We start from the raw sequence: 213,401 nt of genomic DNA, 5'->3' as shown, positions 1-213,401 counted from the left end.
TATCTATCAATAGGTTAAGTGAGAAATTAATTTTTAAAAAATTAACTCTGAGCACTACTGCCATGCTCGCTTTAGAGTGAAATGTCTCCCACGTGGGAGACTTTGGCAAAACGCGCTATTTACCTATATCTATCAATAGGTTAAGTGAGAAATTAATTTTTAAAAAATTAACTCTGAGCACTACTGCCATGCTCGCTTTAGAGCGAAATGTCTCCCACGTGGGAGACTTTAGCAAAAAAGACCTTTTTATCTAAATCTATCAATAGGTTAGTTGCTATTTTAATTTTTAAAAAATTAACGATCTATAGTTACAAGGCTTGCTCAAATTATAAACAACAACAATCAGGTAAAGTAAATATAAACGGCAAATCGAACCGAAAAATGTACTACTTTTCAGTCAGGATATAAAAAACATGATGTTGCTGGGGTATTATGGCATAGATTTATTGATAAGGCCTAACTGGTGGCGTAATATCACTAAAAGCTTAGATTATTCAAGAGGAACTGGTGTTTATGGCTAAATCTAGAAAGCCCATTTCGCTTATTTGCTACAACCATAAGGGTGGTGTGGGTAAGACTTTTATTGCGAGTTGGTTAGCATACTTATTTGCAACCGGCGGAGTAGATAAGAAAGGTAAGAAGTATCGCGTTGTCTTAGTTGACCTTGATAGCCAACAAAACTCCAGTAAAACATTCTTAGAGATGCAATATAGAAGTGGGTTGCCATATCTATTACCGCCACTACATCCAGACTACGTAGATGGCGACCCAGATAACGGCACGTGGAATGGTTACTCAACGAGTTCAGACATACTCTTCGATCGTCAATTTGTATACTACCCAGTTAAAGATGTACCTAACTTGAAAGTTCTTCCATCTGAGGGGCGTGTAGATAGGCTGAATGACGTTTTCTCTGATAGAGATGCATACATTCCACTGATCTCTGAATTGACAGAAACATACCTTGAAGTAGAAGGTGACTTGGATGAAGTTGATATTATTATCTTTGATTCACCACCAAGTAAGACAGCGATTACTGAAGGCTTTATGACAAAGTGTTCACACGTGATCATTCCGACACAGCTGGAATATGATTCTGTAGAGGCTGTACCGAATCTACTTGAAACAATTCGAATCAACAATGAATCCACTGACGAACCAATAAACGTTGTTGGTGTTATTCCGAACCTCGTTCGTTCTAGTAGTTTGACTAATAGTGAGTTAGAACAATTCACAAACCTCATTGAGAATGTGAGTCGATACGAACCGGTACTAAATACTAGTAATCTTGTACCGGATGACTTCTTTTTAGTGAATCGAGTAATTTTCAAACCTAGACGTAAGCCAGATAACTTAGAAGAAGTTTTCTCATTAAAGAAAGATGTTAAAGCTACGGAAGAAATGACTAAGTTATACAAATTTGTAAGTGAAAGAATTGGTGTTTAATTATGGCCGAAAGTAAAAACAAAGTTACTGTAAGAGGACGTAATCGACGTTCATCTGGCCTCGATAAAATGGAGCAAGCTCGTTCTAAAGTACGTGAGCAACAGGAACAGCAAGACAATGGAAATCAAGAGTCTCAACAACCTTGGGAACCAGCAATCAATACAGGTGCTAAAGATTGTATCCGTGATGATTTAGCTATCGCTTCTGTCAGTCCTGACCCTCAGAATGCTCGTGACTTTCCTGTTATCAGGCCAACAGCTGAGGCTATGTTTCTGGCTCAGGAAGAAAATGTCGGTAAGCCTTATGTGATTATTGATAAAGGAACCATAGTTAATAAGACCCCTAAAAACCATCCGTTATACAAACACATTCAAACTCAGATTGATGAAATAGTTCTACTAGCTGAACAGATCCGTGAGGGTGGTGGAATTTACCAGCCAATAGAGGTGTACCGTGTCGGAGGTACTGATTACAGAATTGTGTTTGGACATAGACGTTTTTATTCAGTTGTATATCTAACTGGATGGGATGGTGTATGGCCGTTCCAGGTACACAGACAGAAACCAAAATCTCCTAAGTTAAGACAGTTTGCTGAGAATAACTCTAGAAGTGATTTAGCCCTCCATGAAAAAATATATGCTTTTAAAATGGCATATGATGAAATCAAAGATGACGAATCCAAAGAACTGACTGCTGTCGAAACCATGAAGTTGATGGGTTTGAAAAATGCGTCCTTCTACCGGTATCTGCTGCTAAACAAATTCCCGTTCATCTATGATGCCGTTCGTGATGGCATTGACTTTATGACCATCCGGGAACTTGAAGAAGCTCTCAAATTACCAGATGGAACGGAAGATGAAGAACTAGCTGTTAAGATGAACCTAGCAGAGATGTTCTTAAATAACTCCATGTCAGTTCCTGAATATTTGAAAGCAGTTAATGAAGACGAAGAGCTGGAGTCACCAAATGATTCTGATTTGGGCTTAGATGGCAATGACCAAAACAACGAGAATGACGATTCCCAAGCTGGTAAAGAACCACAAAATGAGATTCGAAGAGGTCGTAAAGCCAAATATTATGTCCCGCCAAGAATCAAGAATACCAATGTAGTTAAAACGCTTCTCACAAGCGACATAACTAAAATGGAGATTGAAGGTATCAACTGGGAAGAGGTTAACTGGGAGGATAGGGCACAAGTAAACCAATGTCTCGATGCCACGATAAAAGCTCTTGAAGAGATGAAACAAGAAGATTAGGAATTATAAAGGTCACCAAGTGACCTTTTTTTTATATTAGAATGTAAAGAAAATACTAATGAAAAAACAAAAAACCACCCTACTGGCCAGTAGAGTGGTTTTGGATATTTGATTAGTCTAGCCCTAGCAAATCATCGCCAAAATCAAGATCACTTTCATCTAGGGAGACAGTATTCGAATCTGCTGGCTTGGTAACATTCGAACTTGATTGACTGTCAGCAGATGTGCCACTACTCGTTACTGTTTCCGATGTAGGTGCGCTACTTGGAATATCTTGAGCAACTACGTGATGAACTGGTGATGCTACTGCAGGCAATCCTCCTAGCTGTCCATTCTTTACCATTAAGCCGAGTCTCATTAGGTAACGAATTTCTTCCGCTCGGCCCTTTTCATTGATTCGTGAAAGATGGTCAAAAAGGTCAGGGTGGATGTCTTGAAGTACACGTAGATTACATCTTACAAACTCTACGTCGTTTTGAAGCTGTTGAGGCTTACTCATAACATGCTCCTATTACTTCTTGAAAAGACCTTTTCTCACCATTGCATTCATTCGTTGCATGCCACCTTCTTGGAAACCAATTACGTTTGCACGCAAGCTATCTTGAAGAATTTGAATATCATGGTTTGGAAATGCTTTCTGTAAAGCTGGTTTGTAAAGCGCAGCCGGGCCACCTACGATAATGATGCGGTCCAAATCTTGAGCGTCACCAACCTTGTTTACTACAGTTGAGATTGCTTCTTCCGCAACTGAATTGATAGCATCTGTGAAATCAAATTGCGGTGTTTTATCGCATCCTTGATGAACTGGGAAATCCATAGTACGACCAAACAATTTTAATTTACCAGTTACAAACGCTTGATCTAATAGCTCAACATTGATGTCGTTGATACGTGTAAATGACGGATGCTCTTTGAACACCTCTAATGCAGCATCTGCTACGGTTGCCAATACACGTGACATGCCAGCTTCATAATCGCCAGAACGGTTTTCATTGGCAATTAGACCACGAGTAACAAGCCAGTCGACAGTTAGGTATCCTGGGTCAACTACAAGCAGGTTCTCATTCTTCATTTCATTAAAGCGACCTTGACCACCTTCACGCGCATAAGCTAATAAACCACCTAGTGGCTGTGCAATAACCCAAGCTGACTTAATAGTAATCTCACGGCCATCGCCAAGATCATGCTTTCCTTCTACCATTTGTTTTAGTTCTTCACGGCGAGGCATAACCGAAACTGGTAGGCCACAAACAAGCAAATCTACTTGTTCATCAGGAATCATTTTTAGAGCGCCAAGTAATAATGCTTTGTATCGCTCAGAATCAATATATCCCTCAGTGTTTAACACGCGAGAAGATCGCGGGTCAGAAGAAGCGTGAACATCTTCACCGACTTCATACTTATTTTTACCTACTGGTACCACAACGGTTTTACGTGAACTAAGGATGTCACTGCCTAAATTCTGCTTACTGTACTTAACAGGTACTGGTACGGATGGGTAAGTACGAATAACAAAGCCTTCTTTTGTTACTCCAGTCACTGTAGATGACGTGCCGTAGCCAATTTCAACAGATCTAACGATTGGATCAGTCATATTTTACTCCAGTAAATGGTTTCAACCATCATTCAAAAATTGGGTGGTGTCCTCTGCGACCTTATAGCAGTCGCGTGGGACTTCTGAAATATAAACGCTACATATTGAAATTGCAATAAAATCATTAAAGTGTTCGTTGTGACTTCCATGAAGTTACACAAGACTTCTTGAGTAGAATCCAAAGTATTTCCAAATACAAGCAAGTGTCCTACATGACTTCTAAGAGGTCACATGGAACACCCGTCACCATTGAGATTTTTGACTGATTAAAAAGAATTGGGCTAGAAGCGAGTAAAAAACGAGCAAATCAAGCGTTTTACTATGGTTAGTAGTGCTGACGCTGATGTTAGGTAAGCCAATATCAGAAAATATCGACGTAATTGATACCTATGAGCGTCCCATTTAGAACTTAGCCATAGAAAAACGAACCCAAATGACCAATTAAAGTGGTGTAAATAAGGCTAGATAATCACCACGGTTGCAAGAAAACTCCTTCAAAATCTCCAGTCATAAATTCTTCAATATTTTGATTAAAGTCGGCGCCGAACTGAATGGTTGCATTTGTTCATAACTTGCCGATTTGCATAAAAGTCGGCACCGAACTCGGTGCGGGTATTCAATAAAACAAAATTTGTTGAAATTGAGATAGTCGGTGGTTTTAAAATCGGTCTGGACTAACTCGGCACCGAACTAGAGTGTTGAGTTAAACCTAACTTATGCAGGAAACCAGCAATGTCGGCACCGAACTAGTGCCGGATATTAGTCGTTAATTTTCAGTGCCTGGATTTGTCAAAAAACAACGAAGTTTAATGAGCATTAAACCCGGCACCGAACTGCAAAAGAGACGTATCTCTAACATTGCCGAAATCCAACTAACTCGGCACCGAACTATTGCAGGGCTTGCTTGCACTTTCCTCTTCGTTTTTTACGAATTCATCAAGGAAATGCAAACCCGGCACCGAACTGAACGTGGAGGCCATTCCTTCACCCGTTGCCGGAATATTCAAACACGGCACCGAGCAAATAGGTGTAGAGATTGAAAAATAAAAAGAGGTTTGAGGGGGCGTATGCCAAGACAGTCAATCGAAACTGCTAGGGCAGAAATTAGAACCACCTTAGAAAAGCTCATTGAAGAGGCAACCACGGTTGTTGATGGCTATTGGATTGAATTCAGAATGATGAATATGAAACTCCAAGAGCGTGAGCGGAAAGAAGGGGCTCCAGAAGGTTATCTTCGAGGGAATTATGGTCCTCGCATTACCGTTCGAACGGGTAAGACATATATCGAGTGGGTTTTTTACGGGCCTGGTCGTTATGGGGGAAGAAAGAAATCGTGGGGTGAGCGAGTAGCTCCTAGAAAGGGTCCGGTATATCAAATGTCCCAGTTCGCTAAAAAGGCACAACCTTGGGAACTTGAGATGATTGAAGAAGCTGAAAACAAACTTCGCCCTTTACGTTATGCAATTGAACATGTGCATGGAGCTCAGGCTTATCTAAGTCGTCTCCTTTCAAAAATGGATAAAACCGAAACAGAAACACTGAACTCTGAGGAACAAGAATAATGGCAGAACAAAATTCACAACAAAATGGAACGGAACAAAGCAATCGTCCATCTGCGCGCAGACCACAACAAAGACGCAATGAGTTTGTACAAACACGCAAGTCAGTTCCTTACACTTTGCAAGTGCAATCAAATGCAATGCTGGATTATATGTCACGTAATGGTGGAGCAGCAGCTGGCGCATTCCAACGAGTAGCAGGCCTTATCCAGTTCACAGCGAATGACACAGTTGTACGTGAGCGATTGGATACGTGGTTTGAAAGTGTAATCGCCAATGCATCTGAGCGTGCTAACGCATTATCTGTACAGCAGGAAAAATATAGCGAAGGTATTGTGACTAATGTGCCTCGTCCAAAGGTTCCTGAAAACTACAAGTACGTCGTTGAGATCACTCACCCAATTTTTTGGAAACTGATTGGTCTGGTAGAGATGATTGATAACGTTATGGGGGAGATAGAGTTCCTATGGTTATCTGGCCAATTGGAAGACGTTCACCTGCAGAACGCTCAAGGCCAAGCCATCAATACTATTCGTACAATGGTCAATCGTATCTACTACGTTACCAATGCATCACGTAATCGTAAGGGTGGTTTATACAATCCTGATGCATACAACGAGCTAATGCAGGCTCTAATCAAAAACGAAGAAGCTCCAGAGCACCAAGAGAATGAAACTGGTGAGCAGGAAGCCGCTGCAACAGCAGCGTAGTGATTGGAGTCCTTCATGCTTAGCCGCTTAAGAGGTGCGGTACACAAAATGTTATCAGGAGCTGCCGAAAGGGTGGCTCCTGATACTGGTAGTGTAGTTATGCCTGCACCAGAACTGTCTATTGAAGATCTGATTCGATACCCGCCAGAAACAAAAGGTATTCCAGTTATCTCATTGGAAAAAATACTTGCTTCTCAAACAGAGATATTACGATTGATGCATCGTGATTCTGGCTTGCCTGACCCAGAAGAGGATAAGGGGAATTCAAAAGGTGACAAAAAGAAGAAAGAGTATCAGCTTAACTTCGATACACTTTTTCGTCAGGTTGTTACCAACTACATTCGATATGTCCATTTACTTCCTGCATCTGAAAACCACCATCATAGTGATGTTGGTGGTTTGGCTCGTCACAGTTTAGAGGTTGCACTCAACAGTTTGCGCCGTTCACAGCAACAAGTGTTGCCAGCAATTGGTCATTTAGATGAAGAGCAAGCTAGAAAACCACGTTGGCAATACGCAGCGTGGATTTGTGGGTTGCTACACGATGCAGGGAAAATTCTATACGACATGCGCGTATATGATGTTGATACCGGTGAAGACTGGAACCCATACCTTTCTGACCTAATTTCTTGGGCTCACGAAAACAAAGTATCTCGATACCGTGTTACGTGGAAGCCAGAGCATCGCCATAAAAAACACGAAAACCTAAGTGTCCAAGTTTTGGAATGGATTCTCACTCCAGAAGCCAAGTTCTTTCTAATGGACAATTCTGATGAACTTCCTATAGCAATCAACCATGCTCTTGCACATTACGGTGGAAGTGATGGCTATCTGCAGACGTGCATCCGTGAAGCTGACAGCGCTAGTACTGAAAAAGACATTCGAACTCAGTGGCATGAAATGATTGGTAAGCGTCGCTACCCATTGGAAAGCGCAATTGTTAAAGCAATGCGCCGGCTTCGTGATAGTTGGGATGTAAATAAACCCAAAGGTCATATATGGATTATTGGTGAGGAAGTTTATCTAGCGTGGCCTAAGTCAATTCAACTGATTGTGCAGCAACTACAAGAAGACAAGGTAGATGTTCCTGTAAACCCAACGCGAATTCTGGAGATTTTGGAAGAGCGTAATTTGGTTAATCGGATGGATGAAAGCGTTACATACAGCATGTTTACACCAGAAATGGAAGATGTGACTGGAGCAGAGCGTGTCATTCAACTTGCTTGGCCGGGGCTGCTATACGAAACCATGCCCGTTCCTAGATCGGTACCTGGAGTCTTGCGTCTAAATAACGATGGCAAGTCACTTGAGTATAGAAAAGATGGTTCTGTTGTTGAGATCGATCCAGAGCATGATGCTGATGAAAAAAACACTGGAGCATCGGAATCACAGTCTAGCCGTGAAGCGACAAAGCAGCGTAAGAATCTGAAAAATACTACTAAGGCAGAATCTGAAACAAATGTTGGGTCAGTGGATTCCAATGCCTCAAATAAAGCCGAAGAAAGTAAACCTAAGAAGCCACGCAAGAAACCGGCGGCTAAAAAAACAGTCGATAAAAAAGATAGTTCTACTCAGGCATCAACTCCACCTAAAGCAACTGATAGTAACAAAGGTTTAGTGTTTGCCAATCAGGGGGCTCCAGCACAACAAGATAAACCAAACAAACAGAAGCCAATCGAAGAAACGCAAAAGCAGGTGTCTACTCATAAAACTGTTGATACCGGCAATGACGCAAATATGGAAGTGCCAGCGTTCTTGATGGCCGATGAATACGACGGTGAATTCCAGTCGCAGGCTGGTGGTGATATGGATGTGCCAGCATATCTGCTTGAGGAACAGGAAGTAGTGCATAAACCTTCAACGGAGAATGCAACACAGCTTTCACATAATCCTGAGATGGAGACTGCTGCAAATAAAGAACCTACTGAATCTGTAAGTCAAGAAGCCTCACAAATCAAATCTAGAAAACCACAAGCACAAAAAACTGACGGTGTTGTGCCTATGGGAACTCTTCTTAAGCGGAAAGAAGCATTTAAGAAAGAACGACCACAAGCTGCACAGCCGAAAGGTTGGTTGGGGCAGAAAAAACACGGTCGTTCTCAAGCTGATTCGTTCCTAATTGATTTGGCAAATGCAATGGCAAATGGCGATTTGACTGTTGAAGCAGGTAAGGGAATCTTCCTGACCGATGGCCAGTTGCACATCGATACACAAATGATGACAAAAGTGCTCGATGTTGAGGCTGGTCCAATTTCATCGATCTTGAAGAATGAGCGTTTACTCGATTACGACAAGCTGAAACCAAACCTACTTGTTCAGCGAAAAACATTTGGTCGCCATAAGGCAATGGTTTTTTCTCTCATTAAACCAGTTAGCCAGCAAATTTGTTCAGAGCTCGGGATAACTATCACGAACATTGACTATTCCGCTGAGGAACAAAGCCAAACCGTCAAAGTAACTAATCCAAAAAGTGATGCCTTAAGTCCAAAAGAACCTAAAGGTAACAACAACGCTAAACAGCCTGTTCCAACCCCTGAAATAACAGGAGGTCAAGCCGTTGGAGAGGAAGACGAAATCACCATGCTTATGACGTACCTAAATGCGAAATCAGAAGCTGGATGTGAATTCATGCAGAAAACAAAAGATGGCCGTCATTGGGGGATTTACGCCCAAGGCGCTATCAAATCATTTATTCAAGATGTACGCCCTGGGGCAAGTCGAAATGGGTTATCTAAGGAACTGACTTTGATGGCAGATGGAGTGACTGACTTAGAAACCGATTCAGGGCGTAAGAAGCATCTCTTGATTAGAAAAGAACTAATTGGGTAGTGAGGTTCAATGATAGATAGAGGTAAACAATTCTGGATGGAAAACATGTTCCGTCCAGTATTCGAACTTAAACAGGCGCAGATATGGTTTTTTGGTGGCTTTATAACTCTGTTTACAGGGGGGCTAGCCTTAGACACTTCTGTACCTATTCATGTAATCCTCTTTGGGTACATGATGATTCAATCTGGAATTCGCGTTAAACAAGGCCTGCCCTTGTTAAAGCGCCAGTTCAAGTTGTTTGTTAATTATTTTTACGTAATCAGTGCACTGGAGTTTCGAGAGAAAAATCTCAAGAAGAAGGATACCGCGTTTCTTGGTCGTGGCTTTCCTTGGGGGCCAGAACATGCCCAGCGTGCTTATCAAGTTATGTCTATGTCTACGGACTATCTAGAGATAAAGCTGCCGTTGGTGCTTCGTCCATTCAGTAAGAAGTACGAAAAAACAACACGTAAGCTAGGTGGTCGTCCTTGGATACATGGTCTTGGTGAGGAAAAGGAAGTTACAGCTGATGAAAGCGTATTCCATGCTCACTCAGTAATTTTTGGAAATCCGGGTACCGGAAAAACAACGCTGTTAAACATGTTATCAAGTGGTGCGCTTCATCGTGGGAACGTAATAATCATTATTGACCCAAAAAACGATGCGGATTGGCGAAAAACAATTCAGCGTGAATGTAAAGCTCTTGGTATGGAAGATAAGTTCTATTTCTTCCACCCTTCGCACCCAAGTAAGAGCTGTAGGATTGACCCGTTAACTTCGTATGTTCGTACCACTGAACTCGCGTCTCGCTTGTCTTCGTTGCTTCCGGGCGAAGCGGAATCTGACCCATATGTTCAATTCGCATGGAAATGTATTTATCAGGTTATTGAAGCTCAGTTATACGTTGGCGAGAAACCGCAACTTACGAATATTGCCTATTACCTAATGAGCGGCAAGTTCCAACTAGCCAAACGATGCCTTGATAAATTGTTCTGCGAAGTATTGGGGCCTGATTGGGTTACCACTATGGGTAAAGACATCGAGAAAATGGGACAGGGCAGCTTGATCGCTGGAATGTGTTTTTACTACACGCAAAATCTACAAGCTGATCATCCAAACCCTGCGGTCAACGGTATTGTTGAGATGGTGTCACACCCTCAAGAACACATGACGAAAATGTTAGGTTCGACAGCACCATTGTTTGCTCAGCTGACATCTAAACCACTTGATGAATTGTTATCTCCAACTCTACGTATGGATGAAACCGATGATGAACGACCTATCGTTGACACGGATAAACTCGTTCGAACTGGTGGTGTTTTGTATGTTGCGCTGGATAGCTTGTCTGACTCAATGGTAGCAAGTGCAATTGGTAAGTTAATTCTTGCTGATGTTTGTGCGGCAAGTGCACGTCGATACAACTATGAAGAAGGTAAAGGACGTCGCGTTAGCTTGTTCGTAGATGAAGCCCACGCATGTATAAATGACCCACTAATCAATATGTTAGCTGTCGCTAGGGGCGCGCAATTTGAGTTGTATGTGAGTAGCCAAACTTTGCCCGATTATATTGCTAAAACCAATGAGGCACAGGCTCGTCGTATCCTTGGTCTAGCCTCAAACCTGTTCTGTCTACGTGTGAACGACAACATCACACAAGAATATGCGACAGAGAACTTTGGTGAAGCCAGCATCCGTGAAGTTGGGTTCTCTTTGAACTCTGGTACATCGACTACAGGTGCACTAGGTGAATTCTCTGGTGGGTTGAAGGAGCAGCTCAGTCAATCCCGCGAGAAGGTTTTCCCTGCAACTTTGCTAGGTGACTTACCAAACCTCCAATACATCGCACGTTTATCTGATGGCCGTAAGGTGAAGGGGCGTATTCCGTTCCTCAAGGCTGCGTAAGGACTAAATATGTTTAGCGATAAAGATACCAATAAGCAGAAAAACTTCTTTGCCAGAATGGTGGGAGCTGTTGCCATGATCTCACTTGCGTATGTGTTGATTATGATGACACCAGAGGGTTACCGACAAACCTTACAGGCTGAAATTAACGCCTTTAAAGGTGTTGTTGGCCCTGCAGATTCAGCTCATGTATTACAGAATGCAGCTGACATGTATAGCTACGCATTTTTAGAAACCGGTGTTGTTTCTTCTATGGAAGAGTCAGTACAGATTACGGGGGTTGGTGGTGAGGAATTCTGGCGCACACCAATGATTCGAATTGTTGAAAACTTAAAGCTGATGTTCTACCAGACGGTTTTCAGAATGGCGGTGTTTTTCCACTGGTTAATACTTGGTGCTCCATTCATCTTCGCTTTGGCGTCGGATGGTTACTACAAACGAAAAACAAAGCAGTACGAGTTCGGTATTGCCAGTGCGAACTTATTTCGTATCTGGGTTAAAGCCGGGATGTTTGCCTTTTTCATTATCGATGTTTACTTCATTTTCCCCGCGGCAGGCGTGTTCGGAGTTCTACTGCCGCCGATTATGTTTGTAATCCTCGGTTTCTCACTCAGATATGCACTTAGCAACGTAAGTAAGGTCTTCTGATTTTATAAGCCCTCTCAATGGGGGCTGTTCATACACGGAGTTTTAAAAGATGTTCCCCTTTAGAAAGAGAAAGAAAGTACAAGAGCCAAGAAACTTTAAGGAAGCAATCATTCAAGAGTCTGCTCGCCATCTAAAAGTTAAAAAGTGGACGGACGGCGTTAAGGCTGGCGCTATCGCAATCATGATGATGGTTAGTGTTGGGTACACTCTTAGCGATACGGCAAGTGAAAAGATTGGGCCTCACATTGCTGTCATTTCGCTAACAGGGCCAATTGAAACAGGGAACCGTGAAACTGATGGTTGGAAAGTAAGCCAAGTTATCACTGACGCTATTGAAGACGATAATGTAAAGGCCATACTAATTGAGGCTAATTCACCTGGTGGTTCTCCAAGTGACGCGGAGATGATTTATAAAACAATCATGAAGTACCGTTTCTCAGAAGAAAACACAAAACCAATCTACACGACAGTTAGAACTTCATGTGCAAGTGCCTGCTATTACATTGCGGCAGCAACAGACGAAATCTACGCAATGGATTCATCGCTGGTGGGGTCTATCGGTGTACGTATGGATGGTTGGGGCTTCCAAGATGTAATTAAGAAAGTTGGAGTTGAACGTCGAGTATTCCATGCAGGCACACATAAGGCATTAATGGACCCGTTTAAACCAGTATCCAAAGAGGAAAGGGCGTTCATACAAGACTCTATCTTAACCAAACTCCATACACAGTTCATAAATGCAGTAAAGAAAGGCCGAGGCGACAGGTTGGTTGATAAGCCTGAGATTTTTTCTGGGCTTATCTGGACAGGTGAAGAAGCTGTTGAACTGGGTCTAATCGATGGTGTAAAGACCCCGATGGAGATAGAAGCGTACTTGGAAAAACAACTTGGTGTTGATAAATACATATATCATGGACGACAGAAGTTTAAGTTAACAAATCTGTTTTCAATGGATGCGAGTACATTGGTTGATATGATTTCAGAGTCAATCTACCACGAGTTCAAATCTGACGTTAAAAGCAATTCCCTAACCCCTACATATTAATTAAATACCTCTAAAAAGCCCTACATAATCGCTGTGTGGGGCTTTTTTTATTGGCATTCTACCCTCTGTCATAAAGACACGATCAATCAACCATTCTTACGTGATTAATATAGAGAGTTAAGAAAATGCAAAATACTGCAGTAATGGACAAAAACATGCTTGGCGCGGGCTTCGACAGCAAGAAAGTAATGATGTTTCTCGTTGCGCTTGTTGGTGTAGTGGCATTTGCCCTAGCGTTCAACGCCTTAGCCGCAACCGGTACCCTTGAAGGTGAATTTGCTGACATGTGGGACGAAGTGAAAGGTCTAGCTGGTGGTGCTCCGGGCAAAATTCTAATGATGCTTATGGTAATGGGTGTCGTGTTCTTCTCAACTGTTAAGCCAAACCTGGTTGGTTTCGCTGGCTGTGTTGTGTCAGTTCTTGTACTAGCTAACGCTGGCAAGATCATCGATTCATCATTGACTTCAACAATTTTTGACGCTCCAGCTGCATTACTACCACTTATTGGTGGCTAACCAACCCTTGATTGAGGCGCTGATCATTTCAGCGTCTTAATTTTTCCAATTTTGATGAATGAGAATGTATGGAAGATTCACAACAGCAAGCGCTTAGAAGTGACCAGCATTACCTCCCAATGCGAGTCAATGAACCAATGATGGTTATCTTTTGGGACGTAGACGAAGTAAGGCCAATCATCCTTTCTTTTGCTTTAGGTGTGCCGTTTGATGCTATCAACTACGTGCTACCTGTTGGGCTTTTGTACTTCTACGTGGCTAGAAGAATTAAAGCCAAATACGCCAAAGGAATTCTAAACCACATTGCATGGTGGCACGGAATTCTACCAATGAAAACCACGCGTTCAATGCCTGACCCGCTCATTAGAGAACTTTTCAGATAGGAGCACCATAAGTGTTTAAAAATTCCAATGCGCTGCGCTCATGGAGCTCAAGCGTAGCCTTATCTCGATTTCTAGTACAAAGCAACTTGGCTTTGGCCATTGCAGTAGTGGCATTGGCTTACGCCGCTTTAAGCAAAGATGAAACTGTCATCGTAGTGCCGCCAACGTTTACAGAAGAAATCACAATGGCAGGCAATAAGGCAAGCGAATCCTACAAAACAGGGTGGGGCTTATTTGCTGCGAACATGGCAGGCAACATCTCCGATCGTAACGCTTCATTCGTTGTCGATACGTTGAGAAAAATGTTCCTAGCACGTGACGCTGATGACTATGAACGCCAACTTCTATCTCAGGTAGAAGCCCTCAAGGTTCGTGGTGTAAGGGAAAACTTCACACCATTAGATCTAATTTACAACTCGCAAGTAGATACCGTTTGGGTTTACGGCGACAAGAAAACCACTTCAACACGCTCTGGCGCAACAACTACTCAAAAGTGGACATACGAAATCAAAATCGCCGCTCGTAATGGTCAGCCTAAGATTACCTATTTTTCACAATATGCAGGCGCACCAAATACACGTAAGCGCGTAGTTGAACTTAAACAGCAGCAAGTTGAAGAGAAGAAAGCTGCGGAAGAAGAAAATAAACAGGCCGAGGAATAGAAAACCAAATGAAGTATAACTCTATGAATAAATCAGCCTTGGCAATGTTGCTTACTGTTGCCTTTTCATCATCTGCATTTGCTGCAGAGAAAGATGTAGCAGCTGACATACCTGTTACACCAATGAACGCAAGCCGAGTGCCCGTTGACATCTCTGTTTCAAATGGAAACGTCGCCAATGCTGTAGACCAAGCGATTATGGATGCTGTTGCTAAAAGTATGCCTGCAAAATCTGTTGCGGAATACAAGGCTTCACAGCAAGCGCAGCAACCGGTAACCGTAGACTCTTATGGTATGCCAGTGGTTCAAGGTACGAAGGTTAAAACCGTAGATACTGCGCCAGTTTATACGCAGCAAGGGCAGCCACCAGCTATTGCGGCAACTCCAGTTCCGTCTGCAGCGCCACAGGTTAAAGGTTCTTCTGACCCAATCACTGACTCAGTACGTTCAAAATACAAACCACATCAAGAAGTAACTATAGAGCCTGGTCACGGTGAGTTATTACCCGTTGCTGCAGGGCTTCAAAACCGAATCGCAACGCCTTTTGTTGATGCTGTTGTTAAAACCGCTGATATGGAAGTGCCAATTCAAACAGATGGCGGTTTTGTTTACATCACGCCTTTAAGTCAGGCTCCGATCGGTCTAATGGTCGGTGAGCGCGGTATGCCAGAAACGATGGTAAGCCTAACTCTTATGCCTTTGGACGTTCCACCAGTAATGGTAGACGTCAAAGTGAAAATGGATGCAAAAACTAAAGCAAAGCACTCTGAATACATCGCCAAACTGAAATCCGATAAAGAGAAAAACGATTTCCTTACAGAAGCGCGTAAAGGTCCAACTGTTAAGAACGACCCTCGAGTGAATACTGAACATGAAGACCGTGCCACCAGCGTTCTGTCAGAAGTTGCGGGCGGTAACATTCCAAATGGCTTCGACATTACTACCGATATTCCAGCTGAGGAACGCTACCCATGTGACATCGTGCGTTTGGGGATGTACCACGAAGTGGGGCAGCGCATGATTAGTGGCCGAGAAATTATCGATGTCGTTCTGGTTAAAAATGACATCAATGGATTCCGCGAAGTGCGAGAAGAATACTGCTTGGCTGATGATGTAATTGCTGTTGGTGTGTTTGACCGTGCAACGCTGGCTCCGGGTGAAACCACAGAGTTATACATTTTGCGTGACAAACTTTACAACGAAAAACTTAAGCGCGTTCGTACTCGACCTCGTTTAACAAGTTCTTACTAAGGGGGAAATCAAAATGGATATGACCTCTTTGAAAGGCAAAGCTAATCAGCAATGGCAGAACCCTAAAGTACGTTACGGCGTAGTGGGGGCGGTACTGCTAGGTATTATTTGCTCTATTGCATTTAGTACTGACGACATCGATACAGGTGGTACTCGCAAAGACAATAATGGTGCTGTAGTTGTTCCTGAAAAATCTCGTCGTGTAGAGGCTAACTTCTTTACACAAGATGGCGCTGACGATATTGACCAAGGTCGAATGGATGAAATCTACGGCTTAATGGAAGACCAATTGGCAGAGCGTGAGAAAGCTATCGACGAACGCGAAGAAGAAATGCGCCAAATGGAAGGTCGCGTAATGAAAGAGCTTGAGTCACTACGCTTTAACCAGAACGACCTTAAGCGTGAGTTGGAAGTGCAGAAAACCGCTTCTGAGGAAGTTCAGAAACAAGTTAGTAATCAGAACTCTCCAATTTTTACGCCACCAGCACAACAGCCGGTTACCCAGACGCAACAGCCTGTAACCACGACAAACCCAATGGCAAATGCTGTACAGAAAGTTATGCCAAAGGTTATTGACCACAAGCGTATTGGTATCCGTACCATCGATAGCACTGGTGACCGATTCCAAGATGCGACGGGTGAGATTAAAGAACTACGAGTAACCGAAGAGGTTGAGGAAGAGGTTGTTAAGGAAGACACTGACAAAGATAAGACCAAGGATAAGGCAGAAATCTTCTTGCCGGCTGGTTCAATTATCAGTGGTGTACTTGTAACAGGTATGGACGTACCTACAGGTAACTCGACTAAGCGTGACCCATTCCCTGCAATTCTTCGAATTAAAGAGGAAGCTCTGCTACCAAACAACTTTACCGCTGATATTAGAGAGTGTGTGATTGTTGCTTCTGGTATTGGTGACATCGCAAGTCGTCGTGCTTACTTACGAGCAGAAGCGATTTCATGTGTAACGGATGCAGGGAAAGCAGTTGAAGCGAATCTAAATGCATTTGCAGTAGGTGGTGATGGTCGTAACGGTATTCCGGGACGTCTAGTTTCTAAGAATGGTGAAGCGGCTATGAAATCGGCGTGGGCAGGTTTCTTGAGCGGCATGGCTAACTTAGCGGGTCAATCTACTTACAGTATTGGCGATAACGAAACAGGTATCTTTGGTCCAATGCAAAACCCAGAAATCATGAAATCAATGGCTGGTACCGCGGCGTTACAAGGTGCTGGTGATGCGATGGAACGATTAGCTGACTACTACATTGAACTTGCAGAAGAGATGAAACCTTATATCGAGGTTAACCCTGGTATCTCTATCGACTTTATTATCCAACGCGGTTCCAAACTACCCCTAGAGTAATCTAGGGGCCACAACCCTATTAAGAGAATGTATATGAACGTTACGAAAAAGAGTCTTTTTGGAATCCTGACAGTTTGGACAATCGTGCTTTGTGTCGCTTTTGGCTTAGTGCTTAAGTTCTTTGTGTTAACAGGTAATACAGAGTCACGACTCGACAAGGTTGATCATGAAATCAAGGTGCTTGCCCAACAGACAGCTGTATCTCCAAAGATTGTTGTACTTGATTTGGCTAAGGTAGCCAACGAGTGGAAAGGACGTAACGATAACCTGGCAATTAAGGCAGTAGAAACAACTATCAAGTTTTATAACGAGAAGGGTTACCTAGTGCTTGATAGTGCAAGTGTTGTTGGTGATATTGGCAAGTATTCAGGCATGGTACCAACACCTGAGAAAATGAGTCAGATGATTCGACAGGCAGAAGGCAAATAGTCTGAGTAAAGGAAATACAGGTTGTTTTGCAAAACTGCCTGTATTGAATGCGCAAGAAAAACTTGCAGAAGGATTTGTTTTTGTTTAACTAGGCGTATAAGTAATGCAGAGGTAATAACGGTTATGAAACTACGCTTAGGAAAAGCTCTACTATTGGCACTGACAGTAATGGGTACACATGTATCTCATGCTGCTGTCACAGCACAACAAGTAGTAACTAGCGCTAGCTACCAACTGACAGAATACGACACGTCAAAAACTGGTCGTCAGCGCGCAATCGAAAAAGTTAAAAAATCAGCATTAAGTAAAGCTGAATTTGAATACCTGACAGTCACAAAAATGGACTTATCTTCTGGTATTACAGAAACAAAGAGCGCTTCGACAGGCCGTGTGACAGATATGCACATACTAAGTGAAAGCTTGGCGCCATGCGATAACAAGCACTCTGCACGTTGTTATAACATCGAGGCAGAAGTCACGGTAACAACCGCTCGTATAGCACCATCACAGAGAGCAATCGACTCACGAGTTAACGCGGTAGAAATGGCGAAAGCTATGGAAGAATTGTTCTAATCTAATTCCAATACACCTCCCAATTTAGCCCTGGCCATGTTCAGGGCATTTTTTTATTCAGAAAACATTTTCTAACGCTACTTGTTGATAGCGACGAATAACTCCCTCTAATTCGAACCACATAATCGCCACAACCGAAACCCCGGATGCTTACTATCTACGGATTATTTTAGGTGGAAGGTAATTATGAGACTACGGGGAGTATCAAAAGCATTGGTTGGTACTTTAGCAGCGCTAACGTTCAGTAATGCAATGGCTGACCCTTTGCTCGACCAAGCGGAACGATTAGCCCAGCAAGAAGCAGCTAAAGGTAAGTTGAGTGCTAAAGCATTGGTGGGTGGCATGAGCGATCTGGATGTTAAGACTGCACTCCAGAACTTCAACAAACTCCATTGGACTCAAATCCTTCCGGTTAACGACCTAATTATGGTTGAGAACGATAAGGGCGAAAAGTTACTGATGGATTCGAAGGCTCGTATAGCTATACGCGGCAACGTTGAAGTTTATGACATGTGGAATAAGCGTCCAATCAACACACAGGCCGATGCAAAAGCTGCATGGATGGTAACACTAGAAAGATTTGGTGTTCGTTCAGGTGACTTAGCTAGTTTCCGTTATGGATTGAAGAAAGACAAACCTGACGTAACTGTGCTTGTAGACCCAAGTGGTGACTTCAACCTAAAGCTTTTCGACCAAATGAAAGCTATGGCAGACAAGTACTCCTTTGAGATTGTACTTGCTCCGCTGCTTGGTGGTGAATCTATTAATGAATCCCTAAAACTCTGGTGCGCCAAAGACCGTCAGAAATCACTTGATGAACTGATGGCTCAAAAGAGTGCTACTGGAGAGATATTCCCTACTTGTAATAAAGACCCCTTAATCAAAGCCCTTGGTGTTGCAGGTGTTCTGCAAATCAAAGGTCTTCCATTTTTTATCAGAGCTGATGGACTTCAACTGCAGGGAGCCCCTGACAGTCTTTCTGAATTCATGAGCCGAAACGTAGACAACATTGGAGAGGTAATCGTAAATGATGTTAAAGCATCTAAGTAAGGCTCTGATTCTTGCTGGTATCACGCTAATGAGCACAGGCTGTTCTAGCATGTTCGAGATAGGTGAAGACCCAACCGAGTGTCCGAAGGCACAAAGTGGCGGTATCACCTGTACGAGTGCGCGTGAAATCTGGAAGTTAACGGATAACAAGAAGGATTTGGAAGAGGCTCGAAAACGCAGTAACGGTGAACTTCAAGACAAAGATGATTCAGATGATGATGAAGAGAAAGAAGTTAAGCCAATGCCGTATCCTGGTGGTACGCCAGCTGAGCGTCAAGCCATTTACCGTGATTACGAATCAAATCGTTCAAAGTTGGCAGCTCCAGAACCTATTGCAGTGCGTCAACCAGCAAAAGTGTTGCGTGTTCTGATGAATTCATGGGAAGACGATGCAGGTCGTTTACATATCCCTGGTTATACCTACGTTGAAATCGAGAAGCGACGTTGGGTAGTTGGCCGTGGTGCGAGTTCAGCGCCAGCGCGTATTACGCCTTTAAGTATTCGCAAGATTTCCCAAGAGGAAGAACGCCGCAATAACCCAGTAGCAGATAACGGCATGGGTATCATTCAACCTGTCCCTGTTCCGCAACCACGACCAGTTAAGTAAGGGGTAGCGATATGGCAGGAATCCTAGATAAACATAACGCTATAGTAGGGCATAACCAATACGGTGATGTCCTACCTGTGCTTGAGTATATCCCGGAGATGAACGGGTACATACTTGACGGTGGATACATTGGTTTCACTTTTATCTGTCAACCACTGACAGGTGTAAACAACGACCTAATGAACTCTCTGGATGACCTTTACGAGCGTCAGTTTCCAGCAGACAGTTTTTTACAGGTGAGTTTGTTTGGTTCCCCTTACATTAAGTGGATACTCGAACGATTCGAGAATATCCGTGAAGGCCGTGCCGAAGGTGAAATGGGTGAGCTGTACGATGAAATCGGTCGTACTACATACCAGTACTATGAAGAAAGTACGGATACGCCACTACACCCAGTAACAGGCTTGAAGGTGCGTGACTATGAGGTTTGGGTATCTTTCAAGATGCCACTCAAAAAGCAACAGCCTTCAAAAGCCGAATTGACCGCGTTCCGTCGTCTTTACCTACAGCTTAAATCAACGCTTGAATCTATTGGGGCGCACCCGGACGACATGACACCTGAACTTTATGTTCACCGGATGCAGATCTTACATAACCAAGCGAAGAATGCTGATTGGCGTGAAGGTGTTAAGGGCCATGATGCAGGTGTACCGCTTCGTTACCAAGTTATGGAGAGAGGTGGCAGTTGTTTCGTCCACCAAGATGGCTTGGAATTCGGTGACATAGAGAAGGGTGAGGGCTCGTTCGTTAAGATGCTCTCCGTGCAGAAATACCCAGAGGTATTAACATTTGGTGATATTTATGACCTGGTGTGTGATTGGCGTAAAGGTAGAGAGGGCTTACGTGAGCCATTCTTGATGACGTTAAACATTCACTTCCCGCCACAGGAGAAAGCTAAGCGTGAGTTTACCAAGAACCGTGGCTGGTTAACGCACCAGGCGTCGGGACCGATTGCTAAGTGGGTTGACCGACTCCGCTTCCAGAAGAAGGACTACGACGAATTCTACATGTCCTTGGAGAACAAGGGCGCGCAGATTGCAAACTGTTACCTGCAGATGATCATATTCAGTGAGTCGAAAGCCAAAGCTGAAAAGTCTGTCATGGATGTACAGTCATTTGCATCTAAGCGTAAATGGAAGTTTGTGGAAGACCGCTACATTTGTTTACCACTCTATCTGTCATCTCTGCCTATGGGTTGTGATGAAGCGACAGTTAAAAACCTTCACCGATTTAACCGCTTCGCATCGGATGCATTGAAGTACATCACACCTATGATTGCTTCATGGAAGGGTAATGGTCTTGGGCGCCCGGTAGTGCCGTTAGTTACTCGTGATGGACAGATGTTCTGTTTCGACCCGTTCACCTCTGATGGTAACTATAATATGTTTACCGCGGCGGCATCGGGGTCAGGTAAGTCTTTCTGGATTAACTACTTGGTGTCTCAAGTACTGACGTCAGGAAACATCGGCGGCGGTAAACTGTATCGAGATAACCCTCTACCGAACGAGCGTAAACCTTTAGACCGTGGCCGTGTATTTATCATCGACGTTGGTCGCTCTTACGAAAAACTCTGTGAGCTCTACAATGGGCGATTCTTAGAGTTTGGCGAGAACTTTAAGTACTCACTAAACCCATTCAAGTCTATACACGAGTTTGCGGGTAAAGACGGTCAGGGTGACATGGTATTGTCTCTACTGAAATTCATGGCGTCACCATCGGGTACTCTAACCGACTTCCAGACAGCGCGTATGAACGTGTTGTTGAACCAACTATGGAATGAAAAGGGTAACAACTCGACCATTGATGACTTTGCCGAGATGTGTAAAGCCGATCCTGAGCCGCGTGTTAAGGATATTGGTTTCCAGTTAGAGCCTTGGTGTAAAGATGGTCCATATGGTGAGTTCTTCGATGATAAGAACCCTCCAGTAGACTTCTCCGGTGACTTCGTTGTTATCGAGCTTGAAGAACTTAAGTCGCGTAAACAGTTACAGATTGCGGTACTTCTGCAGTGTATCAGCTGTATCCAGCACGAGATGTTCCTGTCAGGCAAAGACCGAAACAAGTTGTTCATTTTGGATGAGGCCTGGGAATACATTAAGATCAAGGGCGGTGCAGGTTTAGCAGTAGCGGAATTCTTAGAAGCTGGCTGGCGTCGTTTCCGTAAGTACCAAGCTGCGGGTATCTGTATTACGCAGAGTATTTCCGATGCGTATGAGACAGAAGTAGGCCGAGCTATGGCTGATAACTCACAGTTCAAAGTGTTCTTACGACAAGAGCCAGAAGTTATCGAGAAAGTACGTGAGAACAAACAGTTCGACGGTAACGAAACTGACTTCGCGCTGCTTAAGAGTATCCATACTGTGAAAGGTGAGTACTCTGAGCTTTATATCCGTACTGGTAGCTCGAGGGAAGTGTGTCGATTGTTTGTACCTCGATACCAACAGTTGATGTTTACCACTGATGGTAAGGAACTTGCTGCTATTGACCGATATAAAGCACAAGGCCTGACGATCGCACAGTCTATTCAAGCTGTAATTGATGAAGAGCACGCAACCGGTAGACGAACCTCCACTGAGGAAACTGATGATTTCTCTGCAGAGGAACTAGAGGCTATGTTGGCCGCGTAGAACGGTACTACTTCCAGTACTTTAAAAGGCACTCTAAACGGGTGTCTTTTTCATTATTGGAGGGATTGCGGGATTTGCAGATTGGCTGATGATGTAGGAATCAAATGTAAGAGGTAGCTATGCACAATCATCGATACATTACCGGCTTATGCTCTGATGATGCTCCAGAGAGCGAGAAACAGTTTCTACGTGTCGTTACTGAGCGTCTTATGATGTCAGGCTACACTATGCGTACAGGCGGTCTTATAGGCTCACCTGAGCCGTTTATACGCGGTGCTATGGACGCGGCAGATACTTAACTATCTCGAACAAACGAGCGCTTGAGTATGAAACGTATGTGCCGGCATTAATGGGCGACGACTTGAACGACATTAGTCGATTCATGATTTGCTGGGCGCCTATGCCTACATTTGATAAGAACCAACGACAAAACGATTGTCATGGCTGTATGAGCACTGCAATCAGAATTGCACACACATATGGCATGCAGGTATTCAATACCGCGATACCTGCTCACAAAACAAGATTGCTAAGATGGATAACTGGAGATGTACGCTAAATGACTAACAAAATAGAAACCCAAGCAGTAGAGAATTTCTGGAGCCGTTTCCCTGGACACATCAACTTCTTGGAAGAAAGCGTGAAGTTAGGCCACAACGAAGAGTTTCAGATCCGTTATGACGCAGTAAACAAGTCTGCCCAAGAGTTTCACCCGGCGCTACGTGTCGAATTCTCTCTTGATATGATGGAAGCGAAGGTAAACGCGATCATTATAACTTCAAAAGAGAAGGGAGAAGGTCGCAAGGTAGCTATGAAGCTTGCAAAAGCTTGCCCAGAAGAATATCGAGAGTTGGTTACACCATATCGCTTACCTGCATTGCCGTGGGATTCTGAGGTTACCCAAAACTGGGTGACAGACATGGCCGGACAGTATGGCATGAGAAGTATCGCTAACGAAGTTGGAGCGGTGCTATCTGATGTCACGGTTGCGGTTAAGAGTAATCCTCACAACGGCAAAGTGTTGATACAGGTTGGCTTCAAAAACAAGCGTGAACTGAAAGCGGTTGGTGAAGAAATTGTATTGGTAATGCTGGAGTTATTGCTTGGCGAAGAGATTATTGCGGAAGGTGTTGATCTTCTTAGTATTAAGACAGCCAAGGAATTAAGTTCTGGTAAAATGGGCTGGGAACATACAAGCGGCTTAAATGCCCGTGATGTAATTCTCCGTAACCTGCTCTAACGGTATCCATTTATGTACAATTAGATGTATAATCAAGTAAATAAGAGCAAGGATAGCTCATTACGGATGTAAATTATTAGGAAGCTGCTGATGAATCATGTAAATCTGTTTATGCCAAAACCCATTCCGGTGCCAGATGCCGAAATGGAGGCGTTACAGGAAACAATGAATCATTTGCAGCACCTTAGTCATAACACTTCAATTCCCAATGGTAAGCAGGCTCTTACCGACTTCTTAGAAACAACTCCAATCTTACTTGCTGGTGGCTTTGCGAATCGCGGCATGTTGAACACAATGATCCCGTTTGCACACCAAGTCAAAGCCAGCACGAACTTTATCCCTTGGTTAAACATTCAAGACACTGTTAACACATGGCTATCGTGGGCTGAGAAAAGACGTGATGGTCTGTTTAACGATGACATAGATGAACAGTCACTTTGTGTTGATAGAGCCACAAAACAAATGCCTGTATTTGCGGTACAGCACAAAGGGTTAAAGCGAGTTATCTATCTACATGACCTACCAATTGAATTGGCTACATGGTGCGTACACTCTGAACAAAAGGGGTACTGCGTATTTGCAGTTAATGAAAGTTCAGTCGTGGCTAACTTTGAAGCCTTTAAGTACACCTCGGTTAACTGCGATCTAATACCTGTTAAAGCTGTGCTTCATTTTGGCTACGTAATACGAGATGGGCTAATTGTTATGAAAGGGGAGTCCTACGACCCTGAGAACGACAGTCAGTTCTATGAATTTGAGATATAAAAAAACGACCAGATAAAACATCTTGGTCGCTCTTATGTTGTTTCTATGTGTCTCACCACACACCTCCAGTCCATTACAAGTTAAAGTGCTTTGTAACGTCCTTAGAAGCGGTGAATAGCTGTTTGAGTAGGGATGTGTTTAGCGACTTCTTTAGCAAGCGCCTGATTAGGAGTCAGCTCTTTTGAGAAGTCATAGTGTTTGTAAGTTTTCTGCTCAGGTTGGTTTGCCAAAGCTACTACACCTAATACGATTACTAGTACAATTACTGCTGCCATAATTATCACCTTTGAAAGTTAGTTGGTTAATGTATCGTCTTGATATGTTTATAATCGCATCGATTGAAATTCGCGCAAGACCATATTTTAGACACAACCATCCCTGCCAGTTCTTTAAAAAAAGAACAGCATAACCCTCAAGTCACATCGAAACTGAATGTCACCCAAGTACCCGCAGTTTATCGGCTCTGCAAAGGAAACCTCCTAACTACGGATGCATGTTTTTAAATCATTTCTTTTGGTGGCTCTCATACAAAAGCCACCAGCGCACGATAGTTAATCCACTTTGATAAACACAATCGAGCTAAAGCCGAACGTGTGAAGCCCTGTACTTAGACCTGACGCGCTTGCCAACTCATTCAATTGCGTTGCCTGCTCGTAATTCCTAACAACCAAACCGCTTGTATATCGATTAGGGTGATTTACCGTTCTACACTGGTGATAGTGATGAACAGTTTCTTGAACTGGGATACTGTGTTCTTCGGCAATTTCATTAAGTGTGGTTAGTGCTGCATTCGTTGTTTGCATGATGACGTCCTTATCTTAGCGGTATCGAGGGTCTACGAATTTATTGATGATTTCTTCACTCGGTACTGCTGAGCAATGAGTAATGAGATCCGCGATAGTTAGCGGTTTATTGAATGCAGCTATACGCCAACTCATGTATGGAAGAGTTTTGTTGCCTATAAGCTTTTCATCAGCACCGAGCCACGTATACAGCTGAGCTAGGTTGTGGAATTGAGCACCACTGTTGAAGCCAAGGGCAGGGCTAAGGCGTACACCTTTGAACTCCAGTCGTAATCGAGCAGGGATATGCGATATAAGGTCGCGTAGAGGTGTTGCAGGAGTATCTGACACACTTGGTAAGCGTCCCGTCATTTGATAGTCCATTAACAGCTTTGGGTTGCGCATCATTGCGTTGATTGCGTGGTGGCTCATGATTAGTCCTTGTTGCTTGGTTGATGTGACCAATCTAAATGCAAAGGCTAATCGTGCAACTCAATAAAATGGTAGGGTGGTGGGAGATAAGGGGCGAACCCCTTACAGTTTGCGGATAACGTAGGTTACATTGTCACATGTTATTTCTATCTGACCGTTTTCCAGTAACTGAGAGTCAATATATTCAGCGTACTTCATGTAGTCTTCGACCGATTTAACCATCGTGACTGCCTCTCTATCGAAACGAGCTATGAAGCCGCTCACATCGATATGGGTTCCTTCATCGAGTAACTGCTTGCCGCAGGTTTTACACAAGGTTTCTTTGTGAACGATATAGCTATTCATGGTTAACTCTCAGTATGTTATCAACAGGGTTATTTCTTAGCATCCGTGTAAGGTTTATACGCCAGTTCGATAGCTTGCAGATAGGCGAGTGCGCTTTGGTCTTTCTCAAGAAACTGTCGCTCAAACGATAAACCTTTTAGGTAACGCTGTCTCGCGGCCACATAACGTAGGTTGCTTGGCTTATCCTCTAGGTACCGAGTCATCAAGCTACTAACTTTTGTCCGTGCAATGGGGAACTGAGCCATAACGATAGTGGAGTTTATCTCTAAATGCAGTTCAACATAAGCATCGATAAATCTCAGTACGATCTGATTAAATGCTTCGTTTTGATTCACTTATTTTGCCTCATTTATAGTGTTTTAGTTGTACACACTGTTCACGCACCGAGCAGGGTTCGTTAGTGTCTCTTTAACCAAGTTCTAAGCTCACGGATTGGTTCTTGTAGTACTACCCAGATAAACAGCATTCCAACACCGATAAGAGTCAGGCAGAGTGGTACAAACAGTACCTTTGAAGTCAGGGTGTTAATTCCGTAAAGCAATTCTTCTGGGATGCTGTCACTAAATTGAATGATCCCAAATCGCAGTAGTAGGCCTAATACACCAAGATTGAATGCCACAGCACCGAGAACGAGTTTTTGTAGGTCTTCTTGCCATGTAGTGGGCTTGTTATCTTTAGCTGCTTCAATCATTGCCGCTTTCCTTGTTGAAGAGTAACGATTCAATTTCTGTAACCAGTGAACCTGCCTCAAGTGCGTGATGTATGCTTAAGTGATGATCCCTTTTATAGTCGTTACCTGTATTCACTATGAATTCCAACGCTTGGTTTAAGGCGTATTTCAGTGCCTCTTCATTAGGCGAAGGGAACAAGGGGATTTGAGAAATAACAAAGTCACTTGGATCCAATGGCTCTGCAGGATTGGCACTGTCGTAGGAGAAGTACTGTTCCCCGTTCGAGTAGACGGTTATTTCTGGCGAGCCTGCACAACCCCACAGTGTGGCTTTGTAGTAACCTTTCGGTAGAATTTCTTCTTTCTCTTCGTCAGTAGCATACACAGCTAGTGGTTTATTCAATACATCATCGCTGGTGGCATGAATGCTCATTGCTAAAATCTCTTCTTACGGTTGCGTTACTGCAGTTAGGTATTGCGGTGAAGTTAACCTGGTCCACCGCGTTAAAATTTATTGAGCGCTTAAAATCTGTTTGGTTCGTTCATTATTCATTGGGCAAAGCGCGTAAGCAGTATCTGAGTCATGACAGCTTGCATTGGAAAATGTCACCACTCGGCCACTTGGTAGTTGGTAGAAATCGTAGCTACCGCGGCACAGCTCTTCATACTCGTCTGCATCAATTGGGATGTATGGGCGTGACAAGCAAACTGTATCGCTATTCAAAGCCGAACCCATAAGCGGTGTTAGGTGTTTAATGCCTAATGGGTTTTGGTAGATATACGATTCAATGGCCTGAATTACAGATAAGCCTTTATTAAATGATTCGGTAAAGTAGGCTTCCGACATTGAGTAATCCGGGTCAATCGCACTTAATGCCTCTCGAACATCAACAAGATAAAGGGGGAGTGATTTTTTAATTATCACGTCCTTTAGTGTGATATGAATATTTGTGTCTGAGTCATCATGGACTGTGCTCAGGAAAAATACGCGATCGCCTGCAGTGTGGTTACCTTCTGTTTTAGGGTAGGTCAGGTTAAGCAGGTAACTAAGCTGCTCAGATGGCTGACCATTTAACGATTGAAGGATCTGATAAAACTCCGAGTTGAGTGGAAAGTTTTTTGCACTTGAATTGGCTGTCACTACGACTGAGGAAAGTTGCGTGTCGTTCAAGTGGTTAAGTTGTATGTTGATACGGTGTCCCATTGTGTAATGCCTATATAATTTCATTAATCCATTGTGTGCCTATACGCTCAAAGCTAATCACAAGTGCCTAACGCGCAAGGCTAAAAAAAGTGACCGTATTAAACGGCCACCAGCTACAAACAAATGATTCGGTCAATTAGTCGCAACTAGAGTCGCCGCCAGAATCAAAGCTTGAGCTTGAACCGCTATCACTCGAACCGGAGTCAAAACCTGTTACAGAGACACTGCTATAGGTCTTAGTGGTGTCAGGTTCGGCTGAATCCATAATGGCCGCACCTACAACAGCGGTCGCAAGTAGATCATCACCATCGTCGTAATCTCTGCCCGATCGAGATGGGGTTGGTTTCACTCGAGCAGACTGAGATGCCGGCGGCACAAAAGCATGCGATGTTTTACCTGCACTTGGTGTACGTGGAGTTGGCTTATCCAATTTGTCGCCAGCTGTCTTAAGTGAATCTGCTGCTTCCTTGTCTTCGCGTGCTTTCTTAACTTTAAAGTAGAAGTGCATAGCAATGCCCAGTCCTAGACCAATGGCAATGGTCGTTCCGGTGTTCAAATCCATAAATCTCTCCGTATAGAAAATGGTTACGCCAACGGTGTTGATATGTGGCCGTGATAAAATAGTTACTGGGTAACTAATCTCATTACTCGCAGGATTATACACTACTGCAAGTTCAATGTTTATTGTATGAACATACTTAAAACGCGATAGTTTAAATTTGGGGTATTTATTTAAAAAATTTTCAAATAATTACCTCTATATGATTTTTAATACCAAGAGTCACTTGTGACTTATGTGAAGACTTTCAAACTAAATCTGTCAGTACGTGAACAACAGAAGCAGTCTTGGGTGACTGTTGAGAGGTAGATAGTAAGAATTGTTGTTTAGGTGAAGTGTTCTCTATGACTTCCGGGAGGGTATGAACGGGAAAGGTGAGAAAAAGAGAGGGGTGAGAACCAGTTTAACGAGGGTTGTTTTTATTCTCAAAGTGGGTATTGTGTAGTTGAAGGTTAGTTTGTCTCCAGTTGAGCTGGCTTTTATGGGTGGAAAAGGGCGTTAGTTGGCTGAAACTAGCGCCCTTTTACTTTTTATGACTCACACACCTCAAGTTTTACCTGAACCTGCTGCAGCTTCTCATAGAGAGCCTGTGCATTCTCCGACTTCCCCTCTCCGCGTTCTGCCAATACATCGAGAACACGAACAAGTTGAGACTCAAATTCAATGAGGTATTCGTAGTCTTCGGATACAGGTGCCTTCAAGCACTCAACAATTGCATTGTTTAGCTGGTGGGTTGAGTTAGACAGAGTTGGGCGTAACATTGCTTGTGGGTTGTATAACTCCGACCGAACCACGAGCCATTTATCACTAGCTGAAACATTGATTCGAGCCTGTCGATTGCCTGCTACCTTAGTGACTACAAACTGAATTCCATTTGCTTTGAGGTCTTCTGCAGCTTCAATAGGGGATACGCCCGGAGCACGCACGATGAATAGCCCCTGACCTGCACCGCGTGAAAGCGCTAGTGTTTTACGGGTATTCTGTTCGTAGTTGTGTTTACGAGCTGTTCTGACATGCACATCTCTTTGGTTGTGGCGATAATGGACTACATCTGGTGCAATGCAATTTAGTCGAGCAGCCTGAGCAAGTACTTCTCCCGGATGCTTCTTCGATGCACCGCCGAGGAAAACTTCTGTCACCATGATCATAATCGGAGTTGCATCAAGTTGGAGAGCTACATCTTCAAGGTTCGCGCCTGTCTTGGTCAACAAACCGAAGGAATCGATGTCTTTAACTTTGTAGCCTGGGCGACGTAATTCACGGCCGACATACAGCTCTTTGTTTTTCTGGTTCATGTTCTGCCTATAGCATTAATACTTACGTTATTCCTGTATGCCACCAGCAGGGATAATTGCTGGTGGCAGTCACGATTACTTGCCGTTGAAATTCACACCGATGAATCCTTGGATGTTTAGTTGTGTGCTCTTGGCAAAAATCGATGCACCGGTTTCACAAGCATCCGTAATAGATAATTCGTCGAAGATTTCTAATACTGTTTTGAGTTCAGCTAAGAAAAGTTCTTCTTGCTCTCCAAAGAAAACGACACCCATTTCGCCGTCTTCTGCGCCTTCCTCCTTGATGTTCATCATTGCCTGTAGTGTTTTAGGCAAATAGAACTTCTCGCGTTGTTTAAGGCTAAGAGTCAGCTGCGCATCTCGGTTACCTTCTAGTGCTTCAATCATCTCTAAATCGATGTCATCGATGACCCACTCAAGCTCACTGCGATTAACTATGATGACGCTTTCATCAAAGATGCAGCATTCTTCAATTGGGAGCTGATAGGTTTGACCGCGTTGATTTGTGTTCTCTATGCAAACGACAGACACATAGCCTTCATCAGCGTCGTAGTTAGTCGTTAGGTATTCGACGCCATTACGCTCAATTACGATGCCCGGTTTAAGTTTGCTTGCGTGATCCATGCTTCTACCTTTGAATGTTGAACGTGTTTGATAGAAACAATTAAATGCGATTTTGCTAAACGCACAATAGTACTGGACAGGTATTTGTAAGGATAAACGTTAAATTTTAAATGTGAAGTATAAGATTTGAGTAAATGAGCGACACCTTAGTTGGTCACGCTCATTTATAAAGAGTGGGAGTTATGCTCGGTCAGAGAGATTTTCTAGTGCGATGGCGAATTGTTTTACGACACTCGATGTAAGCGGGGGATGGTCTTCCACAACGCTGGCAGGAATGAACATTTGAGGCCATATTGAGTCGTTATCGATAAGCCCAATGTTGATGTGGCGAGTGCCATTAAATTTAGAATAAACGGGCATTAACTCAGTTATAGCGTTATCTCTCAAGGACATGTCTGAAAATTCTTGTTCGGCCATAACGCCCAAAACTCCGTGTCTTAGTACTACCGCAAATTCAGCCCCAGCCCATTTGGATACGATACTGTTCAGGTCTTTTGCGCGTTCAGCATCATAGTAAACGGTCAAATCCTCTGCGACAAAATCCCCGGCACAGTTGTACAGGTAGGTCGTATCGTTGATGTTGAATTTTGGCATGATGTTTTTGAGGTTTGAGCTCATGTTCGGTTCCTTAATGAAAACTGGCAATAGAACGCATTAGTTGAAAACAAGGTGTTTAAAACGCAAAATATGCGCCATGTGAGTATTTATAAAAACACGGTTAATTAAATGTGCAATAGCATTTGATTTCCATACTGCGTTCACTCAGTTGGACCGATATGTGAGGGTGAAGATTTGAAGACAATTCTCAAGCTGAGATACAAAAGTCTCATAGCTACTGTAGAGAAAGATAGGGCGCTGGCAGCACATGAAAGGTATTTGACTGGTGAGTTACCGGATCCTGTGAGCTTTGGTTGGAAGGGGATGGATGATGTCATTAAGGTATCGAGGAATATGCCTGTCGAACCACAGCCATATAACTGGATGTTAGGCATTGTCTCAGGATTTATTTTTGCACTGCTATTGGTGTTTATCCAAGACAAACAATTGTTATCTCCTTTGGTAGAACTAATACATGCGAAGGGTGGAGAACTAAAGGTAGTTCCTGGAGTGCCAGCAACCATTTCATCGTATGTGACTGACTTTGGCGCGTTCTATTTACTGGGGCTAATCATCAGTGCTCTGTACATGACCTTGGTAAAGGGGATTAAGCGCGTATATATCTGGCTGCTCATTACGCCTTTCCCGGCATTATTCATCGCGTTAGGGCTAATGTTAGTATCTATCAACTTTGAGCCCATGAACCTTCCGTTACTGACATGCTTATCTCAGCTGTGTGCCAATTACCTCCATATCAATTGGGATGTCTATGACAATTACCATCTTGTGAACTTCACGGTTGCATTCATTTTGATGTTGCCCCTTGGGTTATTTCACGCCAAGGCAACTCAAGGTCAGAATGTGGATTACAAGCAGCAAGTCGAAAGGCAGTACGATGCTAACTCGTTCATGAAGCAATATACGACAGAGTTCTTGTTGTGGAATAGGAATACGTTTGAGGCAAACCAACTGTTTAAGGCGGCTGGTGAAGCCGAAGAGAAGCTGGCCAAAATCCTAAACCAAATCATGAAGAACCAAGATGTAGAAAAGCTGGGGCAACTGTACAAAGAGGAAAGCCCAAGGGAATTTTGGGTTTTAGCTTATGCACTTCTGCAGACGTTAAATGAGGCTACTGCAGTCATCAGAGAACACATGGATAGTATCCGAAGTTTTCATTCAATTGTGGAAGGTCAGGACACAGACTTTGAATACATTGAAAGTAAGTTTACCAAGCTATTTCATAAAGCTCTTGAGCCTCAGATCGGCACGTTGACTAAATTGGTAGATCAAGCACTAAGCCATAAGGAATTTAGCGCGGAACTGGAGCATTCAAATCGAATCAATGAGATGAATTGTACTGGCCCAGAATTTTGGCAACAGGTGACTACGATTAGTAACGACGTGAAGATGCTAAACGAAGAGATTTTAGAAATTGAGCGAAAAGAGCAGGGTAGAGAGATGCGTATTCTTACCGGGTTAAGTCAGACTCTCGCAGAAGAAATGCGAAAATCATTCAATGTAGTGACCACACAAATAGATTGGGTCAAAGGGCTGTAATTTATTTTGTTCGACATTGGCGCCTTGGTTTTCCGGGCGCCTTTTTTGTGTCTTGCGCGTTTAGTGAGTGGCCGTAGATTAGGAGAAAACCAAAAACAACCAAAGGCAAAACTATGAATCCACTAGTAATTAACCCTCTACAGATAAAGTACCTAACAAACGGGTGCGGTGAAGCGGTAGATGAATCATTCAAGTACCTGGACAAGCATCAGCTGGACTATGACAAAGAAGCAGGGCATACACTCACTGCTACAGAGTCGGAGTTTGTAAAAGAAGATGTTATCGGGCTTGCTGGTGGGTTGCTTCACTGTAATGTCGCGTATTCGGTCCTCTATAGTGGTACTAAGTTCCTCTGTTTAGTGCACAGTGAATCATTTGGGGAGGATTCGAACGAACAGTCGAGAGAAGAGGCTTACGACAATCACAAGCAAGCTCTAGAAGCGGCTAAAATGATGGCTGAAACATGCGGTGGTCATGTTGCGTGGCTATCAGAGCCAGATGATCTTTTCGCTGTAAGCAATGGCTTTGGCGGTGAATACGTAACGCGCATTCTGATTCCGTTCAGTCATGCCGAGCAATTTGGTTGCTACTCGATTTGGGCTAGTCACCTGAAAGGTATCGATTACTCGGTGCTCTATAAATTTACTAAGTTGAAAGCAATACTTCCTATGCTGGTACCCAACGCTAAGTTTACAGATCAGGAACTCAACGATTTGTGCAGCAGTGAGGACAGTTTGAAGGATGCGATTAATCGCTGGCTGAACAAGCAGCACGTAACCATAAAACCTCTTGTATCTCAAGTGCATCAAGAATATATCGACTTTGATATTGACGGTGCAACTAGAATCCGACGCGCTAAGATGCGATTAGACCTGAAAGATGGCGATGTTTTTAATGTTTACTATGACGTTAGCTCAAAATCTGGGGCCGAGTGGAAAGGTAACTTGGTTAACTCTATCACTCTCGCCAAGCTGTGATGAAATAGCAGACTAAATTTAGGTGTAGGTAGAAACCAGACACAATTAAGGCTCCAGAGGGAGCCTTTTTAATGCAACCGGTAAAAGTAATTTCTACGGATGCGTTACGATAACTTAACCTTCTCACTGTGGGTGCTTGGGTCAAACAAAAATAGTTTGGCTTTACCATCGTCAGGAAGCATTTTATTGATTGCTTCTAGTAGCTCCTGAGAGGAATGCCCGGGATCCAGAACAATGATTGGGGAGCCAGATGCAACCCGTTCATCAAGTAAGGCTTTCATGTCCACCAGCGGCCTTTCTTCATCTTTCTCTGACTCTGAATTTAACTTGTGGCCTTCGACCAACCTAACCAGTTCGTCGCCATCTGTAATGGAATAAGCGCGATTTATTAAAGCAAGAAAACGGACCTTTTCGGGTATCGATTTAGTACCAAGTTCAATACCGGAGAGTAGGGAAGAAGAGTAGCCAAGTGACTTGGCCATGTCTCTTAGAATGACATCGTGCTCAATTCGTAAAGCTCTTAGAAACTTTCCAAGTGGCGTTACTTTAACTGAGTTTTTACTAGAGTTGAGTGCAGGCAAAATCGTTCTTTCTGATGGATCAGACATGTCTAAAATCCCATATGTTTAATTTACAAGATTATTAAAAAGCAGTGGCAACAACCACTGCTTTAATATCAACATGACCATCATAAACATAATCTGGTAGATGGTCACAAAACAAAATTAAAAAGCTAATCCTGACATTTTAAAAACATTCCAGTACTAAGCTTGATATGAATGCGAAAGAAACTTTATTTGACTATCGACTGTGAATGCTCTCGGCTCAAGTTTAAATCGTTTGTTTTTAGATAACTCGTCGAGATAGTGGATAGTAAAATTCATAGCATCAAGTCCGTGCTTACAGATAGCTTGTTCAACTGTGGATAATGATTTAAACGCTTTGCACAAAACATCTGACGACAAAGCCTCTTTATGAATAAATATGTCCTTGTAGTTCAGGATGCGTTGCAGGGAATAGTTGATATACGTTTTTCGTTCAGCTGTCGCTAGGGCGCTGATTTCGCTGCTTAGCAGCTCTACTTGATCTAGGTATTCCGACATGGTTAAGCCCTTTTGTATTGGTCGAAATGTAAAATGGGTTGCATAAGACATGCTAGCCTACATACGAACCAGATAGATGAAGACGATTCTGGAATAAAAGATTGCCATAAGGCATAAGACGCGCAAGCGACAGGAAAGTAGAGTTTATATACTATTGCAACTATCTGACATTGCTAATGTAATTTGAAAAACAAACAGATATGGTACAAATGAAAAGAGACGGGTTACATATTCATGCACGTAATTGTTCTTTTTAACAATTATAAAGTATGTATAATCCCGTCTTTCTTGAAGTTGCCGTATGTTGTTTAAAACCGATTTTAAAACGTAGCGTTTACGGTTTTTACAAAGGCAGAGAAGCGGTCTAAGACGTTTAAATTAGTTACACCATACGTTAGATAGAACGCTTCCTCAGCCAAAATGTCATTGCCATCAAGATAGAACTTGGTGTTTGGGTGAGTGCGATTTAGCTCGTTCAGGTGTTTAGGATCTACAGACAGAATAGCTCTAAGAGCGAAGAAGTCAGTAGTCGAGTTAGCGTCCCATGTTTGATATGGGTCCAAGTCACCTACAGCGATCGAGCCATTGACTCCGTTAATATCTATTAACAGTGTCATGGTTTCCCCGTCGAACGAATAGGTTAGATCACCGTTACCAAACTCCGCTGCAATGTCAGTGAAAAGGTTGATGACGTTTGAAGGTGTTACCTCTACAACAAGGTCGTCAGACTCAATGTTGTTAGGTTGGTGATCTATACAATTTTGAGTTGTTTTAGCGTTAAACATAATTTTTTGGCTCATGTTTATTTTTGTTATATGTCACAAGTAAGCGATGGTCAGTTATCAACTTATGTTGATCATTTATAGTTATTTGACCTAGTAAGCTCCCTAAAATTGAAACATTCATTTTTTGGGAGAAAGTCACAATAATTGAAAATGAGATGTTTTCAAAATTTGTACGATTGGTAAGTTAATTAATGTGCTTAAAATTCCAATGCTGTTAACTAACAGTTCAATTATAACAAGCACTTAGATTTTTTTTGTTCATCGAAAAATATTAGGGAAATTGTCATTTGTGAATCGAAATTTCGTTAACTATTTGCTTCAAAAGCCATCAAATCGGCACAACTGGTTTAATAGAGCCTGGTTGATGTGCCGTGCCTTGGTGCTATATGGCTGTTTGTCGTTTGTTAGCGCACAAGCTTTACCATATGAAGAAGTTTCGAGGGCTGTTCACCCGTTAAAGGTGGGTGTCATTATTAGCAGCAGTGCTAACAAATCCAATTTCATAAACTATGAACGCTCATGCATTGTTAGAGGTATGGCGCGTTCATACTTCTTGAACAACAGTGACGCTCAGATCCGTTTTATTTTCGAAGAAGTAAGCGACATTTACGCGATGGCAAGTGCCAAAGCCGCTCAAGATCTAGTTAAACAGAGTGTTCAGCTTGCGGTGCTCCATTTAACGTCAACTCAAGCTGAGGCTGCAGCTGATGTATTTTCTAATGCTGGCATACCCTATATCACAAGTGCTACCTCACTGAATACCATCAAGCCTGGTTATAAAGGCGTTAGCATTTCATCTTCAAACAAAACGATGTCTAAGATTATTGCTCGTTACTTTATGGCTAACTTTCAATATCGCTCAATCGTCGTGGTACCGAATCTCTTAAATAACTACTCAGATGAATTTAGTGAGTTGTTTAAAAGGGAAATCTACAGCCTTGACCATCGTAAACACATCAATACCTATCCGTTTGGCCTTGAAAACGAACGACTTGATGATCTGGTGGCTCGTATCCCCGATGGAGCCTTTGTGTTCGCACCGTTATACAACCCCAAGATAGGTGTGCTTTACAACCGTTTAGTAAGGGCCGGGAAAAAGGACATTATTTTCTTTGGTGGAAACGTGCCAATGAATAGAACTGAATTTTTAAAAGTGTCTGGTGGTATCTCCGAGGATGTACGAGCGCTGTTTATATCTGATTGGGACATAGACCATCCAGCTACTAGCAAAAGTACTCTTGAACAACGAAGAGCACAAAGTTCTATCCAACGCATTGTGGATGCCTATTGTGATGTCGACGGCGTAACAACACATGTAACGGTTGCATACGACCTAATGAAAATGCTGATGGCAATAAGTGATGATTTCAAGGAAGGAACAACACCAAAAGAACTTATGCGGATGATTAAACAGTCACCCTATAGCACTGTTACTACGGGTAACCACTTTTCATTTGATGATGATGGATTTGCTTATAAGCCTATGTACCTGTTCGAAATGACAGGTGAGAAGCTTATTCACCTTGAAACATTTGAACCGCTTAAACCTTAAGTGAAGGCATAATGAATTATCTTAAACATAATGCGATGATTATATTCACTGCGAGCTTTATAATTTTCGCAAACTATGGGCTTTTCTTCCTTTCAGGTGTTGATTCTACGAACCGCCTGAGAAATGAGAAGGGTGTGTTTGTTGAAGCCGCTCATTACAGGTCCACTTCTGACTTAGTGTATGAAAATGCATACTACTTCAATGTGGACGGGCTTGAACGTCATATGAAGGCGTTCATTGAGCGATTTGAAAAGCAGGCACCGTTTATTAGTGCGTGTATTAGCTTGAAGTTGAGTTCCGTTGATGGCCACCAGCAAGCAGAAAGGGTGGCTTGTACGCGTGAAGATACGTTGGCCATGATCAGTTCTATGCCAACGCGAGAAACATCACGTGGACAATCTCTATTAAAAATTGGTGATTTGGACTTAGGTAAAGTCCAATGGATTGTTTCGAACCGGGTAGGAATGCCTTGGTATGAACACATGTCCTTAAACCCTTATTTATTCTTTCTCTTTGCGCTGTGCCAGCTTGGGGTGTTTTGGTATGTTCATCGATACTACGAAATGCGCCGTGACCGTCAGATTGCTGCGTTAAGAGAAATACCAGCGTCACCTGGTGAGACGATTTCCGATGTCCGTTTGAGGAACATTCAAAAAATCATATCCAAAAACAAGCGTGGCTTTGTCCTGAACAAAGATTTTCTATACGCCACGTACAAGCATCCATACGCTACATTGCACTTTACGAATGGCACGAAACAGAATATCCGCTGCTCAATGGCCGAACTGGAAAACTCATTTAGTGACCAGTATTTGAAAATTAGCCGAGCGTGCGTGATCAACACGGAGATTATTGGTGAGTACAGCCAAATTAAACTCGGTCGAAGCGATAAGGATCACGTGTTGATGATTGACGTAAAAGGGGAAACCACAAGGCAGGAAATTGGCGCGGTTTACTTTGCCTCACTAAAAGATAAGTTGATGAAAGTTAGTTCCAACAAAGCCAAGATAGAACCAGATAACAACAGCGAACAAGTTGACGAATAAAGAAGGGAGCATGACGCTCCCTTTTTCCATTATATGGCGCCAGAAGATTCAGTACTGAACGCGCCTTTAGGTAGTGTCCAAATCTTATCATCCGGGACAAAGATAGGCAGAGTGTATTCCTTTCGGAATGATTGCTGTAACGCTTCCTCGTCATCGATAATAAACGGGGTAGTGCTGGTGGCCCTCTCAAACACGTTCTTGCCGCTACGGGCGATTGTGACCCCAAATTGGTCTTCGTAATCAGCAACCTCTAAGATTTTTTCTGGCCAATACTCATTAATCGTTGCAAGTACCCGGTCAGAGGAAAAGATACAGAGCTTACAGCTCGAGCGACCCCAACCTAAGCGATATGGTACAGGTGGTGTAATTCTCCAGTCAGAAAGTATTTGCCATACATCTTCTTCGGTTAGATGAAGCACATTTCTCCAAGAGTCGATATAACGCGGCTTTTTCGGGTTTTTACTCTTCCTCTCAGTATCTACGGCATGCGGGGCAAGTTGTGACATTTTCGCTCTAGGGGATGATTCAGCTCTCCTTTCACCAGTTATGAACAGGATACGTTGGCCAAGGAATCTGTCTTGATTGGTCAAGGCTCTTTTAGCTGGATCAACTTTGAGTGAAGATGAGCACCATCTCGTGCTTAATGACCCGCTTTGTTGAGGAAACTTTCTACGGGTGCCTGGTTTGCATGTTTCGCGGCCAAGCTCAATGATGCCGGCAGGCGTTTCAAATGAGTGAGGGTGGGGAATAGAATTATGTTTTAGCATCTCCCCTCGAAGCCCTTTATTTAGCCAGCTGCAGTACAAAGGGATTCCGAACGCTTCTGCAAGCTTCTTGTTGTAGGAGTACATGAAGTTCCAATCAAAGAAGATGTCATCATTTAGAGGGTCGCCGTCGACATGGTTGTGCCAAAGTTCAATTTTCTCTTTGGGGTACCCCATTTCCAATAAGCGGCATAATCCCGCGATACTATCTTTACCTCCACTCATGCTCACGATGGCAAGGTCATAATCACTCAGATCTAAATCGGGACAGTCAAATCTTACGTGAGGGTCGGCAGGTTCAAGAGCTATAAGACTGTCACTTCCGAAAATATCTAATTGAACATTGCGACGAATTGAAGGGATAACGACGCTATCATCATAGTGGTCAGTATTGGTCATTTTCATATGATTTTTACCAGAGTGATAATGAATTGAATTTAAAAAAACAATATGTCAAAGTTCATTACCTGCAATGGTAATAATTATTTAAAACGCTGTATTTTGAATGTGATTGTTTATCAGGTATAATTGATGGGTTCTTATGAAGGCGGTCTGTAGTTCACTGGGAGAACGCTCATAGCGTGAGTGGTTGGCAAGGTGAGGGATAGCAACCCGAAACCATCTCCAACCGGTTTGCAAGCCGATGCGGGTTCAAATCCCGTCAGACTGTCCCCATAAGAATAATGGCCAGCTTATGCTGGCCACTGTTCAACTCCAACCACAACCCCTTGGGATCATCCAAGAGTGTTCCGGTTTACCTGTCTTCATGTCAGGTGTCATTGGGAACGTTTTACCCGTTATTTTTTCCAAGTCAGCCACCGACACCAAGTATTTATCAAGTACTGCTTTTTTCATGCCTGCTTTGTTTGGCAATATCCAAGCAAGCGCCCGGTCTTTACGTACAATGAGTTTGTAGAAGTAACCTGGTGTGACTATGCCATGAGATTTGAGATAGTCAGAATTGGCTGGTGTCGCACCTGCTATGATGCCGCCGTAAATCTCAAGAGGTTCTATATCACGGTAGCATTCAGCTATTAACTCAGTCTGCTTCATCGCGCCCCGGTTTAAATCTCGATGTTGTGGCCAGATGTTTACCATGAAGTTTGTCTGTTTAATGCCTAGTTCTGAATTATCAATATGATTCGCTGGTACGCCGTGGCCGCGGTCAAACGTACTCTTGCCGTTTACCTTGTAAGTCGATGTGCTTGTTTGCTGGCAACGGGCAGGTACCTCCGGGTCAAACTCAAAATCTTGTTTGCGGTCTATGTCGCCTTTGTCTCTCCCAAGGGTGTAATGATATTGGACTGCCCCGCGTAGATCACAGTCGATGTCCAAATCAAAACCTTCATATTGTCGGTGGATAATCTCAGCATTTGCTATGCCGGCAAAACTTAACAGCATAGTAAACAGAACGGTTCTCATGTTTTAGTTCTCTCCGTAGATGGTATGCATGGATGATTGATTTCAATGACTCACAAATGGCGCCAACTCAACTGATGGCTAAAGGTTTTGCGAGATAACGGAAAAAGCGGCCATAAAGCCGCTCTTACCGGATGCAACCGTAGTTAGGCGCATTTGATTGGTGATGTTTCAAGACTCTCTTTCACTGAGATCACGTTTGTGATTTCGAAGGTTGAACCTTCGTGATAATGAGCCCGAATGCGATTACTCACATCGACTTCAATGTCGCTATGCGCTGGTGGTTCACCGTCGAGAGTTTGTACATGGTACGTTTCTTCGTGCTCGTCATCGATCAGGATGTCTACTGCAAATATGTTCTTCAAATTGTCGTTGAATAGGTCACGGAGCAACGTTGCGCGTGTTTCTTCCACTGGTAGTTCATCTACTGGCAGTTCTTTGTTTTGGTTGCCAAGTTCAAAGCGATAGGCCATCAGTAAGGTAGATAGGTCGTTCTTGCTTATCTCGCAGGTACTCAAATCAGATTCGTTACCAAGTGCTGCGCGGGCTAGGCGAGTGAACACACTTGAAATATTTGTCGTATTAGTTGTTACCATCTTCTTCATACTCTTCTGGTAATTGGTTAACGAGCTGGGCCAGTTCGTTAAATTCGTTAAAGCCCAGCGGTTTTGTGCTTAATCGCGGTGGGCGCTTATTTGCTAATAGCAAGGGAACGCTTTGGTGCTTCGGGCATATACTGCCAGCCTGTGATTTTGTGATATGTCTGGTCAATAATTTCACCATTACGTAAGTAATTAACGCCATCCCAAAGTGCTTCAAGTACTGAATTAGGAACGTCCTCGTGGTCATACTCGATCAACACTAACAGGTTCAAAATGCGCTCACGGCCATTTAGTTGTGGTTTTAAGTCCATCAAATTGAAATGGTGCTCAACGTTTACATCTTCGACTAGAGATTCAATTTGCTCTGCCGTCGGGCATTTCCAACCATCTTCTATGAAGTCTGAAAAGTGGTTAACGATGTTCTCTGAGCCACCTTGTTTCTGTATAAGGGATTGCATTAGACGCAAAGCGACAACAACAGTGGTTTGGTTTTGAGGGTTAAGAAGCTGCGTGTCTTTCATGTTGATTACCTTGAATTGAATTAGTCATTCAACGGTAATCGAGTTCGACCAACGCGCAATAGAGATAAAAAGGGATTTAGGTAAACGGTGTACCAGGGGGAATAGGTAATTGGTACACCGGGAGAATGGATAAGATGAAGCTAAGCTACGGTTGCTTTCATTACTACAACATGACGCGGAGAATCATTTAGTGATGTTTTTGGCTTGAATTGAGCCAGTTCGTCCCATTCTTCGCCAGCGCAAATGCTACCAAACGAGTGGGCAGCAAATGGCAACTGATCAAGTGACTCGAAAGTCGTATACGCAGTGCTGTCATTTTCGTAGTCAGTCAAAACCCATTGGTCGCCGTTGTGTGAAACACTTAAGGCTATGACGTTGGAATAATCTATTGTTGGGATAGCCAGTATAAGTGGACTGTCAGTTACTTGATCCACAAAGGCAAGAGCACGCTCTTTCGTATCAAAGCATCCACAGAAAAGAGGGGATATACACCAATTCGAATCAATGACTTTTTCGATAAATTGTTTAGCAAACATTGTAGGCAAACTACCGTGTATGGAAGTGATATACCGTGGATTGTGGCTGTCAGTGATGTACTGAGTAAAGTCGTAAAGGGGAGTTGTCGCAGATGTCATTTGAAGTAGTCCTATTTTGTTTAGATAGCACCAGTTTACGGGTTCGGTAGAACCCGCAACTATCAACTCATTCACTTATCGTCTTCTTCCTTCTCATTCGTTACTGTGTGCTTCTGTGGAGCACCCAATGTAATTAAATATAAGCAAATAATAATTGGTAGAATGACGGTAACAACTGGGCGTACTTGGTCAGGAGTGATAACCCCTTTAGTGAACCAGACATAGAGCAGGGATCCAGACATTAATAGACTTAGGATGATATAAAACCCAGCTATGAATTTTCCTGTTTTTGTCCCGAAAAAATTCAATAGCCAGTTACTTATTTGAGGTGTCATTAATCTCTCCTGTGGGTGAATGACAATGGTGCCGGGCACAACTACCCGACACTGATAAAAAGGTCATGCAAATAGTTTTAATGGAGGCAAAGAATCAATCAATTGCGCCCCGTATTTTTTGCTACTCAGACGGCGATCGAAGATCAGCACTTCGCCGCTGCAATCAGCTGATCGAATAAGACGACCCACTTGTTGAATGAGTTTTGCGCTCGCTTCTGGCAGGCTCAACTCAAAGAAAGGGTTACCACCGTTTTTACTGATGAATTCGCTCTCAGCTTCATCTACAGGCTCTTTAAAGTTAGCGAAAGGTATCTTGGCAATTCCAACACAGGTCAAATATTCACGTGGTAAATCAAGCCCTTCTCCTAGTGATGCGACCCCGACTAAAATCGATTTGAGGCCATTATCGATACGCTCTTTGTGTCTACGAATCAAATTAGGTCGGGTATCTTGCCCTTGAATAAGCATGTAAGCTTTAAGTTCCGGTGATACCAACTCAATGTAGCGATTCAACTGACGGTAGGAGGTAAACAACATAAGCATCGCTTTGTGTTTTTGTGCCATTTGTCCTGTGTAGTGAACAATTTCAAGTGTGTGCTGTTCTTCGTTTTTAGCTGTAGGTTCTACCTTCATTGGTGGAATGATTAGCTTAGCTTGGTTCTGATAATCGAACGGGCTATTCACGCGGCAATACTGGGTACCATCATTCGCGCTTAGGCCAGCTTCAAGCATAAAGCGGTCAAAGTTACCAAGGCTTGTCACGGTTGCGGATGTTAGTACCGCGCCAGCTGCTTTCGACCATAGCGTGTCTTCAAGTTCTTTACCTACGCTGATTGGCACTGCGTTAAATGAGAGGTCAGGTCGACCATTACCGCCGCACGATACCCATTTAGCGATAGCTGACCCTTTCTGCTCAATCTTGGTGAACATCTGCCACATATCTGCAAAACTCTCTGTATGTGCCTGTAGGCGATTTGATTCAGACAGAATTTTTTCAATAGCAGGTGTGGAAGGGATTTTGCGTTTTTCCAAAGCTTCTTGAAGCTTACTTGTGTGAGCTGACACGCAACGGTTAATCTTGCCCGACAGCGTTGATAAATTGCTAAGCGATGTATCTAACACTGATGGTAATAGACCGTCTTTAAAACGGTAAATTTGCTCTTGAGAGTAGTCACTAGAGAAATTGCAGTTTGCCAAAAGCATGTCAGTAACTGAGCGTAGTTCCTCTACACAGCCTTTCACAACTTCATCAAGCTCTCTGCCATCTTTAACGATAGATTGGCTGATCTCTTGACCATGTACCATCGAAAGCTTGGACACCGCTTGTGATACCTTTTTAAGCCAAGAAAGGCTACCTTCAATAGTTACTTTTTGCTCAAAGGAAGAACGGAATTGCTTTGGGATATGATGTGCCTCGTCGATAACCCAAATGGCGTCTTCCGCTGGCGGTAGGACATTGCCACCATTCGCTAAGCTGGTCATGGTTAACGCATGGTTTGCAATAATCACATCAGTTGTATCCAGAGTCTTACGAGCGTTATGGAAAGCGCATTCTTCGAAGTAGGGGCAAATACGCTTAGTGCATGTGCCTGACTTACAGTTCACTTTGTTCCAAAGCGTAGAGGCGATAACTTCACCTGTCACTGGCCAGTTATCCATAACCCCGTCCCAACTTTTGTTGTCGTAGTTTTCGATCATGCGCTCAAGTAGTTCAGCGTCTGCACCAGAAACTTTCTCTACAGGTTCTTGAGAGTCGAATAGGGTATCTTCGCTACGGGCTGGTGGCGCGCCCACAGCAACGGTTTCAACATCACGGCGGCACAGGTATCGGTTACGGCCTAAAGCCACCTTAAACGTCATGTCAGGTCGTATAGATTGAAGTAACGGTAGGTCTTTGAGTTCTAGCTGACTCTGCAAACTTACGTTGGCAGTTGAAACGATCAGTTTCTTGTTTAGCGCCTTGGCTAAGACGATCGATGGTATAAGGTATGCAAAAGTTTTACCTGTACCAGTGCCAGCTTCCGCAGCGATGATACGGCGCTTCGCACCTTCATTTTGCGCGTAGACACCACCAAGCGTTTTAGCAATTTCTGCTATAAGAAAGCTTTGCTCTTTTCTCGGCTTAAAACCAGAGAGAGCATCCTGAACACTTTTATATAATGTTCTGATTTCTTCTTTGGTTTTGTCATTCAAATCCAGTTGCTTGGCTGGTGCTTTCTCAATCATGTGGTGACTCTCCATTAACTTTATACCGTGATGGTAAGACGGTTTAGTCAACGCGCAAGTCACTAAAAAATAGTGGAATTATAAAACTCAGAGTAGGGTGTGGGTTGTGAAAAACTGCCAGTACTGGGAGTAAATGGAAGACAAAAAGAAGAGTAGAAACGCAGCCACTTTGTAACTGTCAGTAATAGAAACACAAAGAGAAAATTAACCACAAAATAAATGCACCCGTTGTTAGTAATGGCCATAAGAACCCCACTAATTACGGATGCATTAATGCACGTTATTTTATGATTTCACAATGGCTAAACATGTTCTCTTCCCCGCCCTCTAAATTGCCTTTTTTATCAAATTTCAGGCGAACAAATTTGCCATCTGGATATGGGCCATTGGCATCATACTGTGTTCTAAGTTCAAAGTACGCTCTTTCACTTTCACCATTATTTTTCTTTGTAATTACATCTGCTTCGAATCCATGAGGATTTTCTTTAATTACAGTAACCGTTCCCGGTGCATAAGAGAATTTAGTAAGGTCGAAGACCTTGCCAGTGTTTTGAAGATTCCAGTACAGCTTATTGCCATTCTTACGGGTAAACTGATAGCCATACTGATCAGAAAAGCGCAATTGACAAAAAATATTCAAGTTCGGGTCATTTAAGTTTAAAGGCTGGTATGCAGCTGCTGCGTAACCTGAACTCAATAAAGATATTACTGCTAGTGTTTTTAATCCCAATTTCTTCATAATCATTCCTATACTCCGAAGATAACTGTCTTCGTCACTGTTCTACTTTTAATATTGCGGCGTTTTTCAAGGTAGTTGTCATCATTCGCTTGTTTATTAAGCAGCTTCTCTCTCTGGATTTAGATGTACGTCACCAACTGGCTTACAGTTCCTGATATCACCAGGCCATCGTTCGGGTTTTCGCTTTTTTGCAGCGAGTAATACCTCCGCTCGACGCTTCAAGATCTCTTCGTCTTTTCCGTTATGACGCTCTAAGGGCGTGACGTAATTTAGCTTGCTGTGCTTGTGCTCGGTGTTGTACCAGTGCACGAAGGCTTCAACCCAACCTCGACTGCTTTCGAGATTTTCAAAGCCCTTTGTCGGCCAGTTCGGCATGTACTTAACCGTGCGGAACAACGACTCGACATACGGGTTATCATCACTGACTCTTGGGCGGCTATACGATGAGGTAATGCCTAGCTCATCCATCTTCGCTTTGAACGTCAGCGACTTCATAGGCGCACCGTTATCTGAGTGAAGAACTAGCGGTTGATTGAAGCACTGCTCTCGCATCAAGGTTCGTTGCAGGAGCTGTGACGCTAACTCACCGCACTCACGTTCATACACCTCATAGCCCACGATTTTTCGGCTGTAGATGTCCTCTATTACATACAGATAATAATGCTGGCCTCGAACCTTTGAAGGCAAGTAAGTGATATCCCATGTGTAGACTTGATTCGAGCCTGTCGCCGTATAAGTCGTTGGCTTCACTTGCTTTTGTCTACTCCTCTGACGGCCTCGGTTGTTAAGTTGTCCTTGAGCGCCCAACACCCGATAATAGCTCGACTCTGAGGCGATATACTCACCTTTATCAAGCAGTGTCGGCACTATTTGAGTCGGGGGTAAGCTCGCGAACTCTGGGCGGTTACATACCTCGATAATCGCATCACGCTCTTGCTTTGACAGCTTGTTAGCTGGCTCTGGTCTGAGGCAGGTCGGTCTTTTATCCGCCTGAACCTTTCCTTGTAGATACCATCGACGATAGGTTCTCAGATCAATTTGAACCTCATGACAAGCGCGTTCTATGCGACAACCATTTTGTTTGGCTTCGTGGATAAGAGCAATCAGGTGCTGCCTTTCATCGGTTGAGGTTAGTCGTCCTCTGGCTCTTCCCCGTAAAAGGCTCTGAGCTTTTTTCGCAGAACCAACAAGGCAGCAGTTTCAGCGAGCGCCTTTTCTTTGTGGCGTAACTCTTTTTTCAGCTCTTTAATTTCAAGTTTATCGGCTTTGGCCTGTTTCTTTGCTTCAGCTTCCCGTTCTTTGCTTGACTGAAAGCCTTGCATACACTCTTCTCGCCAACTCTGAACTTGCTCTGGAAAGAGACCTTTTTCACGACAGTAATGGCTGAGTTCACTCTCCGTCATCGAGTAGGTTTCGGCAACGATGGCAAGTTTGGTTTGAGCAGACCACTGCTCTGATGAAGTGTTACTATTTGGCACTGCGGCTCCTGAACGTCTGAGTTGCTGCCGCCAATGATACAGGGTCGCGGTGCTAACGCCTTCTTCTTTTGATAGCTGGCTCACTGACATTGAGTATGGAGGCAATAGCTTCTTCAATATGGCTTCTTTTCTTTCTGCTGGAATGCGAGACACAATTCATTCTTACCGCCCTAAACTGGTTAAATTTTAACAGTGACAACTATCCTGCCAGAGGGGGATTGTTAGGGGCTATGTTTTAGCACGGAAGTACTAAGTTAATCGAATGAAAAACATAGTTTTTTGTACAATGTTAAATTCCAATATCCCAAGAATTACCTTCTTGTCGACGCTCCCAAAGTAGCGCTATTGCTTCATCTCTTGTTTCACAACTATCGATCACTACCATGCCGTACCCTTTGGCTAGTTCAACATCCCATTTCTTCGTTTTGATATTGAAACAACAGACACCTTGGCAGGTGATTTTATCTTCGAGAAAAACAGGGCAGTTTTCTTGGCCACTCAACCACGGCTTTTCTGCCAAATGGAAATATTCATCGCTATAAACATCAGTAAGGATAGGGGTCACTTTGTCACCTTGTTTTGTTTTGCCAACTGCTCACGCTTTTCTACTGCTTGGTAGGTTTCTTCGGTCGTTGCTCCGCGCCAAATTAAGTTACGGTGAATGGCTTCACCCATAAATTCAGGATTAATCAAATCACGTGAACCAATAGCATTCACAAGCTCTCTATCGGTCATATTCGACATCGCTACACGTACATGTTCACGAATAGGCATATCACCTACAGGAGTGGGGTAAGTTCGTGCAATTTGATCCAGTGGGTAAGCTTGTGGAACCTCATGCCAAAAAAGGTCAACCTTCAAACTGTCACCATTTTGAAGAAGCCATGAACGGCCATCTTTTAAAGCCTCATTCTTGGTCATACCGAGAGTTTTATATATCTCCAAACCAAAGTTGATTTGATCCACGCCCAATTTCTCAGCGGCAAGTTTCAGTGCCAACTTTCGTAGGTGTTTTCCCGGCAACTCGCCAATCGTTTTTGCGGGTCTTGCATAGTCACCATTCGGGCCACATGCGATATAAGTTGGAATTCGCTCTGGCAGTACATCGATTTCATTGGTGTTGTAAAAATCGCACTCATTCTGATAGTGAGTGATAGCAGGATTCAGTTTCAAAATGGGTAACCCTCAAATGTTTCTTCTGTAAATACCATTCCCTGCGCCGAGGTTTGGACAGTCACTGGAGCTGGGTGCTCTATAAGTAATGGCTGGTCATCTTCCTGCTTTTCTTCGCGTTCGCTTTCACAAGGGCCATTACACATCGCTTGCACGTGATGTTTCCAAGAACGACGCAATTGGATGTCTGTAAAATGGGGTTCAAACTCACCAAGCAGTGAACCATCAGGGGCGGTAACCACTGTTTGATTTGGATTAGAACGGTTTATAAGGATTTCATCAGGGTGAATAGCTGCCATTTTTATTCTCTCTATATTTAATTTTTGTGCCCACAGGTCTTGTTGGTGGGGCTGTTTATGATTAGTCGATGTCAATTAGTTCATTAGATGGAAGACGTTTGAAGTACTCGTTGCCTTTATCAGAAGGCTTGAAACAGCGGCCATTAGGTGAGAACACTGCAACGACTTCTTCGCCATCAAAAACGTCACCGCCCAAGGTGTAACGGTTGTAATCTTGCTGTTCTGTGTGTTCGCGCCATTTCTCTCTGGCATCCTTTAGATCAACCACATCAATGAATTCTTCTGTCTCGATAGCGTAGCTATGAGTCAATGTTCCAACGCGAAGCTTAAGTTGACCTGTCGTTGTCGGTTTCGAATTTTGTTTTGTCATGAGCGTTATCTCCTGTGGTTTGATTCCATTAAAAGCGAGTTAGCGAATCACACAAGATGCTCAGGTTTAGGTTTGATGATTGAAAGGCGCCACGTAACAGCAGCGCCATTTTTAGAGTTTGGTTTAGATAGGTAGGGTTGTTTGAATCGCTACGCGCTGACCGTCAGAGAACAACCGAGTGAATGTTTCCGTTCGCTTTTCAAAATTCGTTGCTTGATGATGGCGGCAGGTGAATGACTGCCAATAAGCAAGCTTTAGCCCCTTAAGAAGCTGGTCTTCTATATCGCGGGGAAAACTGCACAATAGGTTTAAGCAATACTCTTTCGCGTCTTCTTCCTGCATGTCAGATACATCCAGTTCCCAAACTGCTTCCATTGATTCATTCCATAGCTCGACAAAAGCAAACACATTTTCCTCGATAGCCTCTGCCGCCGAAGTAAAAGCAAGTGGGTCTTCATATTCCTCGGTGCAATCATGTCTTGCATATTCAGTGGAGCGGAGCGTTTTATCTTTAGTGATTTCTACGTTTACCTCACGCAGTAATTGGGAACCAATGCGCGATGACGACTTCTCATTCCCTAGAACGGCTGCAGTTCGGCAGGCATCGAAACTTGCATCAAAGCCGTGGATATGCGCGAGAGTTTTTCGTTCTTCATAGACACCACCTCGGGTTACTTCGGAACAAGCTAGAAAATGAGCTCCAGTAAATAGCCTCTCCTTATTCGGCGCCTTTAATTCAAAGAGCTGTTCAATTTCCAAAGGTGACAATCTGACGGGTACATTGACTTTGACCTCTTGGCCATCAACAACCTCGATAGTCGAAATGTACTTCTTGCAGGGTATACCGACGCGAATAGGTGCAAAACTTAGTGCTTTCATCATGGACATAGCGTGCTGGCCAATGTCTGGTGCCTTATGAATCGGCAGGATCACATCACAACGACGTGCTAACCACTTAATCACCGATTTGTTCTCTTTGACTATCGCTAAGCTGGCCGCTGGGTCAAATGGGTTGTCTGGTATGACGATACTTAGCTTTTTAGCATGGCCTTTGAAAGACTCCACGATACGCTTATACCGCGAGAATACTTCTTGAGGTTCTACGAAGTTACCTTTGCCAACTTCGGTAATGACACCGTTGTCGAGAAAAGCTCGGTTTCCCCTAATCAATGACTGTTTCATCATGTCGAGTAGGTGAGGTTGCTTGATGTCGCTAACGTAGGCAAGAGAAGCGCCCAAGCAAGCGTTGGCAGCTGAATAGCCGGTAAACTCGTCAGCTGATGCTAAGCCTGACCGATACAAAACAGGTGAAAATGGTTTTGGTATGTTATTGAGGATCTTCTTTAGTCTACCTCTAAGAACTCCAACGCCAATGTGTTTACGGCAAAAGTACGTCGAATTGAAGGTATTAAGCAGCTTCTGGGAGCTTGGCTTTTCAGTCATCATGTCGAAGACTTTCAAATAGTCATTTGACAACACGACAAACAAATCGCGGGATTTCTCTGCGTATTGCTTCAACAGCTTATTGGCGCCTGCTGTGTGCTTATCAACATACGCTTGCATCGCCGCGGTTTGGGTTCGCTTAGGCATTTGCTGATCATAATGGCCAATGACCTGTTTAGAATGAATCAGGCCATGTAAACCTGACAGTATAAGCACTTCAAAGTGATCGTGTACATTATCTATGTTCGCACGAATTAACTCGTACACATGACCCAAATATAGGTCGAAAGCTTGAGCTTCGGTCTGAGCTTTATTGTCACTGCAACCGATGATTAGAAGTGGTTTAGCCATTGAATCTACCTCAGTTATGCCGCTCGTAGAGAGTGAAACAGTTCGCCCGATAAATGTTTGCTGTCTGGAATGCTTGAGCTGGTACCAATGTCGATAAATGGATGCTCGTTTAAAAGCTGTTTGACAAAATGTGGCCATTCTTCAAGTGAGTCGAAGGGACGGACAATATCGTTGTAGATAACTTCAATCTCGTTGGCTTCTGTTACATAGCCTGCAAATAGAACATTGCAGTACTCGGTATTGAACTGCTTCTGGGCTTCTTCTTTGCTTGGGAATGAAAATAGGCATAAGGACACACGCGGGGCTTCCGTCGCGCATGTTTTAGGATGCTGGTGGAGAGAGACAATTTGATGGATTTCAGGATTCACGTAAGCACTGTCCCAACTATCATCTGAGTAACGCCCATTTCCGGTTATAAGGCACTGCTCATGACAAATATCACCATCATCAAATACACGGTATAGAGTCAGATCTTGCGATTGATAGACGCGTGCCTGACCGTGAAAAAGTGGAGTGTGGCTAACGTGTTGTAGGTGAGGTAATAGGTAGTCGTATAGTTTCATCGTGGAATCTCCTGTGCTTGAGATTCAATTTTCCGACACTTCTCTAATCGCGCCAGTGGCTGCAGGCTGGCAAGTTGCCAACCTGCATGGTCAAGTTATGCAGCTTTGAGCCAGTCGTTAACACGCTGTTTGATGGCTTCAACAACAATCTCTTTGTCAGTCTCAAACATAGAGTTTAATTGTTTGTCCTTAGCATCCCTCATATCGTCATAAAAGGTCTGTGTAATATGACTAGCAAAGTTTGAGTTCCCTTTGATATGCCGAATGCCGCTAACGAATGCCAGATCGGTGGTGGCCGACGCCGGGTTAGAAATGACGGCATTGATATATTGAAGCACCCCTTCCACGGTTGCATTCAACTCAAGCTCAAGGTATTGGCCAATCCGAAATACTGCCTGCTTGTAAGCTTTCATGGTCATCGCATCTGCAGGTTTGTTCATGACTTCCTTGATGTACTCGCCAAGCGATGCAAGATATTTAAGCTCAACCTCATTTTGGTAAGGGCGATGTATAGAATAATTCACGGCGTGCTCTAGGCCGTAAAGGTGAAGAAATACTTCCTCATTACCTGTCCACTGCTCTTTGATCTCAGAGGCGCTACGACGAATTAGTGGATAAATTGCTTTGTAATATTGGTCACAATCCTCTGTTAAACGAAACTCTTTGTAGCAGTTCGTGATAAAGCTTTCATAGTCAAAAGAGACATCTTGATGGGATTCTGAAAGGGGTGATTGTGCAAATTCTTCCGGTGTAGCAATGCCGGTAACATGGAACGTCCACAGAATGGAGTCGACAAACTTAAACGGTGTCCCGCCGTAAATCATGATTTTATTATCGAAGTCTACAGGAAGGTTTTTATCTGTTGAGCGAATTCCCATTAGTTGACCCGAAAAGTGTATTTTGTGATTCATTTTGCTGTTCCGTATTCATTCGGCACCAAGAAATCACGATTTAAGTGGTACTCTTGATGCCAGATAGTTTGAGAGATAATTTGAAGGGAAGGAACTGGTTGCCAACCCATTCAATTGAACTGACAACAAGTATCTCTCACATTGGAAAACGCGCTAGATGGGAAATGCTTAGTGACTATTTGAAGAATTGGACATAAGCCACGAATGTAAGTAGAGCTGGACCAACTGAAAGGAAAAACACCACCATTGATTCATATGAATCGTATCTCAATAGGTCGATTGGCGTTTTCACTGGTTGTTGAACAACAACAGCCAATTTATGCTGCACCATCGTTCTAATTTTAGGGGTGACGATCCTGTACAGAGAGATGATGGCCAATAAGTTCATCGCTGCTATGACCAATTCAACCACATACGATGCCTTTACCGGATGCAGTAACAATGTAAAGACACCCATTTGCAGTACCAGATAAGCAAAATACTTCATTTGTGTTCCCTTCTGTTAATAAGCCAATCGTGTGTGATTATCTGGATAGCCTAACATACGTTCTGCAAACACGGGGTTAAGACCACCCTCAGTCGCGCCAAGGCGCTGCAGATCGCCTATCAAGCCACCGAGTTTACCGGGCCGTGACATTCGGCTACCGGAAGTAAAATTGTTGTTGCCGTCCTTAGCAATGCATGTAGACAACAAGTTCGGGAAAGTGGTTTTGGTCGGGTTAAGATTGCGATCGGGCTCTCCAGTATAAATGTTACCACCGATCAGAATGCCGCGTGATGGCATGTTCGTTACCAGTTCTAGATTGTTCATAGAAAAAATATCGAGTTGAGATACACCCCAGCCAGCAGCAAGTTTGGATGCCATGTAAGTTTCGTTCTTACGTGATTTTGGCTGTTTTGCTTTTACAGGGGCAAACTCAGCATCTGTGATGGCGTCAAATATTGCCTTAGCGATAGCTGGAACAATAGCATTGCCAACGCCGTTGATACGCTTTGTTCTCAGCTTAATTGAACGAGGCTCTTTTACCACGGCTGCATTGAGGATGTATTCAGGATCTTCTGATGGCAGGGGCATAAAGTGGTTCGGTTGCTTGTTCGCTTGCTTACGTACCGTATCGAAGATGCGGCGGTTACCACGAGCGACAGCTGTCGTTGGTAGATACGCGACGATATAAGTGCGATGGCGGTAATGTGGGTAGCCAAACGCAGTCGCTGCAATGACCTCCCACTCAACGATATAACCAAGTCTGTTAAGTTCCATAAGAATCACATCAAGCCCACGGTTTAAGAGGTTGCTTGAGTTTTCAAAAACCAAATACGGTACTTCCAAGTCTTCTGCGATATTAAGAATGTCGTGCACTAGGCCTGATCGCGCACCGTTGATGCCGATATGATTGCCTTTGGTATTAGCTGGAGTCACATCCTGACATGGGAAGCCAGCAGATAGGATAGTTGGGAAGGGCAATATTCCTTCCATAAAATCCTCCATACAAAGGCTTGTGAAGCCAGTTTCTTCAACTGGCACCTTATCCTCGTCTATAAGTGCTTGATGGCTGTGACAGGCGCGAGGAAGGCCAATTTCAGACACATCACCGCAGTTATCTAGATTGAAGTTACGGTCAATCAATTTTGTATTATATGGGTCGATTTCAGCGGTGCAAATCGTTTCTATAAGACCGTTTTGCTGTGCGGCAAGGTGAAACCCGCCTATACCAGTACATAGCTCTAAAAGTGGTAGTTTGTTCATTGTGATTGACCCATAACGTATTTGATATGGGTCAGTATCTGCTAGAAGTCTAATCGCACAAGTCAGCGTTGAGCGACCATAGCTTCGTGGTAACGAAGTGAGGTAGGCGTAGAGCGTTCAGGTAATTCGGTTCTCTCTGTCACGGCATTACAGAGAGCAATAGATAGATCTATTTCTGACTCACGAATGAATTTACTTGCTTTTGTAAGGTGATGTTCGCCATCTTGAGCTTTGGCGTGAAAGATCCGAACGGTTTTTTTAGCCCTTGTCATGCCTACATATGCCAGTCGTCGCTCTTCCTCTTCATCAACACCTAAACCAGTTTCTGACTTTTTCTTAATGGGCATGGTATCCGCATCCCAAAAAGGCAGTAGAACAAGGTCATACTCACAGCCTTTTGAACGAAAAATGGTTGTCAGTGTTACACCGTAATTATTCTTTGTTTGTTGTTGCGACAAATTGATGAGTCTTTGGAAGTAAGAGAGTGCATCCGCTGGTGAAAGCTTCAGGCTTCTTAATACGGTTGCAAGTGAGTTAAAACGCTCTTCGGCCTCTGCCAGTTCAGCATCACTTGTCGCGCTATTGGCCAACCATTCAGACATGTTTGACTCGTCAAGGTACGCATCAAAAACATCAAGGGCAGAGGCATCTTTCACTCCCTTCAATGTGTCGATGATATACAGGCGTTCCCTTACGTTTTCGTAACGGGTTTTGCTGGTGGTATCAGCTAATTGGATGGTATCGATCGCGGATACCCAATGCTCTACATCAATGCCACTTAAGCGGCGTGAAAGCTCCATCAGCTTCTTATTCGGCACGTAAGTATGAGGGAACCGGAGAAGGTCGAAAATAAGTGTGCTGCGCGCTTCCGAATCAAGCACCTTATCGTTTCCGGTTACAAAAGTTAGTAAAGTAGTGAGAAGCTTAATCTCTCTTGTGTTTGGTAATGCGAATTCTGGGGGCATTTTATACGGTACCCTTCGAAGCAGAAACGATAACTCAAAAAGCATCGACTGTGACCAACGGCGGATCAGGACGGCGCAGTCTGCAGGTTGTCCACCGGATTCTAAATGTTTGTTTATGGATTCGATAACGTCAGCTGCTGGCGTACCTGTAGGGCAGACTTCAACATTTGTAATTGGTGTACCTGGAGCAGAAACGGTCAAAGTGTCGAATCGTTCTTGGTTGTTCACAATCAGGTGGTTTGAAGCCAGAGATAAACGGTGACCATAACGGAACGTCTTACTTAATGTCAGCTTTGTACACGGCGGGAAATCTTTCTCGAAAGTTAGCATAAATCCCGGGTTTGAACCGCGCCAACTGTAAATCGATTGGTCAATGTCTCCGACCGCGATTAGAGAAGTATTCTGGGCCTTAATCAGCTTTACCAGCTCATACTGGGAGGCATTAATGTCTTGAAATTCATCAATCAAAATTTTAGAGAATTTTGACTGGTATAGAGTTCTTAACTGTCCGTCCTTGCGTAACAGAGCTACGGTTTCAGGACACCAGTCATCAAAGAACAATACTTTTTCGGCCATACGAGCCTTTTCAAACTCATAAAATGCAGGGATTAAAAACGAGTAAGTTTGGTTGATCCCCATAATGTTAAACACTTCTTTTACAGGTAACATCATCGCTTTCACGAGGCCGACAAACGACAATAGGGTATCTGCAGTTTTGCTATCACCAATAACGGATGCAATCTTCTTGCTTCTCGTGTTTGCGGCAATCACTTTAAGTGCAGACCTAGCTAATGACAGCTGGAATGGTCCAGTGTCCATGTTAAGTTCGAAGCCAATTCGATTCAGGTGGCCAGAATTACGCAAAACGCTGTAGCAAAAACCGTGAAAGGTTTTGATTAATGGAAGGTCTGCCAATCTTTTAGCTTTGATACGCGCAGTGAACTCGGTGGCGATGTCACTATTGAACATTAGGACGCACATATTGGTAGCCGGCATCGTTTTGACTTGTTCCAGAATGAACTCAATTAGAGTTGTCGTTTTGCCAGTACCTGGGCCTGCGTCAATAAGTGCATTTCCAGAGTTAAACGAGACAATGGCTTCTTGTTCGGACGTTCTATTCATTTGCTATACCTTTAAACTTTTCTCTATTCACTAGTATGCAGGCAGATATATATGCCGCAAGAGCCCTAAGTCGCTAACATCGGATTTTGATAGCGTGGTAGGTATATTCCTTAATGTACAGCAACCGGATTGAGAAATGCACTACTTAACGAAGTGCAAAACAGAGCAAGCCATTACCTCAAATAGCAGAAAAGGCGCACTATGTGCGCCTTTCGTTATGGATTAGAAATAGGTACCATTCTTTCAGTAGCAGACTAGGGTTGAAAATTTCCTTCTGCTTGTCGAATAGCTTTGTAGCGAACCATACCTTCGGTCAAAAAGATGATATTGGCCAAGTCATAGTAGGTGACCTTACCGCCCCGATAATCGTAGACCTGTTGTACTTTCTTCGTTATGAAATCCTCATTAACTTCGAGTACCAATTTTTCCAATTCATCGTAATGGTCAGGGGTGATCTCCCGGCCTTCATGCGGAACCAGCCAAACATTTAGCGGAGGATAGTTCTCAGGGTTTTTGTATACCTTCATCGTTACATTTGCTGACGATGCATGAAAATGGTCACCCGCGCTCTTAGTTATGTGTTGAAAGTACCAAATGGAAGCACCAATGACGATTGCATACAGATCAAATCCGTAAATGCCGATACCAAGTAAAAGTATGCCAGCTACTTGGAGTTTTCTAGCGTGTACCAATAGCAGTTTGGCTCTATCAGTTACCTTTCCAGATAGCTCCATTAGGAGCTTGTAATTGTTCAATTTCGGTACCTATTCTTTCGATGTTAAGTGGGACTCTGAGCGGTTGCGTGTTAATTCAATCCAAATTGTCGTTGAACCGTCATCACCACGATTAGATGGAGTAGGGCAAAAGTTCTCGTCAACTTGCTTTAGAAAAAGCTGTTCGCTCAAAAATTCCAAGCAACCGGTATCTGTCGCGGCCATATCAACGCCATATTCTTCGATTGATGGCATTGCTACTGTAACCGCCTGTACGGTGTAAAGATTGGCAATGTAAGCCCATTCATCGCTTTCAAATATGGGCGGCTGAGAAGGGGTTTCAGAGTCATAGATCACCAAGTCTGCATCTTGCTTATCGTGTTGAGATTCCAAACAGCTTGGTTTAGTAAAATGGATTAACACTTGGCTGACAGATGGGTCTGTGTAAACCCATAATTGCTCAGGCACTTCACGTTCATAGCGTGAACACTGTTCACTAGATGGTAAGAGCAAGTCTTTTGATTGTGCACTTAGCCACTGAGTTTCACCCTCTGAATACTGCAGCATTTCAAGAACGATGTTTTTAAGGTGAAAATCATTACCTATAAGATGCTTACCCAAAACGGATTCCATTTTATTTAGCTGGTCTTGAGTAGGGATAAAGTAGGGTTGAGCCATTTTGTTCTCACTTAGTCATTAACTCGTAATAACCAATACTTTAATCGGCAATCCGATTCCCGCAACAAGCTCTATTTAGAGTTAATGATAAATTATAACGCTTAAAAAAAATAGTGAGGTAGATTTTGTTGGTAGGAGTAATTCAAGGAGTTCCCAATAGGTGGGGGGAAGGGAACTCCTTTGGAGCTAATTATTGTGTCACATACTCATTTGAAAACTTGATTGACTCAAGTTCACTGATCAGCTCATTAAATTGAGAAGTATTGCCTGCCGATGTTTGTCTTACACACTCGGAAATGAGTGCTGAACGGTAAGACTCCGATAATTCAGCTAGTTTTTTCTTTTCAATTTTAATTGCCTGGCTATCGTCAGGAAGTCGATTAATCGCATTTAGTGAAGTAGTCATGATTTGGAAATAGCGTTCAGATGCATCAGCGAGAGTATCTTTACGGGAGTCTGATAGATTTCCCGATAGCCTCATATCCCAGTACATTTTTAGCAGTGATCTTGAGTCCTTTGCTAAAGGCGAATCTTCCAAATTATCTAGCTGAGATTCAACAACGTCCATTTGATAACGATGTAACGCGGAGAAGTACAACGCACCATACTGCTTTGCTTTTCGCTGTGTTGTAAATGCAACCAGTGCTATGTATGTCGAAAGGCTCGCTACTGCACATACAATCAATGCGATTTTTCCTTGCGATACTACAGCGTTGACTCCAAAGAAAATTGATAAGGCTAGTGCTGCGATATTTTTGGGGTCGATAGCTGCATTAAGTATGACTGTACGTAAAAGGTTTTTTCGTGAGTATTTCATGTCAATTTCCCAAGATTGTAGAAGCAATTGTTGATGCGTTAGCAAGGAAAAGCACAGCTAGGATACTAGAAGCAAACATAACTAAGTTGGGGCTAACAACCGAGAAGAAGATGACTCCCATGATGAATAACATCATCATAATTTTTACCAATGGGCCATCAAGCATTTTCACCATATTGTCTGCAACACTACAGAACGGAGAGCCATTGGTGTTCTCTAGACACTTATTAGAACTTGGTTGCTCTGGCTCAACGGAAATAGTCTGGGTATCTTCCTCTTGAACTGGTGCTTTCTCTGTGTTCTTAGTAATCGTGAGATCTGGTGACGTTTTGACGATTCGAGCTGCCAATTCCGATTTCACCAAGTCTTTCATTATCGAGTCATTAAATCGTGAGTAGGGATTTGATAGGCCGCGTTCAAGCAAAGCCGAAACTAATCCTAAATCTTGTTTACTGCTCTTACCAATACCCCAGTAGACAGTACCTGAATCCAGAACATCAGTACCAGTCACGTTCAATGCGTTAGAAACGAATGCCTTTACCACGTCAGATTCAACAAAGCTTGGTAGTGTTGCAATAACATCAGGATCTGATGTTCGATTGCCACTTAGTACAGCTACTACTTTGTAGACGTTTGTGTCCAACTTGGAAAGCTTCTGTATTACCACTGAACTATCTAGCTCACTGCCTTTAGAAATTGTTGAACAGTTTAAAATAAAGCCAAAATCATCTTTTGAAGTGACTTTGAGAGCACCTGGGCAGAACTCTTGATCAGCATATACAGATAGAATTGGGGGTGGAGCATTTAAGTAATCCACTAAACGGATAATCCCGGAGAACACAAACGAGAACAGTAGTACATAAACAAGGAACTTCTTGGCGTTAACCAAGTGTTTAGAATTTACTGGGTACTCGTTGAGCAAAAAAACACAATTTTGAACGTATGAGCTGTGCATTGATTCTCTCAAAGTAGTTGGTTGATTGAGAGAATCCTACCTCATAACATTAATTGTTGAAAGTGCAGTAGTTGAAAATCGGCCATTTTCAAAACTACAACACTTAACAATTAGCCCGTGAAGTAATTCATGCAGTAGTAGGTAAGAAGTAATACGAAAGCAATGAGAGTCCAGCCAATAACTTTAGATAACCGTGTGCCTCTTGAGTCTTTTTCAGAATCAATAATACGAATAACGGATGCGCCAATCCAATCAATAAACTCAAGTAAAACGCTCCGCATTAAGAACGATAATACCTTGAGTATGCCGCGTATAATGTCATCATCCATAGTCTCACTTCTGTGGCTTGCCAAAAATACTTTCTATTAGCACATCCACCCAACCGAATGGAAAAAGTTTTACCTTTTCCACTTCTGCTTCATTATGAGAAATTTTGGATGGCTTATTTACATGCTCTTCGAGAGCTTCCTCAAACTGGTTAGGGTTCTTTAAGAGGGTGTAAATAAGGGAGTTCGCGTAAGTGGTGTCACCCTCAAGTTCAAGATTGTTCTTTTCTGCATAGTACTTAGCAACGGCAGCTGATCTGGAGCGTCCAGCGTCACAGTGAACAATGATTTCTCTGATATTAGGTGATTCTTCGATACGCTTGAACATAAGCAAAATTTTGAGAGCGTGAACTTTACGGGCGCAACCGTCAAAATAATTCCAGAAGTCAGCGCCATACTCTGAGATTAGTTCTTCGTCATATGCTGCATCATCAAACCCAATGTGATCAAAGTATCCCCAATCTTCTTTCGGAACTTGAGAATCAACTTCCTGTCCAGCATCGTGAATAGAAATAAGTGCAATAGAATTGTCAGGTACTAGTTTTCTCGCATCTCTGACAGGCATGAATGAAATTTGATGAATCATAATACGCTCCGCATTAAATGTGTGAGCACATAATACACGGAGCGAATAGAAGTTTAAATTAGGAAATGATCAGGTGTGCGCGAGTGTGGAGGCAACTTGGAGCTTTTCTACCACAACACCGTTTGTATTGTAGTGATTAAGGTGTAGGTCATTGCCGTACTGGACTATTTCTACATGACCGGAATCGTCAGGTAGCAGTATCGCTGTTCGGTTACCCAGTTCGCTGTAAGTGAATGACGATTCATTTAAATCTGTCAAACCATCTGGAAAGCGCAAAACGCCTTCTACTTCATTTTCTCCGTGGAAGACTGTCATACACTTATCAGTAAGCGATACTTTAAAGTCTAATATACTGGCGACCCACTGATCGCCATTTAAAGTGAATTTATTGTTGTTCAGCATTCTCTAGATTCGCACTGGCATAATTAGTGATTTGCTTGTTACTACCTTTCCAACAGGTGATACACAGCATGACGCATTAGCTTCTGTGAATTCCATTGTTACGTGTTCAGTGTAAATGTGGCTTAGAGCATCAATCAGGTACTTAGGGTTAACACCGAAGTCATAAGTGATTGGGTCGCCAGATGTTTGAGCAGTGATCATGTCCTCACCTAAGCCATCTTCTTCATTATCAATCACAGTTTGTAGCTTAATACCGTTTTCGGTAGTTGAGAGTTTAACTTTAGGGAACTTGTCATCTGTTAGCAAAACAGACACGCGATTTAATACTGATAATAGCTCAAGACGATTAAATTTGATCTTGCTTGCGCATGTCTTAGGGAACATTTTAGAAATATCAGGGAACTTACTATCAATAAGGGCTGTGCGGTAAACAAGACCGCCCCAATTGAATTCAGCTCTTGAACCATTGTAAGCAATAGTAATTTCTTCCGCAGACTCGTTTAGGCGAGTAAAAACTGTCATTGAGTTGTAAGGGAGCAATAGACCCATTTTGTTTACTGCTTCACCTACTTGCATTTTGTTCACGCACAGGCGGTGACCATCACTCGCGTTAGCGAACAATGCACCACGATTAACGTTAAGGTAAACACCATTCAGATAATGACGCACATCGTTACGACCAGAAGCGTACAGCACGTTGGAAATTAGGCTCATAAACTCTTTAGCAGGAACGGTAAAGGTGCTCTCAACGTCTTTGATGATGTCAACTGTTGGGTAATCGGTTACTGGAATAGTTTTTAGTTGTAGGCGTGATTTACCGCAGCTCAATACTGCACGGTTTTTACCTTGTACTTCTTTGATTTTAACTTGTGTGTTCTTTGGTAGTGCGCGAGTCGCTTGAAACAGTTTCACTGCGTCAACACATAGACTGCCATTGCCTTTTACTTGGATCTCGTCTGTAGCACAAATTCGAGTAAATGACTGGTTGCCGTTAGAACCAGTGATTTGAAGTTGTCCGTTGTTCGCTTCAAGCAACACGAAATCAAATGATGAAATGCCTGTTTGACGGCTATCAGCGTTATTACAAGCGTGACCAACGAAGTTTAGCAGAGCTTGTTGTGAGTTTGATATAAGTTCCATTATTTGCCTCCACAGCATTTTGATAATTCGGGGTGGTTAGCCCGTCTGATATGAAAATATTAAGACACTTGCGAAAACGCGCAACTCTTTAAAACGCTACTTTTTGAAAATAAATTAATAATCAATATTTTGTTTAAAAACAGTGATTTATTATAAAATTCTGTGGGGTGGTACGATTTCTAGGTAACTGATCTGATTCAAAAAATTGTAAACTTACGAATTCAATAAATGTTGTGTAAGTGGTACTGGAAATGAATACAGAGTTAGACACAAACCTAAACCTTGAAGATCATCTAAACAAACTGATTGCTGGTGGACAACCGGTAGAATTAATTACTGCTCAAATGCTCCATGAAGTAGCTGGCAACTGTACGTTGGAACAATGTGCACGATGGTTGTTGGACTACAAAGAGACAAATGAACTCTCAGTGCGTGTTCAACAACCAGAATGGGTTGGAATGTTTATCGATAAATTGAAAGGGCTGGGGGATCAGATTTGGCCTCTAATCGAAAGTGAAATCCAATCACAGGTAGCAACTCAGGTTAGGGATAGAACTCAGGAGTTAGAAATCGCACAGACATCTCTAACGGATGCAAATGCGAAACTGGCAGATAGCGCGAAAGTTATTGAGAACCTGGAGCAGAAGCTAACCATCTCTGAACAGGCGAATGGTCAAATTCAAAACTTAATCCAGAATGTTGAATCTGCTAATGAAAAAGCCCTAAATGCTCTAGAAGAAAAAAACCAATTTTTCGAGAATCGCGTCCGGGATCTCGAAGCTAGTCTGGATACCTCCACGCAGCAACTGACTGAAACACAGGAACAGCTTGCTGAGTCACAAAGTCAGGTAAATACACTATCTGCAGAGTTAGATACCGCTGGTAGGAAAGCAAAAAAACTTGATGAACAGATTGAGAAGCTAACTAATCAGAATTCCGAGTTAGATTCTGAACTGGGGACAAACAAGAACCTGGTGAAAGATCTTAAATCCGAGCTGTCAGCACTTAAGAAAAACCGTAGCCCGGAAGAGAAGAAACTGGAGCGCTTACAGACCAAGACAGAAACACAGAAAACAGAAATAAAAAATCTAACTGACCGTTTGGTACAAGCAGAAGGGACTATAGAGCAATTAGCGAATCAAAACGCTAGACAAGGGGAGCAATTAGAGCGGTCTAGCGAAAGGCTCATTTTGGCCTCAGATGCTTGCATGAAGGCTTCCGAAGAGGTTGGGGTGCTACAAGGTAAGCTTGAGGTATATGAAGCACAGAAAGAATCCTAGAGCGTTTAAATCACCTGTATTCATAAACAGGTAATATTGAATTCGAGATCAAAAGTGAAAATTGATTCGTTCAATTAGATTTATAAAAACAAAAAAGAAAATAACAATTATTTTTGAATGTGGGTATGTGGGCAGCTTGCTGTCCATATATCCACATTTTTTTTGCGTTGGATATTGTGGGTTATAGCGAAGCGAAATCCACATATCCAAGGACATACATTCTTAAGGATCTTTCTTATGATCTTTCTTAAAAGATCTTATTAGGTTCTGCAATCCCTTATGTATCAATGCTTGTGGCGGTTTAGCCGTGACATATTGAAGGGTAAACGTGACAGATTGAAGGGGATAAATAGACAATGTGAAGGGATAGTCGTGACAGATTGAAGGGATGGAAACGCGGTTATTCATGGGTTATTCACAGGTAAAAAGTGGCCTTTAAAGGTTGAGCTGTAGTTCAAATTACTAACTTCTAGTATTTGCCTGTCACACACTTTGAGTATTCGAATTCAATAAATAGCGTTTTATGCTTGCTAATTGATAATTAATTAAATTAGAATTCGTGACTTCTATAATTCAGCTGTCACGAGTTTTATGAATTTGCCAATTAGCGTTAGTCAAAAACAAGCTAAATCCGTATACCTTAGACAGTCGAACGCACTGACTACGGCAGCGTATACACTCTCACGCAATGAAAAACGCTTGGTGTACCTTTCTCTGGAAAAAATCTTTAATGGTTCTGTTACAGAAGAACGAGGAAGGTTTGATGTAACTATCAACCACAGTGAGTATGCGCGGGTTTTTGATGAAAGCGATAAAAACATCAGCCGTGACATTGCCAAAGCATCAGCAGCACTGAATAAACGGGAGATAGTCTTCTATGTGCCAAGTGAAGATGCAGATAATGGCGAAAAGGCATTGGATGGACTCAGTTGGACAACCAAACGATCTGTACGTCCAAAACGCGGAACGACCGTTCTTTCATTCAACGCTGAACTAGTCGACTTACTTCGAGCTGATGGCCGATATACCGGCTATTTCCTCCATGTAGTTGCAAAGCTAAACAACCAATACGCATTGCGTTTGTATGAATCTATCCGTCAGTGGGTGACATTGAAACGAAATGCTAAAGACGCCGAAAAAGGGGTTGAGCGTTCGGTCACCTTTGGTATTGACTGGCTTATTAACCGATACGAGCTACCTGCATCATACCAACGCATGTCTGATTTTAGACGCCGATTTCTAATTCCTGCCGTCACTGAAATTCATAACAAGTCCGATATTTGCTTATCGTATGAAGAAAATGCAGCCAAAGGCGGCCGACGTAATTCTATCGTTTCTATCACTTTTCGTTGGATAGAAAAACAAGACCCATTTAAGGATGACTATCTGGGCTTTGAAGATTTCACAGACGTAACAACACCTCCAGTTCGTGATGAACTTGATGATGATGTTTGGGTTGAGCTCGGGTTGGTATATCTGGATTCATTTAGTGACGAAAGCCAATTGCCCTCAGTTGAATGGGCTATGGACTTCTTAGTTACATATCAAGCTGTACGAGGCGAATCCCCGCCTAAGAAACTTAAAGATTCACTACTCAACTTGGTTGCTTAACCGGGTAGGGACGGCTTTGCCGTGTGTAATACGCTCACTATTGAGCACATTTGTAATTGGTACCGGGAATCTAGGTGAGAATCCTATGAACTGACGTCGCAGCGGTATTTGATGACGCAGGCTTTGTATCACACTGCAATTCGTTTTTGTGGGAAGTGAAAGTCAGCGGTGAATGGAAAATATTCCTTTCAGATTCATAAGTCCGAAGACCGACCATTTTTATTTTAAACGCGAAGGAAAACACATGAAATACACTTTAATTGCATCTGCTATTGCTACGTTGGTTTCGACATCCGCATTTGCAACTGCAACTGACACCACTGAAACTATTGTTGTTACAGCAAACCGTGTAGAGCAGGGCATCAACGAACAATTGTCTCCAATTGACGTGATCTCGAAAGAACAAATCAAAGACTTAAAGGTTGAGTCTTTAGCAGAATTGTTAAAGCGTCTACCTGGCATTCAAGTGGCCAACAATGGTGGTCCTGGCGCAACAAGTAACTTTTATATCCGCGGTCGTTCAGGACGTAACGTACTTGTGATGATTAACGGTATTCGTGTCGGTAGTTCAACAACAGGTACAGCTAATCTCAATGCATTACCGATCAAGAGTGTTGAACGTATTGAAATCCTTCGTGGACCTCGTGCATCTGTTTATGGTTCTGATGCCGTTAGTGGTGTTATCAACCTGATCACAAGTGAAAAAGGTAGCGATGCAAGCAGTGTTTCAGCGGGTATTGGTTCTAAAGGTCGTCGTGACGCGAACGCGAGTTTAGCGACTTCTTCTGATAACGCATGGTTTAGCATTTCTGCTAATACACAAAGTGCTGACGGCTATAACGTATTACCAGATAGTACAAACCCGGTGAACACGGATGATGATGGTTACAACAATACATACGCAACCGTAGATGGTGGTTATCAGATTAATGATCAGCTAACAGTTAAGGGTACCGCTTACTATCAAAACGGGAAAAATGATTTTGACAGTGGTTACACTACAGGTGGCGCTGATCAAAGCGAAGACACGACTTACAATCTAGGTCTTGTCACTGAGTACCAAGGTTCAAATCTTCTATCATCGCTGACTGTTGGCCACAACAAAGACAAGTCTGAATCGTATGGTAATGGTTCGGATGCTAGCGATATTTCTACCACACGTAGTGTGATCACTTGGCAGAACAACTACGCCCTGAATGATTCTACGAATTTAATGGCTGGCCTTGAGTACAATAACGAGAAAGTAGATAACGTTAGTATTGATTATGTGGACGATGACCGTCAGACACAATCTGTATACTTTGGTACCTCTAAGTCTGGTGAAGACTATCTGATTGAGGGTAATGTACGTCTGGATGATAGTGATGCATACGGTACATTTACAACATATCAACTTGGCGCAGGTTATGACATCGATGATTCGCACCGTTTAACGGCTATGTACGGTACTTCGTATAAGGCACCTACATTCAACCAGCTATACTGGCCGCGTCAATGTGATGTTTGGGGTTGTTACGAAGGAAACGCGAACTTAGAGCCAGAAGAAGCGCAATCAGGTGAAATTGCACTTGAAGCGAACTATGACTTTGCAGATCTGCGTGTTGCTTACCATCACTCAGAAATCGAGAACATGATTTCTAGTGCGAACTCAAGCCTTGATAACATCGGTAAGGCACAGGTTAAAGGCGTAGAGTTTGTGGCAAGCTTTGACACCTTCGGTATTTATCATGAGGTTTCTTACGACTACCTTGATGCAAAAAACAAAGATTCGGATAAGCAGCTAGTTCGTCGCGCTCGCAACAGTGCTAAGTGGAACATGTCTTACGAAATCTCAGACTTCAAGTTTGATGTAAGTTACTTGTACCAAGGTAAGCGATACAACGATGCATCAAACAAAGTTGAACTTGGCGGTTATTCACTGACAGACATTGCTATGACGTACCAGATCACTGAGCAACTTTCTTGTGGTGCTAAAGTGGGTAACGTATTTGATAAAGAATACGAGACAGTTAAAGGCTTCGTAACACCTGAGCGTAACTACTACGCTAACGTAACATACGATTTTTAATCTAGGTCACTGATCGACAGGTAGTAAAAAGGGAGCATCATGCTCCCTTTTTTATTGGATTAATAAGTTAGAAACTTTGAATGGTCATTGAAACGAAAGGTATCAATTACGTAGGAACTTTTCATTGGTAAACATGGCCTCGATTGTATCGGCAGGGAATACAAAGCTCTTGCCTTTGTTAGCTCCTTCTACACACGATCCGATAAATGGGTTTTTTCGTGCTCTGGAGTTGAATCCAGTTAATACATACCACTCGCCATTGCATTTAAACTCACGTTTTATCTTTTCTTCGTTAAGGTATGGGAACGCATATAAATACGATACAAGCGTTTTGTACTCAGGTGATACAACAGTGCCATCTTCTGAGGTGCCAAGCATGGTGATTTTAGCTGTTGCTTTAGAACCATCAGGATCGTAAGACATATTACCTACTTCAATAGTTACACCAGTCTTTCTCTTAATTTCTTCAAACGCTAGATTAAGTTCTGAACGAAGTGTTTGGCACATTTTTTTGTCGATTTTGATTGCAGTCATTTGATTTCTCACAGTGTTTTGGTTAGTTGAGCTTTTATTTTCTGCCAACTTGCTAAACGCGCAACAGGGCAAATAGACCCCTTTGAGTAAGGTTGAGTTGAGTGCTCAAAGGGGAGGTAGGGAGTTAGACGCGACCGCGTTTTGGCAATGTCAGTAAAGTACTGCCATTTCTCTGTGTGTATCCCGGCCAGTCATTTTCTTCTAGTGAACGGTGTAGATTTTGAATGTGACGATGGAAGTTTCTCTCAGCAATTTCCCAATCGGCATCTGACAACTCAAACACTTCGCAAATGTCTGCATCTAGATATTCCACAGCAACGAAGGGGAAGACGTTGATTGGGCAGGGTATACCAGCCAATCTACCGACATAGGTGTACATGTAAGCCTGTAGGTCGTACCCAAGATCACCAAACTGATAGGCAGCCATTAAAGGATTGGCGCTGCGTGTAGTTTTTACATCAGCTGGAACACCATCTTTAGATAACCAGTCGAAACGCACCTTAAGCATCATTCCTGTTTCTGGACATTGAGCAATGACAGACAGTTCAGCGAAGCCATTTTGCAAAATGGTATTTGCCCACTCATGGTTGCGTACTGTTTCACAAGCGCGGTGTGCATCATCCCAAACAATAGGGTCAATCGGTGTTTTCTCTAGTAACGGTTTCACCTGATCGTCAGTCATGCAATCTACTAGCGAAGGTCGACCCGTAGAGTCAGCTTGTACCTCTAATGCTTTAAGTACAGCTGGCTCACCTGAGTTATCAATTAAGTGACGCTTTTGCTGTTCTTCAAATATAAGTACTGATGGATCAGCTTGTAGGATACGTTCGGTTAGAGCGGCTTTAGTGCCTGACACTGCCAGTTTCAGTTCTTTACACTTCTCTCTAAGGTCGTCAGTAGTGTGTAAGCTGTTCTCATGCTCAACAGGATTAAGTAAGCGATAATAGCGGTCATAGAAGCCTTCTGGCTCCAATATAAGCTCATGTGAGTATGTACCTGCATCGTAGGTGCGCTCAGTAGTTTTAGCTGTACGTTTACGGTCGATTTTGTCGATGTAAGCTCGCTTGTAGTGTGCAGGTGACTTTGCGTATTTTTTTACTTGGCTGGAACTGGTCGCAGGTAGGGAGTGATAAACCTCATTAGGCATATCGGCATAGATGCCAGCCACAAGGTTGCCATTAGCATCGAAGAAATTTGGATTACCAGCTGTGTCATATGCAGGGGTAATTACAAACGGTAAGCCTTCATTAAGCTTCGCTGCCGCAATGTCATCGTCTGTGAAGAAAAAGCCATTACGCGCCACTGTAGTTGGTTGTGGTGCGTGTTGAGATAAGAATGCCTCAACACTAGCCATATGCGCTGCGTCAAACTTATCATCTGTTAGGAAAAGCCCGTTCATAAATAAACCCTTAATTCGTAATTACTCAACTCAGGGATTATTCTCAGGTATGTTACGGATCGCGCAATCACGTAGATTGCGAAAAGTACGGTGGTAGTGAGTGGGGTAGTGGTAATGGCGATTGAAACAACCGCCACTACGGATGCAATCTGATCTAATCAGTGAAGCCTAAAGACACCTTTTCTTCTTCCTCTGGCTCCAATAACAGAGCGTCGTAGAAGCCATGCTCTTTGAACCAGTCAATTGTAGAGCCATCAATTTCAGGCTCAAGCATTAAGCTACCCGTCGTTTGCAAATAGAGAAGGTTTACGAGAATAGCTTTATCGATGTCGCTAAACGTTTCCGTCTTTTGAATTAGCTGATGTGAGAACGATGCGTTGTTCATGGTCAATATCCTTAAGTCATTAGGTTATTAACAAGAGTAAGGCGAGTTAGAAAACGCGAAAGGGTATAAAAAAGCCCAGTTCAATGGCTGGGCTAAGTTAGGTTAATTATCCAAAGAGATTACTGTGTCCACCTCTCTGTTTGTGCTCAACATTAGAGTTAGGTTAGTGGCCAACCTGCTTTTATCATTGTCACTGAGCTTAATATCATCTTCTTCCGAAAGATTTCGTACAGCGTTGGCAGCGATCTTTACGATACCGGTTGTTAGTTCTCGTTTGGCTTTTACAACCATTTTTGCCTGCTGAGCCTGGGTCATTGCCGCCGCGATTTCTGGCGCGTAACCCATTTTATTAAAACTCACATCGATGGCTTCAAGACCATACTTGGTAACGTCTTCATTGATAGACTTGATGATCTCTTTTGAAATTTCATCTGTTGATTGGGTTAGTGTGGCAATTGTACCTGCATCGGCTTTTTCCTTATCTCCATCTATCTCAGAATATTTATCATCACCAAACTCAGCGACGTGCTCATACGGATACTTCCCAGCAACGTTGCGAATATTACCTTCAACTTGAGAACTGAAAAATTCATCAAAATCATCCAGTTCATAAACTACCAACTCGGGGTTAGCTACTCTCCAACTTACTACCGCTGAAAGCGTAATCAGACTACCGTTAGCATCATTTATTTTTAGGACATCAGTCTCAAAGTTTTTTACCCGATAATTCAGAAGAGTTGTTGAAAAGAAAGGGTTAATCCAGTGAAGTCCCTCTTTCTTAAATACGCCTAAAGGCGTGCCGAAAAGCTGTACAACACGAACCTCTTTGGGGCCGAGAGTTTTCAGCCCAATAAGACAAAAGAAAGCAAGAACGCCAAGAGGGATGCTGAACCATCGATATGGAGTTGTTTCCGTATATCTGGTAGCAAGGCTATAACTGGAAACGGACTGTACCGTTTTAGTTCCAATCACGCCAAAGCCAATCATGAGAGCAGAGAAGACGATAAAGCAGATGATAAATAGCATCAAATAGCCGTTAATCGTAAAAATTTCTTTAGACGGTACTTGAACATTAACAGCCGATTCGCTGGTGGATTCTGTCATTGGTGATCCCTATTTTGAAAGTTGTTGTGTAACTGAGAGTAATCAAGCTTCTTTGAACAATGGAACAAGGCACTTGTAAGTTCTAAACGCCAGCAGGCCAAGCATGCCAAGGCATAAAAGTCCGAACATTTGAATAACAGCTAATGCGATATGACCAGCCATTACCGGATTCTGGGCAATGTATTCAACCGTTGGATAGACCATTTCATTGAGCTGATATTGGATGAATGTAGCTCCAAACATCATAGGTATTCCGAGAGACATGATTAATGTGCAGTATTTGCATGTCGAGGTAAGGTGGCTGTAGTAGTGTCTAGCTGTTGCCGGGGCGCCGCGGCCAAATAGCCAACCAGTTATCCAAATGATGATTAGTAGGGGGATAAAATACAGCTGTATTTGTGAAAGCAATATGCCTCCAGTACAGAGCAAGGTGTACATCAAACCTATCGATATTTTATGTTGTTTCATTCATCCTCAAAGCATTGCTGTGAATCGATATAATCTAGCGATTGTACAATATTTAACTTTTAAAAACGCTAAATTTTGAACGTGAAGGAATATGAACGCCATATTCGATGGCGTCCAATGAAAGTAATTAGTTGGGTAAGTCCGGTAAGACGCGGGTTAAATTATGTGAGGCTTTTTGCATTAAGTAGTCTGGTAATTCTAATTCTTTTATAGCTCCAGCCATTCTGTTTGGCAGTTGTGAATCGATTTGAGAAATCATCACTCCCGACAAGCATATGCCTGCAAGTCTTGGGTGACCGTTATTGTCCTGCCTAGCACGCTTAGCAATGCTAGCGGAAGGGTGATCATACCAATTGGATAGGTTTGGGTTCTTAAACCAAATCAGTCCGTCCGTATCGATGAAGACCTTATCAATCATGCTGCGTCTCCCTCTGCGGGTGCATATTTGCCGGCATTAGTGATAATCACGTCGTCTAATTCAAATTGATCGTTCCATGACGCGTTACAGCAAGGACAACTAACAGCCATCTTCCCTTTAGAGGCTACCTTCAAAAATTCATCGCAATTCAAACCTAAACCTGAACCATCCATATTGTCGTATTGGCAAATAACGCAAGCTTGGCCATGAGACAGGTATCGCTCTTCTTGAAGAGGGCTTAAGGCCTTAATGTTCAGCTTACCTGGCTCAAGAAGTTTCACAGCTGATAATACGTATTGATTATTCCATTCTGCGAAGCAATGTGAGCATTGGCAGTCTTGGGACACAGATGTATCTCCGAAGTCGGGTTCGTCGTGCTCGATCGAGCTGTCTGAACATATGGGGCAGATGTCACCACCGTGTTCGATAAATTCCATTTTCTGAGTATCAGTTAATTGCATTTTTTAGCCCTCATTTAGTGATATTTCAAATTTTCACCCATAAGTAAAATCGCGCAATATCAATCTGATACGGTATTATCGTGACATATTGAAGGGTGTTTGTTTGTGGTGACAAATTGAAGGATATGGAAAAGCAGGGAGAATGGATCGAGGGAATAAAAGCTTGAATAGCTTGCTGGTGGAACAGGGATGGAGAATTGTTTTAAGGGCGGCGCAGCCATATAGCTGCACCATCAATTAAACGTATCTTACGGCGGCAGTAACGCCATCGAACTGGGTACCCGTAAGATTGAGCCGCATCCGACTAATTAAGTTACTGACCGCGTTAAATAAGTCACTGGCTTCTCGGGGTTCACAAAACATACAAAATGTATCGCCTTCAAACCTTGAGCTAATTTCTCTATTAACCGATAACAGGGATAGGGCCTCTTGGATGTTCTTTTCATTTACGGTTTTCTCCGTCGCGGCATAATTTTCAAAAGTGATTTTGGCCGTGAACGGCATGTTTGCTTTTGCACGATTAGCCGCGACTTTCTGCGGGTTATAAACGTAAGCCGCGTATAACACATATGGCTGGGCTGACTCAGGCGTTACAACGACCGCATAAACCACGTCAGAACTAACCATAAAATCTTGGGTCAAGGCTTCTTCGGCGTCCAAACGACAGGTGAACGTTTTGTCATTAATCACTTGAAAAGTTGATGATGGGCCTAGTGCCTGAACGCCCGTTTTTGAACAGACCTTATTCATTCGTGATACACGAAATAAAGCATGTTCCTTATCAGTAATCTCCAGAGAATCTCCAGTTATAGGAACATCTATGGTGTGAACGTCCATAAAGCCATTAACATTCAAATGGTTGATATTAAGTTCATACATCACACTTTTCCTCTTGAACAATTTTTCTGAATTGGACCAAACCACCTTGATCAAAGAAAAACTGGAGCCCGGCAGCTCGACATCTCCGGTTAAGTTCAGTCTCTTGCTTTTCCGTATTAGCAAATGACTGTAGCTGGTCAACAACCCGACCTGGGCTCAAGTGTCCAAGCTTTTCAGATGCACTCATTTCTTGTTCAGACATGCACGGTACATCTTTTAAGCTTCGTAGAATTTTGTAAGCATCATTACGTGGAATTTTACGGGCTATCATATGTCTACTCTCACTCTGATAGTATTTGGCCTGCTGAGCAGGCCATCTTTTTTAAGCCAATTTCAAACCTGTCCAGAAGGAGTCATCTACTGCTGGTTCTTCTTCAATGACGATTTCAGGTATAGATGGAACCATTTGGGGCGCTGGTGTGCCTCTAACAACTTCATTAGGGCTTGTTTCTCGCATTAACGAGTAGGCATCACGATTACTAAAGCGCTTAGAGGAAACTAACTCTTGGCCTTTAGTCAATGCAGATTCAAAGACAGAAAAAGTGTCTACGTCTCGCGGTTTACTATTGGTACCGATTCGGCCATAACGACGTGTAACAGCAAATGAATCTATACCGCGTTGGACAATCGAAACCTCATAGAACTTATGCTTGTTCTCTGAACTGTTCGTGTGTTCAAGGTACCACTGGTAAACAACCTGTTCTTTCATGAATATATCCCCAATTCGTTTTAATTTTTATATGGTTGCACACTCCGAATATCGCGCAAATGCACGCTTAGACGCCCATGCCGAAACACTTACAGGTAGCATGTAGCAATAGACTGAACAGATTATTGCAAACCCGGTAAGGAGCATTAGTTCGGTCAAAGCCTGGCTGAACTGCAATTCTCCAGTCAGGTAGTTGGAGAAATGTCGAAAAGTAGGGGTTAAGACAGTATCAACACTCTGGGCGATCGACACTGACATAGAGACTATCGATAGAAAGATCCACGGTGTTTTGGAAATACTTTCAGTTGGACGGTTTTGATGTTTATAGGCACACATCAGGCCGATAAGCGACCAAAGTAAATAATTAATAGCAGTAAGCATTGTTGTCTCCAACGTAGTTAAATTTTTACCCGTAACGGGTGCATGAATTTCATTTCTGATTGTTCTTGATGTCTTCTATGGGACGTCAATGGTGTCTTCTGTGACATCAGAAACCGCGGCCACACTCTGTGCCCAGAAGGGCTTTTGGCAAAAAAGTTCTCTGCGACTTCAATTAAGTCTCCGTAGACATCTTTATGAGGTCGAAATACGCATGTAGATCTTGTTGTAATCTTCGTGCGAGCAACACATCCAAGGTTCTATGCCATTAGGTGTTTCAGCCATCAACATCCGGTACCGACTGCCAATTTTGAACGACAGCACTTTTCGATTAATCGTCAGTCGTTTCGCTTCAAATTCACCAGTTGGTGTTCCAGAAGCAATTTGCTGAGTAATGTTTCTGGCCTTCTTTGCTATCTCGGGTGGCATCCCTGATAAGCTCTTCTTAAAAGTTCGCGGTAAATTGCCAATTTTTATTGATAGGTGTTTGCCCATTTTTCATTCTCCAGTTCGTTTCAACATTTAAGGTGTGGCGCCGGGTTACAGGAAATTTCCTGATACATGGTTTCCGTGTTGATCGCAGGGATAACCATCCGAATCCATGTCGAAATGCATTTCACCGCACTCCCAACAACTGATGGTTGAATTGAACTGGTAGATGTCACCCGTAGACGCGTGAAAATCCTGGCTGGTTCTACTGCCAATTTCAGCAAGCTTTGCCATGTCCAATGAGCTCACGTCTTGAGGAAGATCGTCGTTTATTGCAAGAGCGGTAATTGCTCGCTTAACCAGTGACAATAAGAAGGCATCTTGACTTTGTTGAATCGCTAAGCGCTTACACCAAAGCTTTGTTAAAGCACCAATTGAAGTGCCGTCTAGCTCTTCGTCGAGTACAAATATTGAAGCTGGGATCGCTTCATCAACATCTGCGCTTTGCGGGAGGGATACAGAGCATCCTTCAATTGCTTCTATAAGCATATCGATGGTGCCATTGAATTCGCCTGTTGCGGCAACCACGTTGGCCAACTGGTGAGGAAGAGCGTTGCGTAGTATTTGTGGTACATTTTGCATATTTAAAATCTCAGTCGTTTGTTATCTGATATTTCAAATACTGCGGTCAAAACGAGATCGCGCAACTCCCTGGGCAGATACTAAAAGAGCCGCGTAATTGCAGCTCTTTTATCAAATAGAAGTTGGTATTAATTCGTCACTCTAAAAGTAGCTATTTCGGAAAACCTAACTGTAGACTCTGTGTATTTGCCTGACGGTGAGCTAAAACCGCTTGAACCGCAATAGTAGGATGGTAAGTTGTTACCGTATAAACGTTCTCCGGTACCATTTGAACCAAGCACATAAGCCGATAGATATTTTGCAGCATGACTAGCCATGCCGGTTGCATTAAAGCCGGGGTTCCCGCATTGAGATTGCTCGGACGAAGTGACGCCCCACGGTACAATTATAACGTTAGCGTTTGTTTTTTTTACTCGATCTAAAGTACCTGTGATATTGCCTTGACCTGGCACGTAGGCATCCGCACAAACGAGTAAGGTTGTTTGGCCAAAATCAGTCTTGACCGTTTTTATGTCTTCGACTTTTCCTGGTGTGTAGCCGCATTTGGTTTTGTTTAAGTACCGTTGGCAGTCATCGGGGTCAAACGCATTACCTAATACATTCACTTTGCGATTATGGAGAACTATTTCTCCATCAGGATTAATGAGTATTCCACTATCATAGACGTTATAAGCGCCTGGTAAGCTGCCTGCTCCAGCGCGCTCAGCTCTCTCTGCAAGGCCAACGGCGACCCAAATATTTAAGCTAGATGCAATCTGGGCAAACTTCTCACTATATTTTCCGGGTATTGGTTCTGCCTGCATAAATGCGTTGGGATTTAGCCAGCCAAAAACAGAGCTCTCAGGGAAAATGACCAGTTCGGCGCCAGCGGCTTTGGCACGAGAGGCAAGTAGCTTCATTTTGAAGAAATTACCTACATCAGATGATTTGAGTTGAACCGCGGAAAACGTAAATGGTTTTGCTGGTGGTTCGGGCGAAGCGTTTGTCATGTTAGCGAATAGCATTACAGCACCGCACAAAAGAAGTCTGATTCTCATTTATTCACTTAAATTTGTTGTCCATAAATTTCAATCATTGTTGAATAGCCTTAGTCCCTCGGATGCGTTCTTTCCCTCTGCCGTTGCAACTGCCACACGGAGGCGAACCATTAGAGTCATAATACCCACTGCCATTGCAGGAAGTGCACGGAACTAGTATCCAACCATAAATAAACCGGAAGTAATATTCTTTTCTCGATGCCTTTCTTTCGTGAAACGTAGTCAAAACCATTTTCCTTTTAATTTAGTGTCTGGAGAAACTTTGTTGTTACTGCAAAGGCATAATCGATCGAGCTTTCCAACAGTTCATGATTTAGTTGTTCACCCGCTTCACTTAACTTGTGATCAAGTGCAGAAATGAAGTTTTTTACTGTCAGAGATTTCAAATCGTCGTTACAAACCGGCAATTGAATATATCGGCCGGCGCAATTGATTTTTAGCACGTGGTCGTTATCAGTAGATGACCATTCTTTATTGAACTTATTACAGCCTGATTCGCGTAACTTTCTATTAATGAATGGCAGATGACTACTCTCAATGGATTCAAGTACGGTAGCAACCTTAGTCACGGATGCAGCTACATCCAACGCGTGTTGAGTTCTCTGGTTTTCAATGTCCTGATCGCGTTTGACCATAGCGGCTTGAACGTCGGTGATTGAAACGCGGCCACCGATCAAATCGGAAAATGTAGGCAATGCCGAACGGCTTGAATAACCAAACTCAATGTTATGGATGTTCGTCAAGATTGGTTCTAGTAGATCTGATGCATCACTATCGATTAGCGTGCTGACCACCAACTCAACAGGAGTTTTTGAGTTGAATATTGCCTTGTTCATGATGATAAAAGCCATTCTTCTCGACTGATAATCGATGCGGTTAAGTAGATGGTTATAAGCTTCATTCATTTTTTCTAGTGTTGGGGTGTCAGCTCGCATGAACCATCCGTGTAAGCAATCTGATAATTTCGTGCATTGTTCTTTTGCCGTTGATGCCCGGCGATAAGCGAAAACAGCGCTAAAGGCTTTCTGACCAATTCGGGCTTTTAGTGTTTCATCAAAGCTGGTGGCGAGTTCAATGAGCCTAGCTGTCTTGTGATGTCTAAAGAACCATGTATCAAAGGCCAACCACTCTGCAGCTGCGTAGTGGGTATCAGAGTGCATTGGAACAGGAAAATCACCCAGCAGGTGTCGGGCTGCCAGTTTTGCCGCATTTTTTTTCTTTGTTGAGCTTAACCCGGCATCCTGCTTTGACAATTTATTTGCCAGATGCTCAAGGATGTCTTTCATTGGATCAGTGCTGCAGCGGTTAGCCCGGATTAAGCGCCTAGCCAAAGATAGGGAATCACTGCACTCGTAGTTTGGTAATGTGCTGTCTTGAAAATAATCCTCGGTATTTGCGTCGAAGGTTATTTCAGTTGAGTCTTGTAACTGGCGAACAACCGAAGACACGTAGGCATCCGATCCGTTCGGTAGCAATTTCTTGATCGGAATATTTACCGATTCGCCGGCATCATCGATGCAAACTGCACTTTTCGCGTTCTTCTTCTCAAGCTTGAAAATAGAACCATCAGGCATTTTAATGTTGTCACCAATCGCCACTTTGACCCATGAAAGTGCTTTTTCATAGTGTGTACCTTCACCTACTAGCATTGTTCCCATGACAGCCTCACTTAACAGATTGTGGATATTGGTTTTGAGTAATTCGCTTTACGGCTGCACTTATTACCTCGTGCTCGGATTCCGAAAGCAGGCGGTCAAAGTGTTGGAAAGGTAAGTCCGTTTCTGTGCTAAGAGCTTGAACAAAATCAACATACTCACTGTCATCGTTAACATTTAGCCAGTGTTCGCGCATATTTTCCTTGGTTTCTGGTTGTACGCTGCCGAATTTAACTAGGTCGCAGTATTGTTGCTTATGAAGAGAGATCCCCTTAAGTGTTAAATCAGACTTCAAACGATACGGTTGCCCTGTGAGGTCAGACCAAAAGGGCTTACGGTAGAAAGACATCAAGGCATCACCTTGCAAAGCGTCCAATAACGTCTCTGTATTTTTTGTTAAATCTCTTTCCATGAAGAATGTAATAAATTCATCCGATTCAACCGCGTTTGTTGAGCGAAACAAATAGTGTCCGTCAGTCGGTACCAGATTTGCTTTGTCTTCAATGACAGAAACTACCGCCAGTCGATTTAACTCAGTCGGTTCATTTTCAAACTTCTGGTTGTCACGCCCAACAATTACACCACCAAACAAGTTTGCTTTATCTGATTCGAAACGACGCCATATGTCATTCGTTGGTAATTCAGAAAGAGAGTGCTTTTCATAAGTCTCGCCAAATTCGTTTTTTGGAACAAAGGACGCCTTACGAACATGTATAAGGAAGGTGTTATCACCTGTTTTCTCACCGTACATCTCGTATCCAGATGCGTCACCCGCAGTGAGGCCATTAGTCAGCATTACGCCAGCAGCTATAAGGTTGTTGTGAATCTTTCTCAAGACAATTTCAAACTTATTAATCATGTTCATTTCTCGTATTCAATTGGTATACATGTATTAAACGACAGATGTAAAAACGCGCAAATTTGAAAACGATGGACTGTGTTGTATTTGATCTTGCGCGATTCTGATAGTCGTGTAATTTTGGAAATATGAGTTGGCTTGTATACTGAAATTACAAGCTGAATTGTTATGTGTATATGGAGTAGTTCAAATGGGAAATGATTGCCAAGAATTGAGTTTTTGGAATCGCTTGTATGTCTTGTTTACAGGTAAGTTACCAACCTCTGCTTTGGAAGTTGAACAAGAAGATAAATCACCAAATAGTGTTGAGCTTATGCTCGATTCTGATTTGAAACAGTGGGTAGAAAACTGTTCATATCAACAAAACTGTTCAGCAGTAGATTTCATTCAGAACACGTTAACTTCTGTGAAAGAATCAGAGACTGGGAACATTTCTGTATGCCTTGAAACGGTATGTTCTCGCTTCCGCTATGTTTTTGAAGTGCATAAGATAAATCCGTTCGACATCCCTCTGTTAATCAACAGCAAGGAGATTCCACGTTCAGTGCTAATGGATGATGAAAAGCTTATCGATACTTTAAATGATGATGTATTGGCTGAGGTATCGGAGCGTTTCAATGTCGACATCAAGTGGCTCAAAGGGACCGGCAAAGAATTCCAGAAACACGATGGTCAATTTAAAGTTTATAAAAACGTTGGTTCTCTAGCAGCAAAACTTGCAAAACTTAAACTCAAGAATGAACGAGTGGAACTTCAATTTGTGATTGGTACAGATGAACCAAACACAGAGTATGAATTGTCATTAGGAGATAGTGCCAAGAACGAAACTCAGATAGGAGTGATCTTCAAAAGAACGAAAGTAATAAATGGTAAAGAAATTGCTACTTACAGCGTTTCTGGAAGTGATGATTGGAACTACAAAAAATGCAGAAAACATTACAAGCTCTTGATGATGTTTTGTAAAAAAATGGACATTACGTACTCTGGTCTGTCACTTTCAAAAGATAACTTTAATAAGGTATTTTTTGGTGAATTACCTGCCATTTTAGTTGCTAAGTTCAAGAAAGATACATGGTATCCAACTAGCTACGTATCAAATGATTCTGAAAAGAATCCTGATTTCGAAGGCTACGAGCAATTAAAGAGCATTTACGGCACCCGAGAGGACGAATGCCATATGACTGAAATCGAGCATATCGAACGGGCGTATCGTTTCCCACATTTGGTTGTTGATCGTGACTTATTCGAAGATGGCTTATACGAGAAAAGCTTCATCAAATCAGAAGAAACAGAGAAGTAAAAAGGTTCAAATGAAGAAATTAAGTCTATTCGGTGCTATCTGTTCCGTGTTGCTCCTGACCAACACCTCCACCGCAAGTAGTGAGGAATACAGCACATATATTTATAACGGTTTGACTACTACTACAGATACTTGGCCTTCCTACGCGGCTCTTTATTACGACGCATCAAGTTACACTGGTGTTTATGGCCAATATTGCGGCGCAACAATTATAGATGCTAATCATGTCGCTACGGCTGCGCACTGTATTAGTGATGGAAGTGGAGGGTTGAACGAGGAATATCTTGTGTATACTGCAGTTCTTCCGCAGCTGTCGAATTCAAATCAATTTTTATCTGGTGCAGTAGAGAACATCAGAATTACGAATGTTTACCGTCATCCAGATTATGTGGATTCATCTAGTGAAAGCTCGGTGCCTTGGCCAAATGACATTGCAATCTTAGAGCTTGAAGATGATATGAATGTTTCCAGTTCTGATTACGCGGTGTTGGCAGAATCTACACAAGCAGATTCATACAGAGTAGAAGATGAAAGCTTCATTGCTGTTGGTTTAGGAATGACAGAGAGTGGTAGCTACTCAGATCAATTGTTATACACAACACTGACATATGTCCCAACTGACTCATGCGACATGGGAGCTGGGGAAAATCAGCTGTGTATGCAAGGTGCATATAATGCAAGCACTGGCGTTCGGAACTCTACATGTTCAGGAGATTCGGGAGGTCCTTTATATTGGTATGACGATGACTTGGCTGAATACGTGCAGGTAGGCATCACGAGTTATGGTTGGGATGGCTGTAAGAGTTCAACATCGAGTGATACGTCCGTATTCACTGAGGTTGCGGATTATAGTGACTGGATTGAGTCTGTGTTAAACGACGAAATTACTCCCGATCTGGTTGTGACATCAACAATGCGCGATTCATACAATACAACCGTTGAAGATGCCGATGACATCGATGTTTCAGGCGATGATGAATCAGATTATCAGGCAAACAGTGGTAGCTCTGGTGGTAGCACATCTTTTGGCGCCGTATTCTTCCTGTTAATGGCTGCTTTCATTCGCAAAAGATCTACAAAATAAATCAACGAAAGGGCGGTTTCACGTGTTGCGCGTTTTTTACTTCGATTTTTAATTGTGGGAGTCGAAACGAATAAAGGGCAACACAGTGAAACTATTCCACTACACACTTGGCATTAAACTCGAATCTATCTTTGAAATGGGGCTTTTACGTACCAGCCCGTTAAAGCCTCAGTATCCTGAGAAGCCTATATGCTGGCTATCATCCAACCCTAACTTTGAAATGTCGGCTCTAAAGCTTGGAATGGATATGAGCGGCCAATCCTCTCTGATGACACTCGCACAGATGGCAAAATATGGCGATGGCCTCTACCGTTTTGTTTTTGACTCTGAACAAATGCCGGTAGATATTTACCCTTGGGCGATCTTGAAGCCGCGTTCGAAAGCAAAGCCGAAGATTACTAAGCGACTCATTGAACGGGCTAAATTGGCCAATGCGAATCCAAATGAATGGTTTGGTACTTTGGACCAACCAATTTCAATTGCGAATGCTGTGCTTGAAGTAGGGGAGATTAAGCATAATGGTGAAATTGAATGGTCTGCAGTACACGGCCCTATTAATATTGATAGCCATGTTCTGCAAGTAACTTTAACAGATTTAAAGCGCGCTGGCTTGGGTGTGGAGTGCAGCAATCAAACTTGGGCCGTTGGTCAATAGCCAGTTAGTTTCTAGAGTCCTCGGCTTACGCTGAGGGCTTGTTCATTATCCATAACACCAATTCTTTTTTAGAGTTACCAGGTAGGTCGAAACAAACTTCATCACCATGCCAATGTACACCCTCTGTATCTTGGATACGAAATTCATTCCCCATGAAGTTCAAGTCGAGAGCAAGAACACCTAATTCCCCAGTGCTCGCGCAAATCTTAAACTTAGCCCAGTTACCCAAATCAGTAGAATCCACCTGCTCAATAGTTACGCTTACGCTATTAATAGTTAGCGTTTGTGTTGGTCTGAGAGTTATACTGTTAGATATGTTCTCACTTTTGTTGAACATGATCCGCAGTGAAACACTATCTTCACTTGGGATTAAGACTTGAGCTGATATTGGGAAATTAATTGCGTTCATCTTGATTTTGGGCTTCCACAGTTTTTGTTCAAGTTTCATAGTCTAAATTAGCAGCGGTTTTAAAGCCACTAACTTTCAAAATTGAATTCGTAATAGCAAAGGGAAAGTATGTCAAAATACGAGGTATACATTGTTTCTGCATCCGTAGAACAAGACTGGTCAGAAAAAGCGATTGAGGCTCATTCGTTGTATACGTCACCAATGTTCTGTGCGTGTAAGACATACGTTGAGAAAAAAGGCTCGCCTTGGCTGATTCTTTCGGACATGCATGGAGTCGTTTGGCCAGATACTATGCTTGCACCATATGATTCGGCTCAACTGAGCGATCAGGAAAAAAGTCATCGAATAGAAAGAGCATTTGACCCGGATGCTTTGGCATCAACCTTGATAGTTACCCTGCAGATTCAACCCGAACGCGGATTAGCAATGTCTCAATGGAAGAAAAATATTCTTTCCCAAACAAAATTCATACTCCTTGGTGAGTCTGATTCTCTAGGTTTAGCAGTGACAGAGCTGGGTTTAATTGGATCTCAGGTCGAGTTTTCGCATAAGGGAATCCCTGCATAATTGGCATATTGCGCGTTTACGAAACTGCAATTTAATTGGGGTATCAATTCACTAAATAGAGAATACCCCATATGAATTCTATCAATATCAATCTTACCTTTTCCGTGGAAGGTGTTGTTTTCCCCGAGTCTATATCAGAATCTCTCAAAGAAAATGTTCGTGCAGCAATTGAGGCAAGCATTGCCAACGGTCATCTAACAGACCCTGACGATACACAATCGGTCGTAAAACTTGAGTCTGTGAACGCAATCTCACCATCAGTTTATATTGAGCAAGAAAACGGGCGGTTGGACCGAGTTTTCACAAATGTTCCCGGATTAGAAGTAAACGCAGTAGACCTTGCAGATTGCGAGGAAGAAGAGAATATTTTCGTTCGTGAGGGAAACCATTTCTACCTTTATTCTGGACTAGATTTTAACTACCTATCAGACGTATGCGAAGACGGAACTTTCGACGCACAAGCCTTGAAAATAATCCGAAATGGTAACTTTGTTTCGGTTAGCAAAGAGGATTTTGTTCATAGCAATGCAGATATTGAGATGCGCGATGTATTCCATTCAATTGATGGTGGCTGGTCGACAACAATGCCTACAACGGAAAATGAAGGGATTATTGAATCTGGTTACGAACTTTTCTATGTCAAAGATGGACAAGAATATGTGTTGCACCGTTTTGCTAGAAAAAAGGCAGCTGAACGAGCTATGCCAATCTTTAGCGAAATCCGAGAACGCTTACGTGAAGAATACTAGGTAGGAGTACATATGATCCCAACACCAATATTAATCATGAGTATCGCACTGACGTTAACTATTGGGCTTTACTTTAAGTGGCAAGAGTTGAAGCAAAAGCAGGTATGCATTTCCGAAGGGTGGCAGGAATGCCGTGACAACATAGCAAACTATGAACTTGCAAGAGAAAACACGCATTTAGTTTACATTGGAATAACGCTAACCCTAGCTGTGTTGATTGCGATTGCTGGTGGAACCAACAATGTCGGCAATACGCTGGCAGCAACAGCTGGATTGTTACTCGTATACGGAACATCACGTCAGAAATAATGAAGACAATTTGACGATAATTACGCGGCCATTGCCGCGTTTTTTATGCCTTGCAGGTTGAGTGTTCCATGATTTCATTGGGCTTAACCTAGAAAAATGTGGAGCAAGACCCGATGAAAAGAACGATCTGTTTGATTGATGCTGAGAACTATTCAGCCAAGAAACTGAGTGAAGTGACTAAGTTTATTCAACGAACCGACAACCTTATAGAAATGCGTGTGTATGGTGACTTCTCAAGGCCGGGGCTCAAGACCTGGAAGAAATACGCCATCTCTAAAAGCATGGTTTTAGTTAATGAACCTGGGGCTGTTGCTGGGAAAAACAGTAGTGACATATCTTTAGTGGTAGATGCAATGACCTTGCTGTATGAGCGACGCAGTGAGTTTGACCAAGTAGCTTTGATCACTTCGGATTCTGATTTCGCAGTTCTAGCTCGACGATTCAGAAACTTGGGGGTCGATGTTCAGGGGTTTGGTGAAGCTAAGGCTCCTGAGAGCTTCCGTATGGCTTGCAATAACTATTGGTGCTACAACGAGGTGGTAGAAGAAAACAAACGTCCTCACGGTCTTTCTGGGCCGCTTTTAAAGCTTATCAAATTACTTAAGAAGGCCATTAAACAGAATTTGAATTCTGATGGCTGGGCTATGACCGCCAGTGTTAATAGAAGTGTACGTTCACTAAACCCTAGTATCCATCATAAACGTTATGGTGCGAAAAAATTCTCTGATTTGTTCAGGAGATCGGATTTGAGAACTATGTTCGAATTGAGAAGAGTAGGGGATTCATTACAGGTAAAAATAGCATGTTAACTTTTCATGGTGTTACAATAACGCTAAATATTGAAAGCGGAGTAATACGTGTATTTTGAAAATGGTTATCTGAGAAGCCGTACAATCGAGCAGTATCTAGAAAGACATCGATCAGGTCATTTAAGCAAGAAACAATCTACTCTGTTCCTGTTTTGCCTGTATATCCAAAACATTCTTGAGTCTTGGCTCTTTCACGGATTAATGGTTGTAACTATTGCGGTTAGCGCTACAGGCGCATTTGGAATTGAGCCGCCATTGTGGTCAATCCTGGTCACGAGTTTTCTTACGTTAACGTCACCACTGTTTCCTGTTGTGAAAGTGCTAAAAATTAGCTCTGCATACAAGGCAGGACGTGCAGATGCTGAAAACAATAAGCCATACAACAATCGATATAAGCGTTATAGCCAAGCCTTTGACGCATATAGCGCGGGCTATTCAGAGGGCTGATTCTAAAGATGGCAGTACTCCCGAAAGCAGAGAGACTGGCGTTACTTGCGCAGTCCACATACGGTAGTGGCAAGCATACTGGCAGCAATAGTAAAACAGCCAGTAAACAGCGTCGAACTGGGTTCAGGCAAGTTAGTGCAAAGCAACTACCTCAAAACGGAACCCTATCACTTGTAGAGTTCAATGACCTTACTGCACAGCAAGAAAAAATTGAAACCAATCCACATAAGCAAGAGATCATCCGTTTAGACGAACGTCCAGACCTGATTTCTAAAGACAGGGAGCATTACGAGCAAACTCTATTTTTTGACTACGTATATGAGCGTTATCCTGAGTATTACAATTTTTTAGCAGCAACACCAAACGGCGGTTTTAGACGCAAAGGTGAGCGTTTCAGGTTGTGCGCAGAAGGGCAGAAAGCTGGTTGGCCAGACTGCCAATTTGCCTGCCCAAAACTAGGGTTTCATGGGCTATACATTGAATTTAAACGACCTGTTGATTCATATCGCTCAATATCAGAAGCCAGAAATGCATTAAAGCCTCACCAATTGGCTACTCTACGGATGCTCCTATCACAAGGGTATGCAGCTAAAGTTGCTTACGGGGCACATGAGGCCATAGCGATTTTTGAATCGTATATAGGAGTTGGAGGTGATTATGACAACGTAGTGTTATTCTGTCCTAAATCGGTATTGAAACCACCTGAACCTGGGGAAGTATTAGAGCTTAAGCGAAATTCATTTGAAATATTAGAAGCCGAGTACGCTTAGCCCAAAGTAAAGGCGCATCATAGAATGCGCCTTTAGCTTTTATGACGTTAAGACAATACCAACCGTGGCGGTCAATATGCTTAGGCACAATACAAGAACAGAGAGTTGTACCAGTATTGGTTTGTCATCGAGGGTTTTGATCAACTTTGTTAGCGCGTTAATCAGCACTGTTAGAGCTTTGATATATTTCATTTGCTTTTTTATTTAAAAGAAGCATAGAAATTTTCTCTGGTGTACTGCAAGGGCAGCTTAGAAATAAATGCAATTTATTTTTTGCCAGAGGGTAGGGTTAGGTATAAGTCGTCTGCCGTGATTCGCCCCATAAACAGCATTATGTCAAGCACGTCCTTGTAGCCATCCAAGATTGCCTTTTTGGTCTGTTTGTAGGCTTCCTCTCTACCTCTGTTTCTGATCGAACGTACAACAGACTTCATCTTTCTTTGACCATTAACAACAACAGGGAATTTAGCCAAATAGCATTCATCAATGGTATCACCCCGTGGTTTAAATATGATCTTTGGTTCAAGTGTATGAGGCAACCGTGTGAAGAGATACCTATCTCTTAATACTTGATGCCAGTACTTACCCCAAGCTCGTTCGCCAATCTCGTCACGTATTTTAACAGCCTTTATTAACGCTAATCGTTCATTACTCTTTATGAATCCAATACTTTGAAAGGTTGTAGTGTCATCAGGTAAATGGACGTGGATTTTCACGGCTACATCCGATTTTGATATAAACCGGTATTTCACAGATGAAACCAAGTTCGACTTGTTTACACTCATTTTCTTCCCAGTCATACGGTTGTGATAGTCGATGTTTAGAGATCTTTAGGCACGTCTATCGTAGACATGAAATCAGTAAGATCTCTTGATGCTTTGATGTTCCTCTCTACACGAGAGACAGAGAAAATAACGCCAGATCCTGCTTGCCATGTTCCGCAGTGACCGTCATTCACATAAAACAAGGTTAGGTCTGAACCGTGCTCACTATGCTTTTCGGTAGTTATACTACAGTCAGAATATAGCGATTCAATCTTGTTGCGAAAAACGGCTAGTGAAACTGTGCCATCAAAGCGGTGTGCATCTGAGTTGTTCTGTGTGTTGTTCATTTGTATCTCAATGAGCTGTTGGATGATTTAATTAGGCTACGTTACTTGCTGCAACCCGCAATGAACAAAGCCAGCGTTTTAAGCTGGCCTTGTATGGTAGGAGATGGTTAGTCTTTATAGCGCTCCCAGTATTCACTCTCGGAGATGATTTCAACACCAAGCTCTTTAGATTGCTCTAATTTTTTCTGTCCCACTTTCTCGCCGCAGCAAAGTACATTCGTTTTCTTGTTAATAGATTTCTGAACGTTAGCGCCTTTCGATTTCGCATCTGCCTGCATTTCATCGCGGCTACCGCTCATAGTGCCAGTGAATACGATGTTAACGCCACTTAGTGAGCCATTCGCAGATGTCTCGCTTAATTCCTTTTCAATGTCCTGTGTATGCTGGATATTGAAGCCACGAGACAAAAGAAAGTTCAGAGAGTCACGACGCGCTGTAAGCGATTCTGAGATGTGCTTTGAGTTTTTCTTACCGAATCCATGAATAGCACTTAAATCACTCTCAGTAAGGCTACCCAGTTCGTCAATGCGGAAGTGTTTTAGAATGTTCATACTCGCTGAACGACCGAGTTTTGAAATACCTAAACTAGCGACAAGGAACTTATCTTGAATAGGCTCACGGATTCCTCGTTGAATTTCAGATACAAGGTTGGCAGCTTGTCCCGAACCAAAACCAATATTGATAAATGACTCTTCGTTCATTAGATAAATCTGTTCAAAACACGTGAAATCATTGTCAATTAGACGCTGAATCGTTGCGCTACCAAAGTTGTCAATACCAAGCATTTTGAAGTGATGCGAGATAGCGCGACCTTGTTGTGCAGGGCATGAAATGTTTTTGCACGCGATGAATGTGTTAATACCAGTCATAGGATTTTTAAGCCATTCTGTCGGCTCACCGCAGCACGGACAGTTAGTTGGAATGTTGGGGGTTACAGGCTCTAAAGTTGTTAAATGATTTGGGATAACTTCACCAGATCTTATCAAGCGAAATTTTGCTCCAATACCTAGACCGTGGTCTTTCACGTACTTTGCATTCTTCCCTGAAATCTTTGTAATCACTGCACCAGACAGTTCCGTTGGTGGGATAGTGAATACGTGGGTAATACGACCAGTCTTGCCAACAGAAAGTGTTTCACCAATGATTTCCACATCTACGGTTTCACCAGCCTCTTTCTTGGCTATTTGCCAGTTGTGGTAGCGATTGTTGCTACCCATTTTTACTTTGAGTTCATCAGATTCAACTTCAATGACAGTTCCGTCCAAAGGATATGGAGATGATTCTTTTGTGCGTAGTACAAGTTCATCAAGGTTAGCCAGTAGTTCGTCACCACTCACTACAATCACTGGCATGTCGCGGTACAGTACAAGGTGAATGGCTCCGTCCTTGAGAGCTTTTAAAGCCGCGTCGCTATATGTTGATGCACTAGCTGCTCCGCTTACGAAATTACGTGGATGTGCGAAGTCATCTGCTAGATTGTCTTCGAAATAGGCAGTAGGCATTACCACCTCACCCACGCCATCACGACTCGCGTCACCGACAATCACAAGCCCATTATCTAGCAGTTGGCTAATGTCGTTACCGAATGTTCCATCGCCTCGTGTTACAAGTTGGCGAGTGGAAGCTACATAGCGGCCTGCAATACCGTCCAGTTTTGCTAAGACACGGAACTTAACATCTTCTGGATTCATGCCAATTGAGGAAGCGATTGAATGGCAGCGATCAACATAGGTTTTGATTTCACTTAGTTCATACGCCTTGTCTGTCGAAAGCATGGGGGTTGGATGCCCTATACGACCTTTCGCATTGTCAGCGGCGGTGTCAGTAGGTTGTGGTTGTGAGAAGAAAACATTTTCAGGATCTTGAGCAAAAAGCTCACTAGCATAAAAGTCAAATGATTCGTCAGACACGACTGGAGAGCCTTTACGGTACTCGCTGTTTAGGTAAACACATAGCTCTGATAGCTGAGTAGTTGATAGTGTCTGAACTGGTTGCGTAAGTAGATTTTGCATTTAAATTTCCACAGTGTTTTGGTTGGTTTAAAACAACTATATTTACAATTGGAGATCGCACAATAGCTGAAAACATAGCGATATATGGGCAATAAGAGGGGAGGTTTAGGGGTATTAAAACTACGTTGAAGATAAACAGACAGAAGTCCCACAAGACACCTGCCTGTTATTGTTCTTCGGTGAGAAAATTGATTGTGACTTCTATGCAGCCCGGCGCGACTGCTCAACAGTAAGTTATTGTACTAGGCTAAGTTGCGTGGAGTTCCCTGTAACCTCTAAGAAGTCATGTGAGCACTCAACTAATCGAAATGCGCCTTTGGTTGGAATCTCTCTAACGGATGCAAAATACTGTTGTGCTTCCAGCTTTAGCTCGTTTTTCAGGTAACCTTTTTGGAATGTTGATCGGAGCGTCCTTAGACCGTCTTGCTCACGAACACCCTTTAAGCCACGGTCAGTGGAAGAACGAGCGGCAATGTACGCTTTTCCTTTACAAACCGAAGCCATTTGTTTCCATACATGGTCACGTGCAGCTGGTGGTAAAGTGTTAACGACGAAAGCAGAAAATACCGTGTCGTATGAATTACCCAGCAGTTCCGGGAAGGGAGCGTACACATAATCATAATCGTGGCAAAAAGCCACTTTGTTAATCGCGTCTGAATCTTGGCTAGTTCTGCCTTTGCCATAATTCAAGACACTACCTTTAATCAATCCTGCTTTGAGCAACTGCTTGAGTGGAGCCGATGGAGAGCTACGAGCTATAGAAGTCCTCGCACTGATTTTGAAGTCTTCTATGAGCGATTCTGTAGGCACTGTAGGCTGTAGAGAATCAATTGGTACAGAGAGTAACTGTTTGGGCATGTCTAAATCCTTCATTGTTAATTAGGATCTATATTTGCAGGCACTTTAAAACGCGCAAAAAAAATGGCCGCTGAAAGCGACCATTGATACGTGTTTAAGCAGCTTGCCAATCAACTTCATCGCTCATGACTCGATTAGCGGCGATGTAGTGAATAAAATGACCAGACTCTACCAAATGGTTTTCATCGGGATTAAGGATTACGTCATCACCAGACTGTAGTGTTGAAACTGCAATCAACGTGGCTTTATTTCTTTTCCTCATTATGTCGGATAGTTGCCCAATGCTTACTGGAGAGTGTAAAAGAGGGACTTGCAGAGAAAATTGAGTCGCACCCGTTAGAGGATTTAGCAACTGGCTAATCACTCGACTAGAGCCGGGGTCTTGCATCGATCGTGCAAGTAAAGATGATGTCCGGTTCGTGCCGCATTCAACATTCTTGCAGTGTTTGTCTAACAGCTCTGCGTTCGCAGGTGAATCAAAGTAAGCAACGATGTGGCATTTTTCATTTACAGCAGATGATAACGACAAAGAGGCCGTCAAGGTCTGTTCATCATTCTCTGCGTGGATAATTACTCGATTTGCCGCGTGTGCCGCGATTCGTTCAAGTTCATTTACATCTGAAAATGAGGTGACTTTAGCAAAGGACACCTCTGATAAGTCAGGCAAAGGGTGTGTCATTGAAGAATCTTTTACGCATAAGAGAATATTTCCGTTTTGGCGTCGTTCGTCAGATAAAATGCACTTGATCAGTGAATCCGTTTCTTCGCCCCGGTAGCCGACAACGAGAACGTGTTTATTAAAGCTATTAAAATCTGAGGTTCCATTCATGTTTCGCTCGATAATTTCCCGTGTTTGATTAATCATTTTCCCAAGTAACGCCCCGAAGATGGCTAAAGATACCGGTAACTGGTAGATGGCCATGAACAATGAGCCTGGGTCAGTTACAGGGGTCAGTACGCCGAACCCAACTGTGCTTCCTGATACCGACATGTAGCGGATAAAATTAATAGGTTGAATTAGTTCAAATTCACCACATAAGTAAAAGCCAGCCCAACAAATCGCGTAATGCAGCCCAACGACACCGAGCAACGACCGCCATGTCACTTTGTGTAGGTGGTGTGCAACAATCTGATAGACCTTACGTATCATTATCACTTGTTCACCCTGTAATTAACGAAAAATGCAATTCTAACGTTGAATATTGAACATGCAAGATGCGTGAGGGGAATAAAGTCTGCGTCATTACAAAACTGAGAGATTTTCAAGAGGTAGAGTGTAGGGTAATATTTACCACACTTTCAAAATATAATGTATGGCGGTTACCGTGGTAAACTTTTTCGTTTTGACACTGGCGTTTGTTACGTTGGTTTGTGCAATCATATGGCTGTTGGAGCGCCATGTATGGATGCCTGCACGCTATAAATCAATAGTTACATTGCATAGTGAGGTCACTAGCGACGTCAAGTTAACAGCCCGTCGCCCGGTGTTGATCTCAGTCATTTGTATGCTGTTTCCCGTTATCCTCTATGTATTTCTAGTACGCTCGTTTTTCTTTGAAATCTATAAAATCCCAACAAAATCCATGTTGCCGACGTACAAGGTTGGCACATCAGTGTTGATCGATAAATTTGCCTACGGGGTGAGCGACCCGTTATTCCACAATGTTTTGTTGTACCGGGAGAAACCAGAGCATGGTGATGTAGCTGTGTTTATGCTGCCTGATAATCCTGGAATAAATTACATCAAACGTATTGTAGGCGTCCCTGGCGACACGGTTATATACAAAGATAAAGTGCTTACTGTGGAATCTAAATGGCTAAAGTTAGTTGAGTTCGATAACGCCATTCAGATCGATAACACTAAATCCGACAGAATAGATAGCTTCTTCATTCAGAAAGACATGGAAAAGGGAGTCTGGAAAGTTCCAGAAGGTCAATACTTTGTTATGGGAGACAACCGAGATGAAAGTCAGGATAGTCGATTCTGGGGCTTTGTCCCTCAAAGCAATCTGGTAGGGAAAGTCATATACAGTTGGTAATCGGATTCAAGAAAAAGAAAATCATAGGGAAAGTCGACGTTTGGATACACATATCATTTCTTGCTGACAAAGGGCAGCATAGACTACAGGAAGAAGAGTAAATGAAGTCTTTGAAAGCGGTACGCAGTAAGTTCGTGGTTGCATTCATGGTGGATAAGATGGATATACCAAGCCGACTTAGTTTGTTAATCGCTATTGTCGGATTAGGCTGTCAGTTTTTGAGCACGTTGCTCGGTGGAGTGAATCACTTTGTCGGTAGCAGTGTAATTCCTCATGTTGCGGCAATACTGTCGATCACCTCCAGTGTATTTATATTAATCCTGTGTGTGGTTGTGGTGCAGGGGTTTATGTTACGTAACTATCTAGTTAAAAGGCGCACAGCCAAAAAATCAGCATTACAGTCTTCGGGATCTATCTAATCATGTAACAAGGGAAAAAACATATGCATTGGGTAATTGGCTCTTCCGGTGTGGCACTTTTAATTGTTCATTACCTAATAGAGCAGAATGTAATTTTAAATACTTTTGGTTGGATAGGAATCGGTTTAGGTGTGGCAATGTGGTGGCATAATGAAAAGGAATTAATTGCAAAAATCAGCAACAAGAAAATGTAGTGTAATTGCCAATAAAAAAGCCACCGTCTGGTGGCTTTTTGTTTATGTCTAACAAGGAGTTTTGTTACTTAACATCAAAGCTGATTTGGAAGTTAACAACACCATCTTCACCTGCTACTACCGGGATAGCTTTAACATCAACAACGCCTGGTGATGGAATGTCATAGGTAATCACTGTAGGTACACCCGGTTCAATTCTTTGGCCAAGAATAGTCACAGGGAAAGTTACTGAACTATCCATCGTGATGGTTAGGTCATATGTACCGGTGATTAGATTACCAAGACTGTCTTTAATGCCGGTAAAGTACACCGCGTTCATCTTCTTACCTGCTGGTGTTTCGAATTCCTGTGGAATACTGAACGTCTTAAGCAGGATAGAAGTTAGAGTTACTGGACGATCATCACGTACATATACCGCAATGCGTTTCATTGCCATACCGCTGTGGCCATCATCGACAAGTAATTCAAGTGTGTAATCACCCATGTCTGTATCACTAGGGCTCAACGTCAGAGTACCTTTTGAACCATCAAATGCGAACTTAGCCCACTCAGGAAGTGACGATTTGTTAAGTTCAGTCATTGTGGCCGTCAGGGTATCACCGTCAACGTCATTAGCGAGGTACGTGTAATCCTTAGTGGTTTCCACAGTGATCTTGATTTCCTCTTGTCCATCGACTGTAGGAGCATCCTGAACGCATTCAACGTTGATGTTTGATGTTGCTATGTTCGATTTGCCACCCTCAGTGGTGATTTGGTAGGTAAATGTATCAAAACCACAGTAGTTCTCTGCCGGGGAGTACAGTATGTTGCCATCTACCCATTCAGCTGTACCATTTGCTGGGTCAGAAACGATGTCATACTTAGAAATTACGCCGCCATCGATGTTGTAATTTGGCGAAAGTAATTTCGGTGTATCTTCAATAACAGTTTCGGTCACACCATCGAGTATTGGAGCGTCTACGACACACTCGACAAAAACGTCACCTTTCGCCAGTTCAGACTTACCTGCAGAGTTTGTCACGCTGTACTGGAACTCATCGTTACCACAATAATCAGGGTTTGGCGTATAAAGTAGTGAAGCACCTTGCCAAATTACCGTTCCGTTTGCTGGAGCAACTTCGATGTCACGTGATACGAGGTCACCACCGTCAAGGTTAACAGTCGGTGTCGCGCTCTTAGAGTTGTCTTCTAGTGTTTCAATGAAGACGTCACTAACAATCGGCGGATCAACAATACAAGTAACATTGAGGTTTGCAGTACCTACGTTTGAGTTGCCGGCTTCTGTAGCCACTTGATACGTGAATGTGTCAGCACCACAGTAGTTAGCATCCGGGGTATAAACAAGATTGTTACCATTCCAAACTGCCGTACCATGTGCAGGCAGAGACTTGATAATTCTCTTAGTTATTGTACCACCATCAATGTTGATGCTTGGACTTAGAGACTTGTTAGTATCTTCATCAAGCGTACCGCTCACATTACCAATGATCGGTAAGTCAACAACACAAGCAATACCAACAGTACCGGTTGCTATGTTTGAGTAGCCACCTTGAGTTTTAATGCGGTATTGGAAAGTATCTGAACCACAATAGTTATTCGTTGGGGTGTAAACAAGTTGGTTACCTGACCATGAGACAGAGCCGTGAGCCGGTTGAGTCGTCACGTAACGCCCAGAGATGGTGCCACCGTCAAGGTTCATGCCTGGCGATAGTGTTCCTTTAGTGTCTTCTGTGATGTTGGTGTTCGAATTACCAAGTACTGGAGCATCAACTACACAGGTCACGTTGATAGTCGCGGTACGCGTAGCAGACCAACCAGAAGAGTTGGAAGCAGAGTAGGTGAATGTATCTCGACCACACCAGTTAGCAGCTGGTTTGTAATAGACATTATTGCCTGACCAGCTTGCTGTACCATGTGCAGGGCCGCTATTGATTCTACGTCCAGTAATGGCAATAGAACTGCTTAGGCCCGGGTTCATTGTCGTAGCGCCGTCTTCATTGATTGAGCTAGATGTATTGCTCAATGATGGGACAGGAGCGGCAGCTGGTGGAGAACCACCACAGTTAGCACTTGCCTGATGACTTGTGACTATAAGAGCCATCATCAGCGCAAGTTTACGATTAAACGTTGGAGTTATTTTCAACTTGGAAATCTCCCTGTTTTGCATACACATCTAATTTCTCTTTTGCGCGTGTATCACCAATTCGATGCGCTTCCTTATATAAGCGAAGGGCAGCTTCGGTATTGGCATTAATCCCACGGCCTTTCTCATACATTTCGGCAAGGTTATAAGTACCTGATGGGTCATCTAGATCCGCGGATTTTTGATATAGCTTTATTGCCATTTCATAGTCTTGCTTGGTGCCAATTCCGTTCTCATACATCCAGCCAAGGTTGTAAATCGCGTTCGGATAGTTCATGTCAGCTGCGGCACTAATCAGTTCAAAAGCTCGCTTTTCGTCTTTCTCGATGCCTTGGCCGTGGATTAGCTGCCAACCTAAATTAACCATCGCATCAGCATTACCAAGTTCGGTACCGCGAATAAAATGCTCGACTGCTCTAGGAATATCTTGTTTTGTTCCGGTAGATGACAGGTAGAACTGCCCGGCATATGAGTGGGATAGTGGGTAATCCTGCTCTAATGATTTTTCTATCCAATGGAAAGCATCTTTATCATCAACCGTAATGCCTTCTGGTGCTAAGTCATTAAGGGATGAAATGGCAATTCCTAGCATGGCTTGAGCCCGAGGGTTTCCATTGGTCGCTGACTCTTTTAGCCACTCGACAGCTTGAGCTGGATTTCGGTCAACGTCATGGTCATACAACAAGATCTCGGCAAGCATTGTGTGCGCAGAATCGTTTCCTTGTTCTGCTGCATCTTCGAAAAGTTTTAGTGCCATCTCTTTGTCTTGCTTTACCCCGGTGCCTGAGTAGTAAGCATTACCGGCATCTAGCATGGCTTTCATGTCGCCAGTTTTAACAAGAGAGAGGTTCCATTGCATCACTTGAGCTTTTTTAGCAAAGCCTGGCTCAAAACGGGCACGTTCGACTAACCAACGAAGAGCTTTAGGACTCTCATTGTTTGCGGCGGTTAGATATAGTTCAGATGCCTTGTTTATGTCTTCTGGTACGTTGATTCCTAACTCATAGAAACTTGCTAAAAGTAGCGTGGCATCAATAGAGCCGAGGTCGGATGCAGTTTGATATAGCTTTAGTGCACGCTCTATCTTTGGTTCGCCGCCGATAGCACCCATTTCAAGGAGCTCAGCCAGCTTAATAATTGCGGATGTGTTTTTGGTTTGTGCTGCTGCAGAATAAAACTTATATGCAGCAAAATAATCATTAGATGACAACGCCTGGTCGCCATCTTCAATTAGCTTAAGGGCGTCAGGTTGCTGAGCAAGTGTAAGTTGATTTGCAGAGATTTCATCGGCGGTTAGGTAATCACTTGCCGATATTTGATCTTGCACTTCTACGGCTAACTTATCGTTTGTTGTCGCTTCACTAGATGGCAGGGGTAAAACGCCCTTGTAGCCAGCGATAGCGACACCAAGAGAAAGTGCCAATAGTGAATATTTAAATGGGCGTTTCATTGACCCCTCCGGTTACTTTGCAAAGTAACCTAGAAGGGTAGAGGTTATTCAAATACTGGGTGTTTAATAAGTAGTAGTATTTAGGTGGTGATAATTACTGGCTGAACAGCTGGGCTATTAATGATCACAAGCGTTTTTAACATCGAAAGACCCATTTTTATGGTAGGTATCGAGTTTGCGCTTTGCGCGTATATCACCTAACTCATCTGCCTTTTTGTACCACTCCAAAGCTTTGTTGGTATCTACGATTAATCCTAAGCCTTGTTCATACATAAAACCTAAATGGTATGCCGCCGAGGATATATTTAAGTCTGCAGCTTTATGGTAGTACTCCATTGCCTTTGCATAATCAACAGGAACGCCAGCACCTTTCTCATAGACAAAGCCTTTTTGGAAAATCGCATCCGGGAAATTCATCGATATTGCCTGGTCGATTAGCTGATTTGCGCGGTCATAGTCCTTATCAATACCGGTTCCCGACTTAAGTCGGAGAGCAAGACCAATCATAGATTTTGGGTCACCCAACTTCGCACCTTCTTCGAAATGCTCAACAGCTTTTTTAAGATCTACACCTGGTCCAAATGACGCTAGATAGAAATCTCCAGCGTACCCATGAGCTAATGGTAAGTTTTGGTCCAGCGCCTTCTCGATCAATTTAAAAGCCAGTTCGTTATCTGGTTCAATACCAAACTCTTTATAGTCGTTAAAACCGGATAGGGCATTACCTAATAAAGCCTGAGCTCTCGGATTGTTGTTGCCAGCAGAAATTGACAAAAGCTCTGTCGCTTTTACTGGATCGGTTTGTATGTCATGGTCATCGAGAAGTATTGTTGCCAACATAACTCTTGCTGAATCATTGTCGGCCTGTATCGCTTTCTCTAATAATTTGATAGAGGTAGTTTTGTCGATTTTAGTACCTAGCCCAATATAATACGCGTTGGCAGCGTCAATCATTGCTAGGGCATCACCTTGATCGACTAGAGATAGGTTCCATGCTAATACCTGCTCTTGACTTGCAAATGCAGGCTCACTTTTAGCACGCTCTATTAGCCAATGAATTGCTTTGGAATTCCCTTTATTTGCGGCTATTTGATAGTAATGTGATGCCTTATCAACGTTCTCTGGTACGTTAATTCCCAGCTCATAGAAATTAGCAAGGATAAGAGTCGCATCTAATGACCCCAGATCAAATGCGACGTTATAGAGTTTTAACGCACGATCAATTTCGGGCTTCCCGCCAATGGCTCCCATTTCCAGTAGTTCAGCAAGTTTGATAATGGCCGTGGTATTGTATTTTTGCGCGGCTGCGCTGAAAGCTGAGTATGCTGCGAAGTAATTGTTCTCAGAGAGGGCATTATTACCGATGTTTAATAAATCTAATGGGTCAGGGTGCTCGTTCAGCATGATTAGGGATGACTGAATCTCTTCATCAGTTAAGAACTCAGTTGCCGGTGGCAGACTGGCAGACGCAGTATCCTGCAGTTTGTTTGAAGCTGTAGGACTTAGAGTTTTATCGGAATAGCCGTGATAGCCAACAAAAGCCGCACCTAATGCAATTGCTAGGAGCGTAATTTTAATAGGGCGCGTCATGACCCCTCCATTTGATTGTTACAATTCAGTTGCTAATGTAAACGTTTGTTTTTTATTGAGCGGATGATAACTACTGCTATTTAGCTGGGGTTGTTTGATTGCATAGCACCTTGGAAATAGAAACCAAGGTGCTTTTGGTCGCGGTATTAAGCGGCTAGAAAAACAGATAGGTCCAATTCAATTTGGTCTTTTTCATGAACCTTGATGACGATATTTCTATCCTGCGTACAAGATGATTTATGGCCACCACCTTTATACCAACCGGTTAGTGACGCTTTGCATCGCTGAATGCTGTCTCGAAGCTCTTGTTTGAACTGGGCAGGTGCAATCCGGGCGTAATCAGCAAGATGATCGGAATCGAAATGATCAAAGTTTCCAGATTCAAGGATAGTTAACCATTTTTCATTCATCTCTAATTGATGCTTGTAGCCTTTCTGAATGTACTTTTCAGTTTGAATCTCACGTAGAGAAGTGATCTCATTACGAAGGCCGTTCAGCACCTTTAAACGACGGGGAAGCTTGTCACTGTTAAGGTTTCCTGAAATGGTATCAACTTGAATCTCAGCATGAATGCTGGTGGCCATGACAAACAGAGACTTGAATGACTGTTCGTTGTGGCGCTGCATCGAAATTTCTTTCTTGAGGCTTTTGGCTTTTGCTGCCAATTTCGGATTGGCTTTAGCCCAAGCTTTACGCTTCGCAGCGATTCTCTGTTCTTTTTCTTCTCGAATAGCTTCGAGCTCTGCAGCCTTGTCTTGTTCAATTTTCAATTCTGCAGCAAGTACTTTGTACGCCTTGTTATCAAGGATTAAACCCTGATATTTAGGGTTGTTGGCAATCTCTTCCATAGATAGTTGGCCAGTTAAACCAAGCGTGTGGTAGGTCTGACCGCGTTGAGCCATTTCGTGATAGCGTGCAGCCTGACCTTTTCCTAGTTGTACAGCACCAAAGCGAAGTAAATATGCAGCCGCGTAATAAGGCGTGTAATAGCCGTCATGGGCTTTTGGACGAAGCCGCGTGTACTCTTCGTTGACAATGAATCGCGCTGAATCGATGTCGACATCAAACAACTCTGATTCAACGTAGTCCACAACACGTCGTAAACCTTCCTTAGTACTCACTAGGCGGTGAGTTTGGTCTTGGTGACTATCAAAGTAAGCGAATTCCGTCATATTGTCGCTTAAACCATCAAGGCCAGAGTTGTCACCCCATTCGCCAACATGCAACCAAAATGGTGCTGGTTGGGGAGTTTTAGGGGTGGCGACCATGCTATCTACTTCTTCTAGCAGCTCAAGCTCACCATCTGTATAAACCTGATGCCATATATCAAGCGCTTCAAATGGGCGCTTCTGGAAGTGGTGTAGCGACCAAAGCATCTCGATAGCAATCAGTTGGCGTTCATCAATGATCTGGAATTGTGGCTCTGACATACGCAGGTTGTATTCTGTCTCAGGTAATGTGCCGTTAAGTACCTTCTGCTTAATTTTGGCAGCTCGTTTTTGTTCAAGATAATCGAAGCTAAGAATCGCGTGTAGAAGTCGTTTAAGAACAGCAGGTGAGTATACGTCCGGCTGAATCTTAATGTACCCGCCGATGTTAATTGTTCGGCCAACAGGATGACGCATATCCCAGTTGTAACGCGTAAGCTCAAGAAAGCGCTGTACGCGGTTCAAGCCCGTCATATAACCATAACGTTCTGGATCAGTTTCAAGCAATGTAAGCATAGATTTATCAGCTGGAGAGGCGAGGCAATATACGCAACCATGACGACTGCCACACGAGCTTTGTCCAGCTCCACCGTCTGTATCAGTATCCGCTTGGAAAACTACGCATTCACCCGCGCCGCTATCGCGGTAAATGTCGACCGTCTGGTAGTGGTCTTCAAGGTAACTTGGTAGCACTGAACTTGGGCGGTTACCCGAATAGGTCAGGTACTCCCACACATTAGCTGATGACCAAGTTTTTATAGGGTATAGAGAATACTTGTTACCTGATTTACTGATCTTGATGTCATCACCACCCATTTTGGCGATGTTGTTTTTGCGGATAGTACCTTCCAAGTCACGAGAGCCAAGAAGCATGATCAGTTTTGCTTTCTGCTCTTTCGACATCAATTTTGTATGTTTAGAAACAACTCGGTTAGCGCCAGTGATTTTTAATTCATGGGTACACTGACGGAATTTTGATGAAACAAAGGTTGGTAGGCCACGACCACCAAGAACGCGAGAAGCCCATGTAGAAGATAAGCTAGGGTGTGCAATGTAGGTCACTAAAGGAAGCGAGTTTTCCATAATGAAACTATCAAGGCTGTTGATTTTGTTTTGGGCAAGATTACGAATTTCAGGGTTATCAATACCTGTATCAACATGCACCAAAAAGTGGGCGTTTGAAATAGCTTTACCTTCACGCTTAGCACGCATTAACGCAAGCAAGAATAACCCTAAAACAGTCTCACTGTCCTTGCCTGAGCTGTACTGAATTTGGTAAGTGTAGCCTTGTATAAGATAGCGATAGATTGCATCCACTGAACGTAATGTAAGAGGTGTGATTTCACCGTCAAAGTCTATAAGATCTTGTTTCCATGTATCCCATGAATCCAACTCTTTTACGTCGATAGTGTTAACTGCATTAATCATTTCTATTCGCCTTACTCGCTATTTGAATTCCCAAGATACTGCAGAGTTTCAAACGCACAAGAGCGTGGTATTATGGCAATAGAAACATAAAATACTTCGATATTAAAAATAACGTTTAGGTTGATATGAATACATTGATGAAAGTCATCCTCACGGGTGCAATTCTATCGGCTAGTGCTTCTGTGGTGGCTGTTAGTAAAAACGATACAGGGATTACAAAAGTGCTCGCGGATACTGCTGAGTACTTCATGGAACAGTACCCAGAGATGCGAAGGGAATCTGAGTATTTCAATGTCCAATTAGTAGAAGATTTTGCTTTCAAAGCCACGGAATCCACCAGCTTGAAGGAACAAAAAGATGCTTTGGCATACTTGGAGTTGTTCAACAAAGAACTCAAATCCAGATGCGATGAAGGTATAACGGACGAACGCGTATGTGAACGGTTAGTGCATCTAAAAAGTGCAGAATCAATGTTACGACAACTTGCAGCAGCAAAACATGAATAGGTCACTTATGGAATATGCACAGACCACCCATAACTCAAAGTTAATTTGGGTTGGTATGAACGAACTGGCATTCATGGAAGACGCGGCCATACAAGAAAACGTAGCAGTTGGTCCGGTTGTGCAAGATGTTGTTCATACACCAGAGAAGTACGAATTAACGCATAAAATTGTGTATGGCATTTTGCTCGTGAACCGCGATGAAGATTATGAACAATCCTTCCAAAGACTGACTGAGAGCACCAACAGTTTTTTCAGCACCATATGCTCAAATCAGTGCCATACATACCGCTTGGTTGATTTGGTAGTGAAGCAGGATAGTCGGTTAGCAAAAGCGCATAAAATAAAGTTTGCTGCAGTAATTAATGTACCTGGAGACTTTTCAATTCAAACAGGGAATAGACGTCTTTTAACGGGTTTCTTAAGACCTCAGTCAAGCGTTGACCCGGTAACTGACATTTATAATCGTCAGGGGTTAATCCTTCTTACTGGGCAGGAAGATGACCCAAAAGAGAAGTGGAACGGAAAGGGGTGGAAGCAGTACATCAACCTGTCGCGCTTAAATGACTCAATCAAAGACCTTTAGGTGAGTTATAAGACAAAAGCCACTGTAAAAGTGGCCTTTGCTTTAGATATTGAAAATATGCCCCGACAAATTGAAGGCTGGTGGGCGTTCCCGCGTTAGTCTTGATAATGCTCATGGTAATAGCGATGCATTGAGCAACCACCTTTAGAGCAAGGCTTTGTTGATGCAAGACTTGCAAAAGCAGCTCTCGATAAATGAGTGATAATGTCTTCGTGTTGCTCATTCATCAGTCGAAAGCCTGTATCAACGGTTTTTATCTCTTCGAATTCGCTGAACAGGGAAGATAGAACTCGTTTAAACACTTCACTTCGATATTCTAAAGGCACATAGGCTTTTTCTACTGGTACACCACTGATCCCCAGTTTTGGCCCTACAAAGTCAAACATTGACGCTGACATTTTACGATCAAGCATAAACAGGTCTAGAGCCGCAGTACTAAACTCACTGTCTGGTATTGGCTGAGTTGCTTCGTCACTAGCACGTTCACTGGCCGTAGCTTGGTAGGTCAGCAACCGTGACGCAGAATAGGCGTGTCTGCCAATCTCTGCCGGTAAGAACGTCATGTTGGTCAAGTGCAGGAAGTTGTCGTGTCGCTTGATAGAAGTATCAACGTCAGCCCCAACGATGTCAGCGGCATACGACCAGATTGTTTGCACCGAATGAAGTATGACAGTTAGACCATATCGCGCTGCGTGGCGATAAATGGGGTTAGGAACTGGCTCACCATCTTTGAGAATGCTCAGTACAGGGAATTCATCAGTCGCTTGTTTTACCCACGACTCGTAAGCCGCATCAATAGCTTGAGTTATATTCGTGAAGTATTCTCTTGTGTCTTGCTCTCTCTTTTTCATTCATGTTCCTTGGTTAAAGCAAATGCAGGGGCGACCCCCTGCAATAGTTGGTTAATTAATATTTTCTTCTTGGTAGCCATAGAAAGACCACTGCAAAGGATCTACCGGCATTTTGGTAATCTCGGCTTGATGCAAGTCGATGAATAAACCGTGATGCTCAAGCTTTCCGAAGCGAAGTAAGGGAAATAGCAGCATTGAAGCTGCCGCACGTGCAGTCATACCATTGATGCCGAATGTCTGCTTTTGAATGGCTTCCTCGGTACTACATGAAGCGGTATCGACCTCAGTTTTTGCGGCTTCTTCCCATTGCGAACCAAACAACTCGAAAGGCGTTGGAAGTCGTTTTTCACCGTAGAACTTTTGACGACTCGCATTACCGAGCAGGACATTTGATTGATGGTTATCATTGCCCATATCTAGCCATAGAGCACGTTTAACCGAGGTATCAAGTGCGCGACCAATCTCATATCTTACGGATGCTTTATCTACAGCCGTGATTAGTAGGTCATATTCCTCAGTAGCTGCCATTTCGCCAGTGAAGAAAACAGGTTTTGATTTCCAGTTAACGCCACCGAATTGATTAAATCGCGTGATCAGAACATCAGCTTTGTTGTTGCCAACATCGTGTTGCCAGAAGTTTTGGCGAAAAACATTGCTTTGAGAAACAAGGTCACCGTCATAGGCTGTCACCTCGAATCCATCACAACCTAACTTGGTGAGGATCCCGAACATTTGGAAAAGCTCGGTCAAAATCGAAGAGCCAGTGCCACCACAACCTACGAGGGCAATTTTGAGTTTACGGTCTACCCAATCACTAGGGACGTAGAATGTACGAGCTGTGTTTTCGAAGCCAAATTTTGAATTAGTCATATCTGTTCCCTTAGTCTTATAGTTCTTCTAGTACTTTGCTTAGTTTCTCGTATGGATAAAGCTCATTAGCAACATCCACCAGCTCACCTGTTAGGTTTTTACTTTCCCAAAACGCACGTTGGTCGGGGATGTCGTCTGGAAGCTTGATAGCGAGGTTATGCTTAAAACCATCAAATGCACTCATGTACAACGTATCTTGAATTTCTTTGATGTTGCTTGAGCTAAGTTGCTTCGGTAGGGGAGCTGACCCCTGACACAAGTAATGACTATCAAAGACGTTTGCCAGAGGCGCGTAATAAGTCATTGTGTCGAGGGTTGGGCGTTCATCACTTTCTAAGGCAAACACATACAGTGTTTCGCTGTGCTTATTCAGAACAAAGAGCAACGGTGTCCAAGTGACATTACGAAGTGCCTTTGGGTGAGTGCCTGACATTCTGTACCACATCGGGCATTTAGTCGCAGGGGTGTGCCATACAAGCAATCGATCTGATTCTAATAAGACATTTTGAGGGATTAGGGAGTACTTGGCGACTTCCGAGCCTTTAGCTTGTGCTTTGGCTTCTGCTGCCTTTGCTGCATCGTTAGTGTCTTTGATTTTTTCAAGCAGCTTAACCACAGCATCGGTATCAATGATCACGCCACCTTGCATTTGTTCTTCATGGAACTCATGGCGCGTGACCGCGTAACCTCTAGGACTGTCGAAGAACACTAAGCCGAATTCTGGCTTAGGGTCTTTATGTTGGTTATTGATGCTTAAGCGCGGTTCTTTCTGAACTTGCATGGTACTTCTCCACAGTGATTTTGTTGGGTGGTTAGCCCTTGGTTAAATGGGTTGAAGTGGTTAGCCTCAACCGATATTTAAGATGGTATGCTAAGTTTGAAATCGCGCTAGACCGAAGCAAGCAACATCAAGCACTTGTCAGCTAGATGAATGTTTTCGATAGTGCGTAGACCTGTGTCGTTAGCCGATAGGTCAAGGCGAAGTGCGCCACATTCACCGATTGATTGACGGTGCTCGTTTTCTACTTCAAGAGTGTATTTCTCGATGTCGCTACCAGTTGTGATAAAAGCGAAACAATCGATCGGATTATCACTGCCAAGTAACCACGGTGAGTCATATGCTTCATGCCCCAACTCAATGACAGTGCGTAACGCAGTTTTTAGCGCGGCAATACCTTTAACGTCATTTGGATTTAGTGGGTTAGGACGGATTTTATTTACAGTTTCTAACAGTCCCATAGCGTTCATAATGACAGATTGACCGCGATAGAATGGGGTATCTTTCTGATACCATTTCGTTGCTACGGTTGCTTTGTAGTACAAGGCAGCGTTGATAACGTTATGTAAATCAATATATTCATCGTGCGAACCAATAGCTTTGAAAATTAGTGGGTTGATGTCGTTCAACACTTCTTCGATGGAATCTTCATCGCAGCCAGTGATCTTCTGTACTTGTTCAGAAGTCAGGTCAAATACTTTGAAAATTTCAGCGTATGCTTCAAGCGTTCCCTCGGTATCACAATATTCAAGTGCCATCGTTTTAAAGTTCATAAGTGATAGCAGACGCAGGGTTTGAAAATACATTGTGCCGACACTTGGGCTGAATTGGTCTAGGTCGAATGACAACGCTGATACGCGAGAGCAATGCTCAATACGGATGCTTAGGTCATTGAAGCTTTGGTCTAGTTCATCGTAGTCTTCGCCATAGCACTCGTCTTCATCGAGAGTTAAATCAAAACCCCAATTTGATTCGGTCGGAGTAACGTACCAATGGGCAATGTCAGCACGGATAGAAACAGGGGCTTCAAATGCCTTAAAACATGCTTCAATTTTGTATTGCTGATCAGTTAATCCAGTTTGGTAGAAACCAAGTACCTTTTTGCCAAGCTCTTTAGCAGCAGAAACCTGCTTTGTAGTGCCGATAGGAGCTTCTATAAGGTTCTCGATGTCGAACTCGGTCAACATGCCGTGTTTGAGTCCAAACAGCGCGAGAGCTTCCCAAAATGAGGTTTTTTCGATGATGGTATCTTGGTAAACATCTTCGCGTTTATAACCCAAATTATTACGCACACTCTGGCTTAATATAAGCTCTTGCGGCTTAACCGCAGCGTACCAAGGGGCTAATGGCTTAAAGCCACCAGCCGCCTTGCTTGAAGCTTTCTTAACATGCGCTACATTAGCGGTGGAATGTCCTTTAGTTCCATTGATTCCGGTAAGGATGGAGAAAGGTGTTTGATTTTGTGAACCACTGAATTCAACTGATGTATTACGCATGATTTTTCTTCCAATTCAACTTCTTCGACAGAATGATTAGCCATGTTGGTGGCGCACTTATCGCGCCACTGGTTTAACTTCTCTTTGATATTGTCTGCCATGTGCTTAACCGTTTGTTTTCACTGGTGGCGGAACAACAGGTAAAACCATACAACCATTCTCTAATCGCGCATCTTCCTCGTAGATTTCAGTCCAACGTAATTGAGGAAAGTGCTGTGCCAAAAGTCGTTTATTGTCTTGGATTGAACCAAAAGGGTTTGGGAAATCAATCAGTGTATTGCCTAACTTGAATTGCCATTTCAATTCTGGTGTTGCTGTATTACTCATATCTCGGATACCCCTAAACCTTAAAGTGCGCCATTCTGGAAGAAATCAAAGTTGTCGCTCTCAAGTGACATACCCTCGTCATCAGCCTCTACCGCTTCTGGCGCATCTTGAGTTGCAACTGCATCAGTTGGTGCGGTTTCTACCTTATCGGCTTTCTCTGGAGCTTTTGGCGCGGTTTCAGTGGTGTTTTTAGTTTCTACTGCATCTGGTTTTTCAGTTTTTGCAGCATTCTTTTTGTTACTTGCTTTTTTAACCGTAGTTTTAGGGGTAGTTGTAACGGCTTGAGTTGAAGCCTTAGCAGCCGCAGCGTTAGTTTTTACGCCTTTCAGTTGAAGTGAAGCAGGAGCAAAGCCCTCACCAAATTCTGCAAGCTGTTCATCAAAGACCGCATCAACATCTTCTATCTTGCCTAAAACACGCATAGGCGTGGCTAGAGCTGAACGTAGTGTCATCTGTTTGTCGTCTTCAACCTTTGGAAGACAAGCAGCGTTAGAGGTTGGAATATTAACGATGATTACTGCATCTTCGTTATTAGTGTCAATTGTGATGATTGCGCGAGTTTGACCGGCAGCTTTAACTAATTCACATACGTTTTTTAAATTCATTTTGATAATCCACAGTGTTATTGAGAGTAGGGAGTGGTTAGTTCCCGTTGGTTATGTAATTCATACTGAGCGAGTTTCCGCATCGCGCAATAGGGTAAGTTTGGGGAGTGTTGCCACTCCCCGAATGGTTAACGAACTAAGGCAAGGTAGTCAGAGGGTGCGAAGTGTGACCAATCGAATTTGAAGCCCATAACACCGCTAACGATGTCATCCTTACGGTTTTTGAATAACAGAGAGAATGACGCTTCACCGTTGGCAGCTTCATAAGCCTTATCGAATCCTGCCTCAACACACATTTGGTTAATTTGCGCGATGTTATACATGCCAAGGCGTTCTTTACTTGGTTTCCATGCTTCGATTGCGATGCTCTGACCTTTAGGGTTCTTGCCGAGAACATTAATCATCAAATCAGTGTTGGAATTCTTATCTCCAACGGTTGCATGGTGAATGACCGCCTCTGCCATGTATTCTTGGATTTGTTGTAGGCTCAGATCCATAAATGCAAGCACACGGTCATTAAAGCGAGGCCAACGGTTCTTTTTAATCGCGTCAACAGGTGGCTCGTAACCGCTAACGTCACACAAGGCGGCTAGGGCAGTAGCCATACGAAATTGTGGGTCGGTAATTGCAACGCTTGCACTGGTTGCACGTAGAGACTTACGGTAATCCTCTAACACGGCTGCAGATGTTTTACGCTGAACTGGAGCGGTAGTAACGACAACTTCTTCTTGCTCAACGGTGACTTTCTTTTCTTCTGTCGGTTGGTCAGCCACATCAACATTTGAAGATTCTGCCTGTTGTTCCTGGGCGGCAACTTTCTCTTTCTCTTTAGCTTCACGCGCTTCTTTCTGCTTACGTGCTTTCTCTGCCTTTGCTTCTTTCAAAGCACTTACACATGAATTGAAACAATCAGTATCAATACACTGATCTTGAGTGTATTCACCCCATTTCATCGGGCGGTCATCGACTACAGTGCATTTGCTTTCACAACCCATGCATCCGCTAGTGAATTGCTTCTTACCTACCACTTCCTCAGTCACTGTGCGGCGGTCAGATTCTGGTTTGGCTTCCCAAGCAATGACACGACCATACTTTTCTTCCAGTTCAGCTGTGCGCTCGTTGTGTACCCATGCCTGAGCCTTTTCAATAAAGCATGAGGCTTTACTACATTTCGCATCGGTATCGCCATTGCCAAGTAGGTCTAGCTGTTCCCCTGTGTTGTGGATACAGCTGTCACATGCTTTGGTGTCGAAAGGAGCCTTAGCTAATGGGATCTGGCGCTGAGAGGCGCGTAGTTTCAGATTTTTAACTGTGTATTCGGTAGGGTTAGCCAGAATTGCAGCAAGTGTTTTCTCCTGCGTTTCAGCATCAAATGTACTCAGGATCAGTGCGTGACCGAGAGTAAATTTGTTAGTTGGATCAGCTAGGTGGTCCAAAACGTTATCAGTAAGGCGTTTTAGTTGCAGACGTTCGCGGAATGTCTTTTCTGACAGGCCTAGAGCCACAGCAGCCGTAGCGTAATCACCATCATGGTAAGACAGGTAGTTTTGGGCCAGATCAGCTTCATCAACGATCGTGATATTTTCACGGTCGTGGTTTTCAGCAAACATCACCGCCAGTGCTTCACGGTCTGAATATTGGTTTACTACAACTGGCACAGATTCAAGGTCAAAACGTAGTGACATGTCGCGGCGACCATAACCGGCGCACAGCTCTAAGCGGTGTGGGTTATCAACATGAGGACGAACAGACAGGGACTGAATAACACCGTTAGTACGGATACTCTCTGCGAAGTCATCGCTTCGCTCTTTCTTACGGCGTTTGTTGCCTCCAATGGTCAAGTCATCGATCAGCTTTGGTGATACACGTATAGGCGTACCAGATTCTAAAGCGGTGAAGTCGAACTCTTGGCCCTCACGGATAACAACAGGAAGGTATAGCTGTTCAGTTTGTTTTACTTGCTCGGTTTGCATGATGATAATTCCACATAATTGAGTTGTAAGAGTGGTTAGCTCTTTTGGTTACTTCCCAATTCTCTGATTCTTTCCGTAACGCGCAAGTAGCGATTTAAAGGAAAAATATCGAAGGGGATATCTCTATATTTTTCAAAGTTATAGCTTGAATGAAGTGTTTTAGGGGGGGGAGGAATAGATTGAATTTTAGATATTAAAAAAGCGGGTAACCCCGCTTTTTAGTAAGTTTAGTGATAGTGAGTTATTTTTAATCATTTTGAATTTCACATCCATTATTAGGGTCTTTGAAGTCTGCAATTGACCCTGAATTAACAAAGAACATCTTCTTATCCTTTTCGCATATTACGAAGTTCAAATCTGTCGTTTTCGTAATATGTTTAGCGATGCCAATTGCTCTATCAACCCAGTTCGAGTTCTCTTTAAGCACGCTATTAATCGCCATTATGTTTATACGGTCAGGCCTAATCTGATTTCGTTCAACACCATTGACCTCTGTATATTCCTTAGTATAAGTCCAGCCTGTATCTTCGAGTGTAATTAGCATTGCGTCATCAATAGTTCTTGTAAACGAAATGAGGCAAACATAAAACACCAAAAACAAAAACAGATTAACCTTAACAAAAAAGAAAGCGATTCCTCTTGATTTCACTATTTCCTTTAAGCAAATTTTTAGATACTTCACTATAGATTCCTATTTATCCGTTTACGTATTTTCTTATTCATGGCGTATTAACGAAGATGTGTCTTTTCCTTCCTAATACACCAACTTACTTTTTATAAAATAATTCACATATGTTAATAATATTTAAAGTATTATTATTTACTGACTCCAATTTTAACTACCCAAAAATATCAAGACTTAAATACCAGAAACCACTCCAAATAGATAATGAGTTAGATATTCGTGTGTTGCGTCTAACCAATAGAGTGAGCATTGTATAGACCATCCGAAATTCTACAATTTGCAAGTTATAGCCTATCTGGTTGAATGAAGGTTTTGTGCTCATACCATTATTGTGATTCGGTCATGTTCCACTTGGTCAGAGCTTTGCCAATAGCAACGATCATGTCTCCTGACAATTGCTCGGTACGTTTGGGGAACCAAGTATATTCATCACCATCGAGTGTCGCAAATACCCCAAAATTGACGTTATTGATTTCTACTTGTACCAGACCCTGACGATCTTCATTTAAGCTAACTTCAACGGATGCGGTGTCATCCTCTGGTAACATGTCGTCTGTCAGTGAACTTAATGCCACCAATTCGTCACGATATTCTTGACCAACCTGGATCAAACTGCCTTCAAATTGTCGACCTGAAATGATGAACTGGCGGTCAAAGTACTGTCCTACAACTGGTGACCAATAGACTGCGTTGTCGGGCGCGTTTGCCAGAATTTCTTGTGCATTCATGTGGTGAATCCTTCTAATAATTATCGTTTGTTCATTGCCATTTTGACTTTGCCGGCAATCAACAGATCAGCTAAGTTCAAATCGCGGTTACTTGTTGAAAATTGGACTTCAACTTTTTTGTTCGGTAATCGTTGAAGCTCGTAAATACCGAACGCACCATCTATAGCTACAAGGTATCGCCCTGAACTTGGTAATGACTCTTGACGGTCGATAAACAGGGTTTCATCATCATGGTCAACGATAGTGAGATGTTCACGGTTTAGCCCGAAGAAATCTAATGTTCCTTTACCTAATATCATTGTTCTACAGACAGATAATTCGCCATTTTGAATCATGTGAACAACATTGCTTTCTGGCTGTTCATTACTTACAGGAAGGTTGGCAGCTTGCTTCCCGTTAGGGAATGGTTCGCCTATACCAAACGCAAGATATTGGATAGATGCACCAGTTAATAGGTGAACAAGGATCATTGCCTCATGGTTAATTCTGTTTTTCTGCTTCCACGTGGCGATTGTAGATTTCGGTTTACCTAAGATTATTGCTAACTCACCATCTCTTTTTTCACCAGTGGCGACTTTCAATCGGTTTATAAACGCTTTAGCGTCTCCGTAATCTGGCATTGGGACAGTTGGGCTATCGGCTTTCATCGCCACCTCGCAATGCAGTTTTTACCGCGTCTTGGTTAATCTTCTCGCCGCAATTCATACAGTATTTGGCAAACTTGAATTCTGGCGGTGGTGTTACAACGTGGGTTCTGTTCTTCTCGTTGAAATCTTCAACCTGGGCTGTCCACTCACGGTACTGTGTCGCAACATCGCCAAGTACTATGAACTTACCGCCCACAGAGGCAACTACGTGACTACATTCCATTATCGGTACCTCAAATGCCGTACTGAGCGACAAGCTTTTGTGATGACCCTTGATAGATGCGGTCGAGTTCCCCTTGTGCGCTTAAGCCACTCTCGATGATAGAGGTCTTGATTTCGGCCTTACACACACAAGCAACGCTTGGTGATTGGTGATGGATGATGTACGCATCCGTTTTACGTGGGTGACCCTTTTGAAGAATATAAGGGGTAGACAACTGCACTTTACGGTTTTCAGTGATCAGACCGATTACCTCTGCATCCTCAATAGAAAACATGTGTTGCTCAATAACCGGCAGTTTATCCACTGAAATACCTGAAACTGGCATGTACTCAGTGACTGGGGTTAGAACAAGCTCGCCATACTCATTGGCATAAGTAATTGGAGCTATAAGGTCAGGTGTTTGTGCTTTTGAATTCGTCATTTGTGTTACGCCTCTAACTAAGATTCTTCAACCTTAAGCGAGAGTAGTAATCGCGCAATACCATTACAGGTAGAGAAAAGGCGTAATAACAAAAATTTGTTACTACGCCATAATTTTAAGCAGCGGCTAGAGTTTCCTCATTTTGTGTCATAAGTTCATGCTTAACCTCGGCTAATCGTTTCTTAGCGTCAATCAGGTTCTGTAGACCGTCAAACTCGCGCCCAATCTGAGACTGTGCCGTTTTCAGGTTAACGCGGATTTCTTCTAAGTAGCTTTCTTGGTTTTTAAGCGTTTTGTCTAAGCCTTTAAGCTGATTAATCACTGAATAAAGGATCGATGTTCCACTTGTTTTAGCGCCACCGGATAGGATAACGGAATACTCGTTATCACCCTCGATATAAACGGCGTGGCTACCGTAATTCACGCCAAACCTAACCGCAAAGCCGCAATAGTACATAACAGGTTTGTAACTGGTTTTATTAGCTTTAGACCAGTGTTGTAACTCAGCTTCTAACAGCTCCGCAGCTGTAGCGAATTTATTAACGTCATAGCCTGACACTACGGCCTCAAACTCACCTTTTGGCAATGCGTTTGCTTCATACTTTGCCATATCGTTTTTAATGTCTTGAATCAATTGTGCTTGCGTCTTCTCACGGCTTAGGTAACGTTTAATACCGTCCTCGTATTGGTGCTGCTGTTGCTGGTGGCGTTTGTGTTGCACCGTCAGTTTAGTGATTTCTTTGGACAATTGAAGATGTTCAAGCACTAGCGGGTTACCTGAGATCTCCGCTTTAATCTCAGCAAACGTGATGCTGTCTGCTGATAGGGCGTTCATTGTACGTAGGTTAGTTTCACCAGCGCGGAATGCTTCAATCCAGTTCGCCTTTGTTTCCAGCGTTTGATATAGGAAGCTATCAAGGCTGTTACGGGTCGCGTAATAAATTACATTAACACCTTCAAAATTAGCTGGGTCGGCTTCATACAGGTGGTTGCCTTGGCGCTCTAATCGACCTGTGCGTTGCTCCATGTCAGACGGTTTGTAGCATGGATCTAAATGGTGCACCGCTACACCTAAGTTGTTGATATTACAACCAGTTCCCATTAACTGAGTGGATGCTAGCACAACGCGTTTTACACCGTTATTGATCTGCAAGTAAAGCTCTGCCTTAGCCTTTGGTGTTTTGTACTCCTGAGCAAAAGCGATCTCATGTTCAGGGATGCCAAGCGCAATTAGCTGTTGCTTAATATCGTCATAGACTGAATAGCTAGATTCAGCCGCCATGATTTGGTCATGACCGATTGTTTCTAATTCTCTCTGTGCTGCTTCGTCGCCAGTGTTCGCATCTTTCATTAGCTGGCGAATTTTGGCGCGTAACTTCTCTTTACCTTTATTCGGAGTCGACAGGTCACAAAAAATTAGTTGTGTGCCTTTTACCGCGTCATATTGACGGTAAATCTCCGCGACTTTGTTTGCACATGCTGTTGCTTTTGAGTTCTCATTTTCGGCTTTGCTCGGGTCAAGTACTCGCAAATCCAGTGACGCGCATCGTGCGTGATACATCAACAGCAACATATTGTCGTTATCGATTGGAGAGCTTTTGAAATCCTTAGCTCTTTCTACTAATGAATCGATGAATTCTTTTTGTTGATCTGATGGGTCTACAAAAATTGTCTGCGGCTTTCCTCCGACTACTGGCGGTATCATGTTATAGCCACCAGCTAATTTAGGTAGGTAGTCGTTAAGCTGTTTCTTAGTAACGGTTTCCGCAATACAGCCATAAATAGCCTGCAGCTCTGGCAAGTTATTGAATGAGCGTAGGCGTGACACTGGTTTGAAGTTGATACCTGTCGCGTCGATCTCAAATTCGCTGCTGGTGGTTGTGTACAAGTCAGCCCATGAATCCAACCAGTGTAAATTAGCTTGTTTCAGCTCGTCGTAGGCAAGGTATTTCTGAATGCTCCAAAGCTCGATAATGCTATTTGAGATCGGTGTACCAGTACTAAATACAACGCCTGCATGGTCGTTATTTTCGTTTAAGTGACGGATTTTACAAAACATATCCCAAGCGCGCTGGCTACCGTCAGGGTTACCAATGCCGCGAACATTTGACAGTGCAACCGTCGAGAATGATAAATTTTTATAGCTGTGCGCTTCATCCGCAAGAATTGAATCAAAACCCAGTTCAGCGAAGTCTAAATACTCGTCTTTCGCTTCACGGTTGGTCAGTGATTCCAGTTTGAATTCAAGGTTTTTCAGTTTGGTTTCAAGCTTCTTAACAGAGAAACGAGCGCTTAGAACTTCGATAGCGCGGCGAGTCTCCCAAATTTCATCATGGATGATCTGAGATTCGGCTTCTTTCGGTAATGCAATAGCTTTAAAGGTCGACTCAGGGATCAGTACAATCTTTGCACCTGTCTTGATTCGGTTAAGTGTCTCGCGGCGCTTTTGTGCGCTCATATCTTCCGGTGATAGTACCAGTAGCTTTTCAGTAGGGTATAAAGTCAGCCATTCTACAGCGATTGCTTCAACCAAATGGTTAGGTAATACAACAGCTGTACGCTCTTTAAGGCCTAAGCGGTGCCACGTGTTACAAATAGCAGCTAGCGCGTAAGTTTTGCCTGAACCTACCGACATATCCATGAGAAAAGAACCTTGCGCCAGTGCGCGGCGTACACATGTTTTCTGGTGTGCACGTAAAGAAATACTGCTATTCATGTTCGGGAATACAAGCATTTCACCGCTGTATTTAGGTTTCACATAGCGGTTAAATTTCTCGTTATATAAGCTTTCAAGTTCAGCGCGGCGTTTGTCACATGACCAAATCCAATCCTCGAATCGAGTTGTGATTTCTGTAGCTATTGACTCAACTTGAACGGTCGCTTCTCGGTCAATGAACGTACCGTGTGTGTTAGTACGACGTACAATTAGGTCACGGCCTGCCATCATACGAGAAATGATTTTTGTCGCTGGGTAGCCATCGATGCCGAATTGTTGAGTATTGATAACACTCGGCACACCTGTGGCTTTAACGAACCATTGACCTAAAACGTGTTCAGCATCGACACTACAGCTCAACAGTTGGCTAATGAAGTCTTTCACTACGCTAATAGGTAGCCAACCCGCGTTAAGTTCGACATTAATGTCTACAGCTGGGACGTCTGCAGGCTGTATAGCTTTTAGAGCCTCGTAGTTAGGCAGTAACGAAGAGTTACCGTTTACTAAAGCACTGACAACCTCAAACTTGCTCTTTACATCGCCTGATAGGTAGGTTTCTGCAAATTCATATTGGCCGTTTTTCGGGTCTAGAAAGATTAGGTTACCTACGAGTTCACGTTTAGTCTGCTCGATTGATTGACCGCAAAGCGCAGCAATACGCGGAATATCAATAGTGTGGCTGTCATTCCAACACACCCACAATGCGTCAGTGCTGTTGTCTGCAGAAGTAGGCGCAACCCACGGCTTGATGATACGACGGCTAAAAATCTCTGCTTTGTCGGCGTGAGGTTTTTCTGCTGGTACGTTTAGGCGTTTAGCTTGCTCACGAGTAACACCGCGATTGAAATTAGACTCAAGGCTAGCCAGATTTGCATAGAAAGGGTCTTTACCGAAAGCGCGGCGGTTGGCGCTTTCCTGAATGAAGCCGTGTTGACGAACAAAGGCATCGTAACGGTCGTTCAGTTCTTGACGGGCTGTTTCAATAGCCAGTTCGTGACCATCTGTGCGCTCTAGCTCAAGTAACTGAGCCATAGACTGTTTAACTGCAATCATAGAAGCGATACGGGCAGCGCGTTTGCCTGTGATCTCCTGACATACGTCAAACGTCATGTTTCCGTGTTCGTCGTCCTGCTTTCGAATCGCTACTTTGTCATCTTCGGTTAGCGCAAAGCCGCCAAAGTCGATATAGGCATTGTCTGAGACTAGGCCAGCCATAGGCGCTAAGAATTCGTCATCATCACTTTCTGAGGTCTGAGTCGATTCAAAGTAAATATCTTTCGGGAAATGAGCGGCAAAAGCTCTCTGAACATCAGCTACGATGTCTTTTGAATCTGACATGCATTGGATCTGTTTACCTTGAATGCCTGGCTGTACTTCCATGACACCGAGAATTGCATCTGGATTTGCAACGTAGTGGTTGTTTAGGTAGTACGATTCGCCTGTAGGTAAAGTTTGTTCGAAAGCATGAACCCAATCAGCCGTCGCCGCAGTTGCAGTGTTAGAACGTTGCAGTAATAGGACGTCAACCGAAGCGTTAGCGCCGCTGTGCTCTTGAAACACACTTTTAGGTAGTCGTATAGCACCGCGCAGCTCGGCAAGGTTAGCGACGATTTCTCGAGCCTTAGTGCTCTTGGAGTCAAGGAACGAGGTAGACACGATAGCGACCATAAGGCCACCCATGCGTAAGATTTTTGCACCTTTAGCCATAAAATAGTTGTGCAGAGTCATACCGTTAAGCTGCGAATCCAGCTTATCAATCACTTTTGCACTGCCAAAAGGTGGGTTCTGGATTACTAGATCTTGATTAGCTTTGATGTTCAGTTCTTCAAAACCCTTATTACCATATACGGTTGCATTCGGGTAAAGGTGTTCTAGTGCCTCTGCAGTCACGCTATCAAGCTCACACAGCGTAACTTTGGAGTTTTCAAACATATCGGCAGACATAGGAGCTATAAGGCCACCCATACCAGCTGCAGGATCGCAAATTCGGCCACCAGCATTAAAGCCGGCATTAGCTAACATCGTGTAGATGCCACGCGTCAAATATAGGGGCGTGTAAAATGCCGATAGGGTAGATGTGCGCGCACTGTAGTACTCACTTTCGGTGAGCATGTCTTTTAGTTGCTGGCGCTTTGATTCGGTCTTTGTGTTCTTCTCGTCAAAGATAGAACTCAGAGCGCCCCAACCAACGTATTTGGCTAGCTTCTCTTGCTCTAAGCGAGTAGCACTGCTGTTACGACCACGGAGAGCTTTAAGGACACGTATAGCCGTTACATTAGCTTTAAATCGCTGCGCGTCTGTCGATGCTACATTCAGAGCGTTTGATATAAGGAAATCACGGGCAGCCGCCATTATAAGATCACGTTTTTTTGTATTGTTGTGCTTTTCGGTAAATGTCTGCAATTCTTGGTTGGTACCGAAGAATAGGCCCATTTGACCAGATTCATAAGTGATAGTTTGAACGTCTGACATGATCTGTTGCCCTTAATATGTTGCTTGTCTGAAAGTTACCTTTCTATAAAAACATCGATCATCATTCCCGCAAGTAGTAGAGCTCTACTACTACATTTTCAAAATTAGAAGTTTTTAAAATCTATTCAGATGATAAAATGACACCATTAATCGGAACGCATAATCACCAATAAGGCAGCAACTTAAGGTATGGCAACTACAGAGAGCGTTAGAGAATTAGAGTTCCTGTTTAGCGATGATAAGCAGGGCGCTTTGGCTCAAACCCCATTTGGACAGTATGAGGTTTTCATGGGGCAGTCCGGTTCTTGGTGTGCAGAGTTTCAGTTTGGTAATGCTTGCAGAGTCCTATCTAGGAAGCTCGGTGTGACTTGTGAGCAGGCAGTATTGATGTGCCAAGAAGATTTCAAAACACGGGTGCATGCCTGTCTAACAGAAAATGAAAAGTAGAGATTGAATGAGTTATAGAGTTGCACATAAAAGAAAGGTAAACGCTAAGAAATTCGGTAGAGTTCTAGTCCGTTATTCAATGGCAATAGCTGGTACTCCTTTCACTTTCCCAGTAAAGCCCGGGACTGGGAAGAATATAATCCATCAATATGTCGTCGGGGTTGCTTCTCAGTCTGGTCGCGGCAGATCTATTATTTCAATGATGCAAGAACTAGATAAAAAAGACGGTGGTAACCGACTTCAAACTTTTTTGAATTGAAATGGGTAATTGATGAAAAAGATAGTAAGTTTTCTAGCAAGTATTTCATTTGGCCTTGCGGTATCAATGCCATTTTTCTTCAATTATGTGCCTGCGTATGTACTGGCTATCATGGTAGGGCTTCCTTGGGTTGCATTCATACTGCAGTTGCGTGACAAGGAGAAAACTAAGGTTGTTGACTGACGCGAAAGAATGGTTTTTTTCTATTGTACGAAGGTAAGCAGACAGATGAAATCCTTCATTTGGGAGCGTTGCAATTTATTCATTGGGTAAACGCCTTAAGCTTTAATGAGAGATTCGTTTTCTCTATCTTGACTATGCTGATTTTAACTGCCGGGTGTAAGTTGATTTTGAGGCTTGTTCGTCAACTACTTAACGTTGGACGCTAGTGTCAAAGATTATAAACTCCGAAAAAAGAATCTGAACCTGGATAGAGAGGGCGATAACGCTGTTGCGCGATCGGAGGCTTGAATTAACCTAAATTACATTGAAGTGATAGTGATGGTCGCTATCCAGTCGTAGTAAGGAAGATTCATGTCTCGCGTTAACGTTTCAACTTTAGAAGGTGCTGTTCTTGATTGGGCGGTAGCGAAATGCCAAAACCTTCCAATTAAGTATGACCCTATGGGCTTTGGTTCTGGCTCAGAGGCTGGGTTTTGGGTATGGGATGATGACCCTAAAGGTTATATTACAAAAATCGGTCGTGGCTACAGTCCTTCCACTAACTGGCAGTTGGGCGGTCCAATCGCTGATGCACAAAACATTAGCCTCATTTCTCCAAGTGATGGCTCAACAACCTGCTCGGCGTATGTGAAGGGCGGTGAATGTACACAAAACGGAAATACGTTATTAATTGCTGCTATGCGCGCTTACGTATGTAGTGTGCTTGGCGAAGAAATTGATCTACCAGAGAAAGCTTTCCATTAAAGCCTCTGTAGACCATACACAGTAAGACTTAGGTAAACACGAATGCAGTCAACCGCAGAATTTCGAAACATTACAAAACTTCCCAAAGGTGAGGGGTTTCAACTGAAATTCAAAGCTAATGGAGAAGAGTTCCAACCATACGCAGCGAACATCAGTGAAGCTATATCAAAACGTAATGACTACTATCTGGATAACAATTACCGCCCAGCCAGACTGTTCAAGAAATTCTATACCTTGGACTGTCTAGCGCCCAATGTTGGTATAGAAACCAAATCTGGTAACCCATTTCATCGCTGGCAGGTTCATTCACGAACCCTTGAAACAAGCACATATAGCCCGAAGTCATACAATGACCATGATGCTGCCGTGGAATTTACGACTAAATGGATTGCTTCTCATAACGCAATTGCAGCGGTTTACAATGGCCGTCGTGAAGAAATGTTTTTGCAGTGGATTGAGCAGGAAGCAAAGCACGGGACACCATATATTGATGTCGAATTTGACGCAGAGTTATGGCGCCGTTCAGCTCGGTTACTGTTTGGCACCAACATACCTGAATACTTTGTAGAAGATAATGAGCGCTCTCCAATATGGGTTCCAAACACTCAACACGTTTTTACTGCAAAGGAAATGGGTTACGGAAAGGGCAAAGAATCAAATTTCCGATCAAAGAAGATAGCTACGGGTTTCACAGCTGCAATAGGCAAATTTAATAGTGGGTATGGGGGCTACTTTAGACCTGGTTTTGCAGTCTCAGGCGGAACTACAGGATACAAGTGGAAGTTTTTTCGAATATCCGAACAAAAACCTTTTTTAAAGGCTTATCTTGAAGCGGTAGATTACTACGTGTTTATACACGCGTTAAGCAAGAAAGAAAAAGAACAGTTGTACTCAAAGTGTCCACCTCGAGATATTTTTTATCTCGACTATAAGCGTCGGTATGATCAGGGAGAAGATATTTCAATTATCGAAATTCTTGATATGTTGGATCTGGATGATTTCAATCTCAACAATATCAAACCGTGAGAAGTTACCCTTAAAATATACACTTTAAGAACTCTGGTCGCACGATCCTGCTATCGTAGAACAATATCGATGCCTCTTTGCAGCAACTGCAATACATTCGATACTGAGCACCCGAAGTGTTAATAGTGGCTTCCTTGCTGCTACACTTCGGGCATGCTGATGGCAACTGGATAAATCCATCGCATGCCATGCAAAGACAAGAGTATTTTCCTCTACCTTTTTTATCCCTACCCATAACTTGGCCGACCAAATCTGCCTTGCTGTTACATGACGGGCAGTTGATTAGTGCTTGGTATTGCTGTGTTTGAGTCATAACTTATTTCTTGCTTACCAAAGAAAATGCAAATACGAAAAATGCCAAACTGCCTGCCAGTAAAATACAAATAGAATACGTAATCGATAACGAGAGAAGACCCGAAGCTAGGTGGTCGAGTAAAGATTCCCATGCCTGGTCGGAAATTAAACGAACGCAACCGAGTACGAGCAGTAATAGTAATGCCCCTTTAACAGATCCGCGCAGGTCTGCCGGGGAAGGTGACATATGCAAAGCGATGGCCGCGGTTAAATACATCCAAATGGCAAATTTGCCCGGACTGTCTTGAGCAATCACCCAAAGAACCGAGCTCAGCTTTAGCACTGCGTCAAAAAGGGCCGTTACAAATGTGGTAAATCCTGATGTGTGGCTGAACGGGGCGCTTAACGAGTCAATGACATCAATAACGTTTTCACCGTATGGCAGAAACGAATAGGTTAATATGTAGATCGCCGCAGTACCACCGAACAGGGGAGCTACACCAATAAAAAAGTTGCCGATCTGCTGCCAGAGGTTCGCGGGGTTGTATGAGTGAGTCACGTAGCCTAATGTTCCAGTGCCATCAGGCTTGAATAGCGCCACCTCGTTTATCTTATGGAAAAATGGGAGGCAGATAAGAGCGTGCGATATTTCATGTACAGGGGTACCTACGATCGCGCTAAGGTATATACTTTTCCCTCCAAATTGTCGTGCAGCTAAGCCGCAAGTCAGCCTTTGAAGTAAGTATAGGGTCACAACGAACGCGAGGAATAACCCGGAAGTCGATAGTAGCGTTGTTAGTGTATCGATAAAAAACGATGTGACTGTATTAGGCATTCAGTAAGGTCCGATTGATTCCATTTTAAACGTTCAGTTTTGAAGTCGTGGTATCTTATCAAAATTCGCTTGAGGATATTTTCTTTTTAAGCACACTAAACGACATATTAATAAGCCTTGTACGAGAAATACACAGACATTGCCCGAGAAAAGCGCATCTGGATAGCCGTACAAGCAAACAACTAGCTAATAAGATAAAGGGATGTAATGACCTATCAGACGACATTGAATGAAGACGATATAGAACTAGCCGAGCGTACTGCAGCATCTTTACGACGGATGCAGATCTTTTTTAATGAAAATAATATTGGACCGGAACTTGGCAATGAATTGTTCTCAGCTTTTGTGAAGTTTACGTTTGATGGTAACGCGTCTTTTGGCCACAGTGCGGAAGACTCTTGCAGAATTGAGCGAGAAGACCCGCTACTTAAACAATGGATGGCCGAAGTTCAGCATATCATTGACTATATCCGTCTGCAGAATGCCGGCACTATTTCCAGCATGTATGCACATAAAGAATCTGATCATTCAAACAACCCAATGTTGAAAGGGGCGTTCCTTGATGTCCTGTTGGATGCTGGCACGAAGGACGAAAATCCGGTGGAAGGCACTGTAGCGGTATTGACTTGTTTGTGTGTAAACCACATCAAGAATGCTCAACATGCTCCAGCTGGTGGCCGGGCGTTACACTGATGTCAGAACAAGTACAAATAAAAGTTCAAATGTTAGCAGCTACCTTGAACGAAGTAGCAAATGAACTAATCGCAGAATGTAATTTTGATTGGAGTCTACTTACTGTTGAAGGCAAATCAGTTTGTGGAATGATGGTAAGCAATGCGTATTTGCTCGTAAACGGAGCTAAAAAAACTTTATTGGTTACGCCCGAAATGGGTAATCGTATTCGTGATTGTAGTAATAGCCTCAGCGTTCTCGATGAACGTATAGAATCTTATTTATTTACAGTGAACAGCAATGGTGAGTACGAATTTGAAATGCATTAACATCTGTTGATATAGCTGACGACGTTACTTGTATTCTCCATTCACTAAGGGACTCTCAATGGAGTCCCTTACTATTTCTAATCACTATCAAATTTCGCACTATTCATTGGGCTTGTTGTCACTGAGTGATACAAAGTGAGTTTTGCCGATGTTTGGTATAATGAATGTGTGGTTATACACGTTAAAATTTAAATTCTCTCCAACCATTTCATTAAGCGCTTTTGCTTGCTCGTACTCAGAAGGGTCGACTAATAGCTCAACGTTACCAGTGTCTCTTTTAACCGTAATAACATTTTTTCCCTGACCACGATCGACATCAACATGTAAAAGTTGGCCACTTAAATTGTAAGTGTTCTGGTGCGAAATATAGCTCTCTATCAACTTGTCTGAGTTTAATACAAACACAGCGGTACAAATGAGTGCAATAGCTGTCTTGTTTGGGCAGTATCGTCTAAACCCCTTTTCTTTGTTAAATATCACCAAGTTGGTTAGAAACGACTTGTTAACCCAAAGAACCGTTGAAATAAGCACCCCAACAATCACGGCAGTAGCGGCCATCAGTAACGATTGGTGCCCAATGAGTTCAATTATGGACAAGTCTTTTTGTAGGATAAAGGAAGCCGCGAAGATGCCATAAATTACTATTGAATGTTTGGTCAGGTTGTTTGTGCTGATTTTGTTTATAGTATTTTTGGCAACATTCAACTTAGAGTTTTTATCATCATCCGATGTAGATTGCACTTTACCTTCACGCTTTGAAATCATGCGTTTATAAAAGATAATTGCGAAATATATAGCTATGAAAAGCGGCGATATTGTTGCGAGGAAAGCTATCCAAAAGAAGAATAGTTTAAGTACTGGCAGGCTGTCCTGTAGTAGCTCACCACTTCCAAAATATACAGGGAGTGTAAGAAATGTCCCTAGTGCTAACCAAGCGTTTCTAGTTTTTCTGAACGTATCATTCATGCAGGTATTTCCTCGGACTTAATCGTATTTACTTGTTAGCTCAGGCACCTCAAGCATAAATGATGCAATGCCTTCTGAATTTGATGATGGATAAATCGGTACATCGAGTTTTCCTCCCAAATCACCCAAGTCTAATGGGATACTTTTTGTTTGACCTGGTGATACCTCAACACCTTCAACCATCAAGCCGAATGGAGCGTCAGAACGGAGTGTAACAAGAGCATCCTGCAAACCGGTTGCTAAGTTTCCAGAGTCAGTACGTAGTTCTGATGATGTGACTCTAGCTAGTGGCTCTCCCTGTCTGTTAAGCAGGTTTTTGCTAATGGCTAATGTCTTCAAATTCTCTAGTTTTATCCAGTTCTCAGGGGTGTATTGAAATCTCGCGGTACCAGTGCCTATGTTGTTATATTCATCTTTAACTCGTACTGTCAGCGTGTAACTTTGTTGTTCCTGCAAAGCAGGGAAAATACGGGGTTGTTCGAGTTTCCATGTGTCTTGGCCAAGGTCAGTAATCGCAAGATAAACTAAATCCTCACTTGGTCCACCTGATAAGCTCGCGTCGAGAATAGTCATGGCTGTGTTGTCTATGGCGCTAACGGTGATGCCGTTAATACCTTGGATCATGTCACCAATAATGGCACCGTTATAAAGCAGCGTAACTGCTGGTGGGGTAGTGTCATTTGTGAAGGATACAACGTCTTTTCTAGCGTAATTGTGGTGCTTCTCCATCACTACTGCTTCAACGTTGTATGAGCCTTCGGGTAAAGTGCTCAAATCAAATTGGTACTTATAGTTAGTGCCATTTTCCTCAGATAATATACGTTTGACAGAGAGTTTCTGACCATTCGATTCTAGATAGGCTTGAGTGATCCGGGTGTTATCAAAGTAATAGCCGCGGTTTGGTTGGTAAGCATAGACCGTAACGATCTTAGTATTCTTATCCCATTCCGTACTAGTGATTTCAGGGTGGTGAGTATCGTTCCAGTGAACACTTGCCCAACCGGGTTGACCATACAAACTACCATCCAAGTTTTTGATTGAAGAACCACTATGCAGGTTGCCGTAGGTGCCTGTATCTAAGAGCTTTGGTGGGTCGTAGGTGATAACACACTCTGTATCCCCAGCCGGCACAGTACATTTCCCCATATGCTCAAATACTTGGTCATAGTCTCTTGGTTCAACTATGATCTTTGCAGCCGTGACAGAAACTGGTAATTCCTCCGTGTACACTTCACGGCCCCAACTGCTCCAACCTATATCGGAATACTGATACTGGTTACCTTTACGAACGGGCTCTTTAGGCGCGGAATCATCAAGCTTTAAATTGTAACTCACACCTTGAATAGACCAAGAACGGCGGTCATGAAATCGCACATAGTTCCCGTTTGTAAAACCATAAGGCCGCGTGAAAACAACATACACATACTGGTCATCGACATCATCGTAGATTGCTGAGTGCCCTACAGGAGTGATACCACCACGAACTAGGTTGGCGTAGTTAGATCTTGGTATCCGATACATAAAAGAAATAGGGTTCTCTTTGACAGTCATTGCCGCAACATAGGGCTCGTAACCTGCTTGGCCACCCATAACATTTGTAGAATCTGGGTCATGGATTGCGAAAAGCTGCGCGTTGCCTCCAACGGTATCAAAATACAGGTCTTGTTCTTTCGAATATGCAATGTTGCCGGCATTATCGACCACTTCAAACTGTAAGCTGTAAACAGTCTCCGCGTTGTCACCACTAGGAAACCACGATGATCCATTGCCTATATAAGCTTGCATGGCTTGAGGGTCAAAACTTGCGGCGGCTTTTTTATAAACCTTTTCGCCAATCCTGGTTATCGCGTTAACTACTGATACGCCAGAGTTTTCATCGGCAATATCGGATACATAATATTTGTTTGTACTGTAATAGCCGGTATACCAAGTGTCTGCAGGCATGTTTATGCCATCTAATCCACCATAACTGGTTGCTTGTGGAGAACCGAGAGTGGGCGCGGTCGTGTCGATAACGATAGGGTAGGTGTTGGTTTGTATTATTTCACCAGATAGATCCTTTATGTCAGCAACGACCGAATAGGCTCCATCATTTGGCGCCGACAAAGTTAAGGTTTTACCGTAATAGTCACGTCCTAGCGCAGTAATCCTGTCATTTACACCTATGACATTGCTTTCCGTAGAGCTAATTGCGTTTCCGCTGCTGTCTTCAATCCTTAAGGACAATTTGCGGTCAAGGCCACCAGATACAGAGAAGGTTATGTCTGTTGTCGGGTTGAAAAACTCATTAGCACTATCTAGCTCAACTAAAGAATTGTTTGTATCAATAAAAGATAAAGACAACACCTCGGCATTAACAATGGCACTAAATAAAGTTAAAGGTATCAATGGCCATATGTACGTTATTTTCTTCACAGATCATCCCTCGAATAATTTCTGCCGATATTCTAGAGACATTAAAAAAATCATATGTTCATTAAGTAGCGGTAACTAGCAGTATTAAAACGACATCATTAGTAATGGTAGTAGTTTAGGGGCATTAGGATGGGTGAACACAAAATTGCTCCTGTTTGGTGCGTTGATTAAGTGCGGCTAAAAAGACGGGGAAAATCGAAGTGTGGGTACTTGAAGATGCGTATAACTACACACTCAAACTTTTGAGTAAGTGATGCCAGTTCAAGAAGGAAACCCAATGATTATTCAGGAACAGTCAAAATTGAGAGTAGAACCACTATTGGTTCTGGCTACTGAGCTAATTCAACTACGTAATGTTTCCAATTGGACAGAGGCAACCATCACTTCAAGTTCTAATTTTGGCATGATGTTGACGACTCTCTCATACAAAACGACCTCGGGCGAAACTATCGCGTTAGAGATCCCGACTGAATTCTGTGAGCGATTCAATGACTTCAAAAAATCGTTTAACCAACAGAGCCAAAATCAAATCAAACAAATACTACTCAAGGTGAAAGCCGCTGGTGGTGTTTACGAACTCCGTATGGAATGAATGAGGTCTTCAAAAAAATGGTAAGTAGCCGTAAATTATCAACATTACTAATCGCTGGAGCACTGTTCGGTGGGTTTTCTGCTCAAAGTATGGCAGCAATCAACTCCAATACAGATCAGCCTATTGCTACAGGGAGCTCATTGCAGGTAGCGCCACCACAACTGAAAAACCTCATTGACCAAGGTGTCATTGAAGTTATCGAAGTGTTCCAACATGATTCATTTACTGGGTGGCTAGTCAAAAACCAAGGCGAATACCATTTATATTGGGCAACTAAAGATAATTACGTTGTTGCTGGACCTCTAATTGATCAAAACGGTATCAACATAACTTCTAAGTATTTAGATGCGAAGAAGCCCATTCCTGACTACAACAAAGTTTTTGAAAATTTTGAAAACGAAGGTTGGTACTTCTCAACACACCCTAAAGGAAACAGCAAAGGCACGATGTATGTATTCATCGAACCATTCTGTGGTTGGTGCTCGAAATTGTTTAATGAAATTGAGCCAGCAATTCAAGATGGTTTAGAAGTTCGCTGGGTACCTGTGTCATTCTTGTCTGCTCAAAGCCCGGATGTGATTGAGTACATTACTAGCCAGCCAGATCCATATGCAGCTTTGCAAGAGCATGAGCATATTCGAGCTCAACGTGCCCGTCCAAATACTAAGCCTGCAACCGTTAAAACTCGTGAACTAATAGAGAAAAACGGTGACTTCATGAAAGCGTTCGACATCGCGGGTACGCCGGGTATTGTCTATGTTCAAAATGGAAAGGCTAAGGTGGCTGGCTATATGAAACCTGCGCAAATGCAGGAATTCATAAAAATGATTGAAAGCCAAAAATAACCAATATGACCCGCTTTCTAGCGGGTCAAACATATCAACAAAGCAAATAACGCTAGTGGACGTAAAATCACTATGGGAGAAGGCATGAAGGCCTTGAAGGTTCAGTTATTAGGCATATTAGCCACTGTGTGTTTATTTAACTCCATGAGTGCATCTGCTCATGATTCTACACCCAACAACGTAAGAGAGCTGACAACTGCCGAAGTAGAGCTCCTTGGGTCTGATATTGATAACAATGGTGTTCGAGATGACATCCAAGAGTATCTAGAAGGTCGTTACTCTGGGTACCCGATCATTCGTCATGAGATGGAAAGGTATTCAAAAGCAATTGATAAGCTGATGATTGGTAGAACAATCAAGGAGCGGTTGGAGGCATATCAAGAAATGGATTCAACCAAGTACTGTGCGTTTGGCTGGGGGTACACCGAAGATGAATTCACAATGCATGTATCACAAATTTACGACATGCAAGTAAATACGCCGCAAAGAATACTGGCTGCCAGTCGCGCCGAGCGTTCAATGAGAGGGTTTGAACGCCCACAATATCGCACTAAACCTTACAAAGAATACTGCCATCAAGAAAAATCATCACAAAACTAAAAATTAGGGCTTGCACATTCAAAGTTTAGCGTTATAAATGTGGAAAGTCCTGATTAATAGGGTGGAAGCTTGGAATTCAAAATGATTGATACCGTCATAGCAAAGGGGATTAACCCAGATATGACGACCAACGTCCTTGTTTCCCCACTACCAGAAGAATTGAAGCAAAAAATCGTCGATTCTGGCTTATGTCTGCCTAATCGCTGCTTCGATAACAGCTGGTCGATAGTGATGAATGATTTGTTCCCTGGAGCGGAATACGTTTTAGCCTTTGCTTGTCGAGTGCTTCCTGTTGAGCACTCGATCATTTGTGTTAATGGCAAATACTACGATCCGACATGGGAGCTGCATTTGGGAAATATAGGGACGAAATACGTAATGCTGGCTAAGTGGTCTAAGAAGGAGTTACCCGAAGTTGCCAAAAAAGCAAAAGGTCATGATGGGTATTTATATCCTCCAATGGTCCGATTTTTGGAAACTAGTCATCATTTTAACAAGTTATTTTTACGCTCAAATGTATGTAAGGTTTGAATAATGCAAGTACACGATTTTCTGTCAGAACAACAATTAAATTGCATCCGAGAGAAGGTTTCCCAAGGGATTGCCAACATTCAAGAAAGACTAAGTTCAGAACAGAACACATGTTTGTCAGAAGGTGTGAGTATGCCTGACCCGACAGACCGAGCAACTCTTGAGACTGAACGTAGTTGTGGTGCAGCTTTACGCAATCGTGAAGAGAAACAATTGCTTAATTTACGTAAAGTACTCGGCCGTTTAACGCATAAACTGGATGAATTTGGCTTTTGTGAAGGCTGTGGAATAGAGATCGATTATGACCGCTTGATTGGTGTTCCTACAGCTGTGAAATGCCTAGAGTGCCAGCGCATTGAAGAATACAAGAAAGGCCAAATGCATTAATCGCATTGCGATCAGCTAAATACAATGAAGGGTTATTAAATGACATTAACTAAGCGTGATTTAGGAAGAAGTCTCCAAGAGGTATTGCCCGTAGCGTCCCGCGAGGCAGAATCCTTGGTCACTGATATTTTTCAACAAATTAGTGATGAACTCCAGAATGGTAACGAAGTAAGTTTGCATGGTTTTGGCCAGTTCCGAATTCTTGAAAAAAATTCTCGTCCGGGGCGCAATCCAAAAACGGGTGAAGCTTGTGATATTTCAGCCCGTAAAGTCTGTGTTCTTAAACCTGGAACACAACTGAAAATCTCAGCTAAAAATAATGCCAAGAAAATGGCTGTTTGCATGTAATTCTAGTTACAACCATTTCCCTCAAGAACATCAAATAAAGCCACTTTTTATTAAAAAGTGGCTACTTTCATGCGCCTTCAATTTGCCAAATCATGTTGATTAATTGCCCTTACAAAGTGGGTTTTATTCACCATGCGGCATAGTTCAATTCAGTAAAGTACTGTTGACTTTTAGCTCTTTAACTGGTGCTTACATGAAATCCACAAACATTAAAACCTTAGCGGTAGCAATACCCTTAGCTTTGTGGGCCAGTCACGCCGTTTCAAAATCGATTCTTGTAACAGGTTCGATTGAGGCGGTTTCACCAAAAGTATCTTTACCCGTACTAAGGGACCAACAAGCTTACGTCAACCCTTTCCAAATGGTTGCAGAAGAAGCTGACGGTTCCGGTTGTCAACTTACGGGAGATCCTAGTGTGGCGAAAGCTGACCACGGGGATAGTTTAGTCTGTTTGTTTGAATGGACCGAGCTACCGTCGGGGATAACAGCTGCAGGGATGGCCGTAGATGGTTATCTGTTGAAGGAAGGTGCTAACCAGTTCGGTTACTCCATTTCATACTTCTCAGGTACAAATCTAGACAAAGTAGAAATTCTATCAGATGCAATCAACGTAAACGCGGTTGCACCGATCGCCCCTGACTTCACCGGGGTTAAAACTACGTTAAGTCATGGAGCCTTTACTGGCCTCCAAGTGACTAACTACAACAAAGCGTCTGGAATTTCAAAAATCCAAGTTTCAGCAGAATCTAGAGACTACCGTCAAGTTGCGACTGTCGACGGGCTAGGTTCATGTATTATTGAAATTGGTAACACCGCCTGTGATATTAATGCCGGTTCAAGAAGCATTGGTGTTGAAGGGCAGGTTACTGGCCAGACAAAATACAGTCTAACGATTGACTCTCTAAACGGCTATTTTGAATCTAAAAACAAAGTCGTGCCAGAAGACTACGTAATGAAATGGGACTACCGTACCCCAGAAGCGAAAGGTCTTTATATCCAAGCTCGTTCAAAAAGTAGCGCGACAACTGATAAGTATGACGTTGAAGGCGTTAGCGTAGTTGTTGAAAACGAACAAGCTAAGCTGATTGTTGATACACCACACTTTGGGTTATCCGGTAGTTGGTGGGTGCCATCCGCTAAACTTGAGTTAACACCAGACCCTGATTTTGAAGCTTTGATCCCGGTATTTACTGTGGACGGTTTGAACGTGGTCGAAACTCAGGAAATGGTCTCTCAGCCGCAGGAGAACTTTGTCCTAAACGCAGTCGGTACGCCAGAGGTTCGTGACGGAAAGTATATCTTTACGTATGACCTTCACTCGGTTGCAGATGGTCAATTCCTTCCGATTGTCACGTTAACGGACCAATACGACAACAAGACGACGAAGCAATATCCATCAGTTACGTTAGACCGTAATCCACCTACAGTGCAGGTAATGTACAAAGGGCAGAACTTCATCAATGAAGGTGACGTCTACTTCTTTGAAAACATGGCCATCATCGCGTTGGATACTTTCGACGGGGGTGCTGAGATTGTTTCGGCTAAAGTGAATGGTATTTCATTAGAGTTGAAGGGCGATAGTAAGTACATTAAATATCCACAAGCAGCCTCGTTGAACCTTACTCCTGCTAAAGAGTATCCGTTTGAAGTGACTGTTAAAGATACTGCCGGTAACTACTATACCCAGTCATTCATCGTTAACTACATGCCAATGGACTACTCATTGGATGGTTCTGATCTTGATTACTACAAGAAAGTTCAAAGATTGGACTTGGAAGTTGACCAGATAAAAGGTAATACGTGTGCGCTTTATAGCTCAGAAGAAGAGCTGCATGAGCGTGACTTCCGTTATGGTGAATCAATTCGTTGTTGGTTGGAGTGGACTAACTTGCCACCTGGCACTGCCGGCTCATATATCCGCGGCATTCACTCTTTGACAGGTAGCTTTACCATGTCGTCTGATGAAATGACCAACGAAGTGGGTTATCGAGTATGGATGTACGATAGCAATGGCAACCATTCGCTAGCTGCAGAAGAAAGTGCGGTAATCAACGTTGGCGAAGTGGATCCACCAGCACTTACAGTGAAGCAGGATAAAGTGATCAGCGAAAACCTTTTCCCTGTAGAACTGGACGGTAGCCGTTTCACTACAGCGATTGCTAAAGGTGTGAATGCTGACCTGCAACTCGTCGTTAATGATGGTTCAGAAGAAACTACGACTCTTGCGGTTCAACGTAACGGCCGTACTACAAGTGTTTCTGCTTATGACACGCTTGAGGTACCAGCAGGTAAATTGTGGGCGAGAAAGCAATTCAATGTTAACGCTAAGTACTCTTTGGACTCATCTAAGAGCACAAAAGTTGACCTAGAAACTGTATATGTTCCATCGCGTCGTATTCGTAGCCGTATTTCTACAGATGATCTGAGAACGTTGGACACAGTTAATCCAACTGTAACGATGAAGCTTGGTATCTACGACAGTGATAGCCGTGACTTTGTATACAACAAAGAAACAATGGGTGATTGGAAAGTCTACCTTGCTATTGAACGTCGTGATAAAGAAACGCGTGAGACTTACTACGATAAGATTACTGATGTTAAAGACTTCTCTGGCCAATCAGTAACTTTTGACCTTGATGTTAGCGATGTTGGTTATGGTTCATACCGTTTTATCGGTGTTGCTGAACTGCAATCACCAGTTGATGGTTACACTCGTACAGTACTTTCAAACTCAGCGTTCTATCGAGTCCTTAAAGGTGGCCCGATTGATGGTGAAATTAAGACGTACCGTATTGCGGCGCCAGTGCCTTTCACCGCGTCTGTAACGTATCAACCAGAAGAACGTGAAGACCGTGAAGCAATGGGTGACATCACTTGGGAAATGTCTGTAGATGGAACCAATGACTGGACAGTCATTGATGAATACCAAGGTTCACCACGTCTACGTCAGGTAATTGATAAAGCGGCACATTACTTTGTGCGTGCAACTGTGAAGAACAAGCTTTCAGGCGCTATCAGTCGAACCGATACACTTGAAATCCTGGGCTATGAAGTTCCAGATCTTAAGTCCGATGGTCCGATAGCTCTGTATGAGGGTGAGAAAGGGACAGTAACGCTTTATGACAATGGTGAGTTGGCTAACGAGCTTAAAGGTAAGATCGAATGGTCATTCGATGGTGATAACTGGGAAGAGGGCGGCAATACTATAGACATCGTTGGTACAGGCGATCGTATGAAGGTTTGGAGTCGTATGTCTTACTTCAATAATGAATTGGCAGAAGATAAGCGTTACGACGTTTACCGACGTCAAATATCAGTGAAGAAGCCAAAACCAGTTCGTATCTCAATTCAACAACCTCGTATTGTTGAAGCGGGTGTACCGGTAGAATTGAATGCTGTAGTTCGGTTGGCCACAAGTCAACTTAAATCAGAAGTGGTGAATCAGTGGGTTCTACCTGATGGCACTATTGTTGATGGAACTAAGCTGACTTACACCCCAACTGAATCGGATGCTGCACTTGGGCATACTGACATTACGTTCGTCTCTTGGGTTAAACAGCTTAAGGATGATACTTATGCTACTAAAGACTTGAGCATCCGTACTTGGAAGTATGAATTCCCTGAGTATCGATTTGATGTGAACTACCGAACTCGCTATGCACCAGTAAGTGCAACAGCAATTGCTCGTAAGCTTGAAAGTCAACCAGTAGCTGTTGAGTATACCTATAACTTCTTGAAGTTTGATGGTATGGAAGTCGACCGCCAATCAAATGAGCGTTTGTACTTCTCAGCAACGAAACCTGGCTTACACCAGCTGACTGTTGTTATCTCGGACGATCGCGGTAACTCGAAAGAAATTACTGAAATCATGGAGGTTCTTGAGCCACCTGAAACTAAGATCGAACTGACAGCTAACTACAGTACCGAGTTTATGCGTGACCCGTTAGATGCGTCGATTCGAGCTCGCGTAGAATTAGGCCATCCTGATGATCGTGTAGATACCTATGAATGGTACCTAGATGATGTATTGCTCGATGACCAAACTTCTACAAGGGCATATGTTGAGGGTATGACCGAAGGCAAACACCAAATCAAAGTTAAGGTAACTTCTGAGTTTGGTATTGTTCAAGAGCAGCTACTTGATGTCGAAGTCGCACCAAACAAGGCGCCGGTATGTAATATCACATACAAGCAGTACAGTAGTACTATCGCGGTTCAATCAGGTTGTGTTGACCCTGATGGTGATATGGCAACGCATAACTGGTTTGTTGATGGTGAACTGGTGCACGTCCATGCAGATAACCTCTCTGTAGCGGGGCGTCCTGGTAAGTCGATCCACTTCCGAGTTGTCGGTTACGATGATAGTGGTGATAAGTCTGAGGCTACTTTGGTAGTAACACCAAACTAATCAGGCATAAATAGAAAAGGGCATCGATTCGATGCCCTTTTTATTGCCTGCTAAATACGAAAAAAGCCGGGCAAAGCCCAGCTCATTCGGAGGGAACCACCCCTCGTGATTATGTCGGAGGACACAATCGGTGGGGACAACCAAATCCCCGATTTGCAACACTGTGGAGGAGTCGCAAAACTTTTAATTCTTTTCGCCCATACTGCCGGGCTGATGTTTGTAATATCCCATAGTGAAAACGTTCCGCAAGCCTTTTTTTAAGAAATTTAGCCAATTGGTTAAAAACTAACTGACTTGGATTTACTTGACCTAGATAGGTGCACTTAATCGCCACGGTGAATGGGGGGGAGTGACAGAATCAATACCATTAATTCATTGGTGTTGAAGATGTCAGAACAGTCAGCAGTTATTCCAATTACAGGAAAGCTAACCAGCAAGCGTAAAGAGCGGCTAATCAAACCTCTAATAACAGGCGTTATTTGCACGGCTGCAGTTATGGGGTTTAGCTCTCGGTATACCTTGTTGCCGCCAGTTAGTGATTATCCATGTATACCAGGTCGACTATTTATCATGGATAGAGCTGATCAGAATGTTGGTGTAGGTGACCTTGTTACCTTTAAATCCAAAGATACAGTGTTATTCCCTGATGGAACCCTCTTCACCAAAATCACCGTAGGCGCGCCGGGCGATACTGTCATTGTTAATCGCAATGAAGTTTTTAACGGACGTCACAATTACCACTCAGATGTTAGTGTCACAGCTGATTATCTAAAAGTTACCCTCGACTCATTATCCCGAGAAGAACATCTCACAAGTGGAAAACTCTTCGCGCTCGGAACCCTACCTGGATCACTTGATTCAAGATTTTGGGGAACCGTGGATATAGCTAGTCAGGTGGTTGGAAAATCATATGTCATTTTTTAGAAAGAAACTGGGCGCGGGAATACTCTTGGGCCTTACCGCTAGTTCGTCATTCGCTGCGCCGACGCTGACAACAGAAGACATGGCCACATTTGAGCAAAATAAAAAGCTCATTCAACAGTCGAAAAAGATGGACGCACCGAGTTGGCTGCGTCAATACGATGCGAGTGCTCCCGTAGAGAGTGCACCGGAAGGTGTAAAACGATGGATACCTGCAGCGCAACAGATTGGTGATGATAGTCATTCATTTATCGAGAAAACTATCCAAGATACCTATAAGGTAGTGGATAAAAGTAAGATCCGAACTATCGATATGAAGCCTCGCCCAGATAGCCCTTTGAAAGAAGGTGAAGAGCTGTATTACTTCGTATCTTTCTCCCAACCGGTATCTGAAATTAAAGACATCCTGAAAACCGCTTCGGAAGTTGATGCTCGCGTGATTCTTCGCGGCATGCGTCCAGAAGACAAGATGGTTAACCAAACGGCCGCGGCAATGTATGGCATTGCCAAGGAGTTTCGCCCAACGCCTAAAGTATCCATTGACCCTCGACTTCATAAAGTGTTTGGCATTACCCAAGCGCCGGCAATGGTGTACCGCAATAGTAAAGACAATCATATCGTTTCAGTTAACGGCGTTGCTTCGTTGGATTGGTTTTTAGAAAAGGCGCGAGATAGTAAAAAGACTGAAAATCTAGGGGTAGTCTCCACTACTTACGACATCACCGAACGCGATGTAATCGAAGAGATTCAAGAGCGTGTTGCAGCCGTAGACTGGGATGCTAAACGTCGCAAAGCAATGAATCGCTATATTCAAAATCTCCCTGACTTCCTCATACCGACAGCTCAAGAAGATGCCATTTATAAGATTGATCCACGAGTCCAGTTCCATAAAGACGTTAAGGCGAAAGATGGCACGTTGTTGGCGACCAAAGGGCAGGTTGTAAACCCAATTGACCATTTCCCCGGTATGAGCCTGACCCTGTATATCTTTGATGGATTAAGTGAGCAGCAGCGCGCACTCGTCCATGAAGAGATTAAAAACGGTTATGGAAAGATCGGCCTGATGACTTCTCGAATCGATAAAGAAGAAGGTTTTAAGTTCATCAGTGATTTGAGTAAAGAATACAAGCAACAAGTTTACATGCTTCAAGAACGCATGATTAATCGATTCCAGATAAAAAAACTGCCGGTACAAATTTATTTAGGTAACGGTGAAATCGTTGTTAGAGAGTATGGCGTTAAGGCTCAGGAAGACGCCCTTATGAAACAACGAATGAAAGCTGGGATAGAGCCAAATACGGTCACTGTGACGGGTACTGAGGTAGTAGAAACACCCTCAGTAGTAACTAAGTAAAAGAATAAATGAGAGATTAGGGAAACGACATGAGATTTTTATTAACAGTAGGTGTGTCTTTTGTAGGTGGTGTTTACTTTACTTTAGCGAACCCAAGTCTTGGCCGAACGATTACCTCATATGCAGACATTGTGATAGCTCAAGCAAGTGCTTTATTAGGTGGCTAATGATGTCCTTAATAAGAAAAGCAAAGCGGTTTCTGGCCCAGTTGGTTCTCGCTACATCCATTTTTTGCACGGTAGCCTCACCAGCACTAGCCGAAGAGGGGGCATCATTTCTTAGTGATGCCGCTTGCCCGGACACAAAATACTTCAATAACTTGATCAATAAGTTCTGTTGGAGCTGTACATTGCCATTTAACTTGATGGGGTTCTCTTCTGAACCGCCAGATGGTGCGAATACTGATGCGATGTGTTATTGCCAAGATGAACTTGGTGTACCAGAGCTGGGATTTAGTGTGGGCTATTGGGCGCCCGAACAGATTATAGAAATCACAACGACGCCTTGGTGTAGTCCTACCCTTGGTGGAACAATGGTACAGGACGACCTAACCAGCATGGGAACGACCGGGGGAGGGAAAAAAGCCGATAGGACAACGATGGCCACGTTCCATTACAATTACTTCGCCAACCCCGTATTTAAAATGCTGTCGATGTTCATGATTCCTGAGTGTGACAAAGACCCTGGCATAGTCGACCTTGATCTTTTATACATGTCGATGCTCGATATTACGTGGTACGACGATATGTTGGCAATGGTATTTAACGCGGATGCAACGGCATTTGCAAATCCCGTAGCTCAGGCAGTTTGTATGAAAGATTGTGCTGTGTTGACGGCTACGTCAGACCCGTCAGATCAAAACTGGTTCTGTGCTGGTTGTGAAGGAAATATGTATCCATTCACTGGTAACGTTACGACAGATAACAACCCAATCCGTACTAGTAGCTTGATTGTTACGAGGGCACTAGCGTCAATGCACCGTAGGGGGCTCGCTCGGACTACCTATGGCGAAGATGCGATGTGTGAAAACGTGTATAGCCCGATGATTCCAAAACCCATGTATAAGGTCAGTATGGCTTGGCCAGTGGCCGAGGTGGACAGTTTGGGGAACCAGATTACAGACTCTTGCTGTCATCCTCTTGGAGATTTTTGGATGAAGTGGGGCTTAGGGCGTATGGCTGCTGGCGGGGGGAAAGATAATACATTTGTGTACAATATCTTCCGCTACAACGATTGTTGTGTACGGTACTACTAACCCTCTAATGAATGCGATGTTTGACATCGCATTTTTTTTAGAAAAATCCTATATGGAATTGTATTTTGTATGCTGCTTACGCATTCAATAAGTCCATCTAGTTAGGGGCACTTAATTGAAATGCGTGACCCCAAAACCTGACAGACTCCATTGATAAAATTTTATCTGGAGTCACCATCCTCGTGTTCAAAAAATCCTTATCAATGGTGCTGGTGGTAACGTACTTAACGAACCTTATGTCTGCAGCGTATGTTGGCATATTGATCGGAATGTTGACGGCTTCCACTCCAAGTTTTGCAGCACTGTCGCTAGATACGCCTATACAAATGGATTACAGCTGTCCATCTGGTTACACGCTGACTGGCGGTAAATGTATCAAGAAAGAAGTCCGTTCTATAAGAGAATCTTGCGCTTCTGGCTACAGTCGCTCTGGAGACAGTTGTATTAGAAACGAGTCGACATCGGCCACAGTTATTTGTGCAACAGGTTTTACTTTTGATACCGCTCAGTTTCCTAACCAATGTTCAATGCTTGCTGGCCGGGATAGTGTGGAAGAAGGCAGTTGCTCAGATCGATTTGAAGGAACTACTCGAGTTGGGACAGCATGTTATTACGTGGAAGCACCGGAAGAAATTAAATGTCCGGCCGATGCTGCGAACGCTACTCCCACAACAGTGAATATGAGCTGTAGTAGTGGAGCTCAAATCATTGGTGAATGTAATAGCAGTGGTACTGCGTACACTACACCAGATATGCGTTGGAAGTTAAACGCACCAGCATTTATGTGTTCTCGTACATTGTATAAAGGTGTAGAAAAAGCATGTGACAGTGGTTTTTCTATGGAAGGCGATGCGTGTACGCGTACTTTGTCCACGGTTCCTAGTGCTTCTTGCAAAGCGGGATACTATCAGAAAGGTAATCAGTGTTTCCCGGGTGAAGCAGAAGAAACCTGCGGGGCAGGTACAACCATGCGTTATGGTGTGTGCGTTTCACCGAGCGGTGAACTATCGTGTCCTAGCGGTCAGTATTTAGAAGCAGGTTCAAACCTATGTGTTAAAAATCGGACTGACTCAAACCCCGCGACATTCGATGACAATGATTTTAGCTATTTCTTCAATCAAGGCTCTGAATTAGGACGAAACACAGCGAGCACCATATCTATGCCATCTATAAGTGGATCCGGTGGTACAAGTGGTATTAACGTAAGTGCTGAATTCATGGATAACGAAACCAAGCTATCTAATGAAGACTTATTTAAAGCTATTTCTAGTGGCGGTGTCGATACAAACAATGGATTCTCAGCGCCAGATGGCACTTATCAAGACGAAGAAGCACAGAGCCAATTCATCCGCGGCCAAATTAGTAGCAATCAAGAATTTTTGGATTCATCTGGCGAAGTAGAAGGTGATTCGAGTGAGGAAGTAGTCGATAACACTAACCACTCAGCATTAGCGTATGGCGCTTTGATGGATGCCCGTAATCAGAATCCTGCACGTAAACTCAGCCGTGACTCGGCAATGTTCCAAGTTAGCCGAAATACGGTAACTGATGCATTTACAGGGCAGGGGGCATATTTCGGTGACTGTAGCGCGGAGAGTACTACATATCAGGAACTAGACCCGACCAAAATTATTACTAACCGTGCAACTTGCATGAAGCCAAACAAAAACAATCAATCAGGTTGTATCGTTGACCGCAAGTTATTGAAGCCGACCTTAAATATTATTGAAGGTGCAGATAATGCCAGTCTATCAATGTGTGGTGAGGATTGTGTAAGGCTTACTCTAGGTAAAGAAGGGGATGACTACCTTCACCAAACAGGTTCGTGTGGTATCTACAAAGAGAAAATAGCGATTTCTCTTGTAAAAGGTAATGCTGTAAAAAAAGCAACCGTGTTGACGGGTAGTTATGACGACCAATTCCGTCTGAAAGCCGATGGTGAGATGTTCTATAACGGTGTTCACATGGGCTTCCCGACGGAAGATGGTTTCCCAACAACAGCTACTGGATGTGAACAAAACACAAGCCGTACCGTACCGAGATTTGATGCGACTAAAGCATTCCAAGATGCATTCGCAGACGATGACCGCATTGAATTCGACTATCAAGTTGGTGTGGGCGGTGATGGTGAAGCCTATGCAGTTGTTGAACTTATCTTCGAAGATCCGGTTCGTACACACTGGGAAGAGCGATTCGACTATTTTCCAGAAGGCTGTAATGAGCGTTTAGAAGAGCCCGATAGCTACTGCACATCTGGCCCATTCCAATGTGATGATGAAGTTGAATGGACAATTATCGATTTAGGTACCTGGGGAACCGAAGATTCAAATGGTAAATGGGAAACCACAAATGATAAAAATACTGTTAAACAAACGATCAATGGTAACCCGACCAGCTATCTCTCTGAATATTCCTATGAGTTGAACTCGTTTAAAGGCTACATCAAAGTAAATACTGACGAAGACGATGACTATATTGGTTTCGTCTTTGGAGTACCTGAAAAGGGAGCGGATCTCACAGATCCTGACAATAGTTATTTTGTTATTTCATGGAAACAAGGGAATCAAGAAGGCGCGGCAAAAGGACTGGTATTGGCCAAAGTTACAGGGCCAATGGGTGTAATACCGAAAAAACATCAATTATCCAAGGATGATGGAACATATGAAGTATTAGCGACTAATTTGGGTACCGGTTGGGCAGACAATAAAGAATACGAGTTTCAACTCGATATTGAGCCTGAGCATTTTACTCTGTCAATCAATGACAAGGTATGGATTGACACTGATGGAGAGTTTCATAGTGGTCGTGTAGGTTTCTACAACAGTTCACAAAGTGATGTTAGCTACTCCCAAGTTAAGCAACTGTATCCTGCAGGCCTTGGTCGTGATGCGAAATACTTGTTTGCTCCACTATGGGACGGCGCGGCAAAATTCCCGGTATGCATGTCAGCACACCGCGAAGACTACGTTTGTGATCCGCTAAAAGGCAAGTCACTTTCTATGAATGGAGGTAGCTTCTCATTTAGTGACATTATCCATCTTGATGACGGTTGCGCTGTATACGACGAAGACGATTCATGTGACGCGGTATCTCAAGAGTGTGTAGAAGGTTGGCTAGATGAAGAATCGGGTACATGCTATGCATGGAATGTTACCTATGAGTGTCAGGATACGAGCAACGCAGTCATAACTAAAACGCGTTCAAACAATACATGTTTAACAGATCAGAACTGTATTGATGGTTCCTGTACAGTAAGGGCCGATGAAACCAACCAAGACTTTACTAATGCATTAACCACTTACGCGACCATGAATGAGATTGGTTCGACAAAAGAATGTTCGGACCCAAGTGATGTGACATCATGTGAAGTGTTTAGCGGTGAAGCACGTTGGTGTGGATGGGATCAGTTAAAAGTGAATGACTGTTGTGAACAGCCAGCTGGAGTCAATACATTGAACGTTTTCAAGCTTGGTCAGAATATATACACGGTGACCGGATATGCAGCATCTGCAGAAGGTGCGTTCGGTGGAACAGCGATTCAAACTGGTCTTGAAGCTGCCGGCCAAGCAGTTGAAGGCGCATGGGATACTCTATCAAGTAAGGCAGTAGATGTAGGTAAAAGTGTTTGGAATACAGTTTCTAGTAAGTTAACTGGCGCTGTCGGTAATACTGCTGGAAATACTTCTGCTAACCTGGTCTCAAATAGTGGTAGCGTTATTGGTAACTTTTCTAGTTCGGTAACAACCGCGTTATCAAACTTTAAAAATACCCTAATGCAGAAAATCTACGACATGCTTCCAGAGACATTGCAGAACGCTATTAACTCTGCAGCCACGTCTATCGGTGGTAGTGGTGCCGCTGCAACAGGGGCAACAGCAATGAACACAATTGCCACGTCAGTAATGAACGTGATCAGCTTCATTGGTTGGGTATATGCAGTTTATCAATTGGCAAAACTGGCATACACAATGTTGACGGCGTGTACCGAAGAAGAAGAAGACATGGGAGTTCAATTACTCAGTAAGAAATGTTTTAAAACACACCATGAAGACTGCGACAAAGTATTCGGTGTTTGTACTAATCGTGCAAAAGATTTCCATTGTTGTTATGAAAGCGTAATTAGTCGAATCATCATGGAACAAGCGATTGTACAGCTTGGATGGAGCGCTAAATCGTTTAGAAACGAAATGGGTTGTCGAGGGCTAAAGATCTCCGAGCTCAGCAAAGTGAACTTTTCAAAAATTGACTTTACTGAATGGGTAGAAATGATGGCCGAGTCAGATGAGTTGCCGATCGATAAATCAATGGAAGATATAACCGGCGGGAACATTTCTAACGGATTTGGCCGATCAGATGCTCTCGAACGTAACCAAGAACGTTCAGTCGATAATGCCTGGGTTCAACGTCGAGAAGAGATGGAAGAGGCTGATGTAGGAAATAATGTCGATTGTACAACGCGACCAAGACCGAAGAGTTGTGAGCAAGGTGCGTTCACTCCGAATCAGTAAATAGAAAAACAAGGCGGCCCTCGGGTCGCCTTTTTAATACGTAACTGAAAGTAATGTAAGTTAACAACTAAGAGTAATTTGAATGCATAAGTGAAAGTAACCCATGCGCGTAACTGAAAGGAAAATAAATGCGTAAGTGAAAGTAATGCATTTGCGTAACTAAGAGTAATTTAAATGCATAACTGGGAGTGATATACTTTTAGCACTCACTGATAATTTAAAAGATGGACACAGTTATGGCTAAAACCGGTAATGAAAAACTTGCAGAGGCGTTAAGAGAGGCGTCTGCAGTTCGAGCGGGGAACATCGTTAATAGTAGTAATCTTAAGCCTACAACGCGAACCTTATTGGTGTCCGAAGGCTATCTAAAACAAATAGTTCGAGGTTGGTACCTGTTCGATGCAGACATTACAGTAGAGAAAGCTGGTGAGTCAGCTCTCTGGTACCAATCCATTTGGCAGTTCGTTGGCCAATACCTGCAAGAAGCATACGGTGACGATTACTGGCTAAACCCGGAAGCATCCATCGATATTCATACGGCAAACAACTCTTTGCCAAAACAGCTAGTTGTATTTACCAGTGAGGGGGCAACAAAAAATATAGTATTGCCAAACGACATGAGTCTTATGGTGATAAAGAAATCTGGTAAGCCTACTCACATCACTGAATACCAAGGTGTTCAGGTACTTACACTTGAGTTCGCATTGGCCGGGTTAGCTCCCACAATTTACAGGTCTAATCCTTTGGCTGTGCAAATCGCACTTGGACAATCTGACGTTAATGCAGTTGCAGACAGTTTACTCGTTACTAAGAACGTTCAATCGGCCAATAGATTGATTGGTGCGTATCTCGAGATTGGTCGTAAAGCTGACTCTCGAAACCTTACAAACATTATTACTGCTGCTGGGCTATCACCAATTAAGGGTGAGAACCCTTTTGAAGTGCCGGTCATTAAAATTGGTAATAAACGTCAAGAATCTGCGGCGGCTGTGCGCGTTCGTTTGCTATGGCAAAAGCTGCGTGAAGATGTAGAGCAGGTGTTTACCGATAAGGCATCTACTGACTTCTTTAAGAGCACTCTTAATGAACTGCTAGATTCAATGGATAAGGTATACGTATCGGATGCTTATCACTCGCTGTCCATCGAAGGATATGTTGTTACCGAAGAACTGATTAACCGTGTAGCAAATGGCGAGTGGGATTCAGAACACATAGCCGCAGACAAGCAACAAAGAGATGCACTGGCAGCGCGAGGTTATTATGAAGCATTCCAAGCATTACGAGGGTTGATTCAAGAGGCGCACGAGGAAGGATCAGAGGACTTGGATCTGGAGTACCTTATCGATGTTAGCATAACTCAAATCTATACCTCTTTGTTTAAGCCTTGTGTTACGGCTGGCATCATTAATGAGCGTGATCTTGCTGGCTACAGAAAGGGGCCGATCATGATTCGGACATCACGCCATATGCCACCACAAAGTGAACATCTCATGGACTGTATGGACGCGCTAAAAGAGCTTATTGTGGGTGAGCCTAATTTTGCTGTAAAAGCTGTTTTAGGACATTTCTTCTTGGGATACGTACACCCATTTCCAGATGGGAATGGACGTACTAGCCGATTTCTAATGAATTTCATGTTTCTTCTTGGTGGTTATCGTTGGACGGTGGTGCCAGTAACGGAAAGAACTGCATATCTTGACGCATTAGAAAGCGCATCGATCGATTGTGATGTGGTGCCATTTGCTAAATTTCTACACAATGTGATGCCTGACTGATCAAAAAAGGCGACCAATGTCGCCTTTTATCAATGTGTTTAGAGTTCTATTTCTGAACTTTCACAAAGAAGTTAGGAACACCTTTGCGAATTACAAATGGAGTATCTTGGCTTACTAAAGGCTTATCCGATGGAGAAAAACGGTTAAGGTGTTCTGCTTTGTAGCTCATTGCTGGTACGTAAGCTGAAACCATGTTTGTTTCGATAAATGGTAGGAATGTAGCCGTGTTCAGTAGTCCATCTGTCAAACGCACAATAATGTATCGATCAGCTTTTACGTCAGGGTTAAATGGAATACCTGATTCTTTAGTCGCATAGCGAACTACATCAACTGAATATTTAGGGAATAGGTTGCATTCACCATATTTAGCATCGCCGTGCATTACAGGCCAGCATGCACCACCTTTAACACGGTATGAGCCATCTTTGTAGCTAACAAACTCTGTTGGGTGTTCCATTTGCTTATTGAAATCAGAAGCAATGAACGTATCCGCAGCAGGCTTTAAATAGTTAGTCTTTAAGTAATCATCAAGAGCCGCTTTGTTGGTAATATCAATGTTATCGGCAGGGATCCAAGCAATAATTTGAATAAAATCGGCTTGTACGTTACCACCAGCGTTGATGATCGCAGCCATACCAAGACCGCCCAAGGCGCCTATGCCACCACCAGCAAGAAAACCTAATCCAGCACTTGCACCATAGCCTACTTTGTTATCATAAACATCTTTCGCTACTACTGCGTCCTTAATATCAAACGGAACATAATCGTAACCAGATTTCAGAGTTTGCATTGCTACTGAGTCTGACGTGTTTAATTGCAAAGGTGTTGGGTCGATAGCTTTGTTACTCGCACAACCAGAAAGAGCCAAAGTTAGTGCAGCCATTGCAGGTACAAATAGTTTCTTCATTGGTAAATCCTTTAACGTGTGTTTTATGTCGTTGATATTTAAATGCTATAGCCTATTGCAGAACGTGCAATACTGCTCGGTGAAGAAAATTAAGGGCACTGGAAATATTCAACCGACGAATGATACGTAACTACGGTTGCACATCAACAAGTAATTTCAGTTTTTGGGGTAAATTTAAATCAATTCTGTACGTTGTTGCCAAACCAGATAAAAACGCTAACCATTGAACTCGTAAGATAATTCAATCTTGTTTATCATAAGCCAAACATTTAGAAGTACATGTGAGGTAATAGTGTCAGGATTAACAGAAGACCAACAGCTGGTGGCTGATAGTGACGGCCATACTATGTGTTGTGCACTGCCTGGTAGTGGTAAAAGCCATACAATGGTGGCCTTAGCGGATAATCTGGTAAATAAAGACCCGTCATACAAATTGCTACTCATTACATTCACCAAAGCTGCTGCAGAGGAACTCAATGAGCGTCTTGCTCAGAAGATTCAAGGTAGTGGTAAATATCGCGCTAAAGCTGCAACGTTTGACTCTGTATTTGGTCAACAGCTAAGAAATGGTGGCCGAAATACTAAGAGAACCCTAGTGGGTGGTGAGCAATATAACTTCCTTGAAAGGGCAATGCGTCACGCAGGCCTGTCAATGGATATTGAAGAAGCAATGAATGCCATTGATACCTATGGACGGATGCTTAAGCCTGAACCAATAAGTGGGAAGGGGAGCAATCCGGGATGGTTAATTTATTTAGCATATTCGGACCTACTTAAGAAAAACAATTGCCAAGACTTTAACCTGATAGCGCGCTCAGCATACCTGGGTGTGCAAAACGGCACGTTGCCGCCGTGGGATGCAACCCATATCCTCGTTGATGAATTTCAGGATACGAGTGACATGCAGTATGCCTGGATACAGATACATGGAGAAATGGGTGCAAAAATAGTGGTGGTAGGCGATGACGACCAATCTATCTACTCGTGGCGCGGGGCGGCAGGTTACCAGAATATGGTCAACTTTCAGGGTGACTTTAATGCGGTTGGTTACGTTTTGAAGATGTGCTTTCGCTGTCGGCCAGAAATACTCGCAGCCGCGAAAAGAGTTATAGAGTACAACGAGGACCGGGTATACAAAGATATGGTGTCCGGCAGGGAAGAGGGCGGCATAGTTAAACTCAAAGGATACTTAACAGCTGCGGATGAATTTCAGGGCATGGTACAAGCCATTACATCGGACAATCGCCAATGGGCTGTCCTTGGCCGTACTAACCGTATATTGGATGAAGCCGAAGGTTACCTAAAAATGCACGACATTCCATATCGTCGTTTAGGCGGTAAGAAGCTTTGGGATGATAATGTTGCGAATATTGTCCTCAAGTTGCTATGGAGTTTAGTACGTCCGAAAGACACTCGCTTCATTGGTGAGATCCTTGGTTGGTTAGGGGAAGACGAAGAAGCGATTCAAATGGTGACTCAAGGGTTAGCTCAAAAACGTACTTCTTTTGGAGACTTTATGCCACCAGCTTGGTTGGATTGGCGCCACAGCTCTGAACAATTGCACCTCCATTGGAAAGACTGGGGGAGTGATACAACTACCAAGTCTGATTTGAATGTGCGGGTTAAAGCGATAGTTGATTTCCTTAAGACGCATCGCGGTGGGAAAAGTCGAGAAGCTAGGCTTATTGAACTGGTTGGAGACATCCTAATCAACCTGAAAGTTGAAGGTGGTTTTGTCGACCGGGTTGAATTGCTTTCAAAGAACTTAGCACCAAGCCAAAAGGGTGGCGATGAAGACACTGAACGTGGAGTGGTAACACTGTCGAGTCTTCATTCATCGAAAGGGTTGCAGTGGGAGCAGGTTTGGATTTGTGGATCAAATCAAGGCGTATGTCCATCTAACAACTCGCTGGAGGAAGAATCAACGGGCGGTGTCCCGGAAGAGCGTAGGCTGTTCTATGTTGGAATGACTCGAGCAGTTGACGAACTTTATCTATCTTTTAACAGCGATCCTGATTCATCGGGAACGGCGAAGAAGAAAGAGCCATCTCAATTCTTAGCAGAAGGATTCCCCGAAGAATTGGCCTTAGCTGAGGAAAAACTACAGTTATTGGCCAAACAACGAAAAGATGAAGAACAGGAAGAGGCAGCATAAAATCCGTGGCGATTAAGTGGGTCTACAAAGTCGTATTTAATCGCCGCTGGTAAGGGTATTTATAGGTGCTTACGCTTTCAACGTGGGTTACTATTACAAGGTAAATTTCTTCTTTGGCATTAGCCCTTTCCCACAACTTTCCTCTCTTTTGAGAGACTTTGTTGGATTGTTTCAAGAAGAGCTGTGTTTTTTACTCACAACTGAATCCAAAGTAAGCTCGTTTGATAACTTTCAATCGTGATAAATACATAAATCTTATGTTCGCATAAGTAACTAAATATACTGCCGATTAGCTTGCCAGCTTCTCTGTAGTCATTAACAAAATTTGTTCTCATAAGGAGACTATGACTCTCCTTACGGGAAAAACTCATAGTATTCCTTTGTGCAAATTTTATTCATTTAAAATTTTCGGAGGAAATATTATGGCGTTTTTAGGATTGTTCGTTCTTGGTGTTTGTGTAATTGCTTTGCTTTACACCGGTGGTTCTGCTATCGAAAACAAGATTATTGAACACAAAAAGAAACTAGAAGAAGAAGCGATTATTGTACCAGAAATTGGTGGCTTCCTAGTTCATACCCACTCTGATGCTGAACGTGTTCACAACTTAGAAAAACTAACTGTGAGATTTGGTAAGCATGAGGGTAAGACATGGGCACAAGTTCCAACTGAGTATTTAACTTGGATGGTTCATGAAGATCACAAATACGTGCAACTTGCTCGTGTGATTCTTGCCGCTCGTCGTTCTGACTATACGTTCGTCTAACACCTAGTAGGTAACCACATTGCCTTTTAGGTGACGTGGTTTTGATTTATTCAATTAAAGGAAAATACCATGTTACTTTTAGACATTATCGAAGCTATTACTGACGTCATCCTTTTGTTGTCATAGTAAAGCTCGTACTGTAAGGGTCGTACCTTATAGTGTTATGCACATTTTCACTTAGTGATTTTGTCATAACCGTTATGGAGCATATCTAGCTAGATGTAAGTTGAAGTTAACGCCTTTTGGCATTGGCTTTGGCTTACACTTGCTAGGTTTCTCTTTCAGGTCTACCACCTCAAGCGTTTTTACGCGAGAGCGTTTGAGGGTAGATCTGAATACAAAGAGAGGCATTCCATGACGACTGAAACCACACCTGAAACTCTAAACAGCACACTCGATACTGAATCAAACGTTTCATTGCATTACCGCGATAACGTAGTGAGCTTCCGAAAGAAAAGACCATCAACCACTATAAATTCTATGGCTAGAAAAAGTCATTTGCACCGCTGGGCTCGATACACAGAGCAGCCAGTAAAGTGCGCGGTTGTTGCAATTTCTAGATAGGTCGCAGGGTTTCAGTTCGTCCTAGCTCGTTATCTTTATAACAAGCCTGGCAAGCTGCTTGGGGGAGGTTACTCTCCCCAGCAGTTCATTAATAAAACCAATTCAATCAAGCTGTTGGTCACACACCGACAGTTTAGGCGTTAGGCAGCAACTGTAAGACCTGACTAGCCTCCGAATTTATACCTGCACCTTAGTTGATTCATTTGCCTTTTGGCCTTTCCTCCCCATATTTTGGGATCGGGAATGTTGATGATCTAAGTGCTATCGTGACTTGTCTAATTGGATACTTTTCCTAACTGACACTATTACCTGTAATAGCATAAGTCACACCCCAAGTAGCTAATCTCACTACTCTAAAAAGAGATGTTTACTAGTCATTGACCAGCTATATAAATGGTCTTCAACCTGTCTTCAAGCTAACCACTTGTTGATAGATTTTACTTCCCGAACGGGTGGAGCTTTGTCCTTTACCTTTTTGGGTAAGATACTATATGCTCCGCTTACACGTTCAATAACAAGCGTTTTAGCTTGTTTATAAACAAATCTGTGGAGCAACAAAATGATTAAAACGAACGAAAACACTGTTGGATTTGGTGGTACATGTGGTCGTGACTTGAAGATACTTGGTGGTAATAATGGACCTCGCTTTGGCGTTGTGTCTGTTTGTCAAACTACTTCATGGCGCAAAAAAGATGGACCCGGATTCAATGAGCGTAAAGTTTGGATGAATTTAAAATTTAACGATTATCAAATTCAGAAACTTGAACGCAATGGCGGTCTTTTTTCTGGTGATGATATTTGTGTAAAAGGTTTTCTCGTTCAGCGCGCTATAGGTGAAGAAGGTCATATGATTACTGAGATTCAAGTTGAATCTATAGTGTCTCATCTTCCTAAAGCACTTAAAGAGTTAGCTAAAGAGGCTGGTTTGAATTATTCATCTCAACCTCAACAAGCACCTCAACAAGCTGGTGGCCAAGGTCATTATGATCGTCAACCGCAGCAACATGCACCGCAGCAGCAAGCACCTCAACGTGCTCCGCAGCAGCAACAGCATTACAGCGCACCTCAGAGCCCTGCACCGCAACATGCACCGCAGTACACTGATGACCAAATTCCACAACAAGGTGGAGATTGGGACGAAGAAGATTTCTATGGTAGCCGTCAACAGTAATAACTGACTGTTTGGCATTGCCATTGAAATTTAAACCTAAACCTAACCAACTTAAAAACCCATTTGGGAGATTTACTACTCCCTAATGGGGCAGTGATCTCCCTTTTTAAACCGACTGTGGAGGTCACCATGTCTACTAACAACTCTTGTAACTCAACCGATCCTAAACAAACAGCAGCTTACCTGAAACGTCGTTCGACGCGTCTACGTAAGAAAGCTCGTTTTGCTCGTGATGCTTCTACATGTGACCGCCTTATACATATGGCCGATCGTGCAGTAACTCGCGCAAACGAAATTTACTTTGCTGCTTGTTAAGGTGATGTCATGGCTAGTTTGATGTTTCAACTTGCGTCGTCCTGCAAAGGTCGAATCGAGCGGCACCGAACGGTAGGGGATAAGAATGCTCCTAAACGGATGCATATCTACTTTTCTCTTGATAGCCGGCAACGGTTTGTCATGACAGAAGAGAAAACAAAACAAGGCCGAGAATTTACAGAACTCAGAGAAGAGCAATTAGGCAAAAGTCTATGCGCTATCGAAGGGGAATGTATGCAAGAACTTGGCCTCGAGTAAATTTAGTAACTAAACCAATCTTTAATTAAACCAATCTGCCTAAGCAGGAATAACTCCTGCCAAAGCAGAAGTGTATTCCTCGTTTAAGCAGAACCAAAATTCTGTGGAGGAATTACACATGCAATACGACATCTTTGGTTCTATCGAAACTGCTTCTCAACCTAAACCACGTCAAGTTAAACCTAAAGCGAAGAAGAGCACCGCGCCTAAGAAACGCGTCACTGCACCTCGAGCTATGGTTGAAGACAAAGACGGTATCACAATGCGCCATGCCAATGCGTCACAGTCTATGCCTGATCACATGCTCTTGCTTTGCCCTGAGTACGATCCTGCAACTGATGAACTGTTACTTGATTGGGATGAAAACACATTGCTTGAACTATGGGATGGGATGTTACACGAACACCTTAAACAGCTACGTCAAACTAAACCTGGCTCAGCGACTCGTGAGGAAATCGTATCGTGGCAAGAAAGCGAATCCTTTAAGGATTTGTGTGCTGCGATTGGTTACCAACCTGACGATATTCGTGATGGTGTTCTTGAAGCGCTTCAAAACTACGACAGTGCCGCCCAGACTCGCAAAGTAATTAACATGCTTGTGAAGCTGGACCACAAAGTTGTAGATGAAGTAAATGAAATTGGCCTTTCACCGCGTGAATGTAATTCTCGTCGTTTTAAAGACCAATTAGCTGACTGGTTCTTGTCTGAGTTTCGCAAATGCAAAACCAGCAAAGCTAAGTGGGCAAAGGTAGCAACATTGATGCACTGTGACGAACTACGTGAACTAACCAGTAAAATCGGTATGGACATGGCAGGCGTTATCAACCGTATCAAACCAAAAATGTACTTTATTCAGAATCCAGAAGATTCTGAGTTCGACGTTTAATTAAACAACCAAAAACCAAACCAACCATGCCCAAAGGGGACGGCATAACTTCCCCTACGGGATAGTTGTGTTTGTCCTCTGCGGGTTTCTAAATCCTGTGGAGGAATTTTAAAATGACTAATACTGCAACTATTACTGCTCAACCAACTCAAGTTATCAACCGTGAAACAGCTAGCCAAATGTCTAATGAGCAATTGGTTAAGTTATTGGAGCTTAAAAACCCAATGATTGAGGACATTGTTTACAGTGACCCTCGCTGGAGCGAATTGGAACTGGTTGATGCCGGCGAAGTATTTGCACCACACATTCCGAAAGGCATGTTCAAGATCCAACGCCCTAAACACCGTCATCCAAAATGCATCGATTCGAATCCGACTTACATCCCTCAACGTGATGTACTTCGAGCAATCCTTGCTTGGTGGTGTGCTCCAACACGTAAGCTATCGCTTTTCATGTTTGGTGAAACAGGTACTGGTAAAACTGAAATGCTTTTATGGTTTGCTGACCGTATGAACTGGCCAGTGTCTTTAACCGCGGTGAATGAGAGTATGCGACCTGAAAAGGCTCAAGGCTCTTACATCTTGTTTAATGGCAAAACACCTTACCGTTACGGTAGTGTGGCAAGCGCTATGAAATATGGTTGGTGTCAGATTATGGATGAATGTGATAAAGGTTCAGGAGATTTCCTGAGCAAGCTTCACACTCCTGCTGAATACAAACCTTGGCAATTAGACGATACAGGCGAAATCATTACCCCACATAAAAACTTCCGTTTTTGCGCAACCGCGAATACGAATGGTGGTGGTGACATGACAGGTAGATACCATACCTCTCAACGTCTTGATGAAGCTTTCCGTCGTCGTTTTGCTTTCGTTGAATGTGATTATCCATCAGCTGCTGTGGAAGATAGTATCTTGTCTGCAAGTTACCCTGACATCAGCAAAGGCACTCGACACAAGATGATTAAGTTGGCTGGCCAAATGAGACTTGCACTTCGTGCACCTCAGCTGGAAGCCAAAGCGACCACACCGGAAGCACTTAAGAAACTGGCTCTGCCAGATGAACGTCTGTCTTGTGCATTCTCTACTCGTGTTCTAGTGGCATGGGCAGATTACATGACAATCTTTGGTGTTAAAAATGTTCCGTTGAGAGAGTCTTTCGACTTTGTATTCGGTAACAGCCTTGATGAAGCGGATGAACCTGCAGTTTATGCAATCGTTCATCGTATCTTCGGAGAGTCTTTCGACCATCCTGATGGTTGGAACGAGGCTAATGCATCGGGAAAGTAAGTAAGGGAACTGATCAGGAGAAGGACTATTGTTCTTCCCCTGAACAGGATGTTTCTAGCGTCAAATTTGAATGCTATGGAGCAATCCGACCGGATGGCAAGCAAAAGACTTGGGCAATAGGCCAAGATCAACGCGGTGTCCATACCTGGTTCACTGAGCCGGGCGGTTCCCAACTTGTTTATTACTTTAAGCCTTTAGTCACTGACTTTAATGGGTCAAACATTGAAGGTGAATTTTATGTTCGCAAGAAGATCACTGAAAAAGAAGGGAAAGGTTATGTCTCAATTGGGCAAAAAACCTTTAACTCTTTGACTCGAACTTTTGTGTAACAAACCTAAAAATTAATCCTATGGGGATGCTTTTTACAATCTCCCCATAGGGGTTGATCTGTGACTGGTATTCCCTGGGTTGATTTGAATAACCAAACCAAACCAATATTCTGTGGAGGAATAACCATGTCACTATCAACTACTACTAACTCGTCTGTTATCGATCATGCAACGGCTGCTACTCAAGAGCTGTTGGATAACCACAAACAACTCAAAGAGGGGTGTGTGATTATCGGTTACGAAATGCGTAACTGGAGCGGTAAGAAGACATTTAGTGAAGGTAAAGTAACAGCGCTTGATTCAGGCGGTAAATCTGTTGAACTACCTGACGATCTAGTTTCACCGGGTCGTAAGTCACTTCTGGATACAAGAACACACCTTAGTTTCTGTAATAAGTTCGCTTCTCGATTTGGCCGCTTGTTCAATAAGTTTGGCGTTAGATTTATGGGTAACCATTTACTATCTGACTCTGCTCTTATCGAGCTGCTAAAAGAAGCTGAACCATTGGTTGAAGAGTATGAGCAAGAAGTTGATAACTTCTGTAGCAAGTATGAACAGCTGATCACAGATTGGTGTCAGTCACATCCGGGATTGGAATCTGTCATTCGTGATGGGTACATGACTGTTGAGGAAGTTCGCGCTCGTTTCCGTCTGCGCATTTACAAACCTGTTCGTTTCACACCACGCGTTGAAGAAGATCTGGCAGATATTGTCGGTGAAGCTGCAGCACAGTTGTTCGAAGACATCGCTAAGGAAGCACAAGCACTCCTTAAAGACTCTTTAACAATCAAAGATGGTAAAGCGAAAGGTTCACGTAAAGAAGAATGTACTCAAGATATTAAACGTCCACTGCGTCGCCTACGTGACAAAGTGTTCTCTCTGTACATGCTTGACCCGGTATTTGAAGGCGTTGTCGATATGTTTGACGATTTGCTGGATAAGGCTCTACCGAACACAGGCAAAATCAGAGGATCGCATTTCAGTAATCTTATGGCTCACGTCATGATGATGACTGACTCACACAAGCTTAAGCTACATGCATCGGGTATTAACCAGATTGCAGCTAAGGTAGCCGAAGTTGAAAGTGAGGAAGAGGAAGAAGAGCAATCAACAACGGCTGCAGATAACGCGCCTCAAGTTGATACCGGCATCGATGATGTTGAAGCGGAATTACTGCGTCAGCTAGAAATAGTTCGTCGTAATAAAGCTGCTAAAGCTCAAGCTCCAGTTGTTGAAACACCTGTTGTTGAAAAACCACAGGCAGTTCAATCTCAGCCAGTTGTTGAAAAACAACCAGTTGTAGATACACAACCTGTTGTTGCAGAACAGCCAGTTGTCGAACAGCAACCTACTGTTGACCAAGCACCTGTAGAAATGCCGGCGCCAATGGTTGAAGTACCTGTCGCTATGGAAGAACCGCTTCAAGTTGAACAAGCTGATGCTTCGTTTGACGATGTGGTTGTTGCAGAAGATGGTATTACAGTAGACCTTGATGCACTTGATACATTTAAAACTGTTACACCTGAGATTCCAGTAGCTGAGCCACAAAACGTGACTACATCTGGTTTCTTCTTTTAAAAAAACCTAACCCACGAGGGGAGTTATACTTCCCTTTGGGTTGTATTTCTCCCTGTGGGTTGACCAAAAACCAAACCACAGTGGAGGAATATCCTATGTCAATCAATACTGCAGATACTGCAATCGCTAAACCAGAAAACCCTGCGTTAGTAATGCGTCGTAAACAGGCACTTATACGTAAGTTTACTTTGCTTCAAACGATGAATACTGGCCGCAGCGTTGGTGTAAAAATTCAAGGTACTAAAGCTTGTACTTCGGGAAATACGACCACTTTGCCGCTAGGTAATATGGAAGACCCTGAGTACTTAGACATGCTTGAAGGCATGATTGATCATGAAAATGGTCACTGTAAGCACACTGATTTTTCAGAGTGGTACAGCATCAACAATAAGATGGTCAGACGCCTTACGAATATCTTTGAAGATGTTCGAATCGAGAAACTTGTCGGGCATGAGTACCCTGGCTCTAAAACTAACTTGTTAAAGCTGGTTCAGATTGCAATTAAACGCGGTTTATTTAGTGCACCATCTCATGAGGATGACCTTGTACGATTGGTTCAGAAGTACATCTTGTACACTGGCCGCTACAAGCACCTCGACCAATACCCACTCAAAGACTTCTCTCAAGATGCTGCTTTTTACCTAAGTCGCGCATTACCAAATGCGTTTCCTAAGTTAGAAGCCATTCTTACTGATTCTGCCAATGACCATTCAACTGCTGACGCTCGTCGTCGTGCGGAAGATGTACTAAAGGTTTTGCAGGAAGAGTTTGAAGACCAACAGCAACAGGAAGAAGAACAGGATCAAGATGAAAACCAAGATGATAAATCTGGTGACTCTGGTTCTAACTCTGAAAATGATGAAGAACAGTCCGAGTCTGATGACTCTGATAACTCAGAAAGTTCAGATGATAAGGGTGAAGGTGATCAGTCTGGTGACCAAGATTCTGAATCTGATGATAAAGGTGATGATAACCAATCTGGCGATTCAAAGTCTGACTCTGAGGACGAAGGTGATGATGAACAGAATGGTGGTTCTGACGCTGAATCTGACGATGAAGGTGACGATAGCCAATCTGGTGATTCAAAGTCTGATTCTGATGACGAAGGTGATGATGAACAGAATGGTGGTTCAGATGCTGAATCTGACGACGAAGGTGATGATAACCAATCTGGTGATTCAAAATCTGACTCTGATGACCAAGGCAATGATGAACAATCTGGTCAATCAAACACTGATTCAAATGATGATGCAGACGGCGATGATTCTGAAAGTCAGTCAGAAACTGACAGCTTTTCAAATCAGGTAAGCTCTCAAGAAATTGAGAAAGCTATCAATGCCGACGACGACGACCTATTGGAAGACATGCATGATGGTATTCGCCGCATGATGGAAGATAAGGCCGAAGAAAACTTGGAAGAATTCCAAGAGGAATACGGTAACGAGTATTCGGCGCCTACAATGGCCTACCGATGCGATAAGTCACCAGATGCCGCAGGCATTCCATTATGGATGTCACAGGCTAGACAGCAATCACAGCGAGTAAAATTGGTGCTTAACAGCATTCTAAATGATCGCAACCGTGTAAAGCGTAGCTATGAAAACTCAGGTACTGAAATCTGTGCTGGCACTCTTTGGGGTGTTTCTGCAGGTAACAACCGCGTTTTCAAAACAGAAACTATCTCTAAGTCGCCTAATACTGCTTTTTCAATCTTGATTGATAGAAGCGGTTCAATGCAAGGCCCAAACATGGAGATGGCCAATGTAGCAGCTTTCGCAATCGGTCAAGCTATTGAGTTCATCAAAGGCGCTGAGTGTGAAGTGCTTTACTACCCATTTTACGACGCAGTTCGTCAAGATGGATATGTTCACATTGCTAAGTCATTTACTGAGCGAATGAACTCTGTTGCCCAAAGAAGCTTCAACGTCCATGCCGACCACGGCACACCGACTGCCGAAGCTCTTCAAGGTGCAACTGCTCGTTTAGGTTTACGCAAAGAACCTAAAAAGGTGCTTTTCCTAATTACAGACGGACAAACCAGCGGTGCTACGGTACAAGCTGCTTTGCGAGAATGTGATGTTATGGGAATCACCGTTATTGGTATCGGTATCGGAACAGGTCAACTGGCCGGCTTCGAACATCGACCTTACTTTGCGATTAATAGTGCGAATGAATTAGCAAATTCATTATTCGCCTACCTAAGAACATACTACCGCGGATAGGCCTCAACCAAGGTCACCGCAAAAACAACCAAACCCAGAGGGGCGACATACCTGACCCCTTTGGGGATCAGTGTGTGTCAATCCTCTACAACCAACAATTCTGTGGAGGAATTATTATGCAAGTGACTATCATTGAGACATTTAAATACGGCGTGTATATGAAAGCTGCAACTACTGTCATTGACGGTCGTGAACAATTCTTAACTGGAAGAATGATTTCGGGTCCTGGCTTTGCCAAGTTCTTAAGTCAATTCGAAGACGGTATGGATCGTGTAACGATTGTTGAAATGTCTAGTTCGGCATTCAAGATGAAGGGCGTAATGAAGCTTGAGAAATCAGCTGTTGCACCGAGTAATCAACGTGAAGAAGTAGTGGCGTAAGCCACTTACTTTTTTCATATCAACTGTTGCCGTGGGGACTACCAAAACTTCCGGTAACAGGAGTTTTGGAGTCCCTACGGGAATTCAATTGTACGATTATTCGGAGGCAACCAATGTACGCACAACGCCAATCAAAAATAGAAAAAGTTCGCGCAATCGCGGATGGTAAGTGGGACGTAGTATTTGGGGCTTTCCCTCAACTATCCACTGCTATCAAGAAGGCGCCGCAACAAGTTCCATGTCCAGTTTCACCAAATGCTAAAAAATCCTCAACACAGTTCCGATTCTTTAAAGATTGGGTTCAAACTGGGGGCGCATACCACAATAAAGATGGCGCTATGCCTGATGGTATTGAGGTGGTTAGCTGGATTGAAGGATGCAGTAAGTCAGAAGCAATGGATACGATCGTCAGCATTTTAGGTGGCGATATTTCCACAGTGTCTGATGAACAAATCCGATGGAAACAACAACAAATGCAGCAAGCTCGTGAGCAGTACTGTGATGAAGAAGAAAAGCTAAAACGCATGAACAGAGTTCGTGGCGTGGCGCAAACTTCTATTCCCGCAGCACAAGCTCCAGAGCTACATGCATATCTACGTAGCCGTGGTTTAAAAGGTGATTTTTCAAAATTGCCTAACACTATTCGCTATCACAACCGATTACGTTACCCAACTTCGTTCCGCGAAGAAGGTGATAACCGTAATCCTTGGTACTCCGCAATGCTTGGTACATTCAGAGATAAAGATGGAAAGAACTGTTCTTTACATCGTACTTTTCTTTCGAATGGCAAAAAGGCGCCGGAAAAGAAAACCAAGCTTCTTATGTCTCCACCGTGGGATATTCGAGGTGGTTACATTGCTATGGATGATCCAATCGTTTACGAAGCAGAAGACGGCCTTGATTTGGCTATCATCGGCTACTGTGAAGGGATGGAAACTGCTTTGGCAATTCGTGAAGCAACCGGCATTCCAATGCGTCCTCACTACTCGAGCTCATTACTGAAACTTGCCAGTGGCGTAGTTGTTCAGGGAGTTCCTAAGCACCGTACTCTTATTACTCTTTGGGGTGATAACGATCGTTCTGGTGATGGTCAAACGACAGTTCAAGAATTGGCTGAAAGATTGAGAGAAGAGGGCTATTTGGTTGAAGTATTCGTACCTGACTATGAAATCCCAGAAGGTAAAACTTCTGTGGACTGGCTGGACGTATACGTAGAAGAAGGTGCGGTAGGTTTTCCTATCGAACTGAGTCAAAGCGTAGGTATCAACGCGTTTTAAATTAACTGCGATGCTCTGTCATCGCCTTTACCCACAGGGGAACACTTTCCCCTGCGGGATAAGTGTTTCCTTGTTATGAGGAAATACACAATGCAAGCTTCAAAACATGTTTCAGATTACTACTTCAATATCTACTCTGCTGGCCAACAGGCTCATGCAGATAAGAAAGGACGTAATGCTAATCCATACCCGGTTTTAAGTAACCAAAGAGCGGTATGGGAAAGCGGTTATGCAGATTCAATGGCACTGGCTCGGGAGGCTGTTATTTAACAACAAATAACACTCACTGTTGTTCATCAACATAGAAAACCAACTTAAGCAAAGACAAGGAATCAAGATATGACTGTACAACGCGCTCCAATTGAAATGACATTTGAAGAATGGTTCGAAAAATTCAAACCAGTAGCAAACCCAACCGGTGACGGCTTCGTGCAAGTTGACGATGTTTGTTATGTGTTTGGTCTGCATGGCGCGGATTTATCGAAAGTTCAGGCAGCTGACCCAAACTGTGTTTGGACCCTTATAGAAAGCGATGATGTTGACTGCGATGAAGATGATGAAGACTACGATACAGTTCTTCTCATCTCTGACGGTTACCACAGAGTGAATCGAATGGGGCATTTCATCACAGAGGTTCCTGCAGACCCTGAGAGCTTCTATGAAATTAGCTACGATTAACCGTGGCTTCGTCCTGACCCTTTTTCCTTATTGGATTAAGGGTTTGGCACCACCATTTATGTAGGACGCATTAGCGTCCTGCTGGTGGCTTATTCGAGAGTATTGAATTCAGTACTGCCGAATGTGTCATCATATGACTCCACCGCGTGTCATGCGCGCTGAAAGAAAAACCATACCCTATAAACTTTTTCATATCGTAGCTTTGCTGCCTTCCACTTCCTTCTTGGATGCCTGGATGATGATTAGTTCTTAGGTTCGCTAGCCAGTAAGATTCAAAAACTCTTTGAAACTGACCGGGCAGCATCAAGTAGAAGATAAGCACTACTCTAAAATCGCTTTCAAATAGGTCACAACGTAACGTTATGACACCCTCAAACTGTCTGTTTGCCAACCACACTCAGATAGAAACCTAGTAATAAAGCCAACTGGCCACAAACGCCATTGGCGCATGTGGTCTATCCCTTATGTTCTCGGAGGAACACATGTATAAATTAATACGAAAACAACCAATCATTGCATTAGTTCTACTGATCGCCCTTATCTGGTTTTGCTGGTCGAAAATCTTTGACGTCTATTCGGACAACGGTTTTTTACCCGCTTTTGGTCTTTTTATCTGTTTCGTGTGCTTTTTTAGAGCATTGACAGAAATGGTTAAACGTTCAAAAGCAAAAGTAGAGTCAGAAGGAGTCGAACATGAATAATGCACAAATTATCCGTTCAATTATTTTTGCTTGGGCAGATATAGAAACAGGTGGTCTGGATGATAAGTTAAAGAATGGCGAACTCGGTATGCAGGTTTATCCAATACTCGAAATAGCAATTCACCTAACGGATGCTGATCTGAATATCATCGATGGCGATGGTTTCAGAGTTGTTATCCACCACCCAGAAGAAGTTCTACAGTCAATGGATCAGTGGAGCATCGACCAACATACTAAAACCGGTTTGTTGGATGAAGTTCGTCAATCGACAATAACACTGGCCGAAGCGGAACAGATGGCACTTGCTCATCTTAAGAAGCATAACGCTGAACCTTATAACATGAAGGAAAAGCGCGGGACAGTCATGGCAGGCAATTCAATTAAATTGGATCGCAATTACCTGTGCTGTCAAATGCCAGCTCTTCACGAGTACTTTCACTATCGACAAGCTGATGTATCTGCCATCGCACTCTTCGTAAGAGAGTGGCGCCCAGATATTGAAGCATCCGTTCAGAAGAAATATCAACACCTGGCTATGGAAGACCTACGAGAGTCCATCATGGAAGCGAAAGTCTATAAAGACCGACTCTTCAATAAGGACGCTGTAGTTTCTAAGTCAGGTAGCACTGATGTTTTGGGTTCCATTTTGTTTTTGGCCGAGGATATGACTCGCGCATTACAGCGATTTGATTTTGATGCTCCTGAGTATCTGAATGATCCTGCTATCCAAAACTTAAAAAGGGACTTAAAGAATTTGCACGATAGACAAGTTGGCCTTGCCAATGATGTTACTCAAGGTTAAGGAAAGCTTTATGTTCAAGATCGCTGACTATGGAAATGACACTGAATGTGCCAATGGCGAAGAGCTAATGGCCTCTCTCAGAGAAAAGTATGCTGGTAAATCTGTCAGTATTCATTATCGCCGCAAATCCGGGATTACCCGGACTGAGTTTGTTGACGTAAGTACGGAAGGTCATGTGACTGATTCATACAACGGCAACGACTTTAACTTGGCTGATGTACTGGAAAAAGCCGCCGGCTAACAAAACCACCAATAATAAACCACCCATAAGGGACACGATTCTCCCTTAATTGGGCGAGTTGTGTCACTTCAACCATTCTGTGGAGGAATGACACAATGAAAAAATTACCATCAAAACTGTTTAACTTAGTCAAACGTATTACGACTTACCTATACCTAGCGGTTACCTTTTATGTGAAGACCCGCGACGTAAACCTTTCCTTGGAGTTAGTCGGTATTAACCGAGCAATTGCAGGTGTAAAGGTTGTTAGATTGATTCGTGATTATCGTGTAGCTGGAGTATTTATGGATTTCATAAATACGAGCTCCGAACGTGACCGAAAGTTAAAACGTAGATACTTGCTTTCTCTTTTACCTAAAGACGAAAGTGTATTGGATAGTTATGATCTGCATGCTCGATATAGAAAGGAATACGATCGGCTAACAGTTCGACCGTTAAAAAAAGCTTCAACCTTTCTTAAACGTCTAATCCGTGATCTGCCTACTTTACCATTTGCTGTCCTAATAATTGTCCTTGCTGTTCCTGCAAACAAAGCCATACAACGCTACCTTGGTTTGACCAAGAATGAGGGGTATGAGCTTATGGGGACAGTTTTTGACATGTTGCATGGATACCTTACGCAAGGTCACTCATTTGAGTATATTTGGCCGTTCTATTTCGGAGATTCAACGAAACTAAGTAGTTGGACCAAGTTAGTGCGTTACTCGATGGTTGCTGTGCCATTTGCGTGCCGCCAAAAAGTGATATCTGACTTTCGCAATCAGCGCAACGCATACCGCGTAAAGTCAAAAGAGTACACATTGGCACGTAAGGCATTAGCGTAATCCATCCTACCCATTGAGGGCGACCTCATTGGGGGAGCTCTCGCTACTTAAAGGCGTCAACATGAAGTTCTATTACTACCCAACCATTAACTCCGCTAAAAACAGCCTAGAGCTTGCGGAAACCCCTGAAATTCTCACTTATGACCAACATACAAACTCTTGGAAACATGAGGATGGCACCTGTTATCAAACAGCAGGTTCTACATTGGTACCGATCAGCAATGACGAAGAGAAATTCGAATGCCTAACAGGTCACTTCCTTATTGAAGTAACAGACCCTTATGGCAAAAAAGGACGTTTCAAATTGCAAGCTGCTAATGACATCGTTGATTACTGCAGCGCTCCTGGCGTTGTATGCGACGATGAAGTAGAAGGGCAGGCACTCGCTGACTGTGGAATTGCTAAACCAGAAATGGAACATAGCTTCATTCCCCATATCGTTTCTTATGGCTTTAATGAAGTGTCTGAAACCAAAGGCACTATGGAATTAGAATTATATGTAAGTGAAGGCGAGCCAACCGGTGAAGAGGAAATATTTCACTGGGAAGTTCTCTGAGTTAATAAACCAATAAACCAACCCATGCGGGACACACCGCTGGGTGTTGTTCCGCTTTTTTCTGTGGAGGAACAACGATGGACATTGAAACACAAGTTTTAGTCGAACTGATAAAAGCTGGTGGTCATATCCTAACGGCAACAATCCCAAGCCTGACAACTTTTGTTGTTGGTAAAAAGATTATTAAGAATGCCAAACTCAAGGAAAATTACCTTATCGCGCTAAATGACATCCGTTATTTGCTGGGTGTTGAAGCTCTCCATTGCAGAGAACACACTGAGCGCGACGGTAAACCATTAAAGCAAACCATTCGTAACGCGGTCACCGCTGAGCGAAACTTAGAGTGGAGTGGTAAAAACACTCAATCTCAAGTAATTCGACGTATTGAAAAACTTAAATAAACCAACTAACCCAGAGGGTAACTAATGCCCTCTGGGTAATTAGTCCCTCTGAAATTTATGTTCGGAGGAACAACAGATGAAATACCAACTTAAATCAGGCCTATCAATCTTTCTAGTCACTGTAATTTTCGAAGACACTGTTCACGTAAATTGCGGTCAAGGTTTTACTGATACAGTGCATCGTTATGCGATCGCTGATTCAAAATCTGTGGCTGAAAAACTTGCTACTGAGCATTTTGAGCGTCAGGGACTAGCTGTGAGAATAAGTGATGGCTTTGAATCAACGCGAACCACAGTAAACAGTCTTATACGCAAAGACGTTCTTGGTTTTGATGCGGGAGTAACTGAAAGTGCTTAATTTAGTTCCGATCGCCAAATCAAGTCTCGTCACTACCAAAAGTCGCGTTTGCCGTGGAAGTTGGCTTAAGCCAACGTTCATTGCTGCACTCAAATGGCAGTGGGCATCAAGTACCTGTAAAACACATAGTGAGCAATTAAACAAGCAGCTGGATGACTTCGATTGGAGTATCCACTGTGACCTTTACAGCTTATCAAGCATGCTTAAACAGCATGTTGGATTAGAGGGTAGGGATTTCTATTCTCGTGTTGTGTTTACTGAAAAGCCGCATGATGGCCATTATAAATACTGGAAGTTAATTGGTTCGAGTTGTGCAACCGGGGAAGATAAACTCCTTTCGTTTCGCCTTTACGAGTCACCGACTAATCCAGACAAAATGGCAATTGTATTTGACACAGTAAGTGGGTTATTTGGGAAAGCTGCTTGGGACTTCGATAAGCTGGAAATCTTCTCGGAAGAGATGTTTTCAGAATTGACCTGGGCGCCTGACTTTTGACCTGACTTCGTGTTCAAAAACAAGCGTTAATTTATGATCGACCTCGACCAGTTATCGTAGTAAGATACTTTTACTGGCAACACAAACTATGAGTGCATTAGCACTCATGGCTTGTGTCTAACCGGTAAAGCCATTCTAAAGTGAATAGGGTACTGTTCGTTTTACAATTGCTTTATTTAAGAATTACCAAACCCCTAAACTCTTTACATATCGAAGCTTTTGCTTCCTCTCACATCCTGTCTTGGATTGCTGAGTGATGTACTGAATTTTGGGTCAACAACCGACGTTTTGACAGATACTTTTCTGCTTTAACTTAGGTTGTTCATAGTAGCCCAGAACACTACTCAAAAAAGTTCTGTATTACGTTCGATCTCGTATTGAACAACTAAACTGTTTGCTCGTTAACCACGACCAGATAGGCTATAAACCAAAAACCATTACCATTAGGGAATGCATTATTTCATTCCTTGATGGACTGAATAATTGTCTTTCCTTCTCGGTGATTCTGTGGAGGAAACACTATGACTATCAATACTCAACCTAACACCCCGGTTGCCTTTTTCTATTATGGAAATCGTTTTCTGGGAGCTGCTAAGGTCGAAACTTCAATCAAAGCTGCATTTGACGTTAATCGTGAATATTGTATTTCTCTCGATCGTGAAAGCTTGCCTTACCTTCCTTACTGTACTCATGCTGAAATAGTGTGTGTCGAACTGGATAAAGAATTGAAGATTGAACCCAGTAATCCAATTTGGAATGCTGAGAACGGTCATAAGGCGTGTCTTAATGCTTCGGCTTAAGATTCGATTATTCATTAAACCAAACCAACTAAACCATAGGGTTGCATCAACCTTATGGGGTTGTGCTCCCTGTCTTCGGAGGACACAACCATGCAACTATCATCTATCTTACCTAAATTCTTTTCTCCAAAAGCTCAACAACCTGTTAAGCCACAGAGAACCGTTTCTAAAAACGCACCTCAATGGAAAGAACTAGGAAAGTTATCTCGTAGCGGTGTACGCGGTATTTTCTACTCAGTGGACTGTACTGTTTATCTGGATACCGGTGATGTGATTATTCTTGATACCAAGATTCATTCACGCACAAACAACAATCGCCAAAAAATCTCTGCAGAAGTTCACAAATGGGCTTCATACCGTGGTTTTATCAAAGCAGGCGAATGTATCGCTATCCGTTAATTTCATCGCAACAATCCCAATCCGGGCATACTTCCCGGTAGGGAAGCTATGTCCACCAACTCAATAAAGTCTGTGGAGGACATACACATGATCGTAAACAAAACTATTGGTAAATTTGAGACTAACCACTTCTCACTGAATACTCTTGATGATTCTCTTTTTGAGGTTTTCGAGACAGCTGAGCATGAAGATTCTAGCTACACACTGACTAAATCAGTGGCGGTTAAAATCACGGAAGATCAATTACCAAAAAACTTCTTTACCACTCACCGTTATTCTCACAACAAAGTCGAAGGGACTGAGGTGTCTTATGGCGTCAACATCGATTCTCGACGTGGCCTAAGCATCGATATTAACTTCGCGTATTCGCTTCATATAAGCCGCCGTCGAAATGAAAAAGGACAGCAACTTATACGTGATACTGTTACTACTGAGTTTAACAAAGTGAATTTTCTTCAAGCTGCCAAGGACGCTCTTACCGGAATAATGGAAAGAAACATCCAAGAGCTGAACCATGAAGAAGAACAGCAAGTACATCGATTTTTTGAGAATAATGCGGCTAAATCTGCAGAAAATCTTCTCATTGAGTCTGATTGTCAAGAATGGAAGTTTCTTAAAGAGCAAGAAGAGCAGTTAACTGCAACTCTCGCTAAGTTAAAAGACCGCCAAGCTGTTCTGCGTAAAGAAGCCTTAAGGAAAAGTTTGAAAGAAGATGAACGCGAGTTTCCAGAAAATATTCAGAAGTTATTCGATGACTATCTGATGAATGTTCCTGGTATCAAACAGCGTAGAATGTTCTCATACTAATCTTTTTAAATATTTGACCACCCGAGGGTAAACATCACCTTTGGGTGTGGTGTTTTCTCTCATAACCAACCAAACCTGTGGAGAACACACCAATGTCTATTGAATTAATCGTTTTAAATGCTGATAAGTTTGTAAAAGAAATCAATGACTACATTGATGGATCTGGCGTGAAGCTTATATTTCATTCGGATTATACGTTTGAGTTTAAGCACCGAACATGCCTGTTTACAAACGACGCTATGATTCCGTCGAAGATGTTACAGAAGAAAGTGAAAGAGTTATTTAAGCAATTTTTCACTGGCTACTTACCTCATTTCAATAATGTAGGTAACACATTCTGGCCTGAGCTAGAAAGCCGCTTCATAGTCAATGTCTACGACAATAAACGTCACGTACATCGTTATAAAGTTCTATCAACCACTAGCTCATTGGACTCGCCGCTGAGTAAGGAAGTACTTGCCTTATTTGGTTATAAGCATAGTTCAGAGTGTAAGGTCATCCAATTTGAGCGTTGCACTGGTGGTAATGCCACAATGCTCAAGACCATCGAACCATCTATGTTTAATGCTCTTATGGAAGACAGCGAGAATTTCACTGTGGAATATAATCCTCAGATTGATAAATCATTCAAGCTGGTTTCCGAGCGCGACTTAGATGCCGAACTGGATGAAGAACTAAACGCAGCGATCAGCTAATTTAAACTACAAACCAACCTAGAGGGTTACACAATACCCTCATGGGTCAGTGTTTCCCTCTTACTAAATTCCTGTGGAGGAAACACTCATGTCAACAACACGTATTTTTCTAGACCGTAAATCAAAAACTATTGTTCATGCCATTGAAGAAGAACGCCAAAGCTTCCGCGATATGCGAGCTGGCCTTGAACCTGAAAAGCAATTTACTTCCATTAGCCGAGTATTACTCAAGCAAGGAAGTCGCCAACAGGGAAGGGGAAACGACGTTTTTAACGAGCTAATGAATGAGGGCCAGTTTGAAGAGGTAACCGCGGATTCACTCATTGTTAAGAAGCAACTTTCTGACACTGACCTGGATTTCGTTACCGGTAAACTTCTGGCAAAACTTGGTATGACGGGTGCTAAGAAATTTGAATATGCCAGAGCGATTATCGCTGCCTTGGATGTCGGAGAATCACTTATAGAAAATACACAATCATGTACGGCACAGCCACAAAGTGAAGACGAAATGAGCTCAACTATTCGTGAGTTGATTCTTGTTGAAGCTAAAGTGGTAGCAGATGAATTTGATAAAGAAGGCTTAATCGACTGGCGAGTTCGTGACTCACTTATTGCGAGATTTCGCTTAAGTGTACGCCGTCGCCTTAGAAATGTTGAAGGGCATAACTTTGTTACCACTTCGGTCAACAGATGCCTGGATCAATTCTTAACGTCACAACCTGCCTAATCAAACTCTCTGTGGAGCAATAACATGAAAAAATTTAACCATGCATTAAGTACTCACCGCACCGTTCAACTGATGCGCGAGGCTATTGATATTACCAAAGAAGAAAAGGGTTTCTATCGTAAGCTATTTGTGATTTCTGGCTTTAATCAAGGGACAATGTTGATGTTGTTCGTTGTTGCCTACTTTGCGATTAATTTCACAATGATGATCACTGAGAAGCTTATATGGGGAGATTCGTTTTTAAATCCGGTCGACCCTATTATGAACATGATATTTATCGGTACTTACGTTAGGGCAACCAAGCGACTTAGTAACCTGATGATTGAATGTGCCTTACAAGGTAAAGCCCCTGAGCCAGAACCAAGCCAGCCAAAATCGGCCGGATTGGTTTTAGTTCCTTCCGCGAAAATCAAATAATGTAAAACCAACCAACTCCCAAAGGGTAACGCTTCCCTTTGGGAAAGTGTTCCCTTTGGTAACAACCAAATACTGTGGGGAATCACTATGTCTATTAAAACTGTTATTGAAAAGATGAAAGAACACGCTGAATCAGTCAACCTTCCTAAGTTTTACAAGGAAGACTTGGATATTGATTTCAGTAATTTGAAGAAGTATGGCAACCGTGAGTACGTATGGATGCTTCGAGAGTGTGGTTCGTTGCTACTTCCATTACGGATTGGCGCGTCACCGTTCTTACTCGAGTACTACATGCGTCAAGATTCGACTGCACGCTTCTTTCATGTCAAAGGGTATGATGAAGTCACCTTTAAGGAGTTAAAGCACAAAGATGTTGAGTCTTTGATATGTAAGCCACCAATTGAATTTGGCTTGATACTTAACTCTGATGACTTGATCGCTAAGGTGAGGAAAGTACTTAATGATCGCAATGTTGCCTCTAGTGGTCTTGTGACAAAGGAAATCCCTACAACACCCACTCATTGGAGTGAATGGCTGTCATTCTTCAACGGTAATAACGACGTCATGACGCAAGTTATGACTCGCGCTATCAAAATGTTGAATGAATTTTCCAGTCGCCCACGACTTTCACGAGTCGCTTAATCAATAACAACCAATAACCCAGAGGGGCTACCCTCTGTGGGTTAGCTCCCTCGCAATTCTGTGGAGGAATTAACCCATGTCAGATAAGTGCGTATCTATCGCTCGTTTTATCGAAGATCGATTCAAAACCAACTATGCAAATCTTTCAGAACTCGCGTCATTTGTGAAGTTTGAAGCTGATGATATAGGACAAGTCTTTGCTTTTGATTTTGTTCCTAAAAACAAAGTGAAACTTAGCTCTCAAGGTAAGTATTCTTTGATCAGTGAGTTGTTCACCGGTGTAAACCTTTGGACGTTGCTCGATAACATTGATGATTTTGATTTAATCGTTGGTAAGAACTCTGTTGTACCAACAGACGATGAAATTTACTGTCGTCCTGTCGTTACTAACACTCCGATTTCATACTTGATCCCGGAAGTGTCGAGAGTATTGAAAGCGAAAATTGCTAAAGTTCGTAATGAGTTGGAAGCTGCAGCAAAACAGCTGGCCAACAATCTGTATATCCATAATTCAAGACACGGTGAGACACACATGTTACGTACCATCAAGCATGGTCGATGTGAGTTAGAGATCCGTAAAGTTCATTTGGATTATGAGATTGAGGACTACGCGAACTTTGACCGCGAGCTTTTATCACTTCAAAAAATATATCAACGTGATGGTGAGTTATTCACTATGTGCTTTGAGTTGAAGTGGGATGGCGAAACGGTGCAGCACACAGCTCTTGAAGGTTTCATTATGGATTTGGGCAAAAACCCATTAGCTCTCTACAAAAGAGCAGTTCGTATGCAAATCGATAATGTGATGCTTTGTGCCCGCAGCAAACTTATAAGCAGTGGAAAAATTCTAAGCCGAGATGTTAAGCAAGATCGCGCATTCTTTGGCTCTTTGAATATTGGCACCAACGCTTAGTACTTACATTTTAACTACCCCGAAGGGATAACCCCTTTGGGCTATTCCTTCATAAATTCTGTGGAGGAATAACCATGTCTTTATCTACTTTTGTGAAATTGTCTTATGGCCTTAACCCGGCTGAATTAGTACCTGTATCAGTGCAACCAATGAATGAACAACAACGTGAGATTGCTCAGGAAGTTGTTTTACCAAAGCGATGCTTTGATAACAGCATTCAATTGGCCATGCATCTCGATGCGACTTATGTCTTAGGGGTGTATCAAAGCATCATTCCTATTGAACATGCCTGGCTTAAAGTTGGTGACACGTACATTGACCCAACCCTTGAAACGGTAATCGGTGATGTCAGTGGAGAGTATTTGTCTCTTATGGAAGTGAAAGCTTCTGAACTGATGGATCTTGTAGAAGCCATTCAACGGTATTCCGGTGATGATGCCGCGTACCCGCCGATGTTCCATACGATTAGAACTTTCCCGGAGTTTTCTCATTTGTTTATTTCAAACAAAGACAGGCTTCGTTTCTTATCGTGTGAATCGCTCCAAACAGCGTCATAACGACGTTTCTATCTAGTAATTAACCAAACCCATGAGGGATGAATACAACTCCCTCACGGGCTAGTTGTGTTCGCTTTCCCCTCACAAACAATTCTGTGGAGGAATTAAAATGCAAGCAACAAACAACAACACTACTTTTTCAGATACACCTGCATGCGTACTAAACGATGTTTATGACGTACCAATGCCTGGTGATTTTGTTGAAGTAATTGATTCTTTTGATAGCCAAGCTCCTGCCGGTTGCTTTGGTGTCATCTTAGGTTTCAAAAACAATTCTAAAGATGAATACGACATTTGCTTTAACCCGACTCGCGCCCCTTGGGGTGGTAAGTTTACTGATGCTCAGATTACTGCAGCTGGTGGCTCAACTTACCCAATGGTACCGACTGAGTTGCTTAAAGCTACGTCTACGGTAATGGTGAAGGAGTTTCTAACCAAAACACCTTACATTCACCCAGTGAAGAACGTTGTTAAGGTATGGACTATCAACCTGTGCGATTACGATCGTGCCGGCATCCGTAGTTCATACATTCAGCGTTACGCTCACTAAACCGATTCAACTTTAAACCATCAACCTAAAAGGGAGTGTGATTATCCCTTTTGGGGATAGTCCCTCCTGAATAACAATTCTGTGGAGGAATTATGACTACAAAAACACTAACTGCTTATTTCAACTCTCAACTCAAAAGCTTAGGTTACGACGATATTGCTCGAGAAAATAACACCACTTGGTCACTTAATTATTGCCAAGGCGATGGTGTGTTTTTCCCGGAAGCAAAACTTCACTCTGATGATGCGAAAACATTATGTGATCGCCTTATGACGGGTAAACATCGCGCAGCCGTGAAACGAGCTATTGATAAAGACATCGAATTTTCCGCTGGTGGTAAATACGATGCCGAGTATGAAGATTGGAGAATGTCATCAGATCCTACGCCACTCGAAAGAGAGGCATGTGATTTGTTTGTCAAAGCTATTAAGCAAGACCTTACAGATTTGGCCGCTAGGTTCGAGTCTGAGGGTTATGCGTTTCTTGAAGCTACACCAACCGAAGATGAACCTGAAATCGTGTCTACACGTCACCTGGGGCGCCTTCGTGTGGTTGTTAGCAAGTGCAATGAAGATTGGTTTGACCTTTTTGGCTGTGATGCCGAAGAGGACATCCAAAACGATACCGAAGTAATGCAATCCATCATTAAAGGTGAACTCAAGTTTTTCAGTTTGAAGGTAGAAGTTTTTGACCTGACAACTTTAGATGAATTTGAGGACTACGATGCTCTGGATAGCTTAGCTACAAATTACTTAGGCGGTTGCGTATTGGGAATAAATGAAGATTTTAACGCTTCTTTTCGCTGCGAAGTACGTGGGCAAATTCATGAATTGGTAAGTGAATGTCGAGTTTTACTCGATATGGAACGACCAGAGCGTGAGGCCTTCTTTGCAGCAGTTCGTGAGCAAAAGCGATTAGCACTTTTAGCTGAACGAGATCGCCAAGAAAGCGAACGTCGTGCAGCTGAGTTAAAAGCAATTGCAGAAGCCGAAGAAGCTAAAGAGCAACTTGAGATGGCTAAATGGAGCGGAATGGTCTTAGACAATTCAGTATCTGTTCACTCAAGTGCAAGTATCTAAATTTTCAATTAATAGCAGGAAAACAATTATGAAATTCTCTACATACAACGAGTTTAAAAAAGAAGTAGTAAACCTATTGAAATCACGCCTTGGCGTGAACGATGGTGACATCGATGAAGTCTCTTTGCGAGATTCCTTCGAGTCAGGTTGGTTGCCCTCTGATCATGTTGATTTAGTAGCGGCGAATATCTAACACCACATTTCAATCACACTAATGCCCGTTCGGGGAGTTTCCCGGATGGGATACTCCTTTGTTCAGGCTGGGGAGAAAATATGACTATAGCGAACAAGCCTCAAAGTGATTTTTTTCACAAGGTTGAGGAACTGTTACAGCAACAATTTGGGATAGGTATCGATGATGTTGGACCTGAAATGGTTGAGTCGTGCTTCGCGGGGAATGAAACACCTGCAGAGTGCGTTGGCCAACTGGCATCAAAGTACGAGTTAGACGAAATCTAATTCAACTTAACTATCTATTTCAATAACTAGTCAGTTTCAGTTCTACGGACCTGAAATAAAACACACAACCTCTTTCAAAATGGAGCAGTAACTTAAAGAAGTGCGAAGTTTAGGGCAGGGGAAAAGGACAATAAAAATATGAAAAGCAATAACAATACTAATTCAGCTAAAAAACTAATTTTGGTTTCTGCAGTGGCATGTGTCATTTCAGCAGCTGACGGTTCTGAATTTACGAATGTCTTTGAGGCAAACGTAAAAACTCTATCGTTTTTGGTCATTGTAATGGGGTTAAGTGCTCTGGCACTTATTAAACCTCAGTTTGTTAAGGAGTGGTGTTCTAAGGCATCAGTTACGCTTGCTGTGCCACTAGTGGTACTAAGTGTTCTGAAGGTATTTATTGCCTACGCAGTAGAGCCTATGTGGTCTGTTATAGCAGTGTCTATCTTCATTAGTCTGAGTGTTCAGATCATTGCTGATATACGCATCGTAACACCACAGCTTCGAGAAGTATTTGTTGTAAAAAAGAAAGTAAATTAAATCAAAATATCCCCATTTGGGAGCATAGCCTCCCATATGGGTTCGCTGTGTCTCTCACCTGGGTTTCAATAACGTATAGGTGAATATTATGGCGAAACATAAAAACAGAAAAAACAGAAATACACGTCGCCAAAACGCTCTTCAAAAGAACGATAAACGACGTCAACAGAAAAACAAACAGCTGAGAAAGTCGCAGCAAGCAGATTTGGGTAATTTCCTATCTGCTACTGCAGCTAACGCAGCGGCAGCTGGACTTATAGGTATAGCGGTTACGAGTGGAGACAATATCGGCTTAACTGTCGGATTGATTCTTATCGCAATCAGCCTTGGTCTATTTTGGCTATCTCTGATAGTTAAAAGGCTGTAGTAAATAAAAAACCCGTAGGTTGTCCTCTAATGAGGCGCCTACGGGTTTTTTTTTGGTTCAAATATATGGGGAGTTACACGTTTGTTTGCGGCATATGCTTGTCCGGGCTTCCATTATTATCTGGCCATATCTCGATAGCATACTGTGTTCGACCCTTATGACGATTTTTCTGATGCAGGAATAAAACGATGCCTGAGTCATAGAATGCGTCAACGAGCTCTTGAACGTTGTTGCTAACGACTAAAAGCGTGATTGGAGCTGTCAAACGGCCAAGGTTATCAAAGGATTCAAAATGCTCGCGCATAATGAAAGCAGTATTCTCGGCTGTAGCTTCGTATGTGCCTTCTGTTTCCCAATCTCGGTCCAAACCCCATGTAATTTCCCAACCAGCTTCTTTTAGCTTATCGCCGGCATTATTGATACGGCGTTTGTAGCTGCCTGGGAATCGTTTTGCGTGCTCAACTTTCTTCTGATAAGCCTCAATAACTGACTCAAGACTTTTCTCCATGTTACTCAGCATTCCGTTCTTTATGCCGTTTGAAGCCCAGATGTCCAGTTCGTCTTTGAAGGCGTTTCCAAATCGACCAGATTTAGCCGCTTGAATCGCCCATTGGCCAATGAATTTATTCGCTGCTACACGGTTTTTAGGTGGGTTAGGGTACTTACGCGCAATTCCAAGAGCGACAAGGGCGCACCACGCGACGTGCGCAAGCTTTGCTGGATTATCGTGTCTTAAACTTAAACTCATAATACTGTCTTTCTGGTTAGGTTTTTATCCATTATACAACGAATATTGAACATGCAAGACCTTGGTTGTTTAAAAATCTAGTGTTATAGTGAAAGGCAGGTATTGGTAGGAGAGCAGAATGATTGTCATCCTAAGTGTTGTAGTAGTAACCTTGATTATCATTACCCTTTGTATTCGTTATAGAAATATCCGTTTCCTTTCTAACTTTGGTAACGGTTGCTTTATCGGTTCGATAGCAGCATTTTTTTTCGAATGGACAAACAATAATAATCAAGAGGTTCTGGTATACCTCGCCCTTATCTTTGTGGCAGGGATTATATCAAAATTGGTCGCTTTATACCTTGGGCGACGCGAAATGAAAAAAGGCTAGAGAGCAAATGCAATCTAGCCTTTTTCTGATCAGTAACTTAGTAAAATTCTTTCGTCTCACCATCAGTGTCATTAAGCATATCTAGCATTTGTTTAACGACTATATCCGCCTTATAGTAGTCTTGCTTCGGCATCGATAAAGTATGGATGTTGAGACTACTAAGCAAATCGAGCGCTTCAAGCGTCTTTGATTCAGACTCGTTATACCAGTCTCGGCCACCAGCAGTCACAAAGAATGCCAATTGTGGTTTCAATGTTCTTGGGTCCAGAAGCAGTATATCAATTGCCACATCAGGCACATCTTGCTCAATCTTGCTAACTATTGTCTTTAAGCTCGTACCGAACTGGACTAGGTAACAATCACCAAGTTGCTCATTCACATCCAAGTACAGCCGCATTTCGGACTCTGTTTCACCGATCGTTCTAGTGAGATACTTTGCATCCGATTTAGATTTTTTTGGCTTATTCTTTCCCATACTTCTTTTTACTATGTGGTATATCGATATTAAAGCGACCGCCACGAGAAGTAGGACAGCTGGGTAGTTTGATACTATATTCATATTTAAACGCTCAATTTAGAACGTGTAGTTTATATCAGTCTTTACATTGTTCCAATTTATCTAAGAACCCAATCTCTTCGCTTGAATACAATTCACGCACAGTAATGCTTTTTGGGTGAAGATTGAATCCAAGTTTTCGAGCTAAGACTGGATCTAATAACGCGGGTTCATCACCTTCAAGTTTTGAGATAATCTCAATGTTTTTGATTTCTCCTGTCGCCGCAGAACTAAATTTTACCCTTACATTATCTAGTTCTTCGACGTCGAGCTCTAGCGAGTTGTTCGCTTTACCCAACTCAATAGGAATACCATCGACATAAGCGCAGAGTGTTACTGTGTTCGTGACCTTGCAAACTGTCATGACCTGGAGCGTAGTTTCGTTTTTCAAATCCATCTTGTGCTTCACTCTTGTTAGTTGATTTGAGTCTCTTACTGCTTCTTTGTGTACCAGCACAATCTCTTTACCGGTTATCTCACAAGATTTATAAGCAATATGCTTTTCCTCTGTTGAATAAAGAGGGTTTACAACGTAGGTGTATGGTATTGCTCGGTTAAATGTCTCGTTCAACAGCTTAATTCGCTCTTCGAGACTACATGTGGTTCTGTCGCAACCGTCGTAATAAATGTCCTTGATATACACGGAACCATCGGCAGCCAGTTGTACATCTACAATCAGTTTACGACCTCTCAAGTACTGGTTGATTTTGCAAAGTACCGCCATGTTGCGCTGGTTTACGCAAATGGGGATACCTGCTGGGCTCATTACTGAAATTGCATATTGAGCGTCCGAATCAAAACTCACTAAGGCGTCGACACCATATGCGGGAACTACTTGTACCGCGTAATTGTCGCTACTGAACTTGTCCTTTAGTTCATGCTCTTTAACTTCATCCAATCCAGTAACTAGAGGGTAATTCGTTTTGTCCCCGTTGTTTTCAAACTTGAACGGCATTGTCGAGTCAATGATGATCGACCCCTCTTTGATGTAGTTATTCACCACTGACTTAAACATCTCAAAGATGATGTTTGATGGTATTGGTTTTGGTGTGGATGGGTGAAAACTTTTCTTTAGTTGGCCACCGGCAGTAACTTCCGTGAGCTCAATAATATGTCCTTGGCTACCGCGTTTTGTTTCAAGTTCAAACGTTTTTCCGTCTTTAGTGGCCAATGCAACAGTTAATGCTTCGTTGTTTACCATTGGGTGCCTCAGATCATTGAATGCCAGGCGCGCACGCCATAATGTTCAAGTGCCGTGGAGCGCAGACAGCAAGAGCATTACTGGTATGCTTGAATGTACAGTTAACTTTAACTCCATCGAGCATGTCGATTGCAGCTTCATGACCCACAACTGTTTCAACTGCCTGCGAAGCAACGGCGACCAGTTTATTCAGCGCTTTTTGAGCATCTGCCGCGGTCGCTGCCCCAGATGATTTAAGGAACAGGGCGATGGCTTTTTCAGCCAGGATTTGTGTTTGAGAGCTAGAATGCATAGTTGATATATCTCATTTTGTTGGCCCCGGCTAACCGGGGCAGATAAATTAGTATTGTGGCTGGTGGTAAGGCATTTCTTCGTAATACGGTAAATGTTCATCATGCCCATTTACTAACGGCTGCGTGTCATGCATTGGAACGTTGTCCGTATTTGCATCTATACCTTTCAAATAATCCTGCATAGCACTTAATCGCATTGCGATTGGGCCAGTGCTGTTTATCGGCCAATCTTTGAAGCCTTGTCGAATGATGCTTTTAGCGACCATCTGTTCAAACCAGTCGTTCCATACTGCACCAAATGACAAATTCCGCACCTTGTTGATCAGGTCCATGCTTACTGGAGTGCAAATAAAACTTCCGTCAGGGCGGCGAGCAAGACAATAGCCACCAACAAGTTCGCCACGAGCTTTAGTATCGAACGGGTTATATTCGTGAATAGGTTTTGTGAATCGGTCTACCCACTTGAAGTCATCATTTTTATACACCAGTTCGGCAACAGCACTATCGATTGCGCCGCTGTCTATACCAAGGCGGCGAAGACCTTTGTACGAAGGTTCTAAGTGACACTCAACGCGCTTAAGGTTTTTGTTCCACCGTGGGACCAAGTATGCAAGACCAAGCTGAGGGTTAAGAGTCAGGCCGCTATTGGCAACGAGAATTAGTGATTTTTTAATAGACTCGTGTGTCGCATAGGCGAGGCTGTAATCTTTGTTGTTTGAATTGTTGAAATTCACTTCGATTAATTGCTTTGCATAAATAGCCTCTTCGTAGAAGCGAATGTCTAACCCTGAACTTTTAGCAATTTTGTCGAAGGATTCCTTGGCGCCATCGAGCACATTAGAAATTTCAGTAAAGTTTGCTGCCGGCAAATTGGATTTTACTTGCTGGGGGCGTTGATCTTGAGCCTGCCACTGCGCAGGAGCTTGACCGGCACCTCTGACTTGTTGACTCCCTTGCACACGAGCCGGTGGCTTATTAGCTGTGCGTGTTTGTTGATGGGGAAATGTTTGAGCAACAGGATGTGCTACTCGAGATTGAGCAGTACGCGCATGTTGACGATTCTCTTCCATAACTGGACGTGTGTTGTTATATCGACCTTGCTCCATTCCTGTATAGCCAGAATGGTGTTGCGATGTATTACTCATTACAAAAATCCTTAATTTATACCTGTAATCAGAATTCTCTGATGCTTTCAAAATCCCGCAAGTGGCCGCTATGTGAAATAGAGCCCTTGAGTAGTGGCGGTTTCTTGGTGGTCGGTCAAAGGTGTCTCAACGATTTCTGGTTTTGGTGTGCGCTTGAAGTAAGCCTCTGCTCGAGTGCGATGGCCATTGTTTGGTTCTGATTGACGTGACGAATTGACGATTGCTCGACGCTCCGTTCTTTCATAAAGGTCTAAGTCATCATCTGACAAATATTTTGCTGCTTTTGATAGTCGGCCGTGCTGAGCGCTAGCCAGAGAATGCAATGAACGCTTTAGGACTTGTTTCTTACGGAATTCATCAGCAAAGACTCCAAACCAAGCTTCATTTCCACTAAGCAAAGCTATTTGGTTGAGCTCGTCAGCTTTCATTAGCGTGGTGAGATAATCACCATTAGGAGTGCATATTGTGCATAAAGAACCAACAACAGGCCCACGGTCACCAAAGAGATTGGGTATCTCAATTTGTGGCTTACTGGTTAAATCATTGCTAAGTCGCACTTTGTCCTTTTCATGAATAACCCAAGTGGTCACATGCGACAAAGCGCCAGCTTCGGCACATAGATGAAGTAGACCTTTGTAAGTCACGTGCAATTTAGCAATAGCTTGCCCGGTTGCACTCATTTCACCCACTACCATTGCATGGTCAAGTGACGGTGATAAAGACAAACCAAGTGCACCTGCATTAAACAGTGCATGCGCGATGCTTTCAGGCCTTGTTTTTGACAATGGAACACGGCCACTTTGAGAGTTGGAAATTAATCGCAAGGCGATTCGGGATTCAACATTAAAATCCAAATGTTTGAAGTCGTTTTCACTTACGATATTGAGATAGTCATGTTTTATCTGATTAATGGCGAACTGGTATTGTTTCATTGCAAATTCCTCTCTTTACGAAAATTAGAACCCAAGTTTCAAATCGCGCTAGTCATTATTTTTTTCTAGCGCACCAAACGTTACTGTTTGCTAAACAAGGCTAAATCGATAGATTTTGTGGCTTTTTGCAATTCTGAAAGAACCGAGCAGGGCGGGGCTATTAAACTCTTGAGTGCTCTTTTAAATACATGTCGTTTTGCGAAGTCAGGCGTCAACGCCTTTAGGTCACCTGTACTCAGTCGAGAAAGCTCTTTTAGTTCATTAATAGTGATCGTCGTAAGCAGTTGATCGCCACACGGTACTTCAATGATACAGATAGCACCTTTTATCATTTCACTCTTTACGGGCGGTCTTACAGCTGTGTTTGTACCGAGTACGTTACCATTCCAACTGATTCCTTCATCACCAGTTACAACATCAAGGGTAGTAATCTTGTACTCATTCACGCGTGACATCGTTGCTTCTATGCCGGCCAGTGAGACATCGATGTAATACTCTTGGGAATTATTTGTCGCGTTATAGGCAGTTAAAGAAGCGAGTCTTTTTTCTGGGCTTAGAGTTAAGCCTAAACGAGCTACATGAGTAATTGCAGTAATAAGGCTCTCAATAGTATCTGAACCCATTACATGGCTACGTTCAAGGTTAGGTACCAATTGATGTATAAACTCAACTTCGACCTTAGTGTTTAATAAGCAATTAATGGAATTTTCGTTGTACACGTTTTTAATGTCTTCTATGAGATTCTGATAGTGGCTTTTCATGTCTACATCCGTATTTGAAATATGTAATAACTAAAATATTATAGATTTCAAAACGCGCCATAATGAAAGCGTGATAATGTAACTATATTAGCGTATTCAAGATTGATACAATGTTTCAAACTTAAACCACGGAAGTCCTCAGTCCTGGGCAGTTGATCTGCGGGATATGCTGGCAATACACGGTATAAATTTTTTTAAAAAAATTGGTTTTTGGGGGGTTGCGGGATCTGACATTGAGTTGATGATTGTCCGGTAATCCAACGAAAAGGAAATGGTTATGACATTCGTAAAAACAAACGTATCGGCTATCTCTCTACTTGCAGCAATCATTATGGCTGGTTGTTCGAGTACTCCTACAGAGCAGTATCAAGAGAAGCTACAACAAGAAAAACAGGTGAAATACAGCAAAGAAGAGCAGAAGTTTAATTCTGTTCCAAGCTGGTTCCTAAATGCACCACAGAACGATGATCAAGGCATTTATGCTGTTGGTACTGCCACCAGCAATAACCTACAGTTCTCAATGAATCATGCAAAATTGAATGCTGAATTCACTCTAGCTAAAAACCTAAGCCAAGAGGTTTCTGGTCGTGAACGTGCATTTATGCGCGCAGGATCTAACGGTAATGTAGAGTCAGATTCAGAGTCAGTAGTGACGAAGTTTGTTGATTCTGCAGATATTGTTGGTGTTTCAACCGTCAAAAATGAAGTTGTACTGATCGACGGCCAATACACCGTTTACACACTTCTGCACTTGTCATACGAGAACCAAGCAAAGATCCTCGCTCGTAAGGCTGGCGATACGACTCAAGCTACAGCAGCCAAAGCCTATGAGGAAGTTGAAGCCGAAGTGCGCCGCCGTGCTGCAGAACGCCACCAATTGGAAGTAGATAAAGCTGCCGCAGCTGCAAAGGCAAAAGCAGAGGTTGAGGCAGAAGTACAGGCCAAGGCTGAGGCAGCAGCTAGTAAGCAAGCGAAAGCAGAGAATGACACTCGAAATAACGAGTTAACAGCATCTGCTACATCGCTAATTCAAACTGTTGAAAGCAAGATTTAACCGTGATCGGACGTAATCATGTCATAAGCGCTGGTGCGGCTTGGTTATTGGCTGAGCCGTACCTATTGAATTACCAACCGCAACCGTTTGAATCAGCTGTAATGTTCGTAGCGGTGCTTTTCGGCTCATTGCTTCCTGACATCGATTGCCCTGAGAGCATTATGGGACGGCGAGTGAAGTTTATCTCTGTACCATTAAGCTGGTTGCAAGGAGATCGTGCTTTGCTTCCTTGGAGTGAAGATACGCACAGTCGCGGTATAACACATTCAATTTGGGCACTTGCCGCTTGCTTCTATTTTCTAGCAGGCCAGTTAGGTATAGCAGCTGCGGTATGTTTTGGATTTGTCGCCCACTTAATAGGAGATGCATTAACACCTGCGGGAGTTCGTCTATTTTGGCCACTGACAATTAAAATTAGAAGCCCAATATGTTTTAGGACTGGAGGGTTCATTGAGTACTTATTTACGACAGTTCTAGCAACGGTTGCAATAGCCGTTTGGCTCGGATACGACGTATTGAACATGTTATACGGGTTAATTGAAACCTATTGATTGAGAAGGTGATAATGCATGATCAATGAAAGCATTACGGGTGTAATAAACATCAAGGGAATCATTCCTCAGTTCGCTTTGAAGGAATTTGATGCTGATGGTCAATTAGAAGAAGCTTCACCCGAAGATATGATAAGCCTTATTTCAAGCGTGACGTCTGAATTCGGTGAGGGTGGGTTACGCTATTCCTTTAATCCCAGTGGTCGAGACTTACAGATAAAAGTTGTTGACCTAGATGTTGAAATTCAGGTGTCTAATTTGAGTCAGCATATCGACTGGGATCTGGAAACAAAGTCGGACTTTTTACTACTACGCTCGGTTATGCCAAAGCACCTGATGTTTGACAGTGAAACGGTAATGGCCATGAATGAGGCTCACCCAAACATTAAGCTGTACCTAAAAAATGAAAGGCTAGTGATCGAAGAAGCCTACTATCTTTCATATGGCGTTTCCATATTGAATTTAATGGACCGATTAAGTGCCTATTTGAACACTTTAAGCACTGTCGAATAATTGAAAAACGCTATATTTATTGAATTCATTGACACGATTCAATGAATAGCGTTTTAATACAAGAACTGAATTTAGACCCTGATAATCAAGGAACATAAATGAATAAGACGCAATTAGTAGAAGTTATCTCTGAAAAAGCAGACATCTCTAAAGCAGCAGCAGCTCGCGCACTGGATGCAATGCTAGAAGGCATTACCGAATCGCTGGCAGCTAAAGAACCAGTGCAGTTTGTGGGTTTTGGTACTTTCAAAGTAAATGAGCGCGCTGCCCGTACAGGCCGTAATCCAAAGACTGGTGAAGCTATTGAGATCAAGGCTGCGAGTGTACCTGCATTCACAGCTGGAAAAGCATTGAAGGATAGTTTAAATAAGTGATTGAAATTCAATAAAAATGCTCGCTATTTGGCGAGCTTTTTTATACCTGAAAAATGAGGGTTTTACAAGGAGTCGGCTAAATCAACATACAAATTTTTGGTATGAACAAGCTGGTGGACAGACGGGGTAATATCTTCGCTAATGTCGATGTCGCGGAATCTTTTCTCACGAACAATTGAGCTGCTAATGTTGCTGATCTCAGGGTTTACCAGCAAAGATATGCGGCCGACTAGGTGCGATGTATCACTCGATGTAGAAAACTTGGCAATGAGTTCGGGTTTTACAACGAGAGTTACATCTGCAGAAGGGTACTCAGATTCAATGTATTCAATCACCTGACTTGTTTTTACGTAGGTGCCATCAGAGTGAATTAAATGCTCTATAGCGTGCACTGAGGCGTTGTGAGCTGATATGTCACATAGGAAAGCTTCAAGCATATCAATTCGGATTCTGTAATCTGTCAGTCGTTCATTACGAGCGTAAGCCTGAATTGGCACTAGAAACACCCGATCGTAATTGTTCAAGCTCTCTATCAATTGCGAATGGCCAATAGTGGGCGGGTTGAATGCACCAGGCACGACGGCGATTTTCTCTTTCATATTTCCTCTAGCGGTTGCATTACTAATCATACTCTCAACGCTAAATGTTGAACGTGAAGTATTATAGAGGTATTTCAGAATAAGTCATGTGCGGTAAGTGTTATGTTTCGCAATAAAACTGGATTCAAACCTTTGAAATCATGCGAAAGGTAACAAAACAGTATTTCACACAATATTAAAGTTTATTCATATCTACATGCATATTAGAATTTCCATCAACAAGTTGTGCGATTTGAACAATTGAATAAATTAGTGGAAATATTGAGTTTAAGAAGGAACGAACCATTCATGCCACAGATGAAACCAATAACCGATTTAGAGCTGAGTTACCTGATTTCGTCAGAAGTTGGTGATCTGTATGGCAAGGCGATTGAATTCGCAAAAAGCATACCCGATTACTCTCTGATCCAGTACCGCCACATTATAGATGCGATGCTCACTCAATTAGCTGACCGGCATGAAGTTGAGTTTGACCGAACTGACTTAATCACTCGGATTGATACACTATTTGACTCACAACTGATCAATAAGACGACCAAAGACAGCTTTCATCAAGTGCGTATCCTGGGCAACAAAGGTGCTCATATTGAACGTGATGTGCCAAAAGATGGTAACGCTGTTCGTGATACATCTGAACAGAAAGAAATGATGGTTCAGTTGGTCGAACAGGGGCGTAAACACCTAATCTCTTTGTTTGAGGATGTAATACGTCTCGAAGACAGCAGCATCCGTTTGGGTGAGGTTGTAATGCTCGAGCTTTCTATCCAAGAGTTTCAAAAGGTAGTTGCTCAAGGGATTCTTACTTGCGACTTTGAAGCAAAAATGAAAGCAGCTTTGTTGGTCGATAATGCCGCCAATGAGCAAAGTGAGCGGGGCAGCTTACTTGTTTCAGCAAATGACTCAGCTCACTCTGAATCAATGAGAGCTGTGGCAATGAGCCTCTTTGATGCTTGTTGTACTTTAAGTGCCAACATAACGGTTGAGAAGGAAATCTATGGCCAATTAGATGAAACCAACCGTGAGTCTTATATTACGAAACACGCAGACCTTGAAGCGCTGTTCAACTATGCGTTAACTGCAGAGTTAGTCACTGATGCAAACATCAAAAAGAAGGTTGGGAGGCTTAAAGCAGCTGCGGAGCGCGGATTTGAACCGGCACAGTTATTTTACGCAGAAGAACTCTATTTTAATCAGGGGAAGTATGACGAAGCGTTGAAGTACTTTGAAATGTGTATTGATGGTGTAGAACCTGGCGTATACCTATCCCTTTATCAGTTCTTTAAAGATAAATCTAACCCTCATTTTGATCAAAAGCGTGCCTATGAATATTTAAATAGAGCAGTTGAAGAGGGCGCCCGGAGTGCAAAATCCACATTGGCTATGGAATATCTAAGTGGGGATTATTTGCCGCAAAATGATGCTTTAGCTCACACGCTGATAGAGGAAGCGGCACAAGAGGGTTGTAGAAGAGGGATGATGTTGCATGGGATGTTTGAAATCCAGAAGTTTGCAAAGCAGTTTGTGGCAATGGAACCGGAGAAAAAACAGAATCCTCACATCAAACAAGACAAGCTGGGCCCAAATGAACCTTGCTACTGTGGATCTGGTAAGAAATACAAAAAATGCTGCAAGGGAAAAATCCCAAAATTGCCGCATGATTTTTTCTATTAATTTGCCTACTTAGAATTTTCATTAACACTCTAAAAGAGCCAGCCTCGCAATTTGCGAGGCTGGTTGTAAATCCTTATTCGCTAAAATTCACTGCCGGCATCCATTCCGGGATAGTAGCGCGGCCAAAGAATGGCATTAAATCTTCTTTTCTCAATACCTTCTTCTCCTTAAGCAACTCAGACAGTTCAACTAATAGGATCTTGTTACTATCCATGAATTCCACCAGCTTTGTTGTATAGGCATCTTTTAATTCATTGATAGACTGGTTGTTCACTTCCGTTTCCAACAGTGTTTGTGGCTCATTGAAGTAGGGTAGATTTGAAAAACCTGAATTCAGGTAATGTCGAGCAACACTTTGATACCTCTCAATGTCACTGCCACCGCCATCTGCGTGTTCACCAAATACAGTACGTTCTGCGCATAGCCCTCCAAGTTTCAAGAGAATTTCAAATTCGAGTTCAGGACCAGTATTAAGGAGGTGTCCTGGGCGCGCGAAGGATACTTGGCCAAGAGTGCTGTCCAATCTGCTTTTATCGTTAATTGTCACTTTGAAGCTGTCAGGTATCCCCTCAGCTGCAGCGAACACTAGGGCGTGGCCTGCTTCATGAATGGACGCGGTATTAATGTCACGCTTCGTTGGGAATGGTGAAGATTGAGTTTTCACTAACTTTGCTTCTGCCATTCGACATTCACCAAGATTCGAGTACATGACACGAATAGGCATCAAATAGTTGATAGCATATGCGAGAATAACCCCGGCAAAAATCATTATCGACAATGACTGATTAGATAAGATCGCGTCAATGATAGAAGTCCAATCATTCTCGATAACATTAAGAATCAAAAATGTAGCTAGGAACTGCAGAATCATACTGTGATTTGAGAGCTTACTGCCAAGCAACATTGAAGTGACTGGGCGCATAGTGAAATTGAAACTCATAAAGCACACTAGCGTAAGGTAAAGGGGTGAAGATAGCTCAGTTAAATCCTTGGCAATGTACCAGCTGTTAAACAGGTATATAGTGAAACCAATACCCATGAAAAGTGAAAAAATAGCGCTGGCTACGTCACTGCTATTTTCTATTGGAACGGTAATAGATTTTACGAGGTTTGCTAATTTGCCTTGTAACTCTTGATGACGCTTTAGTTTCATTGGTACTCCGGGTTCTATTCACAGGTCTTTGCACAGAAAAAGTGGATAACTATTTAAGTGAGCGAAATGGTTGTTTGTCACTGTCACGTGTAATGATTTGCCCAGCACTAAAACTCTGATTTTGTGTGACAATCGGTTGGCTAAGTACGCCACTTTTGATTTGCCCGCTAGGAAACAATGTAATTTCCTGATTTGCAGCAAATACTAGTTGTCCATACTGAACTGGTGTTTGGTTTGGTACATATGAGCGGATTGCACCACCCTCATACCAACTGAGTTGGCCAATGATAGGGATGTTCATGTATCGGCTAGGGCGCGATAGATTCACACCTAGACTCTTGTCCACAGGATCAACAAAGTATGTGCTGCCGGCCGGAATTAAGATGTCGTGGCGCCATTCATCAGCAAGGGATGGTTGAGCTCTATTGTTGTCAGAAATAACTCTGCTGCATTGCTTCGATACACGTTCTTTCTGTTTGATCAGGCATTTTAGTAAGTGTTGAGTGTCTCCATCACTCGATGAACAAAAGCTACTAATTTCAAATTGGCAGTAGCGTTGAACTTGGTGTAATTGGAATTCACCTTTGACGGTTGCAATCTCTTTCACTTGTCCAATTATCTGGTCCATTCTTTCCTGGCTCATTGTACTTTTAGATTGCTGAGTTTGATTCTCTTGAACAGCTTTAGATTGGCGTTGTACTTGTGCCAGTATTTCCTTTTGCCAGTCATCTGTTTGCTCAGTTGAAAATGAATAACTGTACGTAGATACCAAGCTAAGGGAAACGCTCAGTAAAACGAATGAACGTCGATAGAGCACTTGAGGTTTTGTTTTATAAAGATCCAATATCACACCATACTACGCATTCAATAAGTGTAGTTATTATTGCATGGTTGATAGACGGTCATAAAGAAAAGTAGTGTAAAGAATTGGAAATAGTGGACATAAAAAGGCCTCCATCTGGAGGCCAATTCGACTTATTCTTCGTCTTCTGGTTCTAAGTTTCTAGCCAGGCAATCTTTATCGATATTTACACCTTTCTCGATAAGATCAGCAAAGTACTTAGGCGTTCTACCTTTACCATTCCAGCGATGTTCTTCGCCTTCACCGTCAATATGCAAGTATTTCGGTTTGCGAGGCTTCTTAGCTTCTTTCTTAGCTGCAACTTCTTGTGGCTTAGAACTAGTTAGATCAGATTCAGACAAACCACGCGCTTTCATAATCTCTTTAATTTCTTCGATATTGCGCTGTCTTTCGTCTTGAGCCTTGCGTTCTTCTTCTTCTTCAATCTGACGTTCTAGGATTAGTTCTTCTAAGCGCTCCTTCATAGCTATCATGCTTGTAGAGTCGACCGGCTTGAGATACTTACGCATACGTCGGATTCTACTCATGACACTTAGGAATTCAGCTTGAAAGTCTTCTACTGCTTCTTTTGGATTAGCCACCTTGCTCACCTCTATTCAAATAATTACTTATATCCGAATGAGAGTATATAGCAGTAGGTAAGGTAATTAAAATATTGGGGATTACTTACTTCTAACTTTTGCGTAATCGTTTAAAGAATTGTTACTTGGTTGCTTTGAATTAGTCATTTGAGCAGACAGCTCTGAGACTGGGCGGTAACCATCGATAGGGAGGAGTCTTACATTTTTTGGTATTTCATAACTGGCAGAACGACCGTCTGCCAGTTCGATAGAAGCGCTTTGAAATCGACCAAAGTATTTAGCAAACAATGATAAGTCATCGATCATGCCGGCTTCTGTTGCCAATTGAAAAAATTGCTTTCGTTCATCACCAAGTGACATTTTTAAGCACTAACTTGTTGTGATGCAATTAAGCTTTGCAACACGTCTGATGGAAGCTTACTTAGCTCTAGCATTTGGTTAGCACGAATTCTCGACTCTTCTTTTTTTGATTCATTTTCTTCAATTAGGTCGGCACACCATTCCTTAACGTCAGCTATAGATACCTTCTCCAAAATTCTGTTGATGATCGCAGGCTGAGTTAGACCAGTAGTTTTGCGAAATTGGTTAACGTTAGATTTAGCTTCCTTAGTAAATTGAAAGCTTGTTGAAGTAGATGACTCTGTAGACATATTGAAAACGCTAATTATTGAATGTGTGGTTAAGGATACATTTGATACAGGGGTGATTTCAAGTTGTAGATCTCATACGAAGAGTTTTGTCTTTGCAAACTGTCCGTTTGGCAATTACAGGCTTCTTAAAACGGATGTTGTGTTGATTATTATGAGTTTTTTCCGTAGCACGTCCGTGAACCAGAAAGTATTGAATTCTATGATACCTTTTCATTGATTGAATGCATACGCTAAGTGTAGAATTTGTAGTAGTGATTGAATGGAGAGGAAGTTGTATGTTTCAAACTGAAAAAATTTCTACAAAAAACTTAGCTCTAAAACTAGCGGAAAAAAATAATCATCTATCTGTCGATGAATGTGAGATGGCAATTAAAGTGGTACTTAATCAAATCGCTGGTGGTATTGAGCGTGGCGAAAGAACAGAGATAAGAGGCTTTGGTACCTTTTCCCCAGTCATCTACAAACCAGGCACTAAACGTAATCCGCGAACCGGTGAGACAGTTTCCACAGGTTATCGTGGAAGAGTTCATTTTAAACCTTCCAAAGACCTTAAAGATTCCGTCTTGTCGTTAACGTGAGGATAAGATTTTGGTAATTAACCGTAAATTTCATGATGCGATGTCTATCTTAATTGTACTGTGTTATATCGACTTAAAGCATACTCACATTTTTGTCGGCCAAACACTGGCAGCAGATTTCATGGGATCACTATTTACCTTTGCTCTAATAGTTCCAGTGCTTTCGATCTTTCTTCGTATTACTAACCGCTTGAATAAGAATGCTAAAAATTCCCCATTGGTCTTGAGCATCTATGATTCGAAAATCTTCATGAAGTGGAGAGGACAGGAGCATTCCATTTCGCTAGAAGATACCGTACTTGAACTTCTACATAACGATAGGTACGCCTTAGAGAAAATTATTCGGGAAGGTATCGCGGCTACTGACAAGGAACTACCTAAACTACTACCTAGCCCACTTGTAGTGGTTGTCACCGAGCTTAAGTTTAGCAATCTCGAAAGGGAGGCACTTGGTGGCGTGATTTGTAATGCTGGCGCTATCGAGATCACTTTTAGTGAAAGTAACGATAGCAGTGACATCGAACTGGCTGCGATGAATGCAAAAATTAATGTCTAGCTCGATACATAATTGAATTGGTACAGGTAAAAAACAAAAAGAGAGTGCGATTTGCGCCACTCTCTTTTTTTTTTCGAACCTACAATGGTCGGCATCAATATATTATTCACGTACTATATTAAAACCAGCACCTTCTTTCTCAGCTCGGATGCGGTATGCTTTCATTACTTTCTGCAGGTAAATCAGTTTATATGTCTTCGTCTTAGAATGGTAATGCCCAACAGCATTCCATACACTTTGACCATCTTTTAGCTCATTCAACCGTTGTTTCAACACGCGGCCAGCGACCTCAAGATTAAGACAAACATCATCTTTGAGCCTTTGCCAAGTAACGGTCGGGTACTCATGCTTGAACCAGTATTCTTCAAACTGGATTGTGTTCACTTGCCCGGGTCCAAGGTCAAATGAACCATTCGACTCGTTATAAGAAACGGTGCCTTTCTTTCCCCGTTCGACATCTAATATTGCCATCATCAATGTAGAGTCGAAGTCGAGCTTATCAGCTGCTTTCTCAACACACTGCTCAATAACCATTGGGGCAACCGTTGTGCCGCGTGCAACGTCATCGATCGATATATCAATGACCATTCTTGGTTAATCCTAAGTAATGGTTGAAGCCACGGTGTATGAAAGCAGGGCCGATGCCGCAAGCGAACCAGATTGTTAAGTCAATGTCTTTCATTAATTCAAATGCATTACCGGTTACGTTGGAGTTCAACAAGAAGAACGCCACAAATCCACTAGCTAACTGAGGAAGGAGTAGGTACATGATGTCGACACCGAATAATTTCTTTCGATCCATCATCATGTAAAGCGCAGCGAAATGGAAAAGGAAAAGGCTTGAAAAAAGCAAGCCGTAGATCGACTGAGAAAAAATAGATAGGCAATACAAACCGATAACAGCACCTGTAGCAAGTCGGTCACGTTTAACTTTTAGCTTTTTGATTTCATCCGAAGTTAATTCTGTCATTTTTGAATACGCTGTTCTTTGAAGTTGCAAGAAGTTTACCAACAACTTAGTATCTACACAAATAAACAGCAGCTGGAGCGTATTAAATGGGTTCTGAATTGAATGCAGGCCGTAGTTTGCGAAGTCAGACGAATAGTATTGAGGAAAATGACCACTTACTAAAGCAAATTGAGAGTGCAATACCAACTACGAAAAGTGACCAGGTACGTCAGTTTGTAAAAGAGCACAAAGTTGCCCTTAGTGCTGCGCTGATCATTTCTGCAGGTGTTGCCCTGAACACATCGTCAGTCGAAAACATCTGGAGATGGATTAAATTGCAAGCTCAGGAAGCGATGGCCACCGGGCAACTCTTGTCTGAAAACCCAATTGGTGTTTTCCGCTCTACGTTCATCGGATATACCGGTGACATCAAAGACTATGACCAAAGCAAGCTAATTCCTCTTAAGTTTGATTCCATCACTCTCTACAAAAATGATGCTGTTCGTTTTAAATCGGAATTTGTAGTTGAGCCAAACGATTATCGATTTAGTGACTGTCCTTTGACAATCGAAGGGATGCTAGATGGTGCTGATGGTGGGATTACAGATGGAAACTATCTGACGGTTCTTGCTTGTAATGGTCAACAATCTCGCTTGCTTGATAACTACCGCCTTGTTGCGTTTCCACCGGAGAAAAACGAGCTTCTAGCCCCAGCAAGTTACTTCTTATACGAAACAACTAAGGAAAAATGATGCTCGATACATTTGACAGTATATCGGTAATTCCGAGCAATGATGTGACTCTACCGTGCAGGGAATGTGGAGGGCTTGTAAAGGGGGTAGATGGTGATTGGCTTAACCTTGATGTTGGTAAACCAGCGAAGGGGATAGGTTGGTCATATTCAGTGATGGATTGCGAACACTGTGGAACAACCTACATGTTCAATCTTGCCGTAGTAGAGCAACCGTTAGATGAAGAAATTGCCATAGATAACTGCCACGATTTTGAATCTGAACGATTTGTCCAGTTCAAGAAAGGCGACATTACGATTCTTGGCCGCGAATGGTTCGGAGTGGTCTTTAGCAATCCTTTAGGAAATTTTGAACCACAATCTCAACCCGTTATGGCTGAATACAGCTTTGGCCCACTCAAATCACAAGCTCGGTTAAAAGACCTCGCTCAGCAGTTCACTGATGCGCTTATTTGCCGTGTTCAAGTCGAAAAGCTTAACTCAAAGGATTAAACATGAAGTTAAAATCATTGTACGTTGCCCTACTAGCCACCAGCACGATTATGGGGTGCTCAACTCATGCCGGTAGTACTTCTGAGGAACAACCCGGAGAAAAAGAAGCAACTGTTATTTCAGCTGCAGTAGAAGCAAAACTTGAAGAAGTGGACAAGATTAGCCCAACAATTTCACGCACCATTAAGATGGTTGGCCTTAAAAGAGAAAATGAATGTGGTGTTCCATTCACAGAAGCTGAAATTATGAACATTGGACAAACAAACTCCTATTTTGGCTTCTTCACGGCACTAACACATATTGTATCCACTTCTGATCTGGATGCCTTGTATAACACTGCAGAACAGTCATTTGACTGTGATAATGCTGAATGGATTAAGAACACGAAAACCAGCATGGAAAGCTTTTTCCTAGATCGTCAAAAAGAAAAGCAAAGCTGATAACTATTAATTATAAAGGCACCTTCGGTGCCTTTTGTCTATATCATTTAACAGGCGCATGTATTTATATACGCCTGTTAATCGTTTTTCTAAACAGCTTTTATTTACAGTCGTGTTTTCTCACGTAATAACCAGGAAAACCCACTGGTCCATAAACACCAGAGGCTGTATATTTCTTGAGTCCAATTGGACTACATGTTGCACCAGCTTTAACCTCAGTATTTGTACTGGTAGCCTGGTAACCTTGATTTCGTACTTGTTGAGCTATATCCATCATCACATACTGAGGTACATTTTCGATCACAGTGGTGGTTACCCACTTGCCTGAAACAATCTTAGTCCCAGTAGCAGTGCGGGTAGGACTAGCATTCGATACAAGGTTTTCATTTCTGGTCGTTACAATCGTACTACCATCTTTATATGACCATGTTCGTACTAACATTTGAGAACAATTCCGAGTTTGAGTAAAAGCTGTGCCCTTGGCCACCGTTCCTGTATCTGGTGACCAAGCCGAACAGCTGTATACATCGCCAGAGTTCGACCAACCTGATACTGATACAGCTATTGTTCGTTGTTCATCAACAGTTTTAATCCGAGAGTTGTCCTGCAGAGCACCAACGTTTCTAATTTCACCGGTTACTGCGTTTTTCTGTTGCTTCTGTTCAGTACGAGTTTGATTCTGCTTGTAGCTGCGTGACTGGGTGAAATTGGACGTTTGGTTGAAAATCGCTGGATCCCAAGAGGTATAGGAATATGGATCGTCAACATTTGTCCATTCACCAAAAACAGATGCCGTACTTAGCCACGGATATTTAGAGCCTGGTACAGTCTGATATTTGATGTCATCAATACTCTGTAGTTGAGGGTGAGTGCCGATCACTTCGCTTCCAACTTTGTAAGTCCACGTTCTGGTTTGGTCTTGTTGGCAGGTGTATGTCTGGTCAACGGTCAACCCTTCATAGGTTTCAGCGGCTGGTGGCACCCAGTCACCACAGTCATGTAGATCACCGGTATTCACATATGCGTCAACGGATGCTTTCACATCTCTTGATTCAGACGCAGCGCGGTAATCGTATTCAGTTACCGGTTCACCGTTATTACGGATCTCCCCAACGTTGGTGTCTTTGTCGCGGTCTTGACGTTCCCGCGTATACACGTCCTTGTATTTGCGCGTTTGCGTAAAGTCGGTCATCTGTTCACTAAGGGGAGGTAGCCAGCTCTCATAATCGACATTCTGACCAGAGTCGACCCACGGGGTATATGTCGGGTCAAAGACTTCCCAAAAGCGGTCATCAATCGAATAGAGGCTAGGGATGTAGACCTCGTACTCAACCTTACCAATATCCTGCTTTCTCAATGGGGCGACTTCAAATTGGAGCACACCATTATTTAGCTCCTTTGACATTGCCAAAGTATCACCGGGTTTGATCACCCTGCTATCAGCCCTAATAGAAAAAGGTGCATCATCAGGTACTCTTATCTCAAAATCATGCATTCCGGTTGCAATGTTCTCTTGAGAAGTCCTCAGTACATCGGATTTGAAATAGCCAAGCGGCTTACCATTATTATCTTTTAGAAACTGTTCTGAGGGTAACGTAAGCGTCCCTTGATGGGCGGCAAAAGATGTCATAGGTAATGCAGTTGCAGCGAGGGATAGCATTCCTATAAATTTAAGAGTGAGCTCTATCATCAGTGAGTCCTACTATAAAAAACTTACTTGAATATTATGAGGTTATTTAAATTCGACTGATGAATATGTTGTACGATTTAGATGTACTTTCTCTGAGCTTTTGTTTTTGTGAGATCAAAAAGGCACGTTAAACGTGCCTTTTTGAATTAAATACCCTTATCAAAGCGGGATTACACGGCCGTTAACATTTGCTTCACCGTCAGATATTTTGATTGTAGTCTTGAATACGCCATCGTTACCTAATAGTGCAAATCCAGTTCGGCTTGCAGATTGAGCAGCACCTATACCAAACACTTTGTCAATTTCGGCAGCAGGGATCTGAACATCTAGGTCACCTTTAATTACTGTGATTAGTCCAAGAGGGTTGAGCAACAGGTTAGGCATTTTCCCTTCTGGTAAGTCAACATGAAGTTCAGTAGCAATATTGCCGTTATCAGTAGAGGCCACCATCTTATCAATGTTGAATTTTAGACCAGTCTCAAGCAATCTTGCATACATCTTTTCCATGTTTTTTGATGCGAGAAAATTTGGTGTGTTCGACTGCATGACAACCTTTAATTCGTCGCTAAACTCGTCAATGGCACTAGTCTTTACGTCATTTACGCTTGTTGTAAGGCCGACATCTTTCCACTGTATAACGTTGTTCTCTAACTCTTTTGCAATGCCATTGAATGTGAAATGATATTTCTCATCTTGGATATATGTACTTGATGACAAGCCAACGTTAGACGCAAGTAGATTGATGGCATTGTTGTAGTCAAGTTGCTTAAAGCTCGCTACGGTGATGGTTTGGCTACCTTCACAGATAGTTTTGCACCCGGTAAGAGAACCACGCCATTGATAGTTGATGCCGTCTAACTCCATCTTACTGCCGGTGTTACCACTACTGCTCATATTAATTGAGTCAGTATTTGTCTTTAAAATTGCATCACTGCCATCGCGGTTTGAAGTGAAGTAAATCCGAGTAGGGCTGATAGTTAATAACTGACCATAGTTGATGTGATCAGTCATAGCTATGACATCAAATTCACCACTTACACTGTGTCTAGTCATGATTTGTCCCGGTATCGGCATGTGTTCGCCTTTAGGGATTTCTACATTCAAATTGTCAGCCACCAGCTGCGACGTATGTTCATCGAAATGAATGTCGTGTTTTATTTCAAAAGGGTATGAAAAGTATCCGAGAGTATGAGTCGCTTCCAGGATGATTGGCTCACCAGATGCTAACTGCTCACCTAAAACGCCTGACGCCTTTGGCAAAATCTTTATCACTGTATTTGCACTACTGCCAGTTAATCCAATAGAGAGCTGGTGGCTTTCTACAGAAATGCCTTCAATTGATTCAAGTTTCGTTATTGCTTTTTCGTAACTACTATTTATGGCCATGTAACCATACGTGCCGGCGCCAATGATGGCCAAGGCAGTAGTTGTCCCTACGAGTAAAAGAGTGGTGGATTTTTTCACAATCATACCTTTTCAAAATTAAGTGCTGCTAGATAGTACTACAATATCAATTCTTAGCGTTATAGAATGAGATAAAATCTATCAGACTTTTCGTTCTGAAAAACTTCGTGATAAAACTTTAGCGTTATGAATGCATATGGGTTTTATCTAACTAGACATTTATGTCTACACACGTATGAAAAAAGGGGTTCTACCTTGGAAAACGTTCAAGAAAACACACTCGCAATGTCACAAGAGGACAATGACAAAAAGTGGTATTCATTTAGTAAGCGCAAAGGGGTATTCCTACTAGGTACTCTTGTTGCCGTTTCTGCATTCGGCTTGTCTATGCAACAACCGGGACCAATTCTAGAAATGGACACCAAAGGTGTAGCAAGCTACGTTCGTTGTTCTGGCAGCTTGATTGCTAATGCTGTCGACGAAAATGCATGCAGAGAATACTTTGAAGACTACCTTTCTGAGCGTATTAGCAAAACTGACAATCTGCCTCGTATTGTGCCGTTAGACATTATCGGTGCTACATACCAGTCGGCACAGAATGCTTTTAAACAGAGTGGATTCACTCCGCTAAAAGATCTTGAATCTATCACTCAGAATAAAGTGCAATTGCTTAAATCAGGCAAGGCGATCAGCGCGTCGTCTTAATATGGAACTAGACATCGCTGGTTTTCTAGCTGGACAGCCATTTCTTGTTATTGCAGGTCTTGGGATTGCGTTCGCAGTTTTGGTTTTTAACAAAGTGAGAACTAAAGGGAATGCGCCTAAATGCCCAAAATGCGGTTTAACTATGGTGACTCGCATAGCTTCTAAAGGGAAGTTCGAAGGCAAACCATTTTGGGGCTGCGTAAACCACACGAAAAATGGATGTACCGGCTTTCGTAAAAAATAACTATGACCGTCCCTCTTGAGGGGCGGTTTTTTATTGGAGTTTGTTTTGAATATAACGAATCTACAAGTAGGACTTGGGATCATTGCCCTCGCAACGGTTGGCTTGGTGTTCACTAATCCTATTTTATGTCTAGTGCTGGCCCTGATTGGTATGGTGGTCATGTTTGGCTGGGAACAGGTCAAAAAGTTGATAAACATACCAACCTCAAGCAATTACACCTTGAAAGATGCAGACGGTAACCTGGTCGATTACACGCTGAAAAGCGGGTTACTTACTAAAGCAGAAAGAAGTTTTTATGGTGTTGTCAGCGCCGATGTAAAAATGACCCACTAACGCCGATTTAAAATTGACCCACTTGAGGCAAACTATCCGTTCGTAAATGGACAAAGCGGCGGATTATGATCAATCAGGAGCAACTAGTGGAAATACATGTTTTACATCAGCAAGGGTGCAGCATCCGCCGTATCGCCAAGGATTTGGGTATCTCAAGGAATACCGTTCGTAACTATCTCCGTGATAGAAGCAAAGCCCTCGTGTACCCCGAGCGTCAATCGCGACCAACTAAACTTCAGCCATACCATGACTACTTGCGTACTCGCATTGACGCAGCAAAACCGTATTGGATACCAGCAACAGTCCTACTACGTGAATTAAAAGCGCTTGGCTATGAGGGCGGTATAACGATGCTCAAGGAGCACATCAAGCAATACAAACCTAGCACGCCAGTCGACCCCGTGGTTCGATTCGAGACAAAGCCTGGTGAGCAGGTGCAGGTCGACTTCACTACCATCACGCATTACGGCGTACGTGTTAAAGCCTTCGTTGCAACGCTTGGTTATAGCAGAGCGACCTTCGTTCGCTTTTGTGAGCGAGAGCGACAAGAAGACTGGGTTGAAGGTCTTGAAGAAGCGTTTGAATACTTCGGTGGCGTACCCAAAGAAGTTCTCTTCGATAATGCAAAAGCCATCATGATAGAACGAGATGCTTACGGTGAAGGTGAACACCGATGGAATCCTATGTTGCTCACTGCCGCTAAGAAGTACAACTTCAAACCAAGAGCTTGCCGCCCTTATCGCGCAAAGACCAAAGGGAAAGTGGAGCGATTTAACTCTTACTTAAAAAGTAGCTTCGTTACTCCGCTTGCAGCGACACTCAAACAACACGGACTTAAAGTCACCGTCGATGTTCTTAATGGGCATATCGGCGCGTGGTTAGAAACCGTCGCTCACCAACGGATCCACGGTACGACGGGTACAAAGCCTCAAGTTCTCTTAGATGAAGAGCGCTTTACACTTCAACCCCTCCCGTCACCGACACGCCTAATGGTACCGCTAACAATGGGTGATAATGTAATGCCAGTTGAGAGCTTCCAACACCCACTCTCAACCTATGACGCGCTGTTGGAGGTACGAGTATGAACCTTCAAATGAATCGCATCGAAGCGGCCTGTGCAGCGCTGAAGTTACAAGCTATAGGTCAGGACTGGCCAAGACTGGCAGAAGTCGCTAATAGTCGTGAGTTCAGCCTAGCCGATTACTTAGAGTCACTTCTCAACGCAGAGCTTGATGCGAGAGCTGAACGCACAAGAGCCACGCTGACCAAATTCGCCAGCTTCCCTATGGAGAAAACATTCGATGACTATGACTTCAAGTTCGCAACAGGCGCTCCAAGAAAACAGCTTAAGGAGCTAACAGGGTTAGCCTTTATTGAGCGAAAGGAAAACGTGATATTACTTGGCCCAAGTGGCGTTGGTAAAAGCCACCTTGCTGTGAGCCTTGGTCAAATAGCGGTTCAAAAGGGTCTAAAGACACGCTTCATCACAGCAGCAGACTTAATGCTTCAACTGTCTACAGCAAAAACTCAAGGCAAGCTTGAAAGCTACCTGAGACGAAGCGTGCTCGCTCCAAAGCTTCTTATCGTCGATGAAATCGGATATCTACCGTTCGGCAGAGAAGAGGCGAACTTGTTCTTCAACGTCATCGCTAAAAGATACGAGCAAGGCAGCATTATCGTGACCAGTAACTTGCCGTTCTCTCAATGGTCAAATGCGTTCGCCGACGATACGACACTGACGGCGGCGTTACTGGATAGACTTCTTCATCACTCGCACATCGTACAAATCAATGGAGAAAGCTATCGATTACGAGGAAAGAAGGCGGCTGGAACCATACCAACGGTTCTAGAGAATCTATCTGAAAGTAGAAGTTAATTACGTGGGTGGGTCAGTTTTACTTCGGCGATAACGTCGATAAGTGGGTCAATTTTAAACTGGCGTTGACAGTGTATTGGAAAGTGTGGTACCAGACGAACTGGTTGTAATGAGTAAGGTGCGAATTGCTGATGTACTTTATGCCACTAAAGGGCTCGATCGTAAGGATTCCGCACGATTATTTGCCAAAATATCAAGTAAGCATTTTGACTTTGTTCTTTGCCTGCGAACAGACCTTTCTTACGTAGCGGCCATAGAGTTAGATGACAGTTCACATCAGATGTCGGTGGACAACAAAGTTTGAAACTCGAACAATAAAGATTAGAACTATGACAATAAAGTGCGAAACTTTTCGGTGCCATTTGTCGTAGTTTGCCTTCTTCTCTGAGACGATTTTGCCCCAAAACAATTCAGATCAAAAGTTCTCGCTCACTTAGTTCACAGTACTTTCCCCTATCAAAAGTTATCCGAAGGAGTTTGGGTAGCAGCATTTTTCTGAAATTATAAGGCATCATGCAATCTAACCTCCGTTAACTTTCATTAACCTATTGATTACACGTTGATGGGGTATTAAAAAGGTTGCATCATAGGAATATGAAAGACGGCTAAAAGCCGCATAGAAAGCGTTATGTGCTTTCTCTAAAACTCACCAGGTTCACCAAAACTTTTTTCTAGCTGGCCGCATCGCTTATTTTGAATTAGCACCCTTTAAAATGCCATTTTGATGCCTTATCTTGGCTAAAACGGGGTGTTTTAAGTGTCTGTTTTTATTGGTTTTGTTTTTGTTGAGAACTTTCAGGTAAATGGTAGTCTTCAAATCAAATGTTTTTTGGAGCTACAGCATGGAAAAATCAAAGCAATTATATAATCAAGTGAACTTCTCACATCAGGACTTGCAAGAACATATCTTTAGCAATTGTACTTTTATACATTGTAATTTTAAGCGCTCAAACCTTCGAGATACACAGTTCATTAACTGTACTTTCATAGAGCAGGGGGCACTGGAAGGGTGCGATTTTTCTTATGCTGATCTTCGAGATGCTTCATTTAAAGATTGTCAGCTTTCAATGTCCCATTTTAAGGGGGCAAATTGCTTTGGTATTGAACTGAGAGATTGTGATCTTAAAGGGGCAAATTTTAGCCAAGTTAGTTTTGTAAATCAGGTTTCGAATAAAATGTACTTTTGCTCTGCATACATAACAGGTTGTAACTTATCCTATGCCAATTTTGAGCAGCAGCTTATTGAAAAATGTGACCTGTTCGAAAATAGATGGATTGGTGCAAATCTTCGAGGCGCTTCATTTAAAGAATCAGATTTAAGTCGTGGCGTTTTTTCAGAAGACTGCTGGGAACAGTTTAGAGTACAAGGCTGTGATTTAAGTCATTCAGAGCTTTATGGTTTAGATCCTCGAAAGATTGATCTTACAGGTGTAAAAATATGCTCGTGGCAACAGGAGCAGTTACTGGAGCAATTAGGGGTAATCATTGTTCCTGACTAAGCGCAAGATTCGGCTACGCACATAACAAGTGTTTAAGGTTTCAAGATACTTTATCTAATCTCAGATAAGCGCGTTAGAGTCATTAATCTAACGCGTTTATGTCCAAAAGCGAGTTTCAAACTTTGTTGTCACACTTGTGATCACCAAGCGATTCTGTCGTACCTTAATTACCAAGCGACTTTGTCATTACCTTAACTACCGAGGGAAAATGTCGGGACTGATTTAGCGTACTTTTTAAAGTAATCAAATGAGCTTTAAAGGGTGCTAAGGATGTTCTATATGGATTCAAAATCACAGTTTACTGTCGATATCATTAGCAAAGTCATTGATGGCAAAATTACTATTAATAGTGCTACGCAATTACTGCAAAAATCACGAAGAACCGTTGAACGTTACTTGAGTCGCTATCGCAAGGAAGGCATTCGGTTCGTGGTTCATGGTAACACTGGTCGTGCTCCCATCAATAAAATCCCTGAGTCACTCAAGAAGGAGGTTCAAGCCCTCATTCAAACCAAGTACTACGACTTTAATCTTCAACATCTCTCGGAGCTTCTGAGCAAAAATGAAGGACTGTCGATTAAGCGTGAAACGTTGCGTTCTTGGGCTCATGACATTCACCATGTGAAGCGTTCTAAACGCCGTAGAAGTCGAGTAAGGAAGTATCGAGAGCGTATGCCGTTGCCTGGGCTTATGCTGCAAATGGATGGCAGCCCTCATCGCTGGTTTGGTGATGAGAAGTCTTGCTTGATTGCCATCATTGATGACGCTACTAGTGATATTCATGCGCAGTTCTTCCCTTCAGAGACCACCGAAGGCTGTATGAAGGTGATGCGAGCTTATATTGAAAAGCGAGGCATATTCAAAACTCTCTACGTGGATCGAGCAGGTATCTTTGGTGGGCCGAAACGCAGCAACTTCTCGCAAATGCAGCGAGCTTGTGATGAACTCGGTATCGAAATTATCTTCGCCAACTCACCTCAAGGGAAGGGACGAATCGAACGAGCCTTCGACACCTTCCAAGACCGCCTTGTCCCCGAACTGCGCCTCAATAACATCGCTGACATGGAGAGCGCAAACCGATACTTGCAAGAGGAGTTTATCCCCAAATACTGGGTGAATAATGTGATGGTTCAGGCGACTAAATCGAGCTCTGCGTTCAAGTCGTTGCCACCTGACCTAGACCTTAACAGCATCTGCGTACAGAAAGAGTATCGAACGATACGACGTGACCACACGTTTAGCTTTGATAGCAAAATGTACGTTATCGACTCGCCAGTACGTTACTCCATAGAGAACCAAAAAGTAGAAATACGATGTCAGTTCGATGGTACCTTCTCTGCTTACTTCGGTCATCGACGGTTAGACATCACTGAGTTAGTAGAGCCACGTAAATGCAACGAATACGGCAAAGAGGTACAACGTAAAATAGAGGCTCTGGAGTTGGTTGCAGAGCTTGGTAGTGTCTCTAAAGCCGCTCGTATCTTAGGTTGCTCACGCCAAACCTTATATACCTATCAGCAAATAATGGAGGAGGAAGGGCCACTCGGTCTTAAGCGAATTAATAAGCCACTGAAACGCAGTAAAAACGCAATCCCAGAGAGTACCGAAGATAGGATTATCGAGTTAACGTTGCTCAACCCGCATAATACGTCGATACAAGTGATGAAACTACTCAAACAAGAAAACATTACCGTGAGTATCAGTACCATCCAGACTATCTGGAAAAGAGAAAAGCTCAATACACGAGAGATGAGAATCAAGCAATCCCAATCAATGAGTATCGATGTGTGAGGCAGTTGAACGATATGAATACTAGAATATAAAGGCATGACAGAATCGGTTGGTACTTATCCCGTCATGTTCCCTCAGTAATGACAAACTTTGTTGTCACACTTTCGTTGGATAGCCACATTGATTGAGTCTAAGTGTTGATCCGCACCAGCAGTTTTGGACACCGAGTTAAGTGAGTACAATCACTAACGAGGTGAACAATGACAACCAAGAATACAAGAATCAAACACACTCCTGAATTTAAAGCTGAAACCCTTAAATTAGCTGAAAAGATTGGTGTGGCTGCCACTGCAAAACAGTTATCGCTGCATGAATCTCAAATCTATGCATGGCGAAAGGCTTCGAAGAAAGATACCAACACCAGTAATCGAGAAAAAGAACTGGCTGCTGAAAACGCTAAGCTCAAAAGGTTACTTGCTGAGCAAGCAGAGGAGCTAGAAATCGTAAAAAAGGCCGCCACCTATTTCGCGAAGCATCTAAAATAGATTGCTATGAATTTATGCTCGAACACTTATTAAACTTCCGTATAACCAGTATGGTTAAAGTGTTCGATGTTTCACGAAGTGGGTTTTATTACTGGATTAAGCACCGCCACAAGACAACGAATCGTGAGACATTTCGTCAACAGCTTGATTGTAAGGTCAAGAAAGCTTTTGATAGCAGCAAGGCACGAGACGGCTCCAGACGAATTCAAAAGGAACTGGCTGATAACGGTGATGAGCACGACGTAAAAACCATTGCAGCCAGTATGAAGCGGCAGAATTTAACGCCGAAAGCTGCCCGAAAATTCAAATGCACGACAGACAGTAAGCATGAAATGCCTGTAGCCCCGAATCTGCTTGCTCAGAACTTTGACGCTTCAGCCCCAAATCAGAAGTGGGCTGGTGATATCACCTATCTAGCGACGAGTGAAGGCTGGCTGTATTTGGCGGTAATTATCGACCTTTACTCAAGACAAGTGATTGGCTGGTCTATGGATACTCGCATGACTGCAAAACTAGTCAGTGATGCTCTATCAATGGCGTTGTTCCGACGGGGCTTCCCAGAACAAGTTATCATCCATAGTGACCGTGGTAGCCAGTACTGCTCTAAAGATTATAGAGATCAGATAGCCGCTTATAATCTAAAGCAAAGTAAGAGTAGGAAAGGAAATTGTTGGGACAATGCTTGTGTCGAGAGCTTCTTCCATTCAATGAAAGTTGAAGCCATTCAATATGAGCCAATCATGACAAGAAGCGAGATGCGTCAAACGATCTTTGAGTACATAGAGGTTGATTATAATCGGACAAGAAGGCACAGTGCTCTTGGGTATTTAAGCCCAGTCAACTTTGAACAGCAATATGTCGCTTAGCAAGGTGTCCAGTCTTGCTGGTGCAGATCATGTCGATCTTTATTGTCAGTATTGGGTTCTTTTAGCCACGATAGTAACGCACTTCGGAAATAGAAAAGTTTCAAACTTTAATGTCCTCCGACATCAGAAGAAATCACGAAAAGATCGGGACGACTTTGTTGAGCTCGCATGTAAAAGCGCGGGGTTGCCGCTTTATAGATGTCGAGCACAATATGTATACCAACCGAATGAACTAAGAGACTATTTGTTCGTGAATTCAACACAACAATCAAAGGATGTAGCTAGTGAAGAAGCTTAAATACCTGTTTTGGGGCGCGGCGGTACTAATGACTATTTATATTGGGTACAAGCTGACACAATACCTATTTACTGGGCTTGTGCTTGCGACTATCGGATTGTACATATACTGCAAGTTTAAGCCAAAGAAACAAGCTATGTAATTTCAAATTGCGTTAGAAGGAAAATGGAGTTCAAGACTCCATTTTTTATAGCTTTTAACCTATCGTTTGCAAGTATACAGCGCAAAATATGCATTAGGGTGTTTTACTGTATAGTAAGTGTATCCAGAACCCTCTGGTGAGCATGCTTTTCCATCTTGTGCATCGTAAGCACTTGAATTGATGATTGTATCCCCGTCTTGTCTTGCGATTGATAATTCATAATTTAATTCGCCACGATATGTGTGATAAGTTGCCGTTTTAACAAGTCTAAGGTTAGCTTTGGTCCCAACAGCTGATCTGTTAGGAGAGAGGCTTATTGTTCTATTTTCTGGTCGTGTAGTAATCAAAGTAGAACCATCTTTATAAGTCCAGTTCCTAACCTGCATTTGAGTGCAGCCTTGCGTTTGAGTGAACCGTGTTCCGCTGTTAATTGTGTTAGTCGCCGGGGTCCATTCTCCACAATTGTATGCGCTTCCTGAATTGTTCCAACCACTAACCGAAACTGCTATCGTCCGTTGCTCGTTGAAGGTTGCAGATTGAAAGACTAGCTTCAATTCGCCAACACTTCTAATTTCACCCGTAACTGCATTCTTCTGTTGCTTCTGCTCAGTTCGTGTTTGATCTTGCTTGTAGCTTCGTGACTGAACAAAGTCCGTTGTTTGAGCAACGATTGGTGGCTCCCAAGAAGTATATGAATGTGGAGCATCGACATCCTTCCATTCACCAAATTCGGATGCAGTGGATAACCAAGGGTTCATTGTGCCTGGTACCGTTCGATATTTGATGTCATCGATACTCTTTGTTTGAGCATGACTGCCAATCGCATCACCTCCAACCTTGTAAGTCCAAGTTCGAGTTTGGTTTTGCTGGCAGGTTAATGACTGGTCGACCATAAGCCCTGCGTAGGTTTCAGAAGCTGGTGGCACCCATTCGCCACAGTCATGAAGGTCACCAGTATTCACATATGAGTCGACCGTTGCCTTAACATCTCTCGATTCAGAATTTGGACGATGGTCATATTCGGTTACTGGGTCACCGTGATTACGGATCTCCCCGACGTTTGTGTCTTTGTCTCGGTCTTGTCGTTCACGGGTATACACGTCTTTGTATTGACGGGTTTGAGTGAAGTCGGTCATCTGTTGGGCTAGGGGAGGAAGCCAGTCCTCGTAATCCACATTCTGGCCAGAGTCGACCCAATCTGTATAAGTTGGGTCAAAGACTTCCCAAAATCGGTCGTCGATGGAGTATAGGTTAGGGATGTATACCTCATACTCAACTTTACCGATGTCATTTTTTCCTAAAGGAGATACATCAAATGTTAAAACGCCATTCTCAAGATTTCTTGATGATCTAAACGTTTCGCCTGGACTGATTAGATGATTATCGACCTTGATAGAAAAAACGGCGTCACTTGGGAGTCTAACTTCGTAAGTATGTTCACCTGTAGCAATATTGTTCTGGTCGGTACGTAATATTTGTGACCGAAAATAACTGATAGACATTCCTTTTTTGTTCTTCAATAGGACTTCAGAAGGTAATGTCTTAGTACCCTGATAAGCAGCTACGCTGTATTGTACTGAAAACATGCAGTAAGTTATAACGAGCGAGCTAAGAATCCTTAGAACCATTAATAAACCTCATAATCCACCACTAAATGCGAATGAGATCGTAAATGAGAATCAATAGTAATGAGGTGATTATGTAATGATATTTATAGGTACTTATTGCTAATAAAGGAATCTAATTGAGAAGGGATCATCCGATGTTAGGCGAACTTGAAGCAGATGTTCATTAGTAGGCACTTTGTCTTGTTCAGTCCTGAGTGCTACATACATTAAGTAGAAATAGGGGATTGCTGTAGTTCTTTAAGGTTATTGATGACGGTACTTTGATTAACAACTGCTATACAAATTTTACAGTTATGATTCTTGCATAAATGATAAGTTACTCTTTTCATGCCATTTAATAATTATGCTTTCCTCTTTACATGCTGAAATTACACGTTTATAGTTTTTACATGATTCATGTAAAATTGGATTTTGTGTAAATGAGTATCGAGGCAGAACTTACTAACTTCACAGAAAGGTTGCCAAAGTCTTGGAAAGCCGACTTCAACTTTGCCCAGAACAAGAATTTCGATGGGACCCTGATAATTTGGCTAGGTGAACGACATCATCGATTAAAAGTCGAATTTAAGCGGATTCATAGAAAGGAGTCTCTGCGTAATGTAAAAGCTAATACGCAAATAGATGGCCGATATGTGCTCGTCACGAACACGCTATCTGATTTCCTCAAGGATGAATGTGAAAACCTTGGCATCAACTATATTGACGAATCAGGTAACATTCGGATTGTTAATGACGAACTGTATATCCTGATTACAAAACCTTATCAAAGCGATGTAATGGCAAAACAACCAGTAGCGATGACGGAAGGCATCGTTAAATGCGTATTTGCTTTGATCTGTGAACCGGCATTGTTGAAATCAACCTATGAGGTAATTTCTCGGAAAGCAGGCATCTCAGTAAGCATGGCAAATAAGGCCATCAAGTTTTTGATAGAGAAAAATCACATACAAAAGGATAAATTGAAGCGTAGATTCTTTGATGAAAATAGCCTTATGTATGACTGGTTGTTGAGCTACTACAAGCACATTGGTTCTAAGCAAAGAGCAATTCCTTATCCACCGCCTTTAGATTGGAGAGCCATCGAGTTACCAGACGGTGCAATTTGGGGTGGGGAAGCTGCAGCCGCAGAACTAACCAACTACCTACATCCTCAAAACCTTTTCCTGTACTCAAAGAGTCAAATTCAAGGCTATGAGTTCAATAATGCTAACCCCAAGGCTCCGCGTTTGCAGATTTGCAGACCATTTTGGGGAGACGAATTGAAGATAACTGAAAAGGGCAGAGCATTACTTACCATTGCAGAGTTACTTGCAACTCAAGACGGACGAAATAGGGAAGTTGCGGAGATTATTAATGACAGATACTTACACCTTAAAACACTCCCTTAACCAAGAGTTCATCACGGCGTTAACGGAAGTAGTTAAAGTTACTAATGCATTGGAGATCCCGTATTTCATAGCTGGTGCAACCGCTAGAGATATTGTGATGCATGGAATTTTCGGACACGCGCCTGGTCGAGCGACAGCTGATATTGATACAGCCATTTTTGTGGATACTTGGGGCCAGTTCGAAGATATAAAGGCGTCGTTAATCAGCTCAGGACTGACTGAAACTGATTTGGTACACCGTCTACGTGAGCCAAAGTCGGGGTATCCAGTGGATATTTTACCATTTGGCGCCTTGGAAGACGCAGAACGGCGTATACAGTGGCCACCGAAACACGAAGAAACGATGTCCGTAATTGGCTTTAAAGAGGCGTTTGAATCTTCGCTACAGGTTGAAATTGATGGTTTGGCATTCAACGTTGCATCTTTACCGGGAATTGCGTTGATGAAACTGATCGCTTGGGGCGAACGCGGAAATGAAAACTCAAAAGACGCGAGTGACTTTCTTCTTTTACTGAATAAGTACCAATTGATCCATCAAGACCGAATTTGGGAGGATTATGTACCAAAAGAGTTCGATTATGACGTCGAGCTAGTAACCGCATTCTTATTGGGCTTTGATGTGCGTGATATTTTGAAAGCCGAGTCAGAAGAGGTTCTGTTAAGCATCAAAAACGAGCATCAAGATCGGTTTCTTACAGCTATGGCCAGAGGAAATGGGTCAGTCAATCTTGACGATTTAGAGAATCAACTGAATGCATTTTGGCGCGGTGTATTCGATGATAGATTGAAAGAAGAAGGTGATTAGAATAGTGCAATTTTTTAAGTTCAGGCCGTTGACCTTTGGTTACAGCTTTATTCTGGCCACTACCATTTTTAACTTCGTTACTTATGATAAGGCATTACATTGGCAAACCATAGCTGGTGGCGTTGTATGTGGATTGCCGATTTTTACAGCCTTTATGCGCAGTAGGAAAATGGCACTGGTATTATGGTTAACATCAATAGCGATATTTGGTTTTATTCTGACTGGTTATATTGATAATTTTCAAGTTAACCGATTATTTTTCATATCGATGACTGCCGGGATTTTAATAGGTTTCATACCAGCGTATAAAATTAATAAGCCCAAGAGTTATTTGTTTGTTGCGAGCTGTTTAAAAATGGATGGTTACGATGAAAAAGCAGAAGAATTCATGGCGCGTTATCGTAGAGACTAAAGAAGGTTGATTATTAGCTACCCGACATGTAAGGTTGTCGGTGTTAGTGAATGCCTAAGTTACTTGAGCCTTTATAGGGCGGGTGCTGGGGCAGAGTTTTAATACCTATTTTGGAGCCGATAATCCTACTTGTCGGCTTCATATATTAACATCTACTTAGCTTTCAAAATACAGCGTTTAACATGATTAATTTTTAATATTGCTGTAAACTTCTACCACTTTATATGTTTGTTTTGGAGTTTTTCAGTGTCAGTTGAACAAGGTGTTTTGATGCAGAATGCTTTAGGAAAAGCTTTCGAATCTGTGTCAGGTTTCCTTTCGTTAATCCTGCTTTACATGGCTGCTGTTTTATTTATAGGTTTTCTTCTTAAAAAGCCTGGCGCATTGATTGAAACTGTCTCGCTCCTTGTAATCGGTATTTTAAAATTAGTCACTCAGCCATTCCGTGATCGTGATTCGGTTGATGTGCCAATGAACATTAAACCTATTGGAAACACTAGCTCTATACAACCTAATGTCATTACCTTACAAATGATTAAGGATATGGAATGGTTCGCCTTTGAAAAGCTCACAAAACAATATTTGTTGTCTTCCGGGTTTAACGCATCTCTTACCCAGTTCGGTGCTGATGGCGGTATTGACCTCATTATAGAAAAGAAAGATGGCCGAAAAGCTTATGTTCAGTGCAAGGCTTTTGGTACTAGTCTTGTAGGTGTTAAATTTGTTCGTGAATTCTACGGTGTAATGGCTGCAGGGAACGTCACCGAGGGTTATTTTGTTACTTCCGGTTCATACACTAAAGATGCTAAAGAATTCGCCTCTAATAAGCCTCTAAAGCTCGTCACAGGTAAAGATTTGCTCAAAAAGATTAACGAGTTACCTTCCGAGAAGAAAGAAGATATTTTTAAAGAAATTTTTGCAGACCGTAATTATAAGACACCAACCTGCCCTAATTGTGGTTTAAAAATGGTCCTTCGAACGAACAGAAGAAATGGAAATGATTTTTGGGGTTGCCTAACCTACCCTAAATGTCGAGCAAAAATGCCTTTATCAAAAAGGCAGAGAAACGTTTCTAAATGGAATTCCTCAATACGATAAAAGCTGGCTATGCCAATGTTCCTTTTTTCATACTAGTCTCCAAATTCATAATTGTCTTAACGACTTAACTATTTGAATCGATGGTCAAAATCGAGCAAAAAAAAGAGCCAGCAATGCTGGCTCTAAAGTTTTAATCAATATTGTTATTGCTTGATACCCTCAACATACAATGTCATATCAGCGTATGTAGTCGCGCCCATTTCCTTGATGCCAAAGTCTTTTAGCTCAAGGCGAGTTGTACCTTTAAGGCCTAGACTCTCACCACCCCACGGATCAGCACCACCGCCGATAACAGATGCATTGATTGTGATTGGGTGAGTGATTCCGTGCAGTGTTAGGTCACCAATCACGTCCATGTTGCCACCTTTCTTATCGACAACTTTAGTAGAAGTGAACGTTGCCGTTGAGAATTTGCCAGCATCGATAAAGTCTGCGCTACGAATGTGTTTATCGCGTTCCGCGTGGTTACTATCCAAGCTGGTAGTATCAACAACTACTTTTACTTTTGAAGCTTCGATATTGTTTTCGTCGTAGCTAAATGTACCTTCGAAATCATTGAATCGACCTTGAGTGATACTGTAACCAAGGTGGCTAACTGCAAAGTTGATCGATGCGTGTGCGCCCGATGTGTCAATTTTGTAGTCAGCTGCGTTTGCTGCTAGTGGTGCTGCCATTGATAAGAATAGACCTGCGGCGATTAGAGACTTTTTCATGCTTTACTTTTTCCTAACATCTTATTGAGGGTTTGATCTTTATTAATTACGTGGTGCTTCACTGCAGCTAACACGTGGATAGCTACTATTCCAATCAGTGTCCATGCAACAAGCATATGCACGTTGCCGGCTAAGTCAGATTGGTGTTCGAACAACTCTCCTGCCCCTGGGACAGTGAATAGTCTAAATACTTCTATTCCGCGGCCATCAGATGTTGAGATTAGATAACCGGAAACAAATAGTGCTGCCAGAAAACCGTACATCGCTAGATGTGCTAGTTTTGAGGCAATTTTTTCGAATTTTGTACCTTCCGTTTCTGGAGATGCTGAAAGTAATTTCCAAACAAATCGACCAACGGTTAGAATAGCCAGCATAATGCCGACTGCTTTGTGCCCTTCTGGAGCCGTTTTATACCAAGTGCTGTAATAGTTTAGGTCGACCATCCAGACACCTACCACAAACATTCCAATGACTGTTACGGCAGAAACCCAGTGCATTATGATTGCAGCTAAGTTGTAGTTTTTAGGTGTTACATTCTTACGTGACATATTAGCTCTCTATTTAAACTACTGCGCTTTCAAAATAGAAAGTTTTTGAATTATACGTAATTCAGAATGGTAGGAATTCTTATTTTTTTGAATATCTTATTCGAAAATATTGAACAAGAATTATTGAACTGATAGCGAGTGTCGTTGCCTTGCTTGTCGTTTGTGCTCACAAGGCATTCGCTATGTAGTGAAATATTGGGGGGTATTGACTGTTAGATCTGGGGTAACCGATTAAAGTCACCCTTAAAGAAGTGGTTGGTCAGATTTATTGAATTTCTCTCTCGTGTTTATTCATTAGCATTAAAATCGTGGTGTCCGATGCAGGCTTCACGTGATTCAAAAATCAATTCTTCGCCCGATAACTCAATCTCCATCCCTAACCTGCTTGCTAGTCGAACAAAATCATTATCTTGACCATTAATCAGCATATGACCAGCACACTGTAGGTGTGTCTTCTTGTGACATACGAAACTGCCGCTATCAAGGATTGAAGTCATTCTGTCTTTCCCAAGCCATCCATTGAGGGAGTCTTTTCGGAAGGGACAGTCTTTGCATGGTTTCTTTACATTAGGAAGATTGGTCATTGGTCTTCTTCGTATGGTTGAGCAATTATGTCTTTATTGAATCATGGTTCCCAGTTTGCACCAGTGTCAGTGAGTTTGCGCGATATGGGGATAAATTTAAGATTGTAGTGTCATTTAAACAAATCCACTGAGAGCACGATAATGAAAAGTAGCACTGGAAACCATGTAGTTAAGTCCAACGGAAAGTTCTACAGCCGTCGAGAAGGCTCACGCCTAACAGATTGTTGCCAAGCCTATTCGACATTCATTGATGATGAACTCGTGTGCAAGGTATGCTTTTGCACTGTCGAATTTGGTGAAGGTGATGGCTCAGAATGTGTTGATGTTAGTGCTTTACCCTCAGAATGATCAAATCATCGTGACCTTTCAAAACAACAATGATAGTAACTAACTGGATGTAATCAACGTAAGTATTCTTATCTATGACGATTTCTGTATTTGAACAATGTGTCGCGGTCTTTGACCCGGCACTTTTAGGACATCTAACTACGCAATACCCGTGGTCGCAGAACGAGAGTAAAGTCAGTTCTGAGGAAATAAATCAGGCTCTATTAAGCCCCTTAGATTTGATCCAACCTGGCCACTTTACTGATGACCCTTTTGAACACGATAAAGTCGATAATTTCAGTGCTTCGAGAGATGAACACATACGTCGTATTGGCTGGTTTGTCAAAAACTGGAATCCAAGTATTAATCATGCCTTACTCGCATCTATGACGGGACCAAACCATTTTGAATTCAAAGACGGTAACCATAGAATGCATGCCGCCTACCATCGCAGAGAGAAGGAAATATCCATAAAGTTTGAATTTGGTAATTGTGCTGATATAGAAAACCACGATGGTTTTCTTCGCTGGGTGTCAAAACCTTCACACAATGGCGTGTTTGGTGTGTCGATCGTAAGTTCTGCTGATATGGGATGTGAGGTGCTATTTGATGGCATCAATCGCTTCTGGATTAATGATGCAGAAATGGGGATGTGTATCTGCAGCTTGAAGGAAAAAATGATCCTACAGCGGTCATTCAGAGATGGTAATACTATTCCAAGTTTAACTGGGAAGAACGCAACAGTTGAAGAAATGGTTGAGTCAATGTTTAGCATTTACCCAGATTTTGAAGTTAGTCGTGATAAAGTTACTCAGTCGATAATTGATTTGCGTTTGTGCACTTCGTATTAAGCGGTCTGCTTACCTAGTCGTCCAAGTGAGGTTTTGAATCTGAAATGTCAGAATTTTTCGTATTAATGCCCTTTGCTAAAAGTAACAAAACCGGGCAAATAATTGGTATTCAGGAAGCAGAAAGGGGCGCTAAATGTGATTGCCGATGCCTGTCATGCAACACCCCTGTCACAGCTAGACAGGCAGAAATCAATCAATGGCATTTTGCTCATAGAACTAGTGATTCATCGACCACTAATGAATGCAAATTCTCACCAATAACTGCTGTTTCTTTAATACTTCGACAGCAATTACCAGTTCATCTCACTGACTTCGATCTGGATGAATGGCCATTCAGTAACATTGTTTGGAACATCGATAAAGTCATTGATGATTGCCATTTCGATGCATACGGAAAGGATGAAATATCAGGGCATACGGTTGCAATTGAGATACCGTTTGCCAACTACTCTGGTTTTGACATTAACAAGTACCCTGATTCGATAGATTTCGTCTTAAGAGTCGATACTCACTCCTTGGCTCGGAAGTTATTTGGGAGTGCCGATAAATTGAAACTGTATACTTCCGATGAAGTATTTGATTACTTTCTTGAATCTTGGGCAAGTCTTGTGGTGATGCACCGGTGGCCACAACCAGAACTCGTAGTTGAGCAACCTTTGGGGAATTGTAGTGATATAGAACACCAGTCATCCCTAAGTAAAACTGCCAAATACTCAAGCACAACTGATCACGGCTCTAAGAGTGGAATGCAAGTTGAGAGCTCTTCGTCAATTTGCGTGTGTTGTGGAACATTTCCAGCAAAATATGGCAAGGGACTCTTGTGTAATTCATGTGTTACCAAGCATGTTGGTCCAGATTTCCCTAATTTAACTGAAATGATTCGTCACTATAGAAAGGAATCAAACCAGTTTAGGTAGAGGTTTTGGCTCAGCACTTTAGTCTCGGTAAGTCGCGCCATGAGGTCGTGTAATGCGGCGTCTTCATTGCAGTGTCGCATTCCCATTTTCTCGGTATACCCTGCGCAGCAAGAAAAACTGTGTTTTTGCCATACTTTTGATTTAGTCCATCAAAAACGGACATCAGCTCCGGTCGGTTTGGTTCCGGGTTGAACAAATCCTCTTGTGCATGTTGGCCATCAACAAGGTCGATAAGCCCGACTCCTACTCGGTAATACTTGACGCCTGCTTTAAACATTTCCGCGGCCATTTGAGCTGCAATTTTTGTTATTTGGTCGACATCTGCCGTTGGATAAGCGAACTGGTGCATTGCTTTATAGTTAACTGGGCGATCATCAAATGATGAATTGCCGGCGAAGCAAATCATCACTCGACAAAGTGATTTTTGATCTCGCGCTTTTCTTGAGGCGATAGCTGCATGTTCAGATATTTCTTGAGTAAGAGCCTCCAGCGTAACCAATCGGTCACTTGTGCTTCTAGTCGAGAAAATCTCTTTCTTCGGCGCCCTCACATCATCCCAATTCTTGCATCGCTGACCATTCAGTTCCCTGACTATTCTTTCCATCTCAATGCTGAATTCTCTCCGGGCTTTTTGTGGGTCTAACCGAGAAAGTTGCAGTCCGGTTTCAACTCCCATAAATTGAAGCCTCTTGGCCAAGCGTGAGCCGATACCCCACACTTTATCAACTTTCATTTGAGCCAGTACGTTATCTATTTCTTTCTTTGTCTCGAGTACGCAAACACCGCGAAAACCTGGCAACCGTTTGGATGCAAAACTTGCCGTCTTTGCGAGAGTGAGTGTGTGGGAAAACCCACAACAAACCGGTATTCGTACCTGCTTCCATACTGCGCGGCGTATTTTCATACCATGCTCATAGAAATCGGGGATAGTCGATTCACACCCCGCGTAATCCTGAAACTGCTCGTCAATGGAATACACGTAGCTGGAAGGAGCGAAACTACTCATTACTGTCATCATTTTTCCGCTTATGTCTGCATAAAGGGGGAAGTTTGACGTACATACAACTACACCGTAATGATCACAAAGAGCTTTAACTTTGAAGTAGGCTGAAAATTTAGGAATGCCCAGTGATAAAGCCTGTTTGTTTGCCGCAACGATGATCCCGTTTTCATTTGACAGGACGATCACTGGTTTTTTTCGCCACGAAACTTCAAATACTTGATGGCAACTTGCATAAAATGCGGATGCGTCAGCTAAGCAAAACATGTTATTTGGCCAGTAGATGTGATGGTCTGAACATTCGAAGTGAAAAACTACACACACCTTCGACCGTGAACTCATCAAGCTCATCAATTACAACCGGCCTGTATTGAGGATTGGCTGAAATCAAAAGCCTGTTTTCGATGTCGATGATCTTCACAGTGAGCTCGCCATTAAGTACAGCCACAACAATGTCACCTGTCTTGGCATCTAAAGACCGATCGACAAGCACAGGGTCACCATCGAATAGGCCTACACCTTCCATCGAGTTACCGTTGATTATGGCTAAGAAAGAACTGCTTGGCCTCTCTACGAAATCATCAAGAGATAAGTCAAGCATCTTGTGTTCATCTGCGTAGGACTCGAAACCCACAATGCCAGCGTGAGGCTTTAATGGTATAAGTTTCATAAACTCTAATGCTGGTTATATATACAGTTATTTTGGTCTGAGTTTAGGTCGATTTCAAGCTCTCTGTTTGCCCTACACGTCCAGTTTGCCACTAATTACTCAAAATGTTCATTTTTCAATCGGTTATAAGGCGGCTTCAAAGAAAAGAAAATCTGGTATAAGATACTGGTATTATATACAGTAGGTTGGCTTCTGGCGCGATTGTAGAAGCGTGATAGCTTGATAAATGCCGATACATAACAAGTAACTGAAAAAATGACAAATAAACAGATAGTTGAGTACGAAAAGCCTTATTTAGACCCACTTGTTCATACTGGTCTTTCAACTCAGGCTGAAATAGCTTCTGACTTGTCGGATGACGCAAAAAGACTACTCCAAAAGAGCTTTTCTAAATCGACTCTCGATGCGTACATATCTGATGGTCGCGTATTCTGTGCTTGGTGTGAAGTTCAGGGAATAAATCCGGGTAGTGCAAGTACAGCGGAAATAATCAACTTCCTCACAGATCAGACAGTCGGAAAATTAAATCGATGGGTCTGGACGGATAAATCTGCACGCCTTGGTTATTTGACATCGGGTGCACCGCTTGCCTACTCCACTATTTACCGTCGATTAAACGGTGTTAAATTCGCGTTGAAGCGTTATTACGGTCGCTCGTTTAACGAAACTGAACTTCAATACTTGAGTGACATAATGAAGGGTGTTGCTGCAGAGCTTGGAACAGAAAAAAGGAAGGTTAAAGGCATCTACACTGATGACTTACGTCTTATTTTCTCACAGATGGATCTTACAGACCAAGTAGACCTCAGAGATCGGGCAATTTTGATGCTCCTTTATGCTGGTGCATTTCGTCGTTCCGAAATCGTTCAACTCCAATATGCGAACGTAAAACTGTTCCCGGGCAAAGGACTAAAGATAAAACTGGATAAGGTTAAGCGTAAACAAAACGGCATGGTCAAAATCATTCTGGCTGGTAGCAAAGGGGAAATGTGCCCAGTGTCTTTCCTATCAGATTACTTGATGGCTGCAGAAATCAAAGATGGGTTCATCTTTAGACGTGCTAACAGAAACCGCAAGATGCTTTCTATTCCACTTACCGGTGATGCGATAAATAAAATGGTAAAGGAGCGCTGCGAACAAGCCGGGTTAATCGGTCTTTATGGAGGGCATAGTGGCCGGCGCGGTTTCGTTGAATCGGCGGTCACCGCAGGTAAGACAATGAATAAAGTGATGCAGATGACTGGCCATAAATCTGTTCAGACTCTTCAAGAGTACTTTGATGACAATGAAGCGTGGGATGATGCTAACGCAAGTTTCGGGCTCTACTAAAAATCATTTTTAGGGCCCAAATCGAACACTATAATAGCCACGCAACAAGTTGAACATCAGTAACCTCGTTATTATCAGTGACAACAAAAGTGATGATAATGAGGCTTTCAAATTTTTCCTGCTATGTCCTACCCCTCGCCTGTATCTTACCTATTCCCTCTTTTTCGGCTGACAAGGGTTCTGTAACCTTACCGGCTGATCAATATCTGAGAGACAACAATGGTAAGCCTGTAGGTTATTTCAAATCCGACGTACTGAGAACTTCTCAAGAGAACATTGCAACCGGCGCACATGATTTTGAGATAAGACTTTCCGACGACTCTCCATTTTCAATTAAAGCGGATTCAAAAGTCATTAAGCCTGGCGCCACTATTTCCATGACCAAAACCCTTGAAAACGGTGTATTGAGTTTTGAAGTGGCTCCAGTTCGAAAGCAGGATATAGGCAAAGTTGAATACGAGGTCTATATCCCTAGCCTTTATTCGATCGATGACCGATTTTGGGAAGTCTTTGACCCTACTTATACCCCGTGGGTCGACTCTGGCCAGAATGTCGATTATGAGAGCTGGCTACCTCCCCTCAGTGAACAGATGGCCAACTTTACGCAAACGCGCAAATACAAGGACGTGTATACGCGGGAACGTCAAGACCGCGACAAAGACACGAACGTCGGGGAGATTCGTAATCACGGTGACCCTGTAACCGAATACGATTATCGAGCCGCTACTGAATCAAGAGATGTGAAAGCATCCGTTAACGCATATGTGAATGTCGGTGATCTGCATGACTGTGGCGAGTGGGTACCACCGGCCTCCGAAACCTATGAAGGGCTGACCGTCGACCAAACGTATACCTGCCAACAGGATCAAACTCGTACATGGACTTACAAGGTCGGTAGTGAGGTTATTGGCACACACCCTCAACTACAGAGTATCGATGACATCAAATATCGGACTGTACCAGGCACCAAAAATCCTTGGTTAAGGACTGCATCTGCATTTGGTGAATGGACGAACATTGATTCACCTTATGATTATTCTTCTTGGGAGCCTCCAATCGTTGCTCAAACAGCAAACTTTGACCAGTCAAGGAACTACAGGCAGAACCAAACAAGAACAGAACAAAAGCAGGAGAAAAACGCCGTCACTGGAGAAATAAGGAATGTTGGTGAGCTACAGAACATTACTCGAGCTATAACTATTGACCAGACAAGGACGCTTGCTGTGACAGTTTCAGGCTGGTCAAATTCTGGAGGTGTATACAGCTGCAGTTCCTGGTCACCAGGTACGGGTTCAGTTGCAAGTGGTACCGGGTTTACACAGACACGAAGCTGTAAACAGATGCAAGTAAGAACATGGTCTTACAAGGATGGGACAACCGTTGTAACTACAAGGCCAGAGAATCGCGTTATTGACACTTCTCAGTCACAAGGAGCAACAGGAAGTAAAGTTGTTTACGGTAGCTGGGTATATCAAAGCGCATCTCAAACACAAGTACCTAATCCTGGTGGATATATGAAGGTATTATCTGGTTACTCTCAGAGTGAATTAAGCAGTGGTTGTAAAGTAAAAGATGGTGTCCAGCGATGCTTGTACCAAGCCGGCGCCCAGTGCACCATTGGTAGCATTGGCTATCAGGCCATTTCCAATCCGGGCATCGACTTCTACGCTGTAGCTATATATAACTGCAAGTAATATTGAAAACGGGGCATCAACCGGCCCCGTCATTTCCATTGACCCAAGACTTTAAAACCTCTCTGTGGATAAGAAGTCGCAACTTCGGCGTCTTATCCAATGTATCCTTGGCATGCTTCCCTGTAACACCTAATAGCTTACCAAATGCATAGTAGCCGTAACGAGTGCGCGTTAGTATTCCGTATCTAAGAGCCTTGGTCATTGTGTCATAGCTAATTGAAAATCCTTTACGATAGAGAAGTGGTATCTGCGTTCTATTACCACACAAACCATCTTTATGCTTAACCACATCGATAATGCAATGTTGGCCAACAGGAAATTTTCTTAAGAGGATTTCATTACCTTTACTTAGAAGTAATCGCGTAGCCATAAAACGCTCTACAGGGATACCACCGTAACTTACATAATAGGCATCACCGAACTGACTTGTTTTACTCCGTAGCTGATTAGTGAATATTACTACTGAATCGGTACCTTTAAGAGCTAATCGAAGCTTTGAAAACCATTTTGCCAATAGGCGTGACATCTCTATCGCATCATCTTTATCCTCCCAATTGTCATTACGATATTGAGATCTTGGAACCAGAGATGCGATTGAATCTATGACAAGCATCTTCACAGTCTTTGAAGCCAGTAATGATAAGGCCATCTCAAAGCACTGCTCTGCAGTTTTAGGCTGACCAAATATGAGATTGTTCAGGTCAACACCTAATGTCTCTGCATATCGTAAATCTAGAGCGCACTCAGGCTCTAAGTATGCAGCGGTTAGCCCCATTGATTGACAACATGCAATGCTATGCAATACGAGCGTTGTCTTGCCTGTTCCCGGCATCCCGGCCACTTCTATCATGCGGTCGGCACTGTAGCCATCGGTGCCCAGTATCGTATCAATAGCAAGAACCCCTGTTGTTATTGACGATTGTTGCAAGGTTGAATGTTCTATTGATGAACATATCGCTGGTGGAGCAATTGATAGTTGAGTTTCCATAAGAGGCGACTTGATTTGCAGTTTTGAAAATCATCTCACCATCTATTGAATTCGCAAGCTTATGACAACATACTTGTATTGTCCCAAAAGCTACCCTCAACCTACATCGATAAAAAAACAAAAGCTTAACACGACATAAAAGCAAAAAAGGAGCCAATCGGCTCCTTTCTGTCCCATTACGGGGTTCTAGGGATTTTCCCCTCTAAAGTAACATAGAATGCTACAGGCTTTGTATTATATAGCCTCCAGCTGTGGGTTACTTTCGTTTCCAAGCTTAATCATCCACGATTGGCTTCGTAATTTCACTAATATCAGGAAATTTTCCGGTATTGGTGAAGTTATACGTCCCGCTTAAGTTGATATTTTGCCATGCAACGGGCGAAACAGCACGAGTGATAGCCGCTTTTTCTTCATCACCTGTCGCTTCAAAGTGTCCCAGAAGATGACTCAGTATCGCGGAGTTGAAGTAGATGAGCGCATTGGCAAGCAATCTTGCGCATTCATTCCAGATAGCGATTTCAGACTCGTTTTTGCCACGGAACTGATCACCATTCAC

The 213,401-nt window shown here is 42.8% G+C and carries 234 protein-coding genes, 1 tRNA gene and 1 riboswitch; of the genes, 126 read left to right on the top strand and 109 right to left on the bottom strand.

The window, feature by feature from the left end:
* The first annotated feature begins 513 nt into the window (after positions 1 to 513).
* Positions 514 to 1,446, top strand: coding sequence for a ParA family protein (locus R7Z50_RS15065; protein WP_053409734.1), 933 nt, complete (start codon positions 514 to 516; stop codon positions 1,444 to 1,446).
* 2 nt (positions 1,447 to 1,448) lie between these two features.
* Positions 1,449 to 2,702: a ParB/RepB/Spo0J family partition protein gene (locus R7Z50_RS15060; protein ID WP_053409735.1), complete on the top strand. Its 1,254-nt coding sequence runs from the start codon at positions 1,449 to 1,451 to the stop codon at positions 2,700 to 2,702.
* A 112-nt stretch (positions 2,703 to 2,814) separates the two neighbouring features.
* Here R7Z50_RS15060 and R7Z50_RS15055 read toward each other — a convergent pair whose 3' ends face one another.
* Positions 2,815 to 3,201, bottom strand: coding sequence for a hypothetical protein (locus tag R7Z50_RS15055; RefSeq protein WP_053409736.1), 387 nt, complete (start codon positions 3,199 to 3,201; stop codon positions 2,815 to 2,817).
* Positions 3,202 to 3,213: 12 nt separating this feature from the next.
* A complete protein-coding gene (locus R7Z50_RS15050) occupies positions 3,214 to 4,296 on the bottom strand; it encodes a PRTRC system protein D (RefSeq protein WP_053409737.1) in 1,083 nt (360 codons plus the stop codon).
* A gap of 1,067 nt (positions 4,297 to 5,363) precedes the next feature.
* On the opposite strand from R7Z50_RS15050, the gene mobI reads away from it, so the two are divergent.
* The 19 genes from mobI to R7Z50_RS14955 all read left to right on the top strand — a co-directional run bounded on the left by mobI (position 5,364) and on the right by R7Z50_RS14955 (position 24,429).
* A complete protein-coding gene (mobI, locus tag R7Z50_RS15045; protein WP_053409738.1) occupies positions 5,364 to 5,858 on the top strand; it encodes a conjugative transfer protein MobI(A/C) in 495 nt (164 codons plus the stop codon).
* Positions 5,858 to 6,565 carry a hypothetical protein gene (locus R7Z50_RS15040; RefSeq protein ID WP_053409739.1) on the top strand — a complete coding sequence of 236 codons (708 nt, stop codon included), beginning with the start codon at positions 5,858 to 5,860 and terminating at the stop codon, positions 6,563 to 6,565. Before mobI ends, R7Z50_RS15040 begins: the two co-directional genes overlap by 1 nt.
* A gap of 15 nt (positions 6,566 to 6,580) precedes the next feature.
* On the top strand, positions 6,581 to 9,394 hold the full coding sequence (gene mobH / locus R7Z50_RS15035; RefSeq protein ID WP_053409740.1) for a MobH family relaxase: 2,814 nt from the start codon (positions 6,581 to 6,583) through the stop codon (positions 9,392 to 9,394).
* Between the two features lie 9 nt (positions 9,395 to 9,403).
* Positions 9,404 to 11,275, top strand: coding sequence for a conjugative transfer system coupling protein TraD (traD, locus tag R7Z50_RS15030; RefSeq protein WP_072161358.1), 1,872 nt, complete (start codon positions 9,404 to 9,406; stop codon positions 11,273 to 11,275).
* 9 nt (positions 11,276 to 11,284) lie between these two features.
* Positions 11,285 to 11,923, top strand: a complete 639-nt coding sequence (locus R7Z50_RS15025) for a DUF4400 domain-containing protein (protein WP_053409742.1) — start codon at positions 11,285 to 11,287, stop codon at positions 11,921 to 11,923.
* Positions 11,924 to 11,972: 49 nt separating this feature from the next.
* A complete protein-coding gene (locus R7Z50_RS15020; RefSeq protein WP_053409743.1) occupies positions 11,973 to 12,968 on the top strand; it encodes a S49 family peptidase in 996 nt (331 codons plus the stop codon).
* A 125-nt stretch (positions 12,969 to 13,093) separates the two neighbouring features.
* A complete protein-coding gene (locus tag R7Z50_RS15015; protein ID WP_017190581.1) occupies positions 13,094 to 13,483 on the top strand; it encodes a hypothetical protein in 390 nt (129 codons plus the stop codon).
* Between the two features lie 68 nt (positions 13,484 to 13,551).
* Entirely contained in the window at positions 13,552 to 13,866 is a 315-nt protein-coding gene (gene traL, locus R7Z50_RS15010) for a type IV conjugative transfer system protein TraL (protein WP_053409744.1), read from the top strand.
* A gap of 11 nt (positions 13,867 to 13,877) precedes the next feature.
* Positions 13,878 to 14,528 carry a TraE/TraK family type IV conjugative transfer system protein gene (locus R7Z50_RS15005; protein ID WP_053409745.1) on the top strand — a complete coding sequence of 217 codons (651 nt, stop codon included), beginning with the start codon at positions 13,878 to 13,880 and terminating at the stop codon, positions 14,526 to 14,528.
* Between the two features lie 23 nt (positions 14,529 to 14,551).
* Positions 14,552 to 15,778: a type-F conjugative transfer system secretin TraK gene (locus R7Z50_RS15000; RefSeq protein WP_169780634.1), complete on the top strand. Its 1,227-nt coding sequence runs from the start codon at positions 14,552 to 14,554 to the stop codon at positions 15,776 to 15,778.
* A gap of 13 nt (positions 15,779 to 15,791) precedes the next feature.
* Positions 15,792 to 17,138, top strand: a complete 1,347-nt coding sequence (locus tag R7Z50_RS14995) for a TraB/VirB10 family protein (RefSeq protein ID WP_079324414.1) — start codon at positions 15,792 to 15,794, stop codon at positions 17,136 to 17,138.
* Between the two features lie 33 nt (positions 17,139 to 17,171).
* Complete coding sequence (locus R7Z50_RS14990) at positions 17,172 to 17,567, top strand: hypothetical protein (protein ID WP_053409748.1); 396 nt, start codon at positions 17,172 to 17,174, stop codon at positions 17,565 to 17,567.
* Positions 17,568 to 17,690: 123 nt separating this feature from the next.
* Positions 17,691 to 18,140 (top strand): hypothetical protein, encoded by a 450-nt coding sequence (locus R7Z50_RS14985; protein WP_053409749.1) that lies wholly within the window; start codon positions 17,691 to 17,693, stop codon positions 18,138 to 18,140.
* A 186-nt stretch (positions 18,141 to 18,326) separates the two neighbouring features.
* A complete protein-coding gene (locus tag R7Z50_RS14980; protein ID WP_053409750.1) occupies positions 18,327 to 19,190 on the top strand; it encodes a hypothetical protein in 864 nt (287 codons plus the stop codon).
* Positions 19,168 to 19,797 (top strand): TraV family lipoprotein, encoded by a 630-nt coding sequence (locus R7Z50_RS14975; RefSeq protein ID WP_053409751.1) that lies wholly within the window; start codon positions 19,168 to 19,170, stop codon positions 19,795 to 19,797. The genes R7Z50_RS14980 and R7Z50_RS14975 overlap by 23 nt, the downstream gene beginning before the upstream one ends.
* Before the next feature lie 11 nt (positions 19,798 to 19,808).
* Positions 19,809 to 22,424 (top strand): TraC family protein, encoded by a 2,616-nt coding sequence (locus R7Z50_RS14970; protein ID WP_053409752.1) that lies wholly within the window; start codon positions 19,809 to 19,811, stop codon positions 22,422 to 22,424.
* Between the two features lie 119 nt (positions 22,425 to 22,543).
* A complete protein-coding gene (locus R7Z50_RS14965; RefSeq protein ID WP_053409753.1) occupies positions 22,544 to 22,723 on the top strand; it encodes a hypothetical protein in 180 nt (59 codons plus the stop codon).
* Positions 22,724 to 22,983: 260 nt separating this feature from the next.
* Positions 22,984 to 23,664 carry a hypothetical protein gene (locus tag R7Z50_RS14960; protein ID WP_053409754.1) on the top strand — a complete coding sequence of 227 codons (681 nt, stop codon included), beginning with the start codon at positions 22,984 to 22,986 and terminating at the stop codon, positions 23,662 to 23,664.
* Between the two features lie 90 nt (positions 23,665 to 23,754).
* On the top strand, positions 23,755 to 24,429 hold the full coding sequence (locus tag R7Z50_RS14955) for a hypothetical protein (protein ID WP_053409755.1): 675 nt from the start codon (positions 23,755 to 23,757) through the stop codon (positions 24,427 to 24,429).
* Between the two features lie 101 nt (positions 24,430 to 24,530).
* Here the strand turns inward: R7Z50_RS14955 and R7Z50_RS14950 are convergent, their stop codons facing one another.
* The 12 genes from R7Z50_RS14950 to R7Z50_RS14895 all read right to left on the bottom strand — a co-directional run bounded on the left by R7Z50_RS14950 (position 24,531) and on the right by R7Z50_RS14895 (position 30,958).
* Positions 24,531 to 24,704 carry a hypothetical protein gene (locus tag R7Z50_RS14950; protein WP_157052362.1) on the bottom strand — a complete coding sequence of 58 codons (174 nt, stop codon included), beginning with the start codon at positions 24,702 to 24,704 and terminating at the stop codon, positions 24,531 to 24,533.
* A 276-nt stretch (positions 24,705 to 24,980) separates the two neighbouring features.
* On the bottom strand, positions 24,981 to 25,232 hold the full coding sequence (locus R7Z50_RS14945) for a hypothetical protein (protein ID WP_053409756.1): 252 nt from the start codon (positions 25,230 to 25,232) through the stop codon (positions 24,981 to 24,983).
* 15 nt (positions 25,233 to 25,247) lie between these two features.
* A complete protein-coding gene (locus tag R7Z50_RS14940; RefSeq protein ID WP_053409757.1) occupies positions 25,248 to 25,643 on the bottom strand; it encodes a hypothetical protein in 396 nt (131 codons plus the stop codon).
* Between the two features lie 102 nt (positions 25,644 to 25,745).
* Positions 25,746 to 25,988 (bottom strand): hypothetical protein, encoded by a 243-nt coding sequence (locus R7Z50_RS14935; protein WP_053409758.1) that lies wholly within the window; start codon positions 25,986 to 25,988, stop codon positions 25,746 to 25,748.
* 29 nt (positions 25,989 to 26,017) lie between these two features.
* The gene (locus tag R7Z50_RS14930; protein WP_053409759.1) at positions 26,018 to 26,323 is read right to left on the bottom strand and encodes a hypothetical protein; all 306 of its coding nucleotides are present in this window, start codon (positions 26,321 to 26,323) and stop codon (positions 26,018 to 26,020) included.
* Between the two features lie 62 nt (positions 26,324 to 26,385).
* The gene (locus R7Z50_RS14925) at positions 26,386 to 26,679 is read right to left on the bottom strand and encodes a hypothetical protein (protein ID WP_053409760.1); all 294 of its coding nucleotides are present in this window, start codon (positions 26,677 to 26,679) and stop codon (positions 26,386 to 26,388) included.
* A complete protein-coding gene (locus R7Z50_RS14920; protein WP_053409761.1) occupies positions 26,672 to 27,091 on the bottom strand; it encodes a hypothetical protein in 420 nt (139 codons plus the stop codon). The genes R7Z50_RS14925 and R7Z50_RS14920 overlap by 8 nt, the downstream gene beginning before the upstream one ends.
* 78 nt (positions 27,092 to 27,169) lie before the next feature.
* The gene (locus R7Z50_RS14915) at positions 27,170 to 27,862 is read right to left on the bottom strand and encodes a hypothetical protein (RefSeq protein ID WP_053409762.1); all 693 of its coding nucleotides are present in this window, start codon (positions 27,860 to 27,862) and stop codon (positions 27,170 to 27,172) included.
* Between the two features lie 136 nt (positions 27,863 to 27,998).
* The gene (locus R7Z50_RS14910) at positions 27,999 to 28,424 is read right to left on the bottom strand and encodes a hypothetical protein (RefSeq protein WP_053409763.1); all 426 of its coding nucleotides are present in this window, start codon (positions 28,422 to 28,424) and stop codon (positions 27,999 to 28,001) included.
* A gap of 527 nt (positions 28,425 to 28,951) precedes the next feature.
* On the bottom strand, positions 28,952 to 29,716 hold the full coding sequence (locus R7Z50_RS14905) for a hypothetical protein (protein WP_053409764.1): 765 nt from the start codon (positions 29,714 to 29,716) through the stop codon (positions 28,952 to 28,954).
* Between the two features lie 75 nt (positions 29,717 to 29,791).
* Positions 29,792 to 30,340, bottom strand: coding sequence for a hypothetical protein (locus R7Z50_RS14900; protein WP_079324412.1), 549 nt, complete (start codon positions 30,338 to 30,340; stop codon positions 29,792 to 29,794).
* Between the two features lie 180 nt (positions 30,341 to 30,520).
* Positions 30,521 to 30,958: a hypothetical protein gene (locus tag R7Z50_RS14895; RefSeq protein ID WP_053409766.1), complete on the bottom strand. Its 438-nt coding sequence runs from the start codon at positions 30,956 to 30,958 to the stop codon at positions 30,521 to 30,523.
* A gap of 174 nt (positions 30,959 to 31,132) precedes the next feature.
* Between R7Z50_RS14895 and R7Z50_RS14890 the strand changes: the two genes are divergently transcribed.
* On the top strand, positions 31,133 to 32,494 hold the full coding sequence (locus R7Z50_RS14890; RefSeq protein ID WP_053409767.1) for a hypothetical protein: 1,362 nt from the start codon (positions 31,133 to 31,135) through the stop codon (positions 32,492 to 32,494).
* Between the two features lie 113 nt (positions 32,495 to 32,607).
* Complete coding sequence (locus tag R7Z50_RS14885) at positions 32,608 to 33,471, top strand: hypothetical protein (RefSeq protein ID WP_053409768.1); 864 nt, start codon at positions 32,608 to 32,610, stop codon at positions 33,469 to 33,471.
* 104 nt (positions 33,472 to 33,575) lie between these two features.
* On the opposite strand, the gene R7Z50_RS14880 is transcribed toward R7Z50_RS14885, so the two are convergent.
* The 3 genes from R7Z50_RS14880 to R7Z50_RS14870 all read right to left on the bottom strand — a co-directional run bounded on the left by R7Z50_RS14880 (position 33,576) and on the right by R7Z50_RS14870 (position 35,374).
* Positions 33,576 to 34,079 carry a helix-turn-helix domain-containing protein gene (locus R7Z50_RS14880; RefSeq protein ID WP_053409769.1) on the bottom strand — a complete coding sequence of 168 codons (504 nt, stop codon included), beginning with the start codon at positions 34,077 to 34,079 and terminating at the stop codon, positions 33,576 to 33,578.
* A 156-nt stretch (positions 34,080 to 34,235) separates the two neighbouring features.
* The gene (locus tag R7Z50_RS14875) at positions 34,236 to 34,625 is read right to left on the bottom strand and encodes a hypothetical protein (protein ID WP_318149137.1); all 390 of its coding nucleotides are present in this window, start codon (positions 34,623 to 34,625) and stop codon (positions 34,236 to 34,238) included.
* A gap of 269 nt (positions 34,626 to 34,894) precedes the next feature.
* On the bottom strand, positions 34,895 to 35,374 hold the full coding sequence (locus R7Z50_RS14870) for a hypothetical protein (RefSeq protein ID WP_139374586.1): 480 nt from the start codon (positions 35,372 to 35,374) through the stop codon (positions 34,895 to 34,897).
* A gap of 274 nt (positions 35,375 to 35,648) precedes the next feature.
* Here R7Z50_RS14870 and R7Z50_RS14865 point away from each other — a divergent pair, with 274 nt between their 5' ends.
* Positions 35,649 to 36,911, top strand: a complete 1,263-nt coding sequence (locus R7Z50_RS14865; protein ID WP_139374585.1) for an ABC transporter substrate-binding protein — start codon at positions 35,649 to 35,651, stop codon at positions 36,909 to 36,911.
* A 134-nt stretch (positions 36,912 to 37,045) separates the two neighbouring features.
* Entirely contained in the window at positions 37,046 to 37,957 is a 912-nt protein-coding gene (locus tag R7Z50_RS14860; RefSeq protein WP_157052363.1) for a hypothetical protein, read from the top strand.
* Positions 37,958 to 37,986: 29 nt separating this feature from the next.
* Here the strand turns inward: R7Z50_RS14860 and R7Z50_RS14855 are convergent, their stop codons facing one another.
* Positions 37,987 to 39,126: a phosphohydrolase gene (locus R7Z50_RS14855; protein ID WP_053409774.1), complete on the bottom strand. Its 1,140-nt coding sequence runs from the start codon at positions 39,124 to 39,126 to the stop codon at positions 37,987 to 37,989.
* A gap of 143 nt (positions 39,127 to 39,269) precedes the next feature.
* Between R7Z50_RS14855 and R7Z50_RS14850 the strand changes: the two genes are divergently transcribed.
* A tRNA-Ala gene (locus R7Z50_RS14850) sits at positions 39,270 to 39,391 on the top strand.
* 38 nt (positions 39,392 to 39,429) lie between these two features.
* On the opposite strand, the gene R7Z50_RS14845 is transcribed toward R7Z50_RS14850, so the two are convergent.
* The 24 genes from R7Z50_RS14845 to dnaN all read right to left on the bottom strand — a co-directional run bounded on the left by R7Z50_RS14845 (position 39,430) and on the right by dnaN (position 61,237).
* Positions 39,430 to 40,143: a DNA/RNA non-specific endonuclease gene (locus R7Z50_RS14845; RefSeq protein WP_053409775.1), complete on the bottom strand. Its 714-nt coding sequence runs from the start codon at positions 40,141 to 40,143 to the stop codon at positions 39,430 to 39,432.
* Between the two features lie 143 nt (positions 40,144 to 40,286).
* The gene (locus R7Z50_RS14840; protein WP_139374584.1) at positions 40,287 to 40,745 is read right to left on the bottom strand and encodes a hypothetical protein; all 459 of its coding nucleotides are present in this window, start codon (positions 40,743 to 40,745) and stop codon (positions 40,287 to 40,289) included.
* Between the two features lie 86 nt (positions 40,746 to 40,831).
* Positions 40,832 to 41,263: a hypothetical protein gene (locus tag R7Z50_RS14835; protein WP_053409777.1), complete on the bottom strand. Its 432-nt coding sequence runs from the start codon at positions 41,261 to 41,263 to the stop codon at positions 40,832 to 40,834.
* Positions 41,264 to 41,403: 140 nt separating this feature from the next.
* Positions 41,404 to 41,898 (bottom strand): hypothetical protein, encoded by a 495-nt coding sequence (locus tag R7Z50_RS14830; RefSeq protein ID WP_139374583.1) that lies wholly within the window; start codon positions 41,896 to 41,898, stop codon positions 41,404 to 41,406.
* 398 nt (positions 41,899 to 42,296) lie between these two features.
* Positions 42,297 to 44,459, bottom strand: a complete 2,163-nt coding sequence (gene dinG / locus R7Z50_RS14825; protein WP_189338766.1) for an ATP-dependent DNA helicase DinG — start codon at positions 44,457 to 44,459, stop codon at positions 42,297 to 42,299.
* A gap of 280 nt (positions 44,460 to 44,739) precedes the next feature.
* Complete coding sequence (locus R7Z50_RS14820) at positions 44,740 to 45,198, bottom strand: hypothetical protein (RefSeq protein ID WP_053409781.1); 459 nt, start codon at positions 45,196 to 45,198, stop codon at positions 44,740 to 44,742.
* 96 nt (positions 45,199 to 45,294) lie between these two features.
* Positions 45,295 to 46,829 (bottom strand): IS3 family transposase gene (locus R7Z50_RS14815; RefSeq protein WP_411912938.1). Its coding sequence is split into 2 segments (ribosomal slippage): positions 45,295 to 46,376 and positions 46,376 to 46,829, totalling 1,536 coding nucleotides; the frame shifts between segments, so codons are not numbered across the junction.
* 136 nt (positions 46,830 to 46,965) lie between these two features.
* Positions 46,966 to 47,241, bottom strand: a complete 276-nt coding sequence (locus R7Z50_RS14810) for a hypothetical protein (protein ID WP_053409784.1) — start codon at positions 47,239 to 47,241, stop codon at positions 46,966 to 46,968.
* Positions 47,238 to 47,849, bottom strand: coding sequence for a hypothetical protein (locus R7Z50_RS14805; protein ID WP_053409785.1), 612 nt, complete (start codon positions 47,847 to 47,849; stop codon positions 47,238 to 47,240). The genes R7Z50_RS14810 and R7Z50_RS14805 overlap by 4 nt, the downstream gene beginning before the upstream one ends.
* Positions 47,846 to 48,148, bottom strand: coding sequence for a hypothetical protein (locus R7Z50_RS14800; protein ID WP_053409786.1), 303 nt, complete (start codon positions 48,146 to 48,148; stop codon positions 47,846 to 47,848). Before R7Z50_RS14800 ends, R7Z50_RS14805 begins: the two co-directional genes overlap by 4 nt.
* Before the next feature lie 61 nt (positions 48,149 to 48,209).
* A complete protein-coding gene (locus R7Z50_RS14795) occupies positions 48,210 to 48,518 on the bottom strand; it encodes a hypothetical protein (protein ID WP_053409787.1) in 309 nt (102 codons plus the stop codon).
* Positions 48,519 to 48,641: 123 nt separating this feature from the next.
* Positions 48,642 to 50,312 carry a DUF6884 domain-containing protein gene (locus R7Z50_RS14790; protein WP_053409788.1) on the bottom strand — a complete coding sequence of 557 codons (1,671 nt, stop codon included), beginning with the start codon at positions 50,310 to 50,312 and terminating at the stop codon, positions 48,642 to 48,644.
* Positions 50,313 to 50,326: 14 nt separating this feature from the next.
* Positions 50,327 to 50,875, bottom strand: coding sequence for a hypothetical protein (locus tag R7Z50_RS14785; protein ID WP_053409789.1), 549 nt, complete (start codon positions 50,873 to 50,875; stop codon positions 50,327 to 50,329).
* Positions 50,876 to 50,970: 95 nt separating this feature from the next.
* On the bottom strand, positions 50,971 to 51,786 hold the full coding sequence (locus R7Z50_RS14780; protein ID WP_053409790.1) for a hypothetical protein: 816 nt from the start codon (positions 51,784 to 51,786) through the stop codon (positions 50,971 to 50,973).
* 175 nt (positions 51,787 to 51,961) lie between these two features.
* The gene (locus tag R7Z50_RS14775) at positions 51,962 to 52,273 is read right to left on the bottom strand and encodes a hypothetical protein (protein ID WP_053409791.1); all 312 of its coding nucleotides are present in this window, start codon (positions 52,271 to 52,273) and stop codon (positions 51,962 to 51,964) included.
* 15 nt (positions 52,274 to 52,288) lie between these two features.
* Positions 52,289 to 53,533 carry a DNA cytosine methyltransferase gene (locus tag R7Z50_RS14770; protein WP_053409792.1) on the bottom strand — a complete coding sequence of 415 codons (1,245 nt, stop codon included), beginning with the start codon at positions 53,531 to 53,533 and terminating at the stop codon, positions 52,289 to 52,291.
* A gap of 62 nt (positions 53,534 to 53,595) precedes the next feature.
* Positions 53,596 to 55,620, bottom strand: coding sequence for an ATP-dependent helicase (locus R7Z50_RS14765; protein ID WP_053409793.1), 2,025 nt, complete (start codon positions 55,618 to 55,620; stop codon positions 53,596 to 53,598).
* Between the two features lie 254 nt (positions 55,621 to 55,874).
* Complete coding sequence (locus R7Z50_RS14760; protein ID WP_139374582.1) at positions 55,875 to 56,375, bottom strand: hypothetical protein; 501 nt, start codon at positions 56,373 to 56,375, stop codon at positions 55,875 to 55,877.
* Between the two features lie 9 nt (positions 56,376 to 56,384).
* Entirely contained in the window at positions 56,385 to 57,011 is a 627-nt protein-coding gene (locus tag R7Z50_RS14755; RefSeq protein ID WP_053409795.1) for a hypothetical protein, read from the bottom strand.
* A 190-nt stretch (positions 57,012 to 57,201) separates the two neighbouring features.
* Entirely contained in the window at positions 57,202 to 57,828 is a 627-nt protein-coding gene (locus R7Z50_RS14750; protein WP_053409796.1) for a hypothetical protein, read from the bottom strand.
* A 1-nt stretch (position 57,829) separates the two neighbouring features.
* Complete coding sequence (locus R7Z50_RS14745) at positions 57,830 to 58,783, bottom strand: TrbC/VirB2 family protein (RefSeq protein ID WP_053409797.1); 954 nt, start codon at positions 58,781 to 58,783, stop codon at positions 57,830 to 57,832.
* A 333-nt stretch (positions 58,784 to 59,116) separates the two neighbouring features.
* The gene (locus R7Z50_RS14740) at positions 59,117 to 59,695 is read right to left on the bottom strand and encodes a hypothetical protein (RefSeq protein WP_053409799.1); all 579 of its coding nucleotides are present in this window, start codon (positions 59,693 to 59,695) and stop codon (positions 59,117 to 59,119) included.
* Positions 59,696 to 59,764: 69 nt separating this feature from the next.
* On the bottom strand, positions 59,765 to 60,097 hold the full coding sequence (locus R7Z50_RS14735) for a hypothetical protein (protein WP_053409800.1): 333 nt from the start codon (positions 60,095 to 60,097) through the stop codon (positions 59,765 to 59,767).
* Positions 60,098 to 60,100: 3 nt separating this feature from the next.
* The gene (dnaN, locus tag R7Z50_RS14730; RefSeq protein WP_053409801.1) at positions 60,101 to 61,237 is read right to left on the bottom strand and encodes a DNA polymerase III subunit beta; all 1,137 of its coding nucleotides are present in this window, start codon (positions 61,235 to 61,237) and stop codon (positions 60,101 to 60,103) included.
* A 251-nt stretch (positions 61,238 to 61,488) separates the two neighbouring features.
* On the opposite strand from dnaN, the gene R7Z50_RS14725 reads away from it, so the two are divergent.
* The 3 genes from R7Z50_RS14725 (at position 61,489) to R7Z50_RS14715 (ending at position 66,196) form a co-directional block, all read left to right on the top strand.
* On the top strand, positions 61,489 to 62,517 hold the full coding sequence (locus R7Z50_RS14725; protein WP_053409802.1) for a hypothetical protein: 1,029 nt from the start codon (positions 61,489 to 61,491) through the stop codon (positions 62,515 to 62,517).
* A gap of 591 nt (positions 62,518 to 63,108) precedes the next feature.
* Positions 63,109 to 64,128 (top strand): RepB family plasmid replication initiator protein, encoded by a 1,020-nt coding sequence (locus R7Z50_RS14720; RefSeq protein ID WP_053409803.1) that lies wholly within the window; start codon positions 63,109 to 63,111, stop codon positions 64,126 to 64,128.
* Positions 64,129 to 64,168: 40 nt separating this feature from the next.
* Positions 64,169 to 64,361, top strand: a riboswitch (cobalamin riboswitch).
* Between the two features lie 11 nt (positions 64,362 to 64,372).
* Positions 64,373 to 66,196 (top strand): TonB-dependent receptor domain-containing protein, encoded by a 1,824-nt coding sequence (locus tag R7Z50_RS14715; RefSeq protein ID WP_053409804.1) that lies wholly within the window; start codon positions 64,373 to 64,375, stop codon positions 66,194 to 66,196.
* A gap of 102 nt (positions 66,197 to 66,298) precedes the next feature.
* Here the strand turns inward: R7Z50_RS14715 and R7Z50_RS14710 are convergent, their stop codons facing one another.
* From R7Z50_RS14710 to R7Z50_RS14640, 15 genes are all read right to left on the bottom strand, one after another.
* Positions 66,299 to 66,730, bottom strand: coding sequence for a hypothetical protein (locus R7Z50_RS14710; RefSeq protein WP_053409805.1), 432 nt, complete (start codon positions 66,728 to 66,730; stop codon positions 66,299 to 66,301).
* A gap of 124 nt (positions 66,731 to 66,854) precedes the next feature.
* Entirely contained in the window at positions 66,855 to 68,129 is a 1,275-nt protein-coding gene (locus R7Z50_RS14705) for a PD-(D/E)XK nuclease-like domain-containing protein (RefSeq protein ID WP_053409806.1), read from the bottom strand.
* A 154-nt stretch (positions 68,130 to 68,283) separates the two neighbouring features.
* Positions 68,284 to 68,514, bottom strand: a complete 231-nt coding sequence (locus R7Z50_RS14700; RefSeq protein ID WP_053409807.1) for a hypothetical protein — start codon at positions 68,512 to 68,514, stop codon at positions 68,284 to 68,286.
* Positions 68,515 to 68,616: 102 nt separating this feature from the next.
* Positions 68,617 to 69,618 (bottom strand): SPFH domain-containing protein, encoded by a 1,002-nt coding sequence (locus tag R7Z50_RS14695; protein ID WP_053409808.1) that lies wholly within the window; start codon positions 69,616 to 69,618, stop codon positions 68,617 to 68,619.
* 42 nt (positions 69,619 to 69,660) lie between these two features.
* A complete protein-coding gene (locus R7Z50_RS14690) occupies positions 69,661 to 70,086 on the bottom strand; it encodes a hypothetical protein (protein WP_053409809.1) in 426 nt (141 codons plus the stop codon).
* Positions 70,087 to 70,213: 127 nt separating this feature from the next.
* Positions 70,214 to 70,504 carry a hypothetical protein gene (locus tag R7Z50_RS14685; protein WP_053409810.1) on the bottom strand — a complete coding sequence of 97 codons (291 nt, stop codon included), beginning with the start codon at positions 70,502 to 70,504 and terminating at the stop codon, positions 70,214 to 70,216.
* Positions 70,501 to 70,965, bottom strand: a complete 465-nt coding sequence (locus tag R7Z50_RS14680) for a hypothetical protein (RefSeq protein WP_053409811.1) — start codon at positions 70,963 to 70,965, stop codon at positions 70,501 to 70,503. Before R7Z50_RS14680 ends, R7Z50_RS14685 begins: the two co-directional genes overlap by 4 nt.
* Before the next feature lie 237 nt (positions 70,966 to 71,202).
* A complete protein-coding gene (locus R7Z50_RS14675) occupies positions 71,203 to 71,844 on the bottom strand; it encodes a hypothetical protein (RefSeq protein ID WP_053409812.1) in 642 nt (213 codons plus the stop codon).
* Positions 71,837 to 72,115 (bottom strand): hypothetical protein, encoded by a 279-nt coding sequence (locus R7Z50_RS14670; RefSeq protein WP_053409813.1) that lies wholly within the window; start codon positions 72,113 to 72,115, stop codon positions 71,837 to 71,839. The genes R7Z50_RS14675 and R7Z50_RS14670 overlap by 8 nt, the downstream gene beginning before the upstream one ends.
* A gap of 51 nt (positions 72,116 to 72,166) precedes the next feature.
* Positions 72,167 to 72,553, bottom strand: coding sequence for a WGR domain-containing protein (locus R7Z50_RS14665; RefSeq protein ID WP_053409814.1), 387 nt, complete (start codon positions 72,551 to 72,553; stop codon positions 72,167 to 72,169).
* Positions 72,554 to 73,126: 573 nt separating this feature from the next.
* Entirely contained in the window at positions 73,127 to 73,360 is a 234-nt protein-coding gene (locus R7Z50_RS14660) for a hypothetical protein (RefSeq protein ID WP_169780636.1), read from the bottom strand.
* Positions 73,361 to 73,471: 111 nt separating this feature from the next.
* Positions 73,472 to 74,002 (bottom strand): hypothetical protein, encoded by a 531-nt coding sequence (locus R7Z50_RS14655; RefSeq protein ID WP_053409817.1) that lies wholly within the window; start codon positions 74,000 to 74,002, stop codon positions 73,472 to 73,474.
* Between the two features lie 128 nt (positions 74,003 to 74,130).
* Positions 74,131 to 75,039, bottom strand: a complete 909-nt coding sequence (locus tag R7Z50_RS14650) for a carbon-nitrogen hydrolase family protein (protein ID WP_053409818.1) — start codon at positions 75,037 to 75,039, stop codon at positions 74,131 to 74,133.
* A gap of 239 nt (positions 75,040 to 75,278) precedes the next feature.
* Positions 75,279 to 76,697 (bottom strand): hypothetical protein, encoded by a 1,419-nt coding sequence (locus R7Z50_RS14645; protein ID WP_053409819.1) that lies wholly within the window; start codon positions 76,695 to 76,697, stop codon positions 75,279 to 75,281.
* Between the two features lie 7 nt (positions 76,698 to 76,704).
* Positions 76,705 to 77,553, bottom strand: coding sequence for a hypothetical protein (locus R7Z50_RS14640; RefSeq protein ID WP_139374581.1), 849 nt, complete (start codon positions 77,551 to 77,553; stop codon positions 76,705 to 76,707).
* 133 nt (positions 77,554 to 77,686) lie between these two features.
* Here R7Z50_RS14640 and R7Z50_RS14635 point away from each other — a divergent pair, with 133 nt between their 5' ends.
* The 3 genes from R7Z50_RS14635 to R7Z50_RS14625 all read left to right on the top strand — a co-directional run bounded on the left by R7Z50_RS14635 (position 77,687) and on the right by R7Z50_RS14625 (position 80,592).
* Positions 77,687 to 78,853, top strand: coding sequence for a hypothetical protein (locus R7Z50_RS14635; RefSeq protein ID WP_139374580.1), 1,167 nt, complete (start codon positions 77,687 to 77,689; stop codon positions 78,851 to 78,853).
* Positions 78,804 to 79,937: a S1 family peptidase gene (locus R7Z50_RS14630; protein ID WP_258718590.1), complete on the top strand. Its 1,134-nt coding sequence runs from the start codon at positions 78,804 to 78,806 to the stop codon at positions 79,935 to 79,937. The genes R7Z50_RS14635 and R7Z50_RS14630 overlap by 50 nt, the downstream gene beginning before the upstream one ends.
* An 85-nt stretch (positions 79,938 to 80,022) precedes the next feature.
* Complete coding sequence (locus R7Z50_RS14625) at positions 80,023 to 80,592, top strand: hypothetical protein (protein WP_139374579.1); 570 nt, start codon at positions 80,023 to 80,025, stop codon at positions 80,590 to 80,592.
* 25 nt (positions 80,593 to 80,617) lie between these two features.
* Here the strand turns inward: R7Z50_RS14625 and R7Z50_RS14620 are convergent, their stop codons facing one another.
* Positions 80,618 to 81,001, bottom strand: a complete 384-nt coding sequence (locus R7Z50_RS14620) for a hypothetical protein (protein WP_318124009.1) — start codon at positions 80,999 to 81,001, stop codon at positions 80,618 to 80,620.
* Positions 81,002 to 81,109: 108 nt separating this feature from the next.
* Between R7Z50_RS14620 and R7Z50_RS14615 the strand changes: the two genes are divergently transcribed.
* The 6 genes from R7Z50_RS14615 to R7Z50_RS14590 all read left to right on the top strand — a co-directional run bounded on the left by R7Z50_RS14615 (position 81,110) and on the right by R7Z50_RS14590 (position 84,652).
* Positions 81,110 to 81,568 carry a DUF6884 domain-containing protein gene (locus R7Z50_RS14615; protein ID WP_053409825.1) on the top strand — a complete coding sequence of 153 codons (459 nt, stop codon included), beginning with the start codon at positions 81,110 to 81,112 and terminating at the stop codon, positions 81,566 to 81,568.
* 71 nt (positions 81,569 to 81,639) lie between these two features.
* Positions 81,640 to 82,317 carry a hypothetical protein gene (locus tag R7Z50_RS14610; RefSeq protein WP_053409826.1) on the top strand — a complete coding sequence of 226 codons (678 nt, stop codon included), beginning with the start codon at positions 81,640 to 81,642 and terminating at the stop codon, positions 82,315 to 82,317.
* Between the two features lie 12 nt (positions 82,318 to 82,329).
* Entirely contained in the window at positions 82,330 to 82,626 is a 297-nt protein-coding gene (locus tag R7Z50_RS14605) for a hypothetical protein (RefSeq protein WP_053409827.1), read from the top strand.
* 113 nt (positions 82,627 to 82,739) lie between these two features.
* Positions 82,740 to 83,435, top strand: coding sequence for an NYN domain-containing protein (locus tag R7Z50_RS14600; RefSeq protein ID WP_053409828.1), 696 nt, complete (start codon positions 82,740 to 82,742; stop codon positions 83,433 to 83,435).
* Between the two features lie 201 nt (positions 83,436 to 83,636).
* Positions 83,637 to 83,882, top strand: coding sequence for a hypothetical protein (locus R7Z50_RS14595; protein WP_053409829.1), 246 nt, complete (start codon positions 83,637 to 83,639; stop codon positions 83,880 to 83,882).
* 8 nt (positions 83,883 to 83,890) lie between these two features.
* Positions 83,891 to 84,652 carry a hypothetical protein gene (locus tag R7Z50_RS14590; RefSeq protein WP_053409830.1) on the top strand — a complete coding sequence of 254 codons (762 nt, stop codon included), beginning with the start codon at positions 83,891 to 83,893 and terminating at the stop codon, positions 84,650 to 84,652.
* 266 nt (positions 84,653 to 84,918) lie between these two features.
* Here R7Z50_RS14590 and R7Z50_RS14585 read toward each other — a convergent pair whose 3' ends face one another.
* The 5 genes from R7Z50_RS14585 to R7Z50_RS14565 all read right to left on the bottom strand — a co-directional run bounded on the left by R7Z50_RS14585 (position 84,919) and on the right by R7Z50_RS14565 (position 89,783).
* Positions 84,919 to 85,437 (bottom strand): hypothetical protein, encoded by a 519-nt coding sequence (locus R7Z50_RS14585; RefSeq protein ID WP_053409933.1) that lies wholly within the window; start codon positions 85,435 to 85,437, stop codon positions 84,919 to 84,921.
* A 35-nt stretch (positions 85,438 to 85,472) separates the two neighbouring features.
* Positions 85,473 to 85,763: a hypothetical protein gene (locus tag R7Z50_RS14580; RefSeq protein ID WP_079324404.1), complete on the bottom strand. Its 291-nt coding sequence runs from the start codon at positions 85,761 to 85,763 to the stop codon at positions 85,473 to 85,475.
* Between the two features lie 107 nt (positions 85,764 to 85,870).
* Positions 85,871 to 87,775, bottom strand: coding sequence for a BRCT domain-containing protein (locus R7Z50_RS14575; RefSeq protein WP_053409832.1), 1,905 nt, complete (start codon positions 87,773 to 87,775; stop codon positions 85,871 to 85,873).
* A 234-nt stretch (positions 87,776 to 88,009) separates the two neighbouring features.
* On the bottom strand, positions 88,010 to 88,633 hold the full coding sequence (locus R7Z50_RS14570) for a class I SAM-dependent methyltransferase (protein ID WP_053409833.1): 624 nt from the start codon (positions 88,631 to 88,633) through the stop codon (positions 88,010 to 88,012).
* A gap of 94 nt (positions 88,634 to 88,727) precedes the next feature.
* The gene (locus R7Z50_RS14565) at positions 88,728 to 89,783 is read right to left on the bottom strand and encodes an ion channel (RefSeq protein ID WP_053409834.1); all 1,056 of its coding nucleotides are present in this window, start codon (positions 89,781 to 89,783) and stop codon (positions 88,728 to 88,730) included.
* A 163-nt stretch (positions 89,784 to 89,946) separates the two neighbouring features.
* Between R7Z50_RS14565 and lepB the strand changes: the two genes are divergently transcribed.
* The 3 genes from lepB (at position 89,947) to R7Z50_RS14550 (ending at position 91,285) form a co-directional block, all read left to right on the top strand.
* Positions 89,947 to 90,672: a signal peptidase I gene (lepB, locus tag R7Z50_RS14560; RefSeq protein ID WP_053409835.1), complete on the top strand. Its 726-nt coding sequence runs from the start codon at positions 89,947 to 89,949 to the stop codon at positions 90,670 to 90,672.
* Positions 90,673 to 90,773: 101 nt separating this feature from the next.
* A complete protein-coding gene (locus tag R7Z50_RS14555) occupies positions 90,774 to 91,091 on the top strand; it encodes a hypothetical protein (protein WP_053409836.1) in 318 nt (105 codons plus the stop codon).
* 23 nt (positions 91,092 to 91,114) lie between these two features.
* Positions 91,115 to 91,285 (top strand): hypothetical protein, encoded by a 171-nt coding sequence (locus R7Z50_RS14550; RefSeq protein WP_157052367.1) that lies wholly within the window; start codon positions 91,115 to 91,117, stop codon positions 91,283 to 91,285.
* A gap of 64 nt (positions 91,286 to 91,349) precedes the next feature.
* On the opposite strand, the gene R7Z50_RS14545 is transcribed toward R7Z50_RS14550, so the two are convergent.
* The 4 genes from R7Z50_RS14545 to R7Z50_RS14530 form a co-directional block, all read right to left on the bottom strand.
* Positions 91,350 to 93,428: a tandem-95 repeat protein gene (locus R7Z50_RS14545; protein ID WP_189338765.1), complete on the bottom strand. Its 2,079-nt coding sequence runs from the start codon at positions 93,426 to 93,428 to the stop codon at positions 91,350 to 91,352.
* Positions 93,406 to 94,878 carry a tetratricopeptide repeat protein gene (locus R7Z50_RS14540; RefSeq protein ID WP_053409838.1) on the bottom strand — a complete coding sequence of 491 codons (1,473 nt, stop codon included), beginning with the start codon at positions 94,876 to 94,878 and terminating at the stop codon, positions 93,406 to 93,408. Before R7Z50_RS14540 ends, R7Z50_RS14545 begins: the two co-directional genes overlap by 23 nt.
* A gap of 117 nt (positions 94,879 to 94,995) precedes the next feature.
* Positions 94,996 to 96,468: a tetratricopeptide repeat protein gene (locus R7Z50_RS14535; RefSeq protein WP_079324398.1), complete on the bottom strand. Its 1,473-nt coding sequence runs from the start codon at positions 96,466 to 96,468 to the stop codon at positions 94,996 to 94,998.
* 146 nt (positions 96,469 to 96,614) lie between these two features.
* Entirely contained in the window at positions 96,615 to 99,104 is a 2,490-nt protein-coding gene (locus tag R7Z50_RS14530) for a phosphoadenosine phosphosulfate reductase family protein (RefSeq protein ID WP_053409840.1), read from the bottom strand.
* 137 nt (positions 99,105 to 99,241) lie between these two features.
* Here R7Z50_RS14530 and R7Z50_RS14525 point away from each other — a divergent pair, with 137 nt between their 5' ends.
* Both R7Z50_RS14525 and R7Z50_RS14520 read left to right on the top strand, forming a co-directional pair.
* Positions 99,242 to 99,610, top strand: a complete 369-nt coding sequence (locus R7Z50_RS14525) for a hypothetical protein (protein WP_053409841.1) — start codon at positions 99,242 to 99,244, stop codon at positions 99,608 to 99,610.
* Positions 99,603 to 100,193 carry a hypothetical protein gene (locus R7Z50_RS14520; RefSeq protein ID WP_079324396.1) on the top strand — a complete coding sequence of 197 codons (591 nt, stop codon included), beginning with the start codon at positions 99,603 to 99,605 and terminating at the stop codon, positions 100,191 to 100,193. Before R7Z50_RS14525 ends, R7Z50_RS14520 begins: the two co-directional genes overlap by 8 nt.
* Before the next feature lie 95 nt (positions 100,194 to 100,288).
* On the opposite strand, the gene R7Z50_RS14515 is transcribed toward R7Z50_RS14520, so the two are convergent.
* The 13 genes from R7Z50_RS14515 to R7Z50_RS14455 all read right to left on the bottom strand — a co-directional run bounded on the left by R7Z50_RS14515 (position 100,289) and on the right by R7Z50_RS14455 (position 114,985).
* Positions 100,289 to 101,044 (bottom strand): hypothetical protein, encoded by a 756-nt coding sequence (locus R7Z50_RS14515; RefSeq protein WP_053409843.1) that lies wholly within the window; start codon positions 101,042 to 101,044, stop codon positions 100,289 to 100,291.
* A gap of 51 nt (positions 101,045 to 101,095) precedes the next feature.
* The gene (locus R7Z50_RS14510; protein ID WP_053409844.1) at positions 101,096 to 101,914 is read right to left on the bottom strand and encodes a PRTRC system ThiF family protein; all 819 of its coding nucleotides are present in this window, start codon (positions 101,912 to 101,914) and stop codon (positions 101,096 to 101,098) included.
* Between the two features lie 16 nt (positions 101,915 to 101,930).
* Entirely contained in the window at positions 101,931 to 102,695 is a 765-nt protein-coding gene (locus R7Z50_RS14505) for a hypothetical protein (protein WP_053409845.1), read from the bottom strand.
* 107 nt (positions 102,696 to 102,802) lie between these two features.
* Complete coding sequence (locus tag R7Z50_RS14500; protein WP_053409846.1) at positions 102,803 to 104,188, bottom strand: hypothetical protein; 1,386 nt, start codon at positions 104,186 to 104,188, stop codon at positions 102,803 to 102,805.
* Between the two features lie 105 nt (positions 104,189 to 104,293).
* Positions 104,294 to 104,515 carry a hypothetical protein gene (locus tag R7Z50_RS14495; protein WP_017190476.1) on the bottom strand — a complete coding sequence of 74 codons (222 nt, stop codon included), beginning with the start codon at positions 104,513 to 104,515 and terminating at the stop codon, positions 104,294 to 104,296.
* Between the two features lie 20 nt (positions 104,516 to 104,535).
* On the bottom strand, positions 104,536 to 105,120 hold the full coding sequence (locus tag R7Z50_RS14490) for a hypothetical protein (protein WP_053409847.1): 585 nt from the start codon (positions 105,118 to 105,120) through the stop codon (positions 104,536 to 104,538).
* A gap of 128 nt (positions 105,121 to 105,248) precedes the next feature.
* On the bottom strand, positions 105,249 to 107,093 hold the full coding sequence (locus tag R7Z50_RS14485; RefSeq protein WP_053409848.1) for a ParB/RepB/Spo0J family partition protein: 1,845 nt from the start codon (positions 107,091 to 107,093) through the stop codon (positions 105,249 to 105,251).
* 247 nt (positions 107,094 to 107,340) lie between these two features.
* Positions 107,341 to 107,775 (bottom strand): hypothetical protein, encoded by a 435-nt coding sequence (locus R7Z50_RS14480; protein ID WP_053409849.1) that lies wholly within the window; start codon positions 107,773 to 107,775, stop codon positions 107,341 to 107,343.
* Between the two features lie 329 nt (positions 107,776 to 108,104).
* A complete protein-coding gene (locus tag R7Z50_RS14475; RefSeq protein WP_053409850.1) occupies positions 108,105 to 108,506 on the bottom strand; it encodes a hypothetical protein in 402 nt (133 codons plus the stop codon).
* Between the two features lie 20 nt (positions 108,507 to 108,526).
* Complete coding sequence (locus R7Z50_RS14470; protein WP_053409851.1) at positions 108,527 to 109,153, bottom strand: phage repressor protein CI; 627 nt, start codon at positions 109,151 to 109,153, stop codon at positions 108,527 to 108,529.
* On the bottom strand, positions 109,140 to 109,376 hold the full coding sequence (locus R7Z50_RS14465; protein WP_053409852.1) for a hypothetical protein: 237 nt from the start codon (positions 109,374 to 109,376) through the stop codon (positions 109,140 to 109,142). The genes R7Z50_RS14470 and R7Z50_RS14465 overlap by 14 nt, the downstream gene beginning before the upstream one ends.
* 10 nt (positions 109,377 to 109,386) lie before the next feature.
* Positions 109,387 to 109,797 carry a hypothetical protein gene (locus R7Z50_RS14460; RefSeq protein ID WP_053409853.1) on the bottom strand — a complete coding sequence of 137 codons (411 nt, stop codon included), beginning with the start codon at positions 109,795 to 109,797 and terminating at the stop codon, positions 109,387 to 109,389.
* Positions 109,798 to 109,912: 115 nt separating this feature from the next.
* Positions 109,913 to 114,985 (bottom strand): DEAD/DEAH box helicase family protein, encoded by a 5,073-nt coding sequence (locus R7Z50_RS14455; protein ID WP_053409854.1) that lies wholly within the window; start codon positions 114,983 to 114,985, stop codon positions 109,913 to 109,915.
* 189 nt (positions 114,986 to 115,174) lie between these two features.
* Here R7Z50_RS14455 and R7Z50_RS14450 point away from each other — a divergent pair, with 189 nt between their 5' ends.
* From R7Z50_RS14450 to R7Z50_RS14435, 4 genes are all read left to right on the top strand, one after another.
* The gene (locus R7Z50_RS14450; protein ID WP_053409855.1) at positions 115,175 to 115,432 is read left to right on the top strand and encodes a hypothetical protein; all 258 of its coding nucleotides are present in this window, start codon (positions 115,175 to 115,177) and stop codon (positions 115,430 to 115,432) included.
* Between the two features lie 271 nt (positions 115,433 to 115,703).
* Positions 115,704 to 115,874, top strand: coding sequence for a hypothetical protein (locus R7Z50_RS14445; protein WP_157052368.1), 171 nt, complete (start codon positions 115,704 to 115,706; stop codon positions 115,872 to 115,874).
* A 351-nt stretch (positions 115,875 to 116,225) separates the two neighbouring features.
* Positions 116,226 to 116,618: a phage protein NinX family protein gene (locus R7Z50_RS14440; protein ID WP_053409858.1), complete on the top strand. Its 393-nt coding sequence runs from the start codon at positions 116,226 to 116,228 to the stop codon at positions 116,616 to 116,618.
* A gap of 42 nt (positions 116,619 to 116,660) precedes the next feature.
* Complete coding sequence (locus R7Z50_RS14435) at positions 116,661 to 117,644, top strand: hypothetical protein (RefSeq protein WP_053409859.1); 984 nt, start codon at positions 116,661 to 116,663, stop codon at positions 117,642 to 117,644.
* Positions 117,645 to 117,960: 316 nt separating this feature from the next.
* Here R7Z50_RS14435 and R7Z50_RS14430 read toward each other — a convergent pair whose 3' ends face one another.
* Positions 117,961 to 118,773, bottom strand: a complete 813-nt coding sequence (locus tag R7Z50_RS14430) for a hypothetical protein (RefSeq protein ID WP_079324392.1) — start codon at positions 118,771 to 118,773, stop codon at positions 117,961 to 117,963.
* Positions 118,774 to 118,980: 207 nt separating this feature from the next.
* Between R7Z50_RS14430 and R7Z50_RS14425 the strand changes: the two genes are divergently transcribed.
* Together R7Z50_RS14425 and R7Z50_RS14420 are read left to right on the top strand one after the other, a co-directional pair.
* Entirely contained in the window at positions 118,981 to 119,466 is a 486-nt protein-coding gene (locus R7Z50_RS14425) for a hypothetical protein (protein ID WP_053409861.1), read from the top strand.
* On the top strand, positions 119,466 to 119,774 hold the full coding sequence (locus tag R7Z50_RS14420) for a hypothetical protein (protein WP_053409862.1): 309 nt from the start codon (positions 119,466 to 119,468) through the stop codon (positions 119,772 to 119,774). Before R7Z50_RS14425 ends, R7Z50_RS14420 begins: the two co-directional genes overlap by 1 nt.
* A 99-nt stretch (positions 119,775 to 119,873) precedes the next feature.
* On the opposite strand, the gene R7Z50_RS14415 is transcribed toward R7Z50_RS14420, so the two are convergent.
* Positions 119,874 to 120,740: a hypothetical protein gene (locus R7Z50_RS14415; protein WP_053409863.1), complete on the bottom strand. Its 867-nt coding sequence runs from the start codon at positions 120,738 to 120,740 to the stop codon at positions 119,874 to 119,876.
* A gap of 18 nt (positions 120,741 to 120,758) precedes the next feature.
* Positions 120,759 to 123,155, bottom strand: coding sequence for an Ig-like domain-containing protein (locus R7Z50_RS14410; protein ID WP_053409864.1), 2,397 nt, complete (start codon positions 123,153 to 123,155; stop codon positions 120,759 to 120,761).
* A 277-nt stretch (positions 123,156 to 123,432) separates the two neighbouring features.
* On the opposite strand from R7Z50_RS14410, the gene R7Z50_RS14405 reads away from it, so the two are divergent.
* From R7Z50_RS14405 to R7Z50_RS14345, 13 genes are all read left to right on the top strand, one after another.
* On the top strand, positions 123,433 to 123,747 hold the full coding sequence (locus tag R7Z50_RS14405) for a hypothetical protein (protein WP_139374576.1): 315 nt from the start codon (positions 123,433 to 123,435) through the stop codon (positions 123,745 to 123,747).
* Between the two features lie 17 nt (positions 123,748 to 123,764).
* Entirely contained in the window at positions 123,765 to 124,592 is an 828-nt protein-coding gene (locus R7Z50_RS14400) for a thioredoxin fold domain-containing protein (RefSeq protein ID WP_189338764.1), read from the top strand.
* An 84-nt stretch (positions 124,593 to 124,676) separates the two neighbouring features.
* Positions 124,677 to 125,192 carry a hypothetical protein gene (locus tag R7Z50_RS14395; RefSeq protein ID WP_053409867.1) on the top strand — a complete coding sequence of 172 codons (516 nt, stop codon included), beginning with the start codon at positions 124,677 to 124,679 and terminating at the stop codon, positions 125,190 to 125,192.
* 81 nt (positions 125,193 to 125,273) lie between these two features.
* A complete protein-coding gene (locus R7Z50_RS14390; protein ID WP_053409868.1) occupies positions 125,274 to 125,723 on the top strand; it encodes a hypothetical protein in 450 nt (149 codons plus the stop codon).
* Between the two features lie 3 nt (positions 125,724 to 125,726).
* The gene (locus R7Z50_RS14385; protein ID WP_053409869.1) at positions 125,727 to 126,110 is read left to right on the top strand and encodes a TraR/DksA family transcriptional regulator; all 384 of its coding nucleotides are present in this window, start codon (positions 125,727 to 125,729) and stop codon (positions 126,108 to 126,110) included.
* Between the two features lie 39 nt (positions 126,111 to 126,149).
* Positions 126,150 to 126,458, top strand: a complete 309-nt coding sequence (locus R7Z50_RS14380) for an HU family DNA-binding protein (RefSeq protein ID WP_053409870.1) — start codon at positions 126,150 to 126,152, stop codon at positions 126,456 to 126,458.
* A 193-nt stretch (positions 126,459 to 126,651) separates the two neighbouring features.
* Positions 126,652 to 130,866, top strand: a complete 4,215-nt coding sequence (locus R7Z50_RS14375; protein WP_053409871.1) for an Ig-like domain-containing protein — start codon at positions 126,652 to 126,654, stop codon at positions 130,864 to 130,866.
* A gap of 387 nt (positions 130,867 to 131,253) precedes the next feature.
* Positions 131,254 to 131,790 (top strand): S26 family signal peptidase, encoded by a 537-nt coding sequence (locus R7Z50_RS14370; protein ID WP_169780639.1) that lies wholly within the window; start codon positions 131,254 to 131,256, stop codon positions 131,788 to 131,790.
* Positions 131,777 to 133,141 carry a TrbC family F-type conjugative pilus assembly protein gene (locus R7Z50_RS14365; RefSeq protein WP_053409873.1) on the top strand — a complete coding sequence of 455 codons (1,365 nt, stop codon included), beginning with the start codon at positions 131,777 to 131,779 and terminating at the stop codon, positions 133,139 to 133,141. Before R7Z50_RS14370 ends, R7Z50_RS14365 begins: the two co-directional genes overlap by 14 nt.
* 29 nt (positions 133,142 to 133,170) lie before the next feature.
* Positions 133,171 to 133,308: a hypothetical protein gene (locus R7Z50_RS14360; protein WP_157052370.1), complete on the top strand. Its 138-nt coding sequence runs from the start codon at positions 133,171 to 133,173 to the stop codon at positions 133,306 to 133,308.
* A complete protein-coding gene (locus R7Z50_RS14355) occupies positions 133,308 to 134,396 on the top strand; it encodes a TraU family protein (RefSeq protein ID WP_053409874.1) in 1,089 nt (362 codons plus the stop codon). The genes R7Z50_RS14360 and R7Z50_RS14355 overlap by 1 nt, the downstream gene beginning before the upstream one ends.
* Positions 134,397 to 134,632: 236 nt before the next feature.
* Positions 134,633 to 138,904, top strand: coding sequence for a conjugal transfer protein TraN (gene traN / locus R7Z50_RS14350; RefSeq protein WP_169780640.1), 4,272 nt, complete (start codon positions 134,633 to 134,635; stop codon positions 138,902 to 138,904).
* A gap of 236 nt (positions 138,905 to 139,140) precedes the next feature.
* On the top strand, positions 139,141 to 140,679 hold the full coding sequence (locus R7Z50_RS14345) for a Fic family protein (protein WP_053409876.1): 1,539 nt from the start codon (positions 139,141 to 139,143) through the stop codon (positions 140,677 to 140,679).
* Between the two features lie 46 nt (positions 140,680 to 140,725).
* Here R7Z50_RS14345 and R7Z50_RS14340 read toward each other — a convergent pair whose 3' ends face one another.
* Positions 140,726 to 141,586 carry a hypothetical protein gene (locus R7Z50_RS14340; RefSeq protein ID WP_053409877.1) on the bottom strand — a complete coding sequence of 287 codons (861 nt, stop codon included), beginning with the start codon at positions 141,584 to 141,586 and terminating at the stop codon, positions 140,726 to 140,728.
* Between the two features lie 292 nt (positions 141,587 to 141,878).
* On the opposite strand from R7Z50_RS14340, the gene R7Z50_RS14335 reads away from it, so the two are divergent.
* From R7Z50_RS14335 to R7Z50_RS14165, 35 genes are all read left to right on the top strand, one after another.
* Positions 141,879 to 143,741 carry an ATP-dependent helicase gene (locus R7Z50_RS14335; RefSeq protein ID WP_053409878.1) on the top strand — a complete coding sequence of 621 codons (1,863 nt, stop codon included), beginning with the start codon at positions 141,879 to 141,881 and terminating at the stop codon, positions 143,739 to 143,741.
* Between the two features lie 422 nt (positions 143,742 to 144,163).
* Positions 144,164 to 144,505 (top strand): putative quorum-sensing-regulated virulence factor, encoded by a 342-nt coding sequence (locus R7Z50_RS14330; protein WP_053409879.1) that lies wholly within the window; start codon positions 144,164 to 144,166, stop codon positions 144,503 to 144,505.
* 1,123 nt (positions 144,506 to 145,628) lie between these two features.
* Positions 145,629 to 146,240, top strand: a complete 612-nt coding sequence (locus R7Z50_RS14325) for a hypothetical protein (RefSeq protein ID WP_053409880.1) — start codon at positions 145,629 to 145,631, stop codon at positions 146,238 to 146,240.
* A 129-nt stretch (positions 146,241 to 146,369) separates the two neighbouring features.
* On the top strand, positions 146,370 to 146,555 hold the full coding sequence (locus tag R7Z50_RS14320; protein ID WP_053409881.1) for a hypothetical protein: 186 nt from the start codon (positions 146,370 to 146,372) through the stop codon (positions 146,553 to 146,555).
* Positions 146,556 to 146,564: 9 nt separating this feature from the next.
* On the top strand, positions 146,565 to 146,813 hold the full coding sequence (locus R7Z50_RS14315; protein WP_053409882.1) for a hypothetical protein: 249 nt from the start codon (positions 146,565 to 146,567) through the stop codon (positions 146,811 to 146,813).
* Between the two features lie 118 nt (positions 146,814 to 146,931).
* On the top strand, positions 146,932 to 147,699 hold the full coding sequence (locus R7Z50_RS14310; RefSeq protein WP_053409883.1) for a hypothetical protein: 768 nt from the start codon (positions 146,932 to 146,934) through the stop codon (positions 147,697 to 147,699).
* A 113-nt stretch (positions 147,700 to 147,812) separates the two neighbouring features.
* Complete coding sequence (locus tag R7Z50_RS14305; protein WP_079324386.1) at positions 147,813 to 148,988, top strand: AAA family ATPase; 1,176 nt, start codon at positions 147,813 to 147,815, stop codon at positions 148,986 to 148,988.
* Between the two features lie 455 nt (positions 148,989 to 149,443).
* Positions 149,444 to 150,895 (top strand): DUF3150 domain-containing protein, encoded by a 1,452-nt coding sequence (locus R7Z50_RS14300; RefSeq protein WP_079324384.1) that lies wholly within the window; start codon positions 149,444 to 149,446, stop codon positions 150,893 to 150,895.
* A gap of 95 nt (positions 150,896 to 150,990) precedes the next feature.
* Positions 150,991 to 153,117, top strand: coding sequence for a VWA domain-containing protein (locus R7Z50_RS14295; protein ID WP_318149136.1), 2,127 nt, complete (start codon positions 150,991 to 150,993; stop codon positions 153,115 to 153,117).
* Between the two features lie 116 nt (positions 153,118 to 153,233).
* Entirely contained in the window at positions 153,234 to 153,497 is a 264-nt protein-coding gene (locus R7Z50_RS14290; protein ID WP_053409887.1) for a hypothetical protein, read from the top strand.
* 113 nt (positions 153,498 to 153,610) lie between these two features.
* Positions 153,611 to 154,774, top strand: coding sequence for a toprim domain-containing protein (locus R7Z50_RS14285; RefSeq protein WP_053409888.1), 1,164 nt, complete (start codon positions 153,611 to 153,613; stop codon positions 154,772 to 154,774).
* Between the two features lie 90 nt (positions 154,775 to 154,864).
* Positions 154,865 to 155,044, top strand: a complete 180-nt coding sequence (locus R7Z50_RS14280) for a hypothetical protein (RefSeq protein ID WP_053409889.1) — start codon at positions 154,865 to 154,867, stop codon at positions 155,042 to 155,044.
* Between the two features lie 69 nt (positions 155,045 to 155,113).
* Entirely contained in the window at positions 155,114 to 155,452 is a 339-nt protein-coding gene (locus tag R7Z50_RS14275) for a hypothetical protein (RefSeq protein ID WP_017190431.1), read from the top strand.
* Between the two features lie 693 nt (positions 155,453 to 156,145).
* The gene (gene orn, locus R7Z50_RS14270) at positions 156,146 to 156,955 is read left to right on the top strand and encodes an oligoribonuclease (protein WP_053409890.1); all 810 of its coding nucleotides are present in this window, start codon (positions 156,146 to 156,148) and stop codon (positions 156,953 to 156,955) included.
* Between the two features lie 10 nt (positions 156,956 to 156,965).
* A complete protein-coding gene (locus tag R7Z50_RS14265; RefSeq protein ID WP_053409891.1) occupies positions 156,966 to 157,196 on the top strand; it encodes a hypothetical protein in 231 nt (76 codons plus the stop codon).
* A 95-nt stretch (positions 157,197 to 157,291) separates the two neighbouring features.
* Positions 157,292 to 158,020 (top strand): hypothetical protein, encoded by a 729-nt coding sequence (locus tag R7Z50_RS14260; RefSeq protein ID WP_053409892.1) that lies wholly within the window; start codon positions 157,292 to 157,294, stop codon positions 158,018 to 158,020.
* A gap of 61 nt (positions 158,021 to 158,081) precedes the next feature.
* Positions 158,082 to 158,576 carry a hypothetical protein gene (locus R7Z50_RS14255; protein WP_053409893.1) on the top strand — a complete coding sequence of 165 codons (495 nt, stop codon included), beginning with the start codon at positions 158,082 to 158,084 and terminating at the stop codon, positions 158,574 to 158,576.
* A 77-nt stretch (positions 158,577 to 158,653) separates the two neighbouring features.
* Complete coding sequence (locus tag R7Z50_RS14250) at positions 158,654 to 158,977, top strand: hypothetical protein (protein WP_053409894.1); 324 nt, start codon at positions 158,654 to 158,656, stop codon at positions 158,975 to 158,977.
* 76 nt (positions 158,978 to 159,053) lie between these two features.
* Positions 159,054 to 159,335, top strand: coding sequence for a hypothetical protein (locus tag R7Z50_RS14245; RefSeq protein WP_053409895.1), 282 nt, complete (start codon positions 159,054 to 159,056; stop codon positions 159,333 to 159,335).
* On the top strand, positions 159,328 to 159,831 hold the full coding sequence (locus R7Z50_RS14240; RefSeq protein WP_053409896.1) for a hypothetical protein: 504 nt from the start codon (positions 159,328 to 159,330) through the stop codon (positions 159,829 to 159,831). Before R7Z50_RS14245 ends, R7Z50_RS14240 begins: the two co-directional genes overlap by 8 nt.
* Positions 159,832 to 160,352: 521 nt before the next feature.
* On the top strand, positions 160,353 to 160,631 hold the full coding sequence (locus tag R7Z50_RS14235; RefSeq protein ID WP_053409897.1) for a hypothetical protein: 279 nt from the start codon (positions 160,353 to 160,355) through the stop codon (positions 160,629 to 160,631).
* A gap of 90 nt (positions 160,632 to 160,721) precedes the next feature.
* Positions 160,722 to 161,030, top strand: a complete 309-nt coding sequence (locus R7Z50_RS14230; protein ID WP_053409898.1) for a hypothetical protein — start codon at positions 160,722 to 160,724, stop codon at positions 161,028 to 161,030.
* Positions 161,031 to 161,117: 87 nt separating this feature from the next.
* On the top strand, positions 161,118 to 161,837 hold the full coding sequence (locus R7Z50_RS14225; protein ID WP_053409899.1) for a hypothetical protein: 720 nt from the start codon (positions 161,118 to 161,120) through the stop codon (positions 161,835 to 161,837).
* Positions 161,838 to 161,929: 92 nt separating this feature from the next.
* On the top strand, positions 161,930 to 162,532 hold the full coding sequence (locus R7Z50_RS14220) for a hypothetical protein (protein ID WP_053409900.1): 603 nt from the start codon (positions 161,930 to 161,932) through the stop codon (positions 162,530 to 162,532).
* Between the two features lie 88 nt (positions 162,533 to 162,620).
* Complete coding sequence (locus R7Z50_RS14215) at positions 162,621 to 163,259, top strand: hypothetical protein (RefSeq protein ID WP_079324380.1); 639 nt, start codon at positions 162,621 to 162,623, stop codon at positions 163,257 to 163,259.
* 24 nt (positions 163,260 to 163,283) lie between these two features.
* A complete protein-coding gene (locus R7Z50_RS14210; protein WP_053409902.1) occupies positions 163,284 to 163,676 on the top strand; it encodes a hypothetical protein in 393 nt (130 codons plus the stop codon).
* Between the two features lie 87 nt (positions 163,677 to 163,763).
* Complete coding sequence (locus tag R7Z50_RS14205) at positions 163,764 to 164,318, top strand: hypothetical protein (RefSeq protein WP_053409903.1); 555 nt, start codon at positions 163,764 to 163,766, stop codon at positions 164,316 to 164,318.
* 76 nt (positions 164,319 to 164,394) lie between these two features.
* A complete protein-coding gene (locus R7Z50_RS14200) occupies positions 164,395 to 165,231 on the top strand; it encodes a hypothetical protein (protein WP_053409904.1) in 837 nt (278 codons plus the stop codon).
* A gap of 74 nt (positions 165,232 to 165,305) precedes the next feature.
* On the top strand, positions 165,306 to 165,788 hold the full coding sequence (locus tag R7Z50_RS14195; RefSeq protein WP_053409905.1) for a hypothetical protein: 483 nt from the start codon (positions 165,306 to 165,308) through the stop codon (positions 165,786 to 165,788).
* Positions 165,789 to 165,897: 109 nt separating this feature from the next.
* Complete coding sequence (locus R7Z50_RS14190; protein WP_053409906.1) at positions 165,898 to 166,338, top strand: hypothetical protein; 441 nt, start codon at positions 165,898 to 165,900, stop codon at positions 166,336 to 166,338.
* A 92-nt stretch (positions 166,339 to 166,430) separates the two neighbouring features.
* Entirely contained in the window at positions 166,431 to 167,417 is a 987-nt protein-coding gene (locus R7Z50_RS14185; RefSeq protein WP_053409907.1) for a hypothetical protein, read from the top strand.
* Between the two features lie 28 nt (positions 167,418 to 167,445).
* Complete coding sequence (locus tag R7Z50_RS14180; RefSeq protein WP_157052371.1) at positions 167,446 to 167,610, top strand: hypothetical protein; 165 nt, start codon at positions 167,446 to 167,448, stop codon at positions 167,608 to 167,610.
* 80 nt (positions 167,611 to 167,690) lie between these two features.
* Positions 167,691 to 167,876, top strand: a complete 186-nt coding sequence (locus R7Z50_RS14175; RefSeq protein WP_053409908.1) for a hypothetical protein — start codon at positions 167,691 to 167,693, stop codon at positions 167,874 to 167,876.
* A gap of 138 nt (positions 167,877 to 168,014) precedes the next feature.
* Positions 168,015 to 168,413, top strand: coding sequence for a hypothetical protein (locus R7Z50_RS14170; RefSeq protein WP_053409909.1), 399 nt, complete (start codon positions 168,015 to 168,017; stop codon positions 168,411 to 168,413).
* A gap of 88 nt (positions 168,414 to 168,501) precedes the next feature.
* On the top strand, positions 168,502 to 168,780 hold the full coding sequence (locus R7Z50_RS14165) for a hypothetical protein (protein ID WP_053409910.1): 279 nt from the start codon (positions 168,502 to 168,504) through the stop codon (positions 168,778 to 168,780).
* 73 nt (positions 168,781 to 168,853) lie between these two features.
* Here R7Z50_RS14165 and R7Z50_RS14160 read toward each other — a convergent pair whose 3' ends face one another.
* Positions 168,854 to 169,528 carry a DUF2913 family protein gene (locus tag R7Z50_RS14160; protein WP_079324378.1) on the bottom strand — a complete coding sequence of 225 codons (675 nt, stop codon included), beginning with the start codon at positions 169,526 to 169,528 and terminating at the stop codon, positions 168,854 to 168,856.
* 118 nt (positions 169,529 to 169,646) lie between these two features.
* Between R7Z50_RS14160 and R7Z50_RS14155 the strand changes: the two genes are divergently transcribed.
* Complete coding sequence (locus R7Z50_RS14155; RefSeq protein WP_053409912.1) at positions 169,647 to 169,898, top strand: hypothetical protein; 252 nt, start codon at positions 169,647 to 169,649, stop codon at positions 169,896 to 169,898.
* A gap of 37 nt (positions 169,899 to 169,935) precedes the next feature.
* On the opposite strand, the gene R7Z50_RS14150 is transcribed toward R7Z50_RS14155, so the two are convergent.
* From R7Z50_RS14150 to R7Z50_RS14125, 6 genes are all read right to left on the bottom strand, one after another.
* The gene (locus R7Z50_RS14150) at positions 169,936 to 170,373 is read right to left on the bottom strand and encodes a hypothetical protein (protein ID WP_139374574.1); all 438 of its coding nucleotides are present in this window, start codon (positions 170,371 to 170,373) and stop codon (positions 169,936 to 169,938) included.
* A 118-nt stretch (positions 170,374 to 170,491) separates the two neighbouring features.
* Positions 170,492 to 171,655 (bottom strand): hypothetical protein, encoded by a 1,164-nt coding sequence (locus tag R7Z50_RS14145; protein WP_079324376.1) that lies wholly within the window; start codon positions 171,653 to 171,655, stop codon positions 170,492 to 170,494.
* Between the two features lie 13 nt (positions 171,656 to 171,668).
* Positions 171,669 to 171,947: a hypothetical protein gene (locus R7Z50_RS14140; protein WP_017190402.1), complete on the bottom strand. Its 279-nt coding sequence runs from the start codon at positions 171,945 to 171,947 to the stop codon at positions 171,669 to 171,671.
* Positions 171,948 to 171,995: 48 nt separating this feature from the next.
* Positions 171,996 to 173,093 (bottom strand): RecT family recombinase, encoded by a 1,098-nt coding sequence (locus tag R7Z50_RS14135; protein WP_026000351.1) that lies wholly within the window; start codon positions 173,091 to 173,093, stop codon positions 171,996 to 171,998.
* A gap of 68 nt (positions 173,094 to 173,161) precedes the next feature.
* On the bottom strand, positions 173,162 to 174,025 hold the full coding sequence (locus R7Z50_RS14130; RefSeq protein ID WP_079324372.1) for a recombinase RecT: 864 nt from the start codon (positions 174,023 to 174,025) through the stop codon (positions 173,162 to 173,164).
* 80 nt (positions 174,026 to 174,105) lie between these two features.
* Positions 174,106 to 174,786: a hypothetical protein gene (locus R7Z50_RS14125; protein ID WP_017190399.1), complete on the bottom strand. Its 681-nt coding sequence runs from the start codon at positions 174,784 to 174,786 to the stop codon at positions 174,106 to 174,108.
* 277 nt (positions 174,787 to 175,063) lie between these two features.
* On the opposite strand from R7Z50_RS14125, the gene R7Z50_RS14120 reads away from it, so the two are divergent.
* The 4 genes from R7Z50_RS14120 (at position 175,064) to R7Z50_RS14105 (ending at position 177,278) form a co-directional block, all read left to right on the top strand.
* The gene (locus tag R7Z50_RS14120) at positions 175,064 to 175,840 is read left to right on the top strand and encodes a hypothetical protein (RefSeq protein ID WP_017190398.1); all 777 of its coding nucleotides are present in this window, start codon (positions 175,064 to 175,066) and stop codon (positions 175,838 to 175,840) included.
* A 2-nt stretch (positions 175,841 to 175,842) separates the two neighbouring features.
* Positions 175,843 to 176,391, top strand: coding sequence for a metal-dependent hydrolase (locus R7Z50_RS14115; protein WP_017190397.1), 549 nt, complete (start codon positions 175,843 to 175,845; stop codon positions 176,389 to 176,391).
* An 18-nt stretch (positions 176,392 to 176,409) separates the two neighbouring features.
* The gene (locus tag R7Z50_RS14110) at positions 176,410 to 176,904 is read left to right on the top strand and encodes a hypothetical protein (RefSeq protein ID WP_017190396.1); all 495 of its coding nucleotides are present in this window, start codon (positions 176,410 to 176,412) and stop codon (positions 176,902 to 176,904) included.
* A gap of 98 nt (positions 176,905 to 177,002) precedes the next feature.
* Positions 177,003 to 177,278 (top strand): HU family DNA-binding protein, encoded by a 276-nt coding sequence (locus R7Z50_RS14105; RefSeq protein WP_017190395.1) that lies wholly within the window; start codon positions 177,003 to 177,005, stop codon positions 177,276 to 177,278.
* 62 nt (positions 177,279 to 177,340) lie between these two features.
* On the opposite strand, the gene R7Z50_RS14100 is transcribed toward R7Z50_RS14105, so the two are convergent.
* Positions 177,341 to 177,877, bottom strand: a complete 537-nt coding sequence (locus R7Z50_RS14100; RefSeq protein WP_017190394.1) for a hypothetical protein — start codon at positions 177,875 to 177,877, stop codon at positions 177,341 to 177,343.
* Between the two features lie 240 nt (positions 177,878 to 178,117).
* On the opposite strand from R7Z50_RS14100, the gene R7Z50_RS14095 reads away from it, so the two are divergent.
* Entirely contained in the window at positions 178,118 to 179,548 is a 1,431-nt protein-coding gene (locus R7Z50_RS14095) for a DUF4145 domain-containing protein (RefSeq protein ID WP_318130202.1), read from the top strand.
* A gap of 73 nt (positions 179,549 to 179,621) precedes the next feature.
* Here R7Z50_RS14095 and R7Z50_RS14090 read toward each other — a convergent pair whose 3' ends face one another.
* The 5 genes from R7Z50_RS14090 to R7Z50_RS14070 form a co-directional block, all read right to left on the bottom strand.
* Positions 179,622 to 180,701, bottom strand: coding sequence for a hypothetical protein (locus R7Z50_RS14090; RefSeq protein WP_017190392.1), 1,080 nt, complete (start codon positions 180,699 to 180,701; stop codon positions 179,622 to 179,624).
* Positions 180,702 to 180,750: 49 nt separating this feature from the next.
* A complete protein-coding gene (locus R7Z50_RS14085) occupies positions 180,751 to 181,329 on the bottom strand; it encodes a hypothetical protein (RefSeq protein ID WP_139374573.1) in 579 nt (192 codons plus the stop codon).
* 347 nt (positions 181,330 to 181,676) lie between these two features.
* Positions 181,677 to 182,144 (bottom strand): H-NS family nucleoid-associated regulatory protein, encoded by a 468-nt coding sequence (locus tag R7Z50_RS14080; protein WP_017190390.1) that lies wholly within the window; start codon positions 182,142 to 182,144, stop codon positions 181,677 to 181,679.
* An 81-nt stretch (positions 182,145 to 182,225) separates the two neighbouring features.
* The gene (locus tag R7Z50_RS14075) at positions 182,226 to 182,504 is read right to left on the bottom strand and encodes a hypothetical protein (RefSeq protein WP_017190389.1); all 279 of its coding nucleotides are present in this window, start codon (positions 182,502 to 182,504) and stop codon (positions 182,226 to 182,228) included.
* A 2-nt stretch (positions 182,505 to 182,506) separates the two neighbouring features.
* The gene (locus R7Z50_RS14070) at positions 182,507 to 182,794 is read right to left on the bottom strand and encodes a hypothetical protein (protein WP_017190388.1); all 288 of its coding nucleotides are present in this window, start codon (positions 182,792 to 182,794) and stop codon (positions 182,507 to 182,509) included.
* A 275-nt stretch (positions 182,795 to 183,069) separates the two neighbouring features.
* On the opposite strand from R7Z50_RS14070, the gene R7Z50_RS14065 reads away from it, so the two are divergent.
* Positions 183,070 to 183,372, top strand: a complete 303-nt coding sequence (locus tag R7Z50_RS14065) for an HU family DNA-binding protein (protein WP_017190387.1) — start codon at positions 183,070 to 183,072, stop codon at positions 183,370 to 183,372.
* A 10-nt stretch (positions 183,373 to 183,382) separates the two neighbouring features.
* Entirely contained in the window at positions 183,383 to 183,928 is a 546-nt protein-coding gene (locus R7Z50_RS14060) for a hypothetical protein (protein ID WP_017190386.1), read from the top strand.
* A gap of 102 nt (positions 183,929 to 184,030) precedes the next feature.
* Here the strand turns inward: R7Z50_RS14060 and R7Z50_RS14055 are convergent, their stop codons facing one another.
* Complete coding sequence (locus R7Z50_RS14055; RefSeq protein ID WP_017190385.1) at positions 184,031 to 184,516, bottom strand: lytic transglycosylase domain-containing protein; 486 nt, start codon at positions 184,514 to 184,516, stop codon at positions 184,031 to 184,033.
* Positions 184,506 to 184,898 carry a hypothetical protein gene (locus R7Z50_RS14050; RefSeq protein ID WP_017190384.1) on the bottom strand — a complete coding sequence of 131 codons (393 nt, stop codon included), beginning with the start codon at positions 184,896 to 184,898 and terminating at the stop codon, positions 184,506 to 184,508. The genes R7Z50_RS14055 and R7Z50_RS14050 overlap by 11 nt, the downstream gene beginning before the upstream one ends.
* 86 nt (positions 184,899 to 184,984) lie before the next feature.
* On the opposite strand from R7Z50_RS14050, the gene R7Z50_RS14045 reads away from it, so the two are divergent.
* Genes R7Z50_RS14045 through R7Z50_RS14035 form a run of 3 tightly spaced genes read left to right on the top strand, consistent with a single transcriptional unit; the run spans position 184,985 to position 186,560 of the window.
* A complete protein-coding gene (locus R7Z50_RS14045) occupies positions 184,985 to 185,629 on the top strand; it encodes a hypothetical protein (RefSeq protein WP_017190383.1) in 645 nt (214 codons plus the stop codon).
* Entirely contained in the window at positions 185,629 to 186,120 is a 492-nt protein-coding gene (locus R7Z50_RS14040; protein ID WP_079324361.1) for a hypothetical protein, read from the top strand. The genes R7Z50_RS14045 and R7Z50_RS14040 overlap by 1 nt, the downstream gene beginning before the upstream one ends.
* A gap of 2 nt (positions 186,121 to 186,122) precedes the next feature.
* Positions 186,123 to 186,560: a hypothetical protein gene (locus R7Z50_RS14035; protein WP_017190381.1), complete on the top strand. Its 438-nt coding sequence runs from the start codon at positions 186,123 to 186,125 to the stop codon at positions 186,558 to 186,560.
* A gap of 100 nt (positions 186,561 to 186,660) precedes the next feature.
* Here R7Z50_RS14035 and R7Z50_RS14030 read toward each other — a convergent pair whose 3' ends face one another.
* Complete coding sequence (locus R7Z50_RS14030; RefSeq protein ID WP_318149139.1) at positions 186,661 to 187,965, bottom strand: hypothetical protein; 1,305 nt, start codon at positions 187,963 to 187,965, stop codon at positions 186,661 to 186,663.
* A 444-nt stretch (positions 187,966 to 188,409) separates the two neighbouring features.
* Complete coding sequence (locus tag R7Z50_RS14025; RefSeq protein WP_157782615.1) at positions 188,410 to 189,714, bottom strand: DUF945 family protein; 1,305 nt, start codon at positions 189,712 to 189,714, stop codon at positions 188,410 to 188,412.
* A gap of 195 nt (positions 189,715 to 189,909) precedes the next feature.
* Here R7Z50_RS14025 and R7Z50_RS14020 point away from each other — a divergent pair, with 195 nt between their 5' ends.
* The 10 genes from R7Z50_RS14020 to R7Z50_RS13985 all read left to right on the top strand — a co-directional run bounded on the left by R7Z50_RS14020 (position 189,910) and on the right by R7Z50_RS13985 (position 197,893).
* Positions 189,910 to 190,359 carry a hypothetical protein gene (locus tag R7Z50_RS14020; RefSeq protein WP_017190689.1) on the top strand — a complete coding sequence of 150 codons (450 nt, stop codon included), beginning with the start codon at positions 189,910 to 189,912 and terminating at the stop codon, positions 190,357 to 190,359.
* Between the two features lie 289 nt (positions 190,360 to 190,648).
* On the top strand, positions 190,649 to 190,936 hold the full coding sequence (locus R7Z50_RS14015; RefSeq protein ID WP_318149135.1) for a hypothetical protein: 288 nt from the start codon (positions 190,649 to 190,651) through the stop codon (positions 190,934 to 190,936).
* Between the two features lie 65 nt (positions 190,937 to 191,001).
* Positions 191,002 to 192,021 carry an IS21 family transposase gene (gene istA, locus R7Z50_RS14010; RefSeq protein WP_318124371.1) on the top strand — a complete coding sequence of 340 codons (1,020 nt, stop codon included), beginning with the start codon at positions 191,002 to 191,004 and terminating at the stop codon, positions 192,019 to 192,021.
* Positions 192,018 to 192,812, top strand: a complete 795-nt coding sequence (gene istB / locus R7Z50_RS14005; protein ID WP_104216259.1) for an IS21-like element helper ATPase IstB — start codon at positions 192,018 to 192,020, stop codon at positions 192,810 to 192,812. Before istA ends, istB begins: the two co-directional genes overlap by 4 nt.
* A gap of 85 nt (positions 192,813 to 192,897) precedes the next feature.
* Positions 192,898 to 193,116, top strand: a complete 219-nt coding sequence (locus R7Z50_RS31590; RefSeq protein WP_411979503.1) for a DUF2726 domain-containing protein — start codon at positions 192,898 to 192,900, stop codon at positions 193,114 to 193,116.
* A 538-nt stretch (positions 193,117 to 193,654) separates the two neighbouring features.
* Positions 193,655 to 194,311 carry a quinolone resistance pentapeptide repeat protein QnrVC6 gene (locus R7Z50_RS14000; RefSeq protein ID WP_032495607.1) on the top strand — a complete coding sequence of 219 codons (657 nt, stop codon included), beginning with the start codon at positions 193,655 to 193,657 and terminating at the stop codon, positions 194,309 to 194,311.
* Positions 194,312 to 194,581: 270 nt separating this feature from the next.
* Entirely contained in the window at positions 194,582 to 196,102 is a 1,521-nt protein-coding gene (locus tag R7Z50_RS13995) for an ISNCY family transposase (RefSeq protein ID WP_082040340.1), read from the top strand.
* 200 nt (positions 196,103 to 196,302) lie between these two features.
* Positions 196,303 to 197,453 (top strand): IS3 family transposase gene (locus R7Z50_RS13990; RefSeq protein ID WP_114145628.1). Its coding sequence is split into 2 segments (ribosomal slippage): positions 196,303 to 196,546 and positions 196,546 to 197,453, totalling 1,152 coding nucleotides; the frame shifts between segments, so codons are not numbered across the junction.
* Positions 197,443 to 197,751, top strand: coding sequence for a DUF2726 domain-containing protein (locus tag R7Z50_RS31585; protein WP_079324508.1), 309 nt, complete (start codon positions 197,443 to 197,445; stop codon positions 197,749 to 197,751). Before R7Z50_RS13990 ends, R7Z50_RS31585 begins: the two co-directional genes overlap by 11 nt.
* Positions 197,738 to 197,893 carry a hypothetical protein gene (locus R7Z50_RS13985; protein ID WP_017190686.1) on the top strand — a complete coding sequence of 52 codons (156 nt, stop codon included), beginning with the start codon at positions 197,738 to 197,740 and terminating at the stop codon, positions 197,891 to 197,893. The genes R7Z50_RS31585 and R7Z50_RS13985 overlap by 14 nt, the downstream gene beginning before the upstream one ends.
* Positions 197,894 to 197,952: 59 nt before the next feature.
* On the opposite strand, the gene R7Z50_RS13980 is transcribed toward R7Z50_RS13985, so the two are convergent.
* The gene (locus R7Z50_RS13980) at positions 197,953 to 199,395 is read right to left on the bottom strand and encodes a hypothetical protein (RefSeq protein ID WP_318149134.1); all 1,443 of its coding nucleotides are present in this window, start codon (positions 199,393 to 199,395) and stop codon (positions 197,953 to 197,955) included.
* A gap of 545 nt (positions 199,396 to 199,940) precedes the next feature.
* Here R7Z50_RS13980 and R7Z50_RS13975 point away from each other — a divergent pair.
* From R7Z50_RS13975 to R7Z50_RS13960, 4 genes are all read left to right on the top strand, one after another.
* The gene (locus tag R7Z50_RS13975; protein WP_017190684.1) at positions 199,941 to 200,909 is read left to right on the top strand and encodes a type IV toxin-antitoxin system AbiEi family antitoxin; all 969 of its coding nucleotides are present in this window, start codon (positions 199,941 to 199,943) and stop codon (positions 200,907 to 200,909) included.
* Positions 200,875 to 201,714 (top strand): nucleotidyl transferase AbiEii/AbiGii toxin family protein, encoded by an 840-nt coding sequence (locus R7Z50_RS13970; protein ID WP_017190683.1) that lies wholly within the window; start codon positions 200,875 to 200,877, stop codon positions 201,712 to 201,714. The genes R7Z50_RS13975 and R7Z50_RS13970 overlap by 35 nt, the downstream gene beginning before the upstream one ends.
* Before the next feature lie 4 nt (positions 201,715 to 201,718).
* The gene (locus R7Z50_RS13965) at positions 201,719 to 202,126 is read left to right on the top strand and encodes a hypothetical protein (RefSeq protein WP_139374595.1); all 408 of its coding nucleotides are present in this window, start codon (positions 201,719 to 201,721) and stop codon (positions 202,124 to 202,126) included.
* Positions 202,127 to 202,372: 246 nt separating this feature from the next.
* Positions 202,373 to 203,224, top strand: a complete 852-nt coding sequence (locus tag R7Z50_RS13960; RefSeq protein ID WP_139374594.1) for a restriction endonuclease — start codon at positions 202,373 to 202,375, stop codon at positions 203,222 to 203,224.
* Positions 203,225 to 203,367: 143 nt separating this feature from the next.
* Here the strand turns inward: R7Z50_RS13960 and R7Z50_RS13955 are convergent, their stop codons facing one another.
* The 3 genes from R7Z50_RS13955 to R7Z50_RS13945 form a co-directional block, all read right to left on the bottom strand.
* Positions 203,368 to 203,937, bottom strand: a complete 570-nt coding sequence (locus R7Z50_RS13955; protein WP_079324502.1) for a YceI family protein — start codon at positions 203,935 to 203,937, stop codon at positions 203,368 to 203,370.
* Positions 203,934 to 204,485 carry a cytochrome b gene (locus tag R7Z50_RS13950; RefSeq protein WP_079324500.1) on the bottom strand — a complete coding sequence of 184 codons (552 nt, stop codon included), beginning with the start codon at positions 204,483 to 204,485 and terminating at the stop codon, positions 203,934 to 203,936. Before R7Z50_RS13950 ends, R7Z50_RS13955 begins: the two co-directional genes overlap by 4 nt.
* A 287-nt stretch (positions 204,486 to 204,772) precedes the next feature.
* Positions 204,773 to 205,069 carry a DUF6283 family protein gene (locus R7Z50_RS13945; RefSeq protein ID WP_079324498.1) on the bottom strand — a complete coding sequence of 99 codons (297 nt, stop codon included), beginning with the start codon at positions 205,067 to 205,069 and terminating at the stop codon, positions 204,773 to 204,775.
* 422 nt (positions 205,070 to 205,491) lie between these two features.
* Here R7Z50_RS13945 and R7Z50_RS13940 point away from each other — a divergent pair, with 422 nt between their 5' ends.
* Complete coding sequence (locus R7Z50_RS13940; protein ID WP_079324496.1) at positions 205,492 to 206,247, top strand: hypothetical protein; 756 nt, start codon at positions 205,492 to 205,494, stop codon at positions 206,245 to 206,247.
* 44 nt (positions 206,248 to 206,291) lie between these two features.
* Positions 206,292 to 207,164, top strand: coding sequence for a hypothetical protein (locus R7Z50_RS13935; RefSeq protein WP_079324494.1), 873 nt, complete (start codon positions 206,292 to 206,294; stop codon positions 207,162 to 207,164).
* A 10-nt stretch (positions 207,165 to 207,174) separates the two neighbouring features.
* Here the strand turns inward: R7Z50_RS13935 and R7Z50_RS13930 are convergent, their stop codons facing one another.
* Complete coding sequence (locus R7Z50_RS13930) at positions 207,175 to 208,431, bottom strand: Y-family DNA polymerase (protein WP_079324492.1); 1,257 nt, start codon at positions 208,429 to 208,431, stop codon at positions 207,175 to 207,177.
* A gap of 1 nt (position 208,432) precedes the next feature.
* Positions 208,433 to 208,834, bottom strand: coding sequence for a LexA family protein (locus R7Z50_RS13925; RefSeq protein ID WP_079324490.1), 402 nt, complete (start codon positions 208,832 to 208,834; stop codon positions 208,433 to 208,435).
* Between the two features lie 255 nt (positions 208,835 to 209,089).
* On the opposite strand from R7Z50_RS13925, the gene R7Z50_RS13920 reads away from it, so the two are divergent.
* Positions 209,090 to 210,163: a tyrosine-type recombinase/integrase gene (locus R7Z50_RS13920; RefSeq protein WP_053410891.1), complete on the top strand. Its 1,074-nt coding sequence runs from the start codon at positions 209,090 to 209,092 to the stop codon at positions 210,161 to 210,163.
* A gap of 98 nt (positions 210,164 to 210,261) precedes the next feature.
* Entirely contained in the window at positions 210,262 to 211,857 is a 1,596-nt protein-coding gene (locus R7Z50_RS13915; RefSeq protein ID WP_154715353.1) for a hypothetical protein, read from the top strand.
* Between the two features lie 16 nt (positions 211,858 to 211,873).
* Here R7Z50_RS13915 and R7Z50_RS13910 read toward each other — a convergent pair whose 3' ends face one another.
* Both R7Z50_RS13910 and R7Z50_RS13905 read right to left on the bottom strand, forming a co-directional pair.
* Positions 211,874 to 212,845 (bottom strand): ATPase domain-containing protein, encoded by a 972-nt coding sequence (locus R7Z50_RS13910; protein WP_079324674.1) that lies wholly within the window; start codon positions 212,843 to 212,845, stop codon positions 211,874 to 211,876.
* 274 nt (positions 212,846 to 213,119) lie between these two features.
* On the bottom strand, positions 213,120 to 213,401 hold a 282-nt coding region (locus R7Z50_RS13905), incomplete at its 5' end, for a Tn3 family transposase (RefSeq protein WP_318149133.1).

It is taken from the genome of Vibrio sp. 1249-1 (genome assembly GCF_033340495.1).
The sequence above is the reverse complement of the archived record's forward strand: the minus strand, read 5'-3'. Positions and strand labels throughout refer to the sequence as shown.

Coding starts and splice junctions, on each gene's coding strand:
- R7Z50_RS14210 (WP_053409902.1), top strand. CDS start 163,284: ATGAAAAAATTTAACCATGCATTAAGTACTCACCGCACCGTTCAACTG.
- R7Z50_RS14365 (WP_053409873.1), top strand. CDS start 131,777: ATGTCATTTTTTAGAAAGAAACTGGGCGCGGGAATACTCTTGGGCCTT.
- R7Z50_RS14330 (WP_053409879.1), top strand. CDS start 144,164: ATGGCGTTTTTAGGATTGTTCGTTCTTGGTGTTTGTGTAATTGCTTTG.
- R7Z50_RS14660 (WP_169780636.1), bottom strand. CDS start 73,360: ATGCCACCCGAGATAGCAAAGAAGGCCAGAAACATTACTCAGCAAATT.
- R7Z50_RS14460 (WP_053409853.1), bottom strand. CDS start 109,797: ATGACGAATTCAAAAGCACAAACACCTGACCTTATAGCTCCAATTACT.
- R7Z50_RS14715 (WP_053409804.1), top strand. CDS start 64,373: ATGAAATACACTTTAATTGCATCTGCTATTGCTACGTTGGTTTCGACA.
- R7Z50_RS14340 (WP_053409877.1), bottom strand. CDS start 141,586: ATGAAGAAACTATTTGTACCTGCAATGGCTGCACTAACTTTGGCTCTT.
- R7Z50_RS14585 (WP_053409933.1), bottom strand. CDS start 85,437: ATGAGTGTAAACAAGTCGAACTTGGTTTCATCTGTGAAATACCGGTTT.
- R7Z50_RS14485 (WP_053409848.1), bottom strand. CDS start 107,093: ATGCAAACCGAGCAAGTAAAACAAACTGAACAGCTATACCTTCCTGTT.
- R7Z50_RS14185 (WP_053409907.1), top strand. CDS start 166,431: ATGACTACAAAAACACTAACTGCTTATTTCAACTCTCAACTCAAAAGC.
- R7Z50_RS14435 (WP_053409859.1), top strand. CDS start 116,661: ATGCAGTCAACCGCAGAATTTCGAAACATTACAAAACTTCCCAAAGGT.
- R7Z50_RS14105 (WP_017190395.1), top strand. CDS start 177,003: ATGAATAAGACGCAATTAGTAGAAGTTATCTCTGAAAAAGCAGACATC.
- R7Z50_RS14420 (WP_053409862.1), top strand. CDS start 119,466: ATGTCAGAACAAGTACAAATAAAAGTTCAAATGTTAGCAGCTACCTTG.
- R7Z50_RS14090 (WP_017190392.1), bottom strand. CDS start 180,701: ATGAAACTAAAGCGTCATCAAGAGTTACAAGGCAAATTAGCAAACCTC.
- R7Z50_RS14535 (WP_079324398.1), bottom strand. CDS start 96,468: ATGACGCGCCCTATTAAAATTACGCTCCTAGCAATTGCATTAGGTGCG.
- R7Z50_RS14960 (WP_053409754.1), top strand. CDS start 22,984: ATGACTAACAAAATAGAAACCCAAGCAGTAGAGAATTTCTGGAGCCGT.
- R7Z50_RS14280 (WP_053409889.1), top strand. CDS start 154,865: ATGCAAGCTTCAAAACATGTTTCAGATTACTACTTCAATATCTACTCT.
- R7Z50_RS14685 (WP_053409810.1), bottom strand. CDS start 70,504: ATGATTGATAAGGTCTTCATCGATACGGACGGACTGATTTGGTTTAAG.
- R7Z50_RS14835 (WP_053409777.1), bottom strand. CDS start 41,263: ATGAAAGACACGCAGCTTCTTAACCCTCAAAACCAAACCACTGTTGTT.
- orn (WP_053409890.1), top strand. CDS start 156,146: ATGAATAATGCACAAATTATCCGTTCAATTATTTTTGCTTGGGCAGAT.
- R7Z50_RS14665 (WP_053409814.1), bottom strand. CDS start 72,553: ATGAAAGAACAGGTTGTTTACCAGTGGTACCTTGAACACACGAACAGT.
- R7Z50_RS14910 (WP_053409763.1), bottom strand. CDS start 28,424: ATGGATTTGAACACCGGAACGACCATTGCCATTGGTCTAGGACTGGGC.
- R7Z50_RS14640 (WP_139374581.1), bottom strand. CDS start 77,553: ATGATTAATAAGTTTGAAATTGTCTTGAGAAAGATTCACAACAACCTT.
- R7Z50_RS13930 (WP_079324492.1), bottom strand. CDS start 208,431: ATGTTTTGCTTAGCTGACGCATCCGCATTTTATGCAAGTTGCCATCAA.
- istA (WP_318124371.1), top strand. CDS start 191,002: ATGATCAATCAGGAGCAACTAGTGGAAATACATGTTTTACATCAGCAA.
- R7Z50_RS14855 (WP_053409774.1), bottom strand. CDS start 39,126: ATGAAAATGACCAATACTGACCACTATGATGATAGCGTCGTTATCCCT.
- R7Z50_RS14610 (WP_053409826.1), top strand. CDS start 81,640: ATGAATTCTATCAATATCAATCTTACCTTTTCCGTGGAAGGTGTTGTT.
- R7Z50_RS14795 (WP_053409787.1), bottom strand. CDS start 48,518: ATGACAAAACAAAATTCGAAACCGACAACGACAGGTCAACTTAAGCTT.
- mobI (WP_053409738.1), top strand. CDS start 5,364: ATGCCAAGACAGTCAATCGAAACTGCTAGGGCAGAAATTAGAACCACC.
- R7Z50_RS14000 (WP_032495607.1), top strand. CDS start 193,655: ATGGAAAAATCAAAGCAATTATATAATCAAGTGAACTTCTCACATCAG.
- R7Z50_RS14950 (WP_157052362.1), bottom strand. CDS start 24,704: ATGGCAGCAGTAATTGTACTAGTAATCGTATTAGGTGTAGTAGCTTTG.
- R7Z50_RS14425 (WP_053409861.1), top strand. CDS start 118,981: ATGACCTATCAGACGACATTGAATGAAGACGATATAGAACTAGCCGAG.
- R7Z50_RS13940 (WP_079324496.1), top strand. CDS start 205,492: ATGACGATTTCTGTATTTGAACAATGTGTCGCGGTCTTTGACCCGGCA.
- R7Z50_RS14920 (WP_053409761.1), bottom strand. CDS start 27,091: ATGAGCATTCATGCCACCAGCGATGATGTATTGAATAAACCACTAGCT.
- R7Z50_RS14780 (WP_053409790.1), bottom strand. CDS start 51,786: ATGAATCACAAAATACACTTTTCGGGTCAACTAATGGGAATTCGCTCA.
- R7Z50_RS14450 (WP_053409855.1), top strand. CDS start 115,175: ATGGCAACTACAGAGAGCGTTAGAGAATTAGAGTTCCTGTTTAGCGAT.
- R7Z50_RS14165 (WP_053409910.1), top strand. CDS start 168,502: ATGGCGAAACATAAAAACAGAAAAAACAGAAATACACGTCGCCAAAAC.
- R7Z50_RS14140 (WP_017190402.1), bottom strand. CDS start 171,947: ATGCATTCTAGCTCTCAAACACAAATCCTGGCTGAAAAAGCCATCGCC.
- R7Z50_RS14155 (WP_053409912.1), top strand. CDS start 169,647: ATGATTGTCATCCTAAGTGTTGTAGTAGTAACCTTGATTATCATTACC.
- R7Z50_RS14220 (WP_053409900.1), top strand. CDS start 161,930: ATGTCTATTGAATTAATCGTTTTAAATGCTGATAAGTTTGTAAAAGAA.
- R7Z50_RS14085 (WP_139374573.1), bottom strand. CDS start 181,329: ATGGACCAGATAATTGGACAAGTGAAAGAGATTGCAACCGTCAAAGGT.
- R7Z50_RS13915 (WP_154715353.1), top strand. CDS start 210,262: ATGAGGCTTTCAAATTTTTCCTGCTATGTCCTACCCCTCGCCTGTATC.
- R7Z50_RS14315 (WP_053409882.1), top strand. CDS start 146,565: ATGGCTAGTTTGATGTTTCAACTTGCGTCGTCCTGCAAAGGTCGAATC.
- R7Z50_RS14710 (WP_053409805.1), bottom strand. CDS start 66,730: ATGACTGCAATCAAAATCGACAAAAAAATGTGCCAAACACTTCGTTCA.
- R7Z50_RS14505 (WP_053409845.1), bottom strand. CDS start 102,695: ATGCAAGTTCAGAAAGAACCGCGCTTAAGCATCAATAACCAACATAAA.
- R7Z50_RS14925 (WP_053409760.1), bottom strand. CDS start 26,679: ATGATTGAAGCAGCTAAAGATAACAAGCCCACTACATGGCAAGAAGAC.
- R7Z50_RS14840 (WP_139374584.1), bottom strand. CDS start 40,745: ATGAAGAAGATGGTAACAACTAATACGACAAATATTTCAAGTGTGTTC.
- R7Z50_RS15050 (WP_053409737.1), bottom strand. CDS start 4,296: ATGACTGATCCAATCGTTAGATCTGTTGAAATTGGCTACGGCACGTCA.
- R7Z50_RS14160 (WP_079324378.1), bottom strand. CDS start 169,528: ATGAGTTTAAGTTTAAGACACGATAATCCAGCAAAGCTTGCGCACGTC.
- R7Z50_RS14555 (WP_053409836.1), top strand. CDS start 90,774: ATGAAGTCTTTGAAAGCGGTACGCAGTAAGTTCGTGGTTGCATTCATG.
- R7Z50_RS14310 (WP_053409883.1), top strand. CDS start 146,932: ATGCAATACGACATCTTTGGTTCTATCGAAACTGCTTCTCAACCTAAA.
- R7Z50_RS14055 (WP_017190385.1), bottom strand. CDS start 184,516: ATGGTCATTGATATATCGATCGATGACGTTGCACGCGGCACAACGGTT.
- R7Z50_RS14465 (WP_053409852.1), bottom strand. CDS start 109,376: ATGGAATGTAGTCACGTAGTTGCCTCTGTGGGCGGTAAGTTCATAGTA.
- R7Z50_RS14125 (WP_017190399.1), bottom strand. CDS start 174,786: ATGAAAAGCCACTATCAGAATCTCATAGAAGACATTAAAAACGTGTAC.
- R7Z50_RS14415 (WP_053409863.1), bottom strand. CDS start 120,740: ATGAATGATACGTTCAGAAAAACTAGAAACGCTTGGTTAGCACTAGGG.
- R7Z50_RS13945 (WP_079324498.1), bottom strand. CDS start 205,069: ATGACCAATCTTCCTAATGTAAAGAAACCATGCAAAGACTGTCCCTTC.
- R7Z50_RS14880 (WP_053409769.1), bottom strand. CDS start 34,079: ATGTCTGATCCATCAGAAAGAACGATTTTGCCTGCACTCAACTCTAGT.
- R7Z50_RS14675 (WP_053409812.1), bottom strand. CDS start 71,844: ATGTATGAACTTAATATCAACCATTTGAATGTTAATGGCTTTATGGAC.
- R7Z50_RS13975 (WP_017190684.1), top strand. CDS start 199,941: ATGAGTATCGAGGCAGAACTTACTAACTTCACAGAAAGGTTGCCAAAG.
- R7Z50_RS14325 (WP_053409880.1), top strand. CDS start 145,629: ATGATTAAAACGAACGAAAACACTGTTGGATTTGGTGGTACATGTGGT.
- R7Z50_RS15060 (WP_053409735.1), top strand. CDS start 1,449: ATGGCCGAAAGTAAAAACAAAGTTACTGTAAGAGGACGTAATCGACGT.
- R7Z50_RS14590 (WP_053409830.1), top strand. CDS start 83,891: ATGGCAGTACTCCCGAAAGCAGAGAGACTGGCGTTACTTGCGCAGTCC.
- R7Z50_RS14955 (WP_053409755.1), top strand. CDS start 23,755: ATGAATCATGTAAATCTGTTTATGCCAAAACCCATTCCGGTGCCAGAT.
- R7Z50_RS14875 (WP_318149137.1), bottom strand. CDS start 34,625: ATGTCTTATGCAACCCATTTTACATTTCGACCAATACAAAAGGGCTTA.
- R7Z50_RS14135 (WP_026000351.1), bottom strand. CDS start 173,093: ATGAGTAATACATCGCAACACCATTCTGGCTATACAGGAATGGAGCAA.
- R7Z50_RS14100 (WP_017190394.1), bottom strand. CDS start 177,877: ATGAAAGAGAAAATCGCCGTCGTGCCTGGTGCATTCAACCCGCCCACT.
- R7Z50_RS14400 (WP_189338764.1), top strand. CDS start 123,765: ATGGTAAGTAGCCGTAAATTATCAACATTACTAATCGCTGGAGCACTG.
- R7Z50_RS14235 (WP_053409897.1), top strand. CDS start 160,353: ATGACTATCAATACTCAACCTAACACCCCGGTTGCCTTTTTCTATTAT.
- R7Z50_RS14975 (WP_053409751.1), top strand. CDS start 19,168: ATGATGTTAAAGCATCTAAGTAAGGCTCTGATTCTTGCTGGTATCACG.
- R7Z50_RS14300 (WP_079324384.1), top strand. CDS start 149,444: ATGTCACTATCAACTACTACTAACTCGTCTGTTATCGATCATGCAACG.
- R7Z50_RS14935 (WP_053409758.1), bottom strand. CDS start 25,988: ATGAATAGCTATATCGTTCACAAAGAAACCTTGTGTAAAACCTGCGGC.
- R7Z50_RS14575 (WP_053409832.1), bottom strand. CDS start 87,775: ATGCAAAATCTACTTACGCAACCAGTTCAGACACTATCAACTACTCAG.
- R7Z50_RS14620 (WP_318124009.1), bottom strand. CDS start 81,001: ATGAACGCAATTAATTTCCCAATATCAGCTCAAGTCTTAATCCCAAGT.
- R7Z50_RS14070 (WP_017190388.1), bottom strand. CDS start 182,794: ATGTCTACAGAGTCATCTACTTCAACAAGCTTTCAATTTACTAAGGAA.
- R7Z50_RS14370 (WP_169780639.1), top strand. CDS start 131,254: ATGTCAGAACAGTCAGCAGTTATTCCAATTACAGGAAAGCTAACCAGC.
- mobH (WP_053409740.1), top strand. CDS start 6,581: ATGCTTAGCCGCTTAAGAGGTGCGGTACACAAAATGTTATCAGGAGCT.
- lepB (WP_053409835.1), top strand. CDS start 89,947: ATGGCGGTTACCGTGGTAAACTTTTTCGTTTTGACACTGGCGTTTGTT.
- R7Z50_RS14565 (WP_053409834.1), bottom strand. CDS start 89,783: ATGATACGTAAGGTCTATCAGATTGTTGCACACCACCTACACAAAGTG.
- R7Z50_RS14110 (WP_017190396.1), top strand. CDS start 176,410: ATGATCAATGAAAGCATTACGGGTGTAATAAACATCAAGGGAATCATT.
- R7Z50_RS14655 (WP_053409817.1), bottom strand. CDS start 74,002: ATGCAAAATGTACCACAAATACTACGCAACGCTCTTCCTCACCAGTTG.
- R7Z50_RS13970 (WP_017190683.1), top strand. CDS start 200,875: ATGACAGATACTTACACCTTAAAACACTCCCTTAACCAAGAGTTCATC.
- R7Z50_RS14595 (WP_053409829.1), top strand. CDS start 83,637: ATGGTTGTAACTATTGCGGTTAGCGCTACAGGCGCATTTGGAATTGAG.
- R7Z50_RS14770 (WP_053409792.1), bottom strand. CDS start 53,533: ATGAACAAACTACCACTTTTAGAGCTATGTACTGGTATAGGCGGGTTT.
- R7Z50_RS14755 (WP_053409795.1), bottom strand. CDS start 57,011: ATGGCTCAACCCTACTTTATCCCTACTCAAGACCAGCTAAATAAAATG.
- R7Z50_RS14720 (WP_053409803.1), top strand. CDS start 63,109: ATGAATTTGCCAATTAGCGTTAGTCAAAAACAAGCTAAATCCGTATAC.
- R7Z50_RS14225 (WP_053409899.1), top strand. CDS start 161,118: ATGATCGTAAACAAAACTATTGGTAAATTTGAGACTAACCACTTCTCA.
- R7Z50_RS15025 (WP_053409742.1), top strand. CDS start 11,285: ATGTTTAGCGATAAAGATACCAATAAGCAGAAAAACTTCTTTGCCAGA.
- R7Z50_RS15040 (WP_053409739.1), top strand. CDS start 5,858: ATGGCAGAACAAAATTCACAACAAAATGGAACGGAACAAAGCAATCGT.
- istB (WP_104216259.1), top strand. CDS start 192,018: ATGAACCTTCAAATGAATCGCATCGAAGCGGCCTGTGCAGCGCTGAAG.
- R7Z50_RS14615 (WP_053409825.1), top strand. CDS start 81,110: ATGTCAAAATACGAGGTATACATTGTTTCTGCATCCGTAGAACAAGAC.
- R7Z50_RS14490 (WP_053409847.1), bottom strand. CDS start 105,120: ATGAATTTAAAAAACGTATGTGAATTAGTTAAAGCTGCCGGTCAAACT.
- R7Z50_RS15065 (WP_053409734.1), top strand. CDS start 514: ATGGCTAAATCTAGAAAGCCCATTTCGCTTATTTGCTACAACCATAAG.
- R7Z50_RS13995 (WP_082040340.1), top strand. CDS start 194,582: ATGTTCTATATGGATTCAAAATCACAGTTTACTGTCGATATCATTAGC.
- traN (WP_169780640.1), top strand. CDS start 134,633: ATGTCTGCAGCGTATGTTGGCATATTGATCGGAATGTTGACGGCTTCC.
- R7Z50_RS14130 (WP_079324372.1), bottom strand. CDS start 174,025: ATGAAACAATACCAGTTCGCCATTAATCAGATAAAACATGACTATCTC.
- R7Z50_RS14570 (WP_053409833.1), bottom strand. CDS start 88,633: ATGCCCAAACAGTTACTCTCTGTACCAATTGATTCTCTACAGCCTACA.
- R7Z50_RS14455 (WP_053409854.1), bottom strand. CDS start 114,985: ATGTCAGACGTTCAAACTATCACTTATGAATCTGGTCAAATGGGCCTA.
- R7Z50_RS14735 (WP_053409800.1), bottom strand. CDS start 60,097: ATGCTGAACAACAATAAATTCACTTTAAATGGCGATCAGTGGGTCGCC.
- R7Z50_RS14395 (WP_053409867.1), top strand. CDS start 124,677: ATGAAGGCCTTGAAGGTTCAGTTATTAGGCATATTAGCCACTGTGTGT.
- R7Z50_RS14820 (WP_053409781.1), bottom strand. CDS start 45,198: ATGAAGAAATTGGGATTAAAAACACTAGCAGTAATATCTTTATTGAGT.
- R7Z50_RS14120 (WP_017190398.1), top strand. CDS start 175,064: ATGACATTCGTAAAAACAAACGTATCGGCTATCTCTCTACTTGCAGCA.
- R7Z50_RS14200 (WP_053409904.1), top strand. CDS start 164,395: ATGTCAGATAAGTGCGTATCTATCGCTCGTTTTATCGAAGATCGATTC.
- R7Z50_RS14150 (WP_139374574.1), bottom strand. CDS start 170,373: ATGGGAAAGAATAAGCCAAAAAAATCTAAATCGGATGCAAAGTATCTC.
- R7Z50_RS14245 (WP_053409895.1), top strand. CDS start 159,054: ATGAAATACCAACTTAAATCAGGCCTATCAATCTTTCTAGTCACTGTA.
- R7Z50_RS14320 (WP_053409881.1), top strand. CDS start 146,370: ATGTCTACTAACAACTCTTGTAACTCAACCGATCCTAAACAAACAGCA.
- R7Z50_RS14510 (WP_053409844.1), bottom strand. CDS start 101,914: ATGACTAATTCAAAATTTGGCTTCGAAAACACAGCTCGTACATTCTAC.
- R7Z50_RS14990 (WP_053409748.1), top strand. CDS start 17,172: ATGAACGTTACGAAAAAGAGTCTTTTTGGAATCCTGACAGTTTGGACA.
- R7Z50_RS14285 (WP_053409888.1), top strand. CDS start 153,611: ATGTACGCACAACGCCAATCAAAAATAGAAAAAGTTCGCGCAATCGCG.
- R7Z50_RS14390 (WP_053409868.1), top strand. CDS start 125,274: ATGATTGATACCGTCATAGCAAAGGGGATTAACCCAGATATGACGACC.
- R7Z50_RS14260 (WP_053409892.1), top strand. CDS start 157,292: ATGAAAAAATTACCATCAAAACTGTTTAACTTAGTCAAACGTATTACG.
- R7Z50_RS15020 (WP_053409743.1), top strand. CDS start 11,973: ATGTTCCCCTTTAGAAAGAGAAAGAAAGTACAAGAGCCAAGAAACTTT.
- R7Z50_RS14215 (WP_079324380.1), top strand. CDS start 162,621: ATGTCAACAACACGTATTTTTCTAGACCGTAAATCAAAAACTATTGTT.
- R7Z50_RS14355 (WP_053409874.1), top strand. CDS start 133,308: ATGATGTCCTTAATAAGAAAAGCAAAGCGGTTTCTGGCCCAGTTGGTT.
- R7Z50_RS14445 (WP_157052368.1), top strand. CDS start 115,704: ATGAAAAAGATAGTAAGTTTTCTAGCAAGTATTTCATTTGGCCTTGCG.
- R7Z50_RS31585 (WP_079324508.1), top strand. CDS start 197,443: ATGTCGCTTAGCAAGGTGTCCAGTCTTGCTGGTGCAGATCATGTCGAT.
- R7Z50_RS14980 (WP_053409750.1), top strand. CDS start 18,327: ATGAGACTACGGGGAGTATCAAAAGCATTGGTTGGTACTTTAGCAGCG.
- R7Z50_RS14405 (WP_139374576.1), top strand. CDS start 123,433: ATGATTATTCAGGAACAGTCAAAATTGAGAGTAGAACCACTATTGGTT.
- R7Z50_RS14985 (WP_053409749.1), top strand. CDS start 17,691: ATGAAACTACGCTTAGGAAAAGCTCTACTATTGGCACTGACAGTAATG.
- traD (WP_072161358.1), top strand. CDS start 9,404: ATGATAGATAGAGGTAAACAATTCTGGATGGAAAACATGTTCCGTCCA.
- R7Z50_RS14600 (WP_053409828.1), top strand. CDS start 82,740: ATGAAAAGAACGATCTGTTTGATTGATGCTGAGAACTATTCAGCCAAG.
- R7Z50_RS14775 (WP_053409791.1), bottom strand. CDS start 52,273: ATGAAGTATTTTGCTTATCTGGTACTGCAAATGGGTGTCTTTACATTG.
- R7Z50_RS14065 (WP_017190387.1), top strand. CDS start 183,070: ATGTTTCAAACTGAAAAAATTTCTACAAAAAACTTAGCTCTAAAACTA.
- R7Z50_RS14345 (WP_053409876.1), top strand. CDS start 139,141: ATGGCTAAAACCGGTAATGAAAAACTTGCAGAGGCGTTAAGAGAGGCG.
- R7Z50_RS14495 (WP_017190476.1), bottom strand. CDS start 104,515: ATGAGTAATACAGCAACACCAGAATTGAAATGGCAATTCAAGTTAGGC.
- R7Z50_RS14670 (WP_053409813.1), bottom strand. CDS start 72,115: ATGATAGCCCGTAAAATTCCACGTAATGATGCTTACAAAATTCTACGA.
- R7Z50_RS14845 (WP_053409775.1), bottom strand. CDS start 40,143: ATGAGAACCGTTCTGTTTACTATGCTGTTAAGTTTTGCCGGCATAGCA.
- R7Z50_RS14580 (WP_079324404.1), bottom strand. CDS start 85,763: ATGAACAACACACAGAACAACTCAGATGCACACCGCTTTGATGGCACA.
- R7Z50_RS14900 (WP_079324412.1), bottom strand. CDS start 30,340: ATGGATCACGCAAGCAAACTTAAACCGGGCATCGTAATTGAGCGTAAT.
- R7Z50_RS14885 (WP_053409768.1), top strand. CDS start 32,608: ATGAATCCACTAGTAATTAACCCTCTACAGATAAAGTACCTAACAAAC.
- R7Z50_RS14800 (WP_053409786.1), bottom strand. CDS start 48,148: ATGGCAGCTATTCACCCTGATGAAATCCTTATAAACCGTTCTAATCCA.
- R7Z50_RS14255 (WP_053409893.1), top strand. CDS start 158,082: ATGAAGTTCTATTACTACCCAACCATTAACTCCGCTAAAAACAGCCTA.
- R7Z50_RS14915 (WP_053409762.1), bottom strand. CDS start 27,862: ATGGGACACCGTATCAACATACAACTTAACCACTTGAACGACACGCAA.
- R7Z50_RS14295 (WP_318149136.1), top strand. CDS start 150,991: ATGTCAATCAATACTGCAGATACTGCAATCGCTAAACCAGAAAACCCT.
- R7Z50_RS14385 (WP_053409869.1), top strand. CDS start 125,727: ATGCAAGTACACGATTTTCTGTCAGAACAACAATTAAATTGCATCCGA.
- R7Z50_RS14175 (WP_053409908.1), top strand. CDS start 167,691: ATGACTATAGCGAACAAGCCTCAAAGTGATTTTTTTCACAAGGTTGAG.
- R7Z50_RS14030 (WP_318149139.1), bottom strand. CDS start 187,965: ATGTCAAAGGAGCTAAATAATGGTGTGCTCCAATTTGAAGTCGCCCCA.
- R7Z50_RS14145 (WP_079324376.1), bottom strand. CDS start 171,655: ATGGTAAACAACGAAGCATTAACTGTTGCATTGGCCACTAAAGACGGA.
- R7Z50_RS13925 (WP_079324490.1), bottom strand. CDS start 208,834: ATGAAACTTATACCATTAAAGCCTCACGCTGGCATTGTGGGTTTCGAG.
- R7Z50_RS14695 (WP_053409808.1), bottom strand. CDS start 69,618: ATGACAGAATCCACCAGCGAATCGGCTGTTAATGTTCAAGTACCGTCT.
- R7Z50_RS13955 (WP_079324502.1), bottom strand. CDS start 203,937: ATGAAAAAGTCTCTAATCGCCGCAGGTCTATTCTTATCAATGGCAGCA.
- R7Z50_RS14905 (WP_053409764.1), bottom strand. CDS start 29,716: ATGAACCAGAAAAACAAAGAGCTGTATGTCGGCCGTGAATTACGTCGC.
- R7Z50_RS14745 (WP_053409797.1), bottom strand. CDS start 58,783: ATGCACAGCTCATACGTTCAAAATTGTGTTTTTTTGCTCAACGAGTAC.
- R7Z50_RS14205 (WP_053409903.1), top strand. CDS start 163,764: ATGTCTATTAAAACTGTTATTGAAAAGATGAAAGAACACGCTGAATCA.
- R7Z50_RS15015 (WP_017190581.1), top strand. CDS start 13,094: ATGCAAAATACTGCAGTAATGGACAAAAACATGCTTGGCGCGGGCTTC.
- R7Z50_RS14530 (WP_053409840.1), bottom strand. CDS start 99,104: ATGATTAATGCAGTTAACACTATCGACGTAAAAGAGTTGGATTCATGG.
- R7Z50_RS14430 (WP_079324392.1), bottom strand. CDS start 118,773: ATGCCTAATACAGTCACATCGTTTTTTATCGATACACTAACAACGCTA.
- R7Z50_RS14275 (WP_017190431.1), top strand. CDS start 155,114: ATGACTGTACAACGCGCTCCAATTGAAATGACATTTGAAGAATGGTTC.
- R7Z50_RS14740 (WP_053409799.1), bottom strand. CDS start 59,695: ATGATTCATCAAATTTCATTCATGCCTGTCAGAGATGCGAGAAAACTA.
- R7Z50_RS14170 (WP_053409909.1), top strand. CDS start 168,015: ATGAAAAGCAATAACAATACTAATTCAGCTAAAAAACTAATTTTGGTT.
- R7Z50_RS14870 (WP_139374586.1), bottom strand. CDS start 35,374: ATGAGCCAAAAAATTATGTTTAACGCTAAAACAACTCAAAATTGTATA.
- R7Z50_RS14195 (WP_053409905.1), top strand. CDS start 165,306: ATGTCTTTATCTACTTTTGTGAAATTGTCTTATGGCCTTAACCCGGCT.
- R7Z50_RS14895 (WP_053409766.1), bottom strand. CDS start 30,958: ATGAGCTCAAACCTCAAAAACATCATGCCAAAATTCAACATCAACGAT.
- R7Z50_RS13910 (WP_079324674.1), bottom strand. CDS start 212,845: ATGGAAACTCAACTATCAATTGCTCCACCAGCGATATGTTCATCAATA.
- R7Z50_RS15055 (WP_053409736.1), bottom strand. CDS start 3,201: ATGAGTAAGCCTCAACAGCTTCAAAACGACGTAGAGTTTGTAAGATGT.
- R7Z50_RS14040 (WP_079324361.1), top strand. CDS start 185,629: ATGCTCGATACATTTGACAGTATATCGGTAATTCCGAGCAATGATGTG.
- R7Z50_RS14750 (WP_053409796.1), bottom strand. CDS start 57,828: ATGAAATACTCACGAAAAAACCTTTTACGTACAGTCATACTTAATGCA.
- R7Z50_RS14050 (WP_017190384.1), bottom strand. CDS start 184,898: ATGACAGAATTAACTTCGGATGAAATCAAAAAGCTAAAAGTTAAACGT.
- R7Z50_RS14645 (WP_053409819.1), bottom strand. CDS start 76,697: ATGGGAACAATGCTAGTAGGTGAAGGTACACACTATGAAAAAGCACTT.
- R7Z50_RS14785 (WP_053409789.1), bottom strand. CDS start 50,875: ATGAAACTATACGACTACCTATTACCTCACCTACAACACGTTAGCCAC.
- R7Z50_RS14380 (WP_053409870.1), top strand. CDS start 126,150: ATGACATTAACTAAGCGTGATTTAGGAAGAAGTCTCCAAGAGGTATTG.
- R7Z50_RS14540 (WP_053409838.1), bottom strand. CDS start 94,878: ATGAAACGCCCATTTAAATATTCACTATTGGCACTTTCTCTTGGTGTC.
- R7Z50_RS14525 (WP_053409841.1), top strand. CDS start 99,242: ATGAAAGTCATCCTCACGGGTGCAATTCTATCGGCTAGTGCTTCTGTG.
- traL (WP_053409744.1), top strand. CDS start 13,552: ATGGAAGATTCACAACAGCAAGCGCTTAGAAGTGACCAGCATTACCTC.
- R7Z50_RS14830 (WP_139374583.1), bottom strand. CDS start 41,898: ATGACATCTGCGACAACTCCCCTTTACGACTTTACTCAGTACATCACT.
- R7Z50_RS14705 (WP_053409806.1), bottom strand. CDS start 68,129: ATGAACGGGCTTTTCCTAACAGATGATAAGTTTGACGCAGCGCATATG.
- R7Z50_RS14475 (WP_053409850.1), bottom strand. CDS start 108,506: ATGAATGCACAAGAAATTCTGGCAAACGCGCCCGACAACGCAGTCTAT.
- R7Z50_RS14470 (WP_053409851.1), bottom strand. CDS start 109,153: ATGAAAGCCGATAGCCCAACTGTCCCAATGCCAGATTACGGAGACGCT.
- R7Z50_RS14550 (WP_157052367.1), top strand. CDS start 91,115: ATGCATTGGGTAATTGGCTCTTCCGGTGTGGCACTTTTAATTGTTCAT.
- R7Z50_RS13980 (WP_318149134.1), bottom strand. CDS start 199,395: ATGTCTATCAGTTATTTTCGGTCACAAATATTACGTACCGACCAGAAC.
- R7Z50_RS14790 (WP_053409788.1), bottom strand. CDS start 50,312: ATGGCTAAACCACTTCTAATCATCGGTTGCAGTGACAATAAAGCTCAG.
- R7Z50_RS14765 (WP_053409793.1), bottom strand. CDS start 55,620: ATGAATAGAACGTCCGAACAAGAAGCCATTGTCTCGTTTAACTCTGGA.
- R7Z50_RS14045 (WP_017190383.1), top strand. CDS start 184,985: ATGGGTTCTGAATTGAATGCAGGCCGTAGTTTGCGAAGTCAGACGAAT.
- R7Z50_RS14305 (WP_079324386.1), top strand. CDS start 147,813: ATGACTAATACTGCAACTATTACTGCTCAACCAACTCAAGTTATCAAC.
- R7Z50_RS14650 (WP_053409818.1), bottom strand. CDS start 75,039: ATGAGAATCAGACTTCTTTTGTGCGGTGCTGTAATGCTATTCGCTAAC.
- R7Z50_RS14945 (WP_053409756.1), bottom strand. CDS start 25,232: ATGCAAACAACGAATGCAGCACTAACCACACTTAATGAAATTGCCGAA.
- R7Z50_RS14190 (WP_053409906.1), top strand. CDS start 165,898: ATGCAAGCAACAAACAACAACACTACTTTTTCAGATACACCTGCATGC.
- R7Z50_RS14605 (WP_053409827.1), top strand. CDS start 82,330: ATGATCCCAACACCAATATTAATCATGAGTATCGCACTGACGTTAACT.
- R7Z50_RS14075 (WP_017190389.1), bottom strand. CDS start 182,504: ATGTCACTTGGTGATGAACGAAAGCAATTTTTTCAATTGGCAACAGAA.
- R7Z50_RS14230 (WP_053409898.1), top strand. CDS start 160,722: ATGCAACTATCATCTATCTTACCTAAATTCTTTTCTCCAAAAGCTCAA.
- dnaN (WP_053409801.1), bottom strand. CDS start 61,237: ATGGAACTTATATCAAACTCACAACAAGCTCTGCTAAACTTCGTTGGT.
- R7Z50_RS14360 (WP_157052370.1), top strand. CDS start 133,171: ATGAGATTTTTATTAACAGTAGGTGTGTCTTTTGTAGGTGGTGTTTAC.
- R7Z50_RS14035 (WP_017190381.1), top strand. CDS start 186,123: ATGAAGTTAAAATCATTGTACGTTGCCCTACTAGCCACCAGCACGATT.
- R7Z50_RS14725 (WP_053409802.1), top strand. CDS start 61,489: ATGAATACAGAGTTAGACACAAACCTAAACCTTGAAGATCATCTAAAC.
- R7Z50_RS14520 (WP_079324396.1), top strand. CDS start 99,603: ATGAATAGGTCACTTATGGAATATGCACAGACCACCCATAACTCAAAG.
- R7Z50_RS14265 (WP_053409891.1), top strand. CDS start 156,966: ATGTTCAAGATCGCTGACTATGGAAATGACACTGAATGTGCCAATGGC.
- R7Z50_RS14995 (WP_079324414.1), top strand. CDS start 15,792: ATGGATATGACCTCTTTGAAAGGCAAAGCTAATCAGCAATGGCAGAAC.
- R7Z50_RS14515 (WP_053409843.1), bottom strand. CDS start 101,044: ATGAAAAAGAGAGAGCAAGACACAAGAGAATACTTCACGAATATAACT.
- R7Z50_RS14690 (WP_053409809.1), bottom strand. CDS start 70,086: ATGAAACAACATAAAATATCGATAGGTTTGATGTACACCTTGCTCTGT.
- R7Z50_RS14250 (WP_053409894.1), top strand. CDS start 158,654: ATGGACATTGAAACACAAGTTTTAGTCGAACTGATAAAAGCTGGTGGT.
- dinG (WP_189338766.1), bottom strand. CDS start 44,459: ATGATTGAGAAAGCACCAGCCAAGCAACTGGATTTGAATGACAAAACC.
- R7Z50_RS13935 (WP_079324494.1), top strand. CDS start 206,292: ATGTCAGAATTTTTCGTATTAATGCCCTTTGCTAAAAGTAACAAAACC.
- R7Z50_RS14940 (WP_053409757.1), bottom strand. CDS start 25,643: ATGAGCCACCACGCAATCAACGCAATGATGCGCAACCCAAAGCTGTTA.
- R7Z50_RS14680 (WP_053409811.1), bottom strand. CDS start 70,965: ATGCAATTAACTGATACTCAGAAAATGGAATTTATCGAACACGGTGGT.
- R7Z50_RS15000 (WP_169780634.1), top strand. CDS start 14,552: ATGAATAAATCAGCCTTGGCAATGTTGCTTACTGTTGCCTTTTCATCA.
- R7Z50_RS14290 (WP_053409887.1), top strand. CDS start 153,234: ATGCAAGTGACTATCATTGAGACATTTAAATACGGCGTGTATATGAAA.
- R7Z50_RS14700 (WP_053409807.1), bottom strand. CDS start 68,514: ATGAACAACGCATCGTTCTCACATCAGCTAATTCAAAAGACGGAAACG.
- R7Z50_RS14375 (WP_053409871.1), top strand. CDS start 126,652: ATGAAATCCACAAACATTAAAACCTTAGCGGTAGCAATACCCTTAGCT.
- R7Z50_RS14965 (WP_053409753.1), top strand. CDS start 22,544: ATGCACAATCATCGATACATTACCGGCTTATGCTCTGATGATGCTCCA.
- R7Z50_RS14630 (WP_258718590.1), top strand. CDS start 78,804: ATGGCTTATACGAGAAAAGCTTCATCAAATCAGAAGAAACAGAGAAGT.
- R7Z50_RS14440 (WP_053409858.1), top strand. CDS start 116,226: ATGTCTCGCGTTAACGTTTCAACTTTAGAAGGTGCTGTTCTTGATTGG.
- R7Z50_RS14180 (WP_157052371.1), top strand. CDS start 167,446: ATGAAATTCTCTACATACAACGAGTTTAAAAAAGAAGTAGTAAACCTA.
- R7Z50_RS14500 (WP_053409846.1), bottom strand. CDS start 104,188: ATGCGTAATACATCAGTTGAATTCAGTGGTTCACAAAATCAAACACCT.
- R7Z50_RS13920 (WP_053410891.1), top strand. CDS start 209,090: ATGACAAATAAACAGATAGTTGAGTACGAAAAGCCTTATTTAGACCCA.
- R7Z50_RS13950 (WP_079324500.1), bottom strand. CDS start 204,485: ATGTCACGTAAGAATGTAACACCTAAAAACTACAACTTAGCTGCAATC.
- R7Z50_RS14970 (WP_053409752.1), top strand. CDS start 19,809: ATGGCAGGAATCCTAGATAAACATAACGCTATAGTAGGGCATAACCAA.